Origin of the sequence: Paenibacillus taiwanensis DSM 18679 (genome assembly GCF_000425125.1) — a bacterium.
In the GTDB taxonomy this organism is placed as follows: Bacteria; Bacillota; Bacilli; order Paenibacillales; family Paenibacillaceae; genus Paenibacillus_B; species Paenibacillus_B taiwanensis.
In genome coordinates, this window is the sequence record NZ_KE384307.1 from 173,015 (window position 1) to 346,378 (window position 173,364).

A 173,364-nucleotide genomic window follows, 5' to 3' on the forward strand; every position below is an offset into this window, starting at 1 on the left:
GCTGCTGAAGTTAAAGCGAAGGTGGAATGGGACAACAGCAGCAAGCAGGCGGCGTTAATTTTTGCAAAATGATACTTCTAACTCATACAGATATACGCGAGCAGCTTCAGCGATAAGATCAAAGGAACGTTATTCTGCTGCTACATTGTACCGATGCTGCTTTTGTGCAGCCTGGCCTTTATATTTGGAAAATAGGATTTAGCACGTGTGGTGAAGCTGCTCCAGCAACGCCTTGCACATTATTCCTCCTGTGTTAATCCCCTCTTCTGGTGAACTTATTTTCATTCCACTTACAAATTTAGCTGTGAAAGCCGTCTTGCTGCAAAAAGGGAGCAGGACGGCACTTTAGTGCGTCATATGCCAGTGTGGTCCTATTATACATACATATTTATCCTCTCAATTGTACATCCTATAATAGGAACGGTTTGACGATGGAACGATATGTACAAAAAGTTAAAGTTGCATCCTTTCAACTTTTATTTGCCGACCCAACAAAACAAAAGGGCTGCAACACCTTTAAAAGGGCTCAACACTGTTTCTATAGACCCACTCATGTTTCATTTGTTAACATCAATGTATCGGAAACTTCTGTTGCCGGAAAGGAAAAACAGGGAGGGGCACAATGTGGTGGACGTGTACGCAGAAATGAAGCAAGGAGAAAAAGGGGCGTGGCTCAGTATTATAGCTTATGTCGCGCTTTCATTGACGAAGCTAGGCTTCGGATTCTCCTTTCATTCGGCTGCGCTTCAAGCGGACGGTTGGAACAACTTAACTGACATCGTTGCGTCAGTTGCGGTACTTATTGGACTGCGGATTTCGCAGAAGCCGCCTGATCACGATCATCCATATGGGCATTTTAGAGCAGAGACGGTATCAGCACTGATCGCGTCTTTTATTATGGCTACGGTAGGGTTGCAGGTGCTCTATTCGACCTTGATGTCACTTATAGAAGGCCGGGCCGAGACGCCAGACTTGATTACAGCCTGGGTGGCCTTGGGCTGTGCGGTGGTCATGTTCTTTGTATATATGTACAATTACAGGCTGGCGAAGAGAATTAACAACCAGGCTTTAATGGCGGCTGCGCAAGACAACCGTTCTGATGCGATGGTCAGTATCGGTGCCGCTGTAGGAATATTTGGCTCTCAGTTTGGTTTGCCGTGGCTTGATCCGTTGGCTGCACTGACGGTCAGTTTTCTAATTTTAAAGACAGCTTGGGAAATATTCAGAAATGCAACCCATGCGTTGACGGATGGATTCGATGAGAATCAGCTCCAAACAATACGTACGACGATAGAGAAGACACAAGGTGTACGCGTAATCCGAGATGTGAAGGCTCGGCTGCATGGCAATCATGTGCTTGTTGATGTTGTTGTGCAGGTTGATCCAGGGTTAACACTCATCGAGAGCCATGAAATTTGTGATGATGTCGAACGGCGGATGTTAAAAAAGCACAACATTACCAGTGTGCAGGTCCATGTGGAGCCGATGGATGAACCGCAGCCGGAGAAACTTCAGCATATATGATAGGTTACGTTGCAGAGCTGAATGAAACCAGAATCGTGGCAGAATAGATGCTGCTGATTCTGGTTTTTTTATTTGTATGAGGAATGGAAAGTAAAAAAGGGTGAATATAATTACATAACTAAATGGGCTTATGTTCATATATGTAGATAATTATACCTACTTAATTCAGGCGGAAACAAAAAAATAACTTTATTTTAGTTCTTTTGGACTATTAATAAGTTACATTTTAGTCATTTTTAAGCGTATAGTCCGATATAATTCGACAAATTGAACTGTTATAGTGAAGATATTGTATGGAATCAAGATACAATTTATGAAAACTGTATAGTACTACCCTAGAAATTTACAATTTGAACATGTGAACATCGACTCATGCATGAACCTGCCCACAACATATGATCACGAAGCGATTCTGAAAGTGGGATCAAGGACAACAAGGAGGCTACTCATGAAGAAAATGAACAAACTACTCTTAGGTATGATGATGATGACGATAGCATCGCAAACGCTATTGCTAGCTACAGGGGTGGAGGCTGCTCCATCTGAACTGGATGTTAGGATGACTTCACCAACGGTGTCGAATACAAGTCAGTTTTTGATGGATGAAGGTGATCCAGACATAAATGAACTGCAAGCTCTCATCAATGAAAGCAGGACACAAAATTTAACCACAGCAAGAGCAACTGCTACGGCTACTTCATCAACGGGGGACATCATCGCATCGGTAAATATGCGAGAGAAGGCATCGACGTCCGGTAAGATCATTCGTATGGTGAAGAAAGGCGAGAAGGTTACGATCTTGAGTAAACCGAACAGTAGTTGGTATCAAGTTCGAGATGAAAAAGGTAATGCAGGATACTTAAGTACGAGCAGCAAATACATAAAAGTGAGCGGACAGGCAGTCGGTCCGGATGATACACAATCAGGTTCATCCCAATTGCCGGCAAGCTCCAAAGTAGAGAAAGTCATTAGCACGGGGTTAACATATTTAGGAACACCTTACGAATACGGGTCTGACCGTAACAGTACACGGACATTTGATTGTTCTGATTTTGTCAGACACACGTTCAAGGAAGCGATCGGGATCACGCTGCCAGCAGATTCACGCAAACAAGGGGATTATATCAAATCCAACTCAGCCGTAAAGAAGAGTATAAGCTCTCTGAATCGCGGCGATCTGATGTTCTTTGGCACATACCGCGGCTCCAAGCAGTCTGCTTACAGCAATGTAAACAAGAACACAGAGCGAATAACGCACGTCGGTATATATATGGGGAACGGTAAAGTCCTGCATACATACTCAAAAGCTTCAGGCGGGGTACGTACGGACAGTGTGCTTGGTAACGCATGGGAACATCGTTTCTTATACGGGGGTAGTGTTGTGAAGTAAGATTGCACTCGTGTAGCATGGGTAGATCACTAATCAATAACTTATGAATCATATGATTACAGCCATCATATTGTTATATTAGAAGGACCGTTCCGTATCTGAATTGTGATGCGGAGCGGTTCTTTTTATCGTCTCCAGCACAAAAACATAAAAGGCCTCTTTCCTTTAAGGGACAGGGCCGATATAATTTACCATATACTGTTCGCAGCCTATACGTCGCACTTCTTGGGGAGGAGAGCATGGCCACACTTAAAGATATCGCAGAGCAGGTAGGAGTCTCCATATCAACGGTATCACGTGTCATTAATCAGGATGACAGCAGACGTATCAGCGAGGAGACAAAGCAGAAAATATGGAAAGCCGCAAAAGCGCTTCAATACCGTGCGCCTCAGGCAGCTAAGCAAAAGAGGAACTCGCGCCCGCAGCAGTCTCAGCCGATAACATCCGCCCATGCGGTCGGGTGCATTCTTTCGCTTCCTGACAACAAGTATAATCATCCGTACTTTTCGCCTATTATCCAAGGAATAGAAGCCAAGCTGCTAGAAGCGGGCACGTCTTTGTCTTTCCTTCATACACAAGCCGAATTAAAAAGCGAGGCTTTGTTTGACTCGCTGCTGAAATCCCGCAATCTTAGCGGTATTATTTGTGTAGAAGGAATGGAGGCATCACAATACAAATGGTTGAAGGAACGGGTGCCTAACATCGTTGGTATTGATGTTGCGGACCCTGCCATACCTGTTATTTCTTATGATCGGATGAACGCCGCACGTATAGCGGTACGACATTTAATTGAGCTTGGACATCGTCGTATTGGCTTTATTGGTGGAGCAGGCTTGCTTGGACAATTGGAGCGAGAAAAACGGTATCGAGGGTATCGGCTTGCGTTAGAGGAAGAGGGACTTGAACTGAATCCGGCTTGGACGATTAATGCCGAGTGGGATGCAGATCGCAGCTATACTGAGATGAAACGACTAGTGCGAACAGAGGATCAGCCTACAGCGATGTTTTGCGCGAGTGATATGATGGGCATTGCTGCTATGCGTGCCGTTACTGAAGAGGGTTTGTCCATTCCGAAGGATATCGCTTTTATCGGCATCGACGATATTGAATTTGCCCGATTCAGCACACCGCCCCTGTCATCCGTACATATCCCGAAATACGAGATGGGGTATGCGGCAGCTAAAGTACTGCTCGATGGCTTGGACAATCCTTATCCGTTTCCATTTCGTATGTTGCTGCCATTTACATTGATCAAACGTGCTTCAACTATAGCAGAAGGAGCGACCTAGTCTAACTAGGCCGCTCTTTTCTTTATCTACATATTATTCCTTACCGCTTATTAGAAGAAGGGTAATGAATAAGTGCGGTGTAACGGATCGTCTTATCCGTATCGTTATAATACGTATGCGGTTGATCCGCAGAGAAACGAATGGCTAAACTTGGCTGTAGCATATAGGTCTCACCGCCAACCTCTACGCGCAACTCGCCTTCCATGACCATAATAAATTCTTCAACGCCTTCATAGTGAGCTTCAGATGTATGCGAGTTGCCGGGCTCTATGACGACATTGTATACTTCAAATCCGCGATCCTGCTCAAAAGGAAAAATGGGATATGCACGATAAGCGCCGTCTTCCGCAATTAGCGGGGTGGTGTCCTCCATCTTCACGATCGTAACCTGCGGCGCAGAATCTTCCATCAAGGTAGCAAAGGAGATTCGAAGACCGTTTACAATTTTCCATAGGACTGAAATGGTTGGATTCGATTCCCCGCGCTCAATCTGACCAAGCATCCCTTTGCTTACACCGCTTAACTCAGCTACGGCATCAAGGCTCAGTCCACGAGATTTGCGAATTTCTTGCAAGTTCTTACCGATCTTGCGATGAATTTGTTCTTGCATGGTTGTCCCCTCTCTGTCTCTTCCGCGCATATACGAAAAGCCATCCAACATGCTACAAAAATACATGTGCAATATAGTGCACAAATGTGTAATATAATATACAAGATGAAATTTGATGTATTTAAGATGGATGAGTTAATCGTTATACACTCTATTTTATGAAAAAAAGCGGAGAGGGGCAATCAAATGTTAAACGGAACGATGATCGCATTAGTGAAAGATGAGCGCAAGCCCGGTGCCGTGTTAAAAGAAGTACCCATTCCGACTTGCGGACCTCATGATGTGCTTGTGCGTGTGAAGACTTCGTCTATATGTGGTACGGACGTTCATATATACAAATGGGACGAATGGGCTTCAAAGACGGTTGTGACACCTAACGTATTTGGACACGAATTTGCAGGTATTGTGGAAGCAATCGGGGATGAAGTAACGAATGTGAAAATAGGTGACTATGTATCGGGCGAAGGACATGTTGTATGTGGCCAATGTAAGCCTTGTCGTACAGGAAATGCTCATGTATGCAAAAACACGAAAAGCTTCGGCATTACAATTCCAGGCTGCTTTGCGGAATATGCCATTGTGCGGGCGAGCAATGTGATCCATAACGATCCTAATTTACCGTTAGAGATTGCCTGCCTTCAAGATCCGCTTGGCAACGCCGTACAAACGGTACTTAGCGGTGATATTGTAGGAAAAAGCGTCGCCGTAGTTGGCGTCGGGCCGATCGGACTGATGGCCATTGCAGTAGCAAAAGCTTGCGGCAGCGGTACGATATTTGCGGTCGATATTAATCCTTATCGTCTTGCGATGGCCAAAACGATGGGGGCTGACGTTGTCATCAACAGCCGCGAACAGTCACTTGTAGATGTTATTATGGAGGAGACTGATGGTGAAGGTGTAGAAGTCGTCCTAGAGATGTCTGGACATCCTGATGCGATTAGGGATTCCTTGAAAGCGGCTTCACAAGCGGCACGTGTCTCCTTGTTAGGTATTCCTACAAAGGAAGTGCCGTTTGATTTGGCACAGGACATCATTTTTAAAGGGCTGCACATTCACGGCATTACAGGGCGTCGGATGTATGATACGTGGTACCAGCTTAAAGGGTTGCTGGAGCGCGGCCGCATTGATTTGTCGCCGCTGGTGACGCATCATTTTACATTGGATCAGTACGAAGAGGCATTTGCTTTAATGGCTTCTGGTAATTGCGGTAAAATTGTGTTCTGGCATGACCGGACATCATCTTGAGTTTATGCAAGCAGCCACATCAATTGTATAGTTGTAAGTTAGACGGTGCGACTGTTAGACGGCGAATGTGTTATCAAGCGTACAGATTGTTCGGATGGCAGTGAAAGGAAACATACACTGCAACGACGGTGCTGTAATTGCTTTGAGATGAGGGCAGCTAGTTTTGCTAATCTTTTGTCATATTGTGCAAAAGGTTCTGTTGTACACATGTGGAATGAGTTATAGATGCGCAGCTATAGGTGCATTTATAGGCTATGAAATTAAGGTGTTCATCCTGAAGTGTTTGATGTGTTGATGTGGAAAAGCACGATTGGTTGGTGCAGCCGGCAGATGGTCGGGAGTTGAGTACGATAAATGAGCAGGGAGGTTATAAGTATGGCAGGTTTTGATATCATTTCGCAGCAACTACAGGAGCTTAAAGAAGCAGGACGTTACCGTCCGCTGACCGTCTGGGAAGACGGATCAGACGCATGGATGACGTTAGCAGGCGGCAAGCGGGTGCTGCAGATGTCCTCTAACAACTATTTGGGACTGACTCACCACCCTAAGCTTAAGCAAGCCGCTATTGCAGCGACGGAGAAATACGGCGTAGGAGCAGGTTCCGTTCGAACGATTACGGGAACATTGGCTATTCATGATGAGTTGGAGCAGAAGTTGGCTGCCTTTAAAGGAACGGAAGCGGCACTTGTGTTTCAATCCGGGTTTACGACCAATCAAGGGGTGCTTGGCACGATTCTGGGCGCAGACGATGTTGTGATCAGCGACGAGTTAAATCATGCAAGTATCATTGACGGCATTCGTTTAACGAAGGCGAATCGGCGTATTTTTGCCCATAAAGACATGAATCAACTTGAAGCGGTGCTGAAAGAATGCGACTCGTTCCGTCAGAAGATCGTTGTGACGGATGGTGTGTTTAGCATGGACGGCGACATTGCGCCGCTGCCTGCCATCGTAGAGCTGGCTGAGCGTTACGATGCGCTCGTGTACGTGGATGATGCACACGCGAGCGGTGTGCTTGGCAAGTATGGCAAAGGATCGACCGACCATTTTGGCCTGAACGGACGTGTACATTTCCAAATTGGTACGTTGTCCAAGGCGGTTGGGTCGGTAGGTGGTTATGTAGCAACTGCCCAAGTTGCAAAAGACTTAATGGTGAACAGTGCGCGTGCGTTTCTGTTCAGTACGTCGCTGCCGCCTTCAGTTGCAGCATCGTGTATTGCAGCTATTGAAGTGCTGCAAGGAGAGCCGGAACTGACGGAGCTTCTATGGTCAAATGCAACAAGCTTCCGTACGAAGCTGCAACAGCTCGGATTTAATACCGGCGACAGTGAGACGCCGATCATTCCTATCATCGTTGGCGAGTCGGCGCGAGCGCTTGCGTTCTCGAAGCGACTGCTGGAAGAAGGACTGTGTGCACAAGGCATCGTCTACCCGACGGTGGCGATGGACAAAGGGCGTGTACGCCTCATCGTAACCGCACAGCATACGAAGGAAGATTTGGAGTTTGCCGCTGACGTACTGGAGCGAGTAGGACGAGAGTTTGGATTGATTTAAGTAAGAGGTAAGGCAGGTAAGGCAGGTAAGGCAGGTAAGGCAGGTAAGGCAGGTAAGGCTACCATAGTGCCGCAGGGCATTGTGGTAGCCTTTTTTTGAGGCTCGTTTATAAGAAGCATCCGACTCGCTTGCTACTACTGCGAAGCCAACTCCTTGACCAGCCTCGGATACCACTCCGCAACATCATCGAACACAAACCCGTGTTGCACGGCTTTACTTGTGTCCATCCGCCAACTGGCCGTGATTCCGAATGGGGACGCAGAGCCGTCCGCCTGCTTCAGAATGTCGCCTGCTGCCGCAGGCTTCTCAATGAGCGCTTTTGTGCCCACCTCGGCTTCAATCAGCTTCATAATTTGACCGATGGACAACTCCCCATCGGAGCGTGCGTTCACAGGTCCTTCGAAATGCTGATTTTTCAACCAGAATAAGAAGCGAGCCGCTTCGTCAGAAGTAATAAAGCCCATGACCGCATCCAGATTCGGAATCCCTATAGGCAGTCCTTGCTGCACACGCTCGATGTGAAACAACAGCCGCTTCGTGTAATCGTCAGTGCCAAGCACAATAGGAAAACGAACGGCACAGACTGGAAACGGAGCCTGTTGGAACAGCACCGCCTCGGCTAACTTTTTCCCTTCTGCATAGGATGGCTCAGCAGGAAGTTTTACTGGAACAGGATACGTATAAGGATTAAAATCCTCTTCCGGATGCAGTAGATCTCCGAATTCATATACGGCCATAGTCGATGTGAAGATGTATCGCTTCACTTTGCCAGCAAAGATCTCACAAGCAGAAAGCGCATCCTGAGGATAAAAACAGATGTTATCGTACACGACATCCCACTCGCTCTCACCAACAGCAGCTGCCAACGCCCTGCGATCTGTACGATCGAGTTGAAGACGTTTCACTTGATCGCCAAATGAATCCGCAGTTTGCCCACGAGTTACTAACGTAACGTCCGCTCCATCTTCAAGCAGCAATTGGACGAGCTTCTTGCCGAAGAAGCGTGTTCCACCCAATACTAGTACTTTATTCATGATCAATCTCCTCCTGCGCAATTTATCATGCTAATCACGACTTGATGATGTACCCCTATGATTGTTTATTCGGTGCATGTCAAGCTATTCCTGTCTGGGGGGAGTGGAGTGATGAGGTGTGTCAGACACGTTATAGGGGGAACCTCTGCTTATGCCGAGCGAAGGATACATGAATAATATTGTGCAAAAAATAACTTTATTTGCCCCAAATTATAAAGTCTATAAGTTTTAAATTTTATCCAAAAAACGGGTTGACGGCGTAAACTTTCGCATAATATAATGACGACAAGCACCGAAAGAAACTTTTACCAAATTATTATTGCACTTTTTCACAACCCAAACTTCAAGATTATACCCAAACTCAACTTAGAATTTGCCCATCCTTCCACAGCAACATCATGTGTATCAAGCGCCTGCAAAATCTCGATTAGCGAATGAGTCTGAACAAACAGCAGCGCACCCCAGCATAAACAAGTCTATTTTTTAAATATTTACACAAAACACCGGTGATCGCTCCATTACAAGGCGCTTCTATAATTTGAGGACATGTGCAGCCGCACAGCGTCGCCCGATCTAGTGTTGTGTACAAAGACTATGAGTTCTAAGGGGTCGCATTTCGCTGTTATTGCTTGTAAGCGCTTTATATTCAAGGCTTTGCTTTGCTGCTTTAATTCGTTTACTAGGGAAAGAGACAGAGAGTTTGAGAGGAGAATGAGGAAATGACAGCAGGCAAACAGGTCCGAATAGGTGTAATTGGCGCAAGAGGCAGAGGTACAATCGCAAAATATTGGCATCAGCCGGAAGGGCGCTCTATCGTGGTAGGGGCTGCTGATCTTTACCCAGAACGATTGTTGGAGTTTAAGGAAGATATTAACCCGGATGCGTTCGTCACGACGGATTATCGTGAGTTGATCGCACGCGACGATATCGATGCTATCGCGGTCACGTCACCAGACTTTTGCCATGAAGAGCATGCAATAGCAGCGCTTAAAGCTGGCAAGCATGTTTTTTGTGAGAAACCGTTGGCAATTACGGTTGCTGGCTGCGATAACATTTTGAAGGCGTGGAAAGAATCTGGCAAGCATTTGATGGTGGGCTTTAATATGCGTTACATGAACATGTACCGCACGATGAAAGAGATTGTGGACTCAGGAGCTATCGGCGAAATTAAAGCGGTATGGGTGCGGCACTTTGTTGGTTGGGGAGGCTACTTCTATTTCCATGACTGGCATGCCAATTCGAAGAATAGCACTGGACTGTTGCTGCAAAAGGGCTCTCACGATATCGATATCATTCATTGGATTACAGGGCGTTATGCCACAAAGGTCAGTGCATTTGGCGGCCTTGATTTCTATGGCGGCGACAAGCCGAATGATTTGACTTGTCCGAAGTGTGAGGAGCGCGATACGTGTACAGAAGTCAGTCCTGGGCGCTTGATCGAATGTGCTTTCCGTCAAGAGGTGAATGTAGAGGACAACAACATGGTCATTATGGAGCTGGAAGGCGGGATCAAGGCATCGTACTTGCAATGTCATTTTACGCCGGATTATCAGCGCAACTATACGTTTATCGGGACAGAAGGACGTTTGGAAAATAATGAACTGGAAAACAAAGTGTACGTTTACACAAGGCGCTCAAATACAGAACGTGAGCTAGCTGACCGTGTATACGAGGTGAAGGAAGCGAAGGGAACGCATGGTGGTGCCGATCCGATCATTTGTAAGGACTTTGTGGACATGATTCTGGATGGCAAGGAGCCTGTAGCTACTCCGCTTGCAGGGCGAATGAGCGTCGCGGTAGGCTGTGCAGCCACTGAATCGATCCGTAAAGGCGGGGGCGTAGTGACGGTATCATCCATACCGAATTTGGCTGCCTCAGCAATGAGGAATGGATAATCGTCTAATTACTCCACACCCACGTCCCCATCAGAGGAGGAAGAAGCAATGAAGTCATCGGATGCTGCATTGGAGACACCCGCTCGATTACTGACAAAGCGCAGCAGGTCGGAGCTGATCCGGCGTGCATTCACGAAGAACTGGCAGCTTTACCTGCTTATTGCTCCTGTCGTTGTGTATTACATCGTGTTTCATTATTTGCCGATGTATGGTATCCAGATTGCATTTAAAGACTTTATCGCTAATAAAGGGATCTGGGATAGCCCGTGGGTCGGCTTTAAACATTTTGAACGGTTTTTTAACAGCTTTTATTTCGAGCGGCTTTTAAGCAACACCATTCTGATCAGTCTATATACACTAGCCTTAAGTTTTCCGATTCCGATCATACTAGCACTTATGCTTCATGAGGTAAAGTCAGAAGGTTTTAAAAAGGTTGTACAGACGATTACTTATGCACCTCATTTTTTATCGGTGGTCGTTATTGTAGGGATGCTGTTTATTTTTTTAAACCCGAGCACAGGCATCATTAACCATATGATTGTAGCTTTTGGCGGTGAGCCGATCACCTTTATGACCTCGCCCGCATGGTTTAAGACGCTTTATGTGTTGTCAGATGTGTGGCAGACGATGGGATGGAGCTCAATCATTTACTTGGCAGCGCTATCAGGGGTGGATCAACAACTGCATGAGGCTGCGACAATTGACGGGGCCAGTAAGTTGCAGCGTATTTGGCATATTAATTTACCTACGATTGCGCCAACGATCGTTATTCTGCTCATTTTAAATTTGGGGAGTGTGATGTCGGTTGGCTTTGAAAAAGTGTTTCTGATGCAAAATTCCTTAAATATGAGCAGCTCAGACATTATTTCTACTTATGTATACCGCACGGGTATTTTGGATGCGCAATACAGCTTTTCGGCAGCAGTCGGGCTGTTTAACGCTGTAGTTAACTTTGCACTTTTAATTGTTGTCAATTACGTTGCACGACGTGTAAATGAGACCAGCTTATGGTAGGAGGAACAGCACATGATAGATCGTTCGTTTGGCGACCGCGTATTTAACATCATCAACTATATATTGCTGACGATTTTGACCGTCATCGTTCTGTATCCGCTCCTGTTCGTATTAAGCGCTTCAATTAGTAATCCTGAGCATGTGCTTCGTGGCGACGTATGGCTGCTCCCCAAAGGATTTAATGTGGATGCCTACACCAAAATATTTCAAAATAAAGACATTTTGCTCGGTTACGGCAATACGATCTTGTACACGCTGATCGGGACGGCCATTAATCTAGCTATGACCGTGTGTGCCGCATACCCTCTATCTCGCAAAGATTTTGCAGGGCGAGGCATCATCACAGGTATGATTGTGTTTACGATGTTTTTTGGCGGGGGGCTCATTCCAACCTATTTGCTAATCAAAAATTTAAACATGCTGGATTCGTTATGGGTCATGGTCATTCCAAATGCAGTATCCGTCTGGAACATCATCATTATGCGTACGTTCTTTCAACAATCAATACCAGGTGAGTTGCAGGAGTCAGCGATGATAGATGGCTGCAATCATTTTCAGACGTTATTTCGTATCGTTCTGCCGTTATCGATGCCGATTATTGCGGTCATGGTGCTGTTTTATGCGGTTGGCCATTGGAACTCGTACTTTAATGCCTTAATTTATTTGACGAGCAAGGACAAATTCCCGTTGCAGCTTATTTTACGTGAAATATTAATTCAGAGCGATTCTGGTGAGTTTATTAAGCTGACTTCTGAATCAGCCGTACGGATGAAGATGAGTGTAGAGGGATTAAAATATGCGGTGCTGGTAGTGGCGAATTTGCCGATGCTGATGTTGTATCCGTTTTTGCAGCGCTATTTTGTCAAAGGAATTATGATTGGAGCGTTAAAGGGGTAAGCACATCCCCATAAGGAAGTGATCAAGCCAGAGTGTGACGGCTTTGGACGTGCAAGGAGCTGCAGATAACGAAGGGGGAATAAATGATGCGCTTAACAAAAAGGTATACAGTTGCGCTTAGTGTGCTGCTCAGCTTTTCTGTGCTTGTTGCAGCTTGTGGAGGCGGCGGAGGGGGAGGAGCCGCTGATCCGAACAAAGCTGATGAACGGCTTGCGCTTATGAACAAAGAGGGAATGCCGATCGCAAAAGAGACTCTGAACATGACGGCGTTTGCAGGCAAATTGTATGCCTCTGCCGATTGGAGCAAGCTTATGTTGTGGCAGGAATACGAGAAGATGTCGAACATTCATATGGAATGGGAAACCGTTCAGTTTGATAGCTTAAAGGAGAAACGAAACATTAAGCTGGCAGGCGGTGATTATCCAGAGTTGTTTTTTGCTGCTGCATTGCCGAAAACAGACTTGATCAAGTATGGAAGTCAGGGCACCTTTTTAAAATTAAATGACTTGATTGATAAATACGCCCCCAACTTCAAACAGATTATGGAGCAATATCCGGTCGTGAAGAAGGGAATGACGATGCCAGATGGCAGCATTTATGGCTTGCCTACTGTGTTTGATCCTGCATTCAAATCTCTGTTCTATAGTACGCCTTGGATGAAGCAGGAGTGGTTGGACAACGTTGGTTTGAAAGCGCCTACAAATTTGGATGAGCTGTATGCGGTCTTAAAAGCATTTAAAGAAAAGGACCCCAACAAAAATGGGAAGCAGGATGAAATTCCGTGGGGCTCCGAAGGTGTCTGGATTATGATGGACTTCCTTCGAGGGGCATTCGGATTAAACCAGCATGGGATTGCCAACAAAAACGTTGATTTGGACCCGTCAACAGGCAAGCTGCGCTTTGTTCCCACTACTGAGGCGTACAAGGACATGATGCAGTATATCGCGAAGCTGTATAAGGAGGGTTTGCTGGATAAAGAAACGTTTACGATGAAAGATACCGACATTACATCTAAAGCGAGCGCAGGCCTGTACGGATTTCTGGATGGGGTCGATCCGAAAGCGATCTACAATCAGGACGGTTATGTAGGCATGCCGGTATTAACAGGGCCTAAGGGAGACCGAAGGCTGACAAACATGGGCTCACCGCTCGGCAATTTGGGGATGTTTGTGCTGACGGACAAGGCCAAAAATCCTGAAGCTGCGATACGTTGGATCGATCATTTTTATGGGGATGAAGGAGCCAAAATGTTTTTTATGGGCTTTGAAGGGGTCACATACAAAGTAGATGCGAACGGAGAGTATGCGTATTTGGACGTCATTCAAAAAAATCCGGACGGCCTGAATCTCGATCAAGCGGTCAGTCAATATTTAACGTGGCCTGGAGGTTATTATCCTGGTATCGTGAAGCAGAAGTTCTTTAAGGGTGCAGAAGGGTTGCCTTCCTCTATGAAAAATGCAGAAGCTGCGGAGCCTTATGCGATCAAAATGGAAGAGGTATGGCCAAGCTTTAACTTTACACCAGAGGAACAAGAAGAACTGACAACGATTCAAACCGATATTCAAACGTATATCGATGAGATGCGTGACAAGTTTGCTTCTGGCGCGGCTAGTTTTGATCAATGGGAGTCCTACGTGAAGCAAATTGAGCAGATGAACATCAAACGATATTTGGAATTGTATCAAGCTGCATATGACCGTTATAAGGATGGAAAATAGGACATTACTTGTGAGCCTTAAGGAAACACAAAGGGTACCCCTAGGGGTACCCTTTGTGTTAGTATCGCCGATTGACATCGTCTGGCCCAGGCGGGTCAGGCAGCATCTCCTCGATGCGGCGCAGCGTGCGAAATTGCTTCTTGCGAGCCAACACATTCGACACATATGCGCTGAGCGCACTAAACGGAATTATACACAACGCCGGCACCAGCGCAGCAGATGTGGATTGCTGCGACATTTGCAGTGCAAAGGCAAAGCCAAACACAACTAGCGGGGCATAATCGGTATACTTGACGAGCCAATGACGTTTACCGAAGCTGTTCTCCGCTAAGCCGAAGCAAATTAGTCCAGCAAATGCGAGCAGGCCCGCCACCAGCAGACTGTCTGTCCACTTATAAATCTTGGTCAGCATAGCCAGCACAATAAACACGTAACCGACAGCACCAATCGGTCTAAATAACATAGGAAATATCTCTCCTTTATGATAAATATAAGGCCGTTATGGTTATGCTTCTTCGAGTTGTAATAAGCGAAGCACCTCATGTGAACAACGTTTAAGCTCATCTTCAGATAGTTGGCGAGTTTGCCTCCATTCACTTATAACATTAGGCTCTGCTGTTAATTGATCCAGCCACTTTTTCATTGTCATTTTGTCCGTTAAACGTTCGCCGTAGCCTCTGTCTATAAAATAATCGCAGTTCTCTTCTTCTTGCCCAGGAAGCGGGGAATAGAACAGCATCGGAATGCCTTTCATCATCCCTTCCGTGCAGGTCATACCGCCCGGTTTTGTCACAAGCAAGTCTGATGCATCCATAATGGTGGAGATTTCATGGGTGTACCCATAAATATGTATGTTTGGATGTTTAAAATTTGGATCTTGCTTCATACGCTGGATCATCTTTTGATTGCTGCCCATACAGAACAGCAGCTGAACGTGATCACGCCACCTGGTCATATACGTTAAGTATTCGTCATCCATAGACAGCCCCCAGCCTCCCCCCATAATCATAACGGTAGGAAGGTGCTGCAAACCCAACTGAGTGCGAGCTTCGCTAGGCGAGAGATTGTTCCAGAACTTAGGATGGACGGGAATGCCGGACACGAGTATACGTTCGGGAGCGACTCCGCGGTTTAGCAGTTTGGTTCGAACTTCCTCCGCCGATACGAGGTAAGTATCAACTGCTGGGTCCAGCCAAGTGCCGTGTGCATCGTAATCCGTAATTAACGTGTAGAGCGGAATATCAAGTCCGGCACGCTTTAAGCGGGACACGACGATATTCGGAAATGGATGTGTACATATGATAACATCAGGACGAAGCTGGTTGACAACATGGGAAGCTTGCGTATAAAAAATACGATGCAAGGCAAGCTGTGTTAGTCGATTCAAAGACTTCTTATATTTTTTGCGATACAGCATTCCGACTAACTTTGGCTGTGAGCTTACCGTCTTGCGATACGCCGCAAAAATTAGCGGACCAACGGTTGGATTCAGAAACCTGCCAAGTTCGATGACGCGAGCCTGAACGTCAGGGGCTAGTTGTTTGATTCCATCGGATAAAGCAGTGGCTGCTTGAGTATGGCCCGTACCGAAACCTTCAGATAGGAGAAGGATTCTTTTTTTTCGCATGTTTCTCACCCGTTAACCATTATAACCTGAATTGTAAAATGAAGCATCAACCAATCGAATGGATGTTTGTATACGTGTATGTGATGAAAAAATGAAAAAAAGTGTTGAAAAATGATTTTCAATATGATAAAGTAATCTTCATGATAAACAGTGACCAAATAAATGAAGTGGTCAGTTGGTCGGACGGTCTCCAAAGTTCACCAAAAAATAACTAAAAGAAAGGAGTTACGAAATGTCAGTGAATCGACGGAGGCAAATAGTAGAAGCAGCCACTCAGTCGTTCGCGCTGTTTGGGTATAAGGCAACTACGATGGATCAAGTCGCCAAGATTGCTAAGGTCGGCAAAGGTACGATCTACACGTTCTTCACGAATAAAGAAGAGTTGTTTGACGAAATCTTAATGCAAGTCATTCATGAGATGAAAGATATTGCAGACGGTGAGATTCACGAAGATAGCTCCTTCTTTGATAACTTGTACCGCGTACTTGATCGGGCGCTTGAGTTCCGCAGCCGCCATGAGCTGGCGCTAAAGCTGTCGCAAGAACTGCGTGACTTCGGTACACCAATGGCTAAAGAAGCGTTGAATCGCATTGAGGGTGAACTTCTTCGCTACGTCGAACGACAGCTGCTCATGGCAATGGATAAAGGCGAGATTCCGCCAGGCAACACCCAGATTATGAGCTTTGTTTTAGTCCAGTTGTACAAGTCGCTGACGACAGAATGGAGTAAGCTGTATGAGCCTCTGGACAAAGAGACAATTAAAGAACACTTTTTGAACTACTTTGTAAAAGGTATATCGGTGTTCTGATGCAGTACCGTTCTTAACGTCACGGCCAACAAGTGGGAATGCAAAGAGAGATGAGCCATTTCTACTTACATGACGCGACGTTTTATTATACCCTCAATGACCAAATGGGCTTTACAGTCAGAGAGTTCTGAATTGAGTTATCTATGCATTTCATCACATTGGAGTGGAAAATGCAAAATAAATATAGAGGTGAGATGTAATGAAAGGTACACGACTATTTGCTGCCGAATGGGGCCGCGTGTTTCGGAATCCGAAGCTGCTAATCCCGGTTATCGCGGTTATTATGGTGCCGCTGATGTACAGTGGATTATTTTTGGGAACGTTCTGGGACCCTTATGCGAAGCTTCAGGATCTTCCGGTTGCTATCGTTAACGCAGATCAGGGCACTACATTTGAGGGAAAGACGTTTGAAGCTGGTAAAGAGCTTAGCGATGAGTTGAAGAAGCGTAAAGACTTCGACTTCCAGTTTGTTGATGAAAAGGAAGCAGAAGAAGGTTTGAAGGCAGATCGTTATTACATGACGATTACGATTCCGAGCAATTTCTCGAAACAGGCAACGACGTTGCTTGAAGATGAGCCTAAAGCGGCTGAATTGTTATTCCGCACAAATGAAGGCCACAACTTCTTGGCAGCGCAAATTGGCGGTACGGCAGTGAAGCAAGTGAACGCTGAAATATCGAAGACGATTACTGAAGCGTACACCACATTGATGTTTGAGCAAGTGGAAAAAGTTGCAGACGGCTTGCAAAAAGCTGGTGATGGAGCGACTAAGCTTCATGACGGCACAAAAGAGCTGGCTGACGGTACGAAGGAATTAAAAACAAACATGGCGAAGCTCGCTGACGGTGCGCTTCAATTAAAGCAAGGTACAGCACCTCTTAGTGGAGGTATCGGACAGTTAAATAAAGGCGCAGGCGACTTAAAACAAGGCGCAACGACATTAAGTGGCGGCTTGGGTAAATTGTCAGCCGCGCACAATCAATTGGAACAAGGCGCAGCTAAAGCGCAGCAAGGTGTAGCGGGTCTGGAGCAAGGCTTGAACGCTTCTGCTCAAGGCAGCGCGAAGCTGACAGAAGGCGCCAAGGCGCTTGCTGGTGGCTTGCAAATGCTCGTAAAAGCGAACCCTGCACTGGCACAAGATCCAGGCGTGAAGCAGCTGCTTGGCGCAAGCCAGGCGGTATTGCAAGGTGCTGAGCAGCTTAACGAAGGTCAACAGAAGCTGGTTGCTGGGGCAGGTCAATTGAAAGCAGGCCAAGGTCAATTAGTGGCCGGCATGAATCAATTTGGTACGAAGCTGAATGAAGCAGCCGCAGGCGGCAAGAAGCTGGCAGCAGGTGCGGATCAACTCGCAGCAGGTACATCCAAGCTGCAAAGTGGCGTGGGCGAAGCGACAAAAGCAATCGGTCAATTGGCTAACGGCGCGAAGCTGTTAGATGAAGGTACAGGTAAATTGCAAGATGGCGTTAAAAAGCTAAACGATGGCTCGGATGAGCTGGCAACTAAATTGACAGACGCTGCTGATGAGGCCTCTGCCGTGAAGTCATCTGATGCACGTATCAAAATGTACGCAGAGCCTGTTAAAGTTGTAGAATCAGCTGTTAACGAAGTACCAAACTACGGTACAGGATTTGCACCATACTTCCTGTCTTTGGGCTTGTTTGTAGGCGCACTTATTTTAACAATTGTACTTCCATTGGTAGAATCTCCAGATCCACTTGCTAATGGTTGGAGCCGCTTCTTCAGTAAAACGATGCTGTTTATTTCAGTAGGTGTGATCCAAGCGCTGCTTGCTGACTGGATTATGCTTTCTGGACTTGGCTTAGAAGTGAAGAGCGTTGGTTTGTTTATTACATTTAGTATTTTCACAAGTATGACATTTATGCTTATTATCCAATCACTTGTTACAGTATTTGACAACCCAGGACGCTTTATAGCGATCGTCTTGCTTATTCTTCAATTGGTATCTTGCGGCGGTACGTTCCCAATGGAGCTTACACCATCTGCAATGCAAGCCATTGGACCTTGGTTGCCAATGACATACACAGTTAACGGATTCAAAGCAGTAATCTCAAGTGGCGACTTCGATCATATGTGGAGTCAAACAGGTGTGCTTGCCATCTACATGGCAGCATTTGCAGCCCTAACACTCGGATTCTTTATCTCTCGTGCTCGCAAGAGCAGAGCGGAAGCAGGCAGTGCTTCATTGTCCGCTTAATAGCCATTAACTTCTATAACCTCCTGAATCGCCGGTTGATCCGCGGTCAGGAGGTTATTTTATTGTAAACCGTAGTTGTTACTATTAAATCGGAAGAAGGAATTTCCAATTTGGATGGCGAATTCGTGTGTAATCGAAATTTAACAGCGCTGCGATACCGAGAAGCTAAATGTGTAAGGGAGGATTACAGGTGTCACAAGCTAATAAGCGATGGGACCTCGAAGCGATGCGGGGAATTGCTATCGTTGGTGTTGTGCTGATTCATGTGTTGTCTATGGGAATTGCGGCTTCGTATCCAGAACATGCCGAGTGGGCGGGAGAGGTGCAGACAGGTGCGGTTCCGCTCGTATGGTTGAATGCATGGGCGCGTTTTTCAGTCCCTGTCTTTTTATTTATTTCCGGCCTTTTACTCACATTCCGATTACAAGGAAAGTCATTATCCTATAAGACGATGTTGTCAAAAAGAGTACCCGCTCTTGTGCTGCCTTATTTGTTCTGGACGGTGCTTGGGCTTGTGATGGCGTGGCTTATACAAGGGCCGTGGGGCTTTAAGGACCTTGTTGTTACTTTACTGCTTGGCAAAGGGATGTTCCATCAACTGTACTTTATCCCCTTACTGCTGCAATTGATTGTACTCGCCCCTTTATGGTGGAAAGGTTTGCAGTGGAATCCCGTGAAGTTTACCCTTATTATCGGGCTTTTACAGGTGCTTTATTATGCCGCCTACCAATTCTGTTATATGACTTCATTTCGTTATCTCCCTACTGTTATAGCTAAAGGCTGGGAAATTATGATCGTGCCTACTTTTATGGGGATGATGTTTTATTTTATAGCAGGGATGGCTGTTGGCATGCACTTGGACCAAGTTACTCGGTTTATCCGCAGAAGTTCTATGACTGTTTTTACGCTCATCTATATCGTGTCGTTTGGCATGACCATTATGGATGTCCACTTATCGTTTGCCGCTTCCTCTGACCTCGGCAATTCCTTGCACTTCTATCGGGTGAGCGTGCTTGTGTATGCCTGCTGCGCCATCTTGTGGTTTTGGAAATTAGCATTAGTTGCTGCCGAAGCAGCATGGATGAACATGTTTGTGCGGCTAGGAAAGTATGCATTTTTTATTTTTTTGGCACATGTGCTTATTTTGGAAAGCTTAAAAGCTTTAGGTTCTTATTGGTATAACTCATACGGGATGCTGCTGGTGACGTATTTGCTGACGATGGCGGCATGTGCGGGGGTATATGAGCTTGGGACGAGGATCTCCGTGCAGCATTCGTCTAACAAAGCTGTGCAGATGTTTCTCGGTAAATAAGTAGCGAAAGATATCTCCAAACACGTATGTATTATTATAGAAGATAAAATGACAAAAGCGCCCATTCACATTAACTGTGATAGGACGCTTTTTTGATAGGATAACCCGCGGAAACGTGGCGTGATCGAACCAGTTGAATATCGCTGCCCGCTTGTAAAATGTCGGAAACTAGCGTTTTGGGATCTTTGCTGCATGTCATTACCGCGATTTGAATCACTTCACTATAGAAATTGTGTGCAGCAGATACCGCCTCATCTGTAACGATAAGACTGCTATAATACGGATTGCCCTGTCCAACAACGACAAAACCACCATACTGAGGCTTTACAAGACTCTCGTTCAAAAGAAAAGCCGCTTCGTGCTCGGAACTGCGTCCAAATCTGTAAGTGAGCGAGCAGTCCAGCGACAAGTTAGCTGCCACATTTTGCATCCCCCTTGCCGTTACTTGCTGCAAGATGCCGTGTGCAGCAAGTTCGCGAAAAGTAGAATGGGACAAGACCAAGCAAGCCTGCTGCCCATTTATGAGGCGTGTTGCTTTAAAAGTACGTTGAGATACAACATGCTTCTGAATGGCCTGAATCGCATTTTTATTTTGCTGCTGCGTACCTGTTAATACGATGCTGTCTGCGGGAGTGCTTGTATAAGACGAGCGTTTAATTGTATTTGTCAGCATCAAAAGTGCAGCTCCTATACCGACTGTGAAGGGATGTTTGCGGGATCTCATCATGATATCCACCTTTCTAGTTGCTAAATTTTTGCGTCCGACTAACTTGATGTCCTTAGTGTACGAAATATGGGCTACAGCAGCCATCGGTATGCGTGACAGCTAGCTTTCAATTTAGTAAGAGAAGGAAGCGGATTAGTTAGATAGTCCCATTTTGTACATATTTAATGGAAATTGTCGATAGAACATAAATAATCGGGTTGTGATGACCGTTATATAAATATAGACTGTATTGCTTCATTAAATAGGAATTGGAACAAGGAAGGGGAAGATCAGGTGAACGTTAGACATAAGTCGACATCTTGGTTTGCAGGACTTTTGGTTCTTGCGCTTATGGTAGGCATGCTGCCGTTTAATACGACCATTCATGCAGCCGCGGAGAAAGTGATCGGCCTGCAATTCGAATCATCTATTAATCCGGTATCCGTTGTGGTGGAAGGACAATCGCTTCATTTAAAAGTGCTCGCTACCATTCAAAAAGACAGTTCAACTGAACTACGAGACGTGACTGGGCTTGCGGAATGGTCTTCGCAGAACACAACCATTGCAACTGTGGATGCGGGTTGGGTAAAGGGCGTTGGCAAGGGAAGTGTGGAAGTTACAGCTAAATACCAAGGATTTGTTATCAAGAAGACAGTTAACTCGGAGTATCTGTATGACAAGATTTATGTACGTAATGCGGATTCTGGACAGGAAGTGGCGTCAGAGCTGAACGTGATGCTCGGTATGAAGCCGAATTGGAAAGTGTACGCTTACGATAAAGGGTCTTCCGTGGAAAACGATGTGACGGCAGATGCTGTCTGGTCTTCTTCGAATACAGAAGTAGCAGAGGTATCCAAAGGCAGCATTAAGTTAAAAGCTAAAGGTAACGCGGACATTACGGTTAAGCATAAAGGGATCGAGAAGAAGATCAAGCTGACCGTAGGTATTCCATACGATGAGCTTAAGATCGCTCCTAATCAACTGTTGGAGTTCACTTATGGCGGAACAGAGCAAGCGTTAGTCCTGACGGCTAAGAAGCCGGATGGAACTGTTGATGTTGTTACTGAAAATGCTGAGTGGATGACTAGCGATGCAAACATTGTGGAAGTGAAAAAAGGGGTCGTTAAGCCTGTTAATGTGGGTACGGCTTCGATTACAGCCTCTTACTTGGGGCGCACAGCATCTGTAACAGCGGTAGTTCGCACATCCCATTTGGCGATGCGGATGACACCGGATAAGAAGCAGCATGCTATGTTAGGCGATAACCCGATTCAGGTCAAAACATTTGTATTAAACAATCAAGGTGGTCAAGAGGAAGTAACCGTTGATGCAGAATGGACTTCTAGCAATGTGATGGCTGCTACGGTGGAAAAAGGGCTCGTTTCATTTAAAAGTGCGGGCACAACAACAATTACGGCAAGCTACAAAGGCTTAACGAAGTCTGTTGAGATTACGGTATATCCATCTATCCAAAGTATTGAATGGACAGAAGCGATCAAACCAGATGCAAACGGCGTTAAGGAACGCAAGGAAGAATTGTTCGTAGATGAATCCAAACCGTTCCCTAAAGTACAAGGTGTTACATTCAGTGGCGAAAAGATTGATATTAGCGAAGTTGTAAACTGGACTTCTGCAAATCCAGCCATTGCAAAAGTAGATGATGACAAATTAGTAGGTGTCACCACTGGTGAGACTCAAGTAACGGCTAACGTTCATGGCTACACACTCACGATGAAAACAACAGTAAATCGCAAAGCTTTGTTACTGCGCGCAAATACAGAAGAGCTTAATTTGGTGACGGGGCGTGAAGTGCCTTCTCCAACAGTAACGGTAGTGTATACAGATGGGGAAGAGAAGGATGTCTCCCAAGAGATAAAATGGGAGTCCAGCTCACCTAACCTGCTCGTCCGTGAAGGGAAAATGAAAGGTCTTGTTGCTAGCAAAGTGACTCTTAACGGAACGTTCTCTAACGTCAAGATTTCCTTAAAAGGCACGATCGAAGAGGAAATTGTAGCATTTGAAATTACTCCAGAGATCGTATACTTAACGGCAAACAAGTCACAATCTGTTAAAGTTACAGGCAAGCAGCGTAATGGCAAGTCTGTTACTCTGACTTCACGTATTGATTGGAAGTCAGAAAATGAAAAGGTAGCTACTGTACGTGGCTCCAGTGTTAAAGGGCTCGTCATTGGCAGCACAAAGCTAGTTGGTGAATTCCAAGGCAATAAGCTCGAAGTGCCTGTTCATGTAAAGCCGCGTCTTGTAAAGCTCGAAGCAGCACCTACTTCGATCAAGCTGACAGTAGGTCAAAGTGCTTCCTGGAAAGTAAGCGCGATCTATGACACTGGTGAAGTGGTTGATGTCACACCACAAGCGACATGGGTGCCAAGCAGCACGAAGGTTAAAGTAGAACGTGGTACAGTAGTTGGAGCTGCAAAAGGCAGCGCATCCATTAAGATTACATTTGATGGGAAATCCACATCCGTACGTGTAAGTGTGAAATAGGAATACTCAATTTCGTATAGGCAATTATGTTAATTCATTCTAGCAGAACGATAATACAATTAACGAGAATAGGGGGTTCGCCCCCCGCTATTAACGCAGCTCTCCTTATGGAGGCTGCGTTTTTTGTGATGTCCTGCTTATGGTAAGGAGGAGGACAAGAGAAGAATTGTTTAGACTTATCGCATGAATATTTGTAGCTTTTTACACAATAAATTATGCATTATTGCGTATAATTATTCATTTATTCATGAATGCGTTTTCTTTGTTCGTGTGCTGTATTAACTTATAGAAGTGTGAAAAAAATGCAAGCAAATATGAAGGGGGTAAACTTGAATAACCCTTTGTGGACGGGGGTTCTTATGAATTTTAGCGAATATTGCTGTTATTGGAAACTCGTAATAAAAAGAAAAGTTATCGGCTCCATAAAAATAATAAATTGCCATCAAATAGGTACGGTGCTAAAATGATATAATAACTAAAATGAATAATTATAAATATCGGACATACCTGAATTAAATAACATATAGAAAGGTTGCTTCCCAATGAAACAATACGGTATACCTACGAAGCAAGGATTATACGACCCGCAGTATGAGAAAGACGCTTGCGGTATGGGATTCGTCGCTCATATCAAAGGACAGAAGTCCCACGATATCGTCCGCCAGGCGTTGACCGTGTTGGTCAGTATGGAGCATCGCGGCGGTCAAGGCAGTGAACCGAATACGGGGGATGGGGCAGGCATTATGCTGCAAATTCCGCACCGTTTCTTTGCACAGGAGATGAAGACTCAAGGTGTGGACCTGCCAGAGGCTGGCCGTTACGGCGTCGGAATGCTCTTTATGTCACAAGATACAGAGCTGCGTGAACGTCACGAGGCGACGATGCGCCGTATCGTGGAAGAGGAAGGACAACTTTTTCTCGGATATCGTACGGTACCTACCAATGATGAGACATTGGGGCAATCTGCAAAGTCTGTTAAACCTTTTGTCCGTCAGGTGTTTATCGGCCGCAGTGCAGACATTCAGGAAGATCTCGCATTTGAGCGTAAGCTTTATTTAATCCGCAAGCAAGCTGAGCAGGCGATTCGTTATACGGGCGAAGCTGGAGCGGAAACGTTCTACATCCCGTCTATGTCTTGCCGCAAGATCGTATACAAAGGAATGCTGACGACAGAACAAGTAGGACACTTTTATCTTGATTTGCAGCAGCCAGCGTTTGAATCAGCGATTGCGCTTGTGCACTCTCGCTTCAGCACCAATACGTTCCCTAGCTGGGAGCGGGCCCATCCTTACCGCTTTATGATTCATAACGGTGAGATCAATACGCTGCGCGGCAATGTAAACTGGATGCATGCACGTGAAACGCTGTGCCAGTCTGACATATTCGGCGAGGAACTGGCGAAGATCAAGCCGGTCATTAATCCAGATGGATCGGATACGGCCATGTTTGACAATACGTTTGAATTTTTGTATTTGTCGGGTCGATCGCTGCCGCACGTCGCGATGATGATGGTGCCTGAACCGTGGTCCAACCATGAGAGCATGGACCCGGCGAAGCGGGCATTTTACGAGTATCACAGCACGATGATGGAGCCGTGGGACGGACCGGCGGCTATGGCTTTTACGGACGGTATTCAAATAGGCGCTATACTTGACCGCAACGGGTTGCGCCCATCCCGTTATTATGTAACAAAGGACGATCTGATCGTACTTAGTTCGGAAGCAGGCGTATTGGATATCGCACCAGAACGTATTTTATATAAGGACCGTCTGCGTCCGGGACGTATTTTGCTCGTTGACACGGAGCAAGGCCGTATTATTGCAGACGAGGAAGTTAAGGCGCAGATCGTAGCCGAAAATCCTTATCAGCAGTGGCTTGATGAGCACCTGGTTGGTCTGGAGGATCTTCCCGAAGCACCGGAAGTCATCGAGCCTAAGCACGAAAATGTGCAGCAGCGTCAACAAGCATTTGGCTTTACGTTTGAAGATTTGCGCAAGACACTCGAGCCGATGGCGACGAGTGGCATGGAGCCGATTGGTTCTATGGGGTATGACGCACCACTTGCTGTGCTGTCGGACCGCCCTCAACGTTTGTACAACTACTTTAAGCAATTATTTGCGCAAGTGACGAATCCGCCTATCGATGCGATTCGCGAAGAGATCGTGACTGCGACGGGCACAACGATCGGGCCAGAGCGCAACTTGCTCCACCCTGAGCCAGCGAGCTGCCGTCACATTAAGCTTGCTACACCTGTGCTTGCAAATGAGGAGTTTGCAAAGCTGCGGCATATCCGCAGGCCTGGCTTTAAATCGATCACTATTCCTATTTTGTTTACGGCAGCTGCTGGAGCAGAAGGATTACGCGATGCGATTAAGACGATGTGTGAAGCAGCTGATCGTGTAATCGGCAAAGGACATAACATTATAATTTTGTCTGACCGTGGCATCGATGCGGATAATGCTGCTATTCCGGCACTGCTTGCAGTGTCGAGCTTGCATCATCATTTGATTCGTCAAGGGACACGTACAAAGGTTAGCTTACTGTTGGAATCTGGCGAACCGCGTGAGGTTCATCATTATGCACTGCTCCTTGGTTACGGAGTAAGTGCGGTGAATCCTTATCTGGCATTCGAGACGTTGGATGATATGATTCGCCAAGGGTTGCTGCGCGGCATTTCTCACGAGAAGGCTGTGAAGAACTACATTAAGGCAGCAACGAAAGGTGTCGTGAAGATTCTCTCGAAGATGGGAATCTCAACTGTTCAATCGTATCGTGGCGCCCAGATTTTCGAAGCTATTGGCCTGAAGCCAGAGTTCGTCGATGCGTACTTCACGTGGACGCCATCACGAATTGGCGGCATTGGCTTAGAGGAAGTTACCGCGGAGGCGCTTAGCTACCATAATCGAGCCTTCTCGAATCAGGAAGGACGCGACAAGGAGCTTGACTCAGGCGGAGATTATCAATGGCGCAAAAATGGCGAGGAGCATCTGTTTAATCCGCAGACGATCCATACGCTGCAAGAAGCTTGCCGCAAAGGCGACTACAAGCTTTATAAGAAGTATTCCCATCTCGTATTAGGCGAGTATAATCATAACAATAATCTTCGCTCATTGTTGGAGATGAAGCCGATTGGCCCGGCGGTTCCGCTTGATGAGGTGGAAAGTGTGTCTTCGATCTTCAAGCGTTTTAAGACGGGGGCCATGTCATTTGGTTCCATCTCGAAGGAAGCGCATGAGAGCCTGGCCATTGCGATGAACCGCATCGGCGGCAAATCGAATTCGGGCGAGGGCGGCGAAGACCCGGCACGATTCGTGAAGGACGCGAATGGCGACTGGCGCCGTAGTGCGATTAAGCAGGTAGCATCGGGTCGTTTTGGAGTAACTTCGAATTATTTGGTAAATGCAGAAGAGATTCAAATTAAGATGGCGCAAGGGGCGAAGCCTGGAGAAGGCGGACAGCTCCCAGGACGAAAAGTATATCCTTGGGTTGCGGAAGTACGTGGTTCTACACCAGGTGTCGGCTTGATCTCACCGCCGCCGCATCACGATATTTATTCGATCGAGGATTTGGCAGAGCTGATCTACGACTTAAAGAATGCCAATCCGCGTGCGTCGATTAATGTGAAGCTGGTGTCTGAGGTAGGAGTCGGCACAATTGCAGCTGGCGTTGCGAAAGGCCGCGCTGACATTATTCTCGTCAGCGGATACGATGGCGGAACGGGGGCTTCACCACAAGGGTCCATTCGCCATGCAGGACTGCCTTGGGAGCTTGGTCTTGCTGAGACGCATCAGACGCTTATTCTAAACAACTTGCGTGACCGCGTGAAGTTGGAGACAGATGGCAAGATGATGACGGGGCGTGATTTGGCTATTGCTGCGCTGCTAGGTGCTGAAGAGTATGGTTTCTCCACTGCCCCGCTTGTCGTTGTAGGATGTATTATGATGAGAGTATGTCAGTTGGATACATGTCCGGTCGGCGTAGCTACGCAAAATCCAGAGCTGCGCAACAATTTTAAAGGTGATCCGCAGCATGTTGTGAACTTTATGACATTTGTAGCGGAGGAACTGCGCGAAATTATGGCAGAGTTGGGCTTCCGCTCAATGGATGACATGATTGGCCAGACAGGCTGCTTAAATGTAAAAGAGGCAGTTGACCATTGGAAGGCGAAGCATGTGGACTTGTCTTCGCTTCTGCATCAGCCGGAATTGCCAGAAGGCTCTGCGCGAATTAAAGTTCGTGAGCAGAACCACGGGCTGGAAGAGACGCTGGATATGCAGCACCTCGTTCCTGCCGCGCAGGCTGCGCTTGAGAGCGGCAGCGCTGTTGAAGGCAGCTTTTCAATTACGAACGTCAATCGTGCGACAGGCACGATTCTCGGCAGCGAAGTTACACGCAAGTACGGCGCAGCCGGCTTGCCAGAGGATACGATTCGTTTTCACTTTGTTGGATCGGCAGGACAGAGCTTCGGTGCCTTTGTACCTCGTGGCATGACGTTAACGGTGGAAGGGGACAGCAACGATTATGTTGGCAAAGGACTGTCCGGCGGCAAGCTTATAGTGAAGCCGTCTGCCAAGGCGACTTTTGCGGCAGAGGACAACGTCATCATCGGGAATACCGCATTTTATGGTGCAACAAGCGGCGAGGCCTTTATTCGTGGTATAGCAGGCGAACGCTTTGCTGTTCGAAATTCAGGTGTTCATACAGTTGTTGAAGGTGTGGGCGACCACGGTTGTGAGTACATGACAGGCGGGCGAGTGATTGTATTGGGGCATACAGGCCGCAATTTCGCAGCGGGAATGTCGGGTGGTGTAGCGTACATTTTGGATACGGACAATTCGTTTGTGAATCGCTGTAATTTGGAGATGGTGCTGCTAGAGCGTGTCGAAGAGGAGCAGGAACAGGCTTATTTGAAGCAAATGATTGAAAAGCACGTTCAGCATACGGATAGTGCTATCGGCAGCCGGATATTGGCAGATTGGGAGGCGAAGCTGCCTCAGTTTGTACGTGTCATACCAAAGGACTACAAGCGGATGCTGGAACAGATTGCAAAGGTTGAAGCAAAAGGTTTAGTTGGTGATGACGCGATATTAGCTGCATTTGAAGCCAATATGCGAGAATTAAGCCGAGTTGGCGGTAATTAAGCAGGCGGATTTAACACGGTGCTAGCCATTACTGCTTTTGGCACAGCGACCCTTCTATAGGGACTGCAAAATATTCCTTGAACGAACCTTAACCCTGGGCTACGATATATACTTGTAGCGGCTCATTATTTAAGATTTAGCCGTGACAAGCATAGTATCGAACCCGGGGATGAGGTTCTTTGTGTTACATATGCTTCATTTCAATCGAACAGACGGTGATTACAGATATGAAGTATGCTCCAGTAGGGATGTTTCGCAACTATACGCGTGAGATGAGCGTATTTATTTGGGCAAGCATGATTAATTCGACAGGTGCTGCGCTCATGTGGCCGCTCACGACTATTTTTGTACATCAAGTGCTGAATCGCTCGTTGGCAGAAGCGGGCTTTGTTATTATGATGCAGATGTTAGGCAATGTGTTAGGACAATTTGCCGGAGGTTCACTTTACTACAAGTTTGGTGTTAGAAAGTTATTAATAGGCGCATTAGCTGTGACAGCGGTATTTCAAGCTTCCCTGGTCGTAACCGCTTACTCCAGTTGGTGGGGTTACATTGTGACGATGTTTGTGATTGGTTTTACAGGTAATCTATCGCAGCCTGCTATTCAATCCTTTATCGGATTTCGCTGGGCCGATCGAAGGGACGAGCTGTTTAATGTAGTTTATGTGGCCAACAATATTGGCGTAGCACTGGGAACAGCTCTAAGTGGTATTTTAGCTGATATTTCCTTTAATTTGACTTTTATATTAAATGCAAGCACGTCGGCAGCATTTGCGGTCTTTTTTTATTACTTCTTGCAGCATATAAAAGAGGAGACAGCCCCAGCGAAGCCAAACGCAACTCCGTCCGTTAAGGGAGCACGAAGAGCCCAACTGGATGATATGCCTGATAAAGGTGCCATTCCACACTTGACGATTGTGGATCAATTGCGCAATGTTCGGCTGTATTTATTTCTGTCTGTCGGTTCGATGATGATATGGATGGCGAACAGCCTGTGGGGCAGCGGTGTTGCTCCTCACATTACCGATCAAGGGATGGAAATGAAGATGTACAGCTGGTTATGGACGTTAAATGGTATTCTTATTTTTGTGGGACAACCGATAACGTCGTGGATGAAGCGTACAATTGCGCAACCGGTCACATCACAGCTAACCTGGAGTGCAGTGTTTTACAGTTTGGCTTACGTTGTCATATTACTATTTCCGTCCTATAGCGGCTTTATTGTAGCGATGATGATTGCGACGTTAGGGGAAATGCTTGTATCCCCGGCAGTTCCAGCTTTTCTGGCAGCTCGGGCTGGTCGAAATGCTCCATTTTACATGGGACTCGCAGGTGGAATCAGTTCAATAGGCAGAATGATCGGACCTGTTGCTTTAGGTGTCGCTTATGATAGTGGGGGACTCCAAGCTGTGATGCGTGTATCCGTTGTCATTGCTATAGTCGCTACAGTCAGTTTCATGCTGCATGCCTATTTACAAAAAAGTAAGCTTAGAGCGGAAAAAAACCAATATTATGACAACTATTCATAAAATTGATGTTTGATTCGACAAAAATAGAATGTGAAGTCCTATTAAGTGTCTCCATCGTCCGACAGATTACCTCATTAAGATACGATATAATAAGGGAAGTCTCACGCATCCATGACTAATCTCACAAATGTGTACAAATAACGTGAAGTGGGGTAATTATAAAGATGGAAGATAAGAACCGGGCCAATATCCTAAGCGTGCAAAAGGAGGCTCAATCTCCAGATGAGCTTCGTTCCCATATTACACTGGATATTATTCAAGTCATGGAGCAGTTGGGCATTTCGATAGAAGAAGCTCCTGATCATATCAAGGCGATTCTTGAGAAGCATCGAAAAGACTGAGGCGGGATGGAAGGAAATTGTTAACAAAGGACAATGAGAAACCGTGAAGGGCCGAGAGCCCTTCACGGTTTATTTGTGTTGTAGTCATACCGACAGGCGGTTATATTCCGAAGTTGAATCGATAACATTCCCATCGATGCCTAGCGCATCATTCGTTCTGCGCGCACAAAGGCGATAAATCGCTTTGCTTCTTCTTCGGTTAATTGATGACCATCAATAGTTAAATGAAATTGTTGCAGCATATCCTCATCGGACAATTCTAATTGATCTACAAAGGCACGAACGGGTTCAGACAAGTTCATGTCCGGAATAAGGGTTCTGCCTACCAAATAGTCGATGGACACCTCAAAGCAATCCGCTAACAAAGTTAATGTCTCAAAATCAGGCTTACGTCGATTTTTCTCGTAGTGGGACAAAGCGGCCCGAGTAATCCCCAATTTGGCTGCCAGATCTTCCTGAGTCCATCCTTTAGCTTCCCTAAGCTCTGCAATGCGATTACCTGTACTCATGAGTAACAGCCTCCTTCAAACACCTTAAATCAGCTAGTGCGCTCTTAATAAATATTAAAGTAACAAAATGTATCTATGAAAGCGTATTATTGGTAAGTATTCACATAAGTAACACAAAAAACGATTGACACGATACTTTTTGTATCGTAAATTAAAGGAGTCGGAGGTTACATATTGTATCACAATCAATAGAAAAGAGTGTTGTCGAAACAAATAGTATCGTGGTGGTTGATTCCCAAAACATTCATGCTGCACATGTAATGAAATAAGCATCAGTCATTTGAACTTTCATATACTGCCTATAGAGGCATTTACAGGGGTCATAATATGGATGCCAACAATCCTCCTTACACCATGAGTCTTCGCATCGCACTTCATAATCCGATTATCGCCTCCATGTCTATCTCACACATTAACCAACATCGAATAGAGGCTGTCAAGACAAGCAAAGTGTTGGTCACGGCTATTAGTCCTGGGGGACTTCGAATGCTGTCCAATTTGGATTTGCCGCTTCAAGCAGAGACGGATTACTCGCTACGATTTGAATTTGAACTTCAAGATGTATATCTGTCCATAGATGGTTGTCCAGTATGGAGCCGATTAACCGAAGGGATGTACGAATACTCGGTCCGATGGCAACTTAATCAAAATGAGAAGCGATTGCTGCTTCGCTTATTAAATGAAAAATTAATCAACATGATGCCGCAGCAAAAACGAATACACCACATGTACCGCACACTATCCACCCTTGCATTATCAACAAACAGAACTCGTTTTCATACGTCATAACATGGTTATGCTTCATATCTTACATCATTTTGAGCAATCTCGCACTTCATTTTATACGATCTGCTACATAGGTAAGGACGTGTTGCATAGATGATTGATATTCATTGCCATGTGCTCCCGGGAGTGGACGACGGGCCAAAACATGCAGCTGATGCCTTGCGGTTAGGGCACGAGGCTGCACGTCAAGGTATACGTAAGCTCATTGCCACTCCACACCATTCCGTCACCTATCGAAATGGAGCCGAGCAGATAAGGGCTCAAGTCATACGTCTGAATGAGCTCTTTGCTAAGCATGGAATTGACGTACATGTATTGCCGGGACAAGAGTTCAGATTAACCTCCGATTATGACTTGGAGTATCAAATGGGCCGCATTCAGCCGCTTGGGGAGAGCCAATACTTGTTAGTGGAATGGCCAAATGATCATATACCGGATTACTTTCCGCTGTTTATGGAGTGGATGAAGGAGCGGCAGTGGTGCATCGTTATCGCCCATCCTGAACGTCATCGGGTCATAATGGACAATCCCAAGGTAGCAATAGCTCTGATGGAACAAGGAGTGCTGTTTCAAATTACATCGACGTCTCTGTTGGGCGGTTATGGAAGGAAAACGATGCGCACCGCATATGATTTAATTCGACAACAATGTGCACATTTCCTAGCTTCTGACGCGCATTGTTTACAGCGACGCTCCTTTTATTTACAAGAAGGCTACGCGGCTGTGAAACAACATATTTCCGCTGCCTATGCAACGATGATGCAACAGAACGCGGAAAAGCTAATAAGGCGCGAGCTTGTTACTCGGTCAATCCTAGATCCGGCTCGACAAAGGTAATACCTATCAAAAGGAGGCAAAGACGTATCGTGGAACTAGACCTTAAACATATGATCCGGATCCTATGGAAGCGTAAATGGTTGATTAGTTGTGTGCTGGTGTTTGGGATAGGCTTCTCCGTTTATTACAGCTACTTTGTTCTGAAGCCTGTATATGAAGCATCTACCAAATTTATTGTAAATAAGACACAAGATGTTGAGGGTGTCGGCAGTATTAACATCAACGACCTGAACGCCAACATTAAGTTGATCCAAACCTACAAAGAATTAATTCGCACGAACTGGATACTGGATGATGTCATTCAAAACAATCCGGATATTCCTTATACACTCGAAAAACTGGTGTCCATGATTAAAGTATCTTCAATGAATGAGACGCAGGTTGTAACGATAACAGTAGAAGATTCTTCTTACGCACTTGCAGCCAAAATTGCAAACACGGTAACAGGATTGTTTGTGAAGAAGATTCCGCAGCTCATGAAAGTGGACAACGTAACGCTCCTGACAGCGGCAGATGCTACCGTTCTGCCGGCTCCCGTAAAGCCAAACAAAATGATGAACATCATTGTAGCTGCCATGTTGTCACTTGTGCTTGGATTTGCGCTTGCATTTGTCATTTATTTCTTTGATGAGGGCATTTACAGCGAAGAGGATATTGCAGAAGCATCAGGGCTAAATACTTTAGCTTATATTCCAAAAATGCGCGGCAAGCATTTGAAGACGGTGGGCAGGTCCGTGCGTGTAAATACCAATCAAGTGAAGGGCGGGAAAGAGACGTATGCCACGACACAGCAGTAAATTCGCCCGCACGATGGAGTACCAGCCCTTATCCCCTATAGGCGAAATGTATCGTTCGTTATGTACGCAGCTCCAATATATGCAGCGTGACGATGAAGTTTGGTCGCCAAGCATAATTGGCATGATGTCTGCACGGCCAGGCGAGGGAAAGACGACCACGATATGTAACTTGGCCATTGCCTTTGCTATTGAGGGGAAACGTGTGCTGCTTGTGGACGGTGATCTGCGTAAACCCAAGCTGCATGATGTATTTGATACGGGTAACAGCAAAGGGTTGTCACAAGTGCTCATGCAACGTACACATCCGAGAGATGCGGGAGAAGAGACTTCGGTTCGCAACCTTACGCTGTTAAGCGCGGGCAAGGCGTTGGACGATCCAGGCAAAATGCTGGCCTCAGAAGCTTTTGATTTATTAATAGAGGAAGCAAAAGCAGCGTACGACATCGTATTGTTTGACGCGCCGCCTGTGCTGCTTTTTAACGATGCTAAGCTTATAGCTTCGCGCTGCGAAGGTGTGCTGATCGTCGTCCAGTCCGGCAGGACGACAGCTAAGATGCTGAATCAAACACGTACACAACTGGAGCGTGTCAATGCCAACATTCTCGGGGCGGTTCTTAACGGGGCAGAAGAACGATGGAATCGCAGTTGGAATCAATATTACAGCAGCACCAGATAGTGAGTAGGGGCTAAAAAGTAAATAACGTCGTCTTCTTCGGGTAGGACCGGTAGAAGACAGGTGATATCTCCTGTACCTTTATCATCGGAGATACTCGGCCGCGCTGTGGGTAATGGTGAGCCTTAGACGATGTCGTCAAGGGTGTGGTGTGAGGACGGGTTAGATGCCCGAACGTTTTTTTATTAAAAGTAGAGTTATGCCGCAAAACCGTGTTACAGGTGTGTTAACGCGGCATAGCTGTACGTTTTAATAGTAAGGAGAGGAAAGATGAGATGCAAAATTATAAGCGAATAGCCGTTCTCATGTGTTTAGATGCAGTATTGGCGGGTATGAGCGTAATTCTCGCCTACTATTTAAAATACGGTTCGACATGGATGATCGAATACCGTATACAAAGCTTGTCGTTTGGTGCGCTGGCTATTGTATTGTCCATTGCCTGTTTGTATGGCTTCAAATTGTATAACAGAGTGTGGGAATATGCGAGCATAGGCGAAATGTATTCGTTAATTAAAGCGCTCGGTCTTGGTATATTTTTAGCTTATGCGGTGACCTGGTTGTTCGTTGACCGTGCCATTTCATTTAGTACGATGATTTGGACCTTTGAGACGCTTTTGCTTGGTGTTGGCGGGGTGAGATTTACTTGGCGTATGCTAAGAGGTCACGTTATCAAACAGCAAACAGACGATGCCACGGTTACTCGTAATGCGATGATCGTAGGCGCTGGCAGCTGTGGTGCTTTAATTGTAAAAGAAATGATGCAGCAGTCGTCTGCAAGATTAAAGCCCGTTTGCTTCGTGGATGATGACAGGACAAAGCTGCATTGTGGTGTATATGGCATTCAAGTGGAAGGCTCAAGGCATGATATTCCCGAGATGGTGGATCGTCATCACATTGACGACATTATTATCGCCATTCCTTCGGCATCGTCGGAAGAATTGGAGCCCATAGTGGAGATGTGCAAGAAGACACCAGCCAGAGTAAGGGTCGTTCCTCATCTGAATGATGTTATTTTAGGCAAGCTATCCATTAAAGATATCGTACAAGTGGATGTAGAAGAACTGCTTGGCAGAGACCCGATACGGATGGATCTAGTTGAGGCGGCTTCCTATGTGACAAAAAAGACAGTGTTGATCACGGGGGCCGGTGGCTCGATTGGCTCTGAGCTGTGCAGGCAGATTGCTTTGCATCAGCCTAATCTTTTATTGATGTTGGGTCATGGCGAGAACAGCATTTATTTAATCGAAAATGAAATACGTCAAAAATATCCACAGATGGCGATCGAAACGTTAATTGCAGATGTGCAGGACATGCCGCGCATGGACCAGTTGTTTAAAGAATATCGTCCAGATATCGTATTTCACGCGGCTGCGCACAAACATGTACCTCTCATGGAGTGTAATCCGGCAGAGGCCGTTAAGAACAACATTATAGGGACACGTAATGTGGCATCGTGTGCAGACCGTTATTCCGCGGAACGATTTGTACTAATTTCCACCGATAAAGCGGTAAACCCGACGAGTGTCATGGGGGCATCAAAGCGGATAGCAGAATTAATCGTGCAGAGCTTTAGTAAAGACAGCAGCACCATTTTTGCGGCTGTTCGATTCGGCAACGTACTAGGCAGTAGAGGCAGCGTAATTCCTCACTTTAAAAAACAGATCATGGCAGGAGGCCCCGTAACGGTTACACATCCTGATATGATTCGTTACTTTATGACGATTCCCGAAGCTGTGCAGCTTGTGATTCAGGCTGGAGCGCTTGCTGATGGGGGCGAAGTATTTGTGCTCGACATGGGCAAGCCAGTTAAAATTGTGGATCTTGCCAGACAGCTTATTCGCTTGTCCGGTTATGAGCCAGAAATTGATATTCCAATCGTATACTCGGGTATTCGACCTGGTGAAAAATTGTTTGAGGAATTGCTAACCGACGAAGAAGGACTTACCTCAACCATGCATGAGCGTATCTTTATTGGCAAACCATCCATTATCCCGAAGCTTGTGCTTGATATGCAGCTTATTAAGTTGGAGCAGGCGCTTGGTGGCAGCGACCAGATCATTCGTGAGGGGCTTAGACAACTAGTGCCTACTTATCAGATGGCTCCTTATGAAGCGAAGGAGAAGCAGACGGTAACAGAGGTGGGAGAAAAGCAGCTGTCGCTGGTGTAGAGAAGGGACCGAGCAGAGATGGACTCACAGACAGATGGTATATCGCGCGTGCGCACACGACAAAAGGAGCGAGATCAAGCTCGCTTGTCAAAGCTTGCGCGTAGGCAAAAATCTGTATTTCGATTGTTCTCATGGACGTTGCTTGGAAATGTAGTGTATGCGGCCTGTCAACTTGGGATGTTGGTTGTACTGGCTCGTATAGGTTCTGTGAAGGATGTTGGGTTGTTTTCTTTGGCGCTTGCCATTAGCGCGCCTGTATATATGCTTGCGAATCTACAGCTCCGAGGTGTTATTGCGACAGATGCTGCGAAGCAGCATCCAACGGGAGCATACATAAGCTTGCGTCTTGTTAGTTCGTGCATGGCTTTATTGGTCGTAGCGGGTTTTGCAGCTGTTTACTTGCCTGATCGCACGGCAGCACTTGCGATTTTGCTGATGGGGGCAGCCAAGTTTTTTGAAGCGATTAGTGACGTCTTATACGGTTGGTGGCAGCAGCATGAAAAGATGGATTGGAGCGGGAGCTCGCTAATGATGCGGGGAATCGTTTCTCTAGTCGTGTTTGGAAGCACGTATTATTATGCAGGTGAGCTTGTAACAGCGTTGGCGGCATACGCCGGCAGTTGGATGTTATTGCTGCTGCTGTATGATTGGCCGCGAGCGGCGCGACTGATTGGCTTTACATGGCGCAGCTCGCCTACTCAATGGTGGAGCCTAATCAAGCAGTGTTGGCCGCTTGGCATTGTGATGATGCTAGTGTCTCTTCAAGCCAACGTGCCTAGATATTTGATTGCGGATGCTTATGGACATGAGGCATTAGGTTATTATTCAGCACTCTTGTATGTCACGGTTGCGATTACAACTGTAGTATCCTCGCTAGGTCAAAGTGTAAGTCCACGTCTGTCACGAGCTTGGGCACAGCATGACGAAAACGCAGTAAAATCGGTGCTTAACAAATCCATGTATGTTATTAGTGCGATGGGGGCCACCGCAATGATCGTCGTTGTAGTTGCAGGCAAATGGATGCTCAATCTGCTGTATGGCAGTGGCTATGACGCTTATTACGATTTGTTAATTTTGCTAGTGTTAGGCGCTGGAATCGGGTGTGCAGCTTCTTTATTCGGTTTTGCACTGACGGCAGCAAGAGTATTTAAAGCTCAATTAGTCATTAATGCGGCAGGCGTAGGTGTGACTTTGGCTGCTCAATATGTGTTTATCCAGTTGGGTCTGCCTTTGATTAGTGCTGGTCATGTCATGATTATCGTCAGTGTGACCAATATGCTGCTTGCTTATCTGATCTGGCAACATCGAGTTAGGCAGTGGCGGCTTGTAAAGGCGGAGGAAAAATCGGTGACTCTTCCGCTCTTGATGCTAGGAAGAGAGCGGGGATAAGAGCATGAGCCTTAGGAGAATAACGCTGGCAGGTATAAGCGTTGCGTTAGTGCCAGTGATCATCTACAGCGCGCTCCACTTAATGGATCAGGACCCGATATCCTTTTATATTTGGTCAATTGTGTTGATGAACCTGATTGCTGGCTATTGGTCGATGCGCATGACCAAGTCAGCTTCTTTTTTTAGCAGTCTGATTGCGATGTTTCTGTTATTTACAACGATGTACTCTATTACTTATCCCTTGGATCATGTCATGGGCAGTTTGCACAATTTGTCCGAGGAGCGACTAGTGCAAATTCTTCAGCTGTATGTGCTGGCGAATATAAGTCTAATTGCTGGAATTGTAGTTATGACTTGTTTAACTTCAGTAAATGTGAAATGGGATGGACGCATGGGAGCGGCTGTTAAGCGAAAAGCTCCTGAATTACCGTTGCAGCAGCAAGACAAAAGTTCCATTTTCGATATTTTGTATTGGCCGTCATTAATTGTGCTGTTGATGGGGATCGCCATGATGATTTATGACCAGATGAGACTGGGCGGCTTCAGTGTCATTGGTGTATCTAACCGATTAAGCAACTTTCAGGCACAGCGTCAGCTTGAGGGGTTATCTCTTCCGTGGAAAGCAATTATTACGAGTTCGCTGCTTACTTTGGCATTATCTATTCGCACCACGAAGCAACGGCATTTATTTTATTTTATAACGCTTATGCTCGGTATATTTTTCTTCTTTGGGCTCGGCAGCCGGGGGTTCATTCTTATTACGATTTTGCCGTGTCTCGGTGTAATGATCGATCGGGGCTACATCAAGATGACAAAATGGAAGCAGGGAATCTTAGTTGCACTTATGCTGCTGCTGCTGTCCCCTATATTTACAAATTTCCGGATGAGCTTGATAGAAGGTGTTCCGATGGATAGCATGCCGGAACAGAGTTGGGCGTTCTCGAATGGAGAGACGGGATCATCCTTTATCGTGACGGCTGATATTTTGTCAGTGACGGATTATCCGGAAGCGGACCCGAGTTATACAACAGCGCTTGGATATGTTTTGCCGTCGGCAGTATACAAAGGAATTACAGGGCATGCCAAGCCGCTAAATATTGGGGATTGGTACGTGTGGTATTTTTACCCTTATATTTATGCGGAAGGCGGGGGGAAAGGTTTTTCTCCATTGGCGCAAGCTTGGATGAATGGTGGCTTAGGGGCTGTCATAGCCGTATTTGCAATAATCGGAGCATTGCTTGTCTGGGCTTCAAGAGGTCATTTTATTAAATATTTGGCGCTGCCGCTTACGATGACATTCCAGCGGATGTCCTTTCATGCAATCGTGGCGGATTTGGTTTATGAACTTGTTTTTATTTTAATCATTTTGCTGTTAGCGGCGCTTATGAGGCCTAAAGCTTGGAAGTGGCTGAAGCATGCTCAGCCTGAGGAGACAACAGCAAGGAGCATAAATTCATTCAGTTGAGGTGACAAAATTGAAGCAACAGGAGACGCGCAAGCCTCGTATAGCCGTCTTCATCACATCTATGGCTGGTGGTGGAGCGGAAAAAGCGGTCACGATGCTTCTCAACAGCTTGGACAAAGAGAAGTATGAACTTCATCTGCTTGTCAATCGTTTCGAAGGTCCATACTGCGTGCAAATCCCACCTTACGTACAAGTAACAGAAATAAGAGCGCCTAGGTTAAGGGTTGCTTTGCCGCGTCTGATTCGGGCTCTACAGAGAGTAGAGCCGGATGTTGTCATTGCGAACCTGTGGGAGAACAATGTGATGGCTGTTGCTGCAAAGCGTTGGTGCAAGCGGCCTTACGCAGTGATCGTATGCGAGCATAGCGCGATTAGCCGCAAGCGGCCGCCTGGCACCAACATGCTGCGCCGTCTGTGCTATAAGCGGGCAGATGCCGTCGTAGGCTGCTCTATAGCGATGGGCGATGAGCTTCATCACCTGCTCCGCATTCCCGAAGAGCGAATTCGAGTCATTTATAACGCGGTCATCGATCAGGGGTTTAACGTTCGCAAAGATGAGGCATGCCGTCATCCTTGGTTAAATGACGAGCAGAGCAGTGCAACTGCTAATGAATCTGGATTTCCAGCACCGGTTATTATTAGTCTCGGCAGGCTGTCTCCTGAAAAGCGTTACGATTTATTGATCGAAGCGGCGGCGCGCCTTCGTCAATCTGGTATGCCTGTTCGTGTCATTTTGATCGGCGAAGGTGCGGACAGAACACGGTTAGAGCAAATTCGTTCTGAGCTTGGAGCGGATCAATATGTAGATTTACCTGGTTATACGGCTAACCCGCTGCCGTATTTGAGACGCGCGAACCTTTATGTACAGAGCTCAGACGTAGAAGGTTTGCCTACTGCATTAATTGAAGCGATTGCTTGCGGCACGCCAGTAGTGGCAACGTTAACAGCTACAGGCACAGCGGAAGTTGTCCAAGGTATTAAAGGGGCTGTAACTGTGCCATGCGGTGATGTGCAGGCGATGACAGAGGCCATCCGGCGGCAATTACAACTACAAGCTTTGCGTATAGAGGGAGCATCGACAAGTTTAGAGCCAGACTTGAGGTTCACGTCTGAACATGCGTCGGGCCAGTATGAAGCGTTAATTGATTCGTTATTGGCAAGCAGCGGCTATGAAGCCCAGCATCGTGAACAAGAGAGGAGAGGCGCGACAGGATGAAATTTGTATTTGCTTATGATGTACAAGTAGAACAAATACGCGGCTCGCACGACGTGTACCATAATTACTTTGATTACAACGTATGGCAGCGATATTTGCAGGCATGCTCACAATTAGCGGTAGTTACTCGTATTATCGACTTGGAGCCTGGACAACAGCCCGTCAACCGCAAGCTGTCGAGTGGTCCCAACGTCACGTTCCAAGCGGTGCCCAATTTGAGCAATCCAATCGCTCAATTAACGAATCGCAAGCAGGCCCAAGCGATCATTCAACAGCAGCTTGAGGGGGCGGATGCGCTGATCGCACGTTTGCCAAGCGAGATTGGCGCAGAAGCGATTCGTGTGGCGAAGCGGATGGGCAAGCCGTGGGCAGTTGAAGTAGTTGGGCATGCTTGGGATGCGCTGTGGAACTACGGCACCTGGCAGGGCAAAGTCTATGCCCCTATTATGACGCTGCGCACGAAACGTCTGGTCAAGCAATCCGCTTATGCGCTGTATGTGACAAGATCGTTTTTGCAAGGACATTATCCTACGAAAGGCCGTACGATTCATTGCTCGAACGTTGAGGTTGGCGCTGCACCAAGGGAAGTGCTGCGTGATCGGCTGGAGCGAATCAAGCATTTGGATTCGACATTGGGGGAAGCTGCTGAACTGCGGATTGGCCTAGTTGGGTCGCTGGCCTCGAAGTACAAGGGGGTAGATATAGCGATTCAAGCCATTGCTCAATTAAAAGACTTAAATGTATCTTTTCACGTATTGGGCGAAGGTGATCAATCGCGATGGCGTCGCTATGCTGATCAGTTAGGTGTAACGGATCGTATCGTGTTCCATGACCCGGTTCCGAGCGGAAGCGAGGTGCAGAAGTGGCTGGATAAGCTGGATATGTACATACAGCCTAGCTTTCAGGAAGGTTTGCCGCGCGCATTAATAGAAGCGATGAGCAGAGCGCTGCCAAGTATAGGCTCAACAGCAGGTGGCATACCCGAACTGCTGCCAAAACAGTGGATCGTACCTAAAGGAAATTGGGCAGAGTTGGCCGATAAGATCCGGTTGTTGGCCACAAGTCCAGCGCTTATGCAGGAAGCTGCCATCAAAAATTACGAGGAAGCGGGACAATATTCGAATGAAGTATTAAATGCGCGACGCACTGCATTTTGGGAGTCGTTTGCTCAAGATGTTCGTCAACAATCGCGTATATCCGTTGCAAAGTTGGTGGAAGGATGAACATTTGGATAACAGGAGTTGCAGGATTTATAGGTTCTTATACGGCGGACAGATGTTTGCGTGAAGGGCATCAGGTCACGGGCATTGACTGTATAAATGATTATTATGATGTTCAATTGAAAGAAATGCGACTTGCCGAACTTGTAAATAAGTACTCTTCCTTTTCATTTCATCGCATGCAGTTGGAAAATGGGTCTGAAGTGATGGCGCTGATGGAAAAGACGAAGCCGGACGTTGTAATTCATCTAGCAGCGCAAGCGGGTGTCCGCTATAGCCTCATTAACCCTCATGCTTACATCCAGTCTAACGTTGTAGCGACTGTTAATGTGATGGAGGCGTGCAGAACACATGAGGTGAAGCATTTGTTGTACGCTTCCTCAAGCTCGGTGTACGGGGCGAACAAGAAGGTGCCATTTTCGGTTGAGGATAGAGTGGACCGGCCCGTAAGCTTATATGCAGCAACAAAAAAATCAAATGAGCTTATGGCCTATACCTACAGTCATTTATATGATCTGCCGACGACAGGACTTCGGTTCTTTACAGTATACGGACCATGTGGAAGACCGGATATGGCCTATTTTTCATTTGCTGAGCGGATGATGTCCGGGCAGCCGATTGATGTATTTAACAACGGTGAAATGATGAGAGACTTCACTTATATCGATGATATTGTGGAGGGAATCATGCGTCTCATTCCTAAACCGCCTGTTCGAGATGGCGAAGAGCCTCCTTATCGCGTCTACAACATTGGTAATAACCAGCCAGTGAAGCTGATGACGTTTATTCGTTTGCTTGAACAAAATCTAGGTGTGTGTGCCGATATTCGAATGAAGGAAATGCAGCCCGGAGATGTAGAAGTGACTTATGCCGATATTGATGCGCTCCAGCGGGATATCGACTATAGACCTGTGACATCCATTGAAGAGGGGCTTAAAAAGTTTTGTGCGTGGTATATACCTTATCGTGAAGCAAGGGAGAGGGGAGCGGCGCAATCATCCGTGTCCGTCGCAGAGGTGATGGGTTATGCCGGCAAGTAAACAAGCAGAAGAAGCTGAATATACCGAGAAGAGACGTATCCTGTTGGCCGTTACCGTGCAGGAGAGCGTCTCTTTTTTTGAGCAGCAAATTCAATATCTCCGTGACCGCAACTATGAGGTAACCGTTGTATGCAGCAGCCGACCTGCTGACGAAGCATTGGAAGGTGCAGCGTTCAGGGAGCTGCACATGAACAGGGAGATGTCCCCGTTGGCGGATTTAAAAAGCTTATGGAACGCGATCAAGCTTATGCGAGACATCAAGCCACATATCGTTAACGCAGGTACACCGAAGGCGGGGCTTATTGTCGGCCTTGCGGCGCGGATATGCGGTGTGCCAGCAAGGGTGTATACGTGTCACGGGCTGCGTCTTGAGACGATGTCGGGCTGGAAGCGACGTCTATTAACTTGGACGGAGCGTATGGCTGCTCTTTGTGCACATGAAGTCATAGCGGTAAGTGACAGCCTCAGGCGCAAATTGGCAGTGCTCCGCATTTGTGCCGCAAGTAAAGTGACTGTCCCTCACAACGGCAGCTGCAAAGGGATTAAGGCTGAACGTTATGAGGTGACACCCGAGATGGCCGCTAGAGCAGAGGAGCTTCGCCTTCGATTAGGCGTACCGCGGGAGGCGACATTGTTTGGTTTTGTTGGCCGCATAACAAGGGATAAGGGAGTGGACACACTTGTCGAAGCGTTCCAGTTAGCCAAGGCGCAGCTGCCGAACATTCGACTGCTGCTTGTTGGCGCGAGAGAACAAGCAGACCCGATTACAGAGCTGACAAAAAGAATGATTGAGGCAGATTCTCATATTATCGAGGCGGGCTATCAACACGATTTGCCTCTCTTTTATGCGGCGTTGGATTGCCTGGTACTGCCTTCTTACCGCGAGGGGCTTGGTAATGTAGTGCTGGAAGCCTCTGCCGCAGGTAAGCCTGTTATCGTGGCACGGTCTACTGGATTAGTGGATACCGTTGTGGATGGCCATACGGGACTCATGATTGAAGCTGGCGATACGATCGGCTTATGCGGGCAGATGAAATATATGGCAACACATAGGGAGGAAGGAAAGAAGCTTGGGGACAACGGCAAACATCGTGTCATCCGCGACTTTCACCCGCACGACGTCATTCAAGCTTTTGGGCAAGTGTACGAGCGCTTGTACTTAAAACATGTCTCTTCTCTTGCTTCAATTACTACTACTGCCACTACTGCTACTACTAGCAATACTGCAACTACTTCGACTACCGTGGGCAGTGAAGCTTACAGCAAGCCAAAACAACGGGAGGAAACGCTATGAAAGTTGTCGTTACAGGAGGAGCCGGCTTTATTGGCTCACATGTTGTGGATCAGCTGCTCGCAGTTGGCCATCAGGTTGCCATTGTGGATGACGGCAGCACAGGGGACTGGCGACATACGCCCGATTTGGCGGTCAGATATCCAATGTCGATTACATCGTCGCAGCTAGTGACGGTATTCGAGCGGGAACAGCCGGAGGCGGTGATTCATCTTGCCGCCCAGATCGATGTCCAGCGCTCACAGCAAGATATGAGATTCGACGCAGATGTTAACATCGTCGGCACACTTCAAGTGCTGGATTGCTGTGTCAAGTATGGGGTCAGCAAAATGGTCTATTCATCCTCGGCCGCTGTATACGGCAACCCGCATTATTTGGCTGTAGATGAGCAGCATCCCATCATGCCGATGTCTGCCTACGGTGTGTCCAAATATACACCTGAACACTATATACGTTTGAAGCACGAGCAGCACCCCGGTCTAAACTATACGATATTGCGGTACGCCAACGTTTATGGGGAACGTCAAATTCCGAAGGGCGAAGGCGGGGTCGTTTCCATCTTTGTTGACAATATGCTGAGCAATCGTACGTCCGTTATTTATGGAGATGGGACACAAACACGAGACTTTGTCCATGTCAAAGATGTAGCGCGTGCCAATCTGCTTGCGCTTGAAGCTGATGGCAATCATACGGTAAACATCAGCACAAATCAGCCTACAAGTGTGTCTGACTTGTATGGATACCTTCAGAACATAACAGGGGCTAACCCACCTGTATTCGGTCAGCAGCGTCCAGGTGATATTGAGCACAGCTATTTAAACAATACGCAAGCAAAAGAACGGCTCGGCTGGGAGCCGAGTATTGATTTGAACAAGGGATTGCTTGCGGCGTATACCTATGCGAAGGAAACGATGACAGCACAGGTGACAGAGTAACAGGGGGTAGTAATTTTACTAAATATTATCCATTGTATGTGACGTCCCTTGGGGCGGTAGTTATAGAGCATTACACGCACAATTACAGACGGAGGCGTTAAAATGACGATACGCAAAGCGATAATACCAGCAGCAGGTCTGGGCACACGTTTTTTGCCAGCTACCAAGGCACAGCCTAAGGAAATGTTGCCCATCGTAGATAAGCCCGCTATTCAATATATTGTGGAGGAAGCGATAGCCTCTGGCATTGAAGACATTTTAATAATAAGCGGTCGTGGCAAACGTGCAATTGAGGACCATTTCGACAAATCGTTCGAGTTAGAAGAAAGCTTGGCTGCTGCCGGCAAGTATGATGCGTTAGCAGAAATACGCGGCATCTCGAATTTGGCGAACATTCACTATATTCGTCAGCAGGAACCAAAGGGACTTGGCCATGCGATCCTGTGCGCACGCTCATTTATTGGCAATGAGCCATTTGCGGTGCTGCTTGGTGATGATATTGTGCAATCACAAACCCCTTGTACGAAACAATTAATCGATGTGTACGATCGTTATCATAGTTCGGTAGTCGGTGTACAGTGGGTGCCTGATGCGGACGTTAACAAGTACGGCATTATAGAGCCCTATGACAACCCTGGCGAAGGTAGCGTGCTGAATACGAGATCTCTTATCGAGAAGCCGCAGCCAGGACAGGTCGATTCGAACTTTGCAATTATGGGCAGATACGTGTTGAGACCTGAAATTTTTGAAGCCTTGGAAACACAAGCGCCAGGAGCTGGTGGTGAAATTCAATTAACGGATGCGATACGCCGTCTTAACGAACACCAAGCGGTGCTTGCCTACCAGTTTGAAGGCATTCGTTATGATGTGGGGGATAAATTGGGCTTCTTGAAGGCAACGATTGATTTCTCCTTGCAGCGGGATGAGCTTCGAGAAGCGATGATTGATTATTTGGGCGACACACTCGAACGGATTACGGTTTCTGCCTCTATTTTAGCGGGGGCTCAAACTCCTTCGGCTGCGGTAGGGGGAACAAGCAGATGAGTGAACGGAAAATTGCAGTGATTGGCACAGGATATGTGGGGCTTGTCTCGGGAACTAGCTTTGCACATGCGGGGCATGACGTCACATGCTGTGATGTAGACCAAGGCAAAATTGAGCGGCTGCGACAAGCAGATATTACGATATATGAGCCAGGACTAGATGTGCTTGTAAGCGAAAATATGCGGCAAGGCAGACTTCACTTTACGACCAATATTGACGAAGCCGTGCAGCAATCGGCATTTATTTTTATTGCAGTCGGAACACCGATGTCGGAGTCTGGCGAAGCAGACATGACCTATATTCAGAGTGCTGCCCGCATGATTGGTAAAGCGATCAACGGTTACAAAATTGTAGTCACCAAAAGTACAGTGCCCGTAGGAACAGGACGGAAGCTGGAGCAGTGGATTCGGGAAGAGGCGCCTCATGCGCGCTTTGATGTTGTATCCAATCCAGAATTTCTTCGTGAGGGTTCGGCAGTTTATGACTCGCTAAACATGGAACGTGTAATAATTGGTGCTTCACAGCCGTCAGCGGCGGATGCAGTAGCCCAAATATATGAACCTTTTGGGTCTGTAATTGTGAAGACAACACTGGAGAGCGCAGAAATGATTAAATATGCTTCCAACACGTTTCTTGCCACTAAAATATCGTTTATAAACGCGATCGCCAATCTGTGCGAGCACTTGGGCGCAGATGTAGAAGAGGTCGCACACGGCATGGGGCTTGACGGCCGAATCGGACACCGCTTTTTGCAAGCAGGTATCGGTTATGGCGGCTCCTGCTTCCCAAAAGATACTTATGCGCTTCAGTACATGGCCCGTGAGCAAGGGTATGACTTCTCGTTGTTAGATGCCGTAATTGAAACGAATGAGCGGCAACGGTTGATAGTCATCGAGAAACTGACTAAAGCGTTAGGTAATGTTAAGGGGAAACGAATCGCCGTATTGGGCTTATCGTTTAAGCCAAATACAGATGATATGCGTGATGCGCCTTCATTAACGGTTGTGCCTATCATGACTCAACTTGGGGCGACTGTCAGGGTGTACGATCCGATTGCAGCTGAAGAAGCACGAAAGCACTTTGGTGATTCTGTCACCTACTGCGAATCGGTGTACGAAGCTGTAGAGCAGTGCGACGCTTGTATCGTGTTGACGGAGTGGGAAACGATCGTGAAGGCAGATTGGCAAATGATCAGGAGTGCAATGGCAGCTCCCGTCCTGATCGACGGCCGCAATTGCTGGCCTTTGGAAGACATGCATAAGGCAGGTTTCTATTATGATTCTATTGGGCGTCAGCTTATCCCATCCTACGCTCATGAGAAAGTCCAGGTGACGATGTAGACGATACTGAAGAAGAAGGAACAATGAAATATGAACCCACTAATCATTATAGGTGCCGGCGGCCAAGGCAGGGAAGTCGCGCAGTGCGTCCGGGATATTAATCGTATCCAGGACACTTGGAAGCTGATCGGTTATGTCGACGATAACGAGGACATACACGGGATGAAGCTAAACGATATTCCGGTTGTAGGCTCGCTGAGATGGTTAACCGCAGAAATCATTCGAGATGTGTATGTCGTATGTGCGATTGGCAGCTCGCTCGTAAGAAGAAGCACGCTGGATCGTATTGAACGAACCGGCATGGCTCCCCGCTATGCTACCATTATTCATCCAACCTCTGTTATAGCCGAAGAGGTGGACATTAGCGAAGGCGCAATCATATGCGCGCATACAGTTGTTTCAACTAATGTGAAGCTGGATAAACACGTCATCATTAATTATGGCGCCTCAATCGGGCATGACTCTACGCTAAAATCTTGTGTAACGATATTGCCAGGTGCCCGTATCTCAGGTCACGTGTTGTTAGAAAGCGGATGTGATATCGGCTCCAATGCTGTAGTCATCCCTATGAACACGATCGGCGAGAATACAATCGTTGGCGCAGGTGCAGTCGTCACACGTTCTCTGCCACCCTTCTGCACGGCTGTTGGTGTTCCTGCCAAGCCAATCAAGTATCATAACATCATTCATAACAGTAGGTAGGTGCAAGTGATGAATCAAGAACGAATTTATTTGTCCCCGCCGCATATGGGCGGGGATGAACAGCTGTATGTAGCCTCTGTATTCGATAGCAATTGGATTGCACCACTTGGTCCTATGGTGGACCAATTTGAACGTGAACTAGCCAGTCAAGCAGGCTGTGCGGGCGCAGTAGCATTAAGCTCCGGCACGGCTGCTATTCACCTTGCTTTGCGGCTGCTCGACATCGGTCCAGGGGATCGGGTCTTTTGCTCGACACTTACGTTTGTAGCAAGTGCCAATCCGATCTTGTATGTTGGTGCTGAACCGGTATTTATCGACTCGGAGCCAGACACTTGGAACATGTCGCCCCAAGCTTTGGAGCGTGCATTTGAAGATGCGGTACAAAGAGGAAAGCTGCCGCGAGCTGTAGTGGTCGTTCACTTGTACGGACAAAACGCGGATATGGACCCGATCGTTTCTATTTGCGAGCGCTACGGTGTGCCCATTGTTGAGGATGCTGCTGAATCACTTGGTGCGACCTACAAACATCGGATGAGCGGCACGATGGGCAAGTTTGGCATCTATTCTTTTAATGGAAATAAAATTATTACGACTTCTGGCGGTGGCGCGTTACTATCCAATGATTTGCCTGCATTGGACAAAGCCCGTTATTGGGCGACCCAAGCACGAGATGCTGCCAGACATTATGAGCACTCTGTCATGGGATTTAATTATCGGCTTAGTAATGTGCTGGCGGCAATCGGGGTAGGGCAACTGGCGATGCTTCCGCAAAAAGTCGAGGCAAGAAGGCAAATATTTGCCCGATATGAAGCTCATTTATCACCTATGGATGGCATCGTTATGATGCCTGAAGCAGCTTTTGGCATTTCGACGAGATGGTTGACTGCTTTGACGTTGGAACCAGACATATATGGCCTAACGGCCCATGAAATCGTTGATCAAATGGCACAATTAAATATCGAATGTCGTCCGGTATGGAAGCCGATGCATTTGCAGCCGTTATTCCAAGGGACGGACTATTATGAGCATGAGGAAGGTACAAGTGTCAGCGATCGGCTGTTTACACATGGCATCTGTTTGCCTTCAGGTTCTAACTTGACGGAGAGCCAGCAGGACCGTGTCATTGAAGGCATACAGTCGATGTTGTATGCACTGGCGAGGTAATGGAAACAACGTCTAGCGTTTGCGCTGCCATCCGGTTAGAAGCTGGCCAGTCGGTAGAACTGGCAGAGCATACGCAAGCTTGTGATGACGGAAGATATACAGCTATAACTGCCGAGTTGGAATCGTTTGTCCAACAGATGGAGCAAGTGAAAGCAGAGGATGTTACAGTACAAGCGGCCATCGAACAAATGAAACATATTTTGTGCAAATATATGGATAATGTGGGGTAATAGAGATGAAAAGGAGCTTTGATGTTACGGCAGCATCGATCTTACTGTTGTTGTTAAGTCCAATTATGCTGCTTACGGCTTTATTTGTGCGTATTCGAATTGGAAATCCGATCTGGTTTCTTCAAGAACGTCCTGGCAAAGAGATGAAGTCATTCCAATTATACAAATTCCGCACGATGACAGATGCCAGAGACTCAAACGGGGAGCTTCTCCCTGATGAGAGTCGACTTACAAAGGCCGGAATATTTCTGCGCCGTCTTAGTCTGGATGAGCTGCCACAGCTTATTAATGTGCTGAAAGGGGATATGAGTCTGGTTGGTCCCCGACCTTTGCTTGTCAAATATAATCCCTACTATACGTCAAGAGAACTGATTCGCTTTCAAGTAAGGCCCGGAATAACAGGTCTTGCCCAAATTTCAGGCAGAAATATGCTCTCATGGGAAGAACGATTTGAATTGGATGCTTATTACGTTGAACATTGGAGCTTCCTTGTAGATGTCCGTATTTTATGGATGACTGTCATTCAAGTATTTGCACGTAAAGATGTAGCCATATATCCAAGTCAGGCTGTAATGGATTTAGATAAAGAACGACAAATGCTTATGTAGTTGGCAAGGGATAGAAGGAGGCGGAGGGAACCTGCAAGAAGCCTAAAAGGAGGGTAAGGATGATGAATCTAATCTTATTGGGTAGTATGGGCATCGCTATTGAGTGTCTTGAATGGCTGCTGACACGTCCTGACTTCCGTATTGCAGGTGTCGTCTGTTCCCGTGAACCGATGTCGGCCTGGAGGAAGACGATAAAGGATCGTAATATGTTAGAAGTAGCTGAGGATAAAGGAATACCTATACTAGATGTAAATGATTTGCAGCATGTGCAGGCAGATATCGGCGTGAGCGTGCGCTTCCATAAGGTGTTAAGACGAACACATTTAAATCGATTCAAACTTGGGGTTATCAATTTGCATGGTGCCCCTCTCCCTGAGATGAGAGGGTCCATGTGTGATGCCGCGGCGATTATGGAAGGGCGCAAAGAGTATGGGACCAGCTTGCATTGGATGAACGAACGAGTTGACGCGGGAGATATTATTGACGTCAAAAGATTTCCAATTGAACCGCAGCATACCGTGTACGATTTATTTGAGAGATGCAACCGAATCGGCTTGGAATTAATGAAGCAGTACCTTCCTCAGATTGCTGCTGGTAAGGCGGTGTCCACACCTCAGGACATTATTGCGGCCGAGATGGGTGTCACACCTCAAACGTATAAGGCTGAAGATGTCAGGGCGTGCAAAGAAATTACGCCGGACACCCAATCGGATCAGATCTGGAATGTAGCGCGAGCGTTTCAATTTCCAGGGCATGAGCCGGCTTACATCCGTTCCGGTTCGGGCAAAATCTATGTATCAATACAGGGATAAGAGCATTGCTTGATAGCATGCCGAGTCAGGCAGCATTATGTGGAGGGTGGAGCTTCATGGAAGCAGTCGTTGTTTTAAACTTGGAACAGGACAAAGAATGGAATGAGTTAATCCGCGCGATACCAGAAGCAGATATTTACTTTACTGCTGATTATTGCCGCATTTATGAAGAGAATCGTGAAGGAAAAGCGCAGTTGTTCGTCTATCGTGAAGGAGACGACTATATCTGCTATCCATTCCTTTTAAGGGATGCGTCACGGCAGCCTGGATTCACGGAATTACATACGGGCGAGCCTGTGTATGATATTACGACACCGTATGGATATGGAGGTCCTATCAGTAATGTGAATGATGCGGCAAGGCGTGACGCGCTGTTTCGTCGCTTCGAGCAAGTGTTTGATGACTATTGTAAGGCAGAGCGGATTGTAACGGAGTTTGTACGCTTTCATCCGTTGTTGAACAACGCTCAATATTATCAGGACTGTAATCCAGAATATGTGCGTAATACGATATATATTGACTTGACGATGGACGAACAAAGTATTATGCGCCAGTACTCGCGCGACAATCGTAACCGCATTCGGCGAGCAGAACGTGAAGGGCTTGTGGTGAAGCTCACGCCTCTATCTGAGCTGGAAGACTTGCTGCGGCTGTATTATTCCACGATGTGCAAAAAACAAGCCAATTCCTATTACTATTTTAAAAAGGATTTCTTTGAGAATACGGTTAGTTATTTGCGGGAAAATATTAAGCTGCTTCAAGTAATTCGCAATGATCAGGTCATTACGTCATGTTTGTTTATGCACTATGGTGATTACGCGCATTACCATTTGATGGGATCGGACAATGAGCATTTGAAATGCGCGCCTGTCAACCTGCTTATTCATAAAGCCGTCATGTGGGCCAAGTCCATTGGCTGCAAAGTGCTGCATCTTGGGGGCGGTTATTCCGGCAATGACAATTTGTATCGGTTCAAACGAAGCTTTAATGAGCATCAGGCAGCAGATTTCTATGTGGGCAAGCGAATTCGGAATGAGGAGTTATATAATTTATCGATTCAATGCTTGGGGATTGGTCTGCTGCAAGAAAAGTATTTTCCGATTTACCGCAACCCCGAGGTAATGAATTCCATAGGTAAACTGGTCGAACAAGCCGCTGCTTTTATGTAACGGCTTGTTCTCGTTGTATAAAAATACAAAATATTAGTTGTCAGACTAAGCAACTTTCTGTGGTAAATCATAGTATATGTTACGATTGCTCCTACTTGCTCTTTAAATCGACAGGAGGAATCATACTTTGAAAGAAGGTGAAAGCATTGCGAAAAGAGAGCACGAAGATTCCGTATCTGGGAAGGTGGCTGCTAATTGTCTGTGTGATGTTAAGCGTATTCATGCTGCAAGTAAACGACTATCCTCCGATGAAAGTCTCGGCATTAGATGCGCCAAAGCCGCAAGGTATTAGCATTACGGCATTTGGAGCGGTCGGGAATGGCATCAAAGATGACACAAAAGCACTTGTCAAAGCGAGTAATTTGTTATCAGGCACGATCTATTTCCCAACAGGAACCTATTTGTTAAACGACAACTTGACTTTTAACTCCAACCTTACGCTTGCATTTGGCGAGAATGCTAAAATACAAGTCGCGTCAGGAAAAAGTTTATATATTAACGGAAAAATTGTTGCGGGGCTTTACAAAATATTCGGTGGTCAAGGGAACGTAGCAGGGACTGCCGCGATTAAAACCGTATATCCAGAATGGTTCGGAGCACTTGGTAATTCTGTTCAGGACGATCGTCCTTATATTCAGGCTGCCGTTAATTATGCCTCTCAATTAACGACCAATGCTGCCGTTCATTTTTCCTCGGGACGCACATATATATTAGGGACGATGACCGCACCAGGCCAAACCTTTATTCAAATGCCGCAAAAAGTATCCATTGCTGGCACAGGCACACTCAAAATTGCAAATAAAATAGGGGTCTACAACAACGTATTCGAATTTAAGCTGCCAGTCAAAAACTTGTCGATTACGGATATTACGATCGATTCTAATTCCTTAAACAATCCGATATCCACTAAGCCGACTGACGCTTACAACGCTCGTCGTGAGATTATGATGTATACTGGTAGCGGTGTTAAGATCGCCAATATTACAGTAAAGAATAGCCATGCAATTCATTCAATTATGGCAAATGTTGTAGCGGATATGACGATTACTGGCAATAGATTTCTGAACATGGGATCGGGAGCAACGTTCTTCTATGATACTTCTTGCATGTATTTAGTTGGTAATAACGTGCTCGTGTCAGGAAACTTCTTTGAAGCGGGTGGCCCTGGGGCCAACACGGCCATCGAAGTTCACGGCTCGACCAAGAACGTGCTGAACAATACGATCAGTAAATACCGAACGGGTATCATTTACGGACCTACCGACAATCCTGCGTATGATAATAAGGACAATATGATTGCAGGCAACCGAATTCAAAAAGCCGTATTTGGTATGAGTTTATGGGCTTCGATTGATCATGTAGGCACGTTAACGATTAAGAACAATAACATTGTCGTAAATGCACGAGGCGGTGGATTTTTACCGACAAATGCGGCGGCAGCAGGGATTCAATTTTACAACAAAGGCAATTACTCCTGGACCGGTCTTTCCATTTTGAATAACTTTATTGACTTCGAAAATCCAGGTGGAGGTTATATGACCTTATCACCTAACGCAGCGGGTATTGACCTCTCGTTGTACAGTACAACAGCCAACATCACAGATATGCGGATTCGAGGCAATATGATTCGTAACTCGTACAGTAATGGTATTACCTGGAACGTGCATGGCGTATTAACAGACGTAACCGTAGAGAAAAATACGATCGTTAATGCAGGCTCCTTGTACAGTGGCAAAGATGGTAACAGCGCGGGCATTGCACTGCTTGAAAATCGGTTGTTCCGAAATGTGCTCATTCAGGATAACTCGATTGAGGATAACCGTACTCCTTCTAAAATGTATACGGGGATGCTGCTGAGAAGCATTGGACCTTTGGACAATGCGAGCACACAACTGTTTTGGACTAACAACTCCATCGTATCGGCATCTCCAATGTTAAGTGGCAGCTTGATTATTACTGAAGGTAATACGCCTGTAATTATTCAAACACCTTTCTACCCTTAATTCAGCAGGCGCACAAAAGGGGCAGAATGATTGCCCCTTTTGTTGCTGTCTCTTTCTAAGTAAGACCTACATCGGGATGAGCAGGGGGCAAAGTGATGAAGATGACGCATACGACGCTGAATGACGTTTGGATTCTGGAACCGACCGTTCATGAAGATGATAGAGGTTTTTTTATGGAAAGCTATCATAGCAGCAGATTGCATGATTTAGGCATCGACATTACATTTGTTCAAGATAACCATTCGTTATCGGTTGTTCAAGGCACGCTCAGAGGGCTTCACTACCAATTAGCTCCAAAAGCACAGACGAAGCTGGTACGCGTGCTCGCGGGCGAAATATGGGATGTGGCGGTAGATATTCGGCCCCACTCACCGCAATTTGGGCAGTGGACCGCTGTAAAGCTGAGCGCTGAGAACAAACTGCAATTGCTTATACCGGCAGGCTTCGCTCACGGCTTCTACACGCTAACCCCAAATGCCGAGGTCATTTATAAAGTAGACCATTATTATTCGCCCGAACTTGATCGAGGAATACGCTGGAACGACTCGACACTGAACATTTCATGGCCTTCGTCCACCCCTATCCTTTCACACAAAGATGAGCGGCTGCCCTTACTCGAAGATGCAGAACTACCGGGTGACTAAAAGGGAGGGCGACTGATGACAAGGAAAATACAACCGATCCTCATTACAGGCGCGGATGGACAGCTTGGCAGAGATGTGCAGGCCGTTTTGGATCAACGCGCCATTCCTTATGTGGCAAGTAATAGGAAGCAGCTCGATGTCACCGATGTGGTAGCGGTCATGCAATGGATGCGCCATGAACAACCGGCAGCAGTTATCCATGCGGCAGCCTATACGAAGGTGGATGAGGCAGAAAGCGAGTCTGACAAGGCTTTTCAGGTTAATGCATATGGGACACGGAACATAGCTGCGGCAGCGCAAGCAGTAGGATCCAAACTGCTGTATGTCAGCACGGATTATGTTTTTGACGGCAGATCCTTGAAGCCGTACGATGAATTTGCCCGCCCGCGTCCAATCAATGTATACGGGACTTCCAAATGGCAGGGGGAGCAGTTTGTTAAGCAGCTCCATCAGCGTGCATTTATCGTCCGTACTTCTTGGGTATTTGGTCGTCACGGGCACAATTTTGTGAAATCGATGTTACGGCTCGCTCGTGAACAATCTGAGCTGCAGGTGGTGCACGATCAGTTTGGATGCCCGACATATACGGTTGATCTCGCAGAGACGATTGTGAATCTGCTTCAATCGGATCTTTATGGTACTTATCATGTTACAAATGCAGGTCCATGCTCATGGTATGACTTTGCGAGCGCAATTATGAAGGAGACGGGGACGCAAGTACCGGTTCGGCCTGTGCCGACCTCGCGGTTTCCAAGGCCTGCTCGCAGGCCGTCTTACTCCGTTATGGACGGGAGGGCGCTGCGGCTAAACGGATTCCAGCCCCTGCGTCACTGGCAGGAAGCGCTGCATACTTGCGTGCAAGAGCTAAAGCAAGACGGCCTATGTGAATAGAGAGGGCTATCAGGATAAGTCGAACGAAGATGTCCTGAGCGGAACAAGCAAAGCGGGTAGTGGATTGCGGATAGGATGTAATATCAATTAGATTAGCGCTGTCTCGGGGGATGATACCTAGAAGGCATGCGCCCTGGAGTGATCCGATGATAAAAATATGGAACCGTTGGCGACCTTGGCATAAGGTCGTCTTTATTGTGATGTCGGTACTTCTACTAGGAACCGCAGCGGTAGGCGGAACGTTATGGTACAAGCTGAGGAGCACAGCAAATGCTATGTATGAGCCATTGCCGCCGAGAAAGCTATCCGCCTTAAACTTGAAAAAAGTCCATACGGATAAGCCGATTGACAAGTTTGTGGATACGCCTTTGTTCGTAACCGATCCAAACTTAAAGGAAGGCGAGCCGTTTACGGTTCTTATTTTGGGGGTGGACGAAAGAAAGGGCGATGTCGGAAGGTCAGACAGTATGGCGATTGCTGTCGTTAATCCGAAGTCAGGCAAAGTAACGATGGTTAACATTCCACGTGATACACGGACGGAGATTGTTGGCCGAAATAAAGAGGACAAGATTAATCATGCGTACGCCTTTGGTGGGGTGACGATGTCAGTGGCGTCTGTTGAGGAATTGTTTCACGTTCCGATCCATTATTACGTAAAGACGAATATGGAAGGCTTTCAGACGATAATTGATACGATGGGCGGGGTGGACGTAAAAAATCCTTTTCCTTTCCAACTGGATGGTGTTCATTTCGCGCAAGGTGATTTGCATTTGGCTGGCTATGAAGCATTAGCGTATGTGCGGATGCGCAAGCAGGACCCAAATGGGGACTTTGGCCGGATGGATCGTCAGCGGGAGGTGCTGCATTCGATCTTAAAGCGTGCGGCATCTTTTCAAGGGATCACACATTGGACAGCGTTACTCGACACGATGAAAAATTACATCAAAACGAACTTTCAATTTGAAGATTGGCAAAATGTAATGGTGCATTATATGTCAACTTTGAAAGAGGTCGAGAAAATAGAGGTTCAAGGTCGGAGCGCCAGAATGAATGGAATCTATTACTGGCTAGTGGATGAGCAAGAAAGAGTGCGAATTCATGATTTGCTTCGTAACAAATTGGAGCAATCTGCTTGACAATAAGCCGGTAATAACGTACATTATGGATACGAAATGTAGCAAATGAAAAAGTTTACACTTTCCCCTACAGGAGGGTTGCCTTGTACATGGAGACCTTGGACACGTCACACCATTTGTCGCAGAAGCCGGTGTACTGCCTCGGCTGTCGCGAGCCTGTATCGGCAGAACGAAGCACCATGCAATTCCGCACGGGATTTTTCCGTGGGCATATTCCTTTAGGTGCGTGCAGCACCTGTGTCCGTGAGCACAAGATGCTTGGTATCCTATGGACGGCTATGGCAACAGGCACTCCTTATGATTGTTTGATTCAACACGAACGATTGTCTTATTAATCGGATCTTTTAATGATATTGTGCAGCTTATGTGACTGCTCCCGCTATCCATTTAAATGGGAAGTAATGTGTACGGAGCAATTTCTGAGCAAGACATATGAAAACTGTGAGCAAGCCATACGCTAGCCATAGGCAAGCTGTCCAAGCTATGAGCAAGTTGTGACAAGTTCCTGCACAAAGCAGCACCCCCCAATCGGTATTCCTACCTCCTCTATATGGAACAAGAAGCAAGGGGGATTAACCCGCTTGCTTCTCGTTCACTTTGTCTTTGTTGGTCTTTCCTTCCGCATCAACCTTACTAGACAGCTTCTGCTTGTTATTACTAGCCTGCTCCAATCGTTCCATGATACTGTTACCGTTTAGAATACCGCCCTCCTGAATGATAAGCCACTGGGATTCACAGTTCCCAGACACGATCCCTGAAGGGGTAATCGTAACTTTGCCGCTGCTTTTAAGCTCCCCGAATACTTTACCCGCAATAATGATTTGCTTCGCCTCAATATTGGAATGTGCCTCTCCCTTCTCGCCAATGACAACACTGCCCTCGCTGCGAATATCGCCTTTAAATGTGCCGTCAATACGTATATTGGAAGGGGAGTGGATAGTTCCTTCCATTTCCGTACCGTAACTGATCAGTGTGTCTGTAGATGGATTGGAGCGTGTACTTGCAGATTCGGATTTACCAAACATAATAAGCTCACCTCGATTACATATTTTGAAGGGTGCATACAGAGGAACTTGCTTTAATAGGTGTCCTTGCCGCCTTGTGTCATTTGGGTACGGTTGTGTCGCATATAAGGAGAGGGATCAATAGGCGTGCCTTGCTGGACCACTTGAAAATGTAAATGGGGCCCTGTACTGCGCCCTGTGCTGCCCAATTCACCAATCAGATCACCTTTTGATACGTTATCACCAGGCTGAACGGAAAGTCTGCTCAAATGCATATACCATGTCTCCAAATTGTTAACATGGCGAATGATAATATAGTTGCCGCGTGCATGATTAAACTCTGCTGTAATAACCTGTCCGTCTGCTGCTGCGTATACCGGATCGCCCACCTCGCCGCCGATGTCTATGCCCGCATGAAAGGCAGCACGTCCAGTCATTGGATCTTGACGATATCCGAAGCTGGAAGTGAGGCGGCGTGACGTCGTCGGCCAGATGGACGGTGTGCCGGCTATCGTCGTTTGCTTCTGAATCGCCTGATTCAGGGTGACGGGAGCTGATTGTGCCACCGTGTTCAGCATCTGCTGAACCTGCTTCAAATCCAGGCTGGATTGACGGGCAAGCTCAATGAGTTCATCCGTGTCGGCATATTGTGCTTCGCCGCCCACTTGCTCTGTCTCCGTCCATGATGTACGTGACAAGGACAGTTTAGGGGGCTTGGCAGCAGCTTCGGAGCCCAGATGAGATTCCACAAAGTTCTCGAGTCTGTTCTCCAAATCGCTCATTTGCTGTACGCGATGTTTAACGTCCTTTGCTTCAGCGGACAGACGGACGATTTCATTTTGCAGCTTACGAATGGCTTCCTCTTTATCTTTGACCGTGACATCAAGCGCGAGTGACTGATTGCTTAGCTGTCCTTTAAGCGCACTAATCTCTTTGGCAGAAGTGAACTGCATCGTCAAAATAAGACCAGAGATTGACATCAAGGCCGCAATCGGTACGGATACGATCAGCATTTTCGGGACATTAACTTGCTTAACTGCCTGGTCTGCATCACGGATAACGAGCAATGTCATTGAATCGTTAAACCATCGCCGCTTCATAACATCACCTCCCGAATTGGTCATGCATGTTCCTCTTTATGCACTTTATTCCTTGCTCAGACAAAACATAACCAATAAAACGTGACTATTCGCTGATTGAGTGGCTCTTATTGTGTCGAGTGTCCAACTCGTTGCGCATTAAATGAATGAGAAGAGGGGCATCTGGGCAAGGCTGAACGTAGGCCATGATAAGATGAGGAGAAATGTGTGTAATGATATGGTGGATCATCGGGCTTCTGCTCTATTTATTTCAGTTGTTTACTGTTTTGGTGTTGGAGTACAAACATCCCGCTAAGGCGGTCGCCTGGCTGTGGATATCATTTTGCATTCCGATCATCGGGTTTGTAATGTACTATTTCCTTGCTCAGGAATATACGGCCAGAAGACGGATTCGTAAAAGCTGGTTTGTTGATCATATAATAGAAGAATTAGATTTTCTTCATGTTGTTCGTGATGTGCAGGAGCTTCACAATGCTGAAATGCAGCGGCAGGATCGTCTATTTCGCCTCATTTCAACGCTGTCGGAAAGCCCGATTACAAGCTGCAACCGCACGCAGGTGCTGACGAACGGACATGCCACATATGAAGCGATAGCCGAAGCGATCAAGGGGGCAGAGCAACATATTCATATCGAATTTTATATTATTAAGGACGATTCCATTGGCGCGATGTTCCAGAAGCTGCTAATTGATAAGGCTCAGCAAGGTGTTAAGGTTCGTGTGCTTGCCGACGGTGTTGGCAGCATCGAGTTGAAGCGACGCTATGTGAAGCAATTCGAAGAGGCAGGCATTGAGTTTCACTGGTTTTTGCCGGTGTGGGTGTCATTTTTCAAGCGACGGCTCAATTACCGGAATCATCGTAAAATTGTTGTTGTGGACGGCAAAATCGGTTTTGTGGGCGGCATTAACATTGGGGACGAATATGTGGGCGGTAGTCCAAAGAATGGCTTCTGGCGGGATACGCATCTACAGGTGGAGGGGGATGCTGTGTATACGCTACAGGCAGTGTTTCTACACGACTGGGCGTTTGCCTCACAACAGCGGCTCTTAGGGCGAGAGTTCTTTCCTCGTCATATCTGCCCTGGTAAGGAACAGGTTAAGCTCGTACCTAGCGGTCCGGATACGAGCTGGGATGCAATCCAAGAGCTGTACTTCGGAGCGCTGAGCTGCGCGCGGGAGCGTGTATGGATAATGACGCCGTACTTTATCCCGGACACGGGAACGCAGCTTGCGCTAAAGACGGCAGGTGTAAGTGGTGTGGATGTGCGAATTATTATTCCGCACCATTCGGACTCCAAGCTCGTCGATTGGGCAGCGCGCTCGTACTTGGAGGAGCTGATGCAGTCGGGTGTACGTTTTTTTGAGTATTATAAAGGCTTTGCTCATGCCAAAACGATGGTTATGGACCACTCACTGGCGTGTGTTGGCACCGCGAACATGGACATGCGCAGCTTTTTTAGCAACTTTGAGCTGAATGCGGTTATGTTTGACGAAGCGGTCATCGACTGCTTGGCGCAGGACTTTGAGCTGGACTTCGCAGACAGCAAGGAGATCGATTATGAGCAGTTCGTCAAGCGATCACGCTGGCAGCGGGTGCTGGAGGGTGTGTCACGGATGCTGTCGCCATTATTATGAGCGCAATGCTGAATGGTGTGTGCACTGTGCATCAGGCCACATGCCAGTAAGTTGCCATGCCGCTATTTCATGATTGGGTCATTTCCAATTTCATAATTTCACAAATGGTCCAAAAGGCGTACAATAACGTTATACATATGAAGGAGGCGTTTACTGATCATGAGTTATGAAACGTATTTTCAACAACATCGAGAAAAGCATCTGAATGAACTAAAAGAATGGTTGGCGATTCCGAGCATATCGGCATTGTCTGCTCATAAAGAGGACGTAAACAAAGCAGCTTCGTGGCTTGAGAAGCATCTGATTAGTATTGGCTTGGAAAATGTAGTGGTGCACCAGACGGACGGTCATCCGATTGTGACTGCTGATTATTTGCATGCGCCAGGCAGACCAACTATTCTGGTCTATGGTCACTACGATGTGCAGCCGGTAGATCCATTGCACTTGTGGACGACCCCGCCGTTTGAGCCGGACATTCGTGACGGCAAGCTGTACGCGCGCGGTGCGACAGACGATAAAGGGCAGTTGTTCCTGCACATTAAGGCGATTGAAGCGATTTTAAAGGAAGAGAATGGGCTTCCAGTTAATATCAAGCTGTGCATCGAAGGGGAAGAGGAGATTTCAAGCGCAAGTTTGCCGCCGTTCCTTGATGCAAATAAGGACAAGCTGGCGACAGACGCGGTCATCATCTCGGACACGTCGCTGCTGGAGCCAGGCAAGCCAGCAATCAGCACCGGTCTGCGCGGCTTGTGCTCGCTGGAGGTAGAAGTGAATACCGCCAACACGGACCTGCATTCCGGTACGTTTGGCGGTGGTGTTCCAAATGCGCTGCACGCGCTTGTGGCGCTGCTCGCCACGCTGCATGACGCGCAGGGCCGTGTAGCCGTGGAAGGCTTCTACAAAGGCGTGCCAGAGCTGTCGGCGCTCATGCGTGAGGAGTTTGCGAAGCAAAATATGAACGAGCAGGCGCTCACGGATAAACTGGGCCTTGACACGCTGTACGGGGAAGAGGGTTATTCCTTTGTGGAGCGCGTTGGCGCACGTCCGACGCTGGAACTGAACGGCGTGTACGGCGGCTTCCAAGGCGAAGGTACCAAGACGGTGATTCCGAAGGAAGCGCATGCGAAGATTACGTGCCGTCTAGTTGGCGACCAAGATCCGCAGGACATGCTCGACAAGATCAAGGCGCACCTGAACAAGCACATTCAGCCAGGCGCGACTTTGAAGATTACAGACGGCGAGAAGGCTCGCGCCTTTAACATCGATCCGACGGATCGTATGCTGCAAGTAGCAGCGGACGCTTATGCGAGTGTCTATGGCACGCGCGCCTTGTTCACGAAGGACGGCGGCTCGATCCCGATCGTGGAGACGTTCTCCCGTGTGCTGGAGGCGCCTGTTGTGATGATGGGCTTCGGCTTACCGGACGAGAACCTGCATGCGCCAAATGAGCACTTTAACTTGGAAAACTTTGATAAGGGTCTGCTGACGATTGTGGAGTTCTTGAAGACGGTTTAAGGGTTTGGGAACAATTTCTGTTGCATAGGAGATTGTTCCCGCGTACGACACATGTGGAGTGTTGCTCACTGTTAGTTAGAAAGACTAATAGTTGAGGTGTATTGGCGTGAAACGGACGAAGTGGGTTAGTAGCCCGCTTCTTTTTTATACCGAAGTACCGTACCGAGTGAAGTATTTAGGTAATATGTGCTTTTCTCTTGACTTTCCATTTTCATGTAAAACAACTATCTGTTTCTTGAACTCTGCTGTGAATGTAAGTTTTTGTTTGGCATAGTAGATCCGCTCCTAATCGTGTTGGTTTCATTCTACTAGCCCTTATTTTTTCTGTGCAATTAAGTGTAGCTGATCCAATATGCAACAATGATCATTGGTGGATGAAGGAATCACTCAGATCTATAGTGTTAAGAAACCAATCATTCACTTTCTTTATTCAGCAATTGCTCTGCATAGATAATACAACGTTCTGCAAATTCCAGTGATTGATCTGTTATAGGATACAGTCCAGTTGTCTCTGACGGCATTTTTCTTACTTCCCAAAACTTATTCATTAACTCTTCATTTCCATCAAATGTATCATTGGAAACTGCAATCAACTCACAACCAATCTGATAGCCAGCTTCAGATTCAGGTAATATGCTATGCTGCTGACACCATTCAATTCTTCGTAATAGTGAAATATATTGTTGGGTGATTCGGTCGCTTTTACTAAGACTAGGAAGTACTTGTTCTAAAAAATCCTTCTCGTCATCTTCAAAATATTCAATCCATTTTTTCGAATTATGTTTGGCTGTCTGTACTAAATGTGAAATTCGTTTCCACGATACTTCTCCCTCAAGATCAAACATGTTGATGAGCGAGGTCGTATTGGAGATGCTAGTTTGGAGCGAAGAAAGTTGTTCTTGAAGATGATTATAGTGAGCTTTTAGTATTTCTCGGTAGGATAGCTTATCCAATAAATTCTGAATCTCTTCGAGTGGAAGCATGAGAGATTTTAGAAGTGTGATCTTTTCCAAAGTGAACAAGTTTTCTTCGGAATAGCAACGGCGTCCGCTTTCGTCCTTAAAGCTAGGTGTAAGGAGCCCAATTTGATCATAATAGCGAAGTGTTCTTACAGAAACATTGCTTTGTTTGGATACTTGTCCTGTTGTCCAATGACTCATGATATTCCTCCAAAAAAATGCTTGCAGGTGACGTAGCGTCACCCAATATATTTGAATTATATCACAGAGACAAAGGGGTAAGGGAATGACTGATCACTTAACGCATTGGAAACAAAGGGATAATTGGACATGGAAAGAGTTTGTAGCTTTGCTGTTGCTAGAGTTTGTATTTGTTATCGGATTTATTAAATTTGTAGTAAAACCCGTATATGCGCAATGGCTTGGAGATGAGCTGTATTCAGGAACATTGACAGGGCTTACAATAGCAATAGTATTAATGCTGGGAGTGTATTTCATAGGGATACGTCCTAAAAAGCTTTCTTGGAGTGAAGTGGGTTTAAGATCCTTTCCTGCGAAGGATTGGTGGCGAATTCTGTTATGGACGTTCTTGCTGATTATAGGCAGCACCATCGTAATGATCCTTACCAGCTATATCGGCAATACATTTGAAAATTCTAAGACGGAATCAATTCAGCAGAATGTTACGGTCTTCAGTGTATTCATTGCGTTTGCATCAGCAGTGATCATCTCGCCTATATACGAAGAGATATTCTATCGCGGTTTTATCTATCGCTGGCTGCGAACCCGATTAGGCATTAGTTGGGCAATGTTTTTGAGTGCGAGTCTCTTTACGATAGTCCATATTCCTACCTATAACGCGATGCCTGCGAATTTTCTTGGTGGGATCATATTTGCATGGGCGTATGAACGAACAAATTCTGTTTGGCCTGCAGTATGGGTACATGGCTTAACAAATGGACTATTTTTATTATTGACTCTGGTAATGTAACGGGAGAAAGAAAAAGAATTACCTAATTCGTAAACAAGCACTTCGAGGCAATGACGACAAATGAGACGGGACCCATCACATGGCTAGTAGAGTTTAGGATCAGAAGAGATGAATTATAAGTGGGGCTGCCATTTGGTAGCCCTTTTTGCTCGGTTTTGTATTTACCATTTACTATATCTATATGATTGAGAGGCATTAGAAGAAAATTTGGCTTTCCTCACAAACGGCACAAAACTGAGCTAGTATATGGTTATGGTGAGTGACGTTTTATATATTCCGAAATGGACAATGGTTTGAGGACGCGAGGTTATGTACGGGGAACCGCATCACAAATAGTGGTAAAGCGCAGAGTTAAATTGAAAATTAGTAAGAATGGGATAACCCCCACAATATATGGGGGCGCCAGTTGATACTGCATTAAATTAAAATTTCGGATTGCGGCAAATACCACGGTAATTATCGACCCAACCGTTCGCTTGAAACAGTTCCTTCAATTCATTAACTTGCAATTTATGGTGAGTAGACCAAACAGCCGTCATGTCCCATCCCATCTTGTAATCGACCTCAATACCGGCATCAACGCACCGTTGGTATTTCTACATCGAAATTGCCTCCACAGAGTTTTTATAGTTGATAATGTCGCTCTCAAGCCAAATCGGTCCACAACTTAGTTCTTGAATCGGTTCAGGCAGTGAAAGCATTGTTTTTGGTAAGCCTCCTGGTTTTCGAAAACGAACCAACGTCGATTTGTTCCACCCGAGGACTTAGGCAGCTTCGGCAATTCCACATTATTAGGTTGTTGACGCAGTAGCTAATATAATACTCTAACTTTATTTATTCAATCATTTGGCTATAAATATAATCAATTTAACTATTAAACCGTGTCCATTTTCATTATTTACAAGGTCATTACTTGAAGCGATCAGTGTTAATGCTTTCTTTATTATGAATGTGACTAGCAGGAACCTGATACAATGATAGCGAATGAGATTTGGTAGAAATGTTATCGTACTCTTAATTTTTTTCTAAGGTGGTTTATATATATGTCGTTACCGGGTACTTTGTCCGGAATTTTTACCTATAAACAAAAATCTTACAAAATGGTGCTCGTCCTGGCCTTACTAAGTGAAATGAATGTGAGCGGGGAGCGAATGGTCTCTTTTCACAGCTTGAAAAAAAGATTTCTTGACCTTCTACAGGAGCGGGAATCCCATGGTAAGCTAGTTGATCCACCTATTAGTGGTATGAAGCGTTGGGCAGATGTGACTCTTAGTGATATTTCGCAGACGATACAAACACCCATCGTAGCTCTGAAGGAGATTCTTGAACATGATCTACATAATCAAATGATTGGCTTTAAAAGCCAGCTTTATGAAGCATGCGATAAAGATGTCTTGATTGAGCTGCATGATTACGCTACGCAAGAGTTAGAGCAATATTACAGAATGCGGCAAGGTGTATCATTTTCGATACGGGATACGTTGTATCATATTATGTCCCACTACACGAATGCTAAAATTGAACCCTTCGCAAAAAATCCTTTAGGTGACTTCGTTAGGCGACAAGTTCCTTACAGTATCAAGAGTCTACCTTTTATCCACGAAAATTTGAAGATTCAAGCTTCCGTCGGTCAGGGAGTTTGGGCAACGATACCATGGATAGCCATTATGGATCGCCGAATTGGGGGATCGACCCAGAAGGGTGAATATATTGTTTATCTCTTCGCAGAGGACATGAAGTCTGTTTACCTTACCCTTGCTCAGGGTGTAACAGAACCGAATAAGAAAGGGAAAGTTGAAGGTTATAAGTACCTACGCGGAAAGGTTCAAGAGATAAGAGACATGCTTCCATTGGAAGGTCTAAAAAAGGACGAAGAAATTCACCTTACTACTAGTGGCTTGGGGCGTGACTATCAAATATCTACGGTTGCTTATTATAAGTACGATTGTGATCATTTACCAGATGAAGAGCAGCTAATAAGTGATCTCCATAATCTCGTGAATAATTACAAGCAGTACGTTGATATCGTCTTGAATAACGATGAACAGGAGCAATTATCTGTGATTAACCTGAGCGTGAGCGAACGGTTGGCTGCAATTAAAAGCTACATTTGCCGTAAAGGCTTCGCCTACCCTGATCAACTGATTGAGAACTTTTATTTGTCGCTCAAATCTAAACCATTTGTCATTTTAGCTGGTGTGTCTGGAACGGGTAAAACAAAATTGATTAAGCTTTTTGCGGAGGCACTGGGAGCAACAAGTGAGAATAAACAATTTACTCTTATTCCGATCCGGCCAGATTGGAGCGATCCATCTGATCTCCTGGGGTATAAGGACCTGTCTCACCAGTTCAGACCGGGTCCACTTATAGAAGTACTGACAGAAGCGTGCCAATCAGACAATAGTCATAAGCCTTACTTTATCTGTTTAGATGAGATGAATTTAGCGAGAGTGGAGCATTATTTTAGTGATATGCTAAGTGTGTTGGAAACACAGCAGTGGCAGGAAGAGCGGATTATGACGGAGCCACTTATCCGTGAAGCTTCGCTTGTCAATGAAGAAGATAAAAAGCGGTATGGGAACGTTTATCTGCCGGAAAATGTGTATCTCGTTGGTACGGTGAATATGGATGAAACGACGCATCCATTCAGTAAGAAGGTACTGGATCGAGCAAATACAATTGAATTTAATTATATTCGGCTTGATCAACTTCCGGAGCTGAATGATACTCTTAATAGTGTAGATACTCAAGCGGTACCTGCGCCGAACTCTTTTTTGCGTTCAGACTACCTTCAACTAGCTGAAGTATACGTTAGAGAGTCACCATTTAATGAACTGATCGAAGAGACTACGGCGAAACTAGTAGAGGTCAATAAGATTCTGGAGACAATTCATTCCCATGTCGGATTTCGGATTAGGGACGCTATCTGTTTTTATCTAATCTATAATGTACAAGCGAAGTTGTTGTCTGAGGATGTGGCATTTGATTTTCAACTCCTGCAAAAAATACTTCCAAGAATTCAAGGGAGTAATGATTCAGTAAGACTTGTACTACTACGGCTATTGGAAATTATGATTGGAAAGAAACTACCGATTAATGAATTGACAGAAGACCCATCCAAACTATGGCAGAACATTGAGAAGATGATTGAGTCAGCTAGGTATAAACAAAGCGCTAGAAAAATCATCTTCATGTTACGGAGGTTAGATGAGGATGGATTCACTTCTTATTGGCTCTCATAATTATCCAGTTGAACTGCTCAGAATTGAGACAAATCAATTCAACTTATATTTGCAAGGGAGGCCGAGTCACCCGACGGTAGAAATGTTACGGCTTCATCGTAAGGATGACTCAACATGGGTTGACGCCCACCTTCATATACAGGCGATTTTGCCTAGTTTAGAGATTACATCTATAAAACTGTTCTCACCTGAGGAGCAGGGCCTTGTACCTTGGCAGTTTGGTTATTCATGTCCTCCTTTATTTTATGAAGCGCAAACTTATGAATTAATCGTAGAGATGGAGCCGAATACACCAATTACGTTCCACCATGATAATGTGAATTTGCGACAGTCTGTTTTGCCTAAGGGGGGGCGGCTGCTATCTGGAATGCTTAATTTTCAGAATGAGGTGGGTTTTACAGAGCTTGAACTCCGTCTTCATGGTGAATCTCTGTTTCGAATGCAGTTGGAAATTTTCCCATCGAAAATGGATTATAAACAGGATTATCAAACTATTCTGAATGATGTAAATACCCAAGTCTATAATCTGTCTTTTGATTTTTTGCGCAAGACGTATCACTTTACTGGATTAAAGGAGACTAGGAATCAGAGCTTAACGGAGTTATTCACAATTTTGCAGCATGTATTTCAGCAACTCATACAGAATTTAGAGCGGATGCATAACACACCACATCATAGGATGATCATGGAAAATCGGATCGTTGAATCGTCGCGGGTAAAAAAAGCGGGGCGTGAAAATATCGCATTTCTAGCAAAACGACCGCATTTGCTAGTCGCCGCCGATAGAAGGAATGGATTGCTTAGGATTAATGACCAGGGTTATATGCCCTCACATGTTCTGGAGACGAGAAGGTCTGTAGATTATGATACGCCGGAGAATCGTTTTGTCCGTTGGGTGCTTGTACGGGTGCAGACAAAGTTGCGAATTATAAAAACACAGCTTGGGAAAAAGGAACGATCGTCTGATCCCCATCTGTTGAAAAAAGTAGTTCGGATGCAAAAGAAAATTGAGCGTTTCTTGCAGCTGGATTTTTTGCAGGTTGGAGATATTCGGCAGATGACGACTTCACTTGTTCTACAGATGGCGCCGGGTTACAGGGATATTTACAAGTTTTATTTGATACTTATGAAGGGACTGGCCATCCAAAATGATCTCTTCCGTTTATCCATGAAAGATCTTGCGCAATTGTATGAATACTGGTGCTTCCTAAAAATCCACGAGCTCCTAAGCCGCAAATATGAATTGGTCAAACAAGATATTATTAAGTTAAATCGGAGCGGATTGTTCGTGAAGCTGAAGCGAGGAAATGCATCGAAGATAGTGTATCGTCATCCACAGAACGGTGAGGAGTTTATTCTGTACTATAACGCGTTACCATCTGGTGATGGGAGTCGGACGACTGGTCAGCAGCCGGACAACGTTCTGACGTTGAAGAAGCGGGATTCCACAGTAGAATACAAATATATCTTTGATGCAAAGTATCGGATCAATCCTGCTTATGAGGGGACGTCTTATCAGAGAAAATACAAGGAACCAGGCCCTCAAGAAGAGGATATTAATACAATGCATCGGTATCGGGATGCCATTGTAGCCGGTCTGAGAGCAGATGATAAGGAACTTGAACGTAGTATGTTCGGAGCGTACGTTCTTTTTCCCTATGCGGATGAGCAAAAGTATCAGGAGCATCATTTTTACAAGAGTATTGATCTTGTGAACGTAGGGGCTTTTCCGTTACTACCAAATTCGACATCGTTGCTGGAGACGTTTCTTGATGAAATTATTTTGGATAGCCCAGAGAAAGCATATGAGCGTTCGACACAACCGAGGGGAACGAAAGAGTATTACGCGGACAAGTTAGCCGGACAAACGGTATTGGTGGGGGCACTAAGCCATGAGAATCAACTCCGAGATCTTAGACGTTTCGGATTCTATCATGTGCCTTTACAGCATTTTTCAAAACATGGGACGTTGTCGCAGCTTGAGTATGTTGCGATCTATCAATCAATTAAGCGATTTGGCCGTGAACAAGCAGGTATCACACTTTATGGAAAGGTGAAAACGTGGAAAGTGCTTCCACGGCACGAAATTCATGAAATCCCATCGAGACGTGGAGCGACAAATGAATTATATGTGAAACTAACTGTAGAGGAATGGCTGGAGAGAGAGGAGCGGATTGTACCGGGCGGACATGGCGTGAAAAGCGTTCTACTAACATCAAAATACATATTTGATCGCGCGGTGGAGGTTGCGGAGCTGCGGCTGGAGACGGAAGCTCAGTTACGTGACTGGCGAGAGAAACGCCGACAGGGAAAGATCAGCGTGAAGTGGGATGATTATCACGTGGATCGAGCGACGCGGCTAGAGAGCTTGGAGTTAGGTGATGAAGTTGGAGGCGTAGGCGGAGGCGGGACATAGCAATGTGGGCAGATATTGCAGCATTTTTAAAAGCAAATACGTCAGAGACGATACTCATTTCGATTATAGGCACAATATTAGTCTGGATGTACAAGCAGTTCAAAGGTATGATAGATAGCAAACAACAGAGTAAGCTGGTAATGTTACAGTTAAAGCAAAGTCTTTTTACTAAGCTTGAGTTAAGTATTGCGAATGTAATTCATCAGGATAATGAAGTGAGTAAGCAGCAGATGTATGCATTGTTGGGGGAATGTGGTCCTTATCTAACAAATGCACAACGAACGGTCATGCGAGATTATTATAAGCAACTTAATCCCCTTCTGCTCCATACGTTGCAGGCTTTGATAGTGAGCGAGGTGGACAAACTTGGCAGACAACTGGGCCAACAAAGAGAAGATGAAGAAAACACTGAGTGGTTGATCTACATTCAGAGGTTGTACGCTCCATTCGGACCAATGATATTATTTTTAATTATTACATTATATATTGTGTTTATTTATCAATTAGTGAAGCAAGGAGCCTCTTTGTGGATTCAGATTTGCATTTTGCTTTTGGGCGTGACTATTTTTCTATCTGCAACATTATTTGTTGCCATGCTCTTTTTCTTTTTCCGGGGAGAACTAGTTAAACAAGGCGCTAAACGGTGGTGCCTTATTGCCGTAATTATTGTTTCGCCTGCTTTAGCGTTTGTTGTCAATCGGATTGATCTGTTCATTGCTGTGTTCGGTATTCAACTTCTGGGATTGATAGTTGTGTCACGCAGCAAGAGGCCTTCGGAAATTATAAGACCATAGTAGGAAATTGGGTTGGGGTACGAGTGAAAAGAATGATAAAAGTCCGATTCGAAGTATGATCGTGGATTGGCTGAGAATCAGTGTGAAATTTGAGATCGCAAAGCTTCAACGCGAGCAGACAGATCCATTTATTATCAAACAGACCACTATCCCAATTACAAGAGATAGTGGTCTGCTTTTCTTATTACTACGCATCACAAGCTTCAAGCTCTCTAATCGACTCGGCCACCTTGGCCATCATAGAGCATTCAATTCGCTTACGGAAAACGTCACAACTAAACTCGTAAATTCCGTTGATGGAACCCGTCGCATGCAGGGCATTGGCCGGACAGCCGCCGCTGCAATATAGCTTAGCCCAGCAATCTTTGCACGCTGGCTTCGTATAGCAGTTGCTCTGCTTGAATTGGCCTTGCAGCTCAGGTCGTGTTATACCCTCCCAAATGTTACCCATACTGTACGCTTCATCCCCTACAAACTGATGGCATGGGAATAGCTCGCCTGTTGGAGTGACAGCGAGGTATTCGGTGCCTGAGCCACACCCCGTGATTCGCTTCTGGATGCAAGGGCCTTCCGAGAGGTCAAGCATGTAATGATAGAACGTAAATCCGTTGCCTTGCGCACTGCGTGTAATCATTTCCTTAGCAAGAATTTCGTACTGCTCGTAAATCTCCGGAATATCCTTCTCGGTAAGGGCATAAGGTTCTCGTGGATCACAAATGACAGGCTCCATGGAGATTTTGTCGAAGCCTAGATCTGCGATATGAAAAATATCATTTGTGAAATCTACATTGTTTCGTGTATACGTTCCCCGTACATAATACTCCTGATCGCCGCGTTTTTGAATGAACTCCCGAAACTTCGGTACGATATGATCATAACTGCCTTTGCCGGTCACGGTTGTGCGCAGCCGGTCGTGCACTTCTTTTCTGCCATCAAGGCTTAAGACGACATTGTACATTTCCTCATTTAAAAATGCAGTAACCTCATCGTCCAGCAGCATCCCGTTTGTGGTGAAGGTGAAGCGGAATTGCTTCTTCCATGCCTTTTCCTTACTTCTCGCATACGCTACAATCTGTTTCACAACTTTCCAAGCCATAAGCGGCTCTCCGCCGAAGAAGTCGATGTCCAAATTTCGATGATGCCCTGAGTGTTCCAGCAAGTAATCGATGGCGCGTTGCCCAACTTCAACACTCATGATGGCTCGTTCACCATTGTATTTCCCTTGGCTGGCGAAGCAATACTCACAAGACAGATTACACGTATGCGCTACGTTAAGACAGAGCGCTTTCACATACGTGGTTCGTTTTTTTAAATCGATAGACAACTCTTCATACATATCCTCTGTAAAGAGCAGCCCTTTATGTTTGAGTTGTTCCACCTCAGAGAGCGTATCGCGAATGCTTTCCTCAGTAAAATGTTTTTCCTTCATTAAGCTCATTATTTGTGCTGGAGCTGTATGCTCATAAAGCGCAATGATCTCATACGCCAGATCATCTACAACATGCACTGAGCCACTATAGGTATCGATCACGATGTTGTAACCGTTCAGTTGATATTGATGAATCATATTGCGAACCAAGCTCCTTTTTACGTACAAATTGCAATGACTTTCCGGCTAACGAGCATAAACAACTTCGCCGTCCTTGTAGGGACGGCGGTGAGCGTTAATTGCTATTTGTTCATTGCATTTTCACAACGCTGATTGGCAACACCACAGGAAGTTTTGCAAGCAGACTGACAAGAGGTTTGGCATGCACCGCATCCGCCGTGTCTTGCTGTGTCCATTAGTTTGCGCGTACTTAGTGTAACGATTCTTTTCATCATAATAGCTCCTATTCCTTTTGTTCGTTATATTTAACCTGCTCCGTTGAACTATCGTAGCAACAACGTTGGCGGCATATCAATCAAAAAGGTCACACCTCATCCTACCTGCTTGATGATCGATGGCAGAATAGGCTTGCGTATTTTGGGTGAGATAAAAAAATTAGGCGAGTATTGTGTGCAGGATGGGTATTTGCGTTTATATATTAGTCAAAATAATAAGGAGATGGGTTGTACGCAGAAAGATGGGGCAGTGAGCCAGCATCCGATGAAATGGCGATTTCATTTATGAGCTACACTTTTCATTAAAGTCCAACAGCTTATATGTGGGATAGCCTGATAGGATCAGTTTTGTTTAAAATGGTGGCAGTTAACTTGTGTACGCCCAAGAAAAGAGGCCCGCTACATTAGGGGCCACTTCATCCCTACAAGTTGAACCTGTAAAAGACCTCCTATTATTTTGCACGCTTCACATATTCCGCAGACTTTATACCGGCCTGACGGCCAAAAATAATAATCTCTGCGATGGAGTTGCCACCGATGCGATTTTCACCATGCAGACCGCCTGTCACTTCGCCAGCAGCAAATAGAGCCGGTATAGGCTTGCCATCCTTGTCTAATACTTCTGTGTTAGTGTTAATTTTTACACCACCCATCGTATAGTGAATGCCTGGACCGATTTTGATCGCATAGTATGGAACATTAGACAATTCATGCTCCATTCCCGTTTTTCTGTTAAACGAATCATCCTTCTTGCTCTTCACAGCACTGTTCCAGCCCTCAAGCGTTTTTTGGAGCGGAGTAGCAGGCACACGGATGATTTCCGCCAGCCCCTTGATCGTATCTGCTTTTTTCACAAACCCCATTTTCTCATAATAATCGATTGCTTTTGCACGTGCTTTGACACCGGAGTCGAAAATTAAATAAGCACTTTTTTCAGGAAGCTTGTTAATGGCAGCCGTTACGCTATCACGAGCGCCCATCTCATTTACGAAACGTTTTCCTTCACTGGATACGAGTATTGCACCTTCACCGCGCACAGCTTCACCAATCAAATACGAATTTTCCTGTTGAACGGTAGGGTGAACCTGAATTTGATCCATGTCAACGGTGGTACCGCCCATGTGCTCTACCATCTTAATACCGTCACCTGTGCTGCCCTCTTGATTGGTCGTCACATAACCTTCAAGGTCAGGCCGCACCTTCTTAATTAACTCCATATTTGCACCGAATCCACCTGCTGTAATGACAACCGATTTGGCTGCAATGGTTTTATTCTCATTTGCTTGGCTGAAATCAACCTTTACACCCGTTGCCTTCCCGTCTTTACTTGTCACCTCTTGCACATTGGCGTTTACAAAGAGCGGGATACCTTGTTCTTGTACTTTTTTGATCAATCCAGAGACAAGATATTTACCAACAGCTGAGCCGTCTTCAGGACGGTGAGTGCGCTTCTTGCTCATTCCCCCTGTAATCGTAATGTTGTTTAGGCGAATACCATTGCTGTCTAACCAATCAATGGCAGCGGCAGAATGGTCCACAAAGTAACGAAGCATATCCTTATTGTTGGTCAAATGCCCGCCCTTTAGCGTTTCATCATAAAACAGATCATTAGAATCCGTAATGTTCTGTTCTTTCTGGAATTTGGTTTCCGAAGCATTCATCCCTGAGGATGCTTTGCTTGTGTTGCCGCCGGCTACCTGCATTTTCTCCAGAATGACAGGACTTAAGCCTGCCGCTTTTATTTCAAGTGCCGCAGTCATGCCAGCGCCTCCTGCACCAACGATAACAACGTCATAACTTTCCTTGAGTTGGTCAAGCGGTGTATATGTTGCAAGGGAGGGGCTTGATACGGCATCTTCCTTTTCTTTTTCCTTATTTTCGTTTGCCTGCTCATTTGCACCTGCATCCGTTCCCTGTTGCTTGGAGCTTGCTCCTCCACAGCCTGAGATCAAAAGCAGAAAGGCAAGCAGGATGATTAGGGCAGGTTGGCTGTTCCTTTTCATGAAATAATCCTCCACATCATGTAGTTCTCTCACGGTCTTGCAGCATAAGCGCATGCATGCGACCTGTCACGTTAGTGTGCCAATTTTGGCCTTGTATTATTTAGGAGGCGCAGGAAATTTCCTGATCAAAATATACATCTGTTAATGAAACGTAATGACTTTCATCTGCACGTTCTCATGTACATTGAATAAATGAAATCAAACACAAATTATACGTGTCGTAATACTTTCGCCATGTTCGTCAACGTAAACATATGGGATGATACTACTCAAGAGGTCAACAACAGGTGCAGTTGAAAATATATTGTACAAGTGAATGACCTCCAATCCCTTCAGGCTATTGCCATCCTTCCTTCTACAACCCTTGGAGATTCAATTAGGGTGGCGCTTTTCCTGAAGATTTTACAATCAGGCTATTGCATCTCTTCCTTCTTAAACCAAACCTAGCTGATACTAGAGATGCAAGTTTCCTGATTGTTATTTTATGAAATAAGGAGGGATTAGGCTCAATGAGAAATGTCATTTATTTAAGAAGAGCAAAAAAGCTCATTGTAGAACCTGGCCAACACCGTCTCCCCCAACCATATATAGCTACGGCAATGAAAAACATAGAGTATTTAGGGTTTACTTTATCCAAGCCGCTTATGGAAGTCGTTCAAACGATGTCTGTGGAACAGTTTCTGGAGTTGTATCATCAGCTTGTGACCGACTTGAAGCTGTTGATAGGTGGAAACGTAAAGTTTAAGCCCATGTACCCCAACTTCCCGCAGCAAGTGATGCTAGCCAACGAGGCAGAGCTTTATATTAACGCTATTCTTCACTACATTACACTCCAATTGAACGAATATGATGCTTTGGAAAGATTTCCGCTGTTGGATCAGGTTGATTTGAAAGTGATTGAGCTAGGAAGTGAAGCAGATTTTAATTACACCATTCGGAATGTCATTGGGGCAAAAGGATCAATCTCCGCATCAGATCAGGCAGATGTGGAGTGGGTAATCGCTAATTATGATGATTTAAGCTCCATATTGCGAGACGAGATTCCGTTAAAGGAAAACGTGGCGTTTGTAGTAGGGGCGCTGCTCAAATATGAGAAGGCCAGCACGAAGCTTGTCAGCAAATACATAAGAACGGCAACGGATGTGCTGCGGTTAGCGGTAGCTCTGTCGGATGGTGATGTAAGTCTTGCGAACACAACGAAATTCCGTAAGTTCAAGCGATCGGAACGGCGGTTACTGTTGGAACTGCTTGAGCAATGTGGCAACCGCGTGGAGGATATGCTGCGTTATAAACACCGGTGGATTCGTCTCGGCGAAATTTTGCACCCAGCCGAATATAAACATAAGTTCCACGGCTGCAAGGAAGCGTTTGATATACTGCGAAATAACAAGCCTTATGCAACGTTTAATAGCAAAGTCGAATTCGCGCTGCGTCACCAGGGTTCGAGTCTGGCTGCGGACATTTTACAAAGCCGACCTGGGGAGTTCGCTAGGCGGTTAGATCAGTTGCTTCGTACAAATGAGAACAACAGTGTTGTTATTGAAAAATTTGCTGCCATTGCCGAACAGGTTGCAACACCGGTGCTGCTGCAAGTAAGGGCACATTTTGCTAACAGAAATAAGGGGCATGAACTGCGAACGTTTTTCCCAAAAGGGAATGTCGCAAAAGCAGTTGCTATCCAGAACACGCTTCCCGATATTGATGGTGATACTTGTGAGGCGATTATACAAACGTGCAAAAACACGCTCCTAAATAGATTCGCTGAGCTTCCTGCGTTGGGTGACGTCTATGTTGATGTGCGCTTAAAACAATATGTAGTGCCTTTTTCTCAACGGTCAGCAAGCAAGGCGCTTCGTACGCTCGTTCGCGGCAGTCGGATCGATCTGCCTGAAGGTGACACGATCCGCTTCTTCTTATGGTGGAAAGAAGGGCAAGTAGACGGAACACCTACAGGAAGAGTGGATATTGACCTGTCCGCGGTAATGTATGATGAGCAGTGGCAGTATGTCGAGCATATTTCCTATACGAATTTGCGTTCAGCTCAATATAAGGCGGCTCATAGCGGGGACATTACATCGGCTCCGCATGGGGCATGTGAGTTTATCGATATGGATATTCCTTCTGTTGTGAAATACGGGGGCCGTTACATTGTGGCCACGCTATATTCATTTACGGGGCAGGCCTATTGTCATTTGCCAGAGTGTTTTGCAGGCTGGATGATGCGGCAGCATCCCAACTCTGGAGAGATTTTCGAACCTTCCACTGTGGTGGATCGAATCGACATTGCTGCGGACACAACAATCGCGATTCCAATCATTTTAGATGTAGTAGAACGAAAAATGATTTGGTGTGATTTAGCGTTGAAACAGCATCCGAACTATTTTAACAATGTCGAAGGGAATCAAAAGGGGATGGTGCTAATGGGCAAAGCTATAACCACCTTAACGAAGCCTAACCTGTACGATCTATTTATGCTCCATGCGGAGGCCAGAGGCCGAATTGTGCAGCATGCGGATGATGCACAAACCGTGTTCTCGGTGCATGAAGGTGTGACCCCCTTTGATATTAGTACGATCATGGCAGAGTACATCGCTTAGTGGGAAAAGGTCGGGGAACGTGAGTCACGTTCCTTTCGATGGCCATCAGGAACTGCTTACAACGCGCAAACTCACAGAAATTTCCCTTAATGCTAAGTGGATATACAGTCTCATGCGATTTCAGGGCATTCAGTCCGTTATCCGTAAAAAAGGAAGAAGTACTTGGGCTCCACGCCGCAGTAGGTGGCAGAGAATGTGCTAAACCGTGAATTCGAGGGAGAAGCACCAAACCCAAAATAAATAATGAGCGACGGAAAGGAACTTAACTAAATGGATAATAAACCGTGTGCACCTTATATTTTCAAATTAATGCGGCTAGAAGAAGCTGAAAATATAGTTAAGTGGAACTATGCCCCCGCTTATTCTATGTATAATATGTCAGATGATATCGAGGAGATTCAGGAACTATTGGATGGTTCCTACTATTCAGTTAAAAACGCCGGTGATGAGCTAGTTGGTTTCTTCTGTTTTGGGGAAAATGCACAAGTAAATGCCGGTGCCAGTCAAGGAATATATTTGGATCAAACAGCTCTAGACATTGGATTGGGAATGAGACCAGATCTTACAGGGCAAGGAAAAGGAACAGAATTCTTAATAGCAGGTATGGACTTCACACGAAAAAAATTTAATCCTCACAAACTCAGACTAAGTGTCGCTGCGTTTAATAATAGGGCCATTTCATTATATAAAAAGGTGGGGTTCATGCCTAAAAGCTCTTTTATTAATGAATATAATGGAAACAAGACTGAATTTATATTAATGGAGAACTAACCCGTTTTTATAAGGTTTTACTGAAAAAGTTTCCATGCAGCCTTTCGTTTGCTCTAAGCCATATTACCGCCTGCTCAGATTGAAACTACCTTCATTTATGATTCACATTGATAAATGGGACATTGAATTTATGTATAATCCGCTCCATACCGCTCCAAAGCCTTCGTAGAGGCTTCTAACATCCGTCTTTTCAAATAGTTCCCTTCGATCACCCGCACCCGTTTGCCGAGAAAACGAATCTTTGAGAGCAGAAATTCCATCTCATCACCAGGCAAAGACACTTTTACATGGTACGTATCTTGCTCCTCATCATAGGCAACGTCCTTCTCAAAACAGGAAAAGGCGTACAGAATGCGAGATAATTCTTGGTTGTACTCGCGCACGATCTCAATTACGACATCGCTCTTGCGAGAGTCAAGCGTACGAGCCACATGGGCAAGGATAAGCTCGGCCTTCTCAGTCGGGATCGACTCTGTGGAGACTGTGACGATGCTGTTCAGTCTTGTACGCATAAACGCACGACGGCGAAGGTGATACCAAAGCAGGTACCATTCCTTTTTGACCATCGAATATTCCAGCTTGTACGGCAGCCCGGATTGCTCAGATAGTACTTGTCCACGCTTAAGCTGGTACGTGATGCAGATGCCACTTGTATTCGTAATATGTCGTCGTAAAGGGCGCAGTAGGGGATGGTAGACTTGCCCCTCTGTGCTTTTGGCTTTCTCGAGTAAATGATCACTTGTATTCATACGCTGATCCTGCTCCAGAAGCGAACGCAATTTATCGAGCGTTTCCGCCGTAAAAGCTTCGATCGCCGCAGGATGATCGAGCATCGTTTTGAGCCATGCTCTTTCGTGTGAGGTGATCATAAAAGTACCCGAATCCTCGAGGCGCGCGAGGACTTGATAGTTAAATATTTTCTCGAACAGGTTCATAATACGCTTGAATCTCCTTCCATTCGGCTATCATTTCTCGGCGGAGCTGTATTGGCTCTACTATTTCACAGCTGGAACCAAAGCTGCGCAGCCAAGGCTTAATTTCAAAAGTTCCGTTAACGGTAATTTCATAAACAAAAAAGTCATCATTTTCCTCAATGATCTGTCCCCATTGTCCCTGAAGGAGGACGCGATTGCGAATAAAGTTAGGTTCCATCTCTCCCGGGTTAAAAAAGCGTGCACGTACAGTTACCGGTCGCCCTGTATCGATGAGCCAACTATACTTGATCTTCTCTGCCAGCTCGCTGGACTTTTTGTCCCATAGTTCCTCAGATACAGCTTCTGTTTCTTCCAACTGTGTAATGCCTTCCATGCGGTATTTCCGCACACCTTCCCTGCCGTTCGACAGCAAATACCATCGCCCGTATTGATGGTCATAGATGATTTTAAGCGGTAGCGTTTGTTCTACCTTACCCTCGTGATCCCGCTCGAACAACGGGTTCGTATTTTGGGAGGCATAGCTTTTCTCTGCTTTCGGCGAGAAATACAAGAAACAAACTTTACGGCGATTCCGAATCGCACGCAGTAGCGTAAACAGATGTGCCTCATCTAAAATCCGCGAATAATAATGATATTTGTACAAAAAAGGCTCGATAACTTGCTTTTCCACTTGATTGCGAGCCAGATGCTTCTTTAGCCCATCCCGCAGCAAATAGCCTTGCACAGAAGGGACCTGTGTATTGGCCATCACATCCACGTAGTCATATAGGTCATAAAGCTCCTCATCTGATAATTGTTGGATCAAATCGTTATGTAGACGGTAGCGGAAAGGACGTGTGCCCGCTTCCCGTTTAATGACACCAACTTCCTCCAAATATTTCAAATCCGCTCGAATGGTCTTTTCATCCGGCAGCGGCAAGTCGGGATTCAAGTCACGACAGCATATGTCCATAAGCTCCATCGTAGTGAGCGCCTCTTCGCTCATGGCGGCTAACAGTAAAGATATTCTGTAGGACTCGGATTCCTTGACGGATTTGGCACGAAATATAAACAACAGCAGGGGATCGATGGACTCATAATAACTGTAACGGATCGATTCCGAAACCTGTTTCTCCTGTCCAGGTGCGAGCTGCTGATAAGTGGTGTTTACGATCGTTTTAAGCTTCTTGATGGTTTTGTCAAACGTATGTACAGAAATGCCGAGCCGCTCTGCAAACTGCTGTCTATTGTAGGCGCCGCTCGTTAGCGTCAGCATTCTTAAATATTGAATTTCTTTGTCAAAGCTTTCTTTAGCCACCGTTAAAACCTCCGTTCTCCTGTATCGTTCTTTTATTGTAACAGGGGTTAAAGAGGTGCGATATGGAAAAGTTGTTTATCCGTCGTAATACTTTTGCCATGTTCGCTCAGCCGAAAATAAGGGATGATACATACAGAAGAAGGCACGACATGGTTGTAGCTTTAATAACAAGCCGAATAGAAAGGCTGCTGCTAGTGCGTACAGCTCACACAATACAGGAACACTTGGAGATGACAAAGTAAATAGCAGCGCTGGACTTGGGTTAACTGGATTTGGGAGAGAAAGAACGCTCAGCTAAAAGAAGGGAAGTGAGTCCTCCATGTCAACTTATGAACAACTTATTTTGGAGGAATTGGCACGAATCGAACAGGAAGAACAAGTACGAATTTTGTATGCTTGTGAATCGGGCAGCCGTGCTTGGGGATTTCCATCTAAAGATAGTGATTATGACGTTAGATTTATATACATTAGACCGTTGGAATGGTATTTATCGATATTTGAGCAACGAGATGTGATTGAGCGGCCGATTAGCAATATGCTGGATGTGAATGGCTGGGATCTGAAAAAAGCGCTAAAGCTGTTCCGCAAATCCAATCCGCCGCTGCTGGAATGGCTGCAATCGCCGATACAGTATCAGGAGAGCTTCTCTATTGCGGACCAAATACGGCGCCTTTCACCGTCTACGTTTTCACCTCGATCATGTATGTATCATTATCTTCATATGGCAAAAGGGAACTATCGGGAATATTTGCAGGGTGATCAAGTGAAGATCAAAAAGTATTTTTATGTGCTTCGCCCGATATTAGCATGTGAATGGATCGAGCGGTATAATACGATGCCGCCTATTGAATTTCAAATGTTGGTTGAGGAATTGGTGCCAGACAAAAGTGAGCTTAAAGCAGAAATCGAGCAGCTGCTCGTGCGGAAGATGGCGGGAGATGAGCTTGATTATGAGCCTAAAATAGCGGCTATCAACGCGTATTTGAAAGAGAAAATATGCTACTTTGATCAAGTTGCTGCTAAAATGTCGGTTTCGTCTGACAATCAGGATCAGCAGCTTAACGCCTTGTTTCGGTCAGCACTAGATGAGGTGTGGCTGCAAGGTGCGAAGCCGTTGTTGGACAGACTTGACTAGTTAATTGATAGCCTATCAATAAAAGAAGTTGGAATCAAGCGCAGGGTATTTAGAAATAAACAATAATGTTGTAGTAGAGGAGTTAACACTTATGGCTTATCAAACTATAGAAGGTGTTCGTGTGTGGGGAAGCCCAGAGGAAGGGGCTTTGATCCAGGCGAAGCAGTGTGCGGCTACTGGAAACGTCGTACAGTCGCTGCTGATGGCAGATCACCACAAGGGGTACAGCCAGCCAATTGGCGGCGTTGTCGTATATGAGGGACAAATATCGCCATCTGGTGTCGGCTACGATATCGGTTGCGGCAACAAAGCAGTGCGCACTAATCTGTATGTCGCGGATATGAAGTCTCGACTAGCTCAAATTATGGATGAAATCGCACGCAGTATTTCGTTTGGGATGGGGCGTGTTAATCAGGAGAAGGTGGATCATGAGTTGTTTGATGATCCGGATTGGGCGGTATACGAAGCGATCGGCAAGCAGGAGCACGACAAACTGAAGGTGTTGGCTCGCAACCAGCTTGGCACAGTAGGCAGCGGCAACCATTTCGTGGACTTGTTTGAGGAAATGGAGACGGGGCGATTGTGGATCGGAAATCATTTCGGAAGTCGCGGCTTTGGACATAAGACGGCAAGCGGATTTCTGAATCTGGCTGCGGGAAGAGCTTTTATGGATAAAGCGCCTGGCGAGAAGATGGATCAGCCGCCTGTACTGCTTGACCTTCACAGCGAGCTGGGCGACATGTATTACCGTGCAATGAAGCTGGCGGGGCGGTACGCGTATGCAGGACGTGATCATGTTATACAAGAGGTGCTGTCGATTCTCGGTACAACCGCAGACTTTGAGGTTCATAATCACCACAATTACGCATGGAAAGAGACACATAACGGACAAGAGGTTGTAGTTGTGCGTAAAGGAGCTACACCTTCGGCACCAGGTCAGCTCGGCTTTATCGGTGGGAGTATGGGAGATATTTCTGTTATCGTCAAGGGCAAGGATACAACGGAAAATCGTGATGCATATTATAGCACTGTTCACGGCGCTGGACGTGTCATGAGTCGGACGCAGGCAGCAGGTAAGATGAATTGGAAGACGCGGTCCCGCAGTGGCGGACAGATCAGTACGCAGCAGATGCTGGACGCTGTGCGTGACTTTGGGGTTGAACTTCGCGGTGCAGGGACGGACGAGAGTCCATTTGTATATCGCAAGCTTCAAACGGTGCTGGATGCTCATGCAGAGACGATCGAGGTGCTGAACGTATTGCGGCCGATTGGGGTGTGTATGGCAGGCGCGGACGAGATTGATCCGTATAAAGATTAGGAGATCTGCTCATTAAAACAACTTTCTTATTACCTAAATAGGATGCGAGACCATCACAGGCAAATAAACTTGACTGATGACGGTTATCGCTTTCTTTTTTACGTGTTATGCTATAGAAAAGATGTAACTCTATTAATGAAAATAAGATTACATATATTAAACATGGAGTAATGACAGATGGAAGCTGCCGATTTAAAAGAACGAATATCGAATTTAACTATATGGAAGAAGAATGGACAAAGGGCTCCGCATAAGCCGCTGCTCCTTCTTATTGGCCTTGCCGAAATTCAACGAAACGTTATGATTTTGCCATATGAGTTGGTCCGAGAGAAGATGAAGGCGTTGCTGATGGAGTTTGGGCCCCCACGAAAATCGTATCATCCCGAGGAACCTTTTGTTCGACTCGTCTCTGATGGCATATGGGAACTAAGCCAACCTATCGATAAAAACAATTTTTCGGAAAAACAGCTGATTGTGAATCAAGTAACAGGTGGATTTAATGCGGAAGTGCTTGAACTGCTGCTGAGCGATATACTGCTCATTCAAGAGCTGGCGGAACTACTATTAAACGAACATTTCCCTGCCACGGTTCATCAAGATATACTTGATGAAGTCGGACTTGATCTCTCGATTCGGAAGAAACGAGCTCGTGATCCGCATTTTAGAGATAGAATTCTAAAAGCGTATGAGTACAGCTGCGCAGTATGCGGTTTCAACGTCAGATTGGGGAACCAATTGGTTGCCATTGATGCAGCGCATATCCAGTGGCATCAAGCTGGCGGACCTGACACTGAAGAAAACGGAATTGCCCTGTGTACACTGCATCACAAGCTGTTTGATCGAGGCGTATTTACAATAACAGAGGAGCGGAAAATGCTCGTGGCCGAACAAGCACACGGTACAAGTGGTTTTGATGAGTGGCTTATGAGATATCATGGAAAAGAAGTTCGCTTTCCAATACATCCTGCGTATAAGCCCAAAGACAATTTTATCAACTGGCATGTGAAGGAAGTATTTAAAGGGCCTGCACGATATCATATATTATAATTAATAGCTATTAAATCAGCCCCTGCTTGATAGAAGCAGGGGCTGATCGTTAAATTATAGGATTGTATTGTCACGTTATCACAACAACGAGTAGAGTGGAAACTCCATTAAATTATGGAACGGCTGTTGGCTCTTTAAGTTGCCGATCTTAACGAGCTCAGCAGAGCGGAGAATTTGCTATCCATAAACGACAAACTTTTCTGGACGGAGGCAGTGAAGTCATTCTCACTCATGCCATCCTTGCCGGCTAAGTGTGCCTTAATATTTTTGACTATGGCAGCTTTAAGCACTTGAATGTCCTTCAGAGCCTTATCACTCTCTTTCTTATGCTGCTTCACTTTCACCGCACATGTCTTCTTGGCAGCATTAAGCGCTTTGATGTCTCGAATCTTCTCGGCTTTGGCCTGTGCCAGCATATCCTTACTTGCTTTACTCTTAACTAGGCTGGTGTACCTAGCTGCTGAAGCCTTATACTGCTCCGTGAGCGGCTGAACGTCTGGACATAACCGAACACTCAGATTCTTTTGTGCTGCTTTAACCTCGTTAACTTTACTCTTATAAGACTCAAAATAAGTCTTTTCAATATTTACAGTAGGCGCGGATGCAGCTGCTAGAGCTTGAGAGGGAACGAGTATAACAAGCAGTAGCAAAAAAACTATTATTTTCTTCATATTCCAGATTCCTTTCTTGGTAGTCATCTAATCATAAGGCAGGTTATGGAATATTTCAATATTTGTAAACACAATAGGGTACAAAGCACCAAGCTAGCATTAAGCGGATTAGCGCTCGTTATGTTGTCAGGGAGCGAGTTCACGTGCTGGTAAGCAACAAAGCCCCGTCTGGCACGAAGGCTCCAGACGGGGCTGCTGAAACTTATGGAATCGTTGTGAAACGATTCAGTAAGGGAAGGGGCGCGCAGTATGATTAGTTACTTAATCGTGTAAGGAAGCTTAAACGTCCACAATTCGGTGCCGTTATCCGAAGCTGTGCTGCCTACGCCAAAGTCATTGTCATTAACAATGACAAGCGTATTGCTATTCACCAGCGACAAGCCTTCAATCTTCTCGTACGGGTAGCCAAATTGAACTGCATCAAGTACAGTGCGCTTAGCTGGCGGGAGAATTCCGTTCGCACGTAAGTCAGCAATCGTCATTTGTTCTAGCGCAGTACCTTGCTTGGCATCGTCATATTTGCCGAGAATGTTAGTTGCGTTTGACAGGTCAATTGCATATATCCGTTTCAACTGTGCTTTGTCACCGGCATTTTTGTCACGCTCATCAATTAGCAGCGTGTTCTCGTTGACGACAACTAGATCAGAAATGACGATGTCTGATTGGGACAGGTTGTTGAATTGCTTCGCGTCCTCCGCCACATAAACATATTCAGCTACGGGCTGCAAGGTGGAAAGGTCAAGTTTGATAATTCGCAGCTGACGCGAATTGTCAGTAGACTTGTCCGGGTTACGGAGCGGACTTTGCATAGCCATGAACATGTATTTGCTGTCAGGCGTAATGCCTACTGCTTCGGCACCACGGTTTTGGCGAAGCTTGTTGTATACCGCTGGCAAAGTTTCACGTGCTGGCACGAGCGGAGTGGACACCTGCGTACCCCAGCCCTTAGGCACGATCCGTTCGATAAGCGTGCCATCGCGTTTAACGTGGACGATAGAAGGACCGTACTCATCTGAGATCCAGAACGAGTCATCTTTTGGATTGTAGGCAAGTCCTTCTATGTCCAGTCCGTAAGGATCATAGGCAAGCTCTTTCTCTGCTTTACTATCAAAAGGTACTTCGTCACGGCCTTTAATATTGGGTAAGCCTGTAATACGATCATTACCAGTTGCAGGATTAGTACCTTTTACTTTCAGCGGTGTTTGCTCCAAAATTTTAATTTCGCCTTTTTCAATTTGGATCTTATAAAGACTTGGTGTGTAAGAGGCAAGCGGGAAAGTGCGGCGATTTTTACCGTTAACCTCAACTTCTCCGTTAGGACCGCGATCCGCCGTGGAGTAAAACACGTTATCAGGGTCACCAGGTATATGTGTTAAAGAGGATCCAATCCCCATTTTCACACTGTCATTTAGATTAGGTGCATTTAATTTATACTTTCCCGTTAACTCAGGCTTGTCTGTCAAAGCCACACTGCTGCGGAACTCATCCCAATCTACATATTTTCCAGTAGCTTCACTAAGCGCACGGAGCGGCAAGTATAAACGGCCGTCAATATCCACTGCGGAAGAAGAAGGTGTCACGGCTTGTCCGTTGTTCGTATACGTAATTTGCTCTGCTGGGGAACCGTTTAGTGCGTTTACGGGTATAACGTTTGTTCCTACTGTGAGTGTAAGTGCTGCTGTAGCAGCAATTAGCCATTTGTGATTCATAATCGAGAAATCCCCCTTCAATCGTTAACGTGCTCGTATTTAGTCGAATTATAGCAGTCACTTGTTAAGCTTACGTAATGGCGATGTTGAAATTGTGTAAATAAAAATGAAACGGGCCATTTACTTGCTCTAATCGGAGTGTGACGATAGGCTCCCGTTAGCAGATTTCAGATGCTATATTTTGCTATTTGTTTCGTAAGCATATTGACATTGAAAATTAGGTTGTGGTATATAAAAAGAAGTGTTAGCACTCAACAGGAAAGAGTGCTAATCATGGCGAACTGTATATATGACCGCTGCGCCCCCAATGGTTATGCCAGGTGAGCCAGCGTTAATCTATTAATTTCTTTACATTGAAAGGGGATCTATTCATGGCCAAGAAGCAGTTCAAAGCAGAATCCAAACGATTGCTGGAAATGATGATCAACTCCATTTACACACAACGAGAAATCTTCTTAAGAGAGCTTATTTCGAATGCTAGCGATGCAATCGATAAGATGTACTACAAGGCGCTTGCGGACGACAAGTTAGTATTTAACAAAGAAGATTATTACATTAAAGTAGCTGTCGATAAAGACAGCAGAACGTTAACGATTACAGACACAGGCATTGGGATGTCCAAGGATGAACTCGAAAATAACCTTGGGGTAATCGCCAAGAGCGGATCGTTGGCCTTTAAGTCAGAAAATGAATCAAAAGACGGACATAACATTATCGGTCAATTCGGGGTTGGATTCTACTCCGCCTTTATGGTTGCAGACGTTGTAACAGTAGTCAGCAAAGCGTTCGGTAGCGATGAGGCATTTAAGTGGGAGTCCAAAGGTGCTGACGGATACACGATTGTACCGTGTGAGAAGGATACAGCAGGAACCGAGATTACGCTGCAAATTAAAGCGAATACGGAAGAAGATCAATATGACGAGTATTTGGAAGAGTACCGCCTCAGATCGATTATTAAGAAATATTCCGACTTTATACGTTACCCGATCAAGATGGATGTGAAGGGGCAACGGCCTAAAGAAGGCAGCGAAGAGAACGAACTGGAAGACTACCAAGAAGAACAGACGATCAACAGCATGGTACCGATCTGGCGGAAAAATAAAAACGAGCTGACGACCGAAGATTATGAGCGCTTCTACAACGAAAAGCGTTATGGCTTCGATAAGCCGTTAAAGCACATCCATATTAGCGCGGACGGCGCAGTGGTGTACAAAGCAATTTTGTTTATTCCAGAGCATACGCCATTTGATTATTACACGAAGGAATACGAGAAAGGTCTTGAACTTTATTCCAACGGTGTGCTTATCATGAACAAATGTTCAGATCTGCTGCCAGACTATTTTGGTTTTGTTAAAGGTATGGTCGATTCAGAAGATCTGTCCTTGAATATTTCACGTGAGATGTTACAGCATGACCGCCAATTGCATCTAATTGCCAAGAACATCAAAAACAAAATCAAGAGCCAACTGCAAAGCTTGCTGAAGGATGAGCGTGAGAAATATGAAACGTTCTACAAATCGTTTGGCAGACAGCTCAAATATGGTGTGTACAGCGATTACGGCGCTAATAAAGAAACATTGCAAGATTTGGTTATGTTCTATTCTTCCACCGAGAAGAAGCTGGTGACGTTGGATGAGTATGTATCCAGAATGCCAGAGGAACAAAAGTACATTTATTATGCGTCTGGTGAATCGATTGAGCGTATCGAGAAGCTGCCGCAAGCCGAGATGGTTGCTGATAAAGGTTATGAGATTCTGTACTTCACTGATGATATCGATGAGTTTGCGATTAAGACGATTATGCAGTACAAAGAGAAGGAGTTCCGTTCTGTATCCTCCGGCGACTTGGGTATTGAAGCCGATGAGAACGACCAGGCAGAAGAAGCGAACGACAATGACAATAAGGTGTTGTTCGAAGCGATGCAGAGCATTCTGACAGGCAAAGTGAAGCAAGTAAAAGCATCCAAGCGATTGAAGTCTCATCCGGTGTGCTTGTCCACTGAGGGCGAACTGTCCATAGAGATGGAAAAAATATTAAAGGCGATGCCTAACAGCCAGGATGTTCAAGCAGATAAAGTGCTGGAAATCAACGTGAACCACGAAGTGTTCCAATCTTTGAAAAATGCGCAGGCAGCGGACCAAGAGAAGCTGAATCTGTACACCAACCTGCTGTACAACCAAGCGCTGTTGATTGAAGGCCTGCCAATTCAAGACCCTGTTCAATTTACGAACGATATGTGCAAAGTTATGGTGTAAGCTATAATTATCATCAATTAAGATATTAAGGATGGTTGCTGCTGCAAGCAGCTCACATCACCTATAATAACCCGACATCGGAGCTATATCCGATTCGGGTTATTTGGTCTGTGTTGCCCTGTTTTTGTTTATTTTTGTCGCTGCGTTTGGAATGCTTGCAGCGTCTCCGTCAAAGTCTGTACGGGTGCTTGCTCCAACAAATCTCCGATTTGTGACAGGCGAGCCTCCGCATTCAGCAGCGTAAAGTCACGTGGACTTGGATTGCGTTCGACTTCCTCCCAAGTTAGAGGCATCGAAATGGTCGCAAATGGAGTGGCTCTGGGCGTATACGCAGCTGCAATCGTACGACCGATGTCGTGCTGTGCATAATCGATGTAGATGCGAGTACCACGATCCTTTTTCAGTCGCTCGATCGTAAAAAGTTTTGGTGATTGCTGGCACAGATACTGCGCTACAAATAAACCAAACGACTTCAATTGGGCAAAGGTCGGTCCTCGTTGCAGCTTGATTACGACTTGCACGCCGGTTGCACCAGAGGTTTTCGGTACACTGTCGATACCTAAGGAGCGCAGGAGTTGTCCTACAAGGGCAGCGGCTTCCATAATTCGCGGTTCTACAGGGACGGAAGGATCAAGATCAATGATCCATTGCTCCGGAAGCTCATCGCCTACGGTGTGCAAGGAAGGGTGAAATTCCAAACTTGCCAGATTGGCAAGCCAAATCAACGTAGGCAAATTGTTAAGCAGCACATACTCATGCTGACCATGCCATGCTGTGTCTACAAATTCAGGCGTGGGCTGCGGGCAATTTTTCTGATAAAAGGACTCCGCGTATACACCATCTGGGTATCGAATCGTAGTTAAATAACGTTTCTGGCAATACCGAATCAAGTAAGGAGCAACAGGCAGCAAAAGTTTCACATAATCGGCTTTGGTTAATCCAAGTTCAGGCCACAACAGCTTGTCTGGATTAGATAAAGACACCTCATGCCCTTCGATTTGGAGTGAATATTTAGCTGCCACAGGTTGGAGCTCCTTTCTATCACCAAGCCATTAATTTGCGAATGAGAATAAATGAAGGTGGGCATTTAGCGTTTAATTTAACAGGTGCTGTTTGCTTGGCAGGGCTAAAAGCTTTGGATGCCTGAGTACACCTGCACTGGTAAGCTCAAGTGCCATCACATCACATGGAAGCGGCTGCGAGAACCATTGCAGTTGTTCTCGTTTTAATTCAGTTGGAAAGGATGCAAGGCTGCCGACTATGGGCTTACTAACGCCATATTGTTGAGTCCATTTTTGCAGCAGGGTGCGATGCGTTTCGTTTAATCCACTTGCTACTCTTCCCACATAGATACCATCGACTTGTAAAAGGATCAAGCTTGCGATTCTGCCGTTATTTATAATGTAACCAACAGCAAGTACAGTGAGATTTAAACGTTTTTTCCGCTTTACCCATTCTCGATGCAATTTACCTTGTCGATAAGGAGAATGACGATGTTTGCTTACGATTCCTTCCCACCCGTTTGCTTCCACCCACTCCCACAATGCAGATCCATTAGTAAATACGTCGGTTACAAACAAAGACGCAGTACGTTCTGGCATCAGCTCTAGCAAGGTTTGATGTCGTTGCTCATAGGGGTATTGACGCATATCTTCACCATTAAAGGCCAATAAATCAAACACCACATACGTAAGAGTGAACTGTTGCCACGTGGAGCTAGCTGAGCGCTGTCTTTTTAAAATAAGGGAAAAGGATGGACGCTGTAATTCTGAGTCAAAAACGACAGCTTCACCGTCCAACAAGACAGAATGACCTTCAAGGGGAAGGTAGGCAGCTAAAGCAGCAGCGATAGGTTGATATTGTGCTGTCCGCTTTTCCATTTTACGTGTATATAGTTCAATATGGCCCTCGTGGATGAAGGCCAACAATCGAATACCGTCCCATTTTAACTGATGCAGCCAATCAGCGCCCTCTGGCAACGATGGAACAGGCAGTGGGGCCATCGGATCGAAACGCTGATCCAAATGGATGCCAGAAGGCAGCGGGTGATCTAGCTGCCGCACCTTGCTCACGGCTTGTCCGCGCTGCGGCTCGTACGTCTGCGCGGCGCGGGTGCACTAGCCGCGCTGTCATTGCCAGCGGCCGCAGGCAGCGCGTCCGCTTTGCGGCTGCGTGTCCGCTTCGTGCGGGCAGGCTCCGCGGTGAGTGGCGCTACGGCCGAATTAGCGCCAGCACTGCTGCTCGCGGCAGGAGCATCCCCCGCCACGTTGCGCCGCTTGCGTGAATCAGCGGCAGCAGCGTCTCCCGCCGCAGTGCGCCGTTTGCGTGAGCCTGCGGTTGGCTTAGCGCTTGCAGGGTCTAGCCCAGCCTGCCCTTTGGCTGCGCCCCTGCCCTGTGCCTGTGAGCGGCGGCTGCTCGCAGCTCGAGTAGCGCTCGTCGCAGCCGTATCGTCTACCGCAGGCACAGCTTTCGCTTGCGTCGCCAAGTTCTGCCTTGCTGCTCCGCCGGCTTGGGCACCAGCTATGCCGCTAGCTGCCGCCGCTCCGCTGTCTGGCACAACAGGCTGCATGGCCTGAATGCTGGCCTGCAACGCCGCCATCAGATCGACGATTGGTGGCTCGTTACTTGCCGCAGGTGCTGTAGTTATCTCTTTGCCCGTTATTTTTTCCTGAATGCGCGTAAGCAGCCGTTCACGGTATTCGTCTGTATATTTTTCCGGCTCAAAATGACTGGATAACTGGTTGATTAGCACTTGGGCCATCTCCAGTTCCTTCGGATTAATGTGGATGTTCTCAGGTATGTTGGGTACTTGCCCAGAACTGCGAATTTCATCTGGATAATGCATCGTCTCCATCACCAGGCAGTTATCAAGCACACGTATAGCAGCCAAGCTGCTTTTGGCGCGTAATGTTACTTTAGCAATCCCAATCTTGTTCGTGCTGCTAAGCGCTTCGCGAAGCAATTGATACGCGTTGCCACCAGCCTGATCAGGGGAAAGATAATACGTTTTTTGGTAATAAATCGGATCAATTTGTGTCAAATCAACAAAATCTAAGATGGCAATCGCACGATTAGCGTCATCTTGTAAAGTGTCAAGTTCATCTTTGGTAAAGAGCACAAAATGTCCTTTTTCATATTCATAACCTTTCACAATATCGTTCCATGCCACTTCCGTGTCACATACGGGGCACTGGCGTACATAGTTTAATGGACTGCCGCACACCGAATGAATCATTCGTAATGAAATATCTTTGTCTTCGGTAGCGGAGTGCATTTTGACAGGAACGTGGACGAGGCCAAAGCTGATTGCTCCCTTCCAGACGGTATGCATCATTATTCTCCTGTTCTTCATTCATATTTGTGTAGGTTCAGTATGTGAAATTGCGGGTGGATTTACACGGGCAAGAGATGGGAATGTCATGTATGTTTCGGGCGGTTCCAAGCCAAATTAAGCATACCGACATAGGAGGAGGTTCGCGATGAACGTAGAACGTGCCAAACAAATATATGAAATGAAGGATACGGTGCCTGTAAAATTAGACGGAGAACAATCGGTCTGGATTGAACATGTGGATACGGCAAATGGAATGGCGACCGTTCAGGTAGGTGCTAACCCAACAAATACAGAAACTGTATCGGTAGAACGTCTCATTGAGTCTAACTAAAGGTGAGATCGGAAAGATCCAATTTATGATAAGGGTATATGATGCTGCGCAATTAAGGCTCGATGAAGCCCGTTGCGCAGCCTTTTTGCTTTGTAGACACGGGCCTCTAATTGCTTGGAGTTCTATGATCACTTTTTATTTATGTTATAATGAGGTGTTAGTTAAGCTTGCTATTGTGATTCGTCATGCAGCAAGCTGCACGGAACAATTCATGCAGGAGGGGATCAGGTGTGCAGACGGCGAACTTTTCATTTCGCTCTATGAGCGAGGCTGATACGGAGCGTTTGGCGACTCGTGTGGCTGAACATTGTGGCCCAGGAACCGTAATCGCGCTGGATGGAGACTTGGGCGCAGGCAAAACACGCTTTTCACAAGCCATTGCCAAGGCGCTTGGAGTTACAGATGTAGTCAACAGCCCCACATTTACGATCATTAAAGAATATAACGGCGCAACATTGCCGCTTTATCATATGGATGTATACCGGATCAGCATGGCTGAGGCGGATGAGCTTGGTCTTGACGAGTATTTTTACGGAGACGGTGTATCATTGGTGGAATGGTCGAGCATTATTACGCCCATTTTGCCACCAACTTATTTGCACTTGTACTTGCAGTATGAAGGCGAGCATGAACGTATTATTCGGATGACAGCTTATGGAGAGCCTTATGTAACTTGGTTGAATCAATTGAAATGGAGCGGAGTGTAATATGTCGTACGATACGGAACAACATCGCAGATTACTTGCTTTTGACACATCAACAGCAACGCTTGCTGCGGCCCTCATGCAAGGAGGGAATGTGAAGCAGTGCATACACGATAATGCGGAGCGGAATCATTCGATTAAGCTAGTACCTGCTATGCATCAAATGCTGCAAAAGGAGCAATGGGGGGAGGCGCAGCTTGATGGTATAGCGGTTGGTATTGGTCCAGGCTCTTATACAGGGGTACGGATTGCTGTCACGGCGGCCAAGACGATCGCATGGGCTTGGGATAAGCCAGTTATCGGTGTCTCTAGCCTAAAAGCGCTAGTTTTAACCGGGACTGCTCAATATGCAAACTCATCCAAGCAAGGCGAGGCGGCGGCTCACTCTGCCACTAATCCGGATGCTTTGTTTACCGTATATCCGCTTATGAATGCACGTAGAGGACAAGTCTATACCGCTACATTTGCGGGCGTGCATAAGGAGCTTCATACACTAATGGATCATACTTCTGACGCTGGAAGCCGAGAGCGTACTTGTCAAGTAGAACGGGAAGACAGCATTCGGATGTTCGTTGAAGTAGCTGAGGAAGCGGAGCAATTGTTGCTGAAGGATTCGAATCGATATGTATTGTTTGTTGGTGAGACGATACAGCAGCAAACGATATTGGACGAGCTGTTGAGTAAGTTTGGTTCGCGTATACAAGTCATTCCATGTGAAATGGATGCAGGCTGGATTGGCTTATTGGGGCAGGCGGCACTGACTCGTGGTGAGCGGTCTGACGTACATCGTTTAGAGCCTAATTACACGCAAGTGACAGAGGCAGAAGCCAAATTAAATGCAAATCAAACGTAGCGGGTAAACCGTTAGCTTAACTAAATAACTAGATGAGCTATCAGCTTTTCGAAGTAAAGGAACAGAAGAAGCGTAAGGGTAAAGGTGAGTCAGGACGTAAAGTGTTGCCTGTAAGGGTGGCTGGACGTTTGAACTGAGCGTTTTGCTGGACATACAAGAGTTTAGAGGGAAAAGAAGTGGAAGGAGCAGAGCGGGATGAAGGAAATGAAACGGGACCAAGCTGAATTACAGGCTGTCACATACGTGCGAGGGATGGAAATTACCGATGTTGAGCAGGTCATACAGGTCGAACACGCCTCTTTTACAGTGCCGTGGACAAATGACGCTTTTCATAATGAGTTGACCACCAACCTTTTTGCCCGATATATTGTTATCGAACATGAAGGACGGATAGCAGGATACGCCGGCATGTGGACGATCCTGGATGAAGCGCATGTCACCAACATTGCAGTTCATCCTGACTTTCGCAGACGAGGATGGGGCGAATGGCTGCTGCGGGAGTTGATTGCTCGTGCAATCGCACTTGGTATGGTAAAAATGACGCTTGAAGTACGAGTGACAAATCTTACGGCACAGCAGTTGTACCGTAAATTCAAATTTGAACCCGCCGGTGTTCGTAAAGGCTATTACTCCGATAATCAAGAGGATGCTTTAATTATGTGGACGGATTTGCAGCAGCTGTGCAGTATTCAGAGTGAAGTAGGTGAGAGTTAAGATGACGCAAACACAGTCAACGAAAGAACAAATAGATACCGGGTTTCACCGTCAGGGAACGATTCTTGCGATTGAAACAAGTTGTGATGAAACGGCTGTAGCCATCGTACGTGATGGCCAAGAAGTGCTGGCGAATGTCGTGTCAAGTCAGATTGATGTGCACCGCAGATTTGGCGGCGTAGTACCGGAAATCGCATCTCGTAAACATGTGGAGACGATTACCGTCATGATTGAGCAAGCATTGGATCAAGCAGGATTGACACTTCGTGATCTGGATGCTATCGCAGTGACGCAAGGACCGGGGCTCGTCGGCGCGCTCCTCGTCGGTATTATGGCGGCCAAGTCGCTTGCATTAGCGTTAAACATTCCGTTAATCGGCACACATCATATTGCAGGTCACATATATGCCAATCAGCTTGTAGCTAAGCTCGAATATCCATGTCTGGCTCTTGTGGTGTCTGGAGGACACACTGAACTGGTGCTTCTGGAGCGTGAAGGTCAATTCCGTATTATAGGCCGGACTCGTGACGACGCAGTGGGCGAGGCATACGATAAAGTAGCACGTGCTGTGGGCTTTCCATACCCAGGTGGTCCTCACATGGATCGACTTGCGCTTGAAGCAGCGGAGGTCGTTACCCTGCCACGTGCTTGGCTGGAGCCTGACTCTTACGATTTTAGCTTTAGTGGTGTGAAGTCCGCTGTACTTAACGTGGTGAATCAGGCAAAGATGAAAGGTGAGCCTCCTATGCCAGCCGCAATCGCACGCGGGTTTCAGGAGTCCGTCATTGATGTACTCATTACGAAGGCGATGCGTGCCATCAAGGAATACGGGGCAAAGCAGTTGCTCTTATGCGGCGGTGTAGCTGCTAACAGAGGCTTGCGTGCAGCACTCACTGAAAGATGTGCGTTGGAGCAAGTGCCGCTTGTCATTCCGCCATTTGAATATTGTACTGATAATGCGGCAATGATAGGTGCTGCTGGCTTCCTCAAATGGAAGCATCAGCAATTCGTCGGCTTGGATTTCACGGCGGAGCCGACTTTTTCGTTGGAGCAATGGTCGATCATGTCTTCCTGAGCAAGTGTGGAATTTACATGGCAAAATATGCGGAAGCCGAGTGGCTTATTCATCGGCCCGACATAAATGCTATGTTCCCAGTTTACTCAACTGTACTTGATAGCAGTGTAAAAGAGAAGCTTATTCCCGTACTCATTTGAGGGTGAAGAGCTTCTCTTTTCTATTGTAAAATTTTAATTTCTAGTAAATGACATTCGAAAAGGTTGTGGATAAAAGTTATCCACATATTCAGCATTGTAATGTGGAAAACGCTTACAATGCTTCTTATATAGGTTTTTGGTTTTTTCGGAAAAGGGGGATATTGTTTTCAGTTTTGAGTGTGGAAACTGTGGATAATGTGTATAAGTCGGTGGATAAACTTGGATGGAGGGACGAAAGTCCTATAGTAATAAGGCATTTTTAGGGTGAAAAAGAGTAAAGAGTAAGTTTTTGTCTGTGGATAAATAAAATCGCGTAATGGAAACCGAATACAAATGTTTAGGAAAGAGAAAGGAGCCTGCCAGCATTAGACTTAGCTGCATTCGCAGATCCATCTGACAGCTAGCAGGCTCTTCATGTCTTCTCAGAACAGTTTCTATGTCCCTATTGTTCCATGTTTGCTTCCCATTCTTCATATGCAGCTTCTAGTTTCACTTTGTGCTCATCAATCTGTTGTTGAATAGCTTGCACACGAACATAATCGTTATACACTTCGGGATCGGTAAGCAGTGTTTCTTGTTCTTCAATAAACGTTTCCCATTGTGCAATCTGGACTTCAATCTGTTCCAGGCGGCGCAGACGCGCCCGTTCTTCACGTTTGGCTTGCTTCTCCTGCTCAAATTGTGAAGCGCCCCGAGCATCTGCTGCTTGGGGAGAAGCTGTATTTAGAGATGCCGGTTTAGATGCTCCGGCAGTTGTAGACATAGCCTGCGAAGTACGCATTTCAATGTCCTCTTCCAGTTCCTGCTTCTTCGCCGTATAATCATCATAATTGCCCAAGTAGGATGTCATGCCATCAGGTGCCAGCTCTACAATCCGTTCGGCCATTTTGTTTAGGAAATAACGGTCATGGGAAATAAATAGCAATGTGCCTTCATATTCCATCAAGGCAGATTCCAATACTTCTTTACTGAACAAATCCAAATGGTTGGTTGGCTCATCGAGTATGAGCATATTGGCATCTTGCAGCATGAGCTTGGCTAGTGCAACCCGTGCTTTTTCCCCGCCGCTCAGCGTACTGACCTTCTTTTGTACATCGTCACCGCTAAAAAGGAAGCTGCCCAGTACGGTGCGTATACGAACTTCTTCCATATGAGGGTACTCATTCCATAGCTCTTCTAGCACCGTATGGTTAGGATTAAGAGTAGTCTGTTCTTGATCGTAGTATCCAATCATGACATGGGTACCCCAGTTAATGGTGCCGGATGTTAAGGTATGCTTCTCAATTAAGGCTTTGAGCAAGGTTGATTTTCCAACCCCGTTTGGCCCAATGAGCGCCACCATTTCACCACGATTGAGATCCAAGTTCGCTTGTTGGAACAATGGAGGACTATTCTCGTAGGAAAAAGAGGCGTCACGTACACGCAGAACGTCTTTGCCGCTTGGTCTTGCAATTTCAAAGGAGAAACGGGCTCTTTTCAGCTCACCAAGTGGTCTTTCGATACGTTCCATCTTCTCTAGTGTTTTGCGTCGGCTTTGGGCTCGTTTGGTCGTTGAGGCCCGCACGAGGTTGCGCCGGACAAAATCCTCAAGCTTGGCGATTTCGTCTTGCTGCTTCTCGTACAGCTTCATGACTTGCTCATACTCAGCGGCCTTTAGCTCCATATACTTGGTATAATTGCCGGAATATCGTTTGGCTTGATGCCGTTCAATTTCTACAATTGAGGTAACCATCGCATCCAAGAAATAGCGGTCATGGGATACGACAAGCACGGCGCCAGGATAGGAGCGCAAGTATTGCTCAAGCCACGTTAATGTATCAATATCCAAATGGTTAGTAGGCTCATCAAGAAGCAACAGATCGGGCTGTTGCAGCAGCATTTTGGCTAGCGCCAGACGCGTCTTCTGCCCGCCGCTTAACGTATGAATTGACGTGGTGTGATCTGTTCCGCCAAATCCCATGCCGTGTAATATGCCGCGTACCTTTGCTTCCATCGCGTACCCGCCCTGTTCGCGAAACCAGTCGGAACGCACGGAATAGCGGTGCAGCGTCTCTTCGTAACGGACAGCATCCTCCGCCAGTGCTGGATCTGCAATTTGCTGCTCCAGATCACGTAATTCCTGTTCAGCGTCGGTCAAATGGGAGAAGACAAGCATCATTTCATCCCAGATTGACCGATCGGATTGCAGACCGCTATTTTGAGCCAAGTATCCCATCTTTGTTTCTTTGGCTCGGTAGATGGTGCCAGCGTCAGCCGAAAGCTCGCCAGCAATAATTTGCAGCAAGGTTGACTTGCCTGCACCGTTCACACCTACAAGACCGATCCGCTCTTTGTCGTTCATATGAAACGTTATATTGGATAAGACGGGGGTTATCCCGTAATTTTTATTTATGCCGTTTACCTGCAGCAGCATTCAAATCTCCTCCATGTTGGACAAACTATTCTTAGTTTACATGAAAATAGGAGGAAGTGCGACGTTATCCGAATCATTATGACCGCAATAGTAGCAGGAAGGCAGTAACGATGGTACACTAAAAGTTGAAAATGATGAAAATGTATGAAAAGTACTGAACGATTTGAGCCTATTGCAAGGAAATGGGGGACGTTCATGGAATATAATCAACAGCAAGGTGATTACACCACCAAACAGCAGCTTAGGACGCTGCTAAAGCAGCGGCGTCGGGCAGTTGCAACTCATCATTGGGAAGTGGCTAGTTCTAAAGCTTGCAGCTTGGCAATCCCAATCATTGATCAAATACGATGCCAACTGGATCATCCACTTACTGTATTGGCTTATATGCCCTTTGCAAGTGAACTGGATACGCGGCCGCTGCTAACAGATTTAAGAAATAAAGGGGATCATGTTTATATTCCACTTACACATCGGGAAGACGTCAGTATGACTTGGCATGAATGGCATGATCATACTTCAATGAAGCAAGGGGCGTTTGGCATTTTGGAGCCTTCCAATGTTGCCCCGCTGCAAGCAGAGTCATGGGGGAAGATTGATGTGATTTTGGTTCCTGGGGTTGCTTTTGATCGTCAAGGCGGTAGACTAGGCATGGGTGCAGGATATTATGACCGGTTTTGGTCACAGTTATGTGAAGTCTCGTCGCTTGAGGCTATAACGACTGTCGAGTTGGGTGATGAGCACTTGAAGAAGCAGTGCAGTCGGCCTGTGCGGATTAGCTTGCTTTATAATTGGCAGCTTATAGAGGCGGTACCGATGGAATCGCATGACATGAGAGTAGACGTGCTCGTACACGAGGACGAAATTGTATATACGACAGGGCAAATGGATTAACGACGAGAAGGGAAAAGGAGGAACTTGATAATGGCTGATCCACTATCACATTTTAATGAAGAAGGCCGTGCACGTATGGTGGACGTGTCAGACAAAGAAGTGTCAAAGCGGACTGCTGTTGCACGTTCTTCCGTAACGATGCACACGGATACGTTGCAGCGTATTAAGCAGGGACAAGTCCAGAAGGGTGACGTCTTGGCCGTTGCTCAGGTTGCAGGTATTATGGCGGCCAAAAATACAGCACAATGGATACCGATGTGTCATCCCTTGATGCTGACAGGTATTAATATTTTATTTAGCGACAACGATGATGATACACTATACATTGAGGCTGAAGTGAAGACGACAGGCAAGACTGGCGTTGAAATGGAAGCCCTTACGGCTGCTTCAGCAGCGGCGCTAACCATATATGATATGTGTAAGGCGATGCAGAAGGATATGATCATAGGTGCTACGTATCTAGTGATGAAAAGCGGCGGACAGCATGGAGATTATACAATCGGCTAGATGATAAGTGGAATCTATTCATGAGTGACTATAAAGGGTTAACGATTGAAGGGAGGAAGAGACATGAGTTGGAAAGTGGCGATACTAACAGCTAGCGATAAGGGCTCGCGTGGTGAACGAGAGGACACAAGTGCCCAAGTGATTCGTGAGCTGGTAGAAGAAGAGATTGGGGGTATCATCGTTGAATATCGGATCGTTCCTGATGAGTTGAACGACATTACAGCTTCGCTAATCGAGATGGCTGACTATTTTCAAGCAGATCTCATCCTGACAACTGGGGGGACAGGTCTTGCACCACGAGACGTGACGCCGGAAGCTACGCTTAAGGTTGTAGATCGTATCGTCCCTGGGATCGCAGAAGCGATGAGAGCAGCGTCGATGCTAAAGACTAGACGTGCGATGTTGTCACGAGGAGTATGCGGAATTCGGAACCGGACACTCATCATTAATTTGCCTGGAAGTCCGAAAGGGGTTCATGACAATTTAATGGCGGTCATTGATCAATTGCCACATGCACTGGAAGTAGCCAGCGGAAGGTACCATGATCACGAATAGATAGGTCGGTTTTTCAATTTTTTTCAAATTATATTCATAAAGTTGTGACACTTCTTGGTATTTTGCGGGGTAGTGTTATGATATGATCTATATCACAGTCCATAGGTGTATGGCGTGAATCGAAAGGAGCAGATTCAACATGAGTGGTATTGGAGTACCGGGAATTATATTACTTCTGATCTTGGCTCTCTTATTATTCGGGCCGAACAAGCTGCCGGAGCTTGGCCGTGCGTTCGGACGCACATTGCGTGAATTTAAGGCAGGCGCACGGGATATTATGGGTGATGGCGATGAGACGAATTCGTCCAACAACCGCAAGGATATTACCCCTGTCGCTTCTTCGCCTGTTCAAACACCAACGCCGCAAGTTTCCCAAACCGCAGTACCACAGCCTGCGCCAACTACTGAGGTTGTAACTCCAGTTGAACCGTCACGTCGTTTACCGGAATAGCCTGCTTCTCATGCCATCTATAGTGTCGCGTGCCGACCGAAGATGCGGGGGCATAAGCGAACATATTTTGCAAGGAACAGGTTGGTGTAAGCATGTCGCAGTCGGATGAACAAATGTCGATCATAGAGCATATTACCGAGTTGCGTAAGCGAATTATATATGTATTAATTGTGCTTGTTGTAGGTCTGGTCGGCGGTTTTTTTGCGGCTGATCCCATTTACAAGTATTTGATTTCAAGACCCCCTGCAAATGGATTTGCTTTTCATAGCTTTTCGTTGTGGGACGGGGTTGGCATTTATATGAAGATAGCTGTTATTATCGCGATTGCGTTGACCTTGCCATGTACCCTTTATCAAGTATGGGCGTTTGTCAGCCCGGGGTTAAAGCCTGTAGAGCGCAGAGCGACAGTGAAGTATATTCCGTACGTGTTTATTTTGTTTTTGTGCGGGCTATCGTTTGCTTATTTTATAGTGTTTCCGATGGCATTTGAGTTTACTTCCAACATTAATCGATATTTAAATTTGCAAGAGACCTATGGGATTACACAGTATTTAAGTTTTATGTTTAATATATTGCTGCCAATGGCGCTGCTGTTTGAGCTTCCGCTCGTCATTATGTTTTTGACGGCCATTCGCCTGCTAAACCCGATTCGTCTGCGGAAGATGCGTCGATTTGCTTATTTTATTCTGGTGTTTCTAGGTATTACCCTGTCGCCGCCGGATTTTATTTCAGACTTTCTGGTGTCGATCCCACTGCTTATTCTGTATGAATTCAGTGTGTTCCTGTCTGCCTTTATATACCGTAAGCAATTGGCACGGCAGCAAGAGTGGGAGCAGCAGTTCGAGGAAGAACAGGTCGCGGATGCTTCTGCTTCTTCTGGATCATAGACTCAAGCAAGTTACAGTTTCATAGCGTATTCGTCTGGAGATGCAGTTCCGGCTCATGCATAAATGTATATATGTATGAGCGGAAACTGCATTTTTTGTTGAAATGGACAGGCATGCGGTGAGGGCTTGTCGAAAGAATGCTGTCGTAAAGTAATTAGCCTGAATCTGAAGTTTTTACGTTAAAACCACTTGCAAAACGATACTAAAATCAGTATCATATAAATTGTTATTAGCACTAACCACATTCGAGTGCTAATAATCAGGTAATTCGTTTTTTAGGAACTACATAGCTTACGCTGTGAGTTCCATACCATAATCACTCTTGTTTAAAGGAGGCTATTTTTTCATGATCAAACCTTTAGGAGAACGCGTATTAATCGAGACCATTGCTAAGGAGGAAACGACTGCTTTCGGTATCGTATTGCCTGACACAGCAAAGGAAAAGCCACAAGAAGGTAAAGTAATTGCTGTAGGTAATGGCGTATGGAAAGACGGCCAACGTATTCCGCTCGACATTAAAGAAGGTGACCGCGTAATTTTCTCAAAATATGCGGGTACAGAAATCAAATTCGAAGGTAAAGAATATTTGATTATGAAGGAAAGCGACATTCACGCGATCGTTGGTTAATCGCCTGATCCAGCTTACGCTATAGCTACTACTTGTAGATGCCGCCTGTGTGCGGATTTGAACGCTGAATAGATGACTTAATTATGTGAATGGATTAGAGGAGGGTATTTCATAATGGCAAAGGAAATTTTGTTCTCTGAAGAAGCTCGTCGCTCCATGCTCCGCGGTGTGGACGCTCTTGCAAATGCAGTAAAGGTAACACTCGGTCCTAAAGGCCGCAACGTGGTTTTGGAGAAGAAGTTTGGTTCCCCATTGATCACTAATGACGGTGTAACAATCGCAAAAGAAATCGAACTCGAAGACGCATTCGAGAACATGGGCGCACAGCTCGTGAAAGAAGTAGCTACTAAAACTAATGATGTTGCCGGTGACGGTACAACTACAGCAACTGTTCTAGCACAAGCGATGATTCGCGAAGGCTTGAAAAACGTTACTGCAGGCGCTAACCCTATGGTTGTGCGTAAAGGGATCGACAAAGCGGTTCGTGCAGCTGTAACAGAACTGCAATCGATTGCTAAGCCAATCGAAGATTCCCAAGCGATTGCTCAAGTTGCTTCTATATCTGCTGCTGATGAAGAAGTTGGCGCATTGATCGCTGAAGCGATGGAGAAAGTCGGCAAAGACGGCGTAATTACAGTTGAAGAGTCCAAAGGCTTCAACACAGAGCTTGAAGTGGTTGAAGGTATGCAATTCGACCGTGGATATGTATCTCCATACATGATCACAGACACAGACAAGATGGAAGCTGTTCTCGACAACGCTTATATCTTGATCACAGATAAAAAAGTATCCAACATCCAAGAAATTCTTCCTGTGTTGGAGAAAGTCGTTCAACAAGGCAAGCAGCTCTTGATCATCGCCGAAGATGTTGAAGGTGAAGCACAAGCAACGTTGATCGTAAACAAACTGCGTGGTACATTTACTTGCGTAGCTGTTAAAGCTCCTGGCTTCGGTGATCGCCGCAAAGCAATGCTGCAAGATATCGCTGCATTGACTGGTGGTCAAGTGATCACTGAAGAACTCGGTCTTGAGTTGAAATCGACGACGATCGATCAATTGGGTACAGCTCGTCAAATCCGTGTTACTAAAGAAAACACAATTATCGTTGATGGCGCTGGCGCTAAAGATGATATCAATGCTCGCATCAAACAAATCCGTACGCAGCTCGAAGAAACAACTTCTGAGTTCGACAAAGAGAAGCTGCAAGAGCGTCTTGCTAAATTGGCAGGCGGCGTAGCAGTAATCAAAGTTGGTGCGGCGACTGAAACTGAATTGAAAGAGCGCAAGCTGCGCATTGAAGATGCTTTGAACGCAACTCGTGCAGCAGTTGAAGAAGGTATCGTTGCAGGTGGCGGTACAGCTCTTATTAACGTATATGGTGCAGTGTCTGCTGTTGTTTCAGCAACGACTGACGAGCAAACAGGCGTTAACATCGTGTTGAAGGCTCTTGAAGCGCCGATCCGTACGATTGCTGACAACGCAGGTCAAGAAGGCTCTGTCATCGTTGAGCGCTTGAAAAAAGAAGCAGTTGGCATTGGTTACAACGCAGCTACTGGCGAGTGGGTGAACATGATCGAAGCAGGTATCGTTGACCCTGCTAAGGTTACTCGTTCCGCATTGCAAAATGCAGCTTCCGTAGCAGCTATGTTCTTGACAACTGAAGCGGTTATCGCTGATAAACCAGAAAAGAATGCACCAGCTATGCCTGACATGGGCGGTATGGGTGGTATGGGCGGCATGATGTAATATAGGCTAAAAAGCCTTATTCATCAGGGGTTTTCGTGAGACTAGACGCCCTTTGACCACATAAGGAAAACAAGGGCTATCTTCTGGAATCAATATATTCCGAAGATGGCCCTTGTTTCTTATGCCAAAGAAATATTTGTGAATCGATTAGGAAATAATTGACTTAAATTCGAAAATAGTATACATTGGTATTGTAATTAAAAATCATTAGTCGATATTTCGTTCTTAAGCAGTTGGCTGACCGCCAGCAACCTAAAAAGTGCGAATGTCACGTTACATCATAAATTACCCAACCTCGGGTTTTTAGGTGAACGTACATTTCCTTTTTGGAGATGTATGGTCGACTAAAAACAGGGGATTTTTTTATGCTTGAATTAAATTTAGATCAGTTGTACGGTGCATATGGTGGTGTGAAGTATTTACTTTCAGGGCCAACTGGTTCTGGAAAAACTACTTTTGTATCGAAGTTAGTCAACCCACAATCAGTACCACTGATAAGTCAAATGATTGGTCAAGGAAGTTCTACGCTAAAGCCAAAGACATTTGTTATAACTGGTGACACTGAATTCGAAAATACTATTAGGGTTTGTGCAAGACCAAATCAGCAGCCATTGAACCGCAAAGATTATGATGATGTAATTATGGAGACATTTTCAATATTAGCGAAACAGGCAAACAAAGAAAATGTGAAGAATTTAGACACACCTATAAATGTACTAAACAAGTTATTTATAAAGGGGGAGAATCATGTAGCAATACTAGGTCTATTAGGAGATAAAGCATTACAGTGGATTTCCGAAACCGCTGAAATTTTATCGAGTGTTGATCGGCCGCAGTTACGTGATTTGTATGATGTTGCACGTGGACGGTTAGAAGATCCAGAGTCATCAAAAGCGAAAAGCAAAAGTTCAGAGTCAATTGATCTAAAATTGCAAGAGGTATTTCGTGACTTTCTTGACGGCACCTTGCACAATTTTTCAGGCAAAGAAACCGGTCTTCTACTTGCACAGCAATATAACAAAATAAATCAGTTGCTCGTAGAATTGTCGGCATATTATATGGGAATTTCAAAACTTACTATTGATGGTTACTTGATGATGGATGTTCTCTTAGATGATTTCTCAGATGAAACAACTATTAAATTACGAAGCTCATTTTTCTGTAATAATTCAAATGAGGAACAGATATCTATTGAAGTGCTGTATGAAGATATTGTAGTGTACGTTGGTATTAATCAAGGTATTGTTAGGCAACTAGGTCACGAATTAGAACAATTCAAGAATCGAAAGGGTAATGTGGAATTTGGATTAATTGATACAATGGGTGCCTTTCATCGTTATGGGGACAAAAATGAGGCTAGTAGTTATTTTGAGAAATTAACTCGCGACCATGATTTTGAAGGGTTGATTTTACTGACTCCTCTTTTTTTGGGAGCAAACGAAAAGAAATTTTTACGAATATCGACTGAATTTTTGCGTCAGTTTCCTTTTGACCTAGACGTAATCATTATTAGTAATAAAGTCGATATGGTTATTGACCAATATATAAAAGAGTGGGAAAGTAAACATCTAATTAGTGATCCATTTGCTGATCTGGATGTAACAAATGAAGGTACTAAAATCGATGCTAATTTAGTAAAGCAGCATTTGGAAGATTCAATGGAGATTATTGAAAACGAGGTTATAAACATCATTGAAGAACAAGGAAATGGGCGGGTTAAGGTTTTAGCTCATTATGCAACTTCCTTTGTTGAGAATAAAATTGAAACATACGGTTTATCTAAGCTTAAAAGTCTACCGGAAACTGTACTTGAGTTTATTAGACGCTTTGCTAAAGAAAGAAGTACTATTGAAAAAATTTCTGTTGAGTTAAATCCGGAATATGGATCAGATATAGGAATGAAAATTGAACAAGCTAGTTTGAATGGATACCTTAAGAATGTTCTTGCTCCTGAAATGTTTGACAATATAATTAATAATTGCCGTATGAACGCTGGCAAGATCCCACATGGACAAAGTTTTAATGCACTTCCATCCCGTTTAAGTTATGGTGAGGGATACAAAGTGGTTTTAGATACGTACTTTGTTAATGTTCATTCGTTTGAAATTACATTTCCAGGTACTATTCGTAATTCTTTGATGAAGATACAGAATCAATTAATGTTATACATTCGAACTGCCGTAAATTTTGAAGGAATAAAAAATCTAACGCCAGAAACCAAGGAAAATATTCTCGAAAAGTTATGTTCCCGAATGGTAATCAGGAACATAGCTGCAACACTAGTATATACACTAACTTTCCGTCCAGTAATGACACAACCCCACTATACATTTGGTGCGAAGTTTCAATCATATATTAAAAACGTTAAGTCAGAATTAGGAAGTCCTGAGGATATAACCGCTTATCTTAACGCAATCGTTATGGAAGTTAATAGGGCTTTCAAATCAATGCTTGATTCTGATGTGGTTTATCGGAAAAAGTGAAAAATAACTACGAAAACGCCATTGAATTCAACTCTGTATAGGGGCTTGTTCATTGGCGTTTTTATTGTAGTAAAGTCAGAGGCTCCTCATGAGTTCACCAAACTTTTGAGAAGCCTCTTTCTTCATAGTTTTTGTAATGTGAAGATATACCTTTCTTGTAACCTCACCGTCATGATGACCCAATCGCTCCATGATTTCATGAATCCCTACTCCAGCCTCAGCAAGTAGATTCATCATCGTAAGAGTATTAGGCTGAAGCCAAACCAACTCATAAGCTTTGTATATAAGTGGATTTCCCTCCATTGTACGTAGAAGCAGGTTTTCCTTATAGGATGGGGTTTCTCTAAGAGGCTTGGCATGGGTGGCAAAGTCCGATACGGCGTTAATAAATCGATACCCATTTTTACCAACTTGTTTTAGATCTGGAGCTTCAAAATATCTGGCCTGTAAATCGTCGCGCAACTGTTGAACATTTTTTTCTTGAAGATTCGGTGCATTGTCTGGCATCTTATGAAGTCTGTCCACTTCGTCTCCAAGTTTGTCCATATAAAGTTCAGCATGAAGTAATGTCTTTTTTGCCTCCTCTAGCTTAGATTGGATATTACCAGTATGAATTGTTGTTCATATGCGTTTGGCATTGTTAAGAGCAAGATTCAAAGTGTTCTGACAGACGATACGAATAGGGGTCATTGCAACCATAATGCTTCCACTTCCATCATGACTGTTGGAGAATACCATATAAGGAGAAATACGATCCTCAGCAATGATGTAGTTTTCTGGCAACTTGGCGAGAAGCCATACCTTCTTGCCATTTTGAAAGCTACCGGCTGCCTCAAAGCGTACGCCTCCCCCAAGCAATTCATCAGCGAGGCAAATGCCTCATGGTTTTGGACAAGTTTATATCTGTCCGTAACGACACCGAGCATCCTTTGATCGGATGCTCGGATAGCCTGGAATCTCAGTGAAGTCTTCGGTTTGAATTGATTTCTGAATGACCTTCCAATTTAGTCCTGCTGCTTTCAGTGCTTCCTCTGAGCTGAGGGCTTGTTCGACTTGATTGCCACGGTGCTTCTCTTACGTAAAACATGGTTTCGACGTTTGATGGCATTGGATCATCTCCCTATAAATAAATATATAAACAGCCGTATAGGCGTGTTTTCCAATAGAATGACATAAAAGCTGGACTGCTGTTCACGCCCGCTTTTATGTCTCATTAAGGTAATAATATAGATTTGATATACGAACCGTGGAGTTTTTTCAGCGAATTAGAATTCTATGAAATGCGTGTGTATATTGCTAATGAAGATATCTTCTGATAAATGAGAGGAGCGATGATTTTGAACGTACAACAACCGATAGAGTCGGTAAATGAAGGATTGAAAAATCCCTATTCTTATTTACTATCCATTCCTGCTGAGGACTTCCGTAGGGAGAAATTCAAAAGCTTTTGGCGACTGGAATCTCTTGATCCTTATTGGATATAAAACACTCGCAAGCGAAAGTTACGTTCTAAACAGATCTTGCTTGCCATTCTGAATGACCAATATTGCAAGAGTAATATTGAGATTACAGTGGATCAGCGAGAAAGAATTATTACGTTCCGTTATCGCGGCACGATAATCGGACAATTTCATCAAAGGATCATGTCATTTGTTCCTGTATATGCGGATGTCTATGAATCTATTCAACAATTGGACAACGTAAGAGCGCAAAGTCAGCCATTGAAGAAATCTGCAAAGCCATATTTGGTGACCTCGCAGCAAAGAGGATTAGTTCAGCTTATACAGAGTTTCTTTTGTTGCTCTTCGGTGCTGTTTGCAAAAATCACGGAGTTGATATTTCGATAGTGGAGTCTCTTAAATTTGAGGCAGATTGTGAGGATATACTAGAGGCCGATACGGATACGTATATCAATGGTTGGTTCTACTGTTATTCTTGTAAGGAATCTGGAGATCACGGAATATTTACTTCACAAGAATTAGAGGTTGAGATTATATATTACGAAGAGAATGAAGAAGAACGACAATTGGTAATCTATGAGCGGAGAGATTGGCGTGTATCTTATAAGATGAAGATAAAGAGGTCGTGTAGAGCTTTTGATGTTGAAGTGCCATCATGGGCAGAGTGAAAATGGACGAATACAGCATCGACATCAAAATCAAAGGTTCGAAACCGACTTTCTTTAGCTTGAGCAAAGATAAGAACAATCTCACGTATGGATCAGACTCTGTGAATGAGACAATGTTAAGACAGAAATGACATTTGTATGCGCCTACGTGGCGTTTTTCTTTTGCTCAATGCAGGGTAATTGTCCATTTATGTCGAATAGTAAGACAAAAAACATTCACTGCTTGTCTTATTTTTGAATAGCGATTTGACGGCAGTAGGAATGTAATTAGACCTCATTGAAATAATCGACATTATTGATATATAATGAATATCACCAAACAAATGTTCGTGTATATTTCGTTGCTATAGCAATTTATCTAGTCGGGAGCCTATTAATGGAGGGGAAATTAATGAATAAGAAAGAGCAGTTGAAGAAGCTTGTTGAGAAATTCAAAAAAAATGAGAGTTATTACAAAGATTCAAAAAACAAATACAATGAGACTGATACACGTAACGAACATATTGACCCTTTGTTTGAATTATTCGGTTGGGATTTACATAATAAGAATAACTTAAGACCTAGTCTACGTGAAGTAATGCGCGAGAATTACTTAACTTCGACTTCTAGACCTGATTATGCTTTCACGCTTTCCGGTGTAAAGAAATTCTTCGTCGAAGCTAAGAAGCCATCAGTTCCATTATTGACGGATATGGAATCAATACTACAAGCTAGACGCTATGGATACAATGCGAATCATTTAATTGTTATTCTAACGAATTTCGATTATTTACTTATTTTTGACGCAACTATCGAGCCTAGAGATTCTGATAACCCCTATACAGCTCTTCTTCTTCCTCCTGTTCATTATAGCGAATATGAAGATAAATTTGATGAAATTGAGAAGTTGATTTCAAGAGAAACTATCTATAGTGGGGTATTTGAGCAGAATCTAGAATATCTAGTAAAACGCGGCGTACATATGCCGATTGACGAACATTTCCTAAAACGAATTCGCGATTGGCGAACGTTATTAGCGAATCAACTTTACAATATTCATCCTGAGTACTCATTGGGACTTATTAGTGATTTAACTCAGAAGTTTATAAATCAGATGATATTTTTACGTATCTGCGAAGATAGGAATCTTCCTATCTATAATAACCTGCAAAAAACGATTGAGAATCCCAATGAAGTACAGAGCCAGTTACAAAAAATGTTTAAAGAGGCAGATCGGAAGTACAATTCAGGGTTGTTTGACAATGACCATATTATTTTTGATCTCAATAATCAAATCATTATGGATATCGTAGAAAAGTTGTATCGTCCACAAAGTCCTTACGAGTTTAACATTATTGAAGCCAACTTTTTAGGTGAGATCTACGAGTTGTTCTTAGCTGAGAAGTTGATTCATTATGAAGATGGATCGATAGGCTTGACCAAGAAAGCAGAAAATGTTAATCGTGATATAGTCTCTACTCCAACTGAAATTGTAAAGTACATGGTGCAGAAGACTATATCTCCTGTAATAGAAGGAAAGACTCCACAAGAAATTCTGGGAATAAGAATTGCTGATATTGCTTGTGGTTCAGGAATATTTCTTTTAGAAGTGCTGGATTATCTAATTGATTATTGTACTCAGTGGCATAAAGTGCATAATCATGAATACTTAATACCTGGTGCAGATGGGGTAAAACATCTCCCTTTTGACGATAAGAAAAGGATTCTTCTCTCTTGTGTGTATGGAATTGATATTGATCCAAATGCGGTAGAAGCAGCTAAATTTAGTCTATTATTGAAGTTATTGAACAATGAAACTGAGCCAACGCTTGAAAACTATACACAAATACTTCCAAACCTTGATGGAAACATCAAAGCCGGTAATTCACTCGTTGATAGTGAGATGTTAGATAGATTAAATTTGAATAATGAAATAAAAAGCACAATATTTCCATTTGATTGGGAGTTTAATAATAACGTACAAACATTTAATATTATTATAGGAAATCCTCCTTATGTGACAACCGAAGATATGATTAATGTCCTGCCTAAAAAGGAAGTAACTATTTATAAGAGGAAGTACACAACATCTTATAAGCAGTTTGATAAATATTTTCTGTTCGTAGAGAGGGCTATTCAGAAACTTCAGGATGGTGGAGTGTTGTGTTATATTATTCCTCCAAAGTTTTCAAAGATCGCTTCTGGAGTTCACTTAAGAGAATTATTAACCCAAAATCACTATGTTTCGGAGTTTATTGATTTTGGTTCAACCCAGTTATTTGGACACAAAAAGGTTCTTACCTATAGCTCTATTTTGACTGCGAAAAAAGAACCGCAAGAGGAATTCACATTTGAAGAAGTAGATGATTTGCAAGAATGGTGGGCAAATCAAAGTAATCCAGAATATCTGAAAAGGAAATCATTTCCTAATTATGTACTGAGTAAAGCCCCTTGGATACTAGTTACGAATACATTCCAAGCACAGCTACTCGAAAGATTGTATGAGAACTCAATTAAACTGATCGATATCACAGAAGTTCTAAATGGAATTCAAACAAGTGCGGAAGATGTGTATCCTTTTGGTAAAAAAGAGATAACAAAGGAAACAAATACTCATTATGAGATTTCGAGAAACGGAAAGAACTATAACATCGAGAAACAAATTGTGCGACCCTATTTCAAGCCAATTGGTAAGGAAAGAGGCAAGGGGTCATATGATCATGAATTCCCAAGTATGTTATTGATTTTCCCTTATGATGCAGATGGGAATCTTTACAGTCAAGAGACCATGGAAAGTAAATTTCCAGGTACATGGGAATATTTGAATAACTACTATGAACGTTTAGTACCGAAGCATTTATCAATTTGTAATAAAGGAAGAGATGTACCCCATGCGACTGCAGATACATGGTATCATTATGGTCGAAGTCAGCATTTCAAGAGTTTCAATAATCGAGATAAATTAATTGTAAAGGTTATGAAAAACTCCTCTCCACTATATTGGATGGATAGAAATGATATGCTAATAGCTTCAGGGGGGACTGCTGGCTATGTGGCTATTGCTCAAAAGGAAGATAGCCCGTATGCATTGGAATACATCCAAGCTGCACTGAGTCACCCGGCATATCAGGCATTGAGTTCCATTATTGGCAGTGATTTTGATGGTGGTTTCAATGCCACAGGAACTGCTGTTCTGTATGACATGCCAATTAGAAAAATTAACTTTAATGATTCGCGGCAAGTTGAGCAATATAATGATATAATTAAATCCTCGCAGAACATATACGATATTAATGACAAGCTATCTGTAAGACAAAGCATAAGAGATGAAATTAGTCTACTACGGGAAAAGGAACAACTTATAAATAGAATCCAAAGCCACATTACTGAAATCTATGATCTAGACGAGATAATGAAGGTATTACAATGATAAGGGTGAGTTAATTGAAATTGAAGGCCCAAAATTCGGACCAAAAACTGAGGGGTGGGTACTATACTCCAGAAGAGTTAGCAGACTTTATTATTCGATGGGCACTCCACAATGAACAATCATTGAGGGCTTTTGAGCCGAGCTGTGGTGATGGAGTATTTTTAGAAGCTCTTGTGAAACATCCACGCTTTTCCCAACTCAATTGTGTCGCGGTAGAATTAGATAAAGAAGAAGCAAAAAAAGCTAAAGAGAAAATGCAGTTATATTCTAATGTAGAGGTCCTCAACAAGGACTTCTTCTCTGTCTATGAGCACTACAAAAATGACCTGAGTGGCAAGAGTCAGGGGTTTGATGCGATTGTCGGGAATCCTCCATATATACGTTATCAGTACTTAAGTTCCGAACAACGTGTTGCACAAGCCGATATATTAGTCACGAATGGTATGAAATCAAATATGCTCATTAATGCGTGGGTATCATTTGTTGTGGCTTGTGTAGAACTTCTTAATGACAATGGAAGGATTGGAATGGTTATTCCAGCAGAGTTGCTACAAGTGGCTTATGCAGAGGATCTAAGGTTATTTTTAATCAATAACTTATCTTCCATTACTGTAATTACATTTGAAGAGCTTGTTTTCCCAAATGTCCAGCAAGAGGTGGTCTTGTTGCTTGCTGAAAAGGATAAAGAGGCATCTTCCAAATCGAAGAGTTCAATTAGATTAATTGAATTGAAGAACTTGGATTGTTTAACCGAAAGAACATTAGATCTGGAACCTATTGAATATCAACAGGCCATGAAGGATAAGAATAAATGGACAAGATATTTTCTGGACATTGATGAAACAAATTTAATTTATCAAATCCAAATGAATAACCGCTTTGTAGCTTTCTCAGAAATTGCTGATGTTGACATTGGGATTACAACAGGCAATAATAGTTATTTTTCTGTAAGTAAAGCCTTAGTGGATGAGTATGAATTGCATGATGTTACTCGTCCGCTAATTGGGAGGAGTTCCCATGCCAGCGGTCTTTATTTTACTGATGAAGATTGGAAAAAGAACGTAAACAAAGGAGTAGACGCATATCTAATTGATTTTCCTGATACTCCTTACGAACACTATCCTAATTTGCATAGATATTATATTGAACTTGGTGAACAAGAAGGAGCAAATAAAGGGTATAAATGTAGTATACGAGATAGGTGGTATCGTGTTCCATCAATCTGGGCTCCGGATGCATTTTTTCTACGTCGAAATAATATGTTCCCGAAGTTTGTATTAAATGATATAAATGCGGTTAGTACAGACACGATGCATCGAATTAAGTTTAATGAAGGTCTAGACAGGGACAAAATTTTACTTTCTTATTATAACAGTATTACATTTGCTTTTACTGAGATTGAGGGTAGGAGTTATGGAGGTGGTGTACTAGAAATCTTGCCAGGCGAATTAGAGAAAATCATGCTGCCGAATCTTCAGGGAATGGATGCAAGAGTTGTGAAAGATTTACTCCTTAAGATAGATGCAGCGATTAGAGGAAATATTGATATTGAACCTGTGCTAGATGAGGTGGATAAGAAAGTATTGATTGAATTTATCGGAATCGATGAGAAAGTAGTCACAACGTTCCGACAGATATGGAAAAAGTTGATGTATAGACGTTTGAACCGTAAAAGGAGATCAACCAAAAATTCAGTCGTTAGATAAGCGCCGCGTGATCATCACCAAATCTCAATCCACAGCAGTCATATAATCATTACATCATCTAAGAGAGCCTTTACAGTACTTAGGGGACTGACCCCCGTCTGTGAGACAGGGATCAAAACACCTTACAAGTTTAAGCAAGCCAGTTGTCGGTATTGTACCGGCGACTGGTTATTTAATTTCTTTTGAATACGAATTGAATTATAATAGTTAATGTATACTCGAACGGTCTGTTCAACGATTGCCGTCGTTGTACAGGTCAGTCCTTCGAGATAGAACGTTTCAGACTTGAGCAGAGAATGGAACGATTCGATGGTGGCATTATCAGCGGGTGTTCCCTTAAAGTACATGCTCATGGTAATGCCTTTTTCTTTTACAGCCTCTTGATAAGCTTGAGACGTATACACGCTGCCCTGGTCACTGTGCAACATCATACCTTGCTGAGCTGGAAGCTGATTTAGCGTATCTAAAACAAAGGATGTATCTTGTGTATCTGCAATATTGTAAGCGACAATCTCTCCGTTGTACAAATCTAAAATGCTCGATAAGTACAATGTCTTATGACCAAATGGCAAATAAGTAATATCCGTCACTAGCTTTTGCATAGGTTCTGTTGCTTGAAATTGGAGCTTGAGCAGATGTTCTGCAACTTGTGCAGGTTGACCCGTTCGTTTACGTTTCTTCACTTTTTTACACGGCATTGCAGTTGCTCTCGTTGCATGATTCGTTGAACCCGTTTATGATTCATTTGCTGCTGCTCTAAACGGAGCAGTGCTGTGATTTTTCGATATCCATACCTGAATTTATGTTGGCTGTATAGCTCACGTATTCTCTCCACGATGTTGGATTCATTCATGTTCTTTTTTCTGGATTTCCAGCGGTAATATGTCGAACGCTGGACTCCTAGCCATGCACAAGCCTGTGTAATACTCAATTCACCTCGCAAGGACTCTATACAGGATACTACGAGTTCTGCTTCCACCGCCTCTCCAACTCCTTGTACTTTTTTAGCACATCCAACTGCTGCTTAAGATAACGATTTTCTAGTTTCAGCATCTCCACTTCCGAAGTAACTTCACTACCTTTACCATAGCTGTATTGTTTGCCAACAGGTTGCTCTAGTCTATGCATTTCACCATTTCTACACCATCTCATCCAAGTTTTTAATTGTGTTTTGTTTCGTATATTAAGCTGCTCCATAACCTCTTTCACTGGAATACCAGCTAATCTCATCTCAATAGCTTTCATCTTTATTTCTTTTGGATAACTCACTCTCGTTGCCACGACAAAACACCCCCAAGATTCTCTCTATATCTTACGACATAGTAGATTTCACTTGAAGGTGTTTTGATTTGTCTCACGCTATGGGGTCAGTCCCCCAGTTACTACAAGGGTTTTCTTTTTTGATGTAAGAGTAGTTAATAATGTATTAACTACCAATCAACTTTTATAGAGGCTCTCATTAGTTTTCCGAACTTTTGGGATGCCTCTTTTCTTTTTTACTTTGTTATGTATAAATGAATTCTCGTGTTTTTACGTCATCTGTTTGACCAAGTCTGTAAATGATCTATTCTATGCTGAAACCTGCTTCGGCAAAAAGGGGTGCTTGGATGTGCCGTAGTGAATGAAAAGTCAGCTTCTAGTATTTTTACCAGTGTCAAAAAGAATGCTTTGATACGCTTGCTGAAGCTAGTGGTACTACGTGAAGAGCTGATATACTTGAATCGATATATCTGGGACACAATCTCATCTTAATGGATTTAAAAGAACTTGTGAAATATCAAAAATCACTAATAAATGTATCTTTTTGTTATATTCTAAATATCGATGGGAGGAGATACCAATCAAATTACTATCTCAGGCTTATTCAATATTATTGTTCGTCATTTCTGGCATACCGAGATTTATGAATAATTTTGATCGATGTGGTATTCAATATTTATCGGCCGCAGTACACTATTTACTGGAATGTACTTGGTCTCCGTAACTCGGCCTTGATATATATTACCAGTGTATTCGTCGTATGCATCATATTGGACAACTGTAGTATCGTATCTGTCGTAGTTGATAGCGCCATAATAGTTACGCGTTGTGTAAGGGGAGCTTTCTGGAGGTCCTGAATAGGTCTCTGTTGTCCCATATTTTTTTTCACTGTACCTGATACGGAACCGGTCAAGCTTAACTTCACGAGGTTCAAAACATTTACTTTGTACGTCCCACTTATGGACATAGTGCCACTCACTTCTAACGTATCTGATCTTTGATATGTTTTGCCTTTTGCGACGCTTGCGAGCAGCTTTTGATTATGGATAGGTCCTACTGAATATCCGACTATTTGCGCTCTTCCCTTAACATACGATGATCCTACGTATACTCTTCGATCACCGCCGAGAGTCGAGAACTCACTGAAGCAGAGGGTCTACAAACTCTACTCGCGCATTCATATCAATTGGTAATTCATACCCAGTTATTGGAGATGCATGGCCTCCTGAAGCAAGTGCATCATGTGGTATCGTTTGGAAATCAAGTGATACTACGTAGTCCGGGGTTGTCTCAACAACATTGGTTTGGGCTGCGGTTCCTGTTCCTAACGAATCGAGCATACATGCACACAACAACAATACTGCGATCTTCTTCAATTTTTCAATCCTCCTATAATTACATAATATGTTACATGTATATGTATTACAAGGTTACTAAACACAACAGTGCATTAACTGTGGCGTTCCTCATCTCGCTTTTTATATGCCCATTTACAGGAAAAATTCTCCTTATGTCGAAGTTGTTATAGGATAGTCATCATGGGAGGTTATTGTATTGGCAAGAAAAAAGAGTAAAGCTAAACAACAAGAGGAATTGATTCATGGGATACTAGGACTCTCAATACTTACTGCGCTTTTTGGAACCTTTAATGCTACTCATTCCTGGACAGCAGCAATCATTGTATGTGGAGCTGTGCTTGCTGTATTCGTGACCGTGACCGTTCTAATTCAAACGAAGAAATCCGAACGCTTAAAGAGGTCTGGCATAGCAGAGATCGATAAAATGGACGGTGTTCAATTTGAAAAGTACCTCGGGCATTTGTTTACTGCACATGGCTACAAAACCAAAGTTACAAATGCATCAGGTGATTATGGTGCCGACCTACTCATTTCAAAGGGGAATCAAAAGATTGTCGTACAGGCAAAAAGATATAGCAACAATGTTGGATTAAAAGCTGTTCAAGAAGCCCAAGCATCAATCGCATATTATTCAGCAAATGAAGCTTGGGTCATAACGAATAGTGACTATACAGCAGCAGCCTATGAATTAGCTAAATCAAACCATGTTCGCTTAATAAACCGTGCCGAATTAATTGAAATGATTTTAGCTGTTAATACAGATGCAGCTCCGATCGCAAAGGCTGTGATTGCAGATAGTCCAGCAAAAGAGACGGCTTGTCCAAAATGTAACGCTAATTTGGTGGTTCGTAAAGGTCCGAAGGGTAGATTTTATGGTTGTAGTCGTTATCCAAAATGTCGCCATACGCAACAAGTCGATCCAAGTTCAACTTAGTGAGCTATCCATTGCGTGCGTTTGATTACATATGTATTCCCTGAGAAATTTAGAATCGCTGTTATTTAATATGGATTTAAAAAACAGGAAGACAACAAACGACCCAGCCTAGGATAAAAGCTGCCCGAGGCTGGGTCGCGAAGCAAATAAGGTTATATGCGACTGAGCGTAAGTGAGGTATAGAGTAGAGATGCACACCCGTCTAGCTTTAATCGTCAGCAGGAAGTCTCTTAGCGTGTATGAACTGAACTACAGCTGTGCTTCTGTTTTATCTTCAATTGGTCATGTAGAAAGCAAAGCTTGTAGATAGTAATAATCTATCATAGGGGATGATTAGAAGTCGAGATGGAAGTGATCCGCATGGGTGGAGTCTTGGATGAGCTTAGTGCTAGTTAGACCGTAGGTATTACTAAAGCGAATTTTGGTTACGCTTGCGTTTGCAATCGCAATTTCGAGAAATTTCTTTTCTTGCGCTGCCGTCATGGCAGTAGTGCCAAACCTGTTGCGAATGTCGAGGTTTTTGCCGTTTTGGTGACCTGCATGCTCTGGAGTATCCACGCCATCGATGAGGCTGCCGTCATTAATTTCGAGCTTTTTGCTGTACGTGGAATAAAAGCTGGAGGCAAGTTGATCCAATGCGGTCTTTGTTGCGGATGTTACCCAGCTATGATCGAGCTTATAGGTCGCATCAGCAGCAATTCCAGCTGTAGTATCGTTGTAATTGATGTAATGGGAGGTATCTTTCAGACGAACATACCCAACAGGAGAAGAACCGATGGCACCATGCAGCGCATTGCGGCTTCCAGCCCCGTAAATACCATCCGATGTCAGTCCTTTTACCGTTTGAAATACTTTAAGGTTATCTTTGGTCGCTTGGTCGAAATAACCATTTGTGCTCGTAATATGGGCGACACCTGCAAAGTAACTTTCGTTGCTGCCATATGCTCTCCAATCTTTTAGATTCTGCTTGAGTACAGCGATCTGAGCATGCGTTTGTCCAAATGCGTAAGTGCTTTGGAAGCTCGTGCCGTATTTCGTGTTAGATGCAGCAGTACCAACAGCAGCCACATTGTTATGACCAGCAGCTGCAAAAGCACTTGAAACGACGGATAACATGAGGACACTAGAGACGGCCAATGCTACAGACAGACGAGATTTCTTGTTCAACGATTATTCCCTCCAATAGTATAAAAATGTAATCATACTATCCATATAGTAGATTCACCTCGAATGGTATCATAAATCAAATCGTATACACATAGGATAGAATGACAGATACTGTCGAAGTCGTTAAAGAAATCGTATAGATGCTGTATCTATCGATAACACGTTTTAGGAGAGATGAATACAAAACAGATGACAATGAAAAATGTGTAAAATTGTACTCGTGTACTCAGGTCATTAGGAAGTGCGGTAGTTCCGAATAGTTACCATTATAAGTGTAGTGGAAGCCGTAACTTTATGCTTCCAGCCACAAGAACCCACCTCGAAAAATAGACGAGCGTGGGTTTTGTTTTTTATACGTATCACGACTGATCACGAATGGTCAGGCCTTCACTACCGACAAGAGCATACCCCGAACTATTGACCAAAGTTCAAACTACAGCATCCTCATAAGCGGAAACGTTCAAAAGCGCAAGGGTGAATTTTTTTCACCCTCCCGAGATGAAAGGAGCAGTGTTATCCTGATTTTAGGAAACGAAATGCCATGATCTTACAATATGATGCATGTCTAGACTTTTTTCTAGGCTCGTTTCCTGCTACTTATTCGGGGTAGGGGGGATTTTGTGAAAATATCTTTTGTTATTCCTTCGTATAACTCGGCTCCTCACTTGGTACAAGGCTTAACTTTTTTAGCGTCACAGCAGCTTGACCAAGAGCTTGAAATGGAAGTGATCGTCGTAGATGACGGCTCGTCAGATGGAACAAAGGAAGCGGTAGCCTCATTTCACGCACAGTTTCACAATCTTCTTTATCTGTTTCGTCCAAGAGATGAACTGTCGAACCGTGCCAGAGCAAGAAATATAGGACTAGAGCAGGCGAGTGGCGATCTCATTTGCTTTTTAGATGCAGGTATTGTTGTGCCGTCTACCTTTACAAAAGGGATTGCAGCTCAATATGCAACAACAGCATCCGTTACCTCCCGCTTGGTACTGCTGCACGTCATCTATGGTGTACCTTTAGATACGGATAACTCGGGTTTAAGCGCGATTGAAAATTTAAATCCCTATAACTTTCAGCAATGGGTGGAACAGAACAAAGACGCCTCCATCTGGCAAGATTATCGTGAGCCTACGTTTAAAATGCTGCGGGATCGGCTCGATGGCTTGCCTGCTCCGTGGGAATTCGGGTTAGCAGGAGCAATAACGGTACCTGCATCTTTAGCGCGACAAGTAAATGGATTCGATGACACATTTATGGGCTGGGGGACAGAGGACATCGAATTTGCGTATCGGCTATATCTTGCTGGGGCATCCTTCCGTGGTGAGAGACAAGCTTACGCGCTTCATCTGCCTCATCCCACATCATTAACCGAGCAAAAAATGTTATCTGACCGCAACAACCGTATTCGGATGCACCACAAGCACTACCGCATGGAAACAGAGCTGTTTGTATATTATCAAGGACTGCTCATCGGGCCTGTACTCGAAAAAATGCATCAGCTAGACCTCACACACCTATGGCCTGCCAATACAGTTTCAGCGCTAACCCTTAATGAGATTAGAAACAAGTATATAAGGGGTACAAGCAGGTCCCTACTACTTGGCATCGAACAGCCAGCTGTCGCAAAAGAACTGAATACCAGTCATCTATTTGCCCATCGACAAAAGAGCTATGAGCAGTTGACTAAGGAACTGGAAGGACAACAAACGTTCCATCTGATCGGATGTGATACCCCTTTTACAGACCACTTCTTTGATGTCGTTATTATGACGGATTATATCCGAGTGTTTCACCCTTACATGCAGCGTATGTTGTTGCAGGAATTGCATCGCATTGCTCGGCAGGTGGTTTGGATTCATGGGGATGATCATATGCCAGCATGGGCGAGTGAGACGCTGATGGAGCAAAATAAAATTGATGTTCCATCCGTTCTGGCACGTTTTCAGCCGGATATTTACATCGTCTCTTCTGGTTTGCGAAAAGGACATTTAAAAGAGCGTAATTATTGGTCATCGATTCAGGACGTGACGGATTTATGCGCTGAATTAAACATTCCTATTCATTTGGAAAATATCATAACTGGAACGCAGGCTGTTGGGGAATCGATAGATGTTCATTAAAAATGAGTTTGTAGCGAGGGTTACGGTAATTAAATGCAAGTTGAGTGACAAAGCGCCAATCTGGTGTGAAATGTTAGCAACCTTATATGAGGGGGATATGTGAATGATAACAAAGGTGGATGGATTAAAAAACTTTATTGCAAGCATTTGCCAAGAAAAAATGAATATCGCCATTCCGGAAGTGATTGATACAGAGGGGGCTGTGGAGACGGTATTTCAGCTGGATTCGATCTCGATGTTTGAGTTAATCGTTAATCTGGAAGATAAGTACGATACCAAAGTGCCCGACGATGATATCGAACGGATTGGACGGATGAATTTACATGAGCTGTGTAATTATTTCGAAGAGCGGACAGTAGCTCATGGATAAATCCGTAGTCATTACGGGCTTAGGTGTCATTACTCCGTTTGGCAAAGGATTAGAGGCAATTCGCAGTTACACGTTCGCAGGACGGCACGGCTTCACGGACATTGAGAGCTTCTCAACCGCGCTAAACCATGCAAAGCGAGGCGGCGAATTAAAAGATAGGGATCGTACCTTCCGCGCCTTCAGTCGATATTGCATCGACGAAGCATTGGCAATGGCAGGGCTTGATCGAACGAAGAATCAAGAGCTGTTAAAAGACGCCGTCGTAGCGATCGGTAATGTGGGGGAAGGCATCGGGCTAGAACATTATTATCAGACACAATACAGCAGCGAGACGGGCGCTGAGTTGGGGCTGCAAGCTGCCGTGGACGTGGATGATCCGCTCATCCGCCAGCGCGATCCTTTCCGCGCGGCAGAAGAGGCGGCAGCGTACATAGGCTCCACAAATGTCCGCATTGCATTTTCCAACGCCTGCGTAGCATCTGTAAATGCGATTGGCTACGGTTATGAGCAGATCCGAAAAGGCAGAGCCTCGTGTGCACTGGTAGGCGGCATTCATGTTTTGAATCCGTTTGTGTTTCACAACTTTGATTCAAACCGTGCGATGGCAAGTGATGTCGTGCGCCCCTTCTCGCTTGAGCGCGACGGCTTATTAATAAGTGACGGGGCAGCTATGCTCCTGCTGGAGTCACGTGAACGCGCGCGGCAAAGGCAGGCGAGGCCGCTTGCTGAGCTATTAGGCTGGGGTCTAAGCGCAGATGGATTTCATGTGACGCAGCCGCATCCTGAAGGAAACGGTCTGGCAAGAGCGATGCAGGCTGCTCTACGCAGTGCCCATTTGTCCCCTGCGGACATTGATTATATAAATGCGCATGGGACAGGTACGCCGCTGAACGACCGCAGCGAGACAAAAGCCGTCAAGCAGGTATTTGGCAAGGAGGCATACCGTCTTCCTGTCAGCTCCACCAAATCAACGACAGGCCATATGCTGGAAGCGACAGGAGCTGTAGAAGCGGTCATTAGCATAGTTGCACTTATGGATCAGCAGATTCCACCGACAGCCAACTATGGCACGCCGGACCCTGAGCTGGATCTCGATTACGTGACAGAGGGTGTCAGAGCAGCGCCGCTTCATATGGTTATGTCCAATTCTAGTGCATTTGGCGGGAACAACTGCTCCTTGATTTTGGGGAAAGGGGAGGTTGGATGATTCAGGCACAACGAATTTCAATTTTGAACGGCGAACAGCTAGCAGCGTTCAACACACATTATCGAATTACGGGTCTGCATCAACAGACAGGGGTGTTGGAGTTGGCTTCATTAAGAGGTTTTATTCGCTCACCGTTCAGCCCGCTTATTTATACAAGTGCAACAGAAGTTTCAACACAAGCAGGCCTTACCGAGCCAACGATTTCTGACACGCAAAAAGGCATTATTCTAGGCAGCATGTTTATTGATGCAATGACAGAGGAAGAGCAGTGGAAGGATTTGCTGGCTGGCAAAAAAATAAGCCCTATCATGTTTCCGCAGATTGTACCAAGCTCCATTGTTGGTTTTGTAAATAAACAATTGTCCATCCAAGGACCGATGACCTGCATAAGTCCTAGCCCAGAGACAGATGGAGCAGGAATTATGTTGCGGCAAGCTGCGGACTGGATTGAAGATGGTCTTGCGGATATCGTGCTTGTGGTGTTATGCGATGTCCCTTCGCGCCGTGCGAAGCAGTGGGCGCTTGATACAACAACTGGTGTTCATGTGAGCGGAGAGCTGGCAGGGGGTGTCGTCAGCTGGGTGATGGAGTCTGAGGAGCATGCTGCTAGACGGGGAGCAGCGTCCGTATGTACGGTGCAAGAGTTGTACGATCAGCTTCAGCCTCCAGGTGGTGTTGGCATGGCCCGACAGTTCTGGACATAAAGGGGAGTGTTAAGGAATGAAGCTGATGACGCGGCATGATGATCATCCGGCCATTCAGGTTGGAAGCTGGACCCAAAGTTATGCGGAATTGCAACGTGCAGTACACGATAAAATGGAGCTGCTGCAATCATTAGACAATAAATCTGGAAAGGTGGCTCTCGACCTTCCTGATTCAGGTACGTTTTTGGAATGGGCATTGGCTGCATGGGGCAGTGAGCAGTGCATCATGATTCTGGACCAACGCTTAACAGCAGCAGAAAAAGAAGCGCGTCTGCAACAATATCGGCCCGCAGTTGTCATTGGCTCGGATACAGGGGCGGGAGTGGCACCCACATTTCAAGTGGAGGTTCCTTATCAAGTTCGTCTTTGTTCCGAGCAGGAAGAAGCACCTGATAGCAACACGCTACAGGAGACGAAGCATCATCAACTGGCGCTTGTTCTTTTTTCTTCGGGATCAACAGGGATTCCAAAGCTGATCAGACGAGACCGTGCTTCTTTGCTGACGGAATGGTCAAGCTACAGCGAGGAAGAGGGATCTCCGAATGAACATGCACGTGTGCTTTGCCTCGTTCCGGTCAGTCATACGTTTGGGCTGGTATCGGCAGTCGTGCATACGTTAAGATGCGGCGGAACGATAGTGTTCCCCGAAATGATCAAGCCGCGAGCTATCGTAGATCAGATAGCGGAGCAGTCGATTACACATATGTACGGCGTAGCATTCCATTATCAGCTGCTACTAACCGAACTGGAGCAGCGCCGACATATGTTGCCTGGCAAGCTTCCGCTTATGTTGTGTTCCGGCGGGCCTCTTCCTGCACAACTGTTGCAGCAATATGAGGACAAGCTGCACGTTGGCATCGGACAGCAGTATGGTATGAGCGAAGTCGGCTACATTGCCGTGAATTTTCGCGCCTTACATCCAGGCTCCGTTGGCAGCATCGCCAAGCATTTGTCGTGGATAATTGATGAAGAGCGGCAATTAGGCATTGAACTGCCATGTTCACCTTATGTAACACAGCAGCATAATTGGATTCCTCATCAAGAAGCCTCGTCTAACCGTGTTCAGCCTGCTGAAGGGATTTTGCTTACGGAGGATTTGGTGTCAATGGATGAGTCTGGTTGTCTTACCATTACGGGACGTGCCAATGATCTTGTTAGCATCGGCGGTTTAAAAGTAAAAATAACTGAAGTGGAGCATACACTGCGAGGACACCCGGACATCCACGATTGCTGCGTAATAGCTCTTCCCCACCCGATTTATGGACATATACTGGAAGCTTTTATCGTATGGGGACCGGAGCGATGGCTGTCTTTTGATCAGCTTACGCAGTGGTTAAAGCAGCACTTGGCGGACTACAAAATTCCTCGTAAATTTCGTGTCGTGGAGCATATTCCTACCTCGGCGGCAGGCAAAATTTTAAAAGGACAATTAATGAAGGAGATTGCTTATGAACGTTCTCGATGAGATCAGACAGATGGTGACGGAGTCCGATTTGTTTTCGAGCTTGGATCAGGAATTAGGAGCAGATGACCCCATTCATTTGGATTCGATGTCCTTAATTTGGCTGATCACCAAAATAGAAGAACGTTATTCGATTCAAATTGATTACCGCACAGAAAATCTCGCTTATTTTGAAAGCATGCAGTCAATTTCCACCTATATCGATCTTAGGCTAAGAGGTGTTGAAACATGAAGTGGACGATGACAACCGTTTCTTTTCGTTATCATTTGCACTCGTTTGCTGACCTGATGAAGTTTGCGGCGGATGCTGGCTTTCAAGGGATCGAGCTGTGGGAGCCTCATTGGATTCGGCACTCTGAGGCCATCCTCGCCTATGTTCAAGCCCACAAGCGGGATGCGATTCCGATCCGTGTCTTAAGCGGGTATCAAGACTTGACTGACCTGACACAACCTGTGCAGCAATGGCAGCAGCAGCTCAGACATAAATTAGAGGTGTGTCAGCAGCTAAACATTCCTGTACTGCGCCTGTTTACAGGTCAAATGTCAAGCGCGGAGGCAAACGATGATGTCTGGCGAGCGTGGCTGGATCGTCTGGATACGCTTGAACTCATGGCTCGTGACAGACAGGTACAGGTTGTATTCGAAACGCATCCCGGTACGCTGCTGGATCAGCCGGATGCTGTAGATCGCTTCGTGAAGGCTGTCACAACGAGAAGGTGGCAGCAGATCGGCCTTAATTTCGACGTATACCATGTTTGGGAATTCGGTGTTGATCCACTCGACTATATGCAGCGCTGGTTTTCGGCCGTTAAACATATTCATCTCAAAAATGCGAGCAAACGGACGTCGCAGTTTATATTTGGAAACGTGTATCACCCAGCGGGTAATTATTCGGACTTGACCGAGCTTCAGCAAGGCCAAATTGACATCCTGCCGATTATGCAGTACGCCTCTGACAGCGGATATCACGGAGCAGTAACGTTAGAGTGGTTTGGTCTGCCCTCTTGTGAGCAATATCAGCGCGAGCTGGCTTATTTGGGACAAGTTCAACTCCCTGTCAAGCAGGTGCTCTTATGACGGAAGTGTTATCCGTTCTGCCTCATCGCAGCCCGTTCCTGTTCGTTGATCGGGTCGTAGAATGTGTTCCAGGGGTGATGGCTAGAGGATATAAACAGATCACCATCAATGAATGGTTTTTTGCTGGACACTTTCCTGATGACCCGATTATGCCTGGCGTGCTGATGACAGAAGCGATTGCACAGCTATCGGCTTTTGCTGCTTCACCTCATGAGGGAGGGGCGCGGCGCGGTATGATTGCGTCGGTTGGCCGTACCAAGTATGCAGGTATAGTGAAGCCAGGTGACCGTTTGGATCTCTACTTCGAGATCGTGACACAGAAAGGCGCATTTACGAAAGGGAACGGAACAGCTTCTGTCGAGGGAAAAGTTATGGTTACGGTGGAGGACTTGATCATCTATACCGAGAAGGGGGAGAGTCCATGAAAGTGCTGCTTGTGACTAGCAACTGGACGGAGACGTTGGGCCACGTAGTACGTGGCATTGCTATCGCCGAACAACTATTAAAACAAGGCCATCAGGCAGCCTTTTTATGCCCAAAGTCATATCGGGAGCTGCTACCACAGCAGGCAGCTTGGTATGAATCGGCACCTAAGCCGAGCTTCACGAACAAAAATTATTTTGGCCTGCACACGTACGAAGACATTTTGTTCGCCTCGGGCCATACTGAACCGCAGCAAATCAGATGTACCGTGGAGCGAGAACGTGAAGTGATACGGGAATATGTACCGGATATTATTTTGAACGACGAGCAGTTCACGATTGGAATATCGGCCAGTTTGGAGCATGTGCCTGTCGCTTCAATAGTAACGTGGCCGCTACATCCCAACTTCCGCTCACCACAGGAGCCGGACATCCCGCTTCGGGATATGATGCTGCGCCGACTGCGCAGCAGTTGGAATCAAGTGCTGGCACAATACGAATTGCAGCCAGTTGCGCATTTAAGCGAGCTGTTATTTCATCGCAGCTCATTGCTTATCGCACCAACAAGTCCATCCTTGGAGCCAGAGCTTGCTCATCAGGAGACACGTGTACATTACGTCGGGCCTCTAGCCCCGCAAGGCAAATTTGCCGAAGTCCCACCTTGGATGGACGCCCTCCATCATCCAAGCTCTGAACGAGCAACTGTATTTATTTACTTGTCCTCTCTCCCGTTTGGCATGAATACGATCGACAGCTTTGAGCTGCTAGCTGACAGCTATCGGGGGACTAACATACAAGCTGTTTTTGGCATCGGTAAATTTAATGAGGCTACAGAACAGCAGTTGCGACGATTGGAAGGGCCTAATTTACGCTTTGAGCGATTTGTGCCTGGTGAAGCGATGATGGCACGAGCCCAGTTGGCGATATTTCCAGGCACACACAGTATGATGGTGTCGGCAGCCAAGTACGGGGTGCCGTGTCTATTGTTTCCTGACTTTTTCGAAAGAGCGTACAACGCCAGTTGTCTGGAACGGGTGGGTCTTGGCTTCATTTGTGAAGCGGATGGCTTAACGAGTGAACGTATCCGCGAGCTATCACAGCAGCTCATATCCTCTCGTGGTGAGCATACGCGTGCGCTACAAGTGCAAGTCGAGTTAAATGCGCTCGGAGGGGCAAGCAAGGCTGTCGCACATCTGGATACGTTTGTTCAGGAACAGCACGTTAGCAGCCATTTCGGATAAAAGGAGCGCAAGACATGAATCTGGTGACGACCTATAACTGTGTCATTGCTACAATCTACAATTATTTAACACACGTACAGAAACTTGAATTTGAACTGGAAGCACTTATTTTTAGCCCACCCTTTTTTAAACTGGTTACTTCATACGATGGCTTTTTAACATCCGCGCCATTTGAGGAAGTTGTGACGCCTTTTTTGCAGCGTGCCGATTGCCGCATGGTGTTTCCGGATGTAAGCAGTCCGCAGACAGCTATCGCGTATGCGCATGAGCATTTACGCACGAAGGGCATCGTACCAGTAGCTATTAATTTGCGCTATGATGTGCTCGAACCGCTGCCCTTCGACAACGATGCATGGCACATTCATATCATCGTTGACCGAGAAGGGACGGGCAGGTTCAAAATGTACGACCAGTTCGAGGATAAATATTATGTAGTGGATGAACAACATCTGATGAAGGCGATCGATACGCCGTTTAACTATAGAAATTCAGGACAATTTACACCATTTATGCAGATGGAAGTGAACGATAGGGAAGCTACACAGCGTAAGCTTGTGACCGGCAGTAGTGGACTGTCCAGCTTGCGGCACGCTGTCGAGCATTATCCGCTGCACATCAATTTGCATATGGGAAGTATGTTTTTTGACGGTATATCCCGGTACGCGGTGGAAAGACCTAAAGATTCTGACATTTATAAGCTGATGAACTATCCCCATATTATTTGTAAAAGTCGTCATTTTGTTGCCGAGTATGTGAAGCGCTCTATAGGAGGCAATCTGACAGGAATGGGCGGAGTGGAGCAGTTGCAGAGCGGCTGGGAAAGGTTTCGCCGACTGCTTGGTATGGCTTTGCATCGCCAAGAACGTGAGGCGTTCACTCGTTTAACCAAACAATACGAGCAATTAATATACCTCGAACTACATTGTCTGCAGGAGGTTATGAGCCAATATGAAGCTAGTATCGACGTATAATTGCATACTCGCCAGCGTGTATAACTACATCACTCAAGCGTATCCCCTTTCCTTTCAACTGGAGACGCTGCTCTTTAACCCTGACTTCCTAAAGCTTCAGCATTTGTATACGAAGCTGCTGCTGTCTCATCCCTATGATGTGTCCAAACGATTTGTGACGGAGATCGGGGGGACGATTGAATTTCCGAATGTACGCGATGTAGCAGGCGCGGTGGCATATGCGGATACGCATTTGCAGCATACTGGCGTGCTGCCAATCGCTATTAATTTGAAGTATTCTGTGCTTGATCCCGCACCTTTTGATAATGATTTTTGGAATTTTCAAATGGTAGTGGAGCGGAGCGACGAGCAGCATTTTATCATGTTTGATATGTTTCATGGGACAAAATATACCGTTAATATGCATCATTTCTCCAATATGATCGATACACCGTTTAACTATCGTAATGAAGGGGAATTCACGCCCTTTATGATCATCCACATTCCTGATGTTGAGCATACTCGGCACTTGCTCTTGCAAACGAACATAACAGATCGTTTGCTGGGTGCGTTGCAGGCTTACTCACCCGCGCACAATCTGGCTGAGGGCTGCGCCTTTATCGAATATATTCGGAACGCTTTCTTGAAGGAGGAAGTAACCGATCTTCATGATGAGGTGTATCGAATTATGGGCTTTCAAATTATTATTTCCAAGAGCAGAGAGCAATTGCTGAACAGCGCAGCAGCTATCGGCATTCCAATCACAGAGGAAGATCGTGAACTTGTGAAATGGTGGGAGACGTTCAGGCTCCAACTTGCAATGACAATCAACAGGCGCGAGGCAGAAGGATACGAGCATTTACTCTGGATGTATCGCGATCTGAATCGTCATGAGACGCTTGTTGTTGAGCGATTGGAGCAGCAAATTGTGCTGATGCAGACAAAGGGGGCTGCACAGTGAATGACACTCACACATGCTTATAATTGTGTGTCCGCAGCTGTGTATAACATGCTCGTTGTGAACTATAAATTCCGGTTTCCTTTTGAGCTGATGAGTATGTCCTCTTCCTTTTTTGAGCTGTTTGTTGATAAGGGACGGTTAAGCTGCGGTTCTCCCATTCATCGTGCTAACGATTTTCTGGTGCAATTCGGCACACGTATTTACTACCCCGATATGTTAGACGTGAACGGAGCAATCGCCTACGCGCAGCACTATTTAGACCGACGGGGCGTCCTGCCGCTATCGATTAATTTGAAATATGATACGGCATCACCCAAGACGTTTGACGATGATCACTGGCATTTTCATCTATTAGTGCGTAAGTCGGAACAAAATAAATTTATGATCTTTAATTTATTTAATGGCGATTATTATGAGGTTTGCGAAGCACACCTGGCCAAGCTGATCGATACCGCATTTAATTACCGCTATGCGCAGCAATTTACACCTTTTATGCAGTTGGAACTGGAAAATTATGAGCTGGCACAGGCTGTGCTTGGACGTGACAATGACAGAGTTGACATGCTCCGACACGTGCTGAAACATTACCCGCTTGAATCCAATCTGGATGAGGGCCGTGACTATTTACAAGCGTTGACTGCGTATATTCATTCGGGTGAACGCCAGCTCCATTATGAGCATCAAGTGCTGGATTACCAGCGCATCGTGACGCGCAGCAGGGAGTTGGTTCGGAATTATCTCTGGTCCTGTGATGAGGGAGAGTCAAGTAATACCGCATTTCAGACTGTTGTGCAAGAATGGGATGCTTTCCGCAATAAATTGGCAATGGCTTTAATGCGGAGAAGCAGCACGGATATGGCTGCCTTGCAGGGGCATTACGAACAGTTGATTCAGTTGGAATACAACACGTTAAGCAATGTCATCACCCTAGTTGAGGCTGCAAAAACAAGATAAGCATTTATACACGAAGGGAGCGCTTCTATTGCCAGTCATTCAAGTGGACAACTTGTTTAAAAAATACGATAAAGCACCGTTTCCGGCGGTTCGCAATCTGTCTTTTCAGGTGGAGCAAGGGGAAATATTTGGTCTGCTCGGCCCAAACGGCGCAGGAAAAAGTACGACCTTTAAAATGTTGACCACGCTGCTCGAACCGACGGAAGGTTCCATACTTATTTTAAATCGGGATACGATGACTTCACAGAAAGCGATTCGAGAGCATATCGGTTATGTTTCTCAGATTGGTGGACACGATCATCAATTAACAGCGTATGAGAACTTGCGTTGGATCAGCAAGCTGTATCACATCCCACGCAAGCAAATGAACGACAGAATTATGGAAGTGCTGGACTATGTCCATCTACTGGAAGTGAAGGATAACTTGCTAATGACCTTCTCGGGAGGGATGAGACGGCGTTTTGAGATCGCGACAGCTTTGCTGCATCATCCGAAAATATTGTTTCTGGATGAGCCTTCCTCCGGCTTGGACGTAGAGCATCGTTATCAATTGTGGCATGTGCTGGAGCGGCTCAAAAGGGAGCAGAACATGACTGTATTTCTAACTACGCATTACTTGGAGGAAGCCGATCGCCTATGCGACCGAGTCATGATTATTCAAGAAGGCCAATGTGTATGTCTAGGTGAGCCTGAACAGCTCAAGCAAGAAGTAGGCGGCGACCAAATTTATATTACAGTGGCAGAACATTCGTCAGTGATTACGGAAGAAGAACTGCACAGTAAACTGCTGGAGGCGCATGAGCAGCTGGTTATAAAACGAATTCAACTAAATGAGGCCTGTACGGAGCTGCGTTTCTGGGTTGATCAGGGTCACCGTCAGGTTACGCCGATTCTCGATTTGTTAAGCCATTATGACGTACAGATCACCTCGGTACGTGTCACGCAGCCGACGTTGGATGACGTTATGCTGCAATATACACAAAGGAGTATTCAATATGCTTAATTGGAAATGGCTTTGGTTTGATTTTAGCGGCATCTTTTGGCGGAGCCATGCTCAATTGGTCAAGCTGCCGATATACTTGCTGACCAGCATTGCGACACCTTTAATCTGGCTCTTGCTGTTCAGCCAAATTTTTCAGCCTGTCATTCATACCGGACAGTTTAGTGAGTTTGGGGACAATTATTTGTTGTTTTTTGCACCAGGCGTTGTGGTTATGACCACTTTGTTTGGCGCAGGGTGGTCGGGTATGGGAGTGCTGGCTGATATCTCGACAGGTGTCATTGAGAAAATTATTTCGACGCCGTCGAACCGTTCAGCCGTTATTTTAGGCAAACTTTCTCATCAGGCTATGGTTATTATTATGCAAGCCGTTATTGTAATGGTCATTGCGATATTGATGGGCGCGCAAGGAAGCTTAAATATCGGTACAGCGCTAGGCATTGCTGGATTCGGTTATTTAATGTCGATTGGTATTGCGGCCATCTCGTATGGTGTTGCACTGCTAGTGCGCCATACGGACAGTATGATGGTCGTCGTAAATTTATCGCTAATGCCGATGCAGTTTTTATCCAGTACGATGATGCCGATGAGCTCTTTGCCAAAATGGATTCAAGTGGTGTCCTATTTTAATCCGGTTGATTGGTATGTCGTTGTTGTCCGTACGTTATGGCTGAAAGGATGGGAATGGGACATTTTGCTTCGACCAGGCTTATGTATATTCGGTTTATCGATTGCAGGTATGATCTTCTGCTCGTATGTGTTTAATCGGGCGTTAAGCGGAGATTGGAGGTAGCTGATATGACACATAAAGTGCGAACGATCCAATTTGGTTCATATCAATATGACTTTTGGTATGGCAAGCATGTGATTTCACAGCTGTCCTCATGGTTTGCGAAACAGGACACGATGCCAAGCAGCTTTGTTCTAATTGCAGATACAGGCATACCGCCGCGTATATTGGAAGAAACCAGCATGGAGTTGGGGCGGGTCGGGAATGTGCATGTGCTCAGATTTGAGCCTGGCGAGGAGCACAAAAATTTGGCGACCGTCGCGCAGTTGTGCGAGCAAGTGATAGGCCTTGGCGCAGATCGGCGCACCGTTATGGTGGCGGTTGGTGGTGGTGTTACCGGGAATATCGCGGGCATGGTAGCGGGGATGTTGTTCCGCGGCTTGCCGTTAATTCATGTGCCAACAACGTTAATGGCCGCGTCTGATTCGGTGCTGTCTTTAAAACAGGCTGTCAATTTGTCTAGCGGCAAAAATCTAGTCGGTTTTTATTACGCACCGCGCATTGTATGTGTAGAACTGGGCTACATTACAAGCTTGCCTGTCCGCGAAATACGAGCGGGTCTGTGTGAAGTAGTCAAAAACATATTAACGATTGCGCCAGAGGAGAGCGAACGGTTTAAGGCTATCTTTCGGTCAGACCATCACTATCATACAAGCGAGTTAGGGGACATTATCGATTTTTGTATTCGGGCTAAAAGTACCGTGATGCGCGAAGATCCGTTTGAGAAAAAAAGCGGTCTTATTTTGGAGTATGGGCATACGATCGGGCATGCGCTGGAACTAGCTTCGAAGGGGCAATACAATCACGGTGAAAGTGTTGCCTTTGGCATGCTGTGTGCGGCCCGAATTGCAGAGAAGTTGGGACTGCTAAGTCGAGAGGCGGTTAATCTGCACTACGAGCTGTTAAATCAGATTGGTGCTTGGATTCAGCCAAGTCAGGAACTGCTGCCTGCTATTGAGCACATTTTACATTCCGACAACAAGCGGGGCTATCGTCAGAATCGCACTGGTTATACGGGCATGGTGCTGTTGCAAGGACTAGGTCAACCAGCAATGCAGCACGAATCCTACATTACGTTAGTACCAAATGAGCTTATTCATGAAGTTATGCAAGAACAAATTCGATTGAAGCAAAGTGTGGTGAGTTGACATGGTGGCACCTATTCGAACCAAAAGCTGGCCAACCTGGCCAATGGCAGACGAGGCTACTCGGCAAGAACTGCTCGATGTGCTTGACGGCGGCAGGTGGGCGATCAGCGGTGCTTATATGGGCAGGGAGTCGAAGGAGCAGCAGTTTGCCGCTGCCTTCGCCCAATACAATCGTATTGAGCATTGTCTGACGCTGGATCACGGTACTTCTGCCCTAATTGCTGCCTTGGAGGCGCTTGAGATCGGTTATGGGGATGAAGTGATCGTGCCTGGCTTGACCTGGATTGCCCCTGCTGTTGCTGTTTTATCGGTTAATGCAATTCCGATTATCGTTGACATTGAAGCAGACACATTTTGTATGAGTCCTGATAGGGTGCGCGAAGCCATTACTCCGCGGACAAAGGCGATTCTTCCTATTCATATGTATGGCAGCATGGTAGACATGGACGCGATTATGGAGATCGCTGCCCAATACAATCTGTATGTGATTGAAGACTGCGCTCACAGTCATGGGTCCATCTGGCGCGGCCAACGGGCAGGCACGATCGGCGATATAGGCGCATTCTCGATGCAGCAGGGCAAGGTGCTAACCTGCGGCGAAGGGGGTGCGGCCATTACGAAGGACGCAAAAATATTAGCCAAGATGGAGGCGTCCGCTTGGAACGCACGGACCAAGCTGCCGGATGCAGAGCTGAGGCTTGGGGCGATGCAGTTAAGCGAGACAGGCGGCCGCTTTGGCACTAACCGCTGCTTGTCGGAGTTTCAAGCTGCGATTTTGCTGGCGCAGCTTCGCAAGCTCGATGACCACCACGATATCCGCGCAAGTAATGTGCGTTATCTTCATGCACATTTGCGTGAGATTCCAGGTGTGCTCACGATGCGCACACAGCCACAAGTTGATCGACAATCCTATTATGGATTTGTCGTAAAAATCGAGGCTGATGTCTTCGGCAGCACAGCCAGCCAGACGATTCTCAACTTGCAGCACATGCTTGGCTTAGGCGCTTACTATTTGCATGAACCTTATATTCCGCTGCATCGTAATCCGCTCTACAAGCCACATCCCACGCGGCACAAGTTGGGAGAGCCCTACACGAGCGCACTGTGCACAGAGCGCTTTAGGCTTCCGCAATGTGATGCGGCTTACGATTGTGGCATCGTATTTCATCATGCTGTGCTGCTTGGAGATACAGAGGACATGGAGCACATTGTAGAGGCGTTTCGTGTGCTGTACCGATATGGGAAGGAAGGCCTATTAACCGACAAGTGTATTCATAGTTTACAATAGATTCATATGATCATAAGCTGTAATGTTTCTTGATTACAGCAGGAGGGGGATGGTATGGCATGGACAGAATCAGCTTAAATTGGCTATTGTGTACCGTCAACCCATCCCTTTCTTATGAACATGAAGCTAATACGTAAAAAACTGACAAGCAGTGAAATCAGCTCACGAAAGGGTGTGAAGTATAATCGGTCATCTCATGCGTTATGGCATAACGAATAAGTGGAAAAGGTAGTGAGAAAAGCAATTTTCTTCTTATCATAAGGAGGTCGTTTTTCTATGAATAAAATTAAAGTGTTGTTGGTAGAAGACGATCCGTTCTGGATAAAGCATATCGTTTATGACCTCAATCAGGAAGTGGACATCGTGGTTGCCTCGACAGCATGTACGAAGGAGGAGGCAGTTGACGCAGCACTTCATGCTGATATCGATGTGGTTCTGATGGATGTGGAACTGAATCCGAATCAACGTGACGGCCTATATGCCACGCAGGAAATTACGACTCGGACGGACTGTAAGGTCATTATGATGACCTCTTATCAGGAGCGCAGCATCATTATGGATGCTTTTGATATGGGAGCTGTTAATTACGTGACTAAGGAGCATTATTCAGATATTGTGGATGCGATTCGTGCTGCGCATGCTGGCCATTCGTCGATACATGGCTGCTGTGCAGACGTACTGTTGGTGGAATGGAGATTACGATGTTTGTCGCGGTCGGAGCGGGAAGTATATGATTTGAAAGAGCAAGGATTCAAGAGCCATCAGATCGCCTCTATGCTTCATAAGTCGTTGGACACAGTGAAAAGCCAGATCAAAAGTATCGGCAGAAAAAGAACAAAGACATTGAGTGATTAGAAATTGGTCAAAATCGCCGCAAAACGAGCAATTCTGTTGACAGTTATTTTTCTTTTCCTGCTGCCGCTTCTTTTATTTCGGGGTGTTTCTCCATATGAGAACTTTCCTTATGAGAACTTTCATTGGATGAGCACTGATCACTCGGCAATTAGCACACAGGCTTTCCTTCGGCAAGATCTGAGCAAATTTGGCTTGGCGGTTATTTACGTAAGTTTAGCTGTTTTTTTTTATTTGTATTTAAGCAAACGAGGAAGCAGTATGTGTATTTGTATTTTATGATATTGTTATGTGGGCTTGCTAATTATATGATCGCTATGACAGGCATTAAATGGTCGTTTAGCAGCTTTTTTATCGTCTGGTTCAGCTTGAAACCGTTTCCGATTTTACTCAATATGATGGGGATACCCGTCGTCTTTTTTTTATTCGTGGATCAAATGTTCGATCGGTCTGTGCTGCGATGTAAAGGTTGGCTCTGGCGGGCATATGCAGTCTGTGGCACCGCACTGCTGCTTTTGTACGTTATTGACCTCATTCGATTGCCCCTTGTCATATTTATATTTGTTACGAGCGTGCTGATCGGTTTAAGTTATGTGTTAAGCTGTAGCTTGGCTGAATTTACACGATTAACTAAGGACGGGAAATGGTTTGTTGCAGGGCTATGTATGATGTTTATAGGCAGTATGCATGATACGCTGGTGCTTGTACAAATTATTCGACAGGGAACCCTGATATCGCATTGGGGAACGGCCGGACTAATCTTTAGTGTACTTGTCATTTTTGGTCGACAATGGATGGAGAGAGGGGTGAAGGAGGTGAATTTGAAAGGCTGTATGACCATCGGCCCAAAGGAAGCTTCCACCGCTTTATCGGTTACGTCCATCGTTAATCATTCTATTAAGAACGAGATGAACAAAATTCAATATTTAGCTGATCAATTAAAGAAAGCGCTAGGCGATCTTCCTTATGGTACGGCATCACAATCCGTTGACGAGCTGTATCGAATCACCAACCATGTTCAGGAAATGGTAAACAAAATACGCCAATTCAGCGCTGACATCGTATTACACGAGGAAGCTATTGAAATGGATATGCTGGTTGATGAAGCCTTATTATTAATTCAGCCTTACGCAGAGCAGCATCGTGTTCAGATGGTGAAAAGCACAGATTTGCATCAACAAAAGCTGATCGTGCGCTGTGATTCCGTTTACGTAAAAGATTGTATGGTCAACTTGTGTTTTAATGCAATAGAAGCTATGAAACCTGATATGGGGCTGCTCCAAGTCCGTATTGCTGCCTATAAGAAGGGCGCAATGATCGAATTTCGTGATAATGGAACCGGCATCTTGCCTACAGAGCTCGCACGTATTCAAGAACCCTTCTATACAACAAAAAAGAAATCTACCCATTTTGGGCTCGGTCTAAGTTACTGTCAGCAGGTGATGGCGAAACATGATGGGCAGCTGAAGGTGGAAAGTCAGTATGGTGTAGGGACAAGTGTGGCCCTTTATTTTCCTAAGTCACGCACACGACTCGTTCATTTGAATTATGAAAGATCCGAACGATAAAAGTAATAACGCTAATCATTTTAAATGATAAAAAAGGCTAGGAGGATAAAGGGACTAGGGGGGCCAGTGCACAAATAAACTGTATAGTTTGGCATCAAATTGAACGGATAAGAGCTGCTGCATATAAAGCGGCTTTTATTTTTGTCTGGCGACGGCTGCCTCATACGTTCGATGTTAAGATTGACAGCTTTGTGGAGAAGTAGTAAATTTAGTTTTGAACTTATTAAAATACTTTTAAAAAGTGTTTTATAAATTGAGGTGTAAGGTGAAACCAATTAGCGGAAGCGCACCTGTGATCAAACAGATTAATACGAATCTTGTACGTCAAATGTTAAAAACCAAGGGAAGTGCCACCAAGCAAGAAATCGCGTGGGCAACCGGTTTAAGTGTCGTGACGGTTAATACGATATTGAGGTCACTTGTCAAGCAGGGAGAAGTAACAGAGTCCGGTCTTACTCCTTCCTTGGGTGGAAGACCTGCGATGAGGTTTGCCTACCATTCGGACTATGCACTGGCCCTCATCTTGTATCCTTTGGAAAGAGAGGGACGCATTCAAGTTCATGCGACGGTCGTTAATTTGTCTCGTGATCCTGTTTTCGAGACAGAGGTGGACGTCGATCAGCTAGATTTGGCTCAATTGGAGTCTATAATGGATCGACTGCTTGCCGATTATCCTGCTATTCAGGCGATTGGTCTTGGTTTGCCGGGGGCGGAGCATGAGGGGAAGATGATTGTATCCGATTATCAATCGTTGCTTGGTGTCTCGCTCTCTACGCATTTGTACAGCAGATATAAGCGCCCCATCATTATTGAAAATGACGTGAATGCAGCAGTTATAGGCTTCAGCACTCGACAGCATGTAGCCTTGGAGCAGACCGTAGTTTATTTCTATTTTCCACAACGGCATCCACCTGGGGCGGGAATTTTTATGAATGGCAGGCTGCATAAGGGAAAAGGCAATTTCGCTGGCGAAGTTGCGCACATACCGCTTGGCATCCCGTGGGGAGACAGCACACTGTCAGCTACTTTTGATACGTGGTGCTGTGCAATCGCGAAGCTTACCGTTGCAGTATCCAGTGTGCTGAATCCCGATCTAGTCGTGTTGTGCGGATACGGAATTAAACAGGAGCATGTCAAGGCGGTCGTAGATCGATGCAGCACACAGCTTCCTCCAAGTGTTATGCCTCATCTGCACCACTCGGAGGATTTTGCAGCCGATTATTTGAGCGGCATGATTGTGCAGACGCTAGATACATTGGAAACGGGTCCTATACTGCAACAGAAACGATAAAGGCGGTTTTATTTCATCATGGCAACGCTATTTTTAGTTATTATTTATTTGGCTTTTATTAGCTTAGGTTTACCAGACTCGTTGTTAGGAGCGGCGTGGCCGGTCATGCGAATGGATTATGGAGCACCGATCGAGACGGCAGGCATGCTCTATATGATTATAGCTGGCGGAACGATCGTATCCAGTCTAGCAAGCGGAATGGTACTTAAACGTTTTGGGACTGGGCAAGTAACCTTTGTAAGTTGTGTGCTGACAGCAGGGGCATTATTCGGGTTCTCGATTGCCCCTTCGTTGATCTGGCTATTTCTATGTGCGATCCCTCTTGGCTTGGGAGCTGGTGCAGTGGATGCAGGCTTAAACAATTACGTAGCGACACACTATAAGGCGCATCATATGAGCTGGCTGCACTGCTTCTGGGGCGTTGGCGCTACCATTGGCCCGATCATTATGTCTTATTATATTTCTAGTGAACAATCGTGGAGAAACGGTTATACGACTATTTTTATTGTGCAGCTTGCACTGGTCGTGCTGCTGTTCTGTACACTGCCGCTTTGGAAACGAGTATCACCAGAAAGTCGTAATGAAAAAAGTAATGACGGGGGGGATGCGGCTCCTGAGGGAGCAAACGAGCACAAGGCACGTACAAACCCGTTAAAGATTAAGGGCGTAAAGTTAACGCTCGCATCCTTCCTGCTCTATTGCGGCGTAGAATCCACTGTCGGCTTGTGGGGAGGCAGCTTTCTTGTCAACACCAAACAACTCTCTGCCGCCACAGCCGCACAATGGGTATCCTTGTATTATGCGGGTATTACAGTGGGCAGACTGATAACCGGATTTGTAACCTTTAAAGTCAGTAATCGTCTATTAATTCGATCGGGACAGATGATTGCGCTTGTCGGAACTGTGCTTCTTGTTTTGCCGCTGCCGACTCCATTTTCCTTGGTTGGTTTCATTATGATTGGCCTCGGATGTGCACCTATTTACCCTTGTCTGCTGCATGAGACACCTACCCGATTCGGCAAAGAGCAGTCCACTGGTATTATGGGCTATCAAATGGCAGTTGCGTATACCGGAAGTACTTTTTTACCCCCGCTTTTGGGGTGGGTGATCGGTTATACGACAACAGGTGTGATTCCATATTTCGTGCTAACATACATTGTGCTTATGTTTATTGGATCTGAGCAGGTCAATCGGCTGATGAAAGCGCGTTGAGCTGTGGATGAGGAGTTGAGGCAGCATTACGATGATAAAGAAGTATAGGCATGTCTCAAGATGTGCTGCCCCTCCGATTGACAAAAAAATTTTAATTCAATATACTGTCTGTAATCTAATAAACGATGTACGTTGAAGGAGATTAGTAGCAGCTTTGTCCCTGTTGCCAGAAAGCTGGGGGTTGATGGAACCTAGCACACACAAACCTGCGAATTACACTCTGGAGTATCTTGGGTAATGCTAAGCGGAATGGCAATCGATATTTTGCCGAGAGTGGCATAAATGACGTCAGCAGCGTCGTTGGTGCAATCTGGGTGGTAACACGGTTAATCAATCGTCCCTGTGTCTACAATAGACAAGGGGCGTTTTTTTGTGTTTATATCGGTCCCGATTTGGCCTATGGAAACAACAAGATTACATGGATTCATGCAATGATAGGCATTTATTTATTCAGATCAGTTAAGGAGTGGTCAATCATGAACATTATTGATGAGTTAGAATGGCGCGGGGCGATTAACCAGCAAACGGACGCGGAAGGATTACGCGAGCTAGTAGAGAACAAGCAGATTTCTTTGTACTGCGGGGTTGATCCCACTGGTGACAGCATGCATATTGGACATTTAATTCCATTTATGATGATGAAACGTTTCCAATTGGCAGGACATTGTCCTGTAATCTTGATTGGCGGAGCGACGGGAACGATTGGAGACCCGAGTGGACGTCAGACGGAGCGACAATTGCAGACGATGGAACAAGTACAGGCCAATGTAGACGCGCTAACGGCACAGATGAAGAAGCTGTTTGATATCGACGGCAGCAACTCGTTAAAAATGGTCAACAACTACGACTGGACACATCAGCTTAACGTCATTGACTTTTTGCGCGACTACGGCAAAAACTTCAGCGTGAATACGATGCTGGCAAAAGATATCGTCGCGAGCCGTTTGGATAGTGGTATTTCCTTCACGGAATTTTCTTACCAAATTTTGCAGTCGATGGATTTCCACCATCTGTACAAGCATGAAGATGTGCAATTGCAAATTGGTGGCTCTGATCAATGGGGGAACATTACAAGTGGCTTAGACTTGATTCGCAGAAAAGAAGGACCAGAAGCAAAAGTATTTGGCTTAACGATTCCATTAATGCTTAAAGCGGATGGTACGAAGTTCGGCAAGACTGCTGGTGGAGCGGTATGGCTTGACGCAAACAAAACAACACCGTTTGAATTTTACCAGTTCTGGGCAAATACAGATGATCGCGACGTCATCAAATATTTGAAATTTTTTACGTTCCTCGACAAGGAAACGATCGATCAATTAGAAGAAAAAGTACAAACGGAGCCGCACAAGCGTGAAGCACAGAAAGTGCTAGCGGAAGAAATGACCAAGTTTGTTCACGGGGAAGCATTGTTAATCCAAGCGAAGAAAATTACAGAAGCGTTGTTCAGCGGGGACATTAAATCATTGACTGCTGATGAGATCGAGCAGGGCTTTAAAGATATGCCAACGTTCCACGCCTCAAAAGAAACGATGAACATTGTAGATTGGCTAGTGGAACTAGGTATTGAGCCATCCAAGCGTCAGGCCCGTGAAGATATTACGAAGGGCGCTATCTCTATGAATGGAGAGCGTGTTACGGATGTGGGCATGGACGTGAGTGTGGAGCTTGCCTTTGACGGTCGATTTATTATTATTCGCAAAGGAAAGAAAAATTACAGCTTGGTCCGAATAAGCTAGCTGGCGAAAAGTTATCGCGGTGTAGACCTATATAACCCGAAGGGGACTGTCGTAATGCCGCTAGGCACTGCCGCAGTCCCTTTTCTTACAAGTAATAACGTGAACGCTTCATGAGCGGGTACTGACCTGCGTGAACATAAGGCTCCCTCTTGACTAAAAAACTAGGGGAGCCTTAGTTGACGCGGCAACTAGTCTGAGTAGGCTCTGGCAGCAAAGCTTTCAGGACCGATTCGTTTAAGCTTGGAGGACCTTGTATTTGTCGTGGATACAAACGCTTGATAAATGAGGAAGCCTGGATTCGGGGGCAAGTAATCTACACCGCTAGCTGAAGCGACGTTTCTTATCGCACACTTATGGTCATCCCCTGCCACACCGCTATGCTGGGTCTGGAATACGAGCACGGCATCATCACCTACACCACGGTAAATACTAATGAGAAAACTGCTAGTTTTTACATAGCTGAACTCCAGTGTATAGTCGAATTCAACTCTTAGAGTAGGGCCTGTATTCGAAGTATCCAGACCAAGGGTCCCAAACAATTCGGGGGTCTTCGTAATTGGAATGTCGAGTTCTCCGAGAACACTGGAGTTCAAGGAAACTTGTTCGTCCACTAATCTAGCCAATTGAACCTACCTCCTTTTTATGCTCCTAATACTGTATGGAGGTGTATAACTTTAAGCTTGGATACAAGTCACGAGTTAGCTAAAATTAGCAACCCAATTTATTAGCAGGCCTATTCTTTCACCGCACCTAATACAATTCCGTGCACAAAATATTTTTGCAGAAATGGGTAGATGGCCAAGATGGGTATAAGGCTAATAAATATTTGCGCCGACTTTACAGTGCGTTGGGACAGCTTTTTAACCGTTTCAGGGTCCATGTTCGAAAAGTCGGTTTGCACCACTATCGTTTGCAGCAGCGTAGCAAGCGGCAGCTTCTCTACTTCTCGCATATAAATGAGGCCGTCAAAATAGGCATTCCAATGGCCAACGATAATAAACAACGTAATGGTTGCTATTGAGGGCATTGATATAGGCAAATATACACGCAGGAAGGTTTGAAAGTGATTCGTCCCATCAATGACAGCCGCTTCTTCCAGTTCTCTTGGAATGTTGCGAAAAAAGTTTAGCATCAAAATAATATTATATACACCTACCAGACCTGGCAATATTAGCGCCCACAAGGTGTTGATTAAGCCAAGTTTCGTAATGAGCATGTACCCCGGAATAATACCGCCGCTAAATAGCATCGTAAATATAAAGTACCACATATATACATTTCGTCCGCCGAGTACCTTCTCTTTGGAGAGTGCATAGGCGGCACAGGTGGTAACCGTCATGCTGAGGGCCGTGCCCAGAACCGTTCTTTGAACGGAGATCCACGTGGAGTTTAAGAAATTCGGGTTGTCAAATGTCTTCTGATAGGCCTCAATCGTAAAATCTTTTGGCCAAAACGTAATTAAGCCTGCATTCGCCGGGGCGGGTCCGCTAAAGGACACCGCCATAAGGTGAACAAGCGGCAATATACATAGAATAGATAGCGTAATGAGAAAGAGGTGGTTGCATGCCGAGAAGATTCGATAGCCTGTTGTCTTATGATACATAATAGTGGCCTCCCCTTTATATTAAAATATGCGATAGTTAGCGAATCGGTAGGCGAGCAGGTACGAAATAACGATCAGGATGAGACTAATAAATGATTTTAAGAGGCCGACCGCAGTTGCGAAGCTGAACTGGCCGCTTAGCAAGCCTTCACGATACACAAATGTATCGATAATATCCGCTTTGTCATAAACGAGCGAGTTGTACATATTAAAAATTTGATCAAAGTTAGCGTTCAGTACGCCACCTAGCGCTAAGGTGCCTACTACGATCAAAATGGGCATCAACGCTGGAATCGTAATATGAAGTGTTTGCCGCCAGCGGTTGGCGCCGTCCACCTCAGCTGCTTCATACAACGAAGGATTCACACCTGCTAAAGCGGCCAGAAATACGATCGTGCTAAAGCCAAACTCTTTCCACACATCACTTACGATGACAACCCCGCGAAACCAATTGCCTTCTCCAAAGAAGAAGATCGGTTTAATGCCGAGCAGCCAGGTCAAAAATTGATTGACGATCCCGGTCTGTGAAAGCATATCCATGAGGATACCGGCTAGCACAACCCAAGATAGAAAATGCGGCAAGTAGACTAGCGTCTGGATAGATCGTTTGATGATCGATTTTCGTACCTCATTTAACAGCAATGCGAATACAAAGGGAACGACTAGATTTAACACCATTTTAATAACGGCAAAAAATAAGGTGTTGCCTACGATTTGGAGGAAGTAATCATTTTGCAGCATATATCGAAAATGCTCCAGTCCTACCCATTCTGAGCCAAACAGGCCGTGCTTGGGCTTGTAGTGTTGGAACGCCATCAAGATGCCTGACATCGGAATATAAGCAAATATAAAAGTGAATACGACAGCCGGAAGTACCATCAGATGCAGCATCCACGTATGTTTTCGAAGTGGACTGACGAAGGGTTTCATGTGTTTCGTATTGGTAGATTTGGAAGGCTGAGCGGTTGGAACAGTTTGGTTCATGAAAGGTGCCCCCTTTTCGAATGAATGCGGTTTCATATATACTTCATCTTACTAGTCAGCCTAGAGAGTGCCTATATGGCTTTGTTAGGCAGGTAGGAATTCATTAGGCAATTGCATGGAAAAGAGGGGGACAGATGAAATTTCGTGGTAACCTGTTCAAAAAGCTGAACTTTGGGCTTGCAATGATCTTCTTTATTATTGTTGTTGTTTACGGAATCGCTCATCAGCGTACAACGACGATATTACAAGACGAAATACGCCGCTCCAGCTTGCAGAAGCTGATGCTGCTGACAGAGGAATTGGACAGCAAGGTGCGTCAAATGACAGACTTCCAGCTAACGTTGTTGACCGATTCTACGGTGAAACGATTTGCATCTATTTCAATGGAGGCTTTAAATTATGACCGGATCGAAAATCGCAGGTCCATACAGGATAAACTCGCATACAAAGAAAATACGTTTGCCCAGTGGAAAAGCGCCTATGGAATATACTCCGTGCTGAATCAAGAATTGATTGCACTTGACAGTAACCTATTTCAAGAAAGCTTATTCCAACATCATTTAACAGCCCGCTGGGTATTACGACAAAATGAGCCCTCCGCAGACCGAAGTTTTTATCGCTTCACGTTAGATGGTATTATCCGTGAGCGAGCAGCGAGCCCGCATGCGACTACGATTGTAGGTGCATCATTTCCGGAATCTAACATCCGTGAGACGTTGGATCGGGCGATGGCGCATAATCGTGGCCATACGATTTTGTATTACAGTCAGGATGAGTGGATTGAAGGGAGTGGGGCAGACACTTTTATGACCCAACTTGTCGTTAACAATTTGCAGGGGAGGGAACGGGGGTCAACTTTTCAATATGTATTTAAGGCTAACGGACAGCAGTATTTGGTTACGGGAGTTAAATCAAACAGTCTCGATTGGTATATGGTCGATAGCAGGTTGCTTGATGATGCTATGAAGCCGTTGGCCGTAGTAAATGGTCTTTTTTATGGAGTGCTAATTGTGTTGTTTCTATTAACCCTGTTTATGTCTTTTACTGTGCATCGTCATGTGCTTGCGCCTCTTAAGACATTGATGCGTGGGCTTAAAAGCATTCAATCTGGACAGTATGCTGTTCAGATTCAGACCAATCGTAACGACGAGTTTACTTTTGTGTTTGATCGATTTAATGAGATGAGTAAAGACATGAAGGCGTTGATAGAGAACATTTTGATGGAGCAGTTAAGAACGAAGGATGCTTATTTAAAGCAGCTTCAGGCGCAGATCAATCCTCATTTTTTATACAACTGCCTTGGTTTTATCATTAATATGGTTGAGATGAAGCAAGATCAAACAGCTATTACGATGGCACATAATTTAAGTGATTATTATCGATACATGACACGTACAGATATTTCGGAAGTGATGCTGAAAGATGAAGTGACCGTAGTCAGCAGCTATCTGGACATTCAGCGGATGCGATTTTCACGTTTGCACGTCGAGATCGATATCGATGAATCGCTGCACAACTTAATTGTCCCGCGGCTAATTATACAGCCTGTCGTGGAAAATGCCGTTGTGCACGGCATTAGCAGCTTGATGCGGCCAGCTTATATCCGTATTTGCGGAGGGCGGTCTGGTCAACGGGCGTGGATTGAGGTTGAAGACAACGGCAAGGGCTTAACGGATGAGCAGCTTGCGTTATTGCTGCAAGCCGTCACAGCCACGGACAATCCGCAGATAGGATATGGCCTGTGGAATGTCAGGCAGCGACTTCTGTATCGTTATTCGGAAGGGGCTGCCGTAACGATTAGGCAAGCGAATCTTCACGGACTTGTCGTTCGCCTAGAATGGAGTGTTCCAGACCAGATGCATAATTAAAGCATTCTCACCACAGAAACAGGCAGGAGAAGGAGAGTGACTGATGAGAAACTTGCTGATCGTAGACGATGAAGCTCATTGGGTGGACAATCTGGCTGATCATAAGCCTTGGAATGAACTACAGATTGATGTGGTACATAAAGCGTACTCTCCGTTTGAAGCGTTGGAGCTAATCGATATTTATCCGATCGATCTTGTCCTTACGGATATATCGATGCCTGAGCTGTCGGGGCTGGAACTAATAGAAGAGATCAAGAAACGGAAGCCCGACACAGTTTGTTTGCTCTTGTCCGGCTATTCGGAGTTTGAATATGCGAAGCAGGCGATGCGCTTGGAGGCATTTGATTATTTGCTTAAACCTATAAAGGATGAGGAATTATTTCGTGTTGTCAATAAGGCTGTTCAGCAATTAGAGCAGCGAGATGCGGATAAAGGTGTGTATCAGAAGCTCCAGCACAGCTTGCAAGAGAACTTGCCGCTTATTCGTAGTCATTTGCTGCGGGAATGGCTTATCGGTCAAGGGCATACGAGCCGATGGAAGGATCAAGCGGAACGCTACCAAATTCCTTTTGCGGAGCAGCGTGATGTGTGGATGATGCTGATTCGGCTCGAAAATGAATATCAGACAGCGTCTCATCATCCAACAACAGATCGTAACTGGGTAGAATTTGCGGTGCTTAATATAGCAGAGGAATGGTTGTCACCAGACTTTGAAGTATGGGGCTGCCGCGAAGATCACGGTTACATCGTGCTGCTGCTTCAGCCGGCTGACAGCGGGTTCGCGTCTGCTGAGGTCCGCCGCTTGCTGGAGCACATGATGCTCGGATTGCAGCAGAAGCTGAAGTCGATCGCCAAGGAACCAGTGTCACTGCTGCTGACTAGAGAGCATACGTTTCCGACGGGAGTAAGGTCTGCGTATGAGCAGGCACTAATCGACTTCAGGCGACAGGTGGGTGAACGACAGGAGCTAATTCTGCTTGAATCCGCTGCTAGGCATCCTGCGGCCAAATCTATGCGCGCGCTTCACACGACGCCGACGCTGCTGCAATTGCTGGAGATGTCCCAATGGGAATTGGCAGCGCAGCGTTTGAGCTATATTTTTGCAGAGTTATCGGAACAGTGGCAGCAATCCTACGAGCATGTCCTGATTGCGGGAATGGAAATTAGTACAGCATATATGCAGCTTATTCATCGAAACGGCCAATATTTGACCGATTTAAGCCCAGAGCTGATGTCATCCTTTGACAATGGAGCACCTTTCCGTTCGATCCAGGCGCTTGAGCAATGGTCATACGACATGTTACGGCTCATTCAGCAGGTACAGAGAGCAGAAGTACAGAGCAGCCGACAGAGTACGATTCGTAAAGTCCACCAATTTATTGAGCATCATCTGCATAAGGACGCTTCATTGCGGGCGATTGCTGATGAAGTTCATATGCACCCCACTCATTTATCGAAAATATATAAGCTGGAAACGGGTCAAAGTCTAAGTGAGTACATGATGAATGTCCGTATGGACAAAGCCAGCAGGCTGCTCACGGAGACAGCAAAGCGTATTTATGAAATCTGTGAACTAATCGGCTATTCGGACCCTGCTTACTTCATCAAAGTGTATAAAAAATATTATGGCATGACACCACAAGAATATCGGGAGCGGCATAAGCAAACTTGCGAGTAACACCAACAAACTCTTATCAAACATAACAAACCCTTATGGAAACGCATACATCGGGTTGATAAGATGAACCTATCTACAACATAAGGGGGAGATATACAGATGGTCAACAAGGGGAAAGGGCTTAAGCTGTTGTTGATTAGCATACTGACAATAAGCATGCTCGCGGGCTGTTCCGACTCCAATCACGATACAACTGCACCGAGCACAGAACAACCTGCGGTGGCAGACATTAAGATCAAAGATGGCAAGTATGCCGTTCCCGTTGAGGTTACTAGTGTAGGACGCCAGCGTAAATATACAAAGGGTGACACTAAGGATAACAATGTGCACAGTCGGTGGGCTGAGCAGCGTCTAGGTATTAAAATCAACAACATTTGGGAGCCGGCCAATACGGACCAGTACAAGCAAAAATTGCAGCTGGCTTTGTCCTCAGGTGAAGAGATTCCTGATTTTGTTCCTTATTATGATGACCCTGTCGTCATAGGCCAGTTGATCGATTCGGAAGAGTTTATGGCGATTGATCATCTGTTTGACGCATATGCCTCGCCTATTTTGAAAGAGCATGCCAAACAGCATCCTGAAATTTGGTATCCGTACATAAAAGAGGGTAAAAAGTACGCGCTGCCGATTCTGGAAAATCTGGATAATGACAATACGGCACTTTGGCTGCGGGAAGACTGGATGAACAAGTTAAAACTGACAGCACCTCAAACGATTACTGATTTGGAGCATATCATGGATCAGTTCAAGCATCATAACCCTGACGGGCTTGCTCCTGATAACGTATTTCCACTGACGGGTGCTATGAAGAGTGGGTATAACGGCTGGATGGGTTCATTGGAATGGGTATTTGCGGCTTATGGCGAAGTACCCGAACAGTGGAACATGGGCGAAAATGGTCAACTGCAATACGGCTCGATCCATCCAGGTACTAAGCAGGCATTACAAAAGCTGCATGAGTGGATGGAGAAAGGTTACATTCATCCGGATGCGGCTTTGTGGGATGAAGGGAAATCTGCTGAAATTTGGACAAAAGGCAGCGCGGGCATATTACCAGGTGCACAGTGGATTCCCGATTGGCCTGCACCTGATTTGACTAAAAATGTGCCGCATGCACAATACAAGGCTTATCCGATTCCCGCCGGTCCTGACGGCAAAATCGGCACCAAGTGGAAGAGCAGCACAGGTGCTAACGGCAACGTGCTAATTAGTAAAAAGGCAAAGCATCCGGAAGCTATTTTTATTTACTATAATTATTTGCTTGAGCATTATGCGAATCCGCCAGTTGGCGGGGAGTTCGAATTTGGTTTTGCCAAGGGGTATGACTGGGACGTAGTGGATGGCAAACCAACAAGTGATCCTGCGAACATTCCGGACTACAACAACGAGTTTATGTTTATTACGGGCTTTAACAACAATCAAGCAGTCATTCCAGACTTGTACATGAGTACTCTGGTTAAGCTGGCCGAGGGCAAGAAGCCAGAGACACCGTATGAGAAGCTGCTTGCACAGAAGCGCAAGCCGGAAAATTGGTACGGTGCCAAGGTTGTGATGGATCAAAAGGACATTCGACGTAAAAATTATTTTAACGGTGCTCCAACGCCTACCATGCAGAGCAAATGGAATTTGCTGCGTCAATCCGAGTTTGAAACCTTTAACAAAATTATTTATGGCAAACTGCCGGTTGATGACTTCGATACGTTTGTGGAGAAGTGGAAGCAGAATGGCGGCGAGCAAGTGACAAAGGAAGTAAACGAGTGGTATAAGGCTGTAACGATTAAATAGTGTTAAGAGTGGAGCACGGCAAATTAGCAGTGCTCCGCTATATTGAGAGCTGCTCACAAGTTGAGGCCGGATGATGGAGGGAGTTGTATGCGTAATAGATTGCCGCAGCAAATGCCAGCTGGTTATTTGCAGCCTACGTTTGAGATCAAGCAAGTAAAGGAACATTTTATTGCCTTTCAAAGCGGCATACCCGTCCCCACTTTTGAACCGCAACACCGACAAACCTTATCTTTAAACGGTGTCTGGCGCAAACAACGTTTTGCTGCTGATCATGACCAATCACTGGCTCCGCGCAGTATGAAGTGGATAAGCGAGGTAGAAATAGAGGCAGAGGGCCGCACAGCCCCTCAATATGATGATTCCGCATGGAGTACAATCGAACTTCCAGGACCGGAAAACCGAATGACAGGTGAGGAGTTTCCTGCCGGAGCAGAGCGGTATGAGGATGGAGTGTGGTACCGTCGAACGTTCCAAGTTCCTCTCAATTGGCTGGAAAAGGCGGTTACTTTAAAAAGTTTAGGGATTAGCTATATATGTGATATTTGGATTAATGGTCAGTGGGCAGGCTATCACGAGGGCGGGTTTACGCCGTTTGCGTTAGATGTAACGCCTATGCTGTGTGAAGGAATGAACGGGGTCTCAATCCGAATAGACAACCCCCCTTGGGGAAGCCGTGTAGATATGATTCCTGCCAGAGTAGATACAGACTTCTTTAACTACACAGGTGTCATACAGGATTTGTATTTGGAGGCGGCTTCAACTATCCATATCGCACGCCTCGATGTTGTTCCACAGGATGAGCTCGGACATCTGATTGTAAAGGGAGTTGTTGAGAATCGTGCCGCTACTGGTGCACGGGTTACGCTTGAAGGTAAACTTTATGAGGCGACAACTGTAACCGATCAGTTGCTAGCATCTCCCAATGCAGACGATATTCGGGCATCTGCTGTGGCAATTGATGATTGGGACCCGCGAAGCATTGAGCTAGAGCCTTGGCAAAGTCGGGTAGTAATATGGCATCTCCATGTCCAGCAGCCCAAGCTATGGGCGATGGAGCACCCTCATTTGTATGTTGCCAAGCTTAGCTTACAGGGAGAGCAATTGGAGCAGCACGATCAACTTGCCACTCAGTTTGGTGTTCGGACGATTCGGACGTCAGGCACGCAAATTGAGCTGAACGGGCAATCTCTGTTTTTGCGTGGTGTTGCGCGGCATGAAGAGTGGCCAATCTTTGGCAGGACAGCTGCTTGGGAGCGTATCAAGAGCGATTTGATACAAATCCAGCAATTACACGCAAATATGGTGCGGACCGCTCATTACCCGAATCATATTCATACGTATCTGTTGACAGATCGGCTCGGCTTGGCAGCGATGAGCGAGATACCGCTATGGCAATTCGAAACGATTCATTATGAGGTACAGGAGCAGAAACGGCTCGCAGATCAAATGTGGCGCGAAATGATATATTCACAATATAATCGTCCGTCGGTGCTCATATGGAGCACACAAAATGAAAGCAAAGATGTAAAGCTGCGTAAACTATATAATGAGCGACTTGTTTCTGATGTTCGAACCAAGTATGCGGACGGTCGTTTAATTACGCAGAGCGCCGCAGCGGATCAGCCAGGGGCACATGATGAGTCGATGAAACCGCTTGATGTGGCGGCATGGACGATGTATTTTGGCATATTCCACGGGGGGACGGCTTATGAGGGCACAAAACAGTTTTTGGAGAAGGCCCACAGCATGTGGCCAGACAAGCCGATTCTTAATACAGAGTACGGGTATTGGAGCAGAGTAGACGATAGCGACGCTGAAAAACAGGCACAGATGTATCGCGATACACTGCAAGCACTGTTAGCGTATGCGACCGTCAATGATGTTGGAGAGCCGCAGACTGGCGGTTATGTTGCTGGTATTGATTATTGGCCTATGTATAACTGGTATGTGAATCACAGCCAGTGGGTTCAGACGATGGGGCTATATCATATGGACCGTCTCCGTGAAAAGCCAGTAAAGTCATTGCTGCAGCAAGACTACAGAAGACTGGCGGGACGATAGGGATTGGGTGCGGTAGTTAATCCCATCACTTGTATATCGGTTGAATCGGCTTGCTTGTTGTTTAATGGCTGTCTGAGGTCGTAACCATCTCATTTCCACATAGCTTATCCATTTAGCAATATCAAATTCAAGTTATCACGCAAAAGTTTGTCTCTCGCTCGGTTTGTGATCTGCTACAATGAAGGGGAACTGACGTAAACTTGCGCTTACGTCAGTTGACTGAACTGTCTATTCCTCAGCCAGCTCACGGAATGATTTAATTTTTCCGTGTGCATGTGGAGTTTGCTTGCGAATTTTATTCGCATTTTCTCGACGGTTTTTTGGAATGGACATGTTTGAATCTCCCTTCAAAAATAAAGATGAGTGCTGCAAAGTAATCCGTGAGCAAGGTGCGGCGAACTTGTGACACGGATGTGAATATAGAATCGACGTGATGACGCTGCTTTATTCGTACAAAAGTTTGGGAGTGCTGAAAAGCAGACGTTAAGTGAGCCTTTATGTAATGTTGTTGTGCTTTGTACTTAGATTTTAGGTTTAGTCAACTTAGGTTTATTAGCAAGCGCCTGCTCATGTTGAGCAGGCGCTTCTTATCTACAATTGGGCTCTAATGAACAAAATGGGGATTAGCGACGGCCTCTACGTTTGTTACGCACGCCACAGTTAACGTCTTTTACATTGTAGGAACAGAAGTGCTGAGGTACTGGAATCGTATGGTGTTGGTTGACAATATTAACAGGGTGAACGATAGGCTGAGTTGCTGTATGGTAGAAGTTTTTGTATATCGTTTGTTCTGGGGCTACGATCGGATTGAGAGGGCCTGTGGAAGCGGGGCTGACCATACTAGGATTCATATTTGGTCCCATTCCTGCACCTGCACTTGCAGGACTAATCATATTAGGGCTCATGCCATAAGGTGAGACGCCACCCATATTTGGTTTGCTAGGACCACAACCGCAAGAATTACGTTTCATTTGCTCACATCTCCTTTTCAGAAAGTACTATAGGATACGCACTCCTCTGAATAGCTGCTTGTTCATTTGTCTTGACCGAATGAAATGCGGCGTTTTCCTTATTTTTAATATGATTCCGTTTACGTTAATATAAAGACTAGACAATTACTACAGCTAGAAGTCTAACGAGGAGAATGATATGTACAACTTTGATGGAATGATGGACAGAAGAAGGTTGAATGCAATTAAAGCTACGCCTCAGCATACATTGCAGCTAGACTGTATTCCGCTATGGATTGCTGATATGGATTTCCCTGCTGCAAAAGAAATACACAATGCGCTAATGCAGCGCATGAACATTCCGAATTATGGCTATACGTTATGTACGGACTCCTATTATGAGGCAGTGACAGGTTGGATGCAGCGCCGTCATGCATGGGATGTGAAGCATGACTGGGTTCTGACCACTCCAGGGGTCATTCCGGCAATGGCGTTTGCGGTGCGATCGATCGTCAAGCCTGGCGAAAAGGTCATGATTCAGCCACCAGTATATCCGCAATTCGCAAGAATGATCCAACTAAACGGTGCCGAACTGGTTACAAATCCGCTAAAGTTGGTCAATGGGCGTTATGAGATTGATTTTGAGGACTTTGCGTTAAAAGCGCAAGATCCTGCCCTGAAATTATGCTTCCTATGCAATCCTCACAATCCGGTAGGCAGAGTGTGGTCGCGGGATGATCTAAAGCGGCTCGCGGATATATGTTTGGAGAACGATGTCATCATCTTCTCGGATGATATTCACCACGACTTTGTCTACGGCCCAAATCCGTATATTCCGATCGCGTCGTTATCGGAGGAAGTGTCTCAGATTACGATTACAGCAACTGCACCGAGCAAGACGTTTAGCCTTGCGAGCTTTAAGATGGGAAATATCATCATCCAGAATGAAGCGCTTCGCAAGGCGTATAACGTCGCTATTAACAGTGTGGGCTGCACGAGTCTGGATGTGGGCGCGATTGAGGCTACAATCGCTGGTTATACCTATGGTGAGCAATGGCTGCAAGCAGTTATACAATACTTGGAGCAGAACAATGCTCTGATTGATTCTTATATCGCCGCAAAAATGCCAATGGTGAAAACTGTCGCATTGGAAGGCACATATTTAAAGTGGCTCGATTTTCGTGCGCTCGGCATGAATAACAGCGAGCTTGAATCTTGGTCGCTTACACAGGCCAAGGTGTGGTTAAGTGAAGGTTATACTTTTGGAGTGGAAGGAAGCGGATTCAAGCGCTTAAATATGGCATCGTCGCGCAGTGTGATCCAGGAAGCGCTGGAACGGATGGAGCGAGCCATACATGCTCTTTCATAAAGTAGCACCATAAGCATCAGATGCATCAGACTGCCTTATACAATACAATGTTGGAAGGTCTTCGGCTAACGTCTGGGGACCTTTCTTGCTGGGACAGGCTAATAAATCATGCAGAGGAAGCTGCACTGCTGTGAGGGGATCTGTCTCTGTCAGATTTAGATCTGAGCTTGCTAAGTAAATAATAATCTAATCCTATGCGGCCTGCGTTTGTATGTGCAACAAGAACAAACATAGACAGTATAATCATAATCGGGCTGCTGCTAATCGTTCCGCTTAAGAGGAAAGACATATTCATGACGATGCCAAAGAAAGCAGCTGTTTTCGTTAATACGCCTAACAGGAGACCGGCGCCAACCAGAATTTCACCCCATTGTACCATGATGCTGAATAACCCTGCATTCGGTAATGCGACGTGTTCGAGAAAAGATGCCCACCAGCCTTGGACAATGGGACGCTCACCAGTTGCTTTGGCCAAGGCACCGTTTAGAAATCCAGTTGCATCAAACGATCCGCCTGATATTTTGCCGAGCCCTGCTGATATCCAGGTATAGCCCAAGTATAGCCGGATCAAAAACAGAAAAGCTGAAGCCCACAGGTTCCTCCTTAAAAATTCGATCATTATTAATTCCTCCTTCGACTTTTTAAAATTTAGCCAAATTTTTTGGCTGCATGATCACTGTAAAGCTCTTGGAGAAGAAATTCAAGGTGTTTGGAGAGCTATTTTGTACAAAAATTCATTTTTTTGCATGGAAATTTAGTAGTTCTTTAGGTACAGTAACCTCGCGATGTATAGTCTCCAAGAATTATACCGCTTAAATTTTGTAGAATATAACTACCACTTTTTGTTATAGTCTTGCTGTCTCATATTATCCATTTCTTGTTTAAAGTAGTCGGATGTATGAAAAGAAAGTAGAACATTGTCCCGACTAAATTAAGACTACAGTCATAAGTGATCTAATGGAAAACGTATACATTTGTATATGCATTCATCTACACCGCCGCTTGTGTTACTAGGTATGATGAACCTTTCGAGGAATGTTGGCATTTAGTAAGATATGGACAAGAGTGTGTTATGAACAATGATGCATATGAGGGGAGACATATGCGGTTGTTCAACTCTTAAGCAAAGCTCATCAAGTACAGTCAGCTTATCCAAAAGTAAGTTTCACCAGGCGATATACTACGAATGAATAAGGAGATTGATCTGATGTTGACAAAAAGATTGTGGAAAACAAATGTTTCAACGCTTTTAGTAACGATGGGATTGGTGGCAGTTGGTGCAGCAACAACTTTTGCTTTTGCAGATACTGCATCAGCACACGGGTATATTGAGGGCCCTGCTAGCCGCGCCTTATTGTGCAAGCAAGGTGAAAATAAATCTTGCGGCGCGGTCCAATATGAACCGCAAAGCGTAGAAGCATTAGGCAACTTTCCAGAAGGCGGACCTAAAGATGGTCAAATAACGGGCGGCGGAATCTTTCCAGAGCTGTACGAGCAATCAGCTAACCGCTGGTCTAAAGTTACGATGAATGGCGGCAAAAATACGATCTCCTGGCACCTGACAGCTCCACATAGCACGAAGGAATGGAAATATTACATTACAAAAAAAGATTGGGACCCGAGCAAGCCATTAAAACGTGCAGATCTCGAACAAATTGCATACTTTGATGATGGCGGCAAAAAACCGCAAACAAAAGTTTCTCATGAAGTAAATGTACCAAAAGATCGTAGCGGATATCATTTAATTCTTGGTGTTTGGGAAATTGCAGATACACCGAATGCCTTTTATCAAGTTCTGGACGTCAACCTTGTGAACGATGGTTCCGAAGTTCAGCTTCCGACAGTACCAGGCAACGTAGTTTCGCCATCGCAAACGACAACGAGCATTGAGCTTAAATGGAATGTATCCTCGGCTTCCGCAGGTATCAAATGGTACGAATTGTACCGTAATGGCAAACTGCTAGGGACTACAACAGCGCCATCCTACACGGATAAAGGTCTAACGCCAACTACAGCTTACACATACACAGTAATCGCTGTGGATGGAGCAAACAATCGCTCGGCCGCTAGCAAGCCGTTGTCGGTCAGCACTAAATCACCAGTGGTTGATAAAGAAGCCCCTTCTGTTCCAACTAACGTAAAAGCGCCTCATCAGATGGAGACAGGGATTCATCTAGTCTGGACAGCCTCTACTGATAACGTAGGTGTGGCTAAGTATGAGGTATACCGTGACGGCAAACTGGTAGGTACAGTTGCAGAACCGTCCTTTATGGATAGCGGACTGACACCGGCAACCACATACACGTATACCGTTGTAGCTGTGGACGAAGCAGGCAATCGTTCTGGAGCAAGCGCCCCATTTGTAGTAAGTACAAAAGCAGCTGTAGTCGATAAAGAAGCACCTACAGTTCCAGGTAACGTCAATTCCACTGCACAGACAGAGTCAAGTATAACCTTGTCTTGGAGTGTATCCTCCGATAATGTTGGTGTAGCTAAATATGAAGTGTATCGGAATGGCCAATTGGTTGGCTCCTCGACACAGCCTTCCTTTGTAGATAACGGTTTAACGCCGGATACGAAGTATACGTACACTGTGGTAGCTGTAGATGCAGCGGCTAACCGTTCAGCAGCAAGTGCAGCTGTTGAAGCAAGTACAAAAGCCAAAACGCAATTCACCACGTGGGATCGCAGTAAAGTATATCTCGGTCGCGATCGTGTCACCCATAACGGTTTGGAATATGAAGCCAAATGGTGGACACAAGGGGATGAGCCAGGGGCATCGGATGTGTGGAAAGTAGTTAGCAATGTGACATTGGAGTGGAACAAAGCGACTGCTTACGATGGACAAGCTAAGGTAACTTACCAAAGTAAAGTATATCAAGCCAAATGGTGGACAAAAGGTGAAACACCAGGCGCATCGGATGTATGGGTGCTCGTAAAGTAAGCATATTGCTCGTTAGCGTCCTAAATAACGATTACATGTAAGCAAGCCGCTTCGATCTCGTCATACGATAACACAATTTTCGGTTATCGAATAAGGCGAGGAGAGGCGGCTTTTATATGATGATACCATCAGTTAATCTACTTTGGCACCGTATGATCGAGCCATTACTACAGCTTGTGTGATATCAAGGCGCACGTCCTTGATGTCAATTGACTTAAAGTCAACACCATCAACGATCGCTCCCCTGAGATCTGCGCCTTTAAGTTTAGTTTTGCCAAGCCGTACACGAGTCAGATCAGCATCTCTAAGATCTGCTTTTTCGAGATTGCATTCATACAAGTCTGCCTCCGTCAACTTCACGTGTCGAAGCTGCTGCTTGACCAGATTGGCATGCCGCAAATTCGTGTAAGACCAATCGCCGCCTTGAATCGTTATACCATCCAACTGGGCATTGGCAAAGTCGGATCCTGTCATTTTACATTCCTCAAACTTGGCTACAAATAAGTTCGTGCCGCTAAATATACAATTCGTAAAGGCGGAGCGTGTATGTACAGAGGCGTTTAACACGGCACCGGTGAAGTCACAGTTTATAAAGTGGCAGCTTGTTGTCCATACTTCTTCCATATGAGCACCGCGGAAGCGGCAGTTGGTAAATGTACAGCCCCGCAGTTCGCCATCCCGCAATTCTTTATGACTAAAATCTACTTCCGTATATTGTTGCTCTATATATTGGTACATTCATAACGCTCCTTTGAAGTAGAAAAGTTAATCTGTCCGAGTTTACCAAACAAATGCTTTTGTTGACTGCATTCATTTTATCAGCTTGCATAAATCTCATGCAATTAGAGATATACATACAACGTCTGTCGTTCTAATGTGTATTACAAGTTATAGATGAGAGATGGGCATACGGGGGCAGGTCTATATGTGCCATTTCATACGTCCAGTCTTATCAAGAAAGGGTGATTCAGGTGCGTTATGAAATATTGTACGAAGGTGCATTTCCGCTCTTGCAGATTGGATTAGAGCATGGTGAGTCCATTAAAGCAGAATCAGGTGCAATGGTGTCAATGAGCCCGAATATTGAGCTGCGCGGTTCGATGGAAGGCGGTCTTATGAAAGGATTAGGCCGGATGTTGAGCGGGGAGAAGTTTTTCTTTCAAGAGCTGACATCTCAGCAAGGTTATGGGCAGGCTACACTTGCACCGGCTTCTGTTGGTGGAATTACGGCGGTTGAGTTGGATGGAAGCTATTCACTTTTTGTACAAAAAGACGGATTTCTTGCTGCAACGAGTGGTATTGAGGTGTCTACGAAGATGCAGCGCCTAGGCAAAGGTTTGTTGTCAGGTGAAGGTTTTTTTATCATTGAAATTAGTGGGCGTGGTACAGTGTTCCTATCCTCATACGGCGCCATTCATCCGATTCAGCTAGGACCAGGAGAAGAGGTTGTAATTGATAACGGTCACTTGGTTGCTTGGCCTAGTTACATTGACTATAAGCTAGAGAAATCATCAAAAGGATGGATATCTTCTGTTACGAGCGGTGAGGTGCTTGTTTGCCGCTTCCGTGGAGAAGGATCGGTGCTTATCCAGACACGTAATCCACGAGGCTTTGGCCAGTGGGTGCAGCAATTTATTCCGAGCAAATAAAATGGTTAGCAACACAACAAAGCACCTTGCCCATAGCAGGGTGTTTTGTCATAGAAATAATCGACATGTGCGCAGGGAATATGTAAACAATGGTTTTTAAAGGGAGTGAACAGACGTGCTTTCTGAAATTGCGGATCATATTCAACCAGGTCTTAAAGTATTGTTTGTGGGCTTTAATCCTAGCCTTCGCTCTGGTGAGACAGGTCATCATTACGCTAACCCACGCAACCGTTTTTGGACTATTTTATACCGCTCTGGATTGACAGAGCGCCTGTATCATGCAGCCGAGGATCAAGATTTGTTAGCACTCGGCTACGGATTTACCAACATTGTATCTAGGCCGACAAGGACTGCTGCCGAGATTTCGACTGCGGAATATGCTGAGGGGCGAATCAAGCTCTTACACAAAATAACGTTGTCGCAACCGCAAGTGGTCTGCTTTGTAGGCAAAGGTGTCTATAAGGCGTTTAGCGGTAAGGATGCTGTATGGGGATATCAGGCTGAGCCAATAGTGGAAGGGACCTTGGTATTTGTTGCGCCATCCTCGAGTGGGCTGGTCAGAATGAAGCTAGAAGAAGTAATAGATATCTACCGACGGTTAGCAATAGGGCTTACACGGCCAGATCGTTAGCTGGCAAAATAACGAACACTTTTTTATGTGGCATTCTATTTAAACACGAGTAAAATAACCTATCATTTTATCCAAGATATGGTATAATACTCGTAGTTTAATAGAGGGTGTGAATAAATAGATGAGTAAATTATTAGGGTTTGGATTGTTATATTGGTTATTTGGTAATCCATTTATCGCTATTATTGTCATGCTAATTATTGCGTACATGCTGGAGCGCAGGTTTGTTGGTCTCTCTCCCAGTTTCATTCGGCCGATTAAGCGAATGCAGCGAATTGGGAAGCTAAAGCAGGAACTAAATGCAAACCCACACGATGTAACTCTAAAGCACGAATTGGGACGGCTGCTGCTTGAACGCAAGCGTTATCGGGAAGCAAGAGAAGTATTGGAGCCGATTCAAGATCGAATGGAGCATTCGGCTGAATATTGGGACGACTTGGGAACAAGTTATATCCATACCGATGACGAAGCGAAGGGAATACAAGCGATTCAGCAGGCGCTGGACATAAATGCACGTGTGAAATACGGACAGCCTTATTTGCGGCTCGCGGCTTTGTTTGCCCGTACCGATAAGGACAAGGCACTTCAGGCCTTGCAAGAACTGCATACGTTGCATTCTTCATCGTGTGAGGCCTATTATCGAATGGGACTGCTGTATGAAGAGATGAGCCGTAACGATGACGCCAAGCGCTCATGGAACGAGGCGATTAACATCTATCGCGCGCTACCGAAGTACATGCGTCGGAAGGAAAGGGCCTGGATGCTTCGTAGCAGGTTAAAGGCAATGGGCTCATAGGACTGAGGGATTGCTGACAAATTACACATGTCCTAATGGTGTAGCAGGGGAAGAAGAACGAGTGGTTCAATTTGCGTTTGGAAACGTTTTACCAATTAGATTGGGGTGGATGGTCGAGGATATAGGAGCATTATTCTAAATGGGGATAGCTCTGCTGCTCTCAACCAAGCTCAGCGTAGGAGATACGCGAGTATGCTTTTACACTGCATTTTCTTAAAGCGGCGATGTTCGTTATACTTGAATAGTCCTATTAGGAAAACTTTACTAAGAAGGAGTGATTCGGTGTTATTAGCGGAAGCGGAACGTCGTCATGAAATTATGAAGCGCAACATTCAACAATATGTGGTGCAGGAAAATCAGGTTGGTTTGAGCAATCAAGAGCAGTTTTTGTTCAACTCAATGATTAAACAATTTCATCAGACTATGCATGAAGCTCATACCCCAAACGAACCTGATTCGTTTTAATCTCCTATCGGTTACGGTTTTCTGTTCAGTTCTATTTACGATATACATGCAACGCGTTTGAGTCTCTAATCTCGTGTAGATTAGAGGCTATTTTTTTGCAGTGGAGGCTGCAAAAAAAGCCATAAAATGATGAGGCGCAGCCTTACTTCACGGCGATGTAGATTTCTACTTGCGCTGCTTCTGGATCTCTACTGCGTTCGTTATACAATTCGAAGTCGCCTGTATAAGTACGCACATGACCAGTCTGCTGCGACCAGTGCCATATCGCTTGCCAAGCTTCGACGACTACTTCAACAAGGGGCCCAGTCCGTGTGACAAACACAGCATAACGTGCTGCTGGCACCTCAATTACATCTGCTTGACCCGCTTCTGGCAAGGCGTTATCGGCGTGCTGTTGCTTCATTGTATATTCCGTACCGATTACATAATCGTACGCTCCTGAGGCGTCACTTTCGTAATTCGTATATAACGCGTATATTGGTTGCGTAGGCGGACTTGACTGCTGTGCCCAAAAGTCCGCCCATAATCCCGCAATAACACCATTGCCTGACATTTCCTGCAAGTTAGTTGTGCGTGCGCGAGTACCGCTAATATAGAAGCGTTCAAATGTTTCAAATCTGACAGGGGCCAGCTCGGGAATTGGACGCCCACCTTCTTGCGCTTGCCACCGTTTGAGCGATGGCAGCGAGTTCTCCAGTAAATTTTTTGCTTCCTGCTCTGGCATTCCCTCCCCAACCAAAATAGGCAAGCAGAATTGAATCATATCTGTAATTTTGAAATCAGGTTGAGTAAATGCGCCATCCTGGTAGCAATAATGACAATATTGTGGCTCTAGCTTTCCTTGTGAGGTTGTTCCGTACCATTTTTCATTTTCCATTGGCATTCCGCAGCTTTGGCAATAAAGGGTCATTGTCCTTGTCTCCTTTGTATTTACGAATGTTATTCGTTCACTCATGAACTAGCAATAACGAAGCAGTTGCAGTTCATAAAACGAGTATAACGGAAGAGACCTGACAACTGATTGTCAGGTTTCTTGAAGTTATTTTAAGGGGGCTTCCTCATACAATTGTTGAATTTGGTGAGCCATAGCCCGAATGCGTTCCTTTACATGAATCGGTTTAATGACGGTTACATTTGGGCCAAAGGACAGCAGGAAGCTGTACAACCACTCGTCTTCAGGATATTGCAGTTCCACTCGCAAAGAGCCATCAGCAGCAGTATACAGCTCATCAACTCCGAACCTTTCTTCCGCTATATACCTAGCTTGTGGTGTAAACGCAAGGACAAGCCGAATGAGATTATCGGCTTTGTGCCATTCTTCATCCCAAGGCTGTGCTTCCAAATCGATCGGACGGCGATGAAACGGTACCTTTGTCGAATTTAACTGTTTGATGCGGTGTAGTTTAAAAAAGCGGAATGCTTGCCTTTGTGTGCAATAGGCATACAAATACCACTTCTGGCCTTTCATCACTAGAGTATGAGGTTCGACGGTTCGCTCTGTGACGGACCCGGCTGAATCACAATACATAAACGTTATTTGGGTTAACGTCTCAATGGCCTGCTTCAACAGCGCGAATTTCTCCTCAAACTTATTGTGGTTGCCCCACGGCGTGAGGTCAATTCGATATTGACTGGTTTTAAACTGAAACGTCTCGGCCTGTGCAGGCGGAATGAGACTATGGATCTTCTCGACCAGCAATTGGGTGCTGTCGGTATGATGGGCGGAAGCTAAGCTTTGCAAGGCAGTAACGATGGAAGCCAACTCATCGTTATTTAAAAGGCTGCGATCAAGCTTGTAGCCTTCTGCGATACGGATACCACCGTTTGATCCTTGTTGTGTCACAATCGGGATACCAGCCATGTTTAGTGAATCAATATCGCGGTATATCGTACGTACCGAAACTTCAAATAGTTCAGCCAAATCTTTCGCTTGTACGGAACGGCGATTTAACAGGACAATGACAAGCGATAGCAAGCGATCAATTTTCATAGTTGTTAGGCCTCTTATCTTCCATTCATCATTTTAAAATGGGGTTATTCCTCATCTGTCGATACTTTTCCAATACTCTGTCTACTTTGTCTATATGTTGTCGGTGTCATCGCAAACTTTTTGCGGAATAGCTGCGCGAAATGACGTATATCCTGATATCCGATCCGAGCTGCAATATCTGCAAGTCTTAACTCTGTGCTGGACAATAGCAGCTTCGCTTGATCCATACGAAGCTGGATCAAGTAATCTTTAAAGCCTTGTCCTGCCTTTTGTTTGAACAGCTGACTGAAATAGACGGGGTTCAGATAAACGTAGGCTGCCAACCGTTCCAAGGACAAGTCTTCGTGAAAATGAGCTTTCATGTATTGTACTGCAAGCTCGATCGCACGTTCACCGCCCCATTCCTTGGGCGCATAGACTTGTGCAGCAGCACTCAACCTTAGCTGCCTTAATTGCTCGGGTATTCGTTCAAAGTCAGATATCTGGGGCGAGTGAAGCACGTGATAGGGAACCTTTACGATCCGTTTTAATTGAGCTTTAATGGATTCCGTCAAATTTAGCATATCACATGCAGAGTGCAACGTCACAAGCCCTAATACATTCTGCTTATCAAAGCTGACAACAAATCCGTGTCCATGCTGATCGATTAATTCCGCTAGCACGTTCTCAACCATAAAATGCTCGACATGTGTACTACGGTCACTATTCAGACTTACCATGAGAAGATGGAACATAGTATGGCGCTGTATGAGGGGCTGCATATCAAAGCAGCCGATATCAAGACCGGACGCCCAACGCTGAAAGATGGCTTCGCGTAAATATTTTATGCTGGATTTTAACTCGGCAGCATCTAAAGATAAGGCCGCTTCATTTTGCCATTCACCATACAGTTTGTCGATAACACTCATTATTCGCTCTTTGCCAATCGGCTTGAGCAAGTAATCTTTAGCCCCTAATCGAATAGCCTCTTGTGCGTATGCGAACTCCGAGTGGGCGGAAATTACGACCCACTTTATACGGGGCGCTCGTTCAAAAAACAGTCTCATAAGCTCCAAGCCGGTCATACCTGGCATTAAAATATCCGTCACTACCAGGTCAATCGTGTGTGAGCGAAGCACTTGAACAGCCTCTTCAGGTGAAGCTGCGATGAATAAGCGAACGGCAGGCGCATACTGTTGAATTGTTCGTGCCATGCCCTCGCGAATGACCTTTTCATCGTCTACAATTAAAATGTTCATAAGTGGCTCCCCTTACCAGATGATGTTTCAATACCGGAATCAGCTACTTTGTTGAAGGTAATCGGTGTCCTGTGCCCTTATATGGCAGCGGCATGACGAGCCGAATTGACGTACCTTGTTCGTGCTTACTATCCAGTTGGATGCCAAAGCTCTCCCCATACATCAGCACGAGCCTGCGATGAACGTTAAGCAGCCCCACCCCTTTTCGGCCTTTTAGTTCCATTGTAGTTGTGGCGGTTAGCTCTGTGTCAGGCTTTACCGCTTGCAGTGTGATGTGACGTAATGCTTCTTGCAACTCGGCTAGACGGTCCGCGGCCATACCAATGCCGTTATCTTGAATAATAATATGAAGTGCATCGTCTGAAGCTTGGCAGTAGACGTTTAATTTACCCATTCCTGATAAAGGCTCCAGCCCATACTTAACCGCATTTTCAATTAGTGGTTGAAGTGTCATTTTAGGCAGTGGAGCATCCAAATACTGCTCATCCATATGAATATACAGTTCTAGCCTGCCTTCTAGGCGAGAGGCAATTATCGTTAAGTAATGGCGCATTTGCGCCAGTTCCTCCCTTAACGTCACTTGAGAACAATTGTCCCAGTTGCTGCTGTAACGGAACAGATGGGATAGGGACAGCACAACGTTGCCTAGTCTATCATTTTCTTTCTCGTCTAGCATCCAATAAATCATATCCAGTGTGTTGTATAGAAAATGTGGATTTACTTGCGACTGGAGTGCTTGAAGCTGTGCATTTTTCTCGCTGATCGAAGAGACTTTCACTCGTTCAATCAATTCGTCCATTCGCTTGACCATTTGATTAAAGGAAGATACCAAAATATTAATTTCATCATAAGACTGTACTTGAAGTTCGCCTTTAAAGTGGCCTTTTTCCACACGCCGCATCTCTTGGATGAGCCGTTTTAAGGGGGAGGATATCGTTCGTGAAACAAATACAGCCAAAGCCATTGCCACCAAGATGAAGATTGAAATAACGAGCAATAAATAATTTTTCGTCTGATCCAGCTCCACATTCAGATCCTTCTCTGGTGTTTCACTATATACGATCCAATCAGCCATACTTGGCTTGGCGGCAACGAGCATATCGTTCATTTGGTCGTTCACAAGTGTATCGCGTGATAGCAGCAAGTTGGCCAGCTTGGCATATGAAAGAGACGGTGCCTGCTGCCGATCTGATGCTGTTCGGTCACGATTTGGAGTCGAACGGTTATTGGTGGAGGCCACAACGACACCGTCTCGAGCTAAAATGGTGACGCTGCTATTCGCGCTTAGCCTTAAATTATCCAGTGCGGACGTAATAGGGGCAGAGTCCATTTCGACTAATACAATGCCAATTGGTTTATGCTGGGTCAGGTCGTACATTTGACGTCCAAAAGCAAATACCGATCGGGTCTCCATCTTGTCAATGACAGATTGATCGTATACACCAAGCCAGATCAATTCTCCGTTAGACTGCTTAATCTGGCGGTACCACGGACTTGACGTATAGTGTTGATCTATTGCATTAATGTAATTTTCATAGCTGTAAAAAGAACCACTATAGGACATCACATGAATACCTATTATATCTTTGCGGGAATAGTAGATTGCACCGAGTAAATTGGTAATTGTACGTGTATTAATCATGCGCAGCGCTGAATCCGTGACCCGAGTATCGGCTAAGAGACGCTGAATATCCAGATTCCCAGTGATCGATTTGGTTAAGCTGTCATAGCCTTTCAAAAGCAGATCATAATAGCTGACGGTTTGTGATACACTCTTCTCTGCGATACTGCTGATTTTCGTATGAAACAAGTCGGTTGCACGCTTGTAGTAGAGTAATGACACGATGAGCAGCAGACTCATCATGCTAATAAATAATAAAATAAACAACCGACCGTGAATGGTGCGAAAGCCGCGTGCCATAACGATGAACCCCTTTCAGGATAACAATGGACACCTTTTCCACACTTGTATTCGACGTATGCTTCATTTCATCCTTTAACGGCTCCTGCTACCATTCCCTTTGTAATTCGCTCCGACAATAAAAAGTAAATAAGGATGACGGGCAATGCACCTAACACGAGGAAAGCCCCGATTGCGCCATAGTTGACGGAGTACTGACTGACGAAGCTGTAAATGCCAAAGGGCAGTGTCTTTAACCGTTCGGATGAGATAAAGGTGGCGGCTAAAATGTATTCATTCCAAATCGTAATAAATGTTAATATACATACCGTCATAATAGGCGGCAGCGAAATCGGAACGATAATAGATCGGAATGTCCGGTAGACGCTAGCCCCGTCCATCACGGCGGATTCCTCCAATTCATACGGAATCGATTTCATAAATCCACTTAATATAAAGACAGCAATTGGCGTGGAAAATGCAATATAAGGTAGAATGAGCGATAAATGTGTGTTCAAAATGCCAATATGTTTAAACATGACCATCAGTGGCAGCAAGGTGGACTGGAGCGGGATCATCATGCCGACAAGAAACACCGTCATTACGGTCTGCCCGTAACGCCAGCGAAAGCGAGTGATGGCATAGGCGACCATAGTGCTTAGTACGATGACAGCAGCCATCGTGATGGAAGTAACGATGACGCTGTTCCATAAGTATTTAAAATATTTCCCGCCCTGCATAGCATTCACATAATTGTGCCACTGGACGACAGCAGGCAGTGAGAAGAAGCGGCCGGACAAAATTTCTTCGTTGGTTTTTAACGAATAAAGGAGCAACCAGAGCAATGGGTATACTTGCGTGACAAACAAGACGGACAAGAGCGTCATGACGCACCCTTTTTTCCAGGACCAGTATGGCTTGTGCTTGATCGGAAGCGACTTGGCTGCTTCCAAACGTAATGGATTGTTCATATAGGTCACTCCTGACAAATTAAGATTGACGCTTTTCCAATGTGCGGAACAACGTATTGATGATTAAGGTTGAAATAAGGCACAACAGCACGAGGAACACGGCGATCGCGCTGCCGTATCCGTATTTCATCGATAAGAAAGACATGTTGTACATGTGTGTAGAAATAACATCTGTGGCGTGTGCAGGCCCTCCCCCTGTCATGACCATAATTAGGTCAAATGCTTGCAAAGAGCCAATAAAGGCTAATATGATCGAGATTTTGAATACGGGAATCATTAATGGAAACGTAATGTGACGGTCGGCTGTGAACCCTACAGCCCCGTCTATTTGTGCTGCTTCATAAATTTCACTCGGGATGCTCGTGACCCCCGTAAACTGGATCAGTACGTGGTAGCCTAGATACTGCCACAACGCAACAAAGTACAGTGCGATCATGGCCACATCAGGCTCGGTGAGCCAGGATTTCGTCCATGCCCCGAGCCCAAGGGTGATTAATATTTGATTTAGCATCCCGCCCATTGAAGCGGGGTCATATATCGTTTTCCACAGTTGACCGATAATAACGACAGATAAAATAACAGGCAGGAAGTAGCTGGAGACAAGAAAGTTAGGGCGCTTTAAGTAACGACACAACAAGATGGCGACGCATAATGCAACAGGGATTTCGGCCATTGAAAATACAGCAAACAGCAACGTGCGCTTGACGGACGGCCAGAACACCGCATCGATAGTAAACAGCGCCTTAAAGTTGTCAAGGCCCACAAATACTGCCTGGTTAATGCCATTCCAATCAAGCGTTCCGGTATAAACAGAGACAAGTATCGGGACAAACACAAGCGCTGTGTAGAGCAGGAGACAAGGGAGCACGAAAACAGCGATCGTACGGGCTGGAACTTTTAACACATTCATAGTTGAAGCCTCCTTGAAACTGAACTGGAAAATTGAAAAACAGAACTAGCGATAAAAAAAGGTGAAAGGGAACAGGTGCCCCCTCTCACATGGTGTTTTTCCGCTTATTTAGGGATTGTTCGCCGCAAAAGCTGCTTGGTGCTCGGCAGCGACTTCTTTCGCCTCTTTTTTCTGTACAAATAAGTTCTGGATACTCGTCAAGTGGACCTGAGCTGTGCTTGGATTCATCATATTATCAAAGGCGAGATCACCGCCTTTTACATTTTCAGCGAGCTTGAGCAAGTTCATGGCCAGATCCGAGTAACCTGCCGCTTTAAAGTCTCCGTCTACTTTTTGAGCAAGGCCGACTGCATTTTTAAGGTCGAAATTTACTTTTGGGTAATGCATCATAAAATAATGTAAAAATGCTTTTGCCTCTTTTAAATGTTTACTGTGGGCAGAGATGGCAAAGGCGCTTCCAGGGGCAAGCATGTATTCATCGACATTGCCCTTACCGCTAACCGTAGGAAACTTAAAGGCGTCAATTTTGCCTGCTACAGAGGAATCATCAATCCCGCCTGTGGCCCACGTTCCCATAAAGTACATAGCTGCCTTGCCTGATTTAAACAAGTTCTCGCCTGCGTTGTAATCAAAAGAAGTCGCGCCATCCTGAAAAGCGCCTGCCTGAACAAGATCCTGAAACTTATTCACGGCCTCTTCAAAGGCCGGATCGTTAAACGTACGTTTTTTGTCCAGAACATCTTGTAAAAAGCCAGGGCCTCCATTTGTGCGCAGCAGGATGTTCATAAACAAAAAGGAGCCGGTCCACGAATCTTTTTCACCAATAACCATTGGTTGAATGCCCGCTGCCTTTAATGTTTTCACAACGTCAATCATCGCTTCAAACGTTGTTGGCACCTCAACACCGGCTTGAGCAAACATGTCCTTGTTGTAATAGACGACGGCGGTGTTGTTGCCATCCGGCAGCGCATATACGTTGTGATCAAAGGTGTAATAATCCAGTATGCCCGTAAGAAACGTATCCTTGAGGCCGTTTTGATCCAGTATGTCATTCAAAGGAGCCAACAATCCAGCATCCACGAACGGCTTCATTTGTTCGCTCGGATTAACGATTGTAATGTCGGGCACCTCCTTGGATGCTGCTTGTGTCTTTAATTTCAACTTCTGCTGATCCGTATTTAAAGAATCCAGTTCAATGTTGATGTTTTTATTTGCTGATTCGAAATCGCTTACAATTTTCATCATCATTTTGTAGGAGGGTGTGTTCGGATCAGGATAGATGTTCTGGAACGTAATGGTCACTTGTTCTTGTGTGCTTTGCTCGGACTGCAAAGAGGTAGATTCATCTGATGTTATTCCTTTACTAGCTGTCGGAGATGTATTTGTTGTATTGCCGCCGCAAGCCGACAAGCTTAACGTTAACATGAAGACCAGTGTGAGGCGCAAAAACGGATGTGGCTTTGTTGTTGCCATTGTGTAGTCCCCCTTCGTTCGAATATATCTTTATTATCTGTGCACAGACATGGAGGAACAATGCGTGAAAATTAGGATGTTAGGTGGGGTTTCTTAGGAGGTTATACAGGCATGGCTTAGGAGTCCTCATTAATTACTCTCGAGAGTTGCTCTTATTAGTGGCTCCATACTTTCTGCAAGAAAGAAGTCCATAATGTGTATTCCTTTGGAAAATACTTCATCATTTATATGTGAAACATTTTACAGATAAGCACCGTCTAGGGGGAGAACAACAGGATACTTAGCCATATTCATAACTTTAACCTGCTTGAGCACTACCCTTAATCACACAAACATGGAGGAATGACAAATGAACAAAATGTACAAAGTGTTGACAACCGCATCTATACTGGCAATGGCAGCTATGCCGTTAGCAGCAAGTGCGCAGAACAGCGTACCTGTTGAGCGTAATTCCACCGTACAACAACAAAAAGCGGTACCAGGTACAATGGGATTTATTACCGATTTTGTGAATGATCATACAGGTAAATGGATTACAGTAACAGGTCGTGGCGTTGCTGCCACTGATCAAAGTGAAATGGTGTTAGCTCTTACCCAAAACACAAAGATTATTGACTCTAAAGGAAAAACAGTACCTCTAAAAACGATTATCGATGAGAAAAAGGTCGTTAAGGCATTTTATGCAGCTAACCAATCCGATGCAGCACGTGGAACGGCTTTGACACTGGTCGTACAAGATCATAGCTTTGCAGCTATTTTAGGCAAAGTAACGGAAGTGCGCGAGAATGGGATCGTCGTTAAAGGGGCAGATCTCTACAATATGAACATGGAAACGATCGTTCTTCATTTTGCACCTAAAGCGCAGCTTTTAGATCAGGACGGTAAAGCAATCAAGGCTGGTGATATTCAACCAGGCATGACGGTTAAGGCTTTTTACGGTCCTGCGGTAGCAATGAGCCTGCCGCCACAATCAACTACCAATTACGTTATGGTAGATACAACCAATGTACAGGCAGAAGCCCCGGGAACGGCGGGTATCATTACGAACGTTACGGATGGTAAGTTGACCGTCATTGGCAAGCCGCTTGAAAAAGGCGGCGTGAACTATGTCGTCCTCAGCGTAGACGAGCACACTCGTATTGTGAGTGAGGATGGAAAACCTTTAACTAAAGAAGCTTTAAAGACCGATGTTCGTGTAGAAGCGCATTATGGCGAGGTGCTTGCTGCCATCTATCCGGCACAAACACATGCAGACTCTATCGTCGTTAAAACGGCGGAAACGAAAAAAATCGAAGGTACAATTGTAGAAACAGATCGTGCAGGCGAAGGACAAGTATATGTAAATGTTGGTGATGATCAATCAATTACTAATGATGTGATCTTAAACATCACGAAAGAGACGACGGTGATTCCTGTACTTGGCGGTGATATCCAGTTAAAAGCGGGTATGAAAATAGTAGCCTATCATTCTCCAATCATGACAAAATCGCTGCCTGGCATAACAAATGCTGAAATTGTTATCGTAACGGCAGATGGAAAATCGTCTAAGTGATCGCCTCTTCTTTCTTTACTACTGATCAGACATATGGCTAGATGAGAGAGAGCAGTTTGTTCCTAAAATAGGAGCAGACTGCTCTTTCATTTTAAAAAATTTGTTATAATACACACATACAGCACAGCAGCATATTACCGAAGGGCTGTACGTCAAGCAATTCCTTTACAAAAAAGGGGGATTCGTATGGATGTAGACAAAAGGATCGAACTTTTGGAAGCCAAGGTCAATCACTTGGAGAAAGAACTGGAAATGCTTCGTGAAGCTGTGCCTGGCATACAGTTAAAACAGTCCAAACAAGCTAATCATAATAAAAATTTAGGCTTGCTTTTGACGATGTCAGACGTTAAACCAGTGGGGCAAAACATACCGCATCCACAAGGGCCTGCGGAGCAGCCAAAGCGGGACACGGATTGGGAACATCTGATTGCTAGAGTATGGCTGCCCAAAATATTTATTGTGGTGCTGCTGCTCGGTGTGCTGTGGGGGTTTATGGCTGCTTCTTCTGCCGGAATTATTACAGAGCCCGTTCGCTGCGCATTGGGGATTGCAGCGGCTGTGTTGATGTATGTCTTGGGTTTAAAACAAATGCGGAGCAGGCGCGTCGGACTGGGGCAGGTGCTGCTAGGTGGAGCGAATGTAATTTTGGTGTTGTCGTTATTTGCCGCCCATATGTTATACAGTCTTATCCCATCGACACCTGCCTTTCTTTTATATGTGCTATCCATTGGTATCGGAGTATGGACGGCCACACGTTATCGCTCTCAAACTTTGCTGATTACGATTATGCTGTCGGGGTATTTGGTGCCTTTTCTGGTCGTTTCGACTTCGCCTAATCCTTGGGTGTTCGCAGGGTATGAGACGTCACTATCTATCCTTTTATTACTGATCTCGGTTGCCTTCCAATTTCGTATAGCGGTATCCTTAGCAGTTGGTATGCTGCATGTACCTCTATTTTTCGCATATGTATCAGGCTCCTTTGATGATAGCCGCTATGTATTTATGCTGGCCGTTATGGTGCAGCACGCCGTATTTTTCCTTGTCTCGTTGTGGCTAACGTATCGTCAGCGATTTGTACAAAGCAGAACGCTATTTACCGGATTCGTGCTAATGGCGATGTGGCTGTTTGTCATTTATGCGCATCCCACAGGTACGATGTACGCAACTATGCTTGCGGTATGGACTATTTTGTATACGTTGACTGCCCTCTGGGTGTACAGCCCTAAGCGCCCTGCAATCGCTTATATAGCAATTGCTACATTAGGCTGGCTGCTATGGCTGCTGTATATCGTACAGGCTGAATATGCGGCAGCGGCTGTTATAACAGAAGGCGCGATTGCGTTTGTAATGGGTGTGCTTCTGCGCAGCAGGATTCAGCAAATAATGGGCGCCATCATATTGTTGTTTGGTACTATTGGACTGTTACAATCTCCGATTATGGACGTATTGTCGCCAGAGTCGTTGTCCTGGATCGTATTGCTGACGATTGTACCTTTCCTGTACCGCTTCATAAGGAAACGTCAGGAGCCACGCAGCTTATTGCCATTTGTACAAGGGTTCATGTGGGCGGAAGCGCTGCTGATTCTCTACTTTATTTCACAGCTTACCGAAGTGGTCATGATGACCTATACGTACGATTTACGCCACCTTGCCTTGTCTGGTGTATGGATCGTATATGCCATTACGGTCATTATTGTAGGTGTGATGTTTAACAAACGCAAAGTAAGGCTTGCAGGTTTACTGTTTCTCTTTTTAACGTTAGTCAAAATTATTTTTGTGGATATGCCTGGCGTATCTGTGGGGGTCAGAGCTGTATTATTTATCGCTCTTGGCGCAGCAGGGATCGTAGTGTCGCGCTTAATGTACCGACAGAAAACGGATCCGTCCTCGTAATGAAATAAGCCGTTGTCGCTTCTAAGTAGAAGAGATGACGGCTTATTTTGGTTGGAGCTCTATTCATAAGAAGCGGGTCTTCCTTGTAAACGTAAGGGTTTCGTAAGAATTAAGAAACAAAAAAGAAAAGATTGTTATTTAAAGTAGAGCATAGGAAGAAACAGCAAAAAGAAAGAGAGATGGTACGAGTGATTAAATCAAAACAAGTGCTGAAATGGACATTTATGATCAGTGTAATTGCGATGTTAATAGATGGAGTTCTCTATTCAATGTCGGGTGCTAAGGGGACACTCGTGGCGCTTGGAGTTGCCATTGTTCTCAGTGTAGTGAGCGGGCTAGGCTTGATCGTTAACCGAAAATAAGGACTGTAAGGGTTTATGTGTATGCAAACGTCATATAAACGTTCGATAAAATTGGTGAGGCAATTTCTTGTCCCTATATTTGGTATGACCGCGGGGCAAGGCAGGAGCGAGTTACGAAGCAAGTTTATGTTCGCCGACCGTTCATTCGAGCGTTTGGCAATTAGCCACATATAGAAAGCGGTGAATGTATTGAGTGTCGTCAGAAGAGTAATTAGAAATGGATCACAATACGGATGGATGTTGTGGGAATCCATGTTTGACCACATCACTCGTATGAGGAGTGTATCGGTTACGAGATATGGCATATGCAAACTAGTTGTGAAAAAATATCATGGACATAATATTCAGTGCGGCAATGGGGAGTGGATTCGCTCTGGAGATTGGATTGGTGAAATACATTTGGATAACAAGCAAGTGCTGGAAATGTCACGTGCTATTGGCTCTGATCGTGCAGCTTTAAGAACAGCGAGAATGCTGCGGACAGCGATTCAACAGATTAGTGATGCTATGGAAAACAGACCGGAGCTTGCAAATGTATCGGCACTGACGGGAATTACATTGCTGCATCGCGGTATTATTCGTGGTCTAGGCTTTGAGCTTCACCCATTGCCTTCCAAGCTGTTTACGTTTATTTCGACTTATTATCTTCGCTGTTTGCTAAGAATGCTTCATCCAGAAGGAAAGCAGCGTATCTCGCAAAATACGGAAAAGCTTGTCCCTATGATGCTCACGATTACGAAGCAGTCCTTATTGGAAAAGCATCGTAAAGTAGGTGTGTCATGCTAAGCTTCATATTATGCACATGCTTGCTGTTTCTATTTATTTATACGTTATTTCCATTTGTAATGACGAGAGTTTGTGGTATTGGTGTGGCGAATCAAGGTAAGGATCAGAGTAAAGTGGCCTTGACATTTGATGACGGTCCCGACCCTTATTATACACCCAGACTGCTTGATCTGTTAAAGGAGCACCGGATAAAGGCGACATTTTTTGTATTGGGCAGCCGAGCTGAATTGTACCCTGATCTAATTAAGCGTATGCACACAGAAGGGCATCAGATAGGCATTCATAATTATTTGCACAAATCGAATTGGCTCATGTCGCCATTTTGTGTGAGGCGTCGGCATATTGAACGCTCTGCTGATATTGTAGAGCAGATAACAGGTGAACGCCCTACGTTCTATCGCCCGCCTTGGGGGCTGCTTAACCTAGGGGATTTGTTTTTGCTTCGCAAGTCCTATCGGGTTGTGCTCTGGTCTGTAATGGGACGAGATTGGAAACTGCAGTCGGATACAACGCAATGGAAACGTTCTATCACGCAACAGATACAGCCAGGCTCGATTATCCTATTGCACGATTGCGGGAAAACGCTGGGGGCAGATGAAGGAGCCCCAGGACAAATGTTGGCTGGGTTACCCTCTGTGTTGGAGGACATACGGATTAAAGGCTTCCGCTGTGTTCGTGCCGATGAAATACTAACCAACACGAAGTGTTCTTTTAGCCAACGTTCAGCAAGTATGAGTCCTCGCACAAAGCTGCTAGGTGGTATTGAACGAGGGGCGAAAGCCTCTTGGCACTATGAGGAGGCTGCTAATGGTGCAGCGGCATACCCCACAGATCCTATACGATAAGAGGTATGACTAGAGCAGACCACAGGGTGATTAGGAGACCCTTAAAGAGTAAGGGGAGTTCATAACGGACAGCAAGCATTCCTAATCTCATTTTATAAAATGATCCTTTTGTTAAACTTGTCACGCTTGTCAGGCTAGTCTGCATAATTGGCCAAGTACCTACATAGACATGTTATCAGTGATGAAGCCAAGCCGGTAATTATGCCGTTGCAGGCGTCGAATTTACATGTCAGAGGGGATGATCTCATGCGTCGGATCACATGGGTATTGGCCATCGTGATGAGTGTTACGCTTCTATTGGCCGGTTGCGGTCAGAAGGACGCGTCCGCCGTGGTCAAAGAATTGGACCAGAAGATGAGCAAGTTGCAAAGTTATGAAGGCATAGGTACGATGACGCTTCACTCCGGGCAACAGCCGCTTCAGTACAAAGTAGAGGTGAAGTATCAAGACCCTACCTATTATCGAATCGAGTTGACTAACCCGAAGAAGGATATTAAGCAAATTGTACTTCGTAATGATGAGGGCGTTTTTGTGCTCACACCCAGTCTGAAGAAAAGCTTCCGTTTCCAAAGCGATTGGCCGGATAACCAGGGACAGGTTTACTTGTATCAGACGTTGATCCACAGCATATTGGCAGATAATACGCGTCAATTTGCCACGGAAGGTGAAAGTTATGTGTTTGAGGTGGCAGCCAACTATCAAACGGATTCGCTGGTGAAGCAGAAAATATGGCTGAACAAAGGTGATTATAAGCCTAAACAGGTTCAGGTGACGGATGCTGAGGCGCGTGTTGTGGTTGAAATGCAATTTGATCAATTCAATTTTGATAAGAAATTTGACAAGGAAGCTTTTGATATGCAGGCTAACATGACTGCCAGCGCGAATATCGACCCGCTGCCCATCCTTACTGATGCAAATAAAGAAGGGGCTCAGCACCCTGTCGCCGCAGGTGAGGGCACGAAGGAAGGCGACAAGCCGGTAGCCGCAGGCGAGGGCA

Annotated in this window: 145 protein-coding genes, 3 pseudogenes and 1 other annotated feature (1 of these 149 running past the window's edge); of the genes and pseudogenes, 110 read left to right on the plus strand and 38 right to left on the minus strand. The window is 45.3% G+C overall.

Features of this window, described 5'->3' with window-relative positions:
* The 4 genes from H509_RS0114725 to H509_RS0114740 all read left to right on the plus strand — a co-directional run.
* Nucleotides 1–72: the final stretch of an N-acetylmuramoyl-L-alanine amidase gene (locus H509_RS0114725; RefSeq protein WP_342663654.1), read on the plus strand. Its footprint begins 627 nt before the window's first position; the window shows 72 of its 699 coding nt (coding positions 628–699); the start codon falls outside the window, past its left edge; the stop codon is at nt 70–72.
* A 552-nt stretch (nt 73–624) separates the two neighbouring features.
* Nucleotides 625–1,524 (plus strand): cation diffusion facilitator family transporter, encoded by a 900-nt coding sequence (locus tag H509_RS25450; RefSeq protein WP_051287192.1) that lies wholly within the window; start codon nt 625–627, stop codon nt 1,522–1,524.
* 448 nt (nt 1,525–1,972) lie between these two features.
* Nucleotides 1,973–2,914 (plus strand): C40 family peptidase, encoded by a 942-nt coding sequence (locus tag H509_RS0114735; RefSeq protein ID WP_028545759.1) that lies wholly within the window; start codon nt 1,973–1,975, stop codon nt 2,912–2,914.
* 239 nt (nt 2,915–3,153) lie between these two features.
* Complete coding sequence (locus H509_RS0114740) at nt 3,154–4,203, plus strand: LacI family DNA-binding transcriptional regulator (protein ID WP_028545760.1); 1,050 nt, start codon at nt 3,154–3,156, stop codon at nt 4,201–4,203.
* 40 nt (nt 4,204–4,243) lie between these two features.
* Here the strand turns inward: H509_RS0114740 and H509_RS0114745 are convergent, their stop codons facing one another.
* A complete protein-coding gene (locus H509_RS0114745; RefSeq protein ID WP_028545761.1) occupies nt 4,244–4,813 on the minus strand; it encodes a helix-turn-helix domain-containing protein in 570 nt (189 codons plus the stop codon).
* Nucleotides 4,814–4,999: 186 nt separating this feature from the next.
* Here H509_RS0114745 and tdh point away from each other — a divergent pair, with 186 nt between their 5' ends.
* Together tdh and H509_RS0114755 are read left to right on the plus strand one after the other, a co-directional pair.
* Nucleotides 5,000–6,058 (plus strand): L-threonine 3-dehydrogenase, encoded by a 1,059-nt coding sequence (tdh, locus tag H509_RS0114750; protein ID WP_028545762.1) that lies wholly within the window; start codon nt 5,000–5,002, stop codon nt 6,056–6,058.
* 375 nt (nt 6,059–6,433) lie between these two features.
* The gene (locus tag H509_RS0114755; RefSeq protein WP_028545763.1) at nt 6,434–7,612 is read left to right on the plus strand and encodes a glycine C-acetyltransferase; all 1,179 of its coding nucleotides are present in this window, start codon (nt 6,434–6,436) and stop codon (nt 7,610–7,612) included.
* Nucleotides 7,613–7,746: 134 nt separating this feature from the next.
* Here the strand turns inward: H509_RS0114755 and H509_RS0114760 are convergent, their stop codons facing one another.
* Entirely contained in the window at nt 7,747–8,646 is a 900-nt protein-coding gene (locus H509_RS0114760) for an NAD-dependent epimerase/dehydratase family protein (RefSeq protein ID WP_028545764.1), read from the minus strand.
* 719 nt (nt 8,647–9,365) lie between these two features.
* On the opposite strand from H509_RS0114760, the gene H509_RS0114765 reads away from it, so the two are divergent.
* From H509_RS0114765 to H509_RS0114780, 4 genes are all read left to right on the plus strand, one after another.
* Nucleotides 9,366–10,541, plus strand: a complete 1,176-nt coding sequence (locus H509_RS0114765; RefSeq protein ID WP_028545765.1) for a Gfo/Idh/MocA family protein — start codon at nt 9,366–9,368, stop codon at nt 10,539–10,541.
* Between the two features lie 48 nt (nt 10,542–10,589).
* Nucleotides 10,590–11,555 carry an ABC transporter permease gene (locus H509_RS0114770; protein WP_028545766.1) on the plus strand — a complete coding sequence of 322 codons (966 nt, stop codon included), beginning with the start codon at nt 10,590–10,592 and terminating at the stop codon, nt 11,553–11,555.
* A gap of 12 nt (nt 11,556–11,567) precedes the next feature.
* Entirely contained in the window at nt 11,568–12,452 is an 885-nt protein-coding gene (locus tag H509_RS0114775) for a carbohydrate ABC transporter permease (protein ID WP_028545767.1), read from the plus strand.
* An 86-nt stretch (nt 12,453–12,538) separates the two neighbouring features.
* Nucleotides 12,539–14,170, plus strand: a complete 1,632-nt coding sequence (locus tag H509_RS0114780) for a type 2 periplasmic-binding domain-containing protein (protein WP_028545768.1) — start codon at nt 12,539–12,541, stop codon at nt 14,168–14,170.
* A gap of 58 nt (nt 14,171–14,228) precedes the next feature.
* Here the strand turns inward: H509_RS0114780 and H509_RS0114785 are convergent, their stop codons facing one another.
* On the minus strand, nt 14,229–14,633 hold the full coding sequence (locus H509_RS0114785) for a hypothetical protein (protein ID WP_028545769.1): 405 nt from the start codon (nt 14,631–14,633) through the stop codon (nt 14,229–14,231).
* A gap of 42 nt (nt 14,634–14,675) precedes the next feature.
* Nucleotides 14,676–15,797 (minus strand): UDP-N-acetylglucosamine--LPS N-acetylglucosamine transferase, encoded by a 1,122-nt coding sequence (locus tag H509_RS0114790; RefSeq protein WP_028545770.1) that lies wholly within the window; start codon nt 15,795–15,797, stop codon nt 14,676–14,678.
* A 232-nt stretch (nt 15,798–16,029) separates the two neighbouring features.
* Here H509_RS0114790 and H509_RS0114795 point away from each other — a divergent pair, with 232 nt between their 5' ends.
* The 3 genes from H509_RS0114795 to H509_RS0114805 all read left to right on the plus strand — a co-directional run bounded on the left by H509_RS0114795 (nt 16,030) and on the right by H509_RS0114805 (nt 20,132).
* Nucleotides 16,030–16,605 carry a TetR/AcrR family transcriptional regulator gene (locus H509_RS0114795; RefSeq protein ID WP_028545771.1) on the plus strand — a complete coding sequence of 192 codons (576 nt, stop codon included), beginning with the start codon at nt 16,030–16,032 and terminating at the stop codon, nt 16,603–16,605.
* A gap of 199 nt (nt 16,606–16,804) precedes the next feature.
* A complete protein-coding gene (locus H509_RS0114800; RefSeq protein WP_028545772.1) occupies nt 16,805–18,820 on the plus strand; it encodes a YhgE/Pip family protein in 2,016 nt (671 codons plus the stop codon).
* 190 nt (nt 18,821–19,010) lie between these two features.
* Entirely contained in the window at nt 19,011–20,132 is a 1,122-nt protein-coding gene (locus tag H509_RS0114805) for an acyltransferase (RefSeq protein ID WP_028545773.1), read from the plus strand.
* 70 nt (nt 20,133–20,202) lie between these two features.
* On the opposite strand, the gene H509_RS0114810 is transcribed toward H509_RS0114805, so the two are convergent.
* Entirely contained in the window at nt 20,203–20,856 is a 654-nt protein-coding gene (locus tag H509_RS0114810) for a lipoprotein BA_5634 family protein (protein WP_028545774.1), read from the minus strand.
* A gap of 276 nt (nt 20,857–21,132) precedes the next feature.
* Here H509_RS0114810 and H509_RS0114815 point away from each other — a divergent pair, with 276 nt between their 5' ends.
* From H509_RS0114815 to H509_RS27730, 4 genes are all read left to right on the plus strand, one after another.
* A complete protein-coding gene (locus H509_RS0114815; protein ID WP_028545775.1) occupies nt 21,133–23,343 on the plus strand; it encodes a hypothetical protein in 2,211 nt (736 codons plus the stop codon).
* Between the two features lie 542 nt (nt 23,344–23,885).
* Nucleotides 23,886–28,484, plus strand: a complete 4,599-nt coding sequence (gltB, locus tag H509_RS0114820; protein ID WP_028545776.1) for a glutamate synthase large subunit — start codon at nt 23,886–23,888, stop codon at nt 28,482–28,484.
* A gap of 215 nt (nt 28,485–28,699) precedes the next feature.
* Complete coding sequence (locus H509_RS25455) at nt 28,700–30,013, plus strand: MFS transporter (RefSeq protein WP_245596097.1); 1,314 nt, start codon at nt 28,700–28,702, stop codon at nt 30,011–30,013.
* Nucleotides 30,014–30,177: 164 nt separating this feature from the next.
* A complete protein-coding gene (locus H509_RS27730) occupies nt 30,178–30,354 on the plus strand; it encodes a hypothetical protein (protein WP_157277741.1) in 177 nt (58 codons plus the stop codon).
* Nucleotides 30,355–30,494: 140 nt separating this feature from the next.
* On the opposite strand, the gene H509_RS0114835 is transcribed toward H509_RS27730, so the two are convergent.
* Complete coding sequence (locus H509_RS0114835; RefSeq protein ID WP_028545777.1) at nt 30,495–30,863, minus strand: helix-turn-helix domain-containing protein; 369 nt, start codon at nt 30,861–30,863, stop codon at nt 30,495–30,497.
* Nucleotides 30,864–31,190: 327 nt separating this feature from the next.
* On the opposite strand from H509_RS0114835, the gene H509_RS0114840 reads away from it, so the two are divergent.
* The 25 genes from H509_RS0114840 to H509_RS0114960 all read left to right on the plus strand — a co-directional run bounded on the left by H509_RS0114840 (nt 31,191) and on the right by H509_RS0114960 (nt 56,758).
* A complete protein-coding gene (locus H509_RS0114840) occupies nt 31,191–31,652 on the plus strand; it encodes a PilZ domain-containing protein (RefSeq protein ID WP_028545778.1) in 462 nt (153 codons plus the stop codon).
* A gap of 90 nt (nt 31,653–31,742) precedes the next feature.
* Nucleotides 31,743–32,486, plus strand: a complete 744-nt coding sequence (locus tag H509_RS0114845; protein ID WP_028545779.1) for a tyrosine-protein phosphatase — start codon at nt 31,743–31,745, stop codon at nt 32,484–32,486.
* A 29-nt stretch (nt 32,487–32,515) separates the two neighbouring features.
* Nucleotides 32,516–33,283: a YveK family protein gene (locus H509_RS0114850; RefSeq protein ID WP_028545780.1), complete on the plus strand. Its 768-nt coding sequence runs from the start codon at nt 32,516–32,518 to the stop codon at nt 33,281–33,283.
* A complete protein-coding gene (locus tag H509_RS0114855; RefSeq protein WP_028545781.1) occupies nt 33,264–33,959 on the plus strand; it encodes a CpsD/CapB family tyrosine-protein kinase in 696 nt (231 codons plus the stop codon). The genes H509_RS0114850 and H509_RS0114855 overlap by 20 nt, the downstream gene beginning before the upstream one ends.
* 272 nt (nt 33,960–34,231) lie before the next feature.
* Complete coding sequence (locus H509_RS0114860; RefSeq protein WP_028545782.1) at nt 34,232–36,124, plus strand: nucleoside-diphosphate sugar epimerase/dehydratase; 1,893 nt, start codon at nt 34,232–34,234, stop codon at nt 36,122–36,124.
* A gap of 18 nt (nt 36,125–36,142) precedes the next feature.
* Nucleotides 36,143–37,513, plus strand: a complete 1,371-nt coding sequence (locus H509_RS25460) for a lipopolysaccharide biosynthesis protein (protein ID WP_051287194.1) — start codon at nt 36,143–36,145, stop codon at nt 37,511–37,513.
* Nucleotides 37,514–37,517: 4 nt separating this feature from the next.
* Nucleotides 37,518–38,978 (plus strand): O-antigen polysaccharide polymerase Wzy, encoded by a 1,461-nt coding sequence (gene wzy, locus H509_RS0114870; protein ID WP_028545783.1) that lies wholly within the window; start codon nt 37,518–37,520, stop codon nt 38,976–38,978.
* 1 nt (nt 38,979) lies between these two features.
* Nucleotides 38,980–40,194 (plus strand): glycosyltransferase, encoded by a 1,215-nt coding sequence (locus H509_RS0114875; RefSeq protein WP_028545784.1) that lies wholly within the window; start codon nt 38,980–38,982, stop codon nt 40,192–40,194.
* On the plus strand, nt 40,191–41,417 hold the full coding sequence (locus H509_RS25465; RefSeq protein ID WP_051287196.1) for a glycosyltransferase: 1,227 nt from the start codon (nt 40,191–40,193) through the stop codon (nt 41,415–41,417). Before H509_RS0114875 ends, H509_RS25465 begins: the two co-directional genes overlap by 4 nt.
* Entirely contained in the window at nt 41,414–42,454 is a 1,041-nt protein-coding gene (locus H509_RS25470) for an NAD-dependent epimerase/dehydratase family protein (protein ID WP_084159218.1), read from the plus strand. The genes H509_RS25465 and H509_RS25470 overlap by 4 nt, the downstream gene beginning before the upstream one ends.
* Nucleotides 42,441–43,748, plus strand: a complete 1,308-nt coding sequence (locus H509_RS0114890; RefSeq protein WP_028545785.1) for a glycosyltransferase family 4 protein — start codon at nt 42,441–42,443, stop codon at nt 43,746–43,748. Before H509_RS25470 ends, H509_RS0114890 begins: the two co-directional genes overlap by 14 nt.
* A complete protein-coding gene (locus H509_RS0114895; RefSeq protein ID WP_028545786.1) occupies nt 43,745–44,680 on the plus strand; it encodes an NAD-dependent epimerase/dehydratase family protein in 936 nt (311 codons plus the stop codon). The genes H509_RS0114890 and H509_RS0114895 overlap by 4 nt, the downstream gene beginning before the upstream one ends.
* Nucleotides 44,681–44,782: 102 nt before the next feature.
* Entirely contained in the window at nt 44,783–45,724 is a 942-nt protein-coding gene (gene galU / locus H509_RS25475; RefSeq protein ID WP_051287198.1) for a UTP--glucose-1-phosphate uridylyltransferase GalU, read from the plus strand.
* Complete coding sequence (locus tag H509_RS25480; RefSeq protein WP_036697570.1) at nt 45,721–47,064, plus strand: UDP-glucose dehydrogenase family protein; 1,344 nt, start codon at nt 45,721–45,723, stop codon at nt 47,062–47,064. The genes galU and H509_RS25480 overlap by 4 nt, the downstream gene beginning before the upstream one ends.
* Before the next feature lie 30 nt (nt 47,065–47,094).
* Complete coding sequence (locus H509_RS0114910) at nt 47,095–47,766, plus strand: acetyltransferase (RefSeq protein WP_028545787.1); 672 nt, start codon at nt 47,095–47,097, stop codon at nt 47,764–47,766.
* A 9-nt stretch (nt 47,767–47,775) separates the two neighbouring features.
* Nucleotides 47,776–48,930, plus strand: a complete 1,155-nt coding sequence (locus H509_RS0114915) for a DegT/DnrJ/EryC1/StrS family aminotransferase (protein WP_028545788.1) — start codon at nt 47,776–47,778, stop codon at nt 48,928–48,930.
* A complete protein-coding gene (locus H509_RS0114920; RefSeq protein ID WP_028545789.1) occupies nt 48,930–49,160 on the plus strand; it encodes a hypothetical protein in 231 nt (76 codons plus the stop codon). The genes H509_RS0114915 and H509_RS0114920 overlap by 1 nt, the downstream gene beginning before the upstream one ends.
* On the plus strand, nt 49,160–49,768 hold the full coding sequence (locus H509_RS25485; protein WP_281169754.1) for a sugar transferase: 609 nt from the start codon (nt 49,160–49,162) through the stop codon (nt 49,766–49,768). The genes H509_RS0114920 and H509_RS25485 overlap by 1 nt, the downstream gene beginning before the upstream one ends.
* 62 nt (nt 49,769–49,830) lie before the next feature.
* Complete coding sequence (locus H509_RS0114930) at nt 49,831–50,580, plus strand: methionyl-tRNA formyltransferase (protein ID WP_245596099.1); 750 nt, start codon at nt 49,831–49,833, stop codon at nt 50,578–50,580.
* A gap of 56 nt (nt 50,581–50,636) precedes the next feature.
* Nucleotides 50,637–51,749 (plus strand): lipid II:glycine glycyltransferase FemX, encoded by a 1,113-nt coding sequence (locus H509_RS25490; RefSeq protein WP_051287200.1) that lies wholly within the window; start codon nt 50,637–50,639, stop codon nt 51,747–51,749.
* Nucleotides 51,750–51,886: 137 nt separating this feature from the next.
* On the plus strand, nt 51,887–53,752 hold the full coding sequence (locus H509_RS0114940) for a glycosyl hydrolase family 28-related protein (RefSeq protein ID WP_028545791.1): 1,866 nt from the start codon (nt 51,887–51,889) through the stop codon (nt 53,750–53,752).
* 95 nt (nt 53,753–53,847) lie between these two features.
* A complete protein-coding gene (gene rfbC / locus H509_RS0114945; RefSeq protein ID WP_028545792.1) occupies nt 53,848–54,396 on the plus strand; it encodes a dTDP-4-dehydrorhamnose 3,5-epimerase in 549 nt (182 codons plus the stop codon).
* A 15-nt stretch (nt 54,397–54,411) separates the two neighbouring features.
* Complete coding sequence (gene rfbD, locus H509_RS0114950) at nt 54,412–55,287, plus strand: dTDP-4-dehydrorhamnose reductase (RefSeq protein WP_028545793.1); 876 nt, start codon at nt 54,412–54,414, stop codon at nt 55,285–55,287.
* A 146-nt stretch (nt 55,288–55,433) separates the two neighbouring features.
* Nucleotides 55,434–56,423 carry an LCP family glycopolymer transferase gene (locus H509_RS0114955; protein WP_036697576.1) on the plus strand — a complete coding sequence of 330 codons (990 nt, stop codon included), beginning with the start codon at nt 55,434–55,436 and terminating at the stop codon, nt 56,421–56,423.
* Between the two features lie 89 nt (nt 56,424–56,512).
* The gene (locus tag H509_RS0114960) at nt 56,513–56,758 is read left to right on the plus strand and encodes a hypothetical protein (protein WP_051287202.1); all 246 of its coding nucleotides are present in this window, start codon (nt 56,513–56,515) and stop codon (nt 56,756–56,758) included.
* Nucleotides 56,759–56,995: 237 nt separating this feature from the next.
* Here H509_RS0114960 and H509_RS0114965 read toward each other — a convergent pair whose 3' ends face one another.
* Nucleotides 56,996–57,448, minus strand: a complete 453-nt coding sequence (locus H509_RS0114965) for a bactofilin family protein (RefSeq protein WP_028545796.1) — start codon at nt 57,446–57,448, stop codon at nt 56,996–56,998.
* 53 nt (nt 57,449–57,501) lie between these two features.
* Nucleotides 57,502–58,527: a M23 family metallopeptidase gene (locus tag H509_RS25495; RefSeq protein WP_084159270.1), complete on the minus strand. Its 1,026-nt coding sequence runs from the start codon at nt 58,525–58,527 to the stop codon at nt 57,502–57,504.
* A 212-nt stretch (nt 58,528–58,739) separates the two neighbouring features.
* On the opposite strand from H509_RS25495, the gene cls reads away from it, so the two are divergent.
* Together cls and H509_RS0114980 are read left to right on the plus strand one after the other, a co-directional pair.
* Nucleotides 58,740–60,161: a cardiolipin synthase gene (cls, locus tag H509_RS0114975; protein ID WP_028545797.1), complete on the plus strand. Its 1,422-nt coding sequence runs from the start codon at nt 58,740–58,742 to the stop codon at nt 60,159–60,161.
* Nucleotides 60,162–60,320: 159 nt separating this feature from the next.
* Nucleotides 60,321–61,676, plus strand: coding sequence for a dipeptidase (locus H509_RS0114980; protein ID WP_028545798.1), 1,356 nt, complete (start codon nt 60,321–60,323; stop codon nt 61,674–61,676).
* Nucleotides 61,677–62,089: 413 nt separating this feature from the next.
* On the opposite strand, the gene H509_RS0114985 is transcribed toward H509_RS0114980, so the two are convergent.
* Nucleotides 62,090–62,836 (minus strand): MerR family transcriptional regulator, encoded by a 747-nt coding sequence (locus H509_RS0114985; RefSeq protein ID WP_028545799.1) that lies wholly within the window; start codon nt 62,834–62,836, stop codon nt 62,090–62,092.
* Between the two features lie 85 nt (nt 62,837–62,921).
* Between H509_RS0114985 and H509_RS0114990 the strand changes: the two genes are divergently transcribed.
* The 4 genes from H509_RS0114990 to H509_RS0115015 all read left to right on the plus strand — a co-directional run bounded on the left by H509_RS0114990 (nt 62,922) and on the right by H509_RS0115015 (nt 70,078).
* A complete protein-coding gene (locus H509_RS0114990) occupies nt 62,922–63,626 on the plus strand; it encodes a CPBP family intramembrane glutamic endopeptidase (RefSeq protein ID WP_028545800.1) in 705 nt (234 codons plus the stop codon).
* Between the two features lie 1,043 nt (nt 63,627–64,669).
* A complete protein-coding gene (locus H509_RS0115005) occupies nt 64,670–66,868 on the plus strand; it encodes an MrcB family domain-containing protein (protein WP_028545801.1) in 2,199 nt (732 codons plus the stop codon).
* Nucleotides 66,840–69,284, plus strand: coding sequence for a restriction endonuclease-like protein (locus H509_RS0115010; protein ID WP_028545802.1), 2,445 nt, complete (start codon nt 66,840–66,842; stop codon nt 69,282–69,284). Before H509_RS0115005 ends, H509_RS0115010 begins: the two co-directional genes overlap by 29 nt.
* A gap of 2 nt (nt 69,285–69,286) precedes the next feature.
* The gene (locus H509_RS0115015) at nt 69,287–70,078 is read left to right on the plus strand and encodes a hypothetical protein (RefSeq protein ID WP_028545803.1); all 792 of its coding nucleotides are present in this window, start codon (nt 69,287–69,289) and stop codon (nt 70,076–70,078) included.
* 187 nt (nt 70,079–70,265) lie between these two features.
* Here H509_RS0115015 and scfB read toward each other — a convergent pair whose 3' ends face one another.
* Entirely contained in the window at nt 70,266–71,645 is a 1,380-nt protein-coding gene (scfB, locus tag H509_RS0115020) for a thioether cross-link-forming SCIFF peptide maturase (protein WP_028545804.1), read from the minus strand.
* Between the two features lie 104 nt (nt 71,646–71,749).
* A complete protein-coding gene (gene scfA, locus H509_RS27255) occupies nt 71,750–71,899 on the minus strand; it encodes a six-cysteine ranthipeptide SCIFF (RefSeq protein ID WP_084159221.1) in 150 nt (49 codons plus the stop codon).
* A 46-nt stretch (nt 71,900–71,945) separates the two neighbouring features.
* Here scfA and H509_RS28000 point away from each other — a divergent pair, with 46 nt between their 5' ends.
* Nucleotides 71,946–72,191, plus strand: a complete 246-nt coding sequence (locus H509_RS28000; protein ID WP_169450925.1) for a hypothetical protein — start codon at nt 71,946–71,948, stop codon at nt 72,189–72,191.
* A 163-nt stretch (nt 72,192–72,354) separates the two neighbouring features.
* Here the strand turns inward: H509_RS28000 and H509_RS0115025 are convergent, their stop codons facing one another.
* A complete protein-coding gene (locus tag H509_RS0115025; protein ID WP_028545805.1) occupies nt 72,355–73,905 on the minus strand; it encodes a flavocytochrome c in 1,551 nt (516 codons plus the stop codon).
* A 509-nt stretch (nt 73,906–74,414) separates the two neighbouring features.
* On the opposite strand from H509_RS0115025, the gene H509_RS0115030 reads away from it, so the two are divergent.
* Together H509_RS0115030 and H509_RS0115035 are read left to right on the plus strand one after the other, a co-directional pair.
* Nucleotides 74,415–76,502 carry a TerD family protein gene (locus H509_RS0115030; RefSeq protein ID WP_028545806.1) on the plus strand — a complete coding sequence of 696 codons (2,088 nt, stop codon included), beginning with the start codon at nt 74,415–74,417 and terminating at the stop codon, nt 76,500–76,502.
* Nucleotides 76,503–76,772: 270 nt separating this feature from the next.
* Entirely contained in the window at nt 76,773–77,273 is a 501-nt protein-coding gene (locus H509_RS0115035) for a GNAT family N-acetyltransferase (RefSeq protein ID WP_051287206.1), read from the plus strand.
* A gap of 128 nt (nt 77,274–77,401) precedes the next feature.
* Here H509_RS0115035 and H509_RS0115040 read toward each other — a convergent pair whose 3' ends face one another.
* On the minus strand, nt 77,402–78,208 hold the full coding sequence (locus H509_RS0115040) for a WYL domain-containing protein (RefSeq protein WP_028545808.1): 807 nt from the start codon (nt 78,206–78,208) through the stop codon (nt 77,402–77,404).
* Nucleotides 78,183–79,505: a helix-turn-helix transcriptional regulator gene (locus H509_RS0115045; RefSeq protein WP_028545809.1), complete on the minus strand. Its 1,323-nt coding sequence runs from the start codon at nt 79,503–79,505 to the stop codon at nt 78,183–78,185. The genes H509_RS0115040 and H509_RS0115045 overlap by 26 nt, the downstream gene beginning before the upstream one ends.
* Before the next feature lie 319 nt (nt 79,506–79,824).
* Between H509_RS0115045 and H509_RS0115055 the strand changes: the two genes are divergently transcribed.
* The 3 genes from H509_RS0115055 (at nt 79,825) to H509_RS0115065 (ending at nt 83,005) form a co-directional block, all read left to right on the plus strand.
* On the plus strand, nt 79,825–80,640 hold the full coding sequence (locus H509_RS0115055; protein WP_028545811.1) for a nucleotidyltransferase domain-containing protein: 816 nt from the start codon (nt 79,825–79,827) through the stop codon (nt 80,638–80,640).
* Between the two features lie 91 nt (nt 80,641–80,731).
* Nucleotides 80,732–81,958: an RtcB family protein gene (locus H509_RS0115060; RefSeq protein WP_028545812.1), complete on the plus strand. Its 1,227-nt coding sequence runs from the start codon at nt 80,732–80,734 to the stop codon at nt 81,956–81,958.
* Nucleotides 81,959–82,135: 177 nt separating this feature from the next.
* Nucleotides 82,136–83,005: a phosphorothioated DNA-binding restriction endonuclease gene (locus H509_RS0115065; protein ID WP_028545813.1), complete on the plus strand. Its 870-nt coding sequence runs from the start codon at nt 82,136–82,138 to the stop codon at nt 83,003–83,005.
* Between the two features lie 134 nt (nt 83,006–83,139).
* Here the strand turns inward: H509_RS0115065 and H509_RS0115070 are convergent, their stop codons facing one another.
* Together H509_RS0115070 and H509_RS0115080 are read right to left on the minus strand one after the other, a co-directional pair.
* Nucleotides 83,140–83,703, minus strand: a complete 564-nt coding sequence (locus tag H509_RS0115070) for a hypothetical protein (RefSeq protein ID WP_169450927.1) — start codon at nt 83,701–83,703, stop codon at nt 83,140–83,142.
* Between the two features lie 230 nt (nt 83,704–83,933).
* Nucleotides 83,934–85,385 carry an esterase-like activity of phytase family protein gene (locus H509_RS0115080; protein WP_028545815.1) on the minus strand — a complete coding sequence of 484 codons (1,452 nt, stop codon included), beginning with the start codon at nt 85,383–85,385 and terminating at the stop codon, nt 83,934–83,936.
* A 371-nt stretch (nt 85,386–85,756) separates the two neighbouring features.
* On the opposite strand from H509_RS0115080, the gene htpG reads away from it, so the two are divergent.
* The gene (gene htpG, locus H509_RS0115085; protein WP_028545816.1) at nt 85,757–87,640 is read left to right on the plus strand and encodes a molecular chaperone HtpG; all 1,884 of its coding nucleotides are present in this window, start codon (nt 85,757–85,759) and stop codon (nt 87,638–87,640) included.
* 128 nt (nt 87,641–87,768) lie between these two features.
* Here htpG and ligD read toward each other — a convergent pair whose 3' ends face one another.
* The 3 genes and pseudogenes from ligD to ku form a co-directional block, all read right to left on the minus strand.
* Complete coding sequence (ligD, locus tag H509_RS0115090) at nt 87,769–88,662, minus strand: non-homologous end-joining DNA ligase (RefSeq protein WP_028545817.1); 894 nt, start codon at nt 88,660–88,662, stop codon at nt 87,769–87,771.
* Nucleotides 88,663–88,734: 72 nt separating this feature from the next.
* Nucleotides 88,735–89,712, minus strand: coding sequence for an ATP-dependent DNA ligase (locus H509_RS0115095; protein ID WP_051287208.1), 978 nt, complete (start codon nt 89,710–89,712; stop codon nt 88,735–88,737).
* A gap of 470 nt (nt 89,713–90,182) precedes the next feature.
* Nucleotides 90,183–90,971, minus strand: a pseudogene (gene ku, locus H509_RS28420) (non-homologous end joining protein Ku); the annotation flags it as partial.
* Between the two features lie 148 nt (nt 90,972–91,119).
* On the opposite strand from ku, the gene H509_RS0115105 reads away from it, so the two are divergent.
* From H509_RS0115105 to H509_RS28610, 6 genes are all read left to right on the plus strand, one after another.
* Nucleotides 91,120–91,305: an H-type small acid-soluble spore protein gene (locus H509_RS0115105; protein ID WP_028545819.1), complete on the plus strand. Its 186-nt coding sequence runs from the start codon at nt 91,120–91,122 to the stop codon at nt 91,303–91,305.
* Between the two features lie 185 nt (nt 91,306–91,490).
* The gene (gene tsaE / locus H509_RS0115110; protein ID WP_051287210.1) at nt 91,491–92,012 is read left to right on the plus strand and encodes a tRNA (adenosine(37)-N6)-threonylcarbamoyltransferase complex ATPase subunit type 1 TsaE; all 522 of its coding nucleotides are present in this window, start codon (nt 91,491–91,493) and stop codon (nt 92,010–92,012) included.
* A 1-nt stretch (nt 92,013) separates the two neighbouring features.
* Nucleotides 92,014–92,862 (plus strand): tRNA (adenosine(37)-N6)-threonylcarbamoyltransferase complex dimerization subunit type 1 TsaB, encoded by an 849-nt coding sequence (tsaB, locus tag H509_RS0115115; protein WP_028545821.1) that lies wholly within the window; start codon nt 92,014–92,016, stop codon nt 92,860–92,862.
* A gap of 195 nt (nt 92,863–93,057) precedes the next feature.
* Nucleotides 93,058–93,576: a ribosomal protein S18-alanine N-acetyltransferase gene (rimI, locus tag H509_RS25505; RefSeq protein ID WP_036697580.1), complete on the plus strand. Its 519-nt coding sequence runs from the start codon at nt 93,058–93,060 to the stop codon at nt 93,574–93,576.
* 1 nt (nt 93,577) lies between these two features.
* Nucleotides 93,578–94,651 carry a tRNA (adenosine(37)-N6)-threonylcarbamoyltransferase complex transferase subunit TsaD gene (gene tsaD / locus H509_RS0115125; RefSeq protein WP_051287212.1) on the plus strand — a complete coding sequence of 358 codons (1,074 nt, stop codon included), beginning with the start codon at nt 93,578–93,580 and terminating at the stop codon, nt 94,649–94,651.
* Nucleotides 94,652–94,668: 17 nt separating this feature from the next.
* Entirely contained in the window at nt 94,669–94,791 is a 123-nt protein-coding gene (locus tag H509_RS28610) for a hypothetical protein (RefSeq protein ID WP_281169740.1), read from the plus strand.
* A gap of 442 nt (nt 94,792–95,233) precedes the next feature.
* Here H509_RS28610 and H509_RS0115130 read toward each other — a convergent pair whose 3' ends face one another.
* The gene (locus H509_RS0115130; RefSeq protein WP_028545823.1) at nt 95,234–97,204 is read right to left on the minus strand and encodes an ABC-F family ATP-binding cassette domain-containing protein; all 1,971 of its coding nucleotides are present in this window, start codon (nt 97,202–97,204) and stop codon (nt 95,234–95,236) included.
* A gap of 195 nt (nt 97,205–97,399) precedes the next feature.
* On the opposite strand from H509_RS0115130, the gene H509_RS25510 reads away from it, so the two are divergent.
* The 8 genes from H509_RS25510 (at nt 97,400) to H509_RS0115170 (ending at nt 105,352) form a co-directional block, all read left to right on the plus strand.
* Entirely contained in the window at nt 97,400–98,095 is a 696-nt protein-coding gene (locus H509_RS25510) for a 5-formyltetrahydrofolate cyclo-ligase (protein ID WP_051287214.1), read from the plus strand.
* A gap of 30 nt (nt 98,096–98,125) precedes the next feature.
* Nucleotides 98,126–98,602, plus strand: coding sequence for a cyclic pyranopterin monophosphate synthase MoaC (gene moaC, locus H509_RS0115140; protein ID WP_028545824.1), 477 nt, complete (start codon nt 98,126–98,128; stop codon nt 98,600–98,602).
* 63 nt (nt 98,603–98,665) lie between these two features.
* Nucleotides 98,666–99,157 carry a MogA/MoaB family molybdenum cofactor biosynthesis protein gene (locus H509_RS0115145; protein ID WP_028545825.1) on the plus strand — a complete coding sequence of 164 codons (492 nt, stop codon included), beginning with the start codon at nt 98,666–98,668 and terminating at the stop codon, nt 99,155–99,157.
* 139 nt (nt 99,158–99,296) lie between these two features.
* Nucleotides 99,297–99,608: a twin-arginine translocase TatA/TatE family subunit gene (locus tag H509_RS25515; protein ID WP_036697582.1), complete on the plus strand. Its 312-nt coding sequence runs from the start codon at nt 99,297–99,299 to the stop codon at nt 99,606–99,608.
* Between the two features lie 92 nt (nt 99,609–99,700).
* Nucleotides 99,701–100,495, plus strand: a complete 795-nt coding sequence (gene tatC, locus H509_RS0115155) for a twin-arginine translocase subunit TatC (protein WP_028545826.1) — start codon at nt 99,701–99,703, stop codon at nt 100,493–100,495.
* Between the two features lie 346 nt (nt 100,496–100,841).
* Nucleotides 100,842–101,123: a co-chaperone GroES gene (gene groES / locus H509_RS0115160; protein ID WP_028545827.1), complete on the plus strand. Its 282-nt coding sequence runs from the start codon at nt 100,842–100,844 to the stop codon at nt 101,121–101,123.
* Between the two features lie 114 nt (nt 101,124–101,237).
* Nucleotides 101,238–102,869 (plus strand): chaperonin GroEL, encoded by a 1,632-nt coding sequence (gene groL, locus H509_RS0115165; RefSeq protein ID WP_028545828.1) that lies wholly within the window; start codon nt 101,238–101,240, stop codon nt 102,867–102,869.
* Nucleotides 102,870–103,234: 365 nt separating this feature from the next.
* On the plus strand, nt 103,235–105,352 hold the full coding sequence (locus H509_RS0115170; RefSeq protein ID WP_028545829.1) for a P-loop NTPase family protein: 2,118 nt from the start codon (nt 103,235–103,237) through the stop codon (nt 105,350–105,352).
* A gap of 75 nt (nt 105,353–105,427) precedes the next feature.
* On the opposite strand, the pseudogene H509_RS28425 reads toward H509_RS0115170, so the two are convergent.
* Nucleotides 105,428–106,210: pseudogene (locus H509_RS28425) on the minus strand (DUF932 domain-containing protein).
* A gap of 479 nt (nt 106,211–106,689) precedes the next feature.
* Between H509_RS28425 and H509_RS27735 the strand changes: the two are divergent.
* From H509_RS27735 to H509_RS0115205, 3 genes are all read left to right on the plus strand, one after another.
* Nucleotides 106,690–106,836, plus strand: a complete 147-nt coding sequence (locus H509_RS27735; protein WP_157277747.1) for a hypothetical protein — start codon at nt 106,690–106,692, stop codon at nt 106,834–106,836.
* A 1,035-nt stretch (nt 106,837–107,871) separates the two neighbouring features.
* On the plus strand, nt 107,872–110,889 hold the full coding sequence (locus H509_RS0115200; protein ID WP_028545834.1) for an Eco57I restriction-modification methylase domain-containing protein: 3,018 nt from the start codon (nt 107,872–107,874) through the stop codon (nt 110,887–110,889).
* A 14-nt stretch (nt 110,890–110,903) separates the two neighbouring features.
* Nucleotides 110,904–112,595 carry an Eco57I restriction-modification methylase domain-containing protein gene (locus H509_RS0115205; RefSeq protein WP_028545835.1) on the plus strand — a complete coding sequence of 564 codons (1,692 nt, stop codon included), beginning with the start codon at nt 110,904–110,906 and terminating at the stop codon, nt 112,593–112,595.
* Nucleotides 112,596–112,717: 122 nt separating this feature from the next.
* Here the strand turns inward: H509_RS0115205 and H509_RS25525 are convergent.
* Both H509_RS25525 and H509_RS0115225 read right to left on the minus strand, forming a co-directional pair.
* A pseudogene (locus tag H509_RS25525) lies at nt 112,718–113,876 on the minus strand (IS3 family transposase).
* A 1,118-nt stretch (nt 113,877–114,994) separates the two neighbouring features.
* Complete coding sequence (locus tag H509_RS0115225; protein WP_028545838.1) at nt 114,995–115,231, minus strand: hypothetical protein; 237 nt, start codon at nt 115,229–115,231, stop codon at nt 114,995–114,997.
* Between the two features lie 178 nt (nt 115,232–115,409).
* Between H509_RS0115225 and H509_RS0115230 the strand changes: the two genes are divergently transcribed.
* Nucleotides 115,410–116,147: a restriction endonuclease gene (locus H509_RS0115230; RefSeq protein WP_028545839.1), complete on the plus strand. Its 738-nt coding sequence runs from the start codon at nt 115,410–115,412 to the stop codon at nt 116,145–116,147.
* Nucleotides 116,148–116,480: 333 nt separating this feature from the next.
* Here H509_RS0115230 and H509_RS0115235 read toward each other — a convergent pair whose 3' ends face one another.
* Nucleotides 116,481–117,314, minus strand: coding sequence for a peptidoglycan-binding domain-containing protein (locus H509_RS0115235; RefSeq protein WP_028545840.1), 834 nt, complete (start codon nt 117,312–117,314; stop codon nt 116,481–116,483).
* Nucleotides 117,315–117,934: 620 nt separating this feature from the next.
* Between H509_RS0115235 and H509_RS25530 the strand changes: the two genes are divergently transcribed.
* The 21 genes from H509_RS25530 (at nt 117,935) to tyrS (ending at nt 139,664) form a co-directional block, all read left to right on the plus strand.
* Nucleotides 117,935–119,431, plus strand: a complete 1,497-nt coding sequence (locus tag H509_RS25530) for a glycosyltransferase family 2 protein (RefSeq protein WP_051287216.1) — start codon at nt 117,935–117,937, stop codon at nt 119,429–119,431.
* Between the two features lie 103 nt (nt 119,432–119,534).
* Nucleotides 119,535–119,801, plus strand: a complete 267-nt coding sequence (locus tag H509_RS0115250; RefSeq protein WP_028545841.1) for an acyl carrier protein — start codon at nt 119,535–119,537, stop codon at nt 119,799–119,801.
* Nucleotides 119,794–121,008, plus strand: coding sequence for a beta-ketoacyl-[acyl-carrier-protein] synthase family protein (locus tag H509_RS0115255; RefSeq protein ID WP_028545842.1), 1,215 nt, complete (start codon nt 119,794–119,796; stop codon nt 121,006–121,008). Before H509_RS0115250 ends, H509_RS0115255 begins: the two co-directional genes overlap by 8 nt.
* The gene (locus H509_RS25535; RefSeq protein WP_051287218.1) at nt 121,005–121,712 is read left to right on the plus strand and encodes a beta-ketoacyl synthase N-terminal-like domain-containing protein; all 708 of its coding nucleotides are present in this window, start codon (nt 121,005–121,007) and stop codon (nt 121,710–121,712) included. Before H509_RS0115255 ends, H509_RS25535 begins: the two co-directional genes overlap by 4 nt.
* Nucleotides 121,713–121,728: 16 nt before the next feature.
* Entirely contained in the window at nt 121,729–123,177 is a 1,449-nt protein-coding gene (locus H509_RS0115265; protein ID WP_051287220.1) for a class I adenylate-forming enzyme family protein, read from the plus strand.
* Nucleotides 123,161–123,406, plus strand: coding sequence for a hypothetical protein (locus H509_RS0115270; protein WP_028545844.1), 246 nt, complete (start codon nt 123,161–123,163; stop codon nt 123,404–123,406). Before H509_RS0115265 ends, H509_RS0115270 begins: the two co-directional genes overlap by 17 nt.
* Complete coding sequence (locus tag H509_RS0115275) at nt 123,403–124,251, plus strand: sugar phosphate isomerase/epimerase family protein (RefSeq protein ID WP_028545845.1); 849 nt, start codon at nt 123,403–123,405, stop codon at nt 124,249–124,251. The genes H509_RS0115270 and H509_RS0115275 overlap by 4 nt, the downstream gene beginning before the upstream one ends.
* The gene (gene fabZ / locus H509_RS0115280) at nt 124,248–124,676 is read left to right on the plus strand and encodes a 3-hydroxyacyl-ACP dehydratase FabZ (RefSeq protein WP_028545846.1); all 429 of its coding nucleotides are present in this window, start codon (nt 124,248–124,250) and stop codon (nt 124,674–124,676) included. Before H509_RS0115275 ends, fabZ begins: the two co-directional genes overlap by 4 nt.
* The gene (locus tag H509_RS25540) at nt 124,673–125,914 is read left to right on the plus strand and encodes a glycosyltransferase (protein WP_051287223.1); all 1,242 of its coding nucleotides are present in this window, start codon (nt 124,673–124,675) and stop codon (nt 125,912–125,914) included. The genes fabZ and H509_RS25540 overlap by 4 nt, the downstream gene beginning before the upstream one ends.
* Before the next feature lie 14 nt (nt 125,915–125,928).
* Complete coding sequence (locus H509_RS0115290) at nt 125,929–126,885, plus strand: hypothetical protein (RefSeq protein WP_028545847.1); 957 nt, start codon at nt 125,929–125,931, stop codon at nt 126,883–126,885.
* Nucleotides 126,863–127,825: a hypothetical protein gene (locus H509_RS0115295; protein WP_028545848.1), complete on the plus strand. Its 963-nt coding sequence runs from the start codon at nt 126,863–126,865 to the stop codon at nt 127,823–127,825. The genes H509_RS0115290 and H509_RS0115295 overlap by 23 nt, the downstream gene beginning before the upstream one ends.
* Nucleotides 127,826–128,779 carry a hypothetical protein gene (locus H509_RS0115300; protein WP_028545849.1) on the plus strand — a complete coding sequence of 318 codons (954 nt, stop codon included), beginning with the start codon at nt 127,826–127,828 and terminating at the stop codon, nt 128,777–128,779.
* On the plus strand, nt 128,757–129,782 hold the full coding sequence (locus H509_RS0115305) for an ABC transporter ATP-binding protein (RefSeq protein WP_245596100.1): 1,026 nt from the start codon (nt 128,757–128,759) through the stop codon (nt 129,780–129,782). The genes H509_RS0115300 and H509_RS0115305 overlap by 23 nt, the downstream gene beginning before the upstream one ends.
* Nucleotides 129,775–130,572, plus strand: a complete 798-nt coding sequence (locus H509_RS0115310; protein ID WP_028545851.1) for an ABC transporter permease — start codon at nt 129,775–129,777, stop codon at nt 130,570–130,572. Before H509_RS0115305 ends, H509_RS0115310 begins: the two co-directional genes overlap by 8 nt.
* 5 nt (nt 130,573–130,577) lie before the next feature.
* Entirely contained in the window at nt 130,578–131,717 is a 1,140-nt protein-coding gene (locus H509_RS0115315) for a 2-deoxy-scyllo-inosose synthase (RefSeq protein ID WP_028545852.1), read from the plus strand.
* A gap of 1 nt (nt 131,718) precedes the next feature.
* A complete protein-coding gene (locus tag H509_RS25545; protein ID WP_036697585.1) occupies nt 131,719–133,005 on the plus strand; it encodes a DegT/DnrJ/EryC1/StrS family aminotransferase in 1,287 nt (428 codons plus the stop codon).
* Nucleotides 133,006–133,281: 276 nt separating this feature from the next.
* Nucleotides 133,282–133,860, plus strand: coding sequence for a response regulator transcription factor (locus tag H509_RS0115325; RefSeq protein ID WP_028545853.1), 579 nt, complete (start codon nt 133,282–133,284; stop codon nt 133,858–133,860).
* 260 nt (nt 133,861–134,120) lie between these two features.
* A complete protein-coding gene (locus H509_RS0115335) occupies nt 134,121–135,425 on the plus strand; it encodes an ATP-binding protein (RefSeq protein ID WP_028545855.1) in 1,305 nt (434 codons plus the stop codon).
* Nucleotides 135,426–135,690: 265 nt separating this feature from the next.
* Nucleotides 135,691–136,716 (plus strand): ROK family transcriptional regulator, encoded by a 1,026-nt coding sequence (locus tag H509_RS0115340; RefSeq protein ID WP_028545856.1) that lies wholly within the window; start codon nt 135,691–135,693, stop codon nt 136,714–136,716.
* Between the two features lie 18 nt (nt 136,717–136,734).
* Nucleotides 136,735–137,928, plus strand: coding sequence for an MFS transporter (locus H509_RS0115345; protein WP_028545857.1), 1,194 nt, complete (start codon nt 136,735–136,737; stop codon nt 137,926–137,928).
* Between the two features lie 123 nt (nt 137,929–138,051).
* Nucleotides 138,052–138,273, plus strand: a binding site (T-box leader).
* Between the two features lie 131 nt (nt 138,274–138,404).
* Entirely contained in the window at nt 138,405–139,664 is a 1,260-nt protein-coding gene (tyrS, locus tag H509_RS0115350; protein ID WP_028545858.1) for a tyrosine--tRNA ligase, read from the plus strand.
* Between the two features lie 188 nt (nt 139,665–139,852).
* On the opposite strand, the gene H509_RS0115355 is transcribed toward tyrS, so the two are convergent.
* From H509_RS0115355 to H509_RS0115365, 3 genes are all read right to left on the minus strand, one after another.
* Nucleotides 139,853–140,287 (minus strand): hypothetical protein, encoded by a 435-nt coding sequence (locus H509_RS0115355; RefSeq protein ID WP_028545859.1) that lies wholly within the window; start codon nt 140,285–140,287, stop codon nt 139,853–139,855.
* 110 nt (nt 140,288–140,397) lie between these two features.
* On the minus strand, nt 140,398–141,267 hold the full coding sequence (locus H509_RS0115360; protein WP_028545860.1) for a carbohydrate ABC transporter permease: 870 nt from the start codon (nt 141,265–141,267) through the stop codon (nt 140,398–140,400).
* Between the two features lie 21 nt (nt 141,268–141,288).
* Complete coding sequence (locus tag H509_RS0115365) at nt 141,289–142,197, minus strand: ABC transporter permease (RefSeq protein WP_028545861.1); 909 nt, start codon at nt 142,195–142,197, stop codon at nt 141,289–141,291.
* Between the two features lie 188 nt (nt 142,198–142,385).
* Between H509_RS0115365 and H509_RS26845 the strand changes: the two genes are divergently transcribed.
* From H509_RS26845 to H509_RS0115385, 4 genes are all read left to right on the plus strand, one after another.
* A complete protein-coding gene (locus H509_RS26845; protein WP_051287225.1) occupies nt 142,386–144,119 on the plus strand; it encodes a sensor histidine kinase in 1,734 nt (577 codons plus the stop codon).
* A 43-nt stretch (nt 144,120–144,162) separates the two neighbouring features.
* On the plus strand, nt 144,163–145,797 hold the full coding sequence (locus tag H509_RS0115375) for a response regulator (RefSeq protein ID WP_036697589.1): 1,635 nt from the start codon (nt 144,163–144,165) through the stop codon (nt 145,795–145,797).
* 99 nt (nt 145,798–145,896) lie between these two features.
* Nucleotides 145,897–147,582 (plus strand): type 2 periplasmic-binding domain-containing protein, encoded by a 1,686-nt coding sequence (locus H509_RS0115380; RefSeq protein ID WP_028545863.1) that lies wholly within the window; start codon nt 145,897–145,899, stop codon nt 147,580–147,582.
* An 87-nt stretch (nt 147,583–147,669) separates the two neighbouring features.
* Nucleotides 147,670–149,643 carry a glycoside hydrolase family 2 gene (locus H509_RS0115385; protein ID WP_051287227.1) on the plus strand — a complete coding sequence of 658 codons (1,974 nt, stop codon included), beginning with the start codon at nt 147,670–147,672 and terminating at the stop codon, nt 149,641–149,643.
* 228 nt (nt 149,644–149,871) lie between these two features.
* Here the strand turns inward: H509_RS0115385 and H509_RS28430 are convergent, their stop codons facing one another.
* Together H509_RS28430 and H509_RS25555 are read right to left on the minus strand one after the other, a co-directional pair.
* Entirely contained in the window at nt 149,872–149,976 is a 105-nt protein-coding gene (locus tag H509_RS28430) for a DUF6254 family protein (protein ID WP_239329958.1), read from the minus strand.
* Nucleotides 149,977–150,266: 290 nt separating this feature from the next.
* Nucleotides 150,267–150,614, minus strand: a complete 348-nt coding sequence (locus tag H509_RS25555; RefSeq protein ID WP_036697592.1) for a hypothetical protein — start codon at nt 150,612–150,614, stop codon at nt 150,267–150,269.
* 178 nt (nt 150,615–150,792) lie between these two features.
* Here H509_RS25555 and H509_RS0115405 point away from each other — a divergent pair, with 178 nt between their 5' ends.
* Entirely contained in the window at nt 150,793–151,962 is a 1,170-nt protein-coding gene (locus tag H509_RS0115405) for a MalY/PatB family protein (RefSeq protein WP_028545865.1), read from the plus strand.
* Nucleotides 151,963–152,068: 106 nt separating this feature from the next.
* On the opposite strand, the gene H509_RS0115410 is transcribed toward H509_RS0115405, so the two are convergent.
* Nucleotides 152,069–152,584 (minus strand): DoxX family membrane protein, encoded by a 516-nt coding sequence (locus H509_RS0115410; RefSeq protein ID WP_028545866.1) that lies wholly within the window; start codon nt 152,582–152,584, stop codon nt 152,069–152,071.
* A 585-nt stretch (nt 152,585–153,169) separates the two neighbouring features.
* Between H509_RS0115410 and H509_RS0115415 the strand changes: the two genes are divergently transcribed.
* Entirely contained in the window at nt 153,170–154,906 is a 1,737-nt protein-coding gene (locus H509_RS0115415; RefSeq protein ID WP_028545867.1) for a lytic polysaccharide monooxygenase, read from the plus strand.
* Nucleotides 154,907–155,038: 132 nt separating this feature from the next.
* Here H509_RS0115415 and H509_RS0115420 read toward each other — a convergent pair whose 3' ends face one another.
* Entirely contained in the window at nt 155,039–155,644 is a 606-nt protein-coding gene (locus tag H509_RS0115420) for a pentapeptide repeat-containing protein (RefSeq protein WP_028545868.1), read from the minus strand.
* A 233-nt stretch (nt 155,645–155,877) separates the two neighbouring features.
* Between H509_RS0115420 and H509_RS0115425 the strand changes: the two genes are divergently transcribed.
* The 4 genes from H509_RS0115425 (at nt 155,878) to H509_RS0115440 (ending at nt 158,447) form a co-directional block, all read left to right on the plus strand.
* Nucleotides 155,878–156,555 (plus strand): TIGR00266 family protein, encoded by a 678-nt coding sequence (locus H509_RS0115425; RefSeq protein WP_028545869.1) that lies wholly within the window; start codon nt 155,878–155,880, stop codon nt 156,553–156,555.
* 115 nt (nt 156,556–156,670) lie between these two features.
* Nucleotides 156,671–157,186: a mismatch-specific DNA-glycosylase gene (locus tag H509_RS0115430; protein WP_028545870.1), complete on the plus strand. Its 516-nt coding sequence runs from the start codon at nt 156,671–156,673 to the stop codon at nt 157,184–157,186.
* Nucleotides 157,187–157,307: 121 nt separating this feature from the next.
* Nucleotides 157,308–157,982 (plus strand): tetratricopeptide repeat protein, encoded by a 675-nt coding sequence (locus H509_RS0115435; protein ID WP_028545871.1) that lies wholly within the window; start codon nt 157,308–157,310, stop codon nt 157,980–157,982.
* A 282-nt stretch (nt 157,983–158,264) separates the two neighbouring features.
* Nucleotides 158,265–158,447 (plus strand): hypothetical protein, encoded by a 183-nt coding sequence (locus H509_RS0115440; RefSeq protein ID WP_028545872.1) that lies wholly within the window; start codon nt 158,265–158,267, stop codon nt 158,445–158,447.
* Nucleotides 158,448–158,589: 142 nt separating this feature from the next.
* On the opposite strand, the gene H509_RS0115445 is transcribed toward H509_RS0115440, so the two are convergent.
* The 7 genes from H509_RS0115445 to H509_RS0115475 all read right to left on the minus strand — a co-directional run bounded on the left by H509_RS0115445 (nt 158,590) and on the right by H509_RS0115475 (nt 166,929).
* Nucleotides 158,590–159,357, minus strand: coding sequence for a zinc ribbon domain-containing protein (locus H509_RS0115445; RefSeq protein ID WP_028545873.1), 768 nt, complete (start codon nt 159,355–159,357; stop codon nt 158,590–158,592).
* A gap of 129 nt (nt 159,358–159,486) precedes the next feature.
* Nucleotides 159,487–160,437, minus strand: coding sequence for a helix-turn-helix transcriptional regulator (locus H509_RS0115450; RefSeq protein WP_028545874.1), 951 nt, complete (start codon nt 160,435–160,437; stop codon nt 159,487–159,489).
* Nucleotides 160,438–160,481: 44 nt separating this feature from the next.
* Nucleotides 160,482–161,675: a response regulator gene (locus H509_RS0115455; protein WP_028545875.1), complete on the minus strand. Its 1,194-nt coding sequence runs from the start codon at nt 161,673–161,675 to the stop codon at nt 160,482–160,484.
* 43 nt (nt 161,676–161,718) lie between these two features.
* Nucleotides 161,719–163,596 carry a sensor histidine kinase gene (locus tag H509_RS0115460; protein ID WP_028545876.1) on the minus strand — a complete coding sequence of 626 codons (1,878 nt, stop codon included), beginning with the start codon at nt 163,594–163,596 and terminating at the stop codon, nt 161,719–161,721.
* A 68-nt stretch (nt 163,597–163,664) separates the two neighbouring features.
* Nucleotides 163,665–164,462, minus strand: a complete 798-nt coding sequence (locus H509_RS0115465) for a carbohydrate ABC transporter permease (protein WP_036697883.1) — start codon at nt 164,460–164,462, stop codon at nt 163,665–163,667.
* Nucleotides 164,463–164,565: 103 nt separating this feature from the next.
* Complete coding sequence (locus H509_RS0115470) at nt 164,566–165,456, minus strand: carbohydrate ABC transporter permease (RefSeq protein WP_028545878.1); 891 nt, start codon at nt 165,454–165,456, stop codon at nt 164,566–164,568.
* Between the two features lie 108 nt (nt 165,457–165,564).
* Nucleotides 165,565–166,929, minus strand: coding sequence for an extracellular solute-binding protein (locus H509_RS0115475; RefSeq protein WP_028545879.1), 1,365 nt, complete (start codon nt 166,927–166,929; stop codon nt 165,565–165,567).
* A 349-nt stretch (nt 166,930–167,278) separates the two neighbouring features.
* Between H509_RS0115475 and H509_RS0115480 the strand changes: the two genes are divergently transcribed.
* The 6 genes from H509_RS0115480 to H509_RS25565 form a co-directional block, all read left to right on the plus strand.
* Nucleotides 167,279–168,481, plus strand: coding sequence for a hypothetical protein (locus H509_RS0115480; RefSeq protein WP_028545880.1), 1,203 nt, complete (start codon nt 167,279–167,281; stop codon nt 168,479–168,481).
* A gap of 186 nt (nt 168,482–168,667) precedes the next feature.
* On the plus strand, nt 168,668–170,374 hold the full coding sequence (locus H509_RS0115485) for a DUF2339 domain-containing protein (protein WP_028545881.1): 1,707 nt from the start codon (nt 168,668–168,670) through the stop codon (nt 170,372–170,374).
* Between the two features lie 188 nt (nt 170,375–170,562).
* Nucleotides 170,563–170,736 carry a hypothetical protein gene (locus H509_RS0115490; protein ID WP_157277751.1) on the plus strand — a complete coding sequence of 58 codons (174 nt, stop codon included), beginning with the start codon at nt 170,563–170,565 and terminating at the stop codon, nt 170,734–170,736.
* 237 nt (nt 170,737–170,973) lie between these two features.
* Nucleotides 170,974–171,522, plus strand: coding sequence for a YkoP family protein (locus H509_RS0115495; RefSeq protein WP_051287229.1), 549 nt, complete (start codon nt 170,974–170,976; stop codon nt 171,520–171,522).
* Between the two features lie 59 nt (nt 171,523–171,581).
* Nucleotides 171,582–172,367 carry a polysaccharide deacetylase family protein gene (locus H509_RS25560; RefSeq protein WP_342663655.1) on the plus strand — a complete coding sequence of 262 codons (786 nt, stop codon included), beginning with the start codon at nt 171,582–171,584 and terminating at the stop codon, nt 172,365–172,367.
* 246 nt (nt 172,368–172,613) lie between these two features.
* Nucleotides 172,614–173,364: LolA family protein (locus H509_RS25565; RefSeq protein WP_245596105.1), on the plus strand; the 751-nt coding region annotated here is incomplete at its 3' end.

Bases quoted from the DNA above. Each gene is read 5' to 3' on its own strand.
- H509_RS0114735 (WP_028545759.1), top strand. From the start codon at position 1,973: ATGAAGAAAATGAACAAACTACTCTTAGGTATGATGATGATGACGATA.
- H509_RS0114740 (WP_028545760.1), top strand. From the start codon at position 3,154: ATGGCCACACTTAAAGATATCGCAGAGCAGGTAGGAGTCTCCATATCA.
- H509_RS0114745 (WP_028545761.1), bottom strand. From the start codon at position 4,813: ATGCAAGAACAAATTCATCGCAAGATCGGTAAGAACTTGCAAGAAATT.
- tdh (WP_028545762.1), top strand. From the start codon at position 5,000: ATGTTAAACGGAACGATGATCGCATTAGTGAAAGATGAGCGCAAGCCC.
- H509_RS0114755 (WP_028545763.1), top strand. From the start codon at position 6,434: ATGGCAGGTTTTGATATCATTTCGCAGCAACTACAGGAGCTTAAAGAA.
- H509_RS0114760 (WP_028545764.1), bottom strand. From the start codon at position 8,646: ATGAATAAAGTACTAGTATTGGGTGGAACACGCTTCTTCGGCAAGAAG.
- H509_RS0114765 (WP_028545765.1), top strand. From the start codon at position 9,366: ATGACAGCAGGCAAACAGGTCCGAATAGGTGTAATTGGCGCAAGAGGC.
- H509_RS0114770 (WP_028545766.1), top strand. From the start codon at position 10,590: ATGAAGTCATCGGATGCTGCATTGGAGACACCCGCTCGATTACTGACA.
- H509_RS0114775 (WP_028545767.1), top strand. From the start codon at position 11,568: ATGATAGATCGTTCGTTTGGCGACCGCGTATTTAACATCATCAACTAT.
- H509_RS0114780 (WP_028545768.1), top strand. From the start codon at position 12,539: ATGCGCTTAACAAAAAGGTATACAGTTGCGCTTAGTGTGCTGCTCAGC.
- H509_RS0114785 (WP_028545769.1), bottom strand. From the start codon at position 14,633: ATGTTATTTAGACCGATTGGTGCTGTCGGTTACGTGTTTATTGTGCTG.
- H509_RS0114790 (WP_028545770.1), bottom strand. From the start codon at position 15,797: ATGCGAAAAAAAAGAATCCTTCTCCTATCTGAAGGTTTCGGTACGGGC.
- H509_RS0114795 (WP_028545771.1), top strand. From the start codon at position 16,030: ATGTCAGTGAATCGACGGAGGCAAATAGTAGAAGCAGCCACTCAGTCG.
- H509_RS0114800 (WP_028545772.1), top strand. From the start codon at position 16,805: ATGAAAGGTACACGACTATTTGCTGCCGAATGGGGCCGCGTGTTTCGG.
- H509_RS0114810 (WP_028545774.1), bottom strand. From the start codon at position 20,856: ATGAGATCCCGCAAACATCCCTTCACAGTCGGTATAGGAGCTGCACTT.
- gltB (WP_028545776.1), top strand. From the start codon at position 23,886: ATGAAACAATACGGTATACCTACGAAGCAAGGATTATACGACCCGCAG.
- H509_RS27730 (WP_157277741.1), top strand. From the start codon at position 30,178: ATGGAAGATAAGAACCGGGCCAATATCCTAAGCGTGCAAAAGGAGGCT.
- H509_RS0114835 (WP_028545777.1), bottom strand. From the start codon at position 30,863: ATGAGTACAGGTAATCGCATTGCAGAGCTTAGGGAAGCTAAAGGATGG.
- H509_RS0114840 (WP_028545778.1), top strand. From the start codon at position 31,191: ATGGATGCCAACAATCCTCCTTACACCATGAGTCTTCGCATCGCACTT.
- H509_RS0114845 (WP_028545779.1), top strand. From the start codon at position 31,743: ATGATTGATATTCATTGCCATGTGCTCCCGGGAGTGGACGACGGGCCA.
- H509_RS0114855 (WP_028545781.1), top strand. From the start codon at position 33,264: ATGCCACGACACAGCAGTAAATTCGCCCGCACGATGGAGTACCAGCCC.
- H509_RS0114860 (WP_028545782.1), top strand. From the start codon at position 34,232: ATGCAAAATTATAAGCGAATAGCCGTTCTCATGTGTTTAGATGCAGTA.
- H509_RS25460 (WP_051287194.1), top strand. From the start codon at position 36,143: ATGGACTCACAGACAGATGGTATATCGCGCGTGCGCACACGACAAAAG.
- wzy (WP_028545783.1), top strand. From the start codon at position 37,518: ATGAGCCTTAGGAGAATAACGCTGGCAGGTATAAGCGTTGCGTTAGTG.
- H509_RS25465 (WP_051287196.1), top strand. From the start codon at position 40,191: ATGAAATTTGTATTTGCTTATGATGTACAAGTAGAACAAATACGCGGC.
- H509_RS25470 (WP_084159218.1), top strand. From the start codon at position 41,414: ATGAACATTTGGATAACAGGAGTTGCAGGATTTATAGGTTCTTATACG.
- H509_RS0114890 (WP_028545785.1), top strand. From the start codon at position 42,441: ATGCCGGCAAGTAAACAAGCAGAAGAAGCTGAATATACCGAGAAGAGA.
- H509_RS0114895 (WP_028545786.1), top strand. From the start codon at position 43,745: ATGAAAGTTGTCGTTACAGGAGGAGCCGGCTTTATTGGCTCACATGTT.
- galU (WP_051287198.1), top strand. From the start codon at position 44,783: ATGACGATACGCAAAGCGATAATACCAGCAGCAGGTCTGGGCACACGT.
- H509_RS25480 (WP_036697570.1), top strand. From the start codon at position 45,721: ATGAGTGAACGGAAAATTGCAGTGATTGGCACAGGATATGTGGGGCTT.
- H509_RS0114910 (WP_028545787.1), top strand. From the start codon at position 47,095: ATGAACCCACTAATCATTATAGGTGCCGGCGGCCAAGGCAGGGAAGTC.
- H509_RS0114915 (WP_028545788.1), top strand. From the start codon at position 47,776: ATGAATCAAGAACGAATTTATTTGTCCCCGCCGCATATGGGCGGGGAT.
- H509_RS0114920 (WP_028545789.1), top strand. From the start codon at position 48,930: ATGGAAACAACGTCTAGCGTTTGCGCTGCCATCCGGTTAGAAGCTGGC.
- H509_RS0114930 (WP_245596099.1), top strand. From the start codon at position 49,831: ATGAATCTAATCTTATTGGGTAGTATGGGCATCGCTATTGAGTGTCTT.
- H509_RS25490 (WP_051287200.1), top strand. From the start codon at position 50,637: ATGGAAGCAGTCGTTGTTTTAAACTTGGAACAGGACAAAGAATGGAAT.
- rfbC (WP_028545792.1), top strand. From the start codon at position 53,848: ATGAAGATGACGCATACGACGCTGAATGACGTTTGGATTCTGGAACCG.
- rfbD (WP_028545793.1), top strand. From the start codon at position 54,412: ATGACAAGGAAAATACAACCGATCCTCATTACAGGCGCGGATGGACAG.
- H509_RS0114955 (WP_036697576.1), top strand. From the start codon at position 55,434: ATGATAAAAATATGGAACCGTTGGCGACCTTGGCATAAGGTCGTCTTT.
- H509_RS0114960 (WP_051287202.1), top strand. From the start codon at position 56,513: ATGGAGACCTTGGACACGTCACACCATTTGTCGCAGAAGCCGGTGTAC.
- H509_RS0114965 (WP_028545796.1), bottom strand. From the start codon at position 57,448: ATGTTTGGTAAATCCGAATCTGCAAGTACACGCTCCAATCCATCTACA.
- H509_RS25495 (WP_084159270.1), bottom strand. From the start codon at position 58,527: ATGAAGCGGCGATGGTTTAACGATTCAATGACATTGCTCGTTATCCGT.
- cls (WP_028545797.1), top strand. From the start codon at position 58,740: ATGATATGGTGGATCATCGGGCTTCTGCTCTATTTATTTCAGTTGTTT.
- H509_RS0114980 (WP_028545798.1), top strand. From the start codon at position 60,321: ATGAGTTATGAAACGTATTTTCAACAACATCGAGAAAAGCATCTGAAT.
- H509_RS0114985 (WP_028545799.1), bottom strand. From the start codon at position 62,836: ATGAGTCATTGGACAACAGGACAAGTATCCAAACAAAGCAATGTTTCT.
- H509_RS0114990 (WP_028545800.1), top strand. From the start codon at position 62,922: ATGACTGATCACTTAACGCATTGGAAACAAAGGGATAATTGGACATGG.
- H509_RS0115005 (WP_028545801.1), top strand. From the start codon at position 64,670: ATGTCGTTACCGGGTACTTTGTCCGGAATTTTTACCTATAAACAAAAA.
- H509_RS0115010 (WP_028545802.1), top strand. From the start codon at position 66,840: ATGGATTCACTTCTTATTGGCTCTCATAATTATCCAGTTGAACTGCTC.
- H509_RS0115015 (WP_028545803.1), top strand. From the start codon at position 69,287: ATGTGGGCAGATATTGCAGCATTTTTAAAAGCAAATACGTCAGAGACG.
- scfB (WP_028545804.1), bottom strand. From the start codon at position 71,645: ATGATTCATCAATATCAACTGAACGGTTACAACATCGTGATCGATACC.
- scfA (WP_084159221.1), bottom strand. From the start codon at position 71,899: ATGAAAAGAATCGTTACACTAAGTACGCGCAAACTAATGGACACAGCA.
- H509_RS0115025 (WP_028545805.1), bottom strand. From the start codon at position 73,905: ATGAAAAGGAACAGCCAACCTGCCCTAATCATCCTGCTTGCCTTTCTG.
- H509_RS0115030 (WP_028545806.1), top strand. From the start codon at position 74,415: ATGAGAAATGTCATTTATTTAAGAAGAGCAAAAAAGCTCATTGTAGAA.
- H509_RS0115035 (WP_051287206.1), top strand. From the start codon at position 76,773: ATGGATAATAAACCGTGTGCACCTTATATTTTCAAATTAATGCGGCTA.
- H509_RS0115040 (WP_028545808.1), bottom strand. From the start codon at position 78,208: ATGAACCTGTTCGAGAAAATATTTAACTATCAAGTCCTCGCGCGCCTC.
- H509_RS0115055 (WP_028545811.1), top strand. From the start codon at position 79,825: ATGTCAACTTATGAACAACTTATTTTGGAGGAATTGGCACGAATCGAA.
- H509_RS0115060 (WP_028545812.1), top strand. From the start codon at position 80,732: ATGGCTTATCAAACTATAGAAGGTGTTCGTGTGTGGGGAAGCCCAGAG.
- H509_RS0115065 (WP_028545813.1), top strand. From the start codon at position 82,136: ATGGAAGCTGCCGATTTAAAAGAACGAATATCGAATTTAACTATATGG.
- H509_RS0115070 (WP_169450927.1), bottom strand. From the start codon at position 83,703: ATGACTACCAAGAAAGGAATCTGGAATATGAAGAAAATAATAGTTTTT.
- H509_RS0115080 (WP_028545815.1), bottom strand. From the start codon at position 85,385: ATGAATCACAAATGGCTAATTGCTGCTACAGCAGCACTTACACTCACA.
- htpG (WP_028545816.1), top strand. From the start codon at position 85,757: ATGGCCAAGAAGCAGTTCAAAGCAGAATCCAAACGATTGCTGGAAATG.
- H509_RS0115105 (WP_028545819.1), top strand. From the start codon at position 91,120: ATGAACGTAGAACGTGCCAAACAAATATATGAAATGAAGGATACGGTG.
- tsaE (WP_051287210.1), top strand. From the start codon at position 91,491: ATGCAGCAAGCTGCACGGAACAATTCATGCAGGAGGGGATCAGGTGTG.
- tsaB (WP_028545821.1), top strand. From the start codon at position 92,014: ATGTCGTACGATACGGAACAACATCGCAGATTACTTGCTTTTGACACA.
- rimI (WP_036697580.1), top strand. From the start codon at position 93,058: ATGAAGGAAATGAAACGGGACCAAGCTGAATTACAGGCTGTCACATAC.
- tsaD (WP_051287212.1), top strand. From the start codon at position 93,578: ATGACGCAAACACAGTCAACGAAAGAACAAATAGATACCGGGTTTCAC.
- H509_RS28610 (WP_281169740.1), top strand. From the start codon at position 94,669: ATGGCAAAATATGCGGAAGCCGAGTGGCTTATTCATCGGCCCGACATA.
- H509_RS0115130 (WP_028545823.1), bottom strand. From the start codon at position 97,204: ATGCTGCTGCAGGTAAACGGCATAAATAAAAATTACGGGATAACCCCC.
- H509_RS25510 (WP_051287214.1), top strand. From the start codon at position 97,400: ATGGAATATAATCAACAGCAAGGTGATTACACCACCAAACAGCAGCTT.
- moaC (WP_028545824.1), top strand. From the start codon at position 98,126: ATGGCTGATCCACTATCACATTTTAATGAAGAAGGCCGTGCACGTATG.
- H509_RS0115145 (WP_028545825.1), top strand. From the start codon at position 98,666: ATGAGTTGGAAAGTGGCGATACTAACAGCTAGCGATAAGGGCTCGCGT.
- H509_RS25515 (WP_036697582.1), top strand. From the start codon at position 99,297: ATGAGTGGTATTGGAGTACCGGGAATTATATTACTTCTGATCTTGGCT.
- tatC (WP_028545826.1), top strand. From the start codon at position 99,701: ATGTCGCAGTCGGATGAACAAATGTCGATCATAGAGCATATTACCGAG.
- groES (WP_028545827.1), top strand. From the start codon at position 100,842: ATGATCAAACCTTTAGGAGAACGCGTATTAATCGAGACCATTGCTAAG.
- groL (WP_028545828.1), top strand. From the start codon at position 101,238: ATGGCAAAGGAAATTTTGTTCTCTGAAGAAGCTCGTCGCTCCATGCTC.
- H509_RS0115170 (WP_028545829.1), top strand. From the start codon at position 103,235: ATGCTTGAATTAAATTTAGATCAGTTGTACGGTGCATATGGTGGTGTG.
- H509_RS0115200 (WP_028545834.1), top strand. From the start codon at position 107,872: ATGAATAAGAAAGAGCAGTTGAAGAAGCTTGTTGAGAAATTCAAAAAA.
- H509_RS0115250 (WP_028545841.1), top strand. From the start codon at position 119,535: ATGATAACAAAGGTGGATGGATTAAAAAACTTTATTGCAAGCATTTGC.
- H509_RS0115255 (WP_028545842.1), top strand. From the start codon at position 119,794: ATGGATAAATCCGTAGTCATTACGGGCTTAGGTGTCATTACTCCGTTT.
- H509_RS25535 (WP_051287218.1), top strand. From the start codon at position 121,005: ATGATTCAGGCACAACGAATTTCAATTTTGAACGGCGAACAGCTAGCA.
- H509_RS0115265 (WP_051287220.1), top strand. From the start codon at position 121,729: ATGAAGCTGATGACGCGGCATGATGATCATCCGGCCATTCAGGTTGGA.
- H509_RS0115270 (WP_028545844.1), top strand. From the start codon at position 123,161: ATGAACGTTCTCGATGAGATCAGACAGATGGTGACGGAGTCCGATTTG.
- H509_RS0115275 (WP_028545845.1), top strand. From the start codon at position 123,403: ATGAAGTGGACGATGACAACCGTTTCTTTTCGTTATCATTTGCACTCG.
- fabZ (WP_028545846.1), top strand. From the start codon at position 124,248: ATGACGGAAGTGTTATCCGTTCTGCCTCATCGCAGCCCGTTCCTGTTC.
- H509_RS25540 (WP_051287223.1), top strand. From the start codon at position 124,673: ATGAAAGTGCTGCTTGTGACTAGCAACTGGACGGAGACGTTGGGCCAC.
- H509_RS0115290 (WP_028545847.1), top strand. From the start codon at position 125,929: ATGAATCTGGTGACGACCTATAACTGTGTCATTGCTACAATCTACAAT.
- H509_RS0115295 (WP_028545848.1), top strand. From the start codon at position 126,863: ATGAAGCTAGTATCGACGTATAATTGCATACTCGCCAGCGTGTATAAC.
- H509_RS0115300 (WP_028545849.1), top strand. From the start codon at position 127,826: ATGACACTCACACATGCTTATAATTGTGTGTCCGCAGCTGTGTATAAC.
- H509_RS0115310 (WP_028545851.1), top strand. From the start codon at position 129,775: ATGCTTAATTGGAAATGGCTTTGGTTTGATTTTAGCGGCATCTTTTGG.
- H509_RS0115315 (WP_028545852.1), top strand. From the start codon at position 130,578: ATGACACATAAAGTGCGAACGATCCAATTTGGTTCATATCAATATGAC.
- H509_RS25545 (WP_036697585.1), top strand. From the start codon at position 131,719: ATGGTGGCACCTATTCGAACCAAAAGCTGGCCAACCTGGCCAATGGCA.
- H509_RS0115325 (WP_028545853.1), top strand. From the start codon at position 133,282: ATGAATAAAATTAAAGTGTTGTTGGTAGAAGACGATCCGTTCTGGATA.
- H509_RS0115345 (WP_028545857.1), top strand. From the start codon at position 136,735: ATGGCAACGCTATTTTTAGTTATTATTTATTTGGCTTTTATTAGCTTA.
- tyrS (WP_028545858.1), top strand. From the start codon at position 138,405: ATGAACATTATTGATGAGTTAGAATGGCGCGGGGCGATTAACCAGCAA.
- H509_RS0115360 (WP_028545860.1), bottom strand. From the start codon at position 141,267: ATGTATCATAAGACAACAGGCTATCGAATCTTCTCGGCATGCAACCAC.
- H509_RS0115365 (WP_028545861.1), bottom strand. From the start codon at position 142,197: ATGAAACCCTTCGTCAGTCCACTTCGAAAACATACGTGGATGCTGCAT.
- H509_RS26845 (WP_051287225.1), top strand. From the start codon at position 142,386: ATGAAATTTCGTGGTAACCTGTTCAAAAAGCTGAACTTTGGGCTTGCA.
- H509_RS0115375 (WP_036697589.1), top strand. From the start codon at position 144,163: ATGAGAAACTTGCTGATCGTAGACGATGAAGCTCATTGGGTGGACAAT.
- H509_RS0115380 (WP_028545863.1), top strand. From the start codon at position 145,897: ATGGTCAACAAGGGGAAAGGGCTTAAGCTGTTGTTGATTAGCATACTG.
- H509_RS0115385 (WP_051287227.1), top strand. From the start codon at position 147,670: ATGCGTAATAGATTGCCGCAGCAAATGCCAGCTGGTTATTTGCAGCCT.
- H509_RS28430 (WP_239329958.1), bottom strand. From the start codon at position 149,976: ATGTCCATTCCAAAAAACCGTCGAGAAAATGCGAATAAAATTCGCAAG.
- H509_RS25555 (WP_036697592.1), bottom strand. From the start codon at position 150,614: ATGAAACGTAATTCTTGCGGTTGTGGTCCTAGCAAACCAAATATGGGT.
- H509_RS0115405 (WP_028545865.1), top strand. From the start codon at position 150,793: ATGTACAACTTTGATGGAATGATGGACAGAAGAAGGTTGAATGCAATT.
- H509_RS0115415 (WP_028545867.1), top strand. From the start codon at position 153,170: ATGTTGACAAAAAGATTGTGGAAAACAAATGTTTCAACGCTTTTAGTA.
- H509_RS0115420 (WP_028545868.1), bottom strand. From the start codon at position 155,644: ATGTACCAATATATAGAGCAACAATATACGGAAGTAGATTTTAGTCAT.
- H509_RS0115435 (WP_028545871.1), top strand. From the start codon at position 157,308: ATGAGTAAATTATTAGGGTTTGGATTGTTATATTGGTTATTTGGTAAT.
- H509_RS0115445 (WP_028545873.1), bottom strand. From the start codon at position 159,357: ATGACCCTTTATTGCCAAAGCTGCGGAATGCCAATGGAAAATGAAAAA.
- H509_RS0115450 (WP_028545874.1), bottom strand. From the start codon at position 160,437: ATGAAAATTGATCGCTTGCTATCGCTTGTCATTGTCCTGTTAAATCGC.
- H509_RS0115455 (WP_028545875.1), bottom strand. From the start codon at position 161,675: ATGAACATTTTAATTGTAGACGATGAAAAGGTCATTCGCGAGGGCATG.
- H509_RS0115460 (WP_028545876.1), bottom strand. From the start codon at position 163,596: ATGGCACGCGGCTTTCGCACCATTCACGGTCGGTTGTTTATTTTATTA.
- H509_RS0115465 (WP_036697883.1), bottom strand. From the start codon at position 164,462: ATGACGCTCTTGTCCGTCTTGTTTGTCACGCAAGTATACCCATTGCTC.
- H509_RS0115470 (WP_028545878.1), bottom strand. From the start codon at position 165,456: ATGAATGTGTTAAAAGTTCCAGCCCGTACGATCGCTGTTTTCGTGCTC.
- H509_RS0115475 (WP_028545879.1), bottom strand. From the start codon at position 166,929: ATGGCAACAACAAAGCCACATCCGTTTTTGCGCCTCACACTGGTCTTC.
- H509_RS0115480 (WP_028545880.1), top strand. From the start codon at position 167,279: ATGAACAAAATGTACAAAGTGTTGACAACCGCATCTATACTGGCAATG.
- H509_RS0115485 (WP_028545881.1), top strand. From the start codon at position 168,668: ATGGATGTAGACAAAAGGATCGAACTTTTGGAAGCCAAGGTCAATCAC.
- H509_RS0115495 (WP_051287229.1), top strand. From the start codon at position 170,974: ATGTTGTGGGAATCCATGTTTGACCACATCACTCGTATGAGGAGTGTA.
- H509_RS25560 (WP_342663655.1), top strand. From the start codon at position 171,582: ATGACGAGAGTTTGTGGTATTGGTGTGGCGAATCAAGGTAAGGATCAG.